Source organism: Vogesella mureinivorans, from assembly GCF_007644035.1.
Classification (GTDB): Bacteria; Pseudomonadota; Gammaproteobacteria; order Burkholderiales; family Chromobacteriaceae; genus Vogesella; species Vogesella mureinivorans.
Genome location: NZ_VMTV02000464.1, coordinates 1 through 162,079, shown reverse-complemented (window position 1 = coordinate 162,079; position 162,079 = coordinate 1). Strand labels below are relative to the sequence as shown.

Below are 162,079 nucleotides of genomic sequence, written 5' to 3'. Positions count from 1 at the left end.
TGGTCTGTTAAAGAGCGGTGCTGACTGGCTTGTTTCGTTTGCGTCGTCAGCTGAGGAGGCGAACTATACCCACCCCACCCACACCCGTCAACACTTACCCCGCAATAAACTGCAAGTATTTGCTTAAGGTGTTGATTTGCAACGGCACTGAAAAGCAAAAAAGTTGGCCGCAGGCGGCCCAAGCTCAGCAAAAGACAGCGAGGCTGCGCTCTGCTACCCTTTAGGCCTTGTTTATCGACTGTATGCGACGATCGCACCCAAGGTAATGACCACTCTCAAGTTTGATGTGCTGATTATTGGCAGCGGCCTGGCAGGCATGACGCTGGCGCTGCATTTGGCTGAAACCCGCAAGGTAGGCCTGATTACCAAACGCGACTTGCTGGAGGGTAGCTCCAGCTATGCGCAAGGTGGCATTGCCGCCGTGCTGGATACCGGTGATTCGGTAGAGCAGCACATCAGCGATACGCTGATTGCCGGCGCGGGCCTGTGTAATGAAGCCACGACGCGCTTTATCGTGGAAAACTCGAAAGAGGCCATCGACTGGCTGGTGGACCTGGGCGTGCCGTTTACGCGCGACGATAGCCACCAGACCGGCTTTCACCTGACACGCGAAGGCGGCCACAGCCACCGCCGCATCATTCATGCTGCCGATGCAACTGGCGCAGCCGTCACCAGCACGCTGGGGCAGAAGATCAAAGCCCACCCGCAGATTACGGTGCTGGAAGACTTTATCGCGGTAGACCTGATTACCAGCAGCAAGCTGGGGCTGGAGGGCAAACGCTGCTACGGCGTGTACGCGCTGGACAAGCTGGCGGACCAGGTGGTGACCATTGCGGCCAACCATACCATTCTGGCTTCCGGCGGCGCCGGCAAGGTATACCTGTATACCACCAACCCGGATACCGCCACCGGCGACGGCATCGCCATGGGCTGGCGTGCGGGCTGCCGCGTGGGGAATATGGAGTTCATCCAGTTCCACCCCACCTGCCTGTACCACCCGCACAGCAAGTCTTTCCTGATTTCCGAGGCGGTGCGTGGCGAAGGCGGCATTCTGCGCCTGCCGGATGGCACCCGCTTTATGCCGCACCACGATGAGCGCGCCGAGCTGGCACCGCGTGATGTGGTAGCACGCGCTATCGACTTCGAGATGAAGAAGCACGGCCTGGACTGCGTGTATCTGGATATCTCGTACAAGCCGGCCAGCTTCATCCAGGAGCACTTCCCCAATATTTACGCGCACTGCCTGGAACTGGGCATTGATATTACCCAGCAGCCTATCCCGGTGGTACCGGCCGCGCACTACACCTGCGGCGGCCTGGTGACCGACCTGAAGGGGCGCACCGATGTGGAAGGCCTGTATGCGGTAGGCGAAGTAGCCTGCACCGGCCTGCACGGCGCCAACCGCCTGGCCAGTAACTCGCTACTGGAATGCATGGTAATCGGCAAAGCGGCGGCAGCCGACATCAATGCGGCGGCGCCCGTGAAACAGCCCACCATTCCGGGCTGGGACGACAGCCGCGTGACCGACACCGACGAAGAAGTGGTGATCTCGCACAACTGGGACGAGCTGCGCCGCGCGATGTGGGATTACGTGGGTATTGTGCGCACCAACAAGCGCCTGGAGCGCGCGCTGAACCGCATCAAGCTGCTGAATGAGGAAATTGACGAGTATTACAGCAACTTCCACATTACTAATGATCTGGTAGAGCTGCGCAACCTGGTGCAAACCGCCGAGCTGATCGTGCGCTCGGCACTGGCGCGCAAAGAAAGCCGTGGCCTGCACTTTAGCCGCGACTACCCGGACACCCTACCGCAAAGCAGCGATACCATCCTGACACCACAGAAGTAAGCCACAGCCAAGGTTGGCCGCAGCCTGCGGCCAACCTGCCCTCCCCGCCTCAACCCTGCGCCACAAACACCGGCAAGGTGAACCAGAACACGCAGCCGCCGGCCAGCGGGGTGCTGACGCCAAACTCGCCACGGTGAAACTCCACAATCGAGCGGCAGATATTCAAGCCAATACCCATGCCGTCGGTCTTGGTGGAGTAGAACGGCGTAAACAGATTCTCTCTCACACCATCTTGCAAGCCAGGCCCGTTATCGCTGACCTCTACACGCCAGAACTGCTTGCCCGTGGTGCTGCGCAGGTGAATGGTTGGCCGCACGCTGCCCGCCTCGCGCATGGCCTCGATGGCATTTTTGATGAGGTTCAGCAGCACCTGCTCGATCAATACCGGGTCCATTTCCACCCGCAAGCCGCCGCGGGCAGGCTCCAGCTGCAAGCGCACACCGTACTTGTCGGCCATGGGCTGTGCCAGCGCCAATACGCGCCGTACTGCCAGGTCCGGGTCGCTCAGCTCCAGTTGCGGGGCGTGCTTTTTCACGAAGGCACGAATACTGTTAACGATTTGCCCGGCGCGGCGCGCCTGGTCGGCAATGGCCTGCACCGCCTCGCCCACGCCACGCGCCTGCGCCAGCTCGGCGGGCAGCTTGCGCGCCAGGCCCGAAGCATAAGTAGAAATGGCGGTAAGCGGCTGGTTCAGCTCGTGCGCCAGTGACGAGGCCATTTCGCCCATGGCAATCAGGCGCGAGGTGGTCTGGAAGCGCTCCTCCTGCGCCAGCTCACGCTCGGCACGGGCGCGGGCATCGGTAATGTCCAACAGCATACACAGCCAGGCCGACTCGCCCCCTACCCAATTGATACGCCGGTATTGCAGCTGAAACCAGCTACGGCCGCCATCGGGCGAGCACTCCAGGTTGGCCGCAGTGGCGTGGCTATCCCCCATCAGGCCAGGCATCAACGGGCAGTAGCTGCCATGCACCGTAAAGCTGGCCCAGCCGGCAGCAAAGGCCGGGTTGGCGTATAGCAGCTGCCGCGTGTCGCCATCGATCACGCACAGGCCACTCTCCAGACCATTAAGCACCGCCAGAAAGCGCCGGTGAGATTCATCCAGCGCCACACGCTTTTTCTTGAGCTCGGTAATGTCGTACATGGACGCCACCCAGCCATCGTGCCGCCCGCCCTCCAGCAACAGCGGCGTGGCGTACAGCCTTACCTCTACCTTCTCGCCATCGCGGTGGCGGAACGGTAGCTCAAAGCCGTGCTCGGGCAGCTGGCCGGCCAGCATGGCCTGCATGGCCTGCATCAGTAGCGGGTAGTCCTCCTCTGCCCAGAAGCTGTAGGGCAGCTGCTGGCCCACCAGCTCGTCGGCAGACAGGCCGGTGAGCTCGCTCATGGCGCGGTTCACCCGCAGGATCTGGCCATTGCCGGCAAAGGCGATCAGCCCGCTTTTCATACTATCTTCCACCGAGCGGCGCAGCGACATCTCATGCTGTAGTGCGCGTTCGGCATGCGCCCGCACACGCACCTGGCCACGGATACGCCACAGCAGGAACAGCAGCGCCAGCACCAGCAAACCGATAAGCAGGCTGAGCACCGGCAGCGAAAACCCCACTCCGGTACGGTAGGTAATGGCGCGCAGGCTGACACCATAGCCGGGCGGGTCAAAGCTGAGCTCATGCGACAGCGTGCCCACCGGCGAGGCCTGGTCAAATTTGCTGGCCAGCACCTTGCCACCCAGATCTACCAGGCTGATGTGGTATTTGGTCGCCAGCCACCACGGCACTTGATACTGCAGCAGACTGTCCATGCGGTACACCAGCCGCAGCCCGCCCAGATAGCGCCCGGCTTCGAAACTGGGCACCGCCAGATCAAAGCGGTACTTGCCATCCTGTCCCAGGTATGGGGGGCTGTACGACACCCGGCCCAAGCGCTCGGCACGCCACAGCGCGTCGTAAGCATTGCCGCCCAGCTGCAAACCGGCACGCTTTTGCGCATCCAGCAACACCTCGCCACGCGGGCCTACCCACTGCACCGCCTCGATTTCCTTGCTCTCACGCTGCAACAACGCTGCCGCCGCAAAAAAACGCCGGGATTCGGCACGCGTCAGGGGCGCATCCAGTTGCATGGACTCCACACTTTGCTGGTGCCCCTCCAGGTGCAAGCGCAGGCTTTGATCCAGCCATAGCAGCTCCTGGATCAGGCCATCGCGCTGCTCGTCTTGCCAATCCTTGTATACCACCCAGAACAAGCCGCCCAGGGCCAGCAGCAAGCCGATAAGGATAAAAGCAGCGCTCAGCCATAAGCGGCGCGGGCTTGGATGCGATGAGTGCTCGGTAAGGATCATGGGATTCAGTCTAAGTTGGCCGCAGGGCGCCAAAGTGCCGCTGGCCGCTGACGGTCGATATTAGGGAAATCCCTAATGCTGAATTCCCCAATGGCTAAAGTAGTGCTTTGATTCTAGTGTTGAGTTTGCGATGAGCCCTTCGATAAAAACTGGGGCCGGAGCAACACAGACAACACATAGGAGAGTACACAGATGAAACTGAAATACGCAGCCCTGATCGCCAGCCTGGCATTCGGCGTAGCCGGCGCAGCCAATGCCGCCGATTTCGTGATCAAGTTCAGCCACGTGGTGGCGCAGGACACCCCGAAAGGCAAAGCCGCCGAGTACTTCAAGAAACTGGCAGAAGAGCGCACCAAAGGCCGCGTTCAGGTACAAGTATTCCCGAACAGCCAGCTGTACAAGGACAAGGAAGAAATGGAAGCCTTGCAGCTGGGTGCCGTACAGATGCTGGCCCCGAGCTTGGCCAAATTCGGCCCGCTGGGTGCGAAAGAGTTCGAAGTGTTCGACCTGCCTTACATCTTTGACAACTATGCCGAACTACACAAAGTGACCCAGGGCCCGATCGGCATGCAGATGCTGGCCAAGCTGGAAAGCAAGGGCATCAAAGGCCTGTCTTTCTGGGACAACGGCTTCAAGATCCTGTCGGCCAACAAGCCACTCAAGACCCCTGCGGACGTGAAGGGCCTGAAAATGCGTATCCAGTCGTCCAAGGTACTGGAAGAGCAAATGCGCAGCATGGGTGCCCTGCCGCAAGTGATGGCCTTCTCGGAAACCTACCAGGCACTGCAAACCGGCGTGGTGGATGGCACCGAAAACCCGCCATCCAATATGTTTACCCAGAAAATGCACGAAGTACAAAAGCACGCCACGGTCACCAACCACGGCTACCTGGGCTACGCCGTGATCGTGAACAAGAAGTTCTGGGATGGCCTGCCGGCTGATGTGCGCACCACACTGGACGGCGCCATGAAAGACGCCACCGTGTACGCCAACAAGATCGCCAAGCAAGAAAACGACGAAGACCTGGCCAAGATCCGCGCCAGCGGCAAAACCCAGGTTTACGTGCCCACCGACGCAGAGCGTGCAGCATTCAAAAAGGCACTGGTACCTGTGCACACCAAGATGGACGACCGTATCGGCGAAGGCCTGGTACAGCTGATCTACAAACAGACCGGCTACACCCCTAACTAAGCCTCGCCTCACCAGCGCGCCCGCGTCCCTGCGGGCGCTTTTTTATACGGAGACCCCACCGTGATCAAGATACTAGACCGTCTTGAGGAATGGCTTGTTGCCTTCCTTATGGCTGCGGCCACACTGATTACCTTCGCCTCGGTCGTGCACCGCTATGGCAGCGGCTTTGAAAGCCTGCAACCCATCCTGCTGGAAATCAATATGGGTTGGGCGCAAGAGCTCACCATCTATATGTTTGTGTGGATGGCCAAGATCGGCGCTGCCTATGGCGTACGCACCGGCATCCACGTAGGCGTGGACGTGCTGATTAACAAATTCGATACCCCGCTGCGCAACAAATTCGTGCTGTTCGGCCTGTTTGCCGGCGCGCTGTTCACCGCCATCATCGGCAGCCTGGGCGCTTACTTCGTGTGGGAAAACGGCATGGCCTACGCCACACTGACTACCTTTGGCATGGACACCGGCAACTTCTACGAAGGCCCCACTACGCCAGACCTGGAATGGCCCACCTGGATGGTTTACTCCGCCATTCCGGTAGCGTCGTTCCTGATGTGCTTCCGCTTTTTGCAAGTAGCCTGGATCTTTGCCAAGACCGGCGAACTGCCACACCACGACCACGGCCACGTTGACGGTATCGAAGACGACACCGTAGCCATTGGCGAAGCATTCGTTATCGCTGAAGAACAAGAACACGCCGACGGCGGCAAAGCACGCAAGGGAGACCAGCAATGAGCGCGCTGATCATTTTTGGCATCCTGGCGGTGCTGATGCTTACCGGCATGCCCATTTCCATCTCGCTGGGTCTGACGGTACTGACTTTCCTGTTCACCATGACCGAGGTACCGATCGAGGCGGTGGCACTAAAGCTGTTCACCGGCATCGAAAAGTTCGAAATCATGGCGATTCCGTTCTTTATCCTGGCGGGTAACTTCCTGACCCACGGCGGCGTGGCCAAGCGCATGATCAACTTTGCCACCTCGATGGTGGGCCACTGGCACGGCGGCCTGGCACTGGCTGGCGTGGTAGCGTGTGCGCTGTTTGCGGCGGTATCGGGTTCCAGCCCGGCCACCGTGGTAGCCATCGGCTCCATCTTGCTGCCAGCAATGCTGAAGCAGGGCTACCCGAAAGAATTCGGCGTAGGGGTGATTGGTACCGCAGGCGGCCTGGGCATCCTGATTCCGCCGTCCATCGTGATGGTGATTTACGCAGTATCCACCAACGCCTCGATCGGCAAGCTGTTCATGGCTGGCGTGGTCCCAGGCCTGTTGCTGGCGCTAGTCCTGCTGGGCGTGACCTGGTTTGTGGCCCGTAAGAAAAACTACCCACGCATGGCCAAGGCTGGCTGGGGCGAGCGCATCAGCGCCTTCCGCGAAAGCTTCTGGGGCTTGTTCCTGATCGTGGTGGTCATCGGCGGCATTTACTCCGGCATCTTTACTGCTACCGAAGCCGCTGCCATGTCTGCCGTGTACGCCTTCTGCGTGGCACTGTTCGTGTACAAGGACATCGGCTGGAAACAGGTACCCAAGGTATTGCTCGATTCGGCCAACATGTCGGCCATGCTGCTGTACATCATCACCAACGCCGTACTGTTCTCGTTCTTGCTGACCAGCGAAAGCATCCCGCAAGACCTGGCAGCGTGGATCAACGACCAAGGGCTGTCGCCATGGATGTTCCTGTTGGTGGTTAACCTGCTGCTGCTGCTGGCGGGTAACTTCATGGAGCCGTCGTCGGTACTGTTGATTACCGCCCCTATCCTGTTCCCGGTTGCCGTGGCATTGGGCATCGACCCGATCCACTTTGGCATCATCATGGTGGTGAACATGGAGATCGGCATGATCACGCCGCCGGTGGGCCTGAACCTGTACGTGGCGTCCGGCATTGCCAAGATGGGCCTGACCGACGTTACCAAGGCCTGCGCACCGTGGATTCTGGTGATGATTGCCTACCTGATGCTGATTACCTACGTACCAGCCATCTCGCTGTGGCTGCCCAACGCACTGGGCATGTAATGCACGCAGCCTGAACAAACGCGACGGAACCCTTCCGTCGCGTTTTTTGTCAGACACGCGTACCCATAAGCAAGGGTTGGCCCTATAATGGCCGGCCTCTCCACACCCTCTGAAATAACAATCAGGAGCCAACAGAATGGACGAGCAACTGCGCTTAGCCGCACTCGATTTCCACCAGTTCCCGCAGCCGGGCAAGATCCAGGTCGCCCCAACCAAGCCGCTGGCCACCCAGCGCGACCTGGCACTTGCCTACTCCCCGGGCGTAGCCGCACCTTGCGACGCTATCGTGGAAGACCCGCTGAATGCCTATAAATACACCGCACGTGGCAACCTGGTTGCCGTAGTCACCAACGGTACCGCCGTACTGGGCCTGGGCAATATCGGCCCGCTGGCCGGCAAGCCGGTGATGGAAGGCAAGGGCGTACTGTTCAAGAAGTTTGCCGGTGTTGATGTGTTCGACATCGAGCTGGACGAAAACGACCCAGACAAGCTGGTAGACATCATCTGCGCGATGGAGCCGACCTTCGGCGGCATCAACCTGGAAGACATCAAAGCCCCGGAATGCTTCTACATCGAGAAGAAGTGCCGTGAGCGCATGAATATTCCGGTATTCCACGACGACCAGCACGGTACCGCCATCGTGGCCGCCGCAGCAGTACTGAACTCGCTGCGCCTGGTGAACAAGGATATCGGCAGCGTACGCGTAGTCACCTCCGGTGCCGGCGCAGCCGCCATTGCCTGCCTGGAACTGATGGTAGCCCTGGGCGTGAAGCGTGAGAACATCACCGTTTGCGATTCCAAAGGCGTGATCTACCAGGACCGCGACGACAAGATGGACGAATCGAAGAAACGCTTCGCCATCCCGGACAACGGCCAACGCAAACTGGCCGACGCCATGGTAGGCGCCGACATCTTCATGGGTCTGTCCGGCCCGAAACTGGTCACGCAAGACATGGTGAAATCCATGGCTGCGTACCCGGTGATTCTGGCCATGGCCAACCCGGAACCGGAAATCCTGCCGCCGCTGGTAAAAGAAGTGCGCCCGGATGCCATCATCGGTACCGGCCGTTCGGACTTCCCGAACCAGGTCAACAACGTACTGTGCTTCCCGTTCATCTTCCGTGGTGCACTGGACGTCGGCGCCACCACCATCAACGAAGAAATGAAGCTGGCCTGCGTGCGCGCCATTGCCGACCTGGCCATGGCCGAGCAGAACGACGTGGTGGCATCGGCCTACGGCGACCAGGAGCTGTCCTTTGGCCCAGAATACGTGATTCCGAAGCCATTCGACCCGCGCCTGATAGTGAAAATCGCCCCGGCCGTGGCCAAAGCCGCCATGGACTCCGGTGTGGCTACCCGCCCGATCAAGGACTTTGACGCTTACGCGGACCAGCTGGCCCAGTTTGTGTACAAGACCAACCTGTTCATGAAACCGGTATTCGCCCAAGCTAAAAAAGAAGCCAAACGCGTGGTACTGGCCGAAGGTGAAGACGAGCGCGTACTGCACGCCACCCAGGAAATCGTATCGCAAGGCCTGGCCAAGCCGATCCTGATCGGCCGCCCGTCCGTGATTGCCAAGCGTATCGAAAAGCTGGGCCTGAAGCTGGAAGCCGGCGTGGATTTCGACCTGGTCAACAACGAATCCGACCCGCGCTTCAACGACTACTGGCAGGAGTACTACAGCCTGATGAAGCGCAAAGGCGTGTCGCAGGAGCAGGCTCGCCGCCGTGTTATCGGCAACACCACGCTGATTGGCGCCCTGATGGTACGCCGCGGCGAAGCCGATGCGCTGATCTGCGGTACCTATGGCACCTACCGCCAGCATCTGGATATCGTGCGTGACGTGATCGGCTACGCCCGTGAAGACAAAGTGACCGGCGCCATGAACGCGCTGATCCTGCCTACCGGCAACATCTTCATCACCGACACCTACGTCAACGAATCGCCGAATGCACCACAGCTGGCCGCCATTACCGAAATGGCTGCCCGTGCGGTAAGCCGCTTTGGTATCGCCCCGAAAGTGGCCCTGCTGTCGAACTCCAGCTTCGGCACGTGGAACACCGAAGGCGCCGGCAAAATGCGTGACGCGCTGGCGCTGATCCAGGCCGCCCACCCGACGCTGGAAATCGATGGCGAAATGCAAGGCGACGCCGCACTGGTAGAAAGCATCCGCCAGCAAGCCATGCCGCAAAGCAACCTGAAAGGCGCGGCCAACCTGCTGGTAATGCCAAACGTGGAAGCCGCCAACATCAGCTACAACCTGCTGCGCGTATCGGCATCCGACGGCGTGACCATCGGCCCGATCCTGATGGGCATGGCCAAGCCGGTGCACATCCTGACGCAAATCTCGTCGGTACGCCGCATCGTAAACATGGTCGCCATGGCGGCCGTGGATGCACAAAGCGGCAACTGATCATCACGGCGCAAGCCAGCATGACAACGGGCACCTTCGGGTGCCCGTTTTTTATTGCCAGGTGCATGCCCGCCACGGCAATCTGCACTAAGATACAGCCACAACAACCCGAACCAGGAGCCAGCATGAGTGCCGAATTCAACCCAGCCGACCCGTTTGCCCTGTTCCGCCAGATGATGCAGTCGGCCACGCCGCCAGGTGCCCAGCCCTTTCTGCCACCCATGAGCGTGGAAGAAGTCGACCGCAAGATCGCCGAGCTCAAAGTGGTAGAAACCTGGCTCACCATGAACCTGGGCATGTTATCCATGCAAATCAAGACCCTGGAAATGCAGAAGGCCGCCATCGCCGCGCTGCGCCCGAAAGAATAAGCCGCCCCGCCCTGCCATGGTTGGCCGCACCCGCTGCGGCCAACCATGTTTCATTTGGACAGCACGCGCAGCACCGGTAAAATGCCCGCCATGAACGCACCCCGCTTTGTCCATCTTCGCCTCCATTCGGAGTTTTCCATCACCGACGGCATTGTCCGCCTGGACGACGCCATCAAGCGCGCCGTCAAGGACGGTATGCCGGCGCTGGGCATGTCCGACCTGATGAACATCTTCGGCATGGTCAAGTTTTACAAGGCCTGCCGGGGCAAGGGCATCAAGCCCATCGTGTCCTGCGACATCTGGCTGGAAAACGGCGACGACCGCGACAAGCCGTTCCGGCTGATGCTGACGGCGAAGAACCGCGAAGGCTACCGCCGCCTGTGCGAGCTGCTGACCCGCGCGTTTACGCATAACCAGTACCGTGGCCGCGCCGAAATCAAGCGTGCCTGTCTGGAAGAAGGCGACAACAGCAACCTGCTGTGCCTGTCCGGTGCCCACCTGGGCGACGTGGGCGTAGCGTTTGCCAACGGCAACGCCGACGAGGCACGCAGCCGCGCCGAGTACTGGGCACAGCTGTTCCCCGGCGCGTTTTATCTGGAGCTGCAGCGCACCGATAACGCCCAGGTAGAAAACATCCTGCAGTCCACGCTGTGGCTGGCCGGCGAAACCGGCCTGCCGGTGGTAGCCACCCACCCGATCCAGTTCATGGACCCGGACGACTTCAAGGCGCACGAAGCACGGGTGTGCATTGCCGAAGGCTATACGCTGGGCGACAAACGCCGCCCGCGCAGCTTTAGCGAATGCCAGTACTTCCTCAGCACCGAGCAGATGCTGGAACGCTTTGCCGACATCCCCGAGGCGCTGGAAAACACGGTGCAGATTGCCCGCCGCTGCAATATCAATGTGGTGCTGGGCAAAAACTACCTGCCGGACTTCCCCACCCCGGACGGCATGACGCTGAACGACTTTCTGGTGTACGAAGCCCAGCGCGGGCTGGACATGCGCCTGGCACAGCTGTACCCGGATGCGGCCGAGCGCGAAGCGCGCCGCCCGGAATACGACGCGCGGCTGAAGTTCGAGTGCGACACCATTATCCAGATGGGCTTCCCCGGCTACTTCCTGATCGTGGCCGACTTTATCCAGTGGGGTAAGGCCAACGGCTGCCCGGTAGGCCCGGGCCGGGGTTCCGGTGCTGGCTCGCTGGTGGCGTACAGCCTGAGCATTACCGACCTTGACCCGCTGAAATACGCCCTGCTGTTCGAGCGCTTCCTCAACCCGGAGCGGGTATCCATGCCCGACTTCGACGTGGATTTCTGCCAGGAAAACCGCTGGCGCGTCATCGAATACACGCGCCGCAAATACGGCGAAGAAGCCGTGAGCCAGATCGCCACCTTTGGCACCATGTCGTCCAAATCGGTGATCCGTGACGTTGGCCGCGTGCTCGACCTGCCCTTCGGCCTGTGCGACAAGCTGTCCAAGCTGATTCCGCTGGAAGCCAACAAGCCGCTGAGCCTGGAAAAAGCCATGGCTGCCGAAGCACAAATCGGCGAAACCATCGAAAGTGAAGGCGCCGGCGAGCTGATCGAGCTGGCCATGAAACTGGAAGACCTGACACGCGGCATCGGCATGCACGCCGGTGGCGTGCTGATTGCCCCCGGCAAGCTCACCGACTTCTGCCCGCTGTACATCGCCAGCGGCGACGGTGCCGCGCCGGTATCGATGTACGACAAGGACGACGTAGAACAAATCGGCCTGGTGAAGTTCGACTTTCTGGGCCTGCGCAACCTCACCATCATCGAGCTGGCGCAAAAGTACATCAAGGACCTGAGCGGCGAAGACGTAGACGTGGCCAAGCTGCCGCTGGACGACGCGCTGGCCTACAAGGTGTTTGCCAACGCCAACACCACCGGCGTGTTCCAGTTTGAATCCACCGGCATGAAGAAGATGCTGGTAGAGGCCAAGCCTAGCAAGTTCGAAGAGATTATCGCCTTCGTCGCGCTGTACCGCCCCGGCCCGATGGACCTGATCCCCGACTTTATCCAGCGTATGCACGGTGCCAAGTTCGAGTACCTGCACCCGCTGCTGGAGCCGGTACTGGCCCCCACCTACGGCATCATGGTGTATCAGGAACAGGTGATGCAGGCGGCGCAGGTGTGCGGCGGCTACAGCCTGGGCGGCGCCGACTTGCTGCGCCGCGCCATGGGCAAAAAGAAGGTAGAGGAGATGGTGGCGCAGCGCGCCATGTTTGTGGAGGGCGCGGCCAAGCAAAATATCGATAAAGCCAAGGCCGACGAAATCTTCGACTACATGGAAAAGTTCGCCGGCTACGGTTTCAACAAATCGCACGCCGCCGCCTACGCGCTGGTGGCCTACCACACCGCCTGGCTGAAAGCGCACCACGCGGCCGCCTACATGGCCGCCACCATGTCCACCGAACTGGACAACACCGACCAGCTGAAGGTGTTCTACGACGACGCCACCGACAATAAAAACGGCCTGCGCTTCCTGCCGCCGGACGTGAACCACAGCTTCTACCGCTTTGTGCCGGTAGACCGCAAACACATCCGCTACGCCCTGGGCGCCATCAAGGGCACCGGCGAGTCGGCGGTGGAGCACATTGTGCAGGTGCGCGAGGCAGGCGGCCCGTTTACCAGCCTGTTCGACTTCTGCCACCGCACCGACAAGAAAATCGTCAACAAGCGCGTGATCGAAGCGCTGATTCGCGCGGGCGCCTTCGACAGCATCGAGCCCAGCCGCGCCCTGCTGTTCAGCAACGTGGCCCTGGCCATGACCGCTGCCGAGCAGCAAGCGGCCAACGCCAACCAGGGCGGCCTGTTCGACATGTTCGACGACGACAGCGCCCCCAGCGTGGACATGGTGGCGTGCAAACCGTGGCCGGCGGCCATCCAGCTGGCTGAAGAAAAGCTCGCTATCGGTTTTTATCTGTCCGGCCACCCGTTCTCGGCCTACGAAAAAGAAGTACGCGGCTTTATCCGCACGCCGCTGGCCAAGCTGGCACCACGGCGCGAGCCGCAGCTGCTGGCCGGTTTTGTCACCGGTATCCGCACCAAGGTAGGCAACCGCGGCAAGATGGCTTTTATCCAGCTGGACGACGGCACGGCCAAGGTTGAAGTGAGCCTGTTTGCCGAGGCGGTAGACGCCAACCGCAACAAGCTGAAAGACGATGTGGTGCTGGTGGTGGAAGGCAAAGTCAGCGAAGACCGCTTCAGCGGCGGCATGCGCATCATTGCAGAAACCCTGTACGAGCTGGGCGAGGCGCGCAGCCGCTACGCGCGCAGCCTGTCGGTGCAGATGCACCCGCGCCACGACGTGGCCACGCTGCGCAATATCATCACCCCCTACCGTAGCGAAGACAGCGGCTGCCCCCTGCGCATTACCTACCATACCGGCAAAGCCAAAGGCGACCTGATGCTGCCGCCACAGTGGGGCGTGCGCCTGGACGACGCGCTGCTGATGACACTGGAAGACTGGCTGGGCGACAATAGCGTGAAAATCCTGTGGTAACACAGCGGCCCTGCGGGGCCGCTTTTCCTTGACCCGACACCCCTCACCATGAACCTGCTGTCACCTTATCTGGCCACCCCGGTCCTGCTGGTCCTGTCGAATGTCTTCATGACTTTTGCCTGGTACGCCCACCTGAAAGACGCCAGCCACAAGGCATGGTACGTGGCGGCACTGGCCAGCTGGGGCATAGCCTTGTTCGAGTACCTGCTACAGGTACCGGCCAACCGCATCGGCTACGGCACGTTTACCCTGTCACAGCTGAAAATCATCCAGGAAGTCATCAGCCTGTCGGTGTTCATCCCCTTTGCCATTTTCTACATGAACCAGCCGTTCAAGTGGGACTACGTCTGGGCGGGCGCCTGCCTGGTGGGCGCGGTGTATTTCATGTTTCGCGGCTAGGGCCTGTTGCGGCCAACCTTGCGCTGGCGCACAGCATGCTGCAGTAACACGATTAAACCTTGAAACGGCCAGGGTTTATTGCTTAGTCTGGTAGCAATAAAACTCGAACAAGACGGCCTGCCATGCTCAATACCCTGCCGGGGCTGCGCCCCACCCTGCTCGACACCCTGCGCCACTACAACCGCCAGCTGTTCCGCCAAGACCTAATGGCCGGCTTGACGGTAGGCATCGTGGCCCTGCCGCTGGCCATGGCCTTTGCCATCGCCAGCGGCGTACCGCCGCAAGCTGGCATTTTTACCGCGGTGATTGCCGGCTTTATTGCGTCGGCGCTGGGCGGGACGCGGCTGTGCGTTACCGGGCCCACCGGGGCGTTTATCGTAATCATCTACGGCATCGTGCTGAAGTACGGCGTGGCCAACCTGATTATCTGCACCTTCATGGCCGGGGTGATGCTGGTGATCATGGGCTTGCTGCGCCTGGGGCAGGTGATCAAGTTTTTCCCCATGCCGCTGATTACCGGCTTTACCAACGGCATTGCCGTGCTGATTTTCCTGACCCAGCTGAAAGACTTTTTCGGCCTGCCCATCGACAAGATGCCGGCCGGCTTTTTTGCGGTGATGGACCTATTGCGCATTACCCTGCCGCAGTTCGACCCATTAACGCTGGCGGTGTCCATGGCGTCGCTGCTGCTGATTCTGTTCTGGCCGAAAAAACTGGGCAAAACGCTGCCCGGCCCCTTTGTGGCACTGATCCTGGCCACGCTTACCGTTAGCCTGTTCGGGCTGCCACTGGCGACGATCGGCAGCAAATTTGGTGGCATTCCGCAGGGCTTGCCTGCGTTTCACGGCCTGAGCTTTGACCCGGAGCACCTGTCCGACCTGCTGGCGCCGGCCTTTACCATTGCCCTGCTGGGCGCGATCGAGTCGCTACTGTGCGCGGTAGTGGCCGACAGCCTGACCGGCGACAAGCACGACGCCAACCAGGAGCTGATCGCCCAGGGCGTGGCCAATATGGTGGTACCGTTCTTTGGCGGCATCCCGGCTACCGGTGCCATTGCACGCACCGCTACCAATATCAGCAACGGCGGGCAAACACCGGTATCGGGCATCGTGCATGCGGTCTTGCTGCTGCTGGTGATTCTGGTCGCGGCACCGTTGGCCGCGTACATTCCGCTGGCAGCGCTGGCGGCCATCCTGATTTCGGTCGCCATCAAGATGGGCGACTGGGATATCCGCAAGGCGGCGCAGTTTCCGCGCCAGGACACGGCAGTGCTGGCGATCACCTTTGCCCTCACCGTGATCTTCGACCTGACCATTGCAGTAGAAATCGGCCTGCTGATTGCCGCGGTGTTTTTTATCAAGCGTATGGCAGGCAGCACCAGCGTGCAGCAGCTCAAACCGGAACATGCCGTGCTGTACGAGCGCCACTCTATTGCCGGCAAACACATTCCGGCGGGCTGCGTGGCGTACCGGGTAGAAGGTGCGCTGTTTTTTGGCGCGGCGGATACGGTAGACCACATCGCGCAGGAAGCGCCCGAGGCACGGGTGATTATCTTGCAGCTGCACCGCCTGGTACTGCTGGACACCAGCGGCCTGCTGGCGCTGTCGGCACTGAACCAGCGCCTGGCGCAGCAAAACCGCACGCTGATCATTTGCGGGGCGGGTACCGAGGTCACCGCCATGATACGCAGCGCCCACCTGGCTGCAGAAATGGGGCCACGCAATATCCAGCCCGACCTCACCACCGCCCTGCAGCGGGCAGAAGACGTGCTGACCAGCGGCGTGGTGTGGGGCTGAGCCGGCGACGTTGGGCAATGCATCAGACAAAAAGGTTGGCCGCTACCCTGTGCGGCCAACCTTTTTCAGGCAACAGACAGGCAGTTAGAAACTGCTGATGTCTTTCTCGCCGGGCCCGAACACTTCGGCGGCGGCACCGACAATGCGCTCGTCCGGCTTCAGGATCGCGGTGTTTTTGTCGGGGTACGGCAGCGTCCACAAGAAGTGGCGCAGGCAGCTTAGCCGCGCGCGCTTTTTATCGTCGGACTTGATCACCGTCCACGGTGCGTCGGCGGTGTCGGTGTGGAAGAACATGGCCTTCTTGGCTTCGGTGTAGTCGTCCCATTTGTCCAGCGACTGGATATCGATAGGCGACAGCTTCCAGTGCTTCAGCGGGTCGTCGCGGCGCGAGATAAAGCGGCGCAGCTGCTCTTCGCGGCTTACCGAGAACCAGAACTTGAACAGGCGGATGCCGCTGTTTACCAGCATGCGCTCAAGCTGCGGGGTCTGGCGCATGAATTCCAGGTATTCCTGCGGCGTGCAAAAGCCCATCACGCGCTCTACACCGGCACGGTTGTACCAGCTGCGGTCAAACAGCACCATTTCACCGGCGGTGGGCAGCAGCGGGATATAGCGCTGGAAGTACCACTGGCCGCGTTCCTGCTCGGTGGGCTTTTCCAGCGCCACCACGCGGGCGCCGCGCGGGTTCAGGTGCTCCATGAAGCGCTTGATGGTGCCGCCCTTGCCGGCGGCGTCGCGGCCTTCAAAGATCACCACGATCTTCTGGCCGGTTTCTTTTACCCAGTTTTGCACTTTCAGCAGCTCTACCTGCAGCTCGGCTTTCTGGCGCTCGTAATCGGCGCGCTTGATGCGGTTTTTGTACGGGTAATCTGCCGGCAGTGGCGCGCTATTGCTGTCTTCGGCGGTGCCATGCGGCGCATGCGCTACCTGCATGGCCACGGGGGCATGGCTGACTGCCTCGATTTCACGGGCGGCGGCCTCGCGCTGTGCCTGCGCCGAAGGCTTGCGCCGGCGCGAGCGGGCACCGGTAGCCGGGGGGCTTGCGGCAGCGTCCACAAGCAGCGTTTCTACGGCGTTTTCTGTGGTGACGGGCTGAGCCGCCAGTGCCTTGTCGTTATCGTTCATGGGCTTCTCCCGGTGGGTGGGTAACGATTCCATGCTACGCCGATGTCCTGCGGCGGCCGCCAATTTCGATAAATCGATTTGATATGGCGCAAATCACCTGCCCCATTTACCCACTATCCGCGATACCGGGGTTATCGGTTACAATCGTGCGATTATCTATTGCTACAAGAAAAGTCGATGTCCGCAGAAAACAATGCCCCGGTGATCAGCAACTTCATCCGCTCGATCATCGACGATGACCTTGCCACCGGCAAACGCACTGCCGTGGTGACCCGCTTCCCGCCCGAGCCGAACGGCTACGCCCACGTAGGCCACGCCAAGGCGATCTGCATCAACTTTGGCCTGGCCGAAGACTACAACGGCCAGTGCAACCTGCGCATGGACGATACCAACCCGGAAAAAGAATCCGACGAGTTCGTACAGGCCTTCCGTGAAGACATCAGCTGGCTGGGCTTTGCGTGGAACGGCGAGATCCGTTTTGCCTCCGACTATTTCGGCCAGCTGTACGACTACGCCGTCGAGCTGATCCGTGCCGGTAAAGCTTTTGTCTGCGACCTCTCCCCGGACGAAATGCGCGAATACCGCGGCGGCCTGACTGCGCCGGGCAAGAACAGCCCGTACCGTGAACGCAGCGTGGAAGAAAACCTGGACCTGTTCACGCGCATGAAAAACGGCGAGTTTGCCGATGGCAGCAAAACCCTGCGCCTGAAGATCGATATGGCTTCGCCCAATATCAACCTGCGCGACCCGGCCATCTACCGTATCCGCCGCGTGCATCACCACCGTACCGGCGATGCCTGGTGCATCTACCCGATGTACGACTACACGCACTGCATTTCCGACGCGATCGAAGGCATCACCCACAGCCTGTGCTCGCTGGAGTTCGAAGACCACCGCCCGCTGTACGACTGGGTGCTGGACAACATCAGCATCGGCCACCACCCGCAGCAGATCGAATTCTCGCGCCTGGAGCTGCTGTACGCGCTGACTTCCAAACGCAAGCTGCAGCACCTGGTGAACCAGGGCGTGGTCACCGGCTGGGACGACCCGCGCATGCCGACCATTGCCGGTATGCGCCGCCGTGGCTACAGCCCGGCCGGCGTGCGCCTGTTTGCGCAGCGCATTGGTGTGTCGAAGAGCGAGAACATTATCGACATGTCGATTCTGGAAGGCGCGGTGCGTGAATCGCTGGAAAACGAATCGCCACGCGTGATTGCGGTGCTGGACCCGATCAAGGTGACGCTCACCAACTACCAGGACGGTGTCACCGGCAGCCGCAGCGCGCCGTTCCACCCGCACCACCCGGAAATGGGCGAGCGCGACATCCCGCTGGCACGCGAAATCTATATCGAGCGCGAAGACTTTGCCGAGGTACCGCCGCCAAAATGGCAGCGCCTGACACCGGGCGGCGAAGTGCGCCTGCGCTATAGCTACGTGATCAAGTGCGACGAAGTGATCAAGGACGACAGTGGCAAGGTCATCGAGCTGAAGTGCTCCATCGACCACGACACCCTGGGCCAGAACCCGGTAGGCCGCAAGGTGAAAGGCGTGATCCACTGGATTGCGGTGGGCCATGCCATCGAAGCCGAAGTACGCTTGTACGACCGCCTGTTTACCGAAGCCCGCCCGGATGCGGTACGCGGTGAAGACGGCGAATACGTGGACTTCATGAACTTCCTGAACCCGTCCTCGCTTACCACCATTACCGGCTATGTAGAGCCGGTGGTACTGCAGGCTGCGCCGGAAACCCGCTACCAGTTCGAGCGTATCGGTTATTTCGTGACCGATCGCCGCGAACACCAGGCAGGCAGCAAACCGGTGTTCAACCGCACCGTTGGCCTGAAAGACAACTGGAGCAAATAAATCCAGCCATCACGGCAAGCCCTGCAACCGGGGCTTGCCGTTTTTTTTTGCCTTGCGCGATACTGCAACATTGCCGTCAATAAAATGAAACAAGGGGCCCATCCATGAAACTACGCCATCCGGTACTCTGTTTGTCTGTGCTGGCCGCACTATCGGCCACCTCTGGTGCTGCACTGGCCAAGCCGGTAAAAGACCAGGTTTACAAGATCACCATCCTGCATACCAACGACCACCACGGCCGCTTCTGGCGCAATGGCGACGGCGAATACGGTATGGCCGCACGCAAGAACGTGATCGAGCAGATCCGTGCCGACGTGCGCAAGAACGGCGGCTACAGCCTGCTGCTGGACGGCGGTGACGTGAATACCGGCGTGCCTGAATCGGACATGCAGGACGCCGAGCCCGATTTCAAAGGCATGAACCTGCTGGGCTACGACGCCATGGCGGTGGGCAACCACGAGTTCGACAAATCCCCCGAGGTGCTGGCCAAACAGCGCCAGTGGATCAACTTCCCCATGCTGTCGGCCAACATCTACAAAGACGGCAAGCGCATGTTCGAGCCGTACCGCATCTTCAAGCTGGGCGATGTACGCGTAGCGGTAATGGGCCTGACCACCGACGACACCAAAAAGCTCACCAACCCGGAAAACACCAAGGGTATCGCGTTCCGCAAACCGGCACGCGAAGCCGCCAAGCTGGTACCGCAGCTGCGCAAGCAGGCTGACGTGGTGATTGCCACCACCCATATGGGCCACTACGACAACGGCGACCACGGCGTGAATGCGCCGGGCGACGTGGAAATGGCCCGCGCGGTGAAAGGCCTGAACCTGATCGTAGGCGGCCACAGCCAGAACCCGGTGTGCATGAAAGCCGAAAACGTGCGTGATACCGCCTACGTGCCGGGTGCCGACTGCGCGCCAGACCGCCAGAACGGCGCCTGGATCGTACAGGCACACGAATGGGGCAAATACGTTGGCCGCGCCGACTTCGAGCTGAAGAACGGCGAGTTCAAACTGGTGAAATACCAGCTGATCCCGGTGAACCTGAAGAAAACCGTGAAAGACAGCGCCGGCAAAGAGCAGAAGGTGTATTACACCCAACAGATAGCCGAGCACAGCGAGGTGCTGGCATTCCTGCGCCCGTACCAGAACAAGGGCCAGGAAGCGCTGTCGGTAGAGATTGGCGCCACCGAAGCCAAGCTGGACGGCGACCGCAACCAGGTGCGCAGCCAGCCTGCCAGCATGGGCATCCTGATTGCCAGCGCCATGAAAGAAAAAGCCCAGGCCGACTTTGCCATCATGAACTCGGGCGGCGTGCGTGACTCCATTGCCGCCGGCAAAATCACCTACAAGGACGTGCTGAAGGTACAGCCGTTCGGCAACACCCTGGTGTACGTGGACATGAGCGGCAAGGAAGCACTGGACCTGCTGCGCACCGCCGCCAAGATGAGCCCCGGCTCTGGCGCCTTCCCGCAGTTTGCCGGCGTGAAGCTGGTGATCGAGGGTGGCGAGCTGAAACAGGCGCAGATCGGTGGCAAGGATATCGACGCGGCCAAAACCTACCGCGTCGCCATGAACAACTTCACCGCTGCCGGTGGCGATGGCTACCCGAAACTGTCCAGCCACAAGGGCTACGTCAACACCGGCTACGCCGATGCGGACGTGCTGAAAGCCTTTATCAGCGCCCGCAATGGCGTGATCAAGGCCGGTGCGTTTGACGCGGCCGGCGAGATCGTGCGCAAGTAAGCCACTTGACGCCAGGGTTGGCCGCATGCGGCCAACCATGTGTCTTGCCACGATAAAGCCCCCTGCTTGCCAGCCAAGCCGGGGGCTTTTAGCTAGCAGGTGCCTACCGTGCCACGCCGCCAAACAGCAAGGCCGCTGCTATGCAGCAGCCTTGTGCCTTGACGATACCGGCGCGCCTTACGCCAGCTGCTGGCGCAGGAAGGCCACGGTACGGCCCCAGGCCAGCTCGGCGGCGGCTTTGTCGTAACGGGCGGTGTTGGTGTCGTTGTTGAACGCGTGATTCACGCCTGGGTACAGCTGCAGCGTGTAGCGGCTACCAGCGGCCTTCAGCGCGTCTTCGAATGCCGGGATGCCGGCGTTGATGCGCTCGTCCAGTGCGGCATAGTGCAGCAGCAGCGGCGCCTTGATACGTGGCACGTCGGCGGCTGCTGGCTGCGCACCGTAGTACACCACCCCCGCCCCCAGCGCCGGCGCATGCACGGCCAGCTGCCCCACCTGGCCGCCGCCCCAGCAGAAGCCCACCGCCCCCACCTTGCCCTTACCCTGCACTTGCAGGTAGGCCAGTGCCGCCAGCGACACATCGCGCGATACGGCGGCATCCAGCTTGCCGAACATCTCGCGCGCCTTGTCTTCGTCTGCCGGCGTGCCGCCCTGCGTGGACAGATAATCTGGTGCCAGCACCACAAAGCCTTCCAGCGCCAGGCGGCGTGCTACATCGCGGATATGCGGGTTCAGGCCACGGTTTTCGTGAATCACGATCACCGCCGGCAGCTGGCGCGCATCGGCACCGGCAGGCTGCACGCGATAGCCGCTGAGGCTGGCGTCGCCCAACCGGCCAAACACTGTATCAGCCGCCTGCAAACGGCTATCACCCGCCGCCACCTGCTGTGCCTGCGCGTAGTTGTTTTCCAGCAAAGGCAGGATGGCATACGCGGCAGCCGTGCCACCGGCCAGGCGGGTGAGCCGCTGGAAAAAATCGCGGCGGGATAGCGGTGCGTGGGTGTATTCATCGTACAGCCGGATAATGTCCTGGTTCACAGCGGGCACGGTAGGTTTCTGGCGCATGGCGGGCTTCCTGGCAGGGTTGAACGGGTGTACTGCAAGCTAGCACAGACCGTGCGGGCAGAGAAAAAATCCCCGCCAGTACCACGGGCCCCGCACGGGGTGTCGGGGTGGTCTAGGCCGCGTAGCGGGTGAGCGGGCCTGCTGCGCGGCTTAGTCGCAGTGCTGCAGGCTGACCCGGGTACCAGGCTGCACACCCAGCATGGCAAAGCTGCCACGCGGCAGCTCTAGCGCCGCTACACCGGCACGGCTGCTGGCGTGGACATCCAGCGTATCCGGCTGCATGTCGGCGATCTGGAACAGCACCCCGGCCGCATCGATAAAGCCTATCGACAGCGGCTGCCAGGTGTCACTCATCCAGAAGCGCAGCGGTTGCGGCTGCGCAAAGGCAAACCACATGCCGCTACGCACATCGTGGCGGCGCGACAAGCCACGCATCTGCTGCTCGCTGGTTTCGGCCAGCGGCACAGCGGCCAGGCTGGCACCATTGTCAAACACCACCTGGCAATGGCGCATGGCCGGCGGGGCGTTACCTTCCACCCCTTGCGCGCCGGCCAGCAGGGGTAAGACGCCTAACAGGCAGAGGAGGTTTTTCATGGCAGGGTTCCGGGTTTCACGGTGCCGGGCGGGCGCCGCTGGCCTCCAGCAAGAACGGCAGCAGAATGCGCAAGCTATCGCGGGCGCGCTGCTCCAGCCTACCCGGTAGCAGCTGTGGCAAGCGCGCCAGGTTATCGATATCGGGGCGGTGCCAGCTACTGCCGCCGGTTACGCCGGGCAAGGCGGTTTGCATATAGCCATCGCCCTTGCCCAGCGACCAATTAGTGGCTTCTACCGCCAGCACGGGAATGCCTGCTTTATCGAAACTTTCCTGGTCGGAACAACAGCCGGTACCCGCAGGGTAATCAGGGTGTAGCCCGGGGTTGCTGCGGGCGTCTATGCCCAGCGCTGCGGCCAACGCCAGAGCACGGTCCCGCGCGGCGCCGGCGGCAGGGTTGGCCGCCACGGTACGCTTGCCGGCATTGAAATACAGCGCGTCACCGGTCAGCAGGCTGTCCAGGTTGACCATGAGCAGGGTGCGGCTGCGCTCGGCCGGTGGCAGGCTGTCCAGATAGGCCTGCGAGCCTTTCATGCCCAGCTCCTTGGCGCCAAATGCCACAAACTTGAGTGTGTGCTGCACCGGGGCATTGGCCAGCTCGCGCGCCAGCGCCAGCATGACGCCTACGCCCGAGGCATTATCGTCCAGCCCTTGCAGCTGCTCGCCGCCAAACACGCCTTCGTGTACTTCGTGCAGGGTGGTGGCGGTGTCAAAGTGGGCGCCAATCACGATGACCTGGCCGCTGACACCCGGTTTGGTGGCGATGACATTACGCGACTGCAGCAGGCGGCGCTGGCGCACATTGTTGGCAAACACGTAGTTGTATTCGGTATCAAACGCCTGGGTGTGCGTTTGATAACCCATGCTGGATAGCTGGATATGCAGGTACTCGGCGGCGGCAAACTCGCGCTCGGCACCTGCCAGCCGGCCGGGAAACTGGCTGGCGATATAGCGCATTTCCCGCGCAGCCCACTCTGCTGCGGGCAAACCATCTGCCGCCACGCCCGGCGGTATGCATGACAGCAAGCCCAGTAAAAGCAGCATCTTGTGCAATGTCATATTTATCCAGATTAAACGTCATACCCGGATGATAGCCCTAGTTCACTGCCAGACCAACACCGCAACCGCAGAATAAAAAAGCCGCCTGCACGGTACAGGCGGCTACGGCTTGGCCTTTGGGGGCTAGCTGCGGATAAAGCACTCGAATACGCTGCTGTAGTCCTTGCGGTGCGCAGCATGGCTAGCCTGCAGCAGGGTGTCCTGATAAAACCCGTATAGCGCGCTGGCCTGCTGCGCCAGGTCTGCCTGCCCGCCGGCCTGCCGTGTCAGCGAGCTCACCACCCGGTCCAGGCTCTGCGTCACCAGGCCCAGCTTGTGGTGCTCGTCGGCCATGTGCTGGCTAATCTCGATCAGCGCCTTATAGATGTCTTTTAGCGGTTCAATGTGCTCTTTGTGCACATCAATGGAAAACACCTGCCCGCCCAGCGCAAATTTCAGCTCGATATCCAGATCAATCGTGCCGGCGGTTTCCAGCTGCACATTGCTGATGTCGTGCTGGTAGTAGTCGTAGCGCTTGAGCAAGCGCTTCTTGCTGATGGCACTGTCGCCGTCTAGGTGCAGCAGCGCCAGGTTGGTAAAGCAGTATTCGTCGGTTTTGCTCTTGATCAGGAAGAAAATCTTCTCCCCTTTCTCGTGCATGATGTAGTCGTCGCTTTCTACCTTGTGGTAGTCCTGCGGGGCGATAACGCGGCCGATATCGCTCAGGCCCAGTGCATCCGATGCCAGTTTGCCGAACATGGAAATCTCCTAAGGTTGGCCGCAACAACGGCGGCAGGCCGGCACGCCACCGCGCACCAGCCCGCCCATTATGCCCGATGACTGGGCATCAGGCCTGGTGTAACTGCCGCTCGATACGACGGTCCGGCACCAGCCACATCAGCGCCACCGCCGCATAAATCCCCCAGGCCAGCGCTGGCAGCTGTATAGCCACCGCAATACCCAGCAGATACAGCACCAGTGACAGCTTGCCCTTCACGTCGCGCCCCAAAGCTTGCGACAGCAGTGCGTTCTCCGGCACACGCAGCAAGGCCCACTCCAGCAGCCAGTACGCCAGCGCCGACATCAGCAGCACCACGCCGTACAGCGCCGTAGGCAGGGGGGCAAAGTGGTTTTCACCCGCCCAGCCACTGGCAAACGGCACCAGCGACAGCCAGAACAACAAGTGCAGGTTGGCCCACAACACTGCGCCGCTTACCTGGCGGGTAGCGTGCAGCATGTGGTGATGGTTGTTCCAGTAAATACCGACATACACAAAGCTCAACAAATAGCTGCCAAACACCGGCCACAGCTTTTGCAACACCGCCCAGCCCTCCCCGTGCGGCACTTTCAGCTCCAGCACCATGATGGTGATGATAATGGCCAACACCCCATCGCTAAACGCTTCCAGCCTGCTTTTACCCATCATGATGATGATCTCTTTACTGTGAGTGAGCTGGCAGTATAAAAAGATTGCAGTGGCTGTTTTAACGAAACTGCACAGCAACAGTAAACATAAAGATCATGCAAAATTCATATTGAAATCAAGCATCTGGCCAACAATACCTGCATCTCCCCCACAGGAAGCCAGACATGCACCTACCTGCCACCCAGATAGCCCAGCTTGGGCCATACAACGTCACCCCCGGCGAAAGCTCTGTTTCCGGGCTGTCCTCCGGCGCGTTCATGACGGTGCAGCTGCACCTGGCACACTCGGCCAGCTTTATGGGTGCCGGTGTCGTGGCTGGCGGCCCCTACCGTGGCGTGGAAACCTTTCCCGGAGCCGCCTGGCTGGCCGAGGACGCCTACGAGCTGAACGCGCTGCAGCTGTGCATGGCGCCGCTCACCCCCGCGCTGGCGCCACCGGCGCAGCTGTCGGTAAAGCTGGCACAAGAGGCCGAGCGCGATGCGCTGATCGACCCGCTGGCTAACCTGGCACGCCAGCGCGTATACGTGTTTACCGGCAGCGCCGACAGCGTGGTCAACAGCGCCGTGGTAGCGCAAACGCGCGAGATGTACCGCCTGCTGGGGGTGCCCGATAGCCAGATTGCCTACCACCACGCGCTGCCGGCCGGCCACTCGCTGATTACCGACAACCCGGAAGACTCGCCGCTGGGCAGCAACCAGCCGCCCTACCTCAATAACGGCGGCTTCATGCAGTCGCACCGCATCCTGCAACACATCTACCCCGGTCTGGCGGCACCCGCAGCCCAGGCCAGCGGCCAACTATTGCGCTTTGACCAGCGTGAATTTTTCGGCAACGACCCGCACGCCAGCATGGCCGACTATGGCTACGTGTACGTGCCGCAAGCGGTGCTGCAAGGCGCCCCGGCGCGCGTGCACATTGCCCTGCACGGCTGCAAGCAAGGCTACAGCTATGTCAGCTACACCCTGGGCCAGGCCGATACCGCCAGCCAGCCGCCATACGGCAACCGCTACATCACCACCACCGGGTACAACACGATCGCCGACAGCAACAACCTGATCGTGCTGTACCCGCAGGCCGCCGGTAGCGACAGCACGCTGGCGCAGAACCCCGACGGCTGCTGGGACTGGTGGGGTTACACCAGCCGCAGCGCCGACTACCCCGACTACTACTCGCGCCAGGCACTGCAAATCCGCGCCATTCACGCCATGCTGCAACGCCTGGGCGGCTAGCCCACAAAGGACACCCCATGACCCACGCAGATCACGCCCTCCCCCACGCCCTGGCGCGCAGCAGCCAGGCCACCCCGCAGCACGGCCACGCCCAGCTGCTGGGCAACCTGGCCGCACGCGGCCAACATAACCTTGGCGCCAGCCTGGCCATGCTGCCCGCACTGGCCCATACCGACACCTGGCTGAGCCTGACACAGCTGCAAGCGGCCAGCCTGCAAAAGCTGATGGCCCAGCAAGATAGCTGGCTGGCGCAGTGGCAAGGCTGGTTTCACAGCGCTTGCCAGATCAGCCAGGCCAATACGGTATCCAAGCTGCTGGAGCAAGAAGTCAACCTGACCCTGCGTGCCGTGCAGATCCTGGGCCAGCAAACCGTAGACCTGGCCAGCCTGCAGGAAAACCTGGAAGTGAACTATGGCTACTGGGCCAGCCTGCACACGCCGGTGGCGACAGCCGCACAAAGCAGCTCCGACTAGCGCCCACTAAAGGTTGGCCGCATGCCTGCGCGTGCGGCCAACCCTCATACACCGAGAAGCTCCGCCACCTGCCAGGCGCAGGCTGTTGCGGAGCATCTGATTGCACAGCTGATCGCATTAGAAACACGGGCCGCCCTGACATTTGCCCTCCTGCCAAAGGGGCAATGGCGCGGCGGGCTATCGCGGGCGGGCGTGATGCGGGCCATGTGCGGGCACCCGGAAAACCGGTAACCGCATAAGCATGGCAATAAGCACTGGGCAAGATCGTGAACGCACCCATATAAATCATGCACTTGCAGATTAAGTGCATTTTTTTTGAAAAAACTTGCGGCAAACCGCTTGACGCCTACAGGGTGGCAAGTTAAAGTGCGCACCTCTTCGCAACGCAGCGATGCGAAACGAAGAGCTGGTGTCAGGGGGTATAGCTCAGTTGGGAGAGCGCTTGCATGGCATGCAAGAGGTCAGCGGTTCGATCCCGCTTACCTCCACCAGGAAACACACTAGGTCCCCATCGTCTAGAGGCCTAGGACATCGCCCTTTCACGGCGGTAACCGGGGTTCGAATCCCCGTGGGGACGCCACATTGCGTGGGGGTATAGCTCAGTTGGGAGAGCGCTTGCATGGCATGCAAGAGGTCAGCGGTTCGATCCCGCTTACCTCCACCACCAATTAAAAAAACCGGTCAGCTGACCGGTTTTTTGCTTTTCCAGCACACCAGACCACCACCGCCAGCCACACAACAACACAGCGCCACCGGGCTAGGCGGCAAATACCGCCTCGTACTGCCCCCATAGCTGGCTTTGTGCGTGCCAGTCTGCCGGCTCGGCGCTGTGCTGCAACACCCGCAGCAAAAAATGCACCGTGACAAACATCGCATGAATACGGCCCCGTGCCGCCTCGCAGGCTTCCGGCATGCTCAGCCACAGGCGCTGCCACAGGTGCCCCAGCCGCGCCACCGCCTCGCTTATCTGCACCAGCTCGTTAAACAAGCCATGCGCTGGCTGGCCGCCGGCCAGTAGCGCGCGCTCGCGCATATCCGCCAGGCGCTCTTCCAGCAGCGCCAGCAGCTGACCCAGCGCATGCGCCAGCTGCGCCGGGCTGGCATCTTCCCCCGCCTGGCCGTCCGGGTCCAGCAGCAAGGCGTGCTGGCTGAGCAAGCTGGCACTAAAGGTGGTGGTGGCGGCAGCATGACCTTGGCCGTGCAGCTGGCCATGGCCTGGCAGCTGCTGCGGCGTATGCTGGCTAATGCCCTCGGCACTGCCCACTGGTGCAATCTTGATCATGCCGCCCCCCCCCCTATCTATGGGTTTTATCGCCACCCGGGCGGCAAACTTAACCGCCGAACAGGTGGCCCAGCTTGGCGCGCTTGGTATCCAAGTAGTGGTCGTTATACGGGTTGCGGCCAACCTGCAGTGGCACACGCTCCGCCACACGAATACCTGCCTTTTCCAACGTGGCAATCTTGCGCGGGTTGTTGGTCATGATGCGTACCGCGTCCACGCCCAGCAGCGCCAGCATTTCGCGGGCAATGCGGAAGTCGCGCATATCGGCCGGGAAGCCCAGCTGCTCGTTGGCCTCTACCGTATCGGCGCCGCCATCTTGCAGCTTGTAGGCGCGAATCTTGTTGATCAGGCCGATACCGCGGCCCTCCTGGCGCAGGTACAGCAGGATGCCGCGGCCTTCCGCCGCAATCGCCTCTAGCGCAGCTTCCAGCTGGAAGCCGCAATCGCAACGCAGGGAAAACAGGCCGTCGCCGGTAAGGCATTCGGAATGCACACGGGCCAGCGGGGCATCGCCACCGCTGATATCGCCCAGCGTCAACGCAACGTGCTCGCGTCCGCCTTGTTCTTCAAAACCATGCATCTGGAACACACCCCAAGGCGTAGGCAGCTGGCAACTGGCGACCAGATCTACACGGGGCTGGGTGTCGGCTTGGCTCAAAATAGACTCCGATTCTAGGAAAACAGGCGGTGCATGGTAGCCATGCACCTGCGGGTGAGAAAGATCAATCAAACGAACACATCAGTCAGCTTTTTTCAACAGCGCCGCCAAGCTGGCTAAACGGTGCAGACAAAGCCAGCGCCAAGGCAGCCAACGCCGCCTGCTCGGCCTCGCCAAAAAAGCCGGGGCGGGCATCTTCGGCGTCCAGAATACCCACTACGCTGCCATCTGCCGCCAGCACGGGCAGGCACACTTCGCTTTGTACTTTGGGGTCGCACTCGTAATACGCGCCGCCCGCGGCCTGCCAGGCAGCCACATCGGCCACGATGGCAGCACGGCCGCTCAAGCCTACGCGGCTATTATTGCTAAACAGGGCAAAGTCTTCGGTCAGCGGAAACTCGCCGCGGCTAGGCAGCCCGCGGTAGGCCAGCTTGACCAGGCGCGCCTGGCCATCGCGCTCGAAGCGGCAATACACGCCCAGCCAGTCGGCCGCCGCCGATTGCAGCGTGGCCTCTACCAGTGCATGCAGCTGCAATAGCGCAGCACTCGCTGCCGCACTTTCGCCGCCCAGCCAGGGCGCCACGTTATAGGGCGTGTCATCCAGCTCGTCTACCAGCGAGCAGCTACCCCCCTCACCCAGCTTGGGCACCCGATAGCGATACACATCCGCCGGTGCCGCCAGCGGCAAACCGGGCAATGCGGCGGCCAGCCGGCCTGTAGCATGGGTCACAGCAGCGGCCGGCAGGGCCAGGCCCACGGCATCCAGATACGCCTGAGGCATACAACAGACTCCGGTAAAGTAATTTAGTCGGGTATTATTACCTTTTTGTACTGGACACTCCAGCCATGACTGCAATCGTGCTGCGCAGCGCACCCGCGCTCACCCTGCGCGCCGGCCCTGCCGCACACCACCATTTACAGCAACACGGCTTGCAGGCGCGGGATATCACCACCCTGCCCGGCGCGGCTGGCGGGCCCAAGGCGCTGGGGCTGTCCGGGCTAGACCAGGCGGTGTTCAGCTGGCTAGCCGAACAGCCTGCGGTGCGCGACCTGGTGGGGGCATCCATAGGCGGCTGGCGCTTTGCCTGCGCCATGCAGGCAGACCCGGCAGCCAGCCTGGCGCGCTTTGCGGCCAACTATGTCGCCCAGGACTACAGCCGCCAGCCCACCCGCGCGCTGATTTACCAGAACTGGCAAGCCCTGCTGCACAACACGCTGGGGCCACATGGCCTGCAGGCCATACTGCAGCACCCGCACCACCGGCTCAGCCTGGTGCTGGTACGGGCGCGCGGCCTGCTGCGCCATGAGCAGCGCGCACCCCTGCTGGCTGGCCTGGCGCTGGCCGCAGCGTGCAACACCGCAGGGCGCGGCCAACTACGCCATGTTTTCGAGCGGCTGATCTGCCACGATGCGCGCAGCGCGCTGGCGTTTGCCCCGCAAGACCGCATACCCACGCAGCACGTGCCGCTGTCTGCGGCCAACCTGCTGCCCGCGCTGCTCGGCACCACCGGCGTACCGGGGCTGTTTGACGGGGTGGCCATACCCGGCGCCAGCGCCGGGGTGTACCGCGATGGCGGGCTGCTGGACTACCACCTGGACTACCCGTGGCAGCAGCAGGCCGGCATCACGCTGTACCTGCACTACCAGCCACGCATCGTGCCGGGCTGGTTTGACAAGATCCTGCCGTGGCGCCAGCCGGTCGCTGCACACCACAGCAGTACGCTGCTGGTGACCCCCAGCCCGGCCTACCTGGCCAGCTTGGGCTTGGGCCGCCTGCCAGACCGTGGCGACCCGAAGCGCTTTGCGCACGACGACACCCTGCGCCGCCGGCTATGGGGGCAGGCCGTGGCAGAAAGCCAGCGCCTGGGGGATGAATGGCGCGAGCGGCTGCTGCGCCAGGACTGGGGCGACGTCGCCCCCTTATGATGCAGCCCTGCCGGCATCCAGCGCCTGTAGCAGCGCCTTCATGCTGCTATCTACATCGGCACTCTGGTCGTACAGCTCGGTGGCTTCCTGCGTGGCGCGTGCCACCAGCCCGGCCAGCAGCCGCTCCTGGCCTTCGGTCAGCCCCAGGCTGACAAAAGCGCGCTCGATGTCCTCGCGCAGGCGCAGCATGATGTCGTTACTGCTCCACTGCTGCTGGCGAAAACGGTTATCGATAACCTGCAGCGTCGCGCGGGTGCGCGATACCAGCTGCGCCAGCGTGGCGGCTTGGTGCTGCTGCTGCCATGCGGCATCCAGCGCGGCCAGGCGCGCCGTGGCGCCTTCCACCAGAAAAGCCAGGTTGTCACGCAGGCGGCCATTGCGCTCTTCGTCTTCGCGCGGCATGTTTTTGACTGCCAGCGACACCTGGCCGTAACTGAACACTGTCACCCGGCCCGCATCCACAATCGGCCCGCGCCGCGCTAGGGTGTCGATCAGCCCGATTTCCAGCTGGCCACAGGGCCCCTCGCCATTCACCGTGCTGACACCACGGGCAGAGCGCAGCTGCACGCTGGCATCCAGCCCCAGGTCTTGCAGCGCCTGCAGCATGCACTGCTGCAGGGCCCCGTTATCCGGCAGCACAAAGGTGCTTTTCAAAAACTGCAGCACAATGCCGATCTCGCTGGCGCTGGTCATGGCGGTAAACGCTGCCTGCATGGCATTGGCCACCTGGCCTTGCAGCTGCTGGCCCGTCTGGCGCGCCTCGCCATTACGCAGGGCTACGCCGATTTTGCTCAGCAGCTCGGCATTGACATACGGCTTGGCAATATAGTCTTCCGCACCGGCTTCGTAGCCGGCCATTTTGTCTTCCAGCTCTACCCTGCCAGACAAAAAGATCACCGGCACGTGCGCCAGGCGGGCATCGGCCTTGATCTCGCGGCAGATATCGTAGCCTTCCATGTCCGGCAGGCCCACATCCAGCAATACCAGCTGCGGGCAGGTATGCCCCTGGCTGGCCAGCACATCCAGCCGCGATAGCGCGCTCATGCCGTCTGCGGCTTCTTCTACCGCAAAGCCTTCCAGCTCCAGCAGCTGCTTCAGGTTAAAGCGCAGCGGTGGCTGGTCTTCCACCATGAAAATGCGGATCGCTGGCGCACTGTGGGCAACCGCCACGGCGGCTACACTGTCTTCTTCAAAAAAAATGGTCATGTCGTCACCCTTGCTGTCATCCAGTCTGGCAAATGCTCTGCAACATCCTGCGCACTGAGCGGCGGGCTGAACAGATAACCCTGGTACGCATCGCACCCCATTTGCTGCAATAGCTGTTTTTGTTCTTCCCGCTCTACCCCTTCGGCAATCACCGACATGCCAAAGCTGCTGGCCAGGGAAATCACGGCCTGGGTGATGGCACGATCACCCGCCGAGGTCAGGATATTGCGCACAAACGACTGGTCTACCTTCAGCACGTCCAGCGGAAAGCGCTTCAGATAAGCCAGGCTGGAATAGCCGGTACCAAAGTCATCCAGCGCCAGCTTCACCCCCAGGCTTTTCAGCTGCAGCAAGGTGCCCACCGTGCGCTCGGCATCTACCATGGCGGTACCTTCGGTGATCTCGATTTCCAGCAGCGTGGGGGGCAAGCCGCTAAAGTCCAGCGCCGCTTCGATGCTGTGCAACAAGTTGGCCGCAGCAAACTGCCGCGCCGACAGGTTTACCGCGATGCGCACGCCCGGTGCCACGTGCTGCCAGCTGGCCAGCCGCTGGCAGGCTTCGGCCAGCACCCAGCAACCAATAGAAATGATCTGGCCGTTTTCTTCGGCCAGCGGGATAAAGCGCAGCGGCGACACCCGGCCCAGCCGCGGGTGGTGCCAGCGCAGCAGCGCCTCGAAACCGGTAAGACGGCCGTCGCACAGGGAAATCTGCGGCTGGTAATGCAGCTCGAATTCATTGCGCTCCAGCGCACGGTACAGGTCGTTGCTTAGCCGCAAACGCTCGCTGGCCTCGGCATTCATTTGCGCGGTATAGCCCAGCACCTGGCTGCCACCCATGCCCTGTGCCTGGTGCAATGCCACCTCGGCGCGGCCCAGCAGCTGCTGCGCGTCGGATGCATCGGCCGGAAACAGGCAATAACCAATGCTTACCGGGATAAACATCTCCTCGCCCAGCACGGTCATGGGTTGCAGCCAGGCCTCCTGCAGGCAGGTTGCCAGCAGCTGCGCGGCGGCGGGCTCGCCTACCTGGGCCACCACGGCAAAATTGGGGCCTACCAGGCGGAAAGCGCGCCCCATGTCACCCAGGGTTTGCTCCAGCCGCTGACCACACTCACGCAATGCGGCATCGCCTGCCTGGTAACCCAGCGAGTCATTAATGCGCGAAAAATGATCCACCCCCAGCACCAGCACCAAGACCAGCTGGCCCGGGGTTTCGCACAGCCCGCCCTGCCCGGATAGCGCCTCCAGCAGCGCCATGCGGCTACCCAGCCCGGTAAGCTGGTCCAGATAGCGCAGGCGGTGTGCCTCGGCCTGCAGGCGCTGCGCTTCTACCTGCTGCTGGGCGCTGCGCCCCAGGCGGGTTTCGATGGCGTTGAGCAGGTCTTCGCGCTGAAAAGGCTTGGCCAGATAGTCATCCGCGCCCAGGTTCATGCCCTGGCGCTGGTCTTGTTTGTCGGCCAGTGCGGTCAGCAGGATCACCGGCAGCTGTGCAGTAGCCGGCTGGGTACGCAGCTGGCGCAGCAAGGCGTAGCCATCCATGCGCGGCATCATCACATCGCTGATTACCAGCGCGTAAACATGGCTGCGCAAGTAATCCAGCGCCTCCTGCCCGTCACCGGCGGCGTCGGCTTCGTAGCCCTCCAGCCGCAGCAGCGCCATGATGTTGTTACGGATGGCGATGTCGTCTTCCACTACCAGAATACGCCTCATGTTGGCCGCCCTTTCTGCTGTTCCTGCACCGGCAGGCGCACACAAAAATGCGTGCCACGCCCCTGCTCGCTGCTCACGGTAATTTGCCCGTGGTGCAGTTCGACTGATTTGCGCACAATGCACAGGCCCAGGCCGGTACCGGGTATCGGCCCCACATTCTGGGCGCGGTGGAAGGCATCAAACAGCTGAGGCAGGTCTTCCGGCGGGATGCCTATGCCTTGGTCCTGCACGTCGAAAACGATTTCGCTGCCGTCACAGCGCGCAGAAAAGCGGATCTCGCCCCCTTGCGGCGAGTACTTGAAAGCATTGCTCAGCAAGTTGCCCAGTATTTCGCGCAGCAGCTTTTCGTCCAGCAGCAATACCGGCTGCGGCAGCGCCATGTCTACCGACACGCTGGCCAGCACTTCCTCGCCACGGGCGTGCGAGGCCTGGCTGACTTCGTGCACCAGGTGGTGACAGAAACGCGCCACGTCCAGCGGCTGCGGCACAAACTCCACACGCTCGGCCTCTACCCGGCCGATCAGCAAAATGTTGTCCAGCATGTCGGTCATGCGCTGGACCGAAGTCTGGATGGATTCCAGCAGCGCCTCGCGCCGCTCTGGCGGCAGGCGGTCGTGATAGTGGCGCAGCAGCTCGGCCGACGACAACACGGTGGCCAACGGGGTACGAAACTCGTGCGAGGTCATGGAAACAAAACGCGATTTCAGCACGTTCAGCTCTTGCTGCTTGGCCAGCGCGTCACGGATTTCCTGCTCGGCGGCGTGGCGCTCGGATACATCTACCAGCGTCCAGATGGTGCCCTTGTCCGGCTGGCTTTTTACGATACTGGTGCCGTTCATCTGCACCCAGATCAGCTTGCCGCTTTTGGTTTGCAGCTGCCGCTCGGTAGTAAAAATCTGGCCGGCAGCCAGACAGCCGTAGGCATCGCGGCCAAAGTTGTCGAACTCCTCGTCGCTGCGGAAATAAATGCGGCTGCTCATGCCGATCAGCTCGGCTTCGCTGTAGCCCAGCAGCAGCGAGAAGGTACGGTTGATCCACAGCAGGCGGCGGTTGGTAACAAACGCCATGCCCACCAGCGCCGACTGCAAAATGGCCTCGCGCTCGGTGTGCGTACGCAAGAGCTCGAATTCCAGCTCCTTGCGGCGGCTGATATCCATCATTACCCACACCGTGCCCTGGGCCACCTGCTCGGGGTTGATGGGCTTACCGGATAGCTGCACCCACAATAGTTGGCCGCAAGCGGTGCGCATGCGCATTTCCGTGGCGTAGGCGCGGCCCGCGGCAAAAGCCTGCCGCGCATCCCGCGTGGTACGCAGGTAATCCTGCTGCACACCGTAATAGCGCTCCAGGCTACCGCCCTGCATGCGCTCCGGCGTGGTCTGGAACAGCTCGGCGGCGGTGCTGTTGACCCAGCGCACAAAGCCCTGGCCATCAACAAACGCCATGCCGGCAATGGTGTTATCCAGGATGGATTCGCGCTCGCGCAGGGTGCTGGTCAGGTCTTTTTCCAGGCGTTTGCGGTGGGTGATGTCGGTAAAGAACACCAGCGCCGCCTGGCCGCCATGCCACTCGATCAGCACCACACCGCTGTCTACCCAGCGCACCTCGCCGTTTTTATTCACCACCCGCAGATCATCGCGCGCCTCTACCGGCTCGCCACCTACGCGCCGGCGGTGTATGTCCAGCACACGCCCCTGGTCGTCCGGGTGAATCAGGCTGGCAAAATCAATCTCGGCCAGCTCGGCAATGCTATAGCCGCTGATTTCGGCGGCGCGCGGGTTGGACAGCACAATGCGCATGCCCTGCACCACCACAATGCCGTCGCGCACATTGTCGATCACCAGACGGTAGTGCTCTTCGGACTGGCGCAGGGCGTCTTCGCTGCGCCGGCGCGCGGAAATATCGCGAAAGAATGCCCCGATAAAGCCCTGCTGGCTGGACGAAAACGGCCAGAACGAGGCATCGACATGCTGCAGCTGGCCATCGCGCTGCAGGGTGAACTCCAGCGAGGTGGCCTCGGCCAGCTGCATGCCCTGGTCGCCCAGCAGCAAGCCGACAGGCAGCTGCTCGGGGGACAATGGCAGCACCTCCAGCAGGGGCCGGCCTACTGCCTGTTCGCCATGCAAGCCAAAGATCTGCTCGGCGTGGATATTCCAGTCAATGATCACGCCGGTGTGGTCCAGCACCACCATGGCGATACTGGCAAACTCGAACAACATGCGCGCCCGTTCCATGTGCTCGTACAGCACCTGCTCGGCCACATGCTGGCGCGTCATGTCGCGCAGGGTAATGCCACGGTAAGGCAGGCCGGACAGCACAAACTGCCAGCCAGACAGCTCTAGCGGCACCCGGCTGCCATTGCTGTGCAGAGCGGGTATTTCCAGCGGGCGCATGGTATGTGCCATGGCACCGCCCTCTTCCGCAAACAGCCAGTCGTGAAAACGGTTTTGCAGTGGTGCGGGCACCAGCAGCGCCGACAATGGCCGCCCCAGCGCGGCGCTATCCGGCCAGCCCAGCAGGCGCTCTGCCTCACGGTTCCACTCGCAGACATAGCCTTCGGCGTCCAGCACGATCACGGCAATGGCCGAGTAGGCAAACAGGTGGCGCAGGTTGTCGTCGTTGCTGATGCTGCGCTGGTACAGGCCGGCCAGCTCATCCACGATGTTCTCCCGCCCGGCCAGCCAGTCTTCGGGCAGCTGCGCCGGGTCTGCCGGCTGCTCGAACAACACCCCGGCCAGGCGTGGCTCGCCGCCAAAAGGGGAAATCATGCTGAAAGTGCACTCGGCTACCGCGCGGTAGCTGCCATCCGGCTGGCGCAAGCGGAACAGCCGCTGACGGCGGCCGGATGCAGCAGGCTGCGTGTCGGCAAACTGTGCCAGGTCGTCTGGGTGCACCGCGGCGAGGTAGCGCGACGGGTCTTCGTGCAGTGCAGACAGCGGCCTGCCCCACAGGGCTTCGAAACCCGCTGAAACAAACAGGAAGCGGCTGCGTGCCGTATCTGCCAACCAGTAAGCGCAGGCTAAAGGCTGGGTGTCACCGGCGGGAGCCGACAACGACAGGGTAGACTCAAGCGGCATGAACGGATCCTTGCAAACTGGCTTGCCAGCTTCATTCTTTCTTCATGCCGTTAGGGTTTTCAAGTAATTATTTATAAATATAAACGGTTTACGTAAAAGTAAAATCTATTGCCACAGATAAAAAAGCACCATTTAACCCCGCGGCAACCCGCTAACCCGCCCTAGGCAATGCAGGCTCGTCGCCATATATCACCCGGTTACGGCCCTGCTGTTTGGCCTGGTACATGCGCGTATCGGCCAGTGCCAACAGCGCCGGCCAGTCTGCGGCGTCGTCTTCATGCCATTCGGCCACGCCCATGCTGGCAGTGAGCGGCTGGCCATCCGGGCGCAGGCCCAGGCCACGGCGGCGCACGCGGCGCAACACCAGCCGCGCCTGCGGCAGCGTGGTTTGCGGCAGCAGCAACAAGAACTCCTCGCCGCCCCAGCGGCACAAGATGTCGCTTTTACGCAGCTGCTGCGCCAGGTCTGCGGCCAACCTTTTCAGCGTCTGGTCGCCGGCGGCGTGGCCAAAGTTGTCGTTGATGGTTTTGAAATGATCCAGGTCGATAAACACCACCGCCAGCGGCATGCCGCTACGCTGGGCTTGTACGGCTAGTAGCTCCAGCATTTCTTCTGCGCTGCGGCGCGAAAACACGCCGGTAAGCGGGTCGCGCACGGCTTGCTGTACCAGCGCCATCATGAAAGCCAGCTGGGTGGTACAGGCCAGCGCCGACACCCCGGCAATCAGCACCTGCAGCCAGAAAGCGCCCCAGAATACCGGCGGCACCATGGCGGACCACTGCAGATAGCCGGATAACAAATGCGCCAACAGCGCGGGCAGCGCAAACGCCAGACACTCCAGCAGCGTAAGCGGAAAAATCGCCAGCCCGGCCAGCAATACAAAGGGCAAAAAGGTATAGCCGGCGCTGATAATGCCGGACACCCCTACCAGCGCGTAGTGGCTAAGCAGCAGGTGGGAAAACAGATAAAACAGCGATGGGATAGCAAACAGCATGGCCATGCCACGCCACGCGTGCAGCAGGCGGCCATCGGGGCGTAATGCACGGGTAAGGCTGACAAAGGCGACAGTGGCCACTATGCGCAGGCCAGCCAGCTGCCAGGAAAGCGGCGATGGCAGCGTGTAGAGGTCCACCACAATCCACAAGGGCGTGAGGATGGAAAACAGGCAGGCAAACAGGCGTACGCGGTTCAGCAGCATGTGGGCGCGGCGGCTGGCCAGCAACGGCATATGCCGATGCGGCGACAGCAAGCTGCCGGCATCACCGTGGCCAACTTCGCCTGGCAATAAGCCCAATACTTTTACCCAGAACAGCACAGACAGTCGGCCCATCACATCCCTAGCATTATCGATATTGTGACATTATCAAAAATATACTGATTCGATAGTTTGCTAAAAATCAAGGTAGCCGATATTTGCCATATGGATAGCCATTTTCTGCCGACTTGCAGGCTTGAATGGCAGCACCATGCCCCGAATACCCGGTGCAAGCAGTCCTGCCAGCATGAAAAAACCCCCTTACCATGACTGCCAAGGGGGTTTTATGCAGCACGAAAAGCGCAACATCCTGCACTTCCATGCCATGGCTATGCCTTATTCGTAGTGGAAATGTGCTCGCTTCACATTGCACAACACTTCGTAGCCAATGGTGCCGGCGTGCGCCGCCACATCGTTCACGCTGATGTTGTCGCCCCACAGCTCCACGGTGCTACCGACACCCGCCTGCGGAATATCGGTCAGGTCTACCGTCATCATGTCCATCGACACGCGGCCGATCACGCGGCTGGGCGTGCCGTCGATACGCACCGGGCTGCCGGTGGAGGCCAGGCGCGGGTAGCCGTCGGCGTAGCCGCAGGCCATCAGGCCCACACGGGTTGGCCGCTCGGTATGGAACGATGCGCCGTAGCCCACCGGCTCGCCCGCACCCAGCTCGCGCACGCCAAAAATACGCGTGGTCAGCTGCATCACCGCCTTCAGGCCAACGTTGGCCGCATGGCCGGCCGGCAGTGGCGTGGCGCCGTACAGCATGATGCCGGGGCGGCCCCAGTCACGGTGCGCATCGGCGTGGATCATGATGCCGGCCGAGTTGGCCAGGCTGGTGTCGCCGCCCAGGCCGACGGTGGCGGCATCGAAGGCCGCGATCTGCGCGTCGGTCGCCGGGCAGCCCGGCTCGTCGGCGCGGGCAAAGTGCGTCATCTTGACGATGGCGTCTACCTTGCCGCTCTGTTCCAGTTCGCGATAAGCCGCCGCGTAATCAGCCGGGAAGAAACCGGCGCGGTGCATGCCGGAATCCATCTTCAGCCACACGCGGTACGGTTTGCCCGCCGGTGCGGCCAACAGCATGGCCAGCTGCTCGCGGTTTTGCACCACCAGCCACAGGTCGTGCGCCTGCACCTCGGCCAGCTCGGCCTGCTCAAAAACGCCTTCCAGCAGCAGGATGGGCAGGCGAATGCCGGCAGCGCGCAGCTGCAGCGCTTCTTCCAGGCACGCTACGGCGTAGCCGTCGGCCACGTCGGCTACCGCCTGGGCGCAGCGCACCGCGCCGTGGCCGTAGGCATTGGCTTTTACCACGGCCAGCGCGCGGCCACCGTGCTGCTGGCGCGCCAGCAGGTAGTTATGTCGGAAATGATCCAGGCGGATCGATGCAATCAATGGGCGCATGGCAGTCTCAGGCTTTGGCCGCAGCAGGCTGGAACATCGGCACCACCAGGGTTTCGCCTTGTTTGGCGTAACGCTGCATCGACAGGCCGTCTACCAGGATTTCCGGCTGCGTGCCGGTGATCAGGTCGGCCAGCACCTTGCCGGAACCGGCGCACATCGTCCAGCCCAGCGTGCCGTGGCCGGTGTTCAGCGACAGGTTGCTGTAGCGGGTGCCGCCGATAATCGGCGTGCCGTCCGGGGTCATCGGGCGCAGGCCGGTCCAGAACTCGGCACGCGATACGTCGCCGCCGTCCGGGTACAGGTCGGTGACCACCATTTCCAGCGTGGCGCGGCGTTTCGGGTTCAGGCTCAGGTCGAAACCGGCCAGCTCGGCCATGCCGCCGACGCGGATGCGGTTGTCAAAGCGGGTGATGGCGATCTTGTAGGTCTCGTCCAGCACGGTGGAAACCGGCGCGCCTTTGGCATTGGTGATGGGCACGGTCAGCGAGTAGCCTTTTACCGGGTACACCGGAATGTCGATACCAATGGCCTTGACCATCTCGCGCGAGTAGCTGCCGGTGGCGATAACATAGTGATCAGCGCTCAGCAGCTCACCTTCCACCACCACGCCGGTGACTTTATCGCCGTAGGTCTGGATGCTGTCGATGCTCTTGCCCCACAGGAACTTCACGCCCAGGCCGGCGCACATCTCGGCCAGGCGGGTGGTGAACATCTGGCAGTCGCCGGTATCGTCGTTCGGCAGGCGCAGGCCGCCTTTCAGCTTGTGCTTGGTCTTTTTCAGTGCCGGCTCGATGCGGGCGCAGCCGTCGGCGTCCAGCACTTCGTAGGCCACGCCGCACTCTTTCAGCACTTCGATGTCCTTGCCCATGGCATCCACCTGCTGCTGGCTGCGGAACAGCTGCAGCGTGCCGCCTTCGCGGCCTTCAAAGCCCAGGCCGGTTTCGGCTTTCAGCTCGCGGATCTTGTCGCGGCTGTACTCGGCCAGGCGCATCATGCGGCCTTTGTTCACGTTGTATGCCTGCGGGTTGCAGTTGGCGAACATGCGCGCCATCCATTCCCACTGGTAGGTGCTGCCGTCCACGCGGATAGCCAGCGGGGCGTGCTTCTGGAACAGCCATTTCATCGCTTTGGCCGGGATGCCAGGCGCAGCCCACGGTGCGGCGTAGCCTGGGGAGATCTGGCCGGCATTGGCAAAGCTGGTTTCCAGCGCCGGGCCGGGCTGACGCTCCACCACGGTCACGTCAACGCCGGATTTGGCCAGATACCATGCCGTGGAAATACCGATAACCCCACCACCAAGAACGATGACTTTCATGTTTACCTCCAGGCTACCCTGTTGAAACAGGACAGCGCGGCTGTCCTGTTGTGTGTGCAATCGGCGGCTTTTGCCGCTCAGTGAATTTGCGTAGTATATTGATTAAAACGCAGTTTTTTTCACTTATATTTAATAAACAGCCAGTTGATACCACTGCAAAAAAAGGCATAAATAGTGAAACCGCAACGCACCATGGACAAAACGCGCCAGCTGGACAAACTGGACATCAAAATCCTGCAGCACTTGCAGGCCAACGCCCGCATTGCCATGACCGAGCTGGCGGAAAAAGTCGGCCTGTCCACCACGCCGTGTACCGAACGCGTGCGCCGGCTAGAGCGCGAGGGCGTGATCGAGGGCTACCACGCGCGCCTGAACCCGCAAGCGCTAGGTGCCAGCCTGCTGGTATTTGTGGAGATCAAGCTGTCGGCCAAGTCCGGCGATATCTTCGACGCCTTTCGCCGCGAGGTACAAAAGCTGCCGGACATCATGGAGTGCCACCTGGTATCCGGTGAGTACGACTATTTATTAAAGGTGCGCCTGCCGGACATGTCCATGTACCGCAAGATCCTGGGCGATATCCTGCTGAAACTGCCGCAGGCCAACGAATCGCGCAGCTATGTGGTGATGGAAGAAGTCAAGGAAAGCTGGCTACTGAATCTGGATAGCTAGGGCGCATTGTTACGTGACTTATCCGTGCTTCCTGCTAAGCTGCCGACCATGACAACCGTATCCACCCACCCGCAATGAATACCCTGATCCTGCTGGACCGACTGCCAGCGCTGCCAGACGATACGCAGGCACAGCGCGAAGCCCTGAAAAGCCTGGGCCGCCAGCTGGCGCTACAGGCTGCCTCGCAGCTGATGTCGCTGCCGCTGCGCCACTTCGCCATGGATAGCGATAAGCCACCCTGTCTGCTGCTGGAAGGCGCCCCCGCCCCATTGGGCCTGTCCATCAGCCATAGCGGGCCGTGGGTCGCCGCGGCGGTATCGGTATGCCGCCCGCTGGGCCTGGACCTGGAGCAAACCACGGCCCCCGCGCCCGCCGCACTGGGCGAGCTGCTGGCTGCAGATGAGTCGGCATGGTTGGCCGCACAGCCAGTCATTACCTTGCCCGGCGAACCATTCTGGGCGGTATGGACACTGAAAGAGGCGCTGGGCAAATACCACGGCCGCCGCTGGGAAACACCCGCAGAAACCCGCCATATCCACCAGCTAGACCACTACGCCGCCCACTTGGCGCTACCGGAACAGGGCCTGCTGCTGGCCATCAGCGCACCCACGCCGCTGGACTGCAAGCTGCAGTACGCTGGCCAGCCGGCCCAGCGCGTTAGCTTGCAACGCTGGCCCGGCTACCAGGGGCAAAGCTAGCCTGCTACGGCCAACCATACCGGTGCACACCAGCACAATAACGGTGCATAAAAAGGTATCTGCACCAAACACTTGCAGCCGAATTGCACCAAAGCCCATCACGCCAAACGCATAGCCAGCTAACCACACTGGCTTCTTTACTGCTGCGCACCTAAAACGGTCATCTGGCACTGTTATTGCTCACTCTGCACCATAATATCCATCAGGGAGCAAGAGATGCCTGCCACTACCCCTAACGACGTACTGTTTCTGCTGCTGGGCGCCGTGATGATCCTGGCCATGCACGCCGGCTTTGCCTTTCTGGAGCTGGGCACCGTGCGCAAGAAAAACCAGGTCAATGCACTGGTCAAGATCCTGACCGACTTTGCCGTCTCTACCATTGCCTACTTTTTCATCGGCTACAGCATCGCCTACGGCGTGAACTTTCTGGCCGATGTACAGCACATCAGCCAAGCCAACGGCTACGAGCTGGTGAAGTTTTTCTTCCTGCTGACCTTCGCCGCCGCCATCCCCGCCATCGTGTCTGGCGGTATTGCCGAGCGCGCCAAATTCCACCCGCAGTCGGCTGCAACCTTCCTGCTGGTGGGCCTGGTGTACCCGTTTTTTGAAGGCATTGCCTGGAACGGCCACTTTGGCGTACAAGACTGGCTGGCGGCCAACCTGGGCGCACCGTTTCACGATTTTGCCGGCTCGGTGGTGGTACACGCCGTAGGCGGCTGGATCGGCCTGGCTGCCGTACTGCACCTGGGCGCACGCCGTGGCCGCTACACCAAGGAAGGCCGCGTAGCCGCCCACCCGCCGTCGTCCATCCCCTTCCTGGCGCTGGGCGCGTGGATCCTGATTGTGGGCTGGTTCGGCTTTAACGTGATGAGCGCGCAAAAAGTAGCCGGTATCTCGGGCCTGGTAGCGATGAACTCGCTGATGGCCATGGTAGGCGGCACGCTGACCGCGATGTGGCTGGGCAAGAACGACCCGGGCTTTATCCATAACGGCCCACTGGCCGGCCTGGTGGCCGTATGCGCCGGCTCCGACATCATGCACCCGATTGGCGCACTGGTCGTAGGTGGCGTGGCCGGTGCCATGTTTGTGTGGCTGTTCACCCTCACACAAAACCGCTGGAAGATCGACGACGTACTGGGCGTATGGCCGCTGCACGGCCTGTGCGGCGCATGGGGCGGCATTGCTGCCGGTATCTTTGGCCTGGAAGCGCTGGGCGGAGCCGGCGGCGTGACGCTACTGTCGCAGCTGGCCGGCACCGCTGGCGGCGTGGCCGTGGGCTTTGGCGGTGGCTATATCGTGTACGGCGTGCTGAAGAAAACCGTGGGCATTCGTTTGTCGGAAGAAGAAGAGTTCAATGGCGCCGACCTGTCCATCCACCAGATTACCGCCACGCCAGAGCGCGAAAGCAACTGGTAAGGTTGGCCGCAGGGCACCGCGTCCGACTCCATCAAAAACCGCCCGCCGGCGCTGCCGGACGGGCGGTTTCTTTATGGTGTGTTGCTACCTCAGAACGCCAGCGACGCCTTCACCAGCAGCTCGCGCGGATCGCCCACCCGGACGGTGAGGTTGCTGCCGGCAGTGGAGGTGTAGTAGGTCTTGTCGAACACGTTTTTCAGGTTGGCCTGAATGTCCAGCTTGCGCCCCTGCAAGCGGGTTTGCCAGCCGACAAACAGGTCGGCCACGGTGTAGGCCGGCAGGGTGAAACTGTTGGCGCGGTCGCCCTGACGCTCGCCGACGTAGCGCACGCCGCCGCCGGTACGCCAGGCGTTACCGAAACTGTCCACCCCCAGATCGTAGGCCAACGAGGCGCTGCCACTATGGCGGGCCACGTTGTACAGCTGCTTGCCTACGTAGGCTGCGGCATCCTCCTTCACCACGGCATCGGTGTAGGCCAGCGCCAGCGCGGCGGATAAGCGGCGGCTGAGCGCACCGGACACATCCAGCTCCACGCCTTGCGAGCGCACCTTACCGATGGCGCTGCTCACGTTGTTTTCGGTTACCAGTACGTTGCGCTTTTGCATGTCGAACACGGCCAGCGTGGCACCCAGCCCGGCACCACCCCATTTCAGCCCCGCCTCGTAGGCCTGGCCGGTTTCCGGGGCAAAGCTGCTGCTGTCGCTGGCGGCATTGGGCTCGAACGATTCGCTGTAGCTGCCATACGCCGACAGCGACGGAGTCAGCTTGTACAGCACGGCCAGCTGCGGCAGGCTGGTGCTGCCACTGGCGCGCGAGGTCACCGCGTACGGGCGGCCCACGCCGTCTTCCTGGTGGTAGTGCTGGTAGCGCAGCCCCACGCTGGTGCTCAGCCGTGGCGTCAGCGCCCAGTCGTCCATCAGCAGCAGCGATCGGGTGTCGATGTCGCTGCGGTTATCGCTCACGCTGGTGCTCAGTGCCGTATTGGCCAGCGATACCCGGCCGTAAACCGGCGTGTACGCATTGAGCTGCGTCTGGCTGCCGGCATTGCCGCGATAGGTATTCTCGCGCGCCTCCTGCGAGCGGGTCAGATCGATGCCGGCTGTCAGATTATGCGTCTGGCCCCACAGCGTGATATCGCCGTAGAGCTGGCTACTGAGCCCGGCCTGGCGGTTGTGCACCACATTGCCATCCAGACGGCGGGTCAGCGCACCGGTGCCGGCATTGAAGGCGGTAACGCGCGTCTCGTAGTTGCTGTACTGGATGTCGCTCCACGACAGCTGCGTTCTCCACTGCCAGCGCTCGTCCAGCTGGCGGGTGTATACCGCGCTGGCCGACTGGGTGGTGCCTTCGGCCTGGTCCAGCACGTCGCCCAGCCGGGTTTCGCGCGCCACCCGGATAGCCTGGCCACCGCTGAAGACAGTGCCGCGGTCCCATGGCTGCAGGAAATCGGTGTACTGGTAAGCCAGCAACAGGCGGTTATCGCCGTCGTCCCACAGCAGCGATGGCGCCACCATGCTGCGGCGGATGCTGCCGAAATTGCGCCAGTAGTCGTTGTCCTGGTACTGGGCCACTAGCCGGTAGGCCAGGTTGCCCTCGCCTAGCGGGCCGGTCAGGTCCAGCGTGCTGTCGGTGCCGCCAAAGCTGCTGGCCTGCACGCTGATGCTGCCCTGCCGGGTGAACTGCGGCTTTTTGCTGATGACGTTGATCACGCCGCCCGGCTCCTGGATACCGTACAGCAAGGATGCGGGCCCTTTGAGTACCTCTACCGACTCGGTAGTGGCATCGAAATTCTTCATCAGGAAAGAGCGCGCACCATCACGCAGCACGCTGCCGTCGTTGCGCTCGCCAAAACCGCGCCGGGTAAAACTGTCCTGCAAACCAGCCAGGGTATTGGTTTCCTGTACGCCGCTCACGCTAGTCACTACGTCGGCCAGGCTTTGCGCCTGCTTATCGCGGATTTGCTGGGCACTGACCTGCTGCACCGCACGCGGAATGGCCAGCACATCCTGCTCGCGGCCGGCCACGGCACTGCGGCCGGGCTGGTAGCCATCGGTAGCGGCAGCCGGGCTGGCCGTGACGGTAACGGTGTCCAGCGTGGCTTCATCGGCAGCCAGTGCCGCCAACGGGGCCAGCAGCAGCACGGGAACACAAACCTGACGGGGCAAAGACATGATTTTCCTTGTTGATAATAGTTATCAATATTATCAATAACCCGCGCAAATGCCGTCAATTCGGGTTTACCGCATTGCAACAATCCAGCCCTGCCACCACAAACACGCGGCTTCGCTGCGTTGGCCATGCCAAAACGTGGCAGCTTTGTGCCTGCATGCGACCGTTGCCACAAAAGCAAATAGGAATTATTATCATCAAAGGAGGTGACATCATGACGCAAGCACCCGCACCGCGGCCGCAAACCGCCGCCGACAAGCAGCCCTACACGGTACTGGATACGCGCACCCTGTTTGCGCGCGACCGCCAGCTGCTGATCTGCCACCGTGGCGAGTACTACCGCCTGCAACTGACGCAAAACGACAAACTGATACTGGTGAAGTAACACCGCAACCCACCCCACCGAGCCAGCCATCGCCAGCCACGGTGCCACGCATACAGGAGAAGATCCGTGTCCAAGGATCGTATTACCCTGGCGGGCATCTGTCTGACGACAGTGGCCCTGCCTGTTTTTGCCGACACCCCCACCGTGCTGGAAACCACCACGGTCACCGCCAACCGCATCAGCGAGCAGCTGGCTGATACCGCGCCGAATATCTCGGCAGTTGGCCGCAAACAGCTGGACCGCCAGCACGCCAGCGACCTGGACAGCCTGCTAGCGCAGGAGCCCGGCGTATCGGTGCCGGGCGACCAGGGCCGGCGCGGCAATGCCGGCGTAACCATACGCGGCATCGAAACCAACCGCATCCTGATGCAGGTAGACGGCACCCGCCTGCCCGAAGCCTATATGAGCGGCAGCGGCGCCATCTCCGGCCGCGACCTGGTAGAGCCGGACACCCTGCGCCAGATCGACATCATCAAGGGCCCGGCGTCGGCACTGTTCGGTAGCGACGCCATTGGCGGCGTGATCAGCCAGCACACCTTCGAGCCCGCCGACTTCGTCGACCGTGACAAGCCGCTGCACTTTGGCCTGAAGCAATCGTACGATGGCGCCCGCCACGGCAGCGCCAGCACCGCCAGTGTGGCCGCCGCTGGCGACAACACCGCCGCGCTGCTGATGCTGACCCAGCGCCGCGCGCATGCGCTGGACACCCCGGCCAGCCGCGACATAGAAGGCGGCCAGCGCACCGTGGCCGACCCGCAGCTCACCGACACCCGCAACGTGCTGGCCAAGGTAGCGCTAGGCCAGGACGGCCCGCACCAGCTGCTGCTGGGCGTGGAAAGCTTCGACCGCCAGCGCCAGACCGAGCTGCTCAGCGCCCGTGGCGCCGCCACCGGCTATACCGTGCGCGACCGCGACAGCGACGACGACACCCGCCGCCAGCGCTACAGCGCCGAATACCGCTACCAGGGCGACGGTAGCCTGGCTGCGGCCAACCTCAAGCTATACCAGCAAACACTGCGCAATGAAGACAAGGCGGTAGAGGTACGCAACACCGGCACCCGCTACGAAAACCACCGCTTCGACCAGGACATCAGCGGGCTGGACGGCCAGCTGGAATGGCGCCTGGGCGAACACCGCGTGCTGGCCGGCGTGGAAGCCACCCGCACAGAGACCAGCCGCCTGACCCGCAGCACCAGCGGCAGCACCACCACCAGCAGCAAAACCTTCCCCGATAACCGCAGCGAGCGCCTGGGGCTGTTCGTACAAGACCAGTTCCGCCTGGGCAGCCTTACCCTTACCCCGGCGCTGCGCTACGACCGCTACACCATGACGCCGCAAAGCGACGCCATCTATCAGGCCAGCAGCGGCGGCGCGGTGCCGGTAAGCCGCTTTGAAGACAGCGCCTGGTCGCCACGGCTGGGCCTGAGCCTGCCGCTGGCCAGCGGGCTCACCGGTTTTGCTAACCTCAGCACCGGCTTTCGCGCGCCGCCGTTCGATAGCTCGTTCATGACCTTCAACAACGCGCAGGCTGGCTACCGCATCATCCCCAACGCCAGCCTGAAATCGGAAACCTCGCGTGGTATCGAGCTGGGCAGCAAGTACCAGCAAGGCAGCATCAGCGGCCAACTTACCACCTTCTATAACCGCTACAACCACTTCATCGACACCGTCACGCTGGGTGCCGACAGCGCCTCGCCACGCGGCATCTTCCAGTACCAGAACCTGGACAGCGTACAAACCCACGGCGTGGAAGCCCGCGCCGGCTGGCAGGCCAGCCATGCCCTGCAGCTGGACGGCAGCCTGGCCTGGGCGCACGGCAGCAACCGCAAAACCGGCACGCCGCTCAACAGCATCGATCCGCTGAAAGCCACGCTCGGCGCGCATTACCAGCAGGGGCAATGGGGCAGCGATGCCCTGCTGACCATGGTGGCCGCCAAAACCCGCGCTGCCAGCGCCAGCCAGTTCAAAGCCCCCGGCTACGCCACGCTGGACGTGGGCGGCTGGCTGAAGCTGGCCAAGCACACCACGCTGCGCGCCACCGTGCACAACGTGGGCGACAAAAAATACTGGCAGTGGGCCGACGTGAAAAGCCTCACCGGCAGCGCTGTCGACTTCTACGCCCAGGCCGGCCGCAGTGTGAGCGCCAGCCTGGAAACCCGCTTCTGAAAGGACAGACATGAACGCCCCCCTTACCCTGCTGCAGCGCTACGACGCACTGAAAGCCGAACAAACTCACCTGCGCCAGCGTGACGCCGCCGCCGCGCTAGGCGTGAGCGAGGCCCAGCTGCTGGCCTGCCTGCCCGGCAGCACCCGCCTGCGCTGCAAGCTGCCCGCCCTGCTGCCGCGCCTGGCAGCACTGGGCACGCTCAAGGCCATCACCCGCAACGCGCTGGCCGTGCACGAAAAAGACGGCCGCTACGACAACCTGACGCTATCCGACAAAGTGGGCCTGGTGCTGAACCCGGGCGCGCTGGACCTGCGGCTATTTCCCGCGCACTGGGTACACGCCTACGCCGCCGAACAAGCCAGCCCGCGCGGCACGCTGCGCTCGCTGCAGTTTTACGACGCCGCCGGCCACGCCATCCACAAGCTGTACCTGAAAGACGATAGCGCCGTGCCCGCCTGGCAGGCGCTGGTGGCCGAGTTTGCCGACGCGCACAGCACGCCGCTATTCGATAGCAGCCATACCGAAGCCGCGCCGGCCAGCCAGCCGCTGCCAGATGGCTTCGACGCCGCCGGCTTTGCCGACGCCTGGCTGGCGCTGCAGGATGTACACCACTTCCACGGCCTGCTGCGCAAGCACGGCCTCACCCGCCAGCAAGCCTTCCGCCACGCGCCGGCAGGCCACGCATGGCAGCTGGCCGGCGACGCGGTAGACGCCCTGCTGCGCCGCGCCGCCGACAGCGCGCTGCCCATCATGGTGTTTGTCGGCAACCGCGGCATGGTGCAGATCCACAGCGGTGCCATCCAGCGCGTGCAGCGTATCGGCGAGTGGCTGAACATCCTCGACCCCGGCTTCAACCTGCACCTGCAAGACAGCCAGCTGCACGAGATCTGGCTGGTACGCCGCCCTACCCGCGACGGCATCATCACCGCCATCGAGGCGTTCGACGCCCACGGCCACAGCATTGTCAGCTTCTTTGGCCAGCGTATCGAGGGCGAGCCGGAGCTGGCCGGCTGGCGCGATCTGGCCAAACACCTGCCACGCAAAGGGGCCGAACATGTGGCGTAAACACCTGCCGCTACTGCTGGCGCTGGCCATGGCCCCCGCGCTGGCCGCCGCACCGGCACAGCCCCGCGTAGTGGCGCTCACCGCCGACGTAGCCGAAATCGTGCTGGCGCTAAACGCGCAGCACCTGCTGGTAGGCCGCGACAAGCTGGCGCGCCAGCCGCAGCTGGCCCGTGTGCCCGAGATCGGCAGCTCGCGCGCGCTAACGCCGCAGCCGGTGCTGGCCAGCAAACCCGATCTGATACTGGGCAGCGACCAGGCGCAGCCGCCAGCCATCTACGACCAGCTGCAGGCGCTGGGGCTAAAGGTTGGCCGCATCCGCCACAGCGAAGACCCGGCCGCCTTTGCCGACGGCATCCGCCAGGTAGGCCAGGCGCTGGGGCAGACCGGGCGTGCCGAGCAGCTGGCCGGCAGCTGGCTGCAGGCGCTGCAACCACGCAGCGGCAAGGGCAAGCGTGTGCTGTTCAGCTACGACGGCCGGCTGGTGGCCGGTAGCGGCACCGCGGGCGACGCCATCATCCGCGCCGCTGGCGCAGTGAACGCCGCGGCCGATGTGCAGGGCTTTTTGCCAATGACACCAGAGGCCTGGCTGCGCGCCGCGCCGGATGTGGTGATCGTAGCGGCACACAACGCGCCGGTATTCGGCAGCCTGGCCGCGCTGAAAGCCCGGCCGGAGCTGGCCGCCAGCCCGGCGGTAAAAGCAGGCCGCGTGGAGGCCTGGCCAGCGGCGGACTTCCTGCGCCTGGGCGTAGCCAGCCCGGCCACGGTGCAAAAACTGCGGGCGCTGGCCTCATGAGCAGCAGCCGCACACTGGGTGCCCTGCCCGCCTGGCCGCGCTTGCCGGGGGCAGGCTTAGGGTTGGCCGCACTGGGCGGGCTGGCGCTGATCTGGCTACTGGCCGGCTTTGGCGCCGGGCAATGGCAGGCGCCAGACTGGCACGACCCCATCGTGCGGCAGCTGCGCCTGCCGCGCATCGCCAACGCGCTGCTGGTGGGCGCGGCACTGGCCATGAGCGGCGCAGCGCTGCAGGCACTGTTTCGCAACCCGCTGGCCGACCCGGGGCTGATCGGCACCTCGTCCGGCGCCGCGCTGGGGGTGATCGCCGTGATCGCGCTGGGCATCGGCGGCCTGAGCGTGCCACTGGCGGCGTTTGGCGGCGGCCTGGCCGTTACCGCGCTGATCCTGCTACTGAACCGCCTGCTGCAAGGCGGCCAGGCCGGGCTGCTGATCATCGGCGTGGTAGTGGGTGCCTGCTGCGGCGCCATCGTCAGCCTGCTGCTGTTCCTGTCCGACGACCTGACGCTGCGCGGCGCCATGAGCTGGCTGTCCGGCAGCCTGGCCGAGGCACGCTTTGCCGAGCACGGCTACGTACTGCCAGTGATGGCGCTGGGCGCGGCCACGCTGTTGCTGGTAGCACGCGACCTGGACTGCCTGCTGCTGGGCGACGACACCGCGCGCTCGCTGGGCGTGCACGTTGGCCGCACGCGCACCCTTACCGCCGTGGGGGCGGCGCTGCTGGCCGGCGGCGCGGTGACGCTGTCCGGCATTATCGGCTTTGTCGGCATGATGGTGCCCAACGCCATTGCGCTGCTGGGCGGCGGTACGCGACGCCAGCTGATGCTGTGGTCGGCCTGGGTGGGGGCTCTGTTCCTGCTGTTGATCGACACCCTGGGCCGCGAGCTGGCCTACCCGGTAGACCTGCCGGCCGGTGTGATGGCGGCCTTTGCCGGGCCGGTGTTCTTTATATGGCTGTTCCGCCGCCTGCAAGGAGGCCGTCATGACCGCCCCCGCCTTTGAGCTAGACCACATCGCCGTGCACGCGGGCAGCCGCTGCCTGTTTAGCGCCCGCCAGCTGCACATCCCCGCCGGCAGCCTGTGCGCCATCATCGGCCCCAACGGCGCCGGCAAAACCACGCTGCTGCGCGCGCTGGCCGGTTTTCATGGCCACTGCCACGGCCACAGCCTGGGGCAGCCGCTGCGCGCTGGCCAGCCGCGCCCGCTGGCGTGGGTAGGCCAGCACGAAGGCGCCGACAGCCCGCTGTGCGTGGCCGACTACGTGATGCTGGGCCGCCGCCCGCAGCTGGGCTGGCTGGGGCGCAGCAGCGTGGCCGACCAGCAGGCCGTGGCGCAGGCACTAGGCAGCATGGCGCTGCAAGGCCTGGCCGGGCAGCGGCTGGCCACGCTGTCCGGCGGCGAGCGCCAGCGCGCCGCCATTGCGCGGGCGCTGGCGCAGGACACCCCGCTGATGCTGCTGGACGAGCCGTGCAACCATCTGGACATCCGCCATCAGCAGCTACTGCTGCGCCAGCTGCAGCAGCTGGCGCAACAGGGGCGTACGCTGGTGTGCGTGCTGCACGAGCTGCAACTGGCGGCCAACTACGCCGACTGGCTGCTACTGGTGGCAGACGGCCAGCTGGTCGCACAAGGCACGCCCGACGCGCTACTGCACGGCGACCTGCTCAGCCAGGTGTACCGCTGGCCGATCCGGGCCGAACGCCAGGCGGCCACCGGCCGCTGGCAGCTGGACGTACACGGCCATGGCGCGGTGGCCTGAGCCGCGCCGCACGCTTTAGCCCCAGCGTTAAAACAAAAGCCCCTGTCTTGTGACAGGGGCTTTGGCGTGTACGGCAAACAGCGTCAGATTGGCGCGTAGCTGCCCACGCCTTCCGGCCAGCGCGTCAGCACGTCGTAGCCGTCTTCGGTCACCACCACCATATGCTCCCACTGCGCCGACAGCGAGCGGTCTTTGGTCACCACGGTCCAGCCGTCGGCCAGCTGGCGGATGTCGGCTTTGCCGGCGTTGATCATCGGCTCGATGGTAAAGATCATGCCGGGCGCCAGCGTCAGGCCGGTGCCGGGGCGGCCGTAGTGCAGCACTTCCGGCTCGGTGTGGTACACGGTGCCAATGCCGTGGCCGCAGTACTCGCGCACCACGCTAAAGCCCTCGCGCAGCGCCACCTGCTGGATAGCGTGGCCCACGTCGCCCAGGCGCGCGCCAGGGCGCACGGCGCGGATGCCGGCACACATGGCCTCGTAGGTGGTGTCCACCAAACGCTTGGCCAGCGGCGACGGCGTGCCCACGTAGTACATGCGGCTACTGTCGCCGTACCAGCCATCCTTGATCACCGCCACGTCGATATTGACGATGTCACCATCCTGCAGTTTTTTATCGTTGGGGATGCCATGGCAAATCACGTGGTTTACCGAGGCGCAGATGGTTTTGGGGTAGCCGTGGTAGCCGATGTTGGCCGGCTTGGCCTGCTGCACATTAATGATGTACTCGCGGCACAGGCGGTCCAGCTCGTCGGTGGTCACACCGGGCTGAACGTGCGGGCCGATCATCTGCAACAGCTCGGCGGCCAGCGCACCGGCGCGGCGCGACAGGGCGATTTCTTCGGCGTTGCGTAATACTACTTGTCGTTGGTTCGCCATCAGGCGTGCTCCTGCGTGGTAGGTGGCAAGGCAATACCCGGCAGACGCTCGCCGGCCTCGGCGCGAATCAGCAGCTGGCAAATATCGCTATAGCTCAGCTTGGGGTTGAGCTCGGCCAGCATGCCCACCCGCAGCCAGTGCTCGGCCTGGGCATTGATGGAGCGGCTAAGCGCCCCGCTGGTCTGGCGCAAGGTCTCGTGCATCTGTTCGGAAATCTTGACGATACCCATGGCCACCTCGTTATACGGTTTATATATGCTTCGTATATTAACAGCCGGTAACGAGCGTTGACCAGTCTTGCTGGCAAGGGTAATGGCACGGCCTTAGTCATATTGCTTATTTAAAAAGTGACGCTGTATTTCAAGCACCACAACGAAATCGATAGGAATACCTCTGTTTGTCACGATGGCAGACAAAGAAACCTGCAACGTGCTACATAGAAGCTATCAATAAAAGTGCTGCACCAGACACACCAGGGAGACAACCATGTTCGGTTTTATCAAACGCCAGCAAGCCAGCACCGCCCAAGATGAAGAAATCAACCAGCTGCGCCAGATGCTGGATTGCGTAGACAACCTGATCATGCTGGCCGACACCACGCCGGAAAACACCATCATCTACATGAACAAGACGGCGCGTGACACCCTGGCGCAGCACCGCTCGGCCATGAACCAGAAGTTTCGCCCCGGGGTAGACGTAGACAAAGCCTACCAGCACTCCATCCACCAGTTTCACGTCTCGCCAGACCGCATCCGCGCCATTCTGCAAGACCTGGCCAGCGGCAAGCTAGACGTGCACAAGGCCATGATCCCGGTAGGCAATATCACCTTCGAGACAAAAGTTTTCCCCATCTGGCGCCAGGGCAATAGCCGCGAGCTGCTGTGCTTCATGGCCAGCTTTCGCGATGTCAGCGCCAATGTGATGGCGGAAAAACTGGCCACAGAAACCGCCAGCCGCCGCCAGTTTCTGGAAGAGCGCGTGGGCGAGATTTCGCTGAACATGCAGGCCATGAGCGCCACCATCGAAAACGTGGCGGTGCAGACGGCGTCGGCATCCGAATCGGCAGAAGTGATGCTGCGCGAAAGCCGGCAAGGGGTCTCCATTGTGGACGAGACCAGCCAGAGCATGAAAACCGTGGCCAATATGGTACGCAGCACGGCAGACAGCCTGACCTCGCTGGGGCAGCGCTCCGAGGCCATTGGCCAGATCGTGAACGTGATCAAGGACATTGCCGACCAGACCAACCTGCTGGCGCTGAATGCGGCCATCGAGGCGGCCCGCGCCGGTGAAATGGGCCGCGGCTTTGCCGTGGTGGCAGACGAGGTGCGCAAGCTGGCAGAGCGCACCACCGCCGCCACCCAGCAAATTGGTGGCATGATCAAGGAAATCCAGCAGGACGTGCAGCAAAACGTCTCCGCCATCGAGCAGGGCCGCCAGCAGGTGGCTGCAACAGAAAGCGACTTCCAGCGTGCCGAGGCAGCACTGGAAAAAATCGTGCAGGAGGTAAACCAGATGCGCGATTTCGTGGTGCAGATTGCCGAGGCCAGCGAAGAACAGGCCGCCACCTCGCAAGATATCTCGGACAAGCTGGGCGATATCGCACGCGGTTAGGCTGCTGTACCCCACCACCGTCACGGGCAGCGTACAGCTGCCCGTTTGCATGGTGCCGCCACTAGCCGATAATGGCTTTTTTAACGAAAGAGCCCAGCATGAGCCTGCAATCTGTCCGTGACTTCTTTGCCGCCAGCGGTTTGGCGATCGACATTATCGAACTGGAAACCAGCACCGCGACGGTAGCGTTGGCCGCAGCAGCGCACGGCGTGGAACCGGGGCGCATTGCCAAGACACTGGCGTTTCGCCTGGCCGACGAGCGCACCATCCTGCTGGTGGCGCGCGGCGACGCCCGCATCGACAACAAGAAATTCAAGGCGGCTTTCGGCAAGGGGCGCATGCTGCCCGCCGAAGACGTGCAAGCGCTGACCGGCCACCCGGTAGGCGGCGTTTGCCCGTTTGGCCTGGCTACGCCACTGCCGGTGTATATCGATGTCTCGCTGCAAGACTTTGACGAGGTGCTACCCGCCGCGGGGGATGTGCATACCGCAGTACGCATCCGCCCGGCGCTGCTGGCACAGATTGTAGACGGCCAATGGGTGGATGCCTGCCAGGCACAAACCGCCGAGGCCTGACACGGGCGGCCAGCACGCCAAAGCCCTGCCGACGCTGCCGGCAGGGCTTGGTATTGAGGTAACAAGGTTGGCCGCAATACTTATGCCGCCGGCACCGCCACCCCCACCTGCTGCATGCCGTCACCACCGCGGCTCTGCCCGGGCTGCGGCAGGTTGAAAAAGTCGATGGTGGCTTTCAGCTCGTGCGCCATCTGCTCCATCTGCTCGGCCGAGCTGGCGGTCTGTACGGCGGCGGTGCTGGTTTCTTCCGACATCTGCGCTACCTGCTCGACATTACTGGCCACCATGCCGCTGGCCGACTGCTGCTCGGCCAGCGCAATCGAAATAGCCGCTACCGAGTCATTGATACGCGCCATATTGCCGCTAATGCCGCTTACCGCCTCGCGCGCCTGCAGGGTTTGCTGCAGGCCGGCGTCCATTTCATCCACCGTATCGTGAATGGTTTTCACCACTTGCTGGCTGCTGCTGACCATCTCGTTGATGATCAGGCTGATCTCGGCCGTGGACGACGCGGTGCGTTCCGATAGCTTGCGCACCTCGTCGGCCACCACGGCAAAGCCACGCCCCTGCTCGCCGGCACGCGCCGCCTCGATAGCTGCATTCAGCGCCAGCAGGTTGGTTTGCTCGGCCACATCGCGGATCACCTGTATCACATTGGAAATCTGCTGCGATTTGGCGCCCAGCATGTCGGCCTGCTGCTGCGAGCCGCGCGCCATATCAGCCACGGTGTTGATGGTACGCAGGGTGTGATCGATGATGCGCTCGCCATCCCGCGCCAGGGTGCCGGACGCTTTGGCGTCTACCGACACATCACGCGCATTGTCGCTGACCGAGCTGATGCTCACCGACAGCTGCTCCACCGACGCCGACATGGCCGCTGCCGCGCGGGTTTGCTCCTCGGTGCTCACTGCCACCTGCTCCGACGCCGCCGCCAGCTCGCTGGCGTTCACGCTCAGGCGGGCGATGATGCTTTCCAGGTTGCGCACCAGTGCAATCAGCCCGCTTTGCATCGCGCCCATGGACGCCACCACACTGCTGCTGTCACCCGCACGAATCTGCAGCTTCTGGCTCAGGTCGCCCTTGGCAATGCGCTGCGCCAGCGCCACCACATCCTTGGGCTCGCCGCCCAGCTGCGCCAGCAGGTTACGGATGATCTGCCAGGCCAGCAGTGCGCCAAACAGCACGCCGGCCACCATCAACATGGCAGACAGGCGGGCGCTGAAATTGGCGCTGGCTTCGGCCTCGGTGTATTCCTGGGCGGCGACTTTCAGCTGCAGGTCAATCAGCGCCGAGATGCTGCCGGATACCGGGTCCAGCGCCGGATAGAGCTGCTTGTTATTGAATACCAGTAGCGGCGCTTCGTCGCCCGCCTCTACCAGGCGGCGCAGCTCGTCCACCGCGCCATCTGCACGCTTCATGGCCTGCTCGGCCTGGCCGGCCAGCGCCAGCTCCTGGTCGGTCAGGTAGGTAGAACGGTAAGCGTGCCACTCGCGGCTGATGGTGCCACGCGCCGCATCCAATTCTTTCAGGAAGGTGGCCTTGTCCATCGCCCCCGCGTGCACTTTGTGCGCCGCGTCCACGATGCTTACCGCGTAGCCATCGCTGACTTTTTTCAGCTGCTGCAGCGGCACCACCCTGTCGTTATAAGTGCTTGAAAAATCCTGCAAAATGGCCGACTGGGTATGCATGCCATAGCCACCCAGCGTCATGGCAATGGCGATTAACACAATCACCAGCACGGTCAGTCGCTGGCCGATAGTCAGGGCAGGCAGCATGGCAACGCTCCTAATTTCGATAAGTTTTGCAACGGTATTTTGCAAATTAAACTTATTGATATGTAGCGCCCTGCGTGAAGGCCGTCAATCGCAAACATGCGCTATAGGTATTTCTACCTAGCAGGCCGGCACGCCGGAAAACCGCAGTAGCCTGCTACCGGCCAGGCTGCAAAACCCGATGTGCGGCAGCTTGTGCCAGCACTTTGCCACGCGAAACATAAAATACCAATCCAAAACCAATAGCATGCCAATCACGCGCATCGCCAGCAGGGGACAAAATACGCCAAAAGCATGCTGCCGGCGCAAAAAAACCGCCACAGGGGCTAATGCCAGTCAGTTAAGCGAATATGCTTGGCCATCAAGCGGGAGGGTGTCAGTGAAGCGCCCCATCCCGTTGGCGCGAGCCGGTCAAAATGGTGCGCCCCAGGTTTTAAGACGCCGATTTGTTTGAGCCCCGAGCCGTTAGCAAGGGGCGAGTTCGGCGGCGCCTGGGGCGTGCCATTTTGGCCGGGGTTTCGAGCAGCCCCGGGTTGCGGGGTCTGCGTGCAAATCTTTAGATTTGCTCAGCGATAGAAAAGGGGGCGGCAATCCGCCCCCTTTCCCGTCTGCCGGGCGGAACCGGCATTTAAGCATTGTCCGCATAGCGGACTCGCAAGCCGCTGTAACGCAACAAACCGCCAGCCAAAAAAATGCCAGTCAGCGTTAACTGACTGGCATTAGCCACAGGGGCGGGCTTGGCTCGCGGCTGGCCGGCTCAGGCGTAGTTGGCCGGAAACAGTGCGCGCTCTACCGATTCGATCAGGATATGAATCACCTTGATGTGCAGCTCCTGCACGCGGTCGGCGTACTGGCCGCCGGGGGTGCACACATCGATATCGGCCAGGCCGCCGATCACCGAGCCGGGGCGGCCGGTGAGCGCCACCACCACCATGCCGCGCTCCTTGGCGGCTTTTACCGCGGCCAGGATGTTCTTGCTGGTACCGCTGGTGCTGATGGCCAGCAGCACGTCGCCGGCGCCGGCGTGTGCTTCCAGGTAGCGCGAGAAGATGGCTTCGTAGCCGTAGTCGTTGCCCACGCAGCTGATGTGGCTGGGATCGCTGATGCTGGCCGCAGGCAAAGCGCGGCGGTCGTTGCGGTAGCGGCCGGACAGCTCTTCGGCAAAGTGCATGGCGTCGCACATGGAGCCGCCGTTGCCGCAGCTGAACACGCGCCGCCCCTGGTTGAAGGCGTTCACCAGCGCATCGCCGGCTGCCTCGATGGCAGACAGCGCCTGCGGGTTGGACAGCAGGGCATCCAGCGCGCTGCGGGCTTCGGTAAGGGTGGCAACAATATGCGGTTTCATAGGCGACGTCGTTCTGTATAGCGGGTTGATGCGGCATTTTACCTGCGCTTGGCGCTGGCTTCACCCTTCATCTGAACACAAAATGGCCACAAGGCGAAAACACTGCTGACAGTACGCTGGCAAGACCGTGCTGCATGCTGGCTACACAGGCCGCGTATTGCGGCCTTTTCCGGAGCCTTGCCATGACCCACCCTGCCCTGCCGTTTGCCGGCTGTGAGTTTGCCACCTTCCGCGCCGCCGATGGCATAAGAGCCTGTTCAAAGTCTTTTCACGGCTGCGGCCGGTGACTGCCGGATGCAGCGCTAGGAGAGGTGCCCTGGCAGTGTCATTCACTGCCAGGGCGCTTCGACACCGCGATGCGCCGGCAGCAACCGGCCCCGCAGGGCTGGCCTGGCAAACCGCCATCTGCGGCGTTGGCCGCTTTGGCCTTGGAATGACCAAGGCCGGCAGCGTCCGCCTGGCATCTGACCCTTTGCCGGGCCAGCGCAGTCGCTAAAAGACCTTGAACAGGCTCTAACACCCAATCAACTGCTGGCGGCCAGCCAGCACATGCGCCAGCAGTTTCTGCTGCAGCAGCCCGGCTTTATCGAGCACGCCTTGCTACAGGGCGACGACGGCCTGTGGGCCGACATGGTGCTGGCGGACAGCCGCGCCAGTGCCGAGGTCATCTGCCAGCGTTTTATGCAGCACGAAGCCTGCCTGGCCTACCTGGCGCTCATCGCCCCAGACAGCGCCAAACTCACCTTCTGGGCCCGGCACGACACTACCAGCGCAGCAGCTGGCGGCGATCCAGCCCGATAGCCAGCTGCTGGCCTGGCTGCGGTGCGCCCTGCCCGGCCAGCTCGCGCACGCCCAGCAGCAGCTGCCAGGGTTGGCCGCCGTCGCCCGCTACGGTGACGCGCCAGCCATCGGCCTGTGCCTGGGCGGCCACGATATCGCGCCGTGGCTGGCCGGCACCCAGTACAAAGGCCTGTGGCGGGATGGCGTGGTCATCAAACACGTTATCGAGGCCGACAAAACGCGCCACCCAGGCGCTGGCCGGCGCCTGCAAAATGGCCTGCGGCGTGCCCTGCTGCACGATGCGCCCGGCTTGCAAAATGGCCACGCGCTGCGCCAGCGCAAAGGCCTCGTGGCGGTCATGCGTGACCAGCAGCGCCGGCACCTGCAAGGCCACCAGATGGCGGCGCACGTCGGCCAGCAGCTGCTGCTTCAGGTGGGTATCCAGGCTGGAAAACGGCTCGTCCAGCAGCAGCAGGCGCGGCTGGCACACCAGCGCCCGCGCCAGGGCCACGCGCTGGCGCTCGCCGCCAGACAGCGTGTGCACGGCCGCTTCGCCACGCCCGCCCAGCCCTACCGCGTCCAGCATGTGCAACGCTTGCTGGCGTGCGGCCTGCTTGCCAGCGCCGCGTTCTACCAGGCCAAACGCCACGTTGGCCGCGGCGTCCAGGTGCGGAAACAGCGCGTGGTCCTGAAACATCATGGCGATGTGGCGTTGCTCCGGCGGCAGCCGGGTGATGTCCTGCCCGGCCAGCTGCACACGCCCGGCGTCCGGCCGCTGCAGGCCGGCTACCAGCGCCAGCAAGCTGGATTTACCCTCGCCGGATGGCCCCAGTAGCGCCAGCGTTTCGCCGGCGGCCACCTGCAGGCTAACGCCTTGCAGCACGGTGCGTTTGGCGTAGGACAGGGTCAGGTCAATCAGCTCGAGCATGGTTTTTCTCCGGCCACTCGATGGCCACAAAGGCCAGCAGGGCAAACAGCATCAACAGACAAGACAATAACAGCGCCAGCTGCAGGTTGGCCGCACCGGGGCGCCCCAGGTGCTGGTAGATCAGCGTAGTGAGCGTGGCCCACTCCGGCCGCGACAGAAACAGGCTGACGGCAAACTCGCCCACCGCCGTGGCGGCGGCAAAGGCCAGGCCACGGCGCAGCGCCGGGCGCATCAGCGGCAGGCTGACACGGTAAAAACTGCGCCACGGTGTAGCCCCCAGCGTACGCGCCGCCTGCGGCAGCTGCGGCGGCAGCGCGGCGGCGGCCGACAGCACGCCCTTGGCCACAAAGGGGTAAGCCAGCAAGGCGTAGGCGGCAATCAGCAGCCACACGCTGGCGCTGTACTGCGGGTACAGCAACAACAGGCCGAAAGCCAGACACACCGGCGACACCATGAACGGCAAAAACACCAGCGCCCGCAAAGCCAGCCAGCGCTGCGCCGCCCAGCCGTGGCACAGGCCCAGCAGCAGCGACAGCCCCAGCGCGGCGCTGGCAAAGCGCAGCGTGTTGGCCAGCGCATCGGCCACCTCGGGCGTGGCCAGCATGGCCCACACTGCCGCGTCGGCCTGCAGTGCACGCCACGCAATCGCCAGCAGCGGCAGCAGGCAGCACAGCGCCAGTACCGCCAGCGCAGCCGCCAGCAGCAGGCGCTGCGGCCAACCTTGTGCCGGCTGGCGCAGGGTGGGCGCCAGCCGCTGCGGGCGCGCCAGGCCGCGTTCCAGCGCAGCGTAGCCCAGCGCGACCGAGGCACCCACAGCCAGTGCCAGCAGGGCCAGCACGCCGGCGTCGGCCAGGTTCAGCTCGTAGGCCACCAGGGTGTAGATCTCCACCTCTACCGTGGCGTAGCGCTGGCCGCCCAGCAGCAGCGCCAGGCCAAAGCCGGAAAAACAGTACAGAAACACCAGGCACAGCGCCGACGCCAGCCACGGCCGCACCACCGGCCATTCCACCCGCCAGAAGGTGCGCCACGGCGACGCGCCCAGCGTGCGCGCCACCGCCAGCCGGCTGGCCGGTACCTGCTCCAGCCCGTCTACCCCGGCGCGCACCAGCAGCGGCAGGTTGTAAAACAGGTTGCCGTACAGCAGCAGCCACGGTGTGTCCTGCAGATTGATGCCGGCCACACCATGCGGGCCGAACAGCGCCAGCACGCCCATGCCGGCCACCAGCGTGGGCATGACAAAGGGCAGCATGAGCAGCCGCAGCAGCAGGCGGCGGCCGGCAAAATCGAAGCGCGCCAGCACCCAGGCCATCGGCAGGCCAATGAACAAGGCCAGCGCGCAGGTGGCCAGCGCCTGGCCTAGCGACCACGCCAAGCGCCACTGGATGTAGCTATCCTGCAGCAGCGCCAGGTTGAAACCGGCGTGCCCTTCCTGCAGCAGGCGCGCCAGCGGCGCGGCCACCATCAGCAGCAGGAAAGCCAGCGGCAACAAGGCTGGCAGGGTTCGGTAGCGGTTCATGGGCAAAGGTCAGCGTTGAGAGGTGAGGGTTATCGGGCCGGTGGTGGTACAAAGACGCAAGGGCGCCGCAGGCGCCCTTGCGCCGGCTGCTGACGGCGTAGCAGCGAAGGCTATACCGGCCCCAGCTATGCGAGGGTCGCACCATGCTGCTACTTACATCGGCAGCCTTGCTATTTACAAGGCAAACCCTGTCTGCGCCGCAAACAGGGTTTGTCGTCCATCTGTGCCAGGGCGCCGCAGGCGCCCTGGCTACGCGCGACGGCGGCCAACGTTGGCCGCAAGCGCCAGGTACATCAGTTGGCCTGCTTCACCACCAGGCGGTTCCAGCGGCTAACCCAGGCGGCGGTTTTGCTGTTCATGGCGGCTAGGCTGGGGTTGCTGAACTTGGCCGGTTTCTGCGCGTGGGCAAACACCGGGTCGATGACGGTACCGGCCACGGCCGGGTACATCCACATTTTGGTCTGCAGGCCGGTTTGCACGCCGTCGCTACGCAGGAAATCCACAAACGCCTGCGCCGCTTGCGGCTCTTTGCCGCCTTTCAGTAGCGCCACGCCCTCCACCTGCAGGAACACGCCGCCTTTGAGCAGCAGGTTGGCGGTAGGCGATTCGCTGATTTTTTCCTTGCTGTAGAACACCTCGGCTGCCGGGCTGCTGGCGTAGCTCACCACGATGGGGCGGCTGCCGCCGTTGCGGCTGAAGTCGGTGTAGTAGGCCTCGCTCCAGCCTTTGCTGACTTTCAGGCCGTTGTCACGCACCTTTTCCCACCATTTGAAGGCGCCGTCTTCGCCACGGTCGGCGATGGTAGCCAGCATAAAGGCCAGGCCGGTACTGGATGTAGCCGGGTTTTCTACCACCAGCAGGTCTTTGTAGGCCGGCTTGGCCAGGTCGTCCAGCGTGGCCGGCAGCGGCAGCTTGGCCTTGGCAAACCAGGCTTTGTCGTAGTTCAGCGTGACATAGCCGTAGTCCACGGCCACGGCACCCGGCAGCACCGCGTCTTTCTCGGTGCGGCCAACCTTGCTGCTGGTAGGCGCCAGAATACCGGCTGCGCTGGCTTTGGCGATCAGCGTGTTGTCGATGCCGTACACCACGTCGGCGATCGGGTTGGCGCGGGTCAGGATCAGCTTGTTCAGCATCTCGCCGGCGTCACCGCCCTTGATGATGGACAGCTTCACGCCGTTTTGCTTTTCGAATTCGGCAATACGGTCTTTGGGCAGGCTGAACGAGCTGTGCGTCATCACGCGCAGCTCGGCGGCCAGGGCAGACAGGGACAAGCCGGCTAGCGCCAGCAGCAGTACAGACTTCTTCAACATTTCAGACATCCTCTTTTGGTGATGACGCAACCAAAAAAGAAAGCGGGACACGGGCATACACCCATCACGCTCCCTCCGCTGGCATTATCCAGATCAGGTTCTGGGGTATGTCTCAGCCCGCACGCGCAGGCACCCCCGGTGATCGACCCGCGAGTATAGAGCTTTGTGTCACATTCGTTAACACCCTGGCCTCACGTACGCACTCCCTGCCGGTACGGCCATGCCCACCCGATGCCCCGCCAGCCCAGCCGGACATGGCGGTATTCACCCGGTGCCGGCAGCGAAGACAGGCCGCCATGCTGACGCCGGCTACCCGCATGGCAAGGCCCAAGCAGTACACAACTGGGGCGCACCGCACCAAAACAGGGAGCGCCAACGGCTACAGAGGCGCCTTTCGTTAAAAAAAAGCACCGACTTTTCGCTGGCACGATCCCTGCTTTATTGGCAAACGAGAGGGACGAGACATGTATCGTCTTTTCGAATGGCAGCTAGGGTTCCGGTCCCCCGCATCAATGCATCGATGTGGCGTGGATGTCTGGTCCGAGAGCTGCCGGCCATGCGAGCGGCCGCGGCAGGACGCTCCGATGGCTCCACGGAGGGATAAAAGCCCGGGAGGTTCGCTTGAAAAGGCGTCCTCTCGCTTTATTCACCGTCATCTGGAGCCATCCATGAAAGCCATCACTGCCTGTTTTGCCAAGCATCGACACGCCATTGCCTTGGCGCTTGGCCTTGGTCTTATCTGCGCCACACCCGCCCATGCCGAAGTCAAAGTCGGCGTATCTGACTGGACTGGCTGGGTAGCCTGGTACGTGGCCGACCAGAAAGGCTTTTTCAAGAAACACAACGCCGACGTGAAACTGGTCTGGTTCGCCAACTACACCGACTCCATCACGGCGCTGTCCTCCGGCAAGCTGGATGCCAACTCCCAAACCTGGTCCGACACCATGGGGCCTCTGGCGAAGGGCGTGCCTTTAAAAGCCATCCTGGTCAATGACAACTCTGCCGGCAATGATGCCATCATGGTCTCGCCCAAGATCAAGTCCTTCGCCGACCTGAAGGGCAAGACCATTGCCCTGGAAGAGTTCAGCATCTCGCACTTTGTACTCGCTACGGCGCTGACCAAGCACGGCATGGCACCCGGGGATGTCAAGATCGTCAACCTGTCAGCAGGCGATGCCGCAGCAGCCTTTATCGCCGGGCGCGTTCAGGCGGCGGTAGTGTGGAACCCGTGGATACACCAGATCGAAAAGAGCGGCAAAGGGCGAGCGATCTTCTCGTCCAGGGAAATGCCGGGCCTGGTACCCGATCTGCTGGTAGCTCAGGACAAAGCCTTGAAGGCCAAGCGCAAGGACTTCGTGGGGATGGTGAAGGCTTGGTACGACACTGAAAAGTTCATCAGGCAAAACCCCGATGAAGCGGTAAAGATCATGTCCAAGGTAGTCGGCATGAAGCCCGAAGAATATAAGGTCTTCCTGCCTGGTACCCGCTTCTTCGACGAAAAAGCCAACCTGGACGCCCTGGCCGGCAATGGCGACCGGTCATTGGTTGCCGTCGGGCCTGCCATTGTCCAGTTCCTGCAGAAAAACAAGCTGATCGAAGGCTCACCCGACTTCGGCAAAGGCATCGATGCGAGCGTGATTCTGGAAGCTGCCAAGAAGTAAGGAAATCGCCATGAAGCCGGATACCAGCACGCATTTCGACCCGATAAACAGGCCGCCGCGACTTTTCCTTGGCGTGCGTACCCCCATCAAGAAGGGCACGTACTGGTTTCTGGCGGTGGCCAGCTTCCTGCTGCCACTACTGGCCTGGTTCGCCATCGCAGCCAGCGGGGCGGACAAGGTCTTTCTGCCGGCCCCGCAGGACATCATCACCCGCATTGCCACCTGGTGGCATGAAGACAACCTGGCTGCCGATATCGGCATCAGTCTCTACAGGGTGGTGGCTGCCTGGGCGTTATCCGCGCTTTTCGCCATCCCCCTGGGGCTGATGATTGGCACCTTCCGTGGCGTCCAGGCGCTGTGCGAGCCGCTTACCGACTTCATCCGCTACATGCCCGCGGTCGCGTTCATTCCGCTGGTCATGCTGTGGGTAGGCATTGATGAAAGCGCCAGGATTGCCATCATCTTCATCGGCACGTTTTTCCAGATGGTGCTGATGGTGGCGGAGGATGTACGGCGGGTACCCATGACCCAGATCGAAGCGGCGCAAACCATGGGTGCCAGCCGGGGTGAAATTATCGACAAGGTGATCCTGCCATCCGCCAAGCCTGCCCTGCTGGACACCCTGCGCATCACCATGGGCTGGGCATGGACTTACCTGGTGGTGGCAGAGCTGGTCGCGGCCAACTCCGGCTTGGGCTACGCCATCCTGAAGGCACAGCGCTTCTTGCAGACCGACAAAATCTTCGCCGGCATCATGCTGATCGGTCTTATCGGCTTCGTCATCGACCAGGCTTTCCGCCTTCTGCACAGAAAGGCCTTCCCATGGCTTCATTCAAGGAGCTGACCATGCCAGCCAAGATCTCGGTACGCGGCGTCAACAAGGTGTTCGCCACTGGCGCGCAGCCGGTGCAGGCACTGAAAGATGCCCACCTCGACATTGCCGCCAACGAATTTGTCACCTTTGTGGGCGCCTCTGGCTGTGGCAAATCCACGCTGCTGCGCATGATCGCCGGCCTGGAAACCCGCACCTCCGGAGCCATCATGGTGGATGGCCGCACCATGACAGGGCCCGGCATTGATCGGGCCATGATTTTCCAGCACTACAGCCTTTACCCCTGGCTCACCGTACGGGAAAACATCCGTTTCTGCCGGCAGCTGAAAGTGCATACCGACAACCGGACGGCGGCAGACGTGGAAGCCGCTTCCGGCCGGGCTGACGCACTGATCCAGCTCATGGGGTTAAGCCACGCCGAGCAGGCCTATACCCATCAGCTGTCTGGCGGCATGCAGCAGCGGGTAGCCATTGCCCGGGCACTGATGAGCCGCCCGGAGATACTGCTGATGGACGAGCCCTTCGGCGCCCTGGATGCCCAGACGCGCGAGGTCATGCACGACCTCATACGCCATGTTCATCGCATAGAAGGCTCCACCATTCTCTTTGTTACGCATGATGTGGAAGAGGCGATCTATCTGGGCCAGCGCATCGTGCTGATGGCCCCGCAGCCAGGGCGCATCGACACCATTTACCAGGTACCGCTGCCAAAGGAACGCCATCAGGACATGAAGCTCGCCCCGGAATTTCTGGCCCTGAAGAAGGTGATTCTGGAACGGATACGGGAAACCTCGGGCATCAAGACCGACTTGCAGCAGCTGGAAAAACTCTCATCCCTCGCCTCTATCGACAAGGTGCAAGCATGAATTCGCCTATCGCCACCACCACAGCTGTGGATATCGACCAGCGCTGGCAGCACTTCGCCCCGGACCTGCCTGCTGAAAAAGTACTTTTCTCCGATGTGATTCCCGGTGGCTGCCACTGGTCCTGGGCGCTGCCCAGAGGCGTCGCCCTGCGCCTCACGGCCCTGGGCGCGGGGGCCAACCTGTCGCTGGTGCTCTATTCCGCCCGGGAAAAGCTGGAACGCTACAACATGCCAGACTCCCTGAAGGCTCAGCACACAGCGCATTACACCCGCGGTCATGTGCTGATGAGCGATATGGGCCGGGCCATGGCGTCCATTATCCATGATGAACTGGGCTGGCATGACCCCCTGGGCTTGCTGCTGGACAAGCGTCGCATGGACACCAAGTATGGCGAGCACAATTACCAGCAATTCCGGAACGGTATGCATCGGGCCGGTACGGACGGGCTGCTCATCGAAATAGGGAAATACGGCCTGGCCCGCCGGGATCTGGTCACGCCGGCAAACTTCTTTAGCAAGGTGACGGTAGACGAGGAAGGCCGATTCAACTTCACCCCGCACCACGCCCCCGCAGGCGCCAGCGTGGACTTGCGCATGGACATGGACGTGATCGTCGCGGTCAGTGCCGCGCCGCACCCGCTGGACCCCCGCCCCGACTACGCCCCGGCACCGGTAGGTATTGCAGCTTGGCGCTGCGGCCCCGCGCCGGCAGACGACTATTGCCGGGCTTTCTGCCCCGAGAATGCCCGGGCACTGCACAACACCGACCTGCTCTATCTGGCCTGAGGGACACAAAGCATGGAAACCGCCGCCATCAGCATCAAGGAAAGCCATCTCGACCCTGCCCAGGCCATCTACGACACCCGGCTCCCCGCCGGCGAGCCCGGGCTTTACGAAGTAAACAAGGGCCAGACCCTGCGCATCATAGACCTGGAAGGCAACCAGGCCGCCGACGTTGTCTTCTTCAACCGCCACGATACGGACGAGCACTACAGCCTCACCGAGACCATGCTGCACCAGGGTGGCATCTATCTCACCACCGGCTCGGTGCTCTACAGCAGTGATAGCCGCGCCATGCTCACGATCGTGGCCGACACCTGCGGTCGGCACGACACGCTGGGGGGCGCCTGTGCCGCAGAAAGCAATACCGTGCGCTATGCCCTGGGCAAAAAGTTCATGCACAACTGCCGGGACAACTACCTGCTGTGCATCCAGCAGTCTGACTCGGGCCTGAGCAAGGCAGACCTGGTGCCCAACATCAATTTCTTCATGAATGTGCCCGTCAGCGCCGAGGGGCAGCTCAAGTTCGATGACGGCGTTTCCGGCGCCGGCAAGTACGTGGAGTTACGGGCAGAAATGGACCTATGGATGCTGGTTTCCAATTGCCCCCAGCTCAACAACCCCTGTAACGCCTACAACCCGACACCCATACGGCTGCTGATCTGGGACTAAACCCTTGCCCGCTATCGGGTGCCCCCAGGACGACCTGAGTGGATAACGAAAAAGACGGGACGGCCCGTCATGCCAGTGACGCCATCATGCTCAGTAAAATTCTCATCGCAAACCGGGGTGCCATCGCCTGTCGCATCATTCGTACCCTCAAGCAGCTAGGCATTCGCTCTGTTGCCGTGTATGCCGAAGCGGATGCCGGCTCACGCCACGTAGCCCTGGCCGACGAGGCCATCTGCATCGGCACGGCTGCAGCGGCCGACAGCTACCTGCGGGCGGACAAGATTCTAGCCGCGGCCAAAAGTAGTGGCGCCCAGGGCATTCACCCGGGCTACGGCTTTTTGTCCGAAAACCCCGACTTTGCCCAAGCCTGCGAAGAGGCCGGTATCGCCTTTATCGGCCCTACCAAGGAGCAAATGCTGTCTTTCGGCCTGAAGCACACCGCCAGAGCGCTGGCGCAGCAAGCAGGCGTGCCGCTGTTGCCCGGTAGCGGCCTGCTGCAAAACGCCAGCCATGCCCGGGATGAAGCGAAGCGCATCGCTTACCCGGTCATGCTCAAGAGCACGGCGGGTGGCGGCGGCATCGGCATGCGTCTTGTCTGGTCGGAAAGCGAGCTGGACGAAGCCTACGCCGCTGTCGCGCGCCTGGCAGGCGCCAACTTCAAGGAAGCCGGCATTTATCTGGAAAAGTACGTCCAGGCCGCCCGCCATATCGAAGTGCAGGTATTTGGCGATGGCAAGGGGCGCGTTCTGGCGCTGGGGGAACGCGACTGCTCGGTACAGCGCCGCCACCAGAAGGTGATCGAAGAAACGCCTGCACCAGGGCTAAGCGACGCGCAGCGCCAGGCGCTTGCCGATACCGCCATCCGCCTGATGGCCTCCGTGGCCTACCGCTCGGCCGGCACGGTGGAATTTGTCATGGATGCCGATACGGGCAAATTCTACTTTCTGGAGGTCAATACCCGGCTGCAGGTAGAGCACGGCGTCACAGAGGAAGTCACCGGCGTAGACCTGGTAGCGTGGATGGTCAGGCTGGCGGCCGGCGAGCTGACACTGCCCGCTGCTGCCCCGCCAGCGCAGGGCGTCTCCGTTCAGGTTCGCCTCTACGCGGAGGACCCGGCCAAGCAATTCCAGCCCTCCTCCGGCTTGCTGACAGAGGTCAGCTTTCCGGCAGATGTACGAGTGGAAACTGCTGTTTGCACGGGGGTGGAGGTGCCGCCCCACTACGACCCGATGGTGGCCAAGATCATCGCCCACGCGGCCACGCGAGAACAGGCAATTGAAAAACTGTTGGCCGCACTGGCGCAGACCCGTCTGCATGGCATCGAGACCAACCGCGCCTATCTGATGCAGGTACTGGATAGTGATGTGTTCCGCGGCGGCCGCCAGACAACCCGCTATCTCGACAGCTTCCATTACCACCCGGCCACCATCGACGTGCTGGAGGCAGGCGTGCAGACCAGCATTCAGGACTGGCCCGGGCGCATAGGCTATTGGAATGTCGGGGTACCGCCTTCCGGCCCGATGGATGAGCTGGCGATGCGCACGGCCAACCGCCTGGTAGGCAACCCGGAAGGCAGCACCGCGCTGGAGTGCACCATGACCGGGCCTACCTTGCGCTTTAATTGCGATGCGCTCATCGCGCTGACCGGTGCCCGGACTGCGGCCAACCTGGACGGCAAGCCCATTGCCTACTGGCAAGCGCATGCTGTCAAAGCAGGCAGCGTGCTGACCATGGGCGCTGTCGATGATGCTGGGTGCCGCAGCTACCTGGCCGTGAGGGGTGGCTTCGATGTACCTGATTATCTGGGCAGCAAAGCCACCTTTGCCCTGGGTCAGTTCGGCGGCCACGGCGGGCGCTGCCTGCGCCTGGGGGATGTGCTGCACATTACGCCGTGCAATGAAACGCCAGCTGGCGAATCGATAGCCGCACCTGACTATGGGCATCACTGGCAGATTGGTGTTCTCTACGGCCCCCACGGCGCACCGGATTTCTTCACCGCTTCGGACATCGCCACTTTTTTCACGACCGACTGGGAGGTGCATTACAACTCCAGTCGCACCGGGGTACGCCTGATCGGCCCCAAGCCACAGTGGGCCCGAGCTGACGGCGGAGAAGCCGGCCTGCACCCGTCGAATATCCACGATAACGCCTACGCCATCGGCGCTATCGACTACACCGGCGACATGCCCGTCATCCTGGGGCCGGATGGCCCCAGCCTGGGGGGCTTTGTCTGCCCCGCCGTTGTCGTCCAGGCCGAGCTGTGGAAGCTGGGCCAGTTGCGCCCGGGCGATACCCTGCGCTTCATACCGGTCAGCACCACCATGGCGGCGGCGCAACGACGGCAGGTCGACGATGCCATCGCCAGGCTGGCCGCCCCGCTCGCCCCCGCCCTGCCCGCCGGCATTGACGCCGCCATGCTCACCAGCCCGATTCTGGCTGAGTTGGCCGCAGAAGGTGACCGCCCCCAGGTGCGCTACCGGCAGGCAGGCGACGCCTACCTGCTGATTGAATACGGCCCGCTGATACTGGACCTGGCGCTGCGCATGCGGGTCCAGCTGCTGATGGACTGGCTGCACGCCCACCCGCAGCCAGGCGTGCTGGAGCTGACACCGGGCATCCGCTCGCTGCAGGTGCATTTCGATGCCCGCCGCACAAACCGCGCCGACCTGCTGGCCGCGTTACAGCTGGCCGAAAGCGCGCTGCCCGATATCGATGATATGGCCGTGCCCAGCCGCACCGTCTTGCTGCCCCTGTGCTGGGATGACACGGAGACCCGGCGGGCTATCGATAAATACATGCAATCTGTCCGAAAAGACGCGCCGTGGTGCCCGTCGAATATCGAATTCATCCGGCGCATCAATGGTCTGGATGCAATCGATGAGGTGTTCAGTATTGTGTTTGATGCAAGCTATCTGGTGCTCGGCCTGGGGGACGTCTACCTGGGTGCCCCGGTCGCCACCCCGCTGGACCCTCGTCACCGGCTGGTTACCACGAAATACAACCCGGCCAGAACCTGGACACCGGAAAACGCCGTGGGCATCGGCGGTGCCTATATGTGCATCTACGGCATGGAAGGCCCGGGGGGCTACCAGTTCGTGGGCCGCACCGTACAGATGTGGAACCGCTGGCAGCAAACCGCCCAGTTCGAGAAACCCTGGTTACTGCGTTTCTTCGATCAGGTGCGCTTCATCCCGGTCAGCGAAGAGGCGCTATGGCGTTTCAGGCAGGACTTTCTCAGCGGCCGCGCCAGCCTCACCATCGAGGAAGGCAGCTTCCGGCTGGCCGATTACCGGCACTTTCTCTCGCAAAACACCGTCAGCATTGACGCCTTCCGGTCCAGACAGCGCGCGGCCTTTGTCGCGGAGCGGGAACGCTGGGAAACCACAGAACAAGCAGGCTGCGAGCACGAAGCCGACATGGCAGAGATCAACAGTACGCCAGACCTGCCCGAAGGAGCCCGCCTGATAGCCAGCCATGTGCCGGGGAATATCTGGAAAATCCTGGTTGAGCCTGGCCAGACAGTGCGGCCGGGCACGCCACTGGTCATTGTCGAATCCATGAAAATGGAATTCACCATCGCCGCCACAGCGGAGGGCGTAGTGGCGCAGCTGCTCTGCAGCGAGGGTAGCGCCGTCCCTGCCGGCCAGGCGCTGCTGGTTCTGCAAACCGTTTGAGGAGATACGCATGACACCCCACAGCCTCGACCTGCAATCCCTGGCTACCGCTTATCGCCAAGGGCTCAAACCGAGTGATCTGTTTGCCACCCTGCTAGACCGGGCAAGCCGGGACAAGCACAACACCTGGATCAGCCTGTTGCCTGCAGAAAAAGTGCTGGCCATGGCACGCAGCCTGGATGGGCGTAACGCAACAGACCTCCCCCTTTATGGCGTTCCCTTTGCTATCAAGGACAATATCGACCTGGCCGGGCACCCCACCACCGCCGCCTGTCCGGATTTTTGCTACCTACCGGAATCCAGCGCGACCATCGTGGCAAAGCTTATAGCCGCCGGTGCCATTCCGCTGGGCAAAACCAATATGGATCAGTTTGCTACCGGTCTGAATGGTACGCGCTCACCCTACGGTGCCTGCCGAAACGCCTTTCATCCGGCCAGCATTTCTGGTGGCTCCAGCGCCGGCTCGGCGGTAGCCGTTGCCTGCGGGCAAGTCAGTTTTTCCCTGGGGACCGATACGGCAGGTTCCGGCCGGGTACCCGCAGCGTTCAACAACCTGGTAGGGCTGAAACCAAGCGGTGGCCTGCTGTCTACCAAAGGTATCGTCCCTGCCTGCCGCTCGCTGGATGCCGTGTCCATTTTCGCGCTCACCGCCGCCGATGCGCAGCAGGTGTTTGCCGTGGCACAAGGCTACGATGAAGACGACCCCTATAGTCGCCCCGCCCAGCCACACGGGCGCCGCTTCCAGGCGGGGGACCGCTTCCGGTTTGGTGTGCCTGAGCCGGCACAGCTTGCCTTCTTTGGCGATAGCACCAACCCGGCTCTGTTTGCGGCCGCCGTAGCGCGCATGGAAGCGCTGGGTGGAACCTGTGTACCAGTAGACTTTGCCCCTTTCCTGGCAGTGGCACGGCTACTGTATGACGGCCCCTGGGTCGCCGAGCGCTACCACGCTATCCGGTCATTTATCGACAAACAGCCGGAATCCGTGTTTCCCGTTACACGGGCAATCACCTTGGCCGCCAGCAAGGCCAGCGCCGTTGATGCCTTCGATGCTTTTTATGCGCTGAAAAACCTGCAACGGCAATGCGCAGGTGTCTGGGAAGACCTAAGCCTGATGCTGACACCGACTGCAGGGTTCCACCCAAGCATCGCTGCCATCGAGGCAGACCCGATAGGCCTGAACACACACCTGGGTTACTACACCAATTTCATGAACCTGCTGGGTTACTCGGCCGTGGCACTGCCCGCCGCCTTCCGGCCAGACGGGCTACCGTTCGGGGTCTCCATCTTCGCCCAGGCAGACCAGGACATACCGCTACTTGAGCTGGGCGCTCGCTGGCAAGCCTCCACCAATCTGCCATTGGGGGCGAGCGGGCAGCCTCTTCCCCCTGCGGCCAACCTCAGCAGCCCGATAGCGGATGGGCAGATTCGGCTTGCCGTCTGCGGCGCGCACCTCTCTGGCTTACCACTGAACTGGCAATTGGTGGATCGCGGTGCACGGCTGATTGCCACCGTACGCTCCGCCGCCGAATACCAGCTCTATGCCTTGCCAGGTGGCCCGCCGCTGCGGCCGGGCATGGTACGGGTAGACAAAGAAGGGGTAGCAATAGACATGGAGGTATGGGAGATGCCAGGCACTGCATTTGGCAGCTTCGTCGCCGCCATCCCCTCACCGCTTGGCATTGGCAAGATACGGCTAGCAGACGGCAGCGAAGTATGTGGCTTCCTATGCGAAACCGCAGGGGTGGCTGGTGCGCAAAACATTAGCCGCTTTGGCGGGTGGCGGGCCTGGCTCAGTAGCCGCTAAGCCCGCAGCCCACAAGCGCTAGCATGCACGGGCTAGCGAGCCAGCCCCAAACACCAAGAGGCCGCCCTGCCCCAGGGTGCCGGAAGGCGCTAGCCCAGGGCAGAGGCACGCCGCGCGCCGCGCGCCCACTCACAGCAGATAGCGGTCCAATCCCTGGCCCATACCGCGCTCAACAGTATTAGGCCGGCAACACACCCATGCCCTGTAGCAAGGGCAGCTCGGCCTGCAGAAAATGCTGTGCCAAACCCTGCAGATGGGCAAGCTGGGCGGCTTCGCTTTCCATCATCTTGCCTTCGTGCACCACGCGCTCGCGGTTACGCTGCAGCAGCGCGTGTACATATTGCGCCAGGCTATCCGCCGTGCGCTCGCCCGCCAGATATTGCTGGATAAACAGCTGGCTAAAGCGCGATAGCGGCACGCCGCCGCCGGCTTGCGGGCTGGCCAGTGCGGCAATACGCGCACTATGCTGCGCCAGCTGCACAATACGCTGGTTCAGCCGCGCAGCGGCCTGGCCATCGGCAGCCGGCTGCTCGGGCAGTGGCAGCAGCATGCGCGCGCCCACCAGTACGCGTATTACCTCTACCAGCTGGCTGCGCTGCAAGGCGGTGCCTAGCAGCTGCCGGGCCAGCTCGCCCAGCGTGCGCGGCTGGCCATCGGCCAGCGCGTCCAGCACCGGCTCATACAACGCGGGGGTCAGGTTGATGGTGCCTCGCGGCAAGGCCAGCTTCATTTTTACCTGCTCACGCGGCACCGCCAGTGCCACACGCAGGTGCGCCCACTGCGCCTCCTGCTCCGCCGGGGCCGGTTTGCGGGCACCTTTTATCCAGTAATCGCGGCGAAACTGCTGGTTTTGAATGTAGTCGCGCACGGTTTCGCGAAACAGCGGGTCGCTGATACCGTCCAGCAGCGCCTGCTGCTCCGGCGTAAAGTGCAGCACCGATACCTGGTCCAGCGTGCTGGCCTGGCAGGCATAGGACAGCTTGGCCGGGGCGAGCGCGGCGGCCATGTCGGCAAAGTACATGGGCTCCCAGTCACGGTTGAAGTATTCATGCGCCAGATAGTGCGGGTCTTGCTTGGCAATGGTGCCCAGCCTTTCTTTTACCCGGCTATCGGACAGCGCGCGCGGCTCTGCGGCCAACAACTGCTGGCTGAAATCCAGCGCGGCTTTGACCTGCGCTTCGATACCGGCACCGGGCGCGCTCATACGCTCGGCGTGGCTGGCAAACAGTTTGCGCAGCGGGGTAAACGCTGCCCAGCCCGGCAAGGTGTTGTAGCTGATATACAGCACACCGCCCACGCGCAGCTTGCGGCGCACAAAGTCGACGATCAGAGCGCGGTTGTCGGCCGAAATCCAGCTCCAGATACCGTGCAGGCCGATAAAGTCGAACGCTGGCAGGTCGTCGCGGGTGCAAAACTCGGCAAAAGACTCGTCACTGAGCACGGCACCGCTGCCACTGGCGGCGGCCAGCTCCTGCGCAAAGGCGGCGTGCTGCGGGTTGAAATCGTTGGCGTACCACTGCAGGCTGCCGCTGGCGGCGTGCAGGTTGACGCTCATGCCCTGGCCAAAACCCAGCTCGCAGGCGGTATGCCAGGCCGGCAGTGCATAGCCGGCATCCTGCAGCACAAAGCGCGCGTAGTAGGGGTTCAGCTCGCTGTAATAACCGTAGGTGTAATCCACATCCGTGACATAACCGGCAGACCAGGACATAAGGCGCTCCCCTTTGCAGTAATCCGTATCCGGACAAATTAAACCCACCATAGCGCATGGCCCCACTATGCCGCAGCATTCAGCCGCGATATTCACCGACCTGTATAAGACTTGTAGGCAGTAGCGCGACAACTTTCAGGGCACGGCATGACCACTTAAGCCGTCGCTATAAAAATAATTTAGCTATCGTATTTTTATTATCAATTTAACTTTTAAATAAAAATAACGCATGATGGCTTTAACCCATCACACAGCAGGAGCCACCACATGAAACGCCTCTTCCAGCACCGCATCCACCTGGACGAAATATGGGCCAACCTGGTGTGGATGCAGTAAACCCGCCAGCCGCCCCCGTTCTACCTGCATGCATGCAAAAATTTTGCATGCAGGGGCTTGCCAAAGCGGGCGGGCTTGTCTAATATTCGCGTCCTACGCCGGTGTAGCTCAGTTGGTAGAGCAGCTGACTTGTAATCAGAAGGTCGAGGGTTCGACTCCTTTCTCCGGCACCAAGCATTTAGGCCCCTGTCGCAAGACAGGGGCCTTTTGCCTTTTCGGCTACCGCACAGCCAGCGCACGCGCTGTCAGCTGTCACATTGTCATGGTAATGTCGCGCAAATCCTTTTTGCCCGCACACCATGAACAAACGCACCGCCCGCCCCGCCGGCACGCCGCTATGGCTGCAGATCGAAGCCACCCTTAGCCAGGAAATCCTGGCCCGCACCCTCAGCGGCCGCCTGCCCAATGAAACCGCCCTGGCCGAACGCTTTGCCGTGAACCGCCACACCGTACGCCAGGCCATCCAGCACCTGCAAGACAAAGGCCTGGTGCGCATAGAGCGCGGCCGCGGCACCTTTGTACAAGAAGAAATCATTGCCTACCGCCTGGGCAAAAGCAGCCGCTTTTCCCACAGCCTTAGCGACCAGCACCTGGTCAGCGACGTAGACATCCAGTCCTGCCATTTCGAGCCCGCCAGCGACGCCGTCGCGCGGATGCTGGCCGTGCCCACTGGTAGCCAGGTGCTGCGGGTAGAGGCGCTGGACCTGGCCGATGGCAAGCCGGTCAGCGTCTGTACCCAGTACTTTCCCCTGCCGCGTTTCGATGGCTTTATCGAGCACTACCGCCAGAGCCGCAGCACCAGCGAAGCCTTTGCCCGCCTGGGCATCGCCAGCTTTCGCCGCAGCCTGAGCCGCATCAGCGCCCGCCTGCCGCGCCCCGAGGTAGCCGCCGCGCTGGGCCAGGGCAAGCAGCAGCCGGTGCTGTACGTGGAAAGCGTGTACACCGACAACACCGGCACCCCTATCGAATACGGCATCACCCGTTTTGGCGGTGACAGCGTGCAGGTAGAAATCACCCCCGACAGCCTGTAAATCCAGACAGCCAGCTGCTGCGCCAGCGCCACATGGTGTGGCGTAGGGCACACAAATTCATCTAGACATCTAGATGTAAATAGCCTGTAACGTTGGCCGCGTACAGTGCGCCCTGTCTCCCAACCCGACACAAGGCGCACGACATGCTCACCCCTCGCACCCTGCTGGCCGCCGTGCTGGCCACCACCAGCCTGGCCGCCCTGGCCGACACCACCCTTACCGTGTACACCGCACTGGAAGCCGACCAGCTGAAGGCCTACCAGCAAAAGTTCGAGCAGGAATACCCGGACGTGAAGCTGCGCTGGGTGCGCGACTCCACCGGCATCATTACCGCCAAGCTGCTGGCCGAAAAAGCCAACCCGCAGGCCGACGTGGTGATGGGCGTGGCAGCGTCTTCGCTGCTGGTGCTGGAAAAAGAAGGCATGCTGCAGCCCTACGCCCCCAAGAACGTGGCCAGACTCAGCAAAGCCTACGTAGACGACAGCAACCCGCCAGCCTGGGTAGGCATGGATGTCTGGGGCGCCGCCATCTGCTTTAACACCGTCGAGGCCGCCAAGCAGGGCCTGAAAAAACCGGAAAGCTGGAAAGACCTGCTGAAGCCGGAATACAAAGGCAAGATCGTGATGCCGAACCCGGCCTCCAGCGGCACCGGTTATTTTGACGTTACCGCCTGGCTCACGCTGTTTGGCGAAAAAGAAGGCTGGTCCTATATGGACAAGCTGCACCAGAACATTGCGCAGTACACCCACTCCGGCTCCAAGCCGTGCAAACAGGCCGCCGCCGGCGAGTTCCCTATCGGTATTGCCTTTGAATACCGCGCCGCCAAGCTGAAAGACGGTGGGGCGCCAATTGACGTGGTGTTCCCCAAAGAAGGCCTGGGCTGGGATGTAGAAGCCACCGCCATCCTGAAAGGCACGCGCAACCTGGCCGCTGCCCGCAGCCTGGCCGACTGGTCTGCCTCGCAGTCGGCTAACGAGCTGTACGAGAAGAACTTCGCCATCGTGGCCATGCCCGGCATTGCCAAGCCCAACCCGCACATCCCTGCCGACTACGAAAAACGCCTGGTGAAGCAAGACCTGCGCTGGTCTGCGGCCAACCGTGACCGCATCCTGGCCGAGTGGACCCGCCGCTACGACAACAAATCCGAGCCGAAATAAGCCACCCCACGCGGCGGGCCCGCCCCGCCGCCGGAGCACCCCATGCCCAGCACCCCGCTTACCCGCCTGGACGATATCGCCAGCCTGCTGGCCGGCAGTGGCACGCGCCTGTACGGCGGCGAAGCCATCAGCCAGCTGCAGCACGCCCTGCAAAGCGCCCACGCGGCCGAACAAGCGGGGGCCAGCCCGGCGCTGATTACCGCCGCCCTGCTGCACGACCTGGGCCACCTGGTGTGCGAACAGGGCGACGAGGACGTCACAAACGGCATTAACGACCACCACGAAGCGGTGGCCGTACACAGCCTGCAACACCTGTTTGCGGACGAGGTATTGCAGCCCATTGCCCTGCACGTGGCCGCCAAACGCTATTTGTGCGCCGTGCAGCCCGGCTACCACGCCGCGCTATCGCCGGCCTCGCAAGCCTCGCTGCTACTGCAAGGCGGCGTGATGAGCGCCGCCGCCTGCCAGCGCTTTGCCGCCCGCCCGTGGGCAGCCGACGCGGTGTTATTGCGCCACTGCGACGACCTGGCCAAAGACCCTGCCGCCAGCCCGCCGCCGCTGGCGCACTACCTGGCTATTGCGGCCAACGTTTTGAAAGCCACACCATGAAGCTCGACCCCACCACCCTGCTGCACAAAGCGCCGCCAGCCGACGGCGCCGCCACCCGCCCCTACCTGACCCTGGCCGGCATCAGCAAACGCTTTGGCCAGCAACAGGTACTGAGCCAGCTGGACCTCACCATCGGCAAGGGCGAGTTCGTCTGCCTGCTGGGCCCGTCCGGCTGCGGCAAGACCACGCTGCTGCGCCAGATCGCCGGGCTGGATGTACCCGATAGCGGCCAGATCGTCATGGATGGCCGCGACATCACCCTGCTGCCACCGGCGCAGCGCGACTACGGCATTGTGTTCCAGAGCTACGCGCTGTTTCCCAACCTGACCGTGGCCGACAACATCGCCTACGGCCTGGGCGGTGCCCGCCGTGACAAACAGCGCCGCGTCGCCGAGCTGCTGGCGCTGATCGGCCTGGACGAGATCGCCGGCAAATACCCGGCGCAGCTGTCCGGCGGCCAGCAGCAGCGCGTGGCACTGGCGCGCGCGCTGGCCACCTCGCCCAGCCTGCTGTTGCTGGACGAGCCGCTGTCGGCGCTGGACGCCCGCGTGCGCGAACACCTGCGCCGCGAGATCCGCAGCCTGCAGCAAAAGCTGGGCATTACCACCATCATGGTCACGCATGACCAGGAAGAGGCGCTCACCATGGCCGACCGCGTGGTGGTGATGAACGGCGGGCGCATCGAGCAGTGCGCCACGCCGTTTACGCTGTACCGCGAGCCGGCCACGCGCTTTGTGGCCAGCTTTGTCGGCCAGGGCAACTGGTTGGCCGCACGCAGCCGCAGCGCGCTGCACGCCACGCTGGGCGATGTGTCGCTGCTGCTGCCCGCACCGCACGGCACCCCGCCCGGCAGTGCACTTACCCTGTTTGTCCGCCCGGAAGACCTGGTGCTGCACCCGCGCTGGCCGGCCACGCCCGACGCGGTACTGGCCGATATCACCAAGCTGGAGCTGCTGGGCCCCATCTACCGTGTGAGCCTGCACGTACCGGCCTGGGGTGCGGCCAACGTGGTGGCCGACATCACCCACGCCCAGCTGGCGCAGCTGGATATCAGCCTGCAACAGCGCGTACCGGTGTCGCTGAACGCCGCACGGCTGCGCGTGTTTGCCGGCGAGGAGAAGCAGCATGACTAGCCTGAGCACCCCGCGCCGCCTGGCCGCCAGCCGCGACGAAACCCAGGCCGGCGCGCTGCTGTGGCTGCTGCTGGCCCTGCTGGTGCTGGCCGTGCTGCTACCGCTAGCCGCCATCCTGGGCCAGGCCATGCTGGCCGCTGACGGCAGCTTTGCCGGCCTGGCACCGCTGCGCGACACGCTGGCGCAGCCGGGGCTGGCACGCGCGGCGGGCGGCAGCCTGCAGGTGGCGCTGGCCACCACCGCCCTGGTGCTGCCGCTGGCCTACGGCTACGCCGCTGCGCTCACCCGTGTGGCCCTGCCGGGGCGCGGGCTGTTCCGCCTGCTGGCCCTGCTGCCGCTGCTGGCGCCATCGCTGCTGCCGGGTATTTCTCTGGTGTACCTGTTTGGCCACCAGGGCCTGCTGAAAAGCTGGTTTGCCGACGGCAGCATCTACGGCTTTGCCGGTATCGTGCTGGGCGAGGCGTTTTACACCTTTCCACACGCGCTGATGATTCTGCTCACCGCGCTGGCGGTGGGCGACGCCAGGCTGTACGAAGCAGCGCGCACGCTGGGCGCCGGCCCGCTGCGCCGCTTTGCCACCATTACCCTGCCCGCCACGCGCTACGGCCTGGTGTCGGCCGCCATGGTGGTGTTCACCCTGGTGGTCACCGACTTTGGCGTGGCCAAGGTGATCGGCGGCCAGTACCCGGTGCTGGCGGTAGAGGCGTACAAGCAGGTGATCGGCCAGCAGAACTTCCCGCGCGGCGCGGTGATCGGCCTGCTGTTGCTGCTGCCGGCACTGCTGTCGTTTGCGGTAGACCGCTGGCTGCAACGGCGCCAGGGCACCCAGGTGTCAGCGCGCGCACAGCCGCTGCAGCCGCTGCGCCAGCCACTGGTGCGCCTGCTGGCGCTGCTGTACTGCAGTGCGGTGGGTGGCGCGCTGCTGGTGCTGCTGGGCACCGCCATCGCGGCGGCCTTCATACAACAGTGGCCTTACCAGCTGGGCTTTACGCTGCAGCATTTCGACTTTGACCTGGTAGACGGCGGCGGCTGGCTGGCGTTTGCCAACAGCCTGAAGCTGGCGCTGTATACCGCGCTGGCCGGCACAGTACTGGTGTTTCTGGGCGCCTGGGGCAGCAGCAAGCTGCGCACCGCCGGCACGGCGGGGCAGCTGCTGCACGCGCTGGCCATGCTGCCCATGGCGGTGCCGGGGCTGGTGCTGGGCCTGGGCTATATCTTTTTCTTCAACCATGCGGCCAACCCGCTGCACGGCCTGTACGGCACGCTGGCGATACTGGTGCTGTGCTCGGTGGCGCACTTTTACACCACCGCCCACATGACGGCGCGCACGGCGCTGGCGCAGCTGGATGGCGATTTCGAGCCGGTGGCCGCCTCGCTGAAAGTACCGCTGTGGCGCACGCTGTGGCGCGTCACCCTGCCCACCTGCCTGCCGGCGGTGCTGGATATTGCCCGCTACTTTTTTGTGTCGGCCATGACCACCGTGTCCGCGGTGATCTTTCTGTACACGCCAGACACCGTGCTGGCAGCCGTAGCGGTGCTGAACATGGACGACGCTGGCGATACCGCCGCCGCCGCGGCCATGGCCACCCTGATCGTGGCCAGCAGCGGCGCCGCCTGCCTGCTGTTTGCCCTGCTGTCGCACTGGCTGCTGGCGCGTAGCCAGCGCTGGCGCCACCCGCTGTAAACCCTGCCTTACCGGGCTGCGGCCCGGTTTTTCTGACCCCGCAAAGACATCTAGATAAGCAAGGAAACACCATGCGCGAACCGATACTGCTGACCCCCGGCCCGCTCACCACCAGCCTGGCCACCAAAACCGCCATGCTTACCGACTGGGGCTCGTGGGATAGCCGCTTCAACCAGCTGACCGCCAGCGTCTGCCACGACCTGCTGGCCATTGCCGGCGGCCAGGGCAGCCACGTGTGCGTACCCCTGCAAGGCTCCGGCACCTTTGCCGTCGAAGCCGCCGTGGCCAACCTGGTACCACGCAGCGGCAAGCTGCTGGTGCTGGCCGGTGGCGCCTACGGCCGCCGCATGGCCGACATTGCCCGCTATCTGGGGCGCGAACACAGCCTGTACACCACCGCCGACGACACCCCGCCGGACGCCGCCACCCTGGCCATGCTGCTGCAAGACGACCCGGCCATTACCCATGTAGGCCTGGTGCACTGCGAAACCAGCACCGGCATGCTGAACCCGCTGGCCGAGCTGGCCGCCGTGGTGCACGCCGCCGGCCGCCGCCTGATTGTGGACGCCATGTCCAGCTTTGGCGCGCTGCCCATCGACGTGGCCGCGCTGCACATCGACGCACTGGTGGCCAGCAGCAACAAATGCCTGGAAGGCGTGCCCGGCATGGGCTTTGTCATCGTCAACCAGGCCAGCCTGGCCACCAGCCGCGGCAACAGCCACTCGCTGTCGCTCGACCTGGCCGCGCAGCACGACTACCTGCAAGCCACCGGCCAGTGGCGCTTTACCCCGCCCACGCACGTGGTTGCCGCGCTGCGCGCTGCGCTGGACCAATACCTGGCCGAAGGTGGCCAGCCGGCACGCCTGGCGCGCTATGCGGCCAACGCGGCGCAGCTGCAGCACACCCTGGGCGAGGCCGGGCTGGCGCTGTTTCTGCCGCCCGCGCTGCAGGCCCCCATCATCCTGACCTTCCACGCGCCGGCGCACCCGGACTACCGCTTTGCTACCTTGTACCAAGCGGTGCGCGAACAGGGCTTTGTGCTCTACCCCGGCAAGCTCACCCACCAGGAAACCTTCCGCGTGGGCTGCATCGGCGCCATCGACCAGGCCGAAATCGGCCAGGCCTGCCACGTCATCATTTCCACCCTGCGCCAGCTCGGCTGGCTTGCCTGAGGAACACACCATGCACACCTACCAACACCTTGAAGCCGTGATTTTCGACTGGGCCGGCACCGTCGTGGATTTCGGCTCCTTTGCCCCCACCCAGGTATTGATCGACGTATTCGCGCGCATCGGCGTACCGGTCAGCATGGCCGAAGCCCGCGTACCCATGGGCCTGGCCAAGTGGGACCACATCCAGGCGCTGGGCCGCCTGCCGGGCGTGGCCGCACGCTGGCAGGCACGCTTTGGCCGCGCCATGCAGGACAGCGACGTGGACGCGCTATACGCAGAATTCATGCCGCTGCAGGTGGCACGCGTGGGCGAGTACTCCGCCCCCATCCCCGGCGCCATTGCCACAGTAGACAGCCTGCGCGCACGCGGCCTGAAAATAGGCAGCTGCTCCGGCTACCCGCGCGTGGTGATGGACCAGCTGCTGCCGCTGGCCGCCGCCGCCGGCTACGCGCCCGACCACACCGTGGCTACCGACGACCTGCCCGCCGGCGGCCGCCCCGGCCCGTGGATGGCGCTGGACAATGTGCTGGCGCTGGGCGTGGGCGATGTGCGCCACTGCGTGAAGGTAGACGACACCGTGCCGGGCATTGCCGAAGGCCTGCGTGCCGGCATGTGGACAGTCGGCCTGGCCGCCAGCGGCAACGCCGTGGGGCTAACCGCCGATGAATGGGCGGCGCTGAGCCCGGCGCAGCAGGCCGAGTACCGCGCCCCGGCTGAGGCGCAGCTGCGCGCTGCCGGCGCGCACTACGTGGTGGACACCCTCATCGAGCTGCCTGCGGTGCTGGACGCCATCGAGGCACGCCTGGCCAATGGGGAACGCCCGTGAGCCAGCAAGCCTTCTGGCTACAACAGGCGCTAACCGCCGAGGGCCAGCCGCAGCCAGTACCGCTGCAGGGCGAGCTGCTGGCCGACGTGTGCATTGTGGGCGGTGGTTTTACCGGGCTGTGGACCGCCATCATGACGCAGCAGGCGCAGCCGCACTGGCGCATCGTGGTGCTGGAAAAAGACCTGTGCGGCAGCGGCGCGTCGGGGCGCAACGGTGGCTGCATGCTGACCTGGAGCACCAAATACCTGTCACTGTGCCAGCTGTACGGCGCCGAGGAGGCCGGCCGCCTGGTGGCCGCCTCGGAACAAGCCGTGTTCGACATCGACCGCTTCTGCCGCCAGCACGGCATCGATGCCGGCATACGGCTAGGCGGCGCCGTGTACGCTGCCAGCAGCGCCGCCCAGGCAGGCGCGCTGGATGGCGTACTGGCGGCACTGGACAAGGTTGGCCGCAACCGCTGGCAGCCGCTAGGCGCCGCCGCCACCGTGGCGCAGGGTGGCAGCGCGCAGCTGCAGCACGGGGTGTACAGCCCGGCAGCGGGCAGCCTGCAGCCGGCGCTGCTGGTACGCGGCCTGCTGCGCGTGGCGCGCGCCATGGGCATCAGCGTGTACGAACACAGCGCCATGACCACCCTGCAAGAAGGCGAGAAGGTGCGGGTGCATACCGCGCAGGGCTGCGTACAGGCATGGCAGGCGGTGATGGCGCTAAACGCCGCCATGCCGCGCCGCTTTGGCCAGCTAGCCGACAGCGTGGTGCTGGTATCGTCCGACATGGTGGTTACCGAGCCTGCGCCCGAGATCATCCGGCAGCTGGGGCTGGACCGTGGCCAGGCGGTGTGCGACCTGCGCACCTTTGTGCACTACTGGCGCAGCACGCCGGACGGGCGGCTGATGCTGGGCAAAGGCGGCAACCGCATTGCCTGGGGCAACCGCCTGCACGCCTACTTTGACCAGCCCAGCGCCTACCGCGGCCAACTGCAGGCGGCCATCGCGCGGTTTTTTCCGGCGCTGGCCGAGGTGCCGCTGGCGCAAAGCTGGACCGGCGCGTCCGACCGCTCGGCCACCGGCCTGCCGTTCTTTGGCGTGCTGCCCGGCTACCGGCGCGTGTTTTACGGTATGGGGTATTCCGGCAATGGCGTGGTGCAGTGCCACCTGGGCGGGCAGCTACTGAGCAGCCTGCTGCTAGGGCAGGACAACGCCTGGACGCGCAGCCCGCTGGCACAGGGGCCGCTGGCGCAGTTTCCGCCCGAGCCGCTACGCTGGCCCGGTGCCATGCTGGTGCGCCAGGCCATACGCAGCGTAGAGGCCGCACAGGACGCCGGGCGGCACCCGGCCATGCTGGCCACGCGGCTGGCGGCGCTGGCCAGCATGGCCGGCAAGGCCGACCGCTAACAACGGCGCATCAAGGGCGGCATAGCGACGCGCAGGGGATGCCGTCGTGATTGCCGTCCAGCTTTTTCACGCCGCATTGCTGCAGGTAAAACTGCGCCTCGGCACAGTTGGCCATCTGGCTGCAGCGGTTTTTGCTGCCGCACTGGAAAGCCGCTGCCGGCTTGGCGGGGCTGGCTGGCGCACCACGGCCAGGGTTGGCCGCAACGGGGGCATCCGGCGGTGGCAACGAGGTGGCGCGGCGGCTGCCGCGGCGCCAGTCTTGCGGGCGCACCGGGCCGCTACCTGCCCACAAGCCGCGCCCGGCGGCGCGGGCGCTGTTTTCGGCGGCAATATAGTGCCGCTCTTTCAGGTAATCACGGTAGGCCCAGGCCCAGCCGTCCTGCACCTGGGCCAGGTTGATGTCTACGCCGTCCAGCCACAAGCGGCCAACGATGCGGCCGTATTTGTCGGTTTCGTGGCGTTCCAGCTGTACAGACCGGCCAAACACGCGGGCCGCCAGCGCGGCGCGGGCACGCTGGCCGTAGGGCTGGGCTTGTTCCGGCGCGTCGATCTGCCCCAGGCGCACGGTCAGCTCGCGCCAGTTTTGCAGGCACTTTACCGTGTCGCCATCATGAATAGCCGTGACACGACATGCCTGCCCTGCCCCCCAGCTGGCCGCCGCCAGGCACAGGCATAGCCACCCTGCTATGGTTTTCAGCACACGACGCTCCCGCAACATAAAAACGCACTGTAATGGCTGCGCCCGGGGCGGGCAAATTGACCCGGGCTATTCCGTTGCCATACAGTGGCATTTTTCCTTTGCACGAGCCCCGCCATGAAGCCCGCCCACCTAGCCCTTACCGCCGGTGCCGTCCTGCTGGCCACCTTCAGTGGCGCCAGCGCCTATACCGCCTGGCGCAGCCACCAGCAGCTGGACAAGCTAAACCAGGCCATGACGCAGTACCCGCTGCTGAAAGTCATCAGCCGCAGCAAGACCTACAGCCTGTGGCAGAGCCAGGAAACCGTGAGCTACCAGCTAGGCTGCGAAAACGAGATCAACAGCGAGCTGTTTGGCGGCACGCGCCCGGGTATTACCGTGCGCAACACGGTGTCGCACAACCCGCTATCGCCCGGCGTGCGTACCGACATCATCTGGCCGGCCAGCTGGGCCGAGCCGATCAAGCAGCTGTTTGGCGATGCCCAGCCGCTTAGCATCCATACCCGTGCCGGCTGGCTGGGCCAGATGGAAACCCGCATCAGCAGCCCGGGCTTCCGCGCAGAAAAAAACGGCAACCTGCTGCACTGGAAAGGCCTGGACGCCACCTTCCAGTACGACCTGGGCCTGCAAAAGCTGCAGCACGAGCTGGTGCTGCACGGCAGCGATGTCAGCGACGCGCAAGGCCGTTTCAAGCTCACCACCCAGGACCTGCTGCACAAAGGCCAGTACCAGCGCAGTAGCAGCGGCCTGCTGCTGGGCCAGGAAAGCCTGCGCTTTGGCGGCTTGCAGCTTGCCGCCAGCCAGGGCGCCACCCAGCACAGCTTTAGTGCCGGGGTGCTGGAAACCAGCGCGCAAAGCAGCGAGCAAAACGGCATGCTGGCGATTAACGGCAAAGGCAGCTGGGTGGGCCTGCACTACAACAGCAAACCGCTGGGCGACCTGTCCGCCCAGGGCAGCCTGAGCCGGCTGGATGCCAAAGCGCTGGCCGACTACAACAAGCAAGCGCTGACCCAGGGCATGCTGCAATGCCATTTTGGCAACCAGCTGGCCAACCCGGCCAACCGCGCGCTGCTGGTGCGCATGCTGTCGCACAACCCTGCCTTTACCCAGCTGACCACGCTGGCCAACCCGGAAGGCAACAGCACGCTGAACCTCAAAGCCAGCCTGAGCGCGCCTAGCGAAGCCGAGCTGGCCGGCAGCGACGCCGCACTGGCTAAAAAGCTGGCGCTGCAGGCGCTGATCAGCTGGCCGCAAATCCTGCCCGAACGCTGGATCAACGATTTTGCCCCCGAGGCGCAGCGCGACATGCTGGTACACGGCTACCGCACTACCGTGGCCAATATGCTGGCCGCCGGCAGCCTGCAACAGGCCGGCGCGCTGCTGCAAACCCGCTTTGACCTGAGCGACGGCAAGCTGCTGCAAAACGGCAAGCCCTTCCAACAGCCAACCCAGAGCGCCCCAGCGCACGAAGCCAGTGCGCCAGTAGACGAGCCGATAGACCAGGCCGTGCCCGTAGCGCCGGGCGATACCCTTAGCCAGTAAACCGCGCAACACCTGCCCCATGCGGCCAACCTTGCCCAGGTTGGCCGCAGCCGTTTTATGCCCTGCCGGCCAGCAGCTGGCGCCGGTAGCGCTCTGGCGTGATGCCGGTATGGCGGGCAAACATGGCGATAAAAGCCGATGGCGTGGCGTAGCCCAGCTCGGCGGCAATGTCGGCCACGGTGCGCCCGGCCTTCAGCCCGGACAGTGCCTGCAGCAGCCGCACCCTGTTGCGCCAGGCGGCAAAGCTCATGCCGAGCTGCTGCTGAAAGCGCCGCGCCAGCGTGCGCTCGGTGCTGTGCACGCGCACGGCCCAGCTGGCCAGCGTGGTGTTGTCGCCCGGCTGTGCGCGCAGGGCCTGCAACACGGGGCGCAGCAGGCGGTCGTGGCTATCGGGCAGGTAATCGACCTGGCTGCCGGCCTGCACCATGCGCTGCACCAGCAGCTGCGCCTGCATGGCGTCCCATTCGTCCACCATGGCGGTGACGCCGCGCTGGCAAAAATCATCCAGCAAGGCGCGCAGCAGCGGCGTTTGCGGTATCAGGCAGGGCTGCGGCGGCAGCTGTGCGGCCAACGCTGGCGCCACATACACCGACACATAGTCCAGCGCCTGGCGAATGTGCGCGGCGTGCGCCACATCGGCCGGGATCCACACCAGGTACTCGGCCGGGGCGGCCAGCGTGCGGTCCGGCAGCTGCAGCGCCAGTATGCCCAGGCTGATACGGTTGATCTGGCCCCAGGGGTGCACGTGCCATTCAAAATCGGTATTGGCCAGAAACTGCTCATGGCGGAAATACAGCGGCGCCGGGGGCGGCAGGCTGCAGTCGGTAGGGCTGTACGGGTAAGGTGGCATATTGTCGGCAATGGCGTATCGGCTTGTCTGTTTTGCAGTATATGCCAGTAACAGGACAGCGCTACACTGCTGCCATTCTTGCTAACGGAGCCTGCCATGGCACGCTTTTTCCCCTTGCTGGCGGTGCTGATCTGGGCCGCCAATACCGTGGTATCCAAGGCCGCGGCCAACGTGCTGGACCCGGCCGCCATTTCGTTCTACCGCTGGCTGGTGGCGCTGCTGGTGCTCAGCCCGCTGATGCTGCGGCCGCTACGCGCGCAGTGGCCGGCTATCCGCCCCATGCTGCCGCGCTTTGCCGTGCTGGCGCTGCTGGGCATGGTGGCCTACCAGTGCCTGGCCTACTACGCCGCCCACCTGACCAGCGCCACCAATATGGGCGTGATCTGCGCGCTGATCCCCCTGCTGGGCCTGCTGCTCAATGCCGTGGTCTTCCGCCAGCGCATCGGCGCCGGCGCAGCGGCGGGCGTCGCGGTGTCGCTGGCTGGCGTGCTGTACCTGCTGGGTGCCGGTAAGCCGCTGGCGCTGCTGGCGGGCGGCGTCAACACGGGCGATGCGCTGATGCTGCTGGGCTCGGCCAGCTATGCGCTGTACGGCATCCTGTTCAAGCGCTGGGCGCCGCCGTTTGGCCAGTGGCTGAACCTGTACGTGCAGGTGGTGCTGGCGGTGCTGATGCTGATACCGGTCGCGGCCACGGCGCAGAGCATGGCCATACCGGCAGCGGGCGTGCCACTGGTGCTGTTTGCCGGCATTGCCTCGTCCATTCTGGCGGCCTACTTCTGGATGCGCGGCATCCAGACGCTGGGCAGCGACCGCACGGCAATCTTCATGAACCTGCTGCCGCTGTTTACCGCCCTGCTGGCCAGCGTCACGCTGGGGGAAACCATCCACGGCTACCACTGGCTGGGTGGCGGGCTGATTTTGCTGGGCGTCAGCCTCAGCCAGGGGGTGCTGCGCCTGCCAGCCTGGGGCAAACAGCCGGCCTGAGCCGCCATCTAGGCAGGCGGCACGAGCTTAAGCACGCCATAAGCTTGGCAGCACAGCATGCCCGCTATCTATCCGGATAGCGGGTTACCACCATGCAGGGCAATGTACTGACACCACAGCAGGGCGCAGCGGCCCTGGCTACCACGTTCCCCGTGCTGCGCAGGGCAGCCATACAGCTAACGGGCCTGGCGCTGCTGGCTGTGCTGTTTCTGCTGCTGGAATACGACACCACGCTGGACGACACCCTCACCCGCTTGTTTTACAGCCCGGCACTGCAGGGCTTCCCCCTGCAGGACAGCGTATGGCTGGACTGGCTCAACCACCGCCTGGCCAAATACGCCGTGGCGGGCTGTACGCTGTGGCTGCTCTACAGCGGCCTGCGCCGCCGTGACAGCCGCCGCGCCTACACTGCCGGCATGATGATGCTAGCGAGCGCAGCGGTATCCACCCTGAAAGCACGCAGCGCCCACTCCTGCCCGTGGGACATGGCCGCTTACGGCGGCAGCGCCGAACACTTTCCCACCCTGGCCGTGACACCGCTGAACGCCGGCCCCGGTCATTGCTTTCCCGGCGGCCACGCCTCGGCCGGCTTTGCCCTGATGGCGCTGTACTTTTACTGGCAGCCCAGCCACCCCGCCCGCGCCCGCATGGCGCTGTGGGGCGGCGTGCTGGCGGGCATGCTGATGGGCCTGGGCCAGGTAGCGCGCGGGGCCCATTTCCTTAGCCACAACCTGTGGAGTGGCTGGGTGGTGTGGCTGGTATGCGTGCTGGGCTTTGCCGTGTTCGACTACCTGGCCGCCCGCCGCGGCTAGCACCTGGCTGCACTACCCGACACTCGCCCGCCACCAGCGTAATGCCTGTAGTTAACACTGATTGGCATTTTTTGCTGGCAGTTTGTTGCGTTAAAGCGGCTTGCGAGTCCGCTATGCGGACGATGCTTAAATGCCGGTTCCGCCCGGCAGACGGGAAAGGGGGCGGATTGCCACCCCCTTTTCATTCCCCCGCAACCCGGGACTGCTCGAAACCCCGCGCAAAATGATGCCCCCCAGGCGCCGCCGAACTCGCCCCTCGCTAACGGCTCGGGACTCAAACAAATCGGCGTCTTGCGCGTGCGAATCTTCGATTCGCTCAGCACAACCCTGGGGTGCACCCTTTTGCCCGGCTCGCACCAACGGGATGGGGCGCTTCACTCATGCCCTCCTACTTGATGGCCAAGCACATTAGCCTAACTTACTGGCATTACGCCACCGGCGGTTTTTTCACGCCCACTAGCTATCAAGCCACAAGCATAAGCCCACGTTAAGACTGGCTTGCTTTAATGGCCTTGTACCTGCACTGCGCAGGGGTCTACACGGAGCGTCACCATGAAAAAACTGTTTGCTGTTGCCCTGATCGCCGCCTTTGCCTCCAACGTTGCCCTGGCCGATGCCCAGTGCAAGGCCCAGCCAAAAGACAAATGGCAGAAAGAAGCCGACTTCAAGAAAAAGCTGACCGCCGAGGGCTACCAGATCAAGAAATTCAAAGTGTCCGGTAACTGCTACGAGATCTACGGCAAAAACAAAGAAGGCAAAAAAGTAGAAATCTACTTTGACCCGGTAAGCGGCGCCGCCGTAAAAACCGACATCGAAGACTAAACGGCCCTGCCCCGGCCTGCTGGCACCTGCCGGCAGGCTTTTCATTTTATGGAGCCTGTCATGAACACCCTGCCTGCCACACCGCACCGCCAATACATCTGGGACCCGCTGGTACGCCTGTTCCACTGGAGCCTGGTGGCCTGCGTACTGGCCAACTTGCTGCTGCTGGAAGAAGGCGACCCGCCACACCGCTGGGCCGGCTACATCGCCAGCGCCCTGGTACTGATACGCATCGTGTGGGGCTTTGTCGGCAGCCACCATGCCCGCTTTGCCAGCTTCTTCCCTACCCCGGCGCGCCTGCACCACCACCTGCAGCAGCTGCGCAGCGGCACGCTGCCGCATAGCGACGGCCACAACCCGCTGGGTGCCATCATGATGCTGGCGCTGATGGCGCTGGTCCTGTCACTGGGTGCCACCGGCTACCTGATGGGCACCGATACCTACTGGGGCGAAGAATGGCTGGAAGAGCTACACGAAGGCCTGGCCAATACCCTGATGCTGGCGGTAGGCCTGCACGCCGCCGCGGCCATCGTGATGGGCAAGCTGGAAAAGGTAAACCTGGTCCGCGCCATGATCACCGGCTACAAGACCTGGCGGGGCTGAACGCAGTACACTGCCGGCATAAAACCACGGAGGCCGCATGCGCATCCTCATTATCGAAGACGACCCGCTCATTGGCGACGGCCTGCAAGCCGGCCTCACCGCCCTGGGCTTTAGCTGCGACTGGCTGCGCGACGGCAAGCTGGCGCTGCGCGGCCCCGACGCCGCCCCCTACGACGCCGCCATACTGGACCTGGGCCTGCCCGGCGTAGACGGCCTGGACGTACTGGCCAGCTGGCGCCGCAGCGGCCACGCCCTGCCGGTGCTGATACTGACCGCACGCGACGCGGTAGACGACCGCATTCGCGGCCTGGATAGCGGCGGCGACGACTACCTGGTGAAACCCTTTGCCCTGGGCGAGGTGGCCGCGCGCCTGCGTGCCCTGCTGCGCCGCCGTGGCGGCCAGGCCAGCCCGCTGCTGCAGCACGGCCGCATCAGCCTGGACCCTGCCGCCCGCCGCGTGCTGCTGGACGGCCAGCCGGTAGAGTTGGCCGCACGCGAGCTCACCCTGCTGGAACTGCTGCTGAACAACAAAGGCCGCGTGCTAAGCCGCGCCCAGATCGAAGAAAAACTGTACGACTGGGCGCACGAAGTAGAAAGCAACGCGGTAGAAGTACACATTCACCACCTGCGCAAAAAGCTGGGCAGCGAGCTGATCAAAACCCGCCGCGGCCTGGGCTACACCCTGGGTGACGAGGCATGAGCAGCAGCCTGCGCGGCACGGTTGGCCGCAGCCTGCTGAAAACCATCACCCCGCTGTGGCTGCTAGCCTGCGTCGTCGTCGGCCTGCTAGCGCACCACGAGGTCTCCGAGCTGTACGACGAGCAGCAGCAGCTGTTTGCCCGCCAGCTCTACCACACCCTGCCGCAGCTGCGCGCCAGCCAAACCCGTGGCCAGCTACACGAAGCAGACAGTGCCGACCACCAGGCGGTAGCCATCTGGGACAGCCAGGCCAAACCACTGGTGGCCGACAGCGACGGCATGGCGCTATCGCCCCGCCCCGGCTTTACCGGCTTTGTGACCAGCCTGCACCATAACGAAATCTGGCGCGTGTACTACTACAGCGGCGAGCAGGGTACGGTAGCCGTAGCGCAAGAAGAAGGCGAACGCTGGGAGCTGATGCGCGGCCTGCTGCTGGCGCAGCTGCTGTGGCTCATTGTGCTGCCGGTCGCCATGCTGGCCATCTGGTGGGCGCTGGGCCGTGGCCTGCGGCCGCTGGACAGCATCCGCCAGCTGCTGCAGCAGCGCCGCACCGACGACGACACCCCGCTGCCGACTGATGTCCCCACCGAAATCCGCCCGCTGATCGACGCCATGAACCAGCTGATCGCCCGCGTGGCCAGCACGTTGCAGCACGAGCGCCGTTTTACCGCCGATGCCGCCCACGAGCTGCGCAGCCCGCTGGCCGGCCTGCGCGTGCAGGCCGAGCTAGTGCAGCTGCTGGACGACCCGGCCGCCCGCCACGCTGCCATCGACAAGGTGCTGGCCAGCGTAGACCGTGCCAGCCACCTGGTAGACGAGCTGCTGGCGCTGGCCAGGCTGGAACAGCAACACACCCTGCCGTTTGCGCCGCTGTCGTGGCAGGCCATTGCCGAGCAAGCCATGGCCGAGGTGGCCGCCGCTGCCGCGCAGCGCGGCACCCGCATCAGCCTGCAGCTGGATGGCCACGGCCCGCAGGCTAACGGCGACGCCAGCCTGCTGCAGCTGCTGCTGCGCAACCTGCTGGACAACGCCGTGCGCTACAGCCCGCCCGGCAGCCAGGTGCGGCTGATCGTCAGCCCACAACAGCTGCTTGTAGAAGACAACGGCCCCGGCATTGCCGCCGAGCACTTGCCCCGCATTGGCGAGCGCTTTTACCGCCCGGCCGGGCAAGACGCCAGCGGCAGCGGCCTGGGGCTGTCCATCGTTGGCCGCATTGCCAACCTGCACGGCCTACAGGTGCACTGGCAAAACCGCTCTGAAGGCGGACTGTGCGTGACCCTGCAGCCACACCGCCTGCCACCCGCCAGCTAGCCAGGCCCGCTATTGGCGCGGTAAAAACGACAAGCCCCTGTCTGGCAGACAGGGGCTTGTTGCGTGCGGGCCGGTGCGCTGGCGGATTCAGCCGCCGCTGCGCTTTGCCGTATAGCCCAGCGCAGCCAGCTTGGGCAGCACCGTGTCGACGTGGTCGCCCTGGATTTCGATATCGCCATCCTTCACCGTACCGCCACTGCCGCACGCGGCGCGCAGCTGCTTGCCCAGCACCGCCAGCGCGTCAGCGGCCAGCGGCACACCTCGCACCAGCGTTACCGTTTTGCCGCCGCGCCCTTTGCGCTGGCAGCTTACCCGTACCACACCGTCACCCGCTGGCAGCGCGCTGGCGCAGCTACAGGCCGCCTGCGGCTGGCGGCAGCCGGGGCACATCTGGCCGTGCTCGGTGCTGTACACCAGCCCGCCTTCTTTACCGTAGCGCATGTCTGCCCCCTTTATTGAAAGGCCCGCATCACACCACGGGCGGCGCGGCATGTAAAGCGCTGCCGTTCACAAAACCGGCTATGCGCTGGTAGGCGGCGGCGCAGGCCTCCGGCACCAGGGCTTCCAGCAGCATATAGGCGTGAATCTGGTCGGCGGCGCAGTGGTAATCCACCGCCACCCCGGCCGCGGCCAGTTGGCGCGCATAGGCCAGACCTTCGTCGTGCAGGGGGTCGAAACCGGCGGTGAGGATCTGCGTGGGCGCGTGCTGCGCGCCAAGCTCGCCATACAGCGGCGAGGCGGCCTGGCGGTCGCCCCCTTCGCGGAAATAATGGCCGAAATACCAGCCAATGCGCTCGGCCTCCAGCAGGTAGCCCTGCCCCAGCGCCTGGATGGAAGGCTGCGACAGGGTGTAATCCAGGCTGGGATACACCAGCACCAGGCGGCTGATGGCCAGGCTGGCGTCGGCCTGCGCCCACTGCGCCACCGTAGCGGCCAGCGCGGCACCGCCGGAATCGCCCGCCAGCACGGGCAGGCCGTCGGCGATGTTTGCCCCGCACGCCTGCAAGGTTGGCCGCAGGCCGTGCAGCACGGTGCAGACATCCTGCAGCGCTGCCGGGTACGGGCACTCCGGCGCCAGGCGGTACTCCACCGATACCACCACGTGCTGCGTGGCTTGCGCCAGGCGGCGGCATACCGGGTCGTAGCTGCTGACACTGCCCGCCATGTGGCCGCCACCGTGGCAGTACACCAGCACCGGCAGCGCCTGCTCCGGCGCAGGGTGGTAGATGCGCACCGGCACCGGGTAGCTGCCCGGCACCATGGCCTCTTGCACCCAGGGCAATGCCGGGCCTGCCGGCACCATGGCGGCAATCAGCCCGGCTAAAGCCTCGCGCGCGCTGATGGGGGTGGTTTGCTGGCCTGCGGCCAACCTTTGCGCCTGGATGGCGTTCACCTGGGCAAGCCAGGCGGCCACGGCGGGGTGGAGTGTGTTCATGGTTGTACCTCGGTTGACGGGTTGGCCGCCTGGCCGCCCCGGTAATGGGTGATGAACGCTTGCAAACGCTCGCCCAGATAATGGCGCAGCGCCTGCACCACCGGGTTCAGCAAGCGGCGGTCGGCGCACATCATGTGCAGCGGGGCCGGCTCGCCCAGCCACGGCTGGCACAGTGCCACCAGGCGGCCGGCGTGCAGGTCGGGCAGTACGTCCAGCGCCGATTTGTAGGCAATGCCGTAACCGGCCAGCGCCCAGTGCCGCACCGCGTCGCCGTCGTCCGACACGCGGTTGCCACTGACCTGCACGCTGTGTGCCACGCCATAGCGGAAAAACTGCCAGCGCTGATGCACCTGCTCGCCCAGCTGGAAGCACAGGCAATTGTGCTGGCGCAGATCATCCGGCTGCTGCGGCACACCGGCGCGCTGCAAGTAGGCCGGTGCCGCGCACAGCACGCGGCGGTTGTCGGCCGCCAGCGGCACCGCAATCAGGCTGGAATCGCCCGGCACGCCGTAGCGGATAGCCAGGTCCACCGGCTGGCGGTAGACATCGGCCATGCGGTCAGACAGCTGCACCCGCAGCGTCACGCCGGGGTGGCGCTGCTGGAAATCGTCCAGCCAGCCCAGCAGCTGGTGCCGCCCCAGGTCGGACGGTAGCGACAGCTGCAGCGTGCCCTGCAGGCTGCCGTCGCCGGCGATGGCGTCGCGCCCGGCGGTGAGCGTGGCCAGTGCCTGGCGGCAATGCGCCAGGAACAGCTCGCCCTGCGGTGTCAGGCGCAGGCTGCGGGTAGAGCGCACAAACAGCGCCGCGCCCAGCTCGGCTTCCAGCCGTTTCAGCGCCGCACTGGTGGCCGCCGGGGTAAGGTCCAGCCGCCGCGCTGCCGCCGACAGGCTGCCGGTTTCACTGGTCAGCACGAAAATTTCCAGGTCCTGCAGCGCCTTCATTTTCAAAAATCCTTCACAAGTGCTTGCAATGCAGCGCGGTTTTTCAAATTTCCATACAAGGCAATGATAGCAGCACCGTTTTCCTGCCCGGCAGGAAACCCCCAACAGGAGCTTGCCACCATGCCCGATATGTCGTTGTTTTCACCACTTTCCCACCCGGCCTTGCCGCTGCCCAACCGCATCGTGATGGCACCGATGACGCGCTGCCGTACCGACCAGCCCGGCGACGTGCCCAACGCGCTGATGGCCCAGTACTACGCCCAGCGCGCCAGCGCCGGCCTGATCATCAGCGAAGCCACGCAGATTTCGCGCCAGGGCCAGGGCTACAGCTTTACCCCCGGCATTTACAGCCAGGCGCAGATTGACGGCTGGCGCGGCGTGACCGACGCCGTGCACGCCGCTGGCGGGCGCATCGTGCTGCAACTGTGGCACGTTGGCCGCATGTCGCACCCGGTATTCCACGACGGCGGCCTGCCGGTGGCACCGTCTGCGCTGCCGCCGCAGGCCCAGGTGTGGGTAGCCGACGCCAACGGCCAAGGCCATATGCTGGACTGCCCGACACCGCGTGCGCTGGATAGCGGCGAAATCGCCGACATCGTGGCCGACTACCGCCAGGCCGCGCTGAACGCCATGGCAGCCGGTTTCGACGGTGTGGAAATCCACGCCGGTAACGGCTACCTGATCGACCAGTTCCTGCGCAGCACGTCCAACCAGCGCCAGGACCGCTACGGTGGCAGCCGCCGCGCACGGCTGGCCTTTTTGCTGGAAGTCTGCCGTGCGGTAGCCGACGCCGTGGGCGCAGCCCGTACCGGCGTGCGGCTGGCGCCCTACATCACCGCGCGCGGCATGGCCTGCCCGGACATCATCCCCACCATCCTGGAAGCCGCCGTGCAGCTGGACAAGCTGGGCGTGGGCTACCTGCACCTGTCCGAAGCAGACTGGGACGATGCGCCGCAAGTAGACCTGCTGTTCCGCCAGGCACTGCGTCAGCGCTTTGCCGGCACCCTCATCGTGGCCGGCCGCTACGACGCCGCCCGCGCCGAAGCCATGCTGGCCAGCAAGCTGGCCGACCTGGTGGCCTTTGGCCGCCCCTTTATCGCCAACCCCGACCTGCCGGCACGGCTGCAACACGGCTGGCCACTGGCCGATTTCGACCCTGCCGCGCTGTTTGGCGGCCAGGCCGACGGCTACACCCGCTACCCGCCCTACACCCCGCCTGGCCGCCAGGCCTGACACCGAGAACCGCACCATGGACATCACCCCTTACCTGCTCCGCCGCTACACCACCAAGGCCTTCGACCCCGAGCGCCGGCTGGACGCCGCGCAGCTGGCGCAAATCGAAACCCTGCTGCGCTACAGCCCGTCGTCCACCAACGCCCAGCCATGGCATTTCATCCTTGCCGGCAGCGACGAGGGCAAGGCGCGCATCGCGCAGGCCACCCAGGGCTTCTACAGCTTTAACGAAGCCAAGATACGCCGCGCCTCGCACGTGGTAGTGCTGTGCACCCGCGCCCAGATCGACGACAGCCACTTGCTGCAGGTGCTGGCACAAGAAGACCAGGACGGCCGCTTTGCCCATGCCGACGCGCGCGAAGGCCAGCACCGTGGCCGCAGCCACTTTGTAAATGCCCACCGCTTCCAGCTGCGCGACAGCGTGCACTGGATGGAAAAACAGGTGTACCTGGCGCTGGGCATGCTGCTGCTGGGCGTGGCCGCCATGGAGATCGACGCCTGCCCTATAGAGGGCTTCGACGCCGTGGCGCTGGACGAGGCGCTAGGCCTGCGCCAGCACGGCCTGGTGCCGTCGGTGATCGTGGCGCTGGGCTACCGCGCCGCCGACGACTTCAACGCCGCGCTACCCAAATCGCGGCTGCCGGCCGACAGCGTCATCACCCGGCTGTAAGCCACCCTTTGCCCGCGCCCCGCACGGGGTCGGGCCCCTGCCGGGTGCGCGCTGCGGCCCGGCTTTTCACAGGAGCCTGTCATGAGCATCCAGCGACTGGATCATTTCACCTTGCGTACCCCGGCGCTAGCCGCCACCGTGGCTTTCTACCAGCACGTTATCGGGCTGAGCCCAGGCCCGCGCCCGGCCTTCCGTTTTCCCGGTGCCTGGCTGTACGCAGGCAGCCAGCCGGTGCTGCACATCGCCGAAGTGGGCGACAAGCAAGACCAGCTGGAGGCCTATCTGGGCAGCCGCGACACCGGTAGCGGCAGCGGCTGCCTGGACCACGTGTCGCTGCGCGGCAGCGAGCTGGCCGCCACCCAGCAACACCTGCTGGCGCTGGGGCAGCCGTTCCGCGAACGCGTGGTGCCGGAGATCAACGAACACCAGCTGTTTCTGCAAGACCCCAACGGCGTCACCATCGAACTGATCTTCCCCTGCTCGCCCGACGACCACATCGTGGGCGAACCGATGCCGCAGCTGGAGATCGCGCCATGAAGCCGCCACGCCGCCTACCGGCTGCCAGCCGCCGCCAGTGGCTGAAACTGGCCGCCACCACCGCCCTGCTGCCGGCGCTGCCGCTGGCTGCGGCCAACGTCCCGCCGCTGCTGCTGGGCGTCACTGACCTGAGCTTCCACCGCGCCACCGCCGCCGTGGTGGTGGCCGTACTCACCCGGCTGGGCTACCGCGTGCAGCGCAGCTACGCGCTGCATGAGGCCAATTTCGAGCGCCTGCGCAACGGCGATATCGACCTGCTGGCCTCGGCCTGGCTGCCGTTCAGCCACGGCGTGTACCAGAACCGCGTGCACGAGGTAGTGGCCACGCGCGAGCTGGGCCTGCACTACCAGCCGTACGCGCTATGGGGCGTGCCCGACTACGTGCCGGCCAACGCGGCCAGCAGCGTGGCCGACCTGCTGAAGCCCGAGGTACGCCAGCGCATGGCCCCGCTGATCCAGGGCATCGGTCCCGGTGCTGGCATTACCCGCTTTTCGCTACGCATGATGGACGAGTACGGCCTGAGCGCCGCCGGCTACCGCTTCCAGACCGGCACCCAGCAGCAATGCTTCGACGCCTTCGAGCAAGCAGTGGCAGCGCAGCGCTGGGTAGTCGTGCCGCTGTGGCACCCGCAGTTCCTGCACGCGCACTACCGCATCCGCGAGCTACAAGACCCGAAAGGCCTGCTGGGCGGCACCGACCGCGCCGTGCTGCTGGCGCGCAGCGACCGCCTGTCGCGGCTGACACCGGCGCACCTGCAGGTGCTGGACAACATCCGGCTGGATAACCGTATCGTGGCCGGGCTGGACTACGCCATCAACCGCGAAGGGCAAAGCGAAGACCAGGCCGCAGAAGCCTGGCTGGCGGCCAACCCCGACACCCTGGCCGGCTGGCTGCGGCCAACCCTGGGTAGCTAGGGCTGCCCCGCAACACCCCACCACACAGAAGAAACAGGAGGAGAACATGCCACATTCCACCCCCACCCCCGAAGCCCGTCTGGCTGCGATGGGGCTCACCCTGCCCAGCCCCGCGCCGGCGCTGGGCAACTACGTGCCCTGGTGCATCGTGGAGTGCACCTTCATGACCTCGGGCCAGTTCCCGTGGCGCGACGGCCAGCTGCTGTACCGGGGCCGCCTGGGCCAGGAGCTGGACATCGACCAGGGCTACGCCGCCTGCCAGCTGGCGGCGCTGAACGCTATCGCCCAGCTGAAGCAGGCGGTAGGCGAGCTTAGCCGCGTGCGCCGCATCTTCCGGCTGGAAGGCGTGCTGAACGTGGCCGAGGGCTGCACCCAGCACCCGCGCGCGCTGGATGGCGCATCGGACCTGCTGGCCGCCGTCTTTGGCGAACAGGGCAGCCACACCCGCATGATCTGGACCAACCCGGTAATGCCGATGGACGGCTTTTGCCTGGTGTACTTGTTTGCCCACGTGGACACCGCGATGGCAGGAGACCCCGCATGAACGCCACACAACGCCTGTTTCTCGCCAGCTGCCTGTCCATCATGGTGACGTCGATGATCTTTTCCATCCGTGCCGACATCCTGCAGCCGGTAGCGGCCGACTACGGGCTGAACAACGCCCTGATCGGCCTGACCATGTCGTCGGTGTTCTGGGGCTTTACCCTGGGCATACTGGTGTGCGGCCTGATCGTGGATGTGGTGGGCATGAAGCGGCTGCACCTGCTGTCTGGCGCCGGCTACCTGGGCGGAATCGCGCTGATCCTGCTGGCACCGGTACCGGCTGCGGCCAACCCTGGCGGTGGCCTGTTTGCCAGCACCGGCAGCACCGTGCTGTACCTGGGCTTTTTGCTGACCGGCATTGCACAGGGCGTGGTGGAGGGCGTGACCAACCCGCTGGTGGCCACGCTGTACCGCCACGACAAGCGCCGCATGCTGCACAAACTGCACGCGTGGTGGCCGTGCGGCCTGATCGTGGGCGGGCTGGTGGCATGGGGCATGGGCCAGCTGGGGCTGGGCTGGCAGCTGCGGCTGCTCAGCGTGGCGGTGCCGGTGGTGGCCTACCTGCTGCTGATTGCCCCGCTGCACTACCCGCCTACCGAACGGGTCAGCGCCAGTGTCAGCACCGGGCAGATGCTGGCCGAAACCCGCCGCCCGCTGTTCCTGCTGCTGTTTGCGCTAATGTGGCTGACCGCCGCCACCGAGCTGGCACCGGACCAGTGGTTTGCCAAGATCATGGCCGACCTGCTGCCGGCGCTGGGCAGCAATACCATCCTGTTCCTGGTGTATACCGCCGGCCTGATGTTCGTGCTGCGCCAGTACGCCGCCGGCTGGCTGTTCCAGCGCCTGTCACCTTACGCCATCCTCACCGTCAGTGCGCTGCTGTCACTGGCCGGCCTGGCCACGCTGGGGCATTTGTCGGCCGATGCGGCCTGGGCCGGCAGCGCCGCCTTGCTGGGCGCTACGCTGTTCGGCGTGGGCAAGACCTTCTTCTGGCCTACCATGCTGGCCATCACCAGCGAACAGTTTCCGCGTGGCGGCGCGCTGCTGCTGAACCTAATGGGCGGCGCCGGCATGCTGTCGGTGATGGTGGCGCTGCCGGTAGTAGGGCAAATGATGGATAGCAGCGACACCGCCACCGCGCTGCGCCAGCTCAGCCTGCTGCCAGCCATCCTCAGCGTGGTGTTTGCCGTACTGTGGTGGCGCCAGCGCCAGCGCGGCGGTTACACGGTGCAGGCCCTGCCGCACGACTGAGCCCTGCCCGGCCCGGCCGGCTTAGCCTGGCCGGGCTTCCAGCGTGTCGCGCTGCACCAGCGACGGGAACCAGCGCATCCACAGCACCACCACCACCAGGGTACCTGCCCCGCCCAATACCACTGCCGGCACGGTGCCGAACAGGTGGGCGGTAACGCCGGACTCGAATTCACCCAGCTGGTTGGACGCACCGATAAACAGCGAATTAACGGCATTCACGCGCCCGCGCATGTCGTCCGGCGTTTCCAGCTGCACCAGCGTGCCGCGAATCACCACGCTGATGATGTCGGACGCCCCCAGCACCATCAGTGCCAGCAAGGACAGCAAAAAGTGGGTAGACAGGCCAAAGCCGATGGTGGCCAGGCCAAACACCGCCACCGAGGCAAACAGCGTGCGGCCAACCCTGCGCTGCACCGGGTGGCGCATCAGCCATACCGACATGGCCAGCGCGCCCACCGCCGGTGCGGCGCGCAGCAGGCCCAGGCCCCACGGGCCGGTGTGCAGGATGTCGGCAGCAAACACCGGCAGCAGCGCCACCGCGCCGCCCAGCAGCACAGCAAACAGGTCCAGCGAAATGGCCCCCAGGATATCCGGCCGGCTGCGGATAAAGCGGATGCCGGCCAACAGCGAATCCACGCTCACCTTGCGGCTGTCGGCCACGTGCGGCGGCAGCGGCAAACCCAGCACCAGCACCATGCCGGCTACGAACATCAGCGTATTGAGGCCATAGCTGAACGGCGCGCCAAAGGCAAACAGCAGGCCGCCCAGCGCTGGCGCCACGATGGTAGCCATCTCGTTGGCCGACGCCGAGGCCGCCACAGCCTGCGGCAGCAGCGCGGGCGGCACGATATTGGGCAGGATGGACTGCATGGTGGGCATGTCGAAAGCGCGGCAGGTACCAATCAGCAGCGACAGGCCAAAAATCAGCTCGCGGCTGACTGCCAGGCCCGCACCGCTATTGGCCAGCAGCATGGTGGCCGCCGCCAGCGCCTGCAGCAGCATGCTGATGGCCACGATACGCTGGCGCGGGTAGCGGTCGGCCACGGTGCCGGTGACCAGCACCAGCAGGATGCGCGGCAGAAACTGCAGCAGCCCCACCAGGCCCAGGTCCAGCGCGCTGCCGGTAAGGCTGTACATCTGCCAGCCCACCGCCACCCCCATGATCTGGAAGCCGCCGGTCAGCAGCAGGCGCGCACTCCAGAACTGCCAGAACGGGCGATGATGACGCAGGGACAACACGGTAGCAGGCGCAGGGCTGGACATGGCAAGGGCAAGAACGGGGAAAGGCGGACAGGCTACGCCGCCTGCCGCCATCGCACCAGTGGGGATAACAGTACGCTGCGTTCAACGCACCCCGTAGCAACATGCATCGAATAGCGCGCACCAGCTTATACACTGCGGCAGGCAGCGCGCCGCTTCGTTAAAACACGCACCGCCGTCACTCTATGCTGGGCGCCAGCAGGCCACCCCGGCCTGCCTACCCAACAGGAGCGACATCATGCAAAAAACCTGCCTTGCCCTGCTGCTGGCCACCCTGGCACTGCCAGCCACCGCACAATCTGTAGACACCCCCGGCCTGAAGCGTGCCATCGTTGGCCAATGGGCCAGCGCCGCACCGGAAGCCTACGACCACATTTTTGCCACCCGCCAGTTTCACATCACCCCCAAACGCTGGGGCGTGCTGTTCAAGGTGTACGCCGACGCCGCCGGCACCCAGCCACTGTTTCACCTGAACGTAGGCGGGCCCTACACGCTGGGCGGCCCGTCGGCCAAGGTAGACAGTGCCACCGAAGGCATCTTTCCCGCCGACCATCGCCTGATTACCGCCGACTCGCCCGCCGGTGTGCAGCTGTTTGCCAGCCAGGGCTGCACCCTGCAGCAAGGCAAAGCGCTGCCGCTGGTGCAACAGGGCTGCGGCTTTGTCCCGGGGCTGATGCAGAACATGGGCGAATACGACCTGGTCGCCATCAAGAACGGCCAGCTGTTTCTGGGCGACCGCCATGGCGACCTGAGCAAAGCCCGCCCCGACAAGCTCACGCCCTACCCGCTGCTGCGCCAGGCCAGCCGCTAAGCCCGTAGCAGACACGACCAGGCGTGAGACAGCATGAAAAAAGGGGGCCATCAGGCGCCCCCTTTATCACCCGGCCAATGCGGCCAACTAGCGTGGCCAGGCGCCAAAGCCGGCCAGGCGCACCAGGCGGCCGCTGCCACGCTCGGTGACCGTGACATCCCCCGCCGGCACCCCGGCCCCGTGCCACAGCAGCGCCGACGTAGGCTGTGCCACATCCGCCTGGCGCAATACCTGCCCGCTTTCGCTCACATGGCTGATGCGCCCGGCCAGAAACTCTGCCACCACCACGCCATCACTGCTCAGCGCAAAGTCATCCAGAAAACCCCACGAGCTATACAACACCGTGCCATCCTGCGGCCCGGCCGCGCCCAGGGTGTAGCGGCGCAGCTGCGACAGCCCGGCGTAGGTAAGCGGGTTCAGTGACACGTACAGGCGCTGGCCGTCCACCTTCAGGCCGTTAGGCTTGTTGAGCACATAGCGGTAATACACCGACTGGCCATCCACCGCGCCGTGGGCATTGACGGTAAAGCGCAGCAGCTTGCCCGGCAGCAGGGGTGCGCCGCTGTCGGCCAGCAGCAAGCTGCCATCCGGCAGCGTGACCAGGCCGTTGGGCAAGGCCACGTCGGTGGGGTTGAACATCTCGTTCAGCTCGCCCGCCGGGTCGGCCAGGTTCAGCACAAACAACCGCTTGGTGGCAAACGGGTTCAGCGCATTGTCGGTACACACCGTATACAGCCGCCCCTGGCGCTCGGTCATGCCCAGAAAATAGCACTGGTGCGCCTGGCCGTTCAGCAGCCGCGCGGTGAGCCGCTGCTTGCTGTACACCCGCCCGTCGAAACGCCCCTCGAACACGCCGTTTTCACCGCTGACAAACCAGCGGCCAGACTGCGTAAGCAGCTGATTTTCTGCCGACTGCACGCCGTCAAACAGCGGCACGGCGGCCTGTACCGCCAGCGGCAGCAGGCCCAGTAAAGCCAGTATCTTTTTCATGGTGTTGCCCTCCTTATACCCGGCACGCTGCCGGTGAAACAACACCATGTCATGCCTGCGGCCAACGTTAAAAACACGCTGTCGCCACCGTGGCCGCGCTTGCGCGCAAACGCAACAAGGCCCGGGCTGCCTGCAGCCCGGGCCTTGTTGCGTGGCACCCGCCTTAACGCGCGTCGATCAGCGCCTTGATATCCAGCAGCGTCAGCTCGTTGTCGTCCGGTTTGCCCAGCTGGCGGCCAGATGAGTACGGAAAGTTATTGTCGTTCACCAACACGATATGCTGGCCATCCACCAGCGCCAGCCCTTCCGGCCCCAGGTGCGGCAGGCCGAAACGGCCACTGGCATCGCTGTAACGCGACGCACGTTTAGGGTCGGCAATGCGGGTCAGGTCGATATAGGCCACCTTCTTCACAAAGCCGTCGGCGTCCACCTGCGCCAGGTCGATCTTGTACACGCGCTTGAAAGCCGCCGGTTTGTTAAAGCAGTCGGTGCGCGTCATCTCGCCGGCACACACCTGGCCCAGGCCCTCGCTGCTGTCGTCACGCTCGATCAACAGGCCGGTGCTGGCGTCCAGCAGCTGGAAGTCGGCCATCACATTGCCGTCTTGCTCAAACTGGTACTTCCATTGCTTGCCGGTGTAGCGGCCAGCCGCCACGTCAAACTCAAAGATGCGGGTAAAGGTCTTGCCGTTGGCCGCACGCTCGAAACCCTTGCTGGCCGCGTCAAAGGCCGGCCATTCCAGCGCCGGGTACAGTTTGCTGCCATCCGGCGATTTGGCCATCGGCTCGAAGCCGCCAGAGCGGCGCACGTTCCAGCTGCCAATGCTGTCGGTAGGCAGGTTGCCCAGGCGGCCGTTCAGGTAGTGGTCCGGCGAGCGGTAGGCCACGTCGCCCGCTTTCATCTCGTGTACCGCCAGCACCTTGCCGTCCAGGTCGGCGCGAATCAGGTAGGGGCCGAACTCGTCACCGATCCACATTTCCTTGCCCACCAGCTGCAGCGACTCCACGTCGAAATCGACACCGGTGAGGTAGCGCTTGGCGCTGGCTTCGTTCTGGATGGCAAACGGCACCTTGCGATCCGGGTCGTGCAGGAAGGTAGTGCCCTGCAGCCGGGTGCTGCCCTTGGCCCAGTCCACCGCCACGCGGTGCACCATCAGCAGCGCGTCCTGCGAGTTGATCTTGTTGCCAAAGCCGTTATCGGTGAGCGTCAGGTAATGGTTGCGATCCAGCATGGCAATGCCGGAAAAGCCCTGCACCGCCTGCCCTTTTACCGGCAGCGCCCCGCCCGACGCACGCGGGTACTTGGGGTCGCCCACAAAGGTGTTGGCCGCTTCCGACCCCAGCACCTCGTTACGTACGCGCTTGCCGTTGGCAAACTTGCCCGAAGTGGCAAAAAACGCCCCCGCATCCGCCGGCGGCGTAGCCACGGTATTAAACGGCACCACGGCGTGGCCGGCCAACGTGGCCTCCACCGCCTGCTGCGCGTGGGCAGCGGTTACACAACAAGCCAGGGCCAGCGTCAGGCCGAACAGGGGTTTCATTGCAGACAGCTCCGGAAACAAAAAAGGAAGCCGCTACGGTAAAGCGCCACGGTGACGGCAGCGTGACGCGGGTGTGAAGGGAGCAAGACAGGCAGATGAGTGGTAACGGCGGGGTAAAAGACGGGGTTGGCCGCGTGGGGTGGTAGACCCGCCAAGCACTATCATTGACGGCGAGGTGGTACGGCTTACCCTATTGCAACACCATTAGCTACCAAATGCGAGAAGCGTACCGCCCCCTACGAACGAGTTGCTAGACATATGAACACCTCCGGCATTAAGCGATTTTCTATCGCCGAAAATGTTAAAACCGATGGGCCTCAGATCTAACTCTTCTACTTCGGCTTGATCTTCACTTTGTTGCCGCACCCGCAAGACGAGCTTACCCGCGGCATAGATCACCAGTGCTCCATTTTCAGTAGTTACTGACATGGCTGGATGCATTGGAACAGAAGCATTTATCAACACGACAAATGTCTTACCAGAGGCATCAGATGGCGCTTGCAACCAGACTTGGGGAGTAGGGCCTTGACCAATAAGCAAGGGCAGAAATTCACCAATTTTGACTAGATGCCCACCGCCTACCAAGCTGTTTGAACATAGTGTTAGCTGCTGATAAGGCTTGTATGCTTGAGGGAGACTGTCAGTAGTAATCACTTCCTATCTCCAGAATTATGCTGAGTCGACTTGGCAGCCTCGAAATGAGACGATAACTTTTTCATGACTTTCTTGCGTTCACTTGGTAACAGATAGCCCAACCCATAAATCACAAGTGAGAAAAGACCCCACACTGTAATTGTCTTTATCTCAGCACTACTCATGACAGGAGCACTTCCCATTAGAAGCGTTTCCAACTTTGGACCCAAACCGATTACATAGCCGACGACACCGGAAAATATCATCACGGCTGCAGCGTCTGTCTTGGATGCACCGCTGTTGAGACGGACAAAATCAGCCTCAGACAAAGGATAAACTGTCTGAAGCATCGCAATCGTCTGTCCATTCATCAAGTCAGGCACCACGATTGGTTCTTCTATTCGCTGGCTATTGAACTCTTGCTGCATAGGCTCTTTGGTAGATGTAAGTCACCACGAAAAAGTCGCAAGTACGCGACTTGGTGCCCAGTTCCGGCAGAGATACCTACCGCACCAAGCCAACTGATTGCACAAAGACTATCCGATCACTCTAAGAGTATCAATCAGCAAGAATGCCAAAGAAGTAAAAAGAGAAAGTAAGCCGTACTGTTCGGTCTGGCCACTTGAGAACTGGATGCACAGGGCTCACAACATCACGTGAGCCTGATGCACCAAGGAGAACTGAGCATCCACGCACATAGCAGCGCAGATGAGCACCATGAAGGGAACTACAGAAGTGACAAAGGGCGCCGAAGCGCCCTCATTTCACAAACCGGCTTGCTTGTCATCGCATGATGCCGGCTTGGCTTTCTTTTCAGAAAGTCTCACAAGCCCCTTTCGGGTACGCCTCAAATATAACCAAACACATAGATCAAGGCCAATTGTTTATAGCAATTACCCGACGAGAAATAGCTATCTTAAGCGCAACGCACACATGACTGCCACGCGAATGGCCTCAAAGTCCTCATCACCAATCGACGGAGCAACATAGACCCGCTCGCCGGCAGCATCCCGATACTTGTAGCGATCAAGCCTATCGAGTGAAACCGTATACACCATATCGCACTTAGCCCAACAAACCTCTACCTTATCCGGCAATGGGTTTTCGCTCATCTCGTGATGATGCTCTTCAAGCTCCAAAGGTGCCGTCGTACTCAACGGGACCACCGTCACCAGCTTAGAGTTGTGCTTGTGCTTTGCAAGCACAACCACAGGACGCGTCTTCACCATCTCTGGGACAACAAAACCCGAGAAGTCACACATCACAACTACTTTCTCTTTTGGCTGGTACTTGAGCGGCATGACGTTTCAACGTATAGAAAGTGAACTGTAATTATAACAGCATTGAAATGCCAACCGAGGCAAGGGCGGAACAGAACCTCCCTATGCCCTTTTGAAGTTCACCGGCCTTACATTCACGCCCTGCTGAATACCCAGAAAATCAGCCCACAACTGCATCATCTTGCGGCGCTCGTCTAGGTACTCAGCACGATGATACGCAGCCCGCACCTTGTTGCGCTCAGCATGCGCAAGCTGATATTCAATGACATTGAGGTCGAAACCCTCTTCATTCAGCGTGGTAGAAGCCAGCGTACGGAAGCCGTGCGGGGTGGCCACCACTTGATAGCCCATGCGCCCAATTGCGTAGCTCAGCGTGTTTTCACTTATTGGCTTGGCGTGGTCAGTCATGGCCGGGAATAGCAAAGCATCGCGCTCGGTTAGCGGCTGCAGTGTGACCAGCAGGGCCAGCGCCTGACGGGACAAGGGCACGATATGGGGTTGCCGCATCTTCATACGCTCGGCAGGATTCGCCACTCGGCACGCTCGATATCACGCTCTTCCCAACAAGCTGCCCACTACTCACCAGGTCGCACAACGGTAAGCGCGTAAGATGGGTGAAGGCACTTGTGCCGTCACCCATCAATCAACCCCAAAGCGATGATGGGTTGCGCTGCGCGTCACCCATCCTGCGTGCTGAGCCAACTCTTTTTCGTGTCATAGACACGGTCTGGTTTCAGCTCTTGCCGCCTGATCTGAACCTGCCACCGCCCATTAGCTGGTTGTGCGATCGCTACAGGTCGCCTCTGGTGTGCAATGCATGTGCAATCATTTTGCACACGAGACGGTATGGACAGCAATAAAAAAAGGCCCCCAGCAATGCTGGAAGCCTTGATTTATCTGGCTGGTGCCCCGGGCCGGGGTCGAACCGGCACAACCGAAGTCGAGGGATTTTAAGTTCCATGAGTCGCCCGCCATTATCCCCCATTGATCGCCAATGGCTTAGTTTGTGAGGACTTCGTGCAGGGCATGTCGCCATGATCCGCCATTATCCGTCAATGGCGTTGACTGTTGGTTGACACACTAGATTTTATGAAAACATGACCTGATGTGACACTACCTGCGCTTTGTTGTCGTTTCAGAAAAGAAAGTGAAGTAAAAATTCTGGTCAATCTTAGCCTCAGAAAAATTTCTCCTGCTCGGCTGGCAGATTGAGCCCGCAGAATGATTATCAATGTGGGGCGCTCGAACCGGAAGGTCCGAACGCTTCACATATTCGACAGGCCGATTTTTCACCATTCTGATTAATAGTCCGTAAAAATTTTTTTAAGCTCTGCGTCTGTGACGTTTTCCTTACATAGAGTAGTCACTCGACGTTTTTGCCCGCCGTTGACCGATTTGTAGCAGACCGAGTTCCCCTCTGCATCGATCAACAACTCATAAGCTGTCCCATTATCGCTTTTTGTCCAGACCTTCTTATCTGGATGCGTGACCAGGTGCCAATCCAGACAGTTCCCATCGATCCCCGCCATGGCGTTCGCAACATCGATTGCTGACTGATAGCGCTCAGCCGGGTTAACCTCAAGGCACTTTTTGATGACTTTTCGCAGAGCCGCAGGAATATGAGGCAAGAAGTCCGTTCGATCTGGGAATCTAGCATTTCTCAGGTCAAACCTGAAGGCATCTCGATCAAAATTGTGAGAAGGGCCATATTTACCAAATTGTCTATAAAAATGCTCATTACCATTGCACATCCGGTAAAGTGTTAGGCCAAACTGGTAGATATCAAAGGTGCGGTCAAAATGATCCGTAGTCAGGGCTTCGGGAGGGATCATCTTGCCATAGTGTCGATCTTGAGCCGCTATGCCTGAATAGTTCATTTGCTTTGCTTGGCCGAAATCGGAAACGAGTGCATCCCATCGCTGGGAAAAAAGAATATTATCTGGCTTAACGTCGAAATGAATTAGTTTTTTTGAGTGAATATTGTGCAATCCCGCCAAAATCTGCGAGCCGATGGCGACAATCTGGCGAACAGTTAAACTCTGCCTAGAGAGGAGGTCTTTCAACGAACCGTTCTCATAGTAAGGCATTGCCACATAAACATGTTCATCGTCAAAGCAGGCGTAATGGACCTGTACTACATTTGAATGTGCGCTGGTATATAGGGATTGAGACTCCGTGAAAAAATCGCTAGGTGAATTTAGGCGATCCTTCCGAATTTTCTTCGTGACAATCTGCGCATTGAGCTGGTGATCATGTACAACAAAAGTTTGCGAATTCTGTCCATCATGACCAATCTCGCGAATGATGTCGAAGGTAAGCTCTGCTTTTTGGTATGGCTTAATCATCTTTAGCACCTATTGCGCACAGAATGGCTTCCCGTTCCTCCTTACTCATACCCCCCCAATTTTCTATATCTAGATCATTCTCCCCACCAACTATCGGCTTAAACCTGGCACGGTCCAAACCAAGCCTTTTAGATATGGATGATATTTGTCCAATGTAATATGACCTTAAATCACTGCTAGCAAAGGCTTCTTGAATAACACCCTCAATCTGGATTCGCTCAATTCTCATAGACTGAGCATTTGGTTCCGTGACACGAATACCCGCACGCTCCACTTCATATTCTCGAATAATGTCCAAAAGGTTGAGTCTCAAATATTTGAGTGCATCGGGAGTGGAGAAGGCAGCAGGGATTTTGATCTCTTCGACGTTGACAATTGAATTTTGCTCGACATCATAAATGGCAAATGTCACCACCTTTGGTGCAGCTCTAATTCCTATCGTCTTCATACACATCTCCTTATATAGATCAATCAAATAGAGTGCCACTTATCTATAAACAGCGTCAGTGCTAGCCCGCGATCCAAACTCAACCAAGCATCCTCAAAGCATACTTCCGCACAACATCAAGCAGCTTTAGCACCACCCACCAGGACGCTCCGCGATGATGGAGCACTACTGAACACTGGCCGCCATTGGGTCTCCAAGGGATTGCCAGCAGTGAGGCCGCTAGCAACCCCTTGGACTAGCGTACTTTGAATCCGTGCCCGATCAAGGGGCTTTCGCGGCATAAACGGCCTACGCCCCGCCCTTCGGGCGGGTCCCCTCCATTTATTCCACGTCCCCTTGACGGGATGAGACGCTGCAAGTGAGCGACGGGAAAGGGCTAGAACGTGTCTCCAGCATGGCACACAATGTCGCGCTGCAGCATCTACTAAACTAAACAGAAGCAATCTCCAGACCTGAGGTACTGGTGCGTCCAGCCAAAATCGAATAGGCACGACGAAGTCGAGGGATTTTCTTACCACTTCGGCTGTCGCCGCCATCGCTCTGGTGTTCGTGGTCTGGACTTTGCCTTTACCGTAGCGCATGGCCGTCGGTCGGCACCATCAAGTCTCTGCACGTTCCACGGAGGCCGAGGCTTCGCTGAATTTGACGCCATTCACGCGTTCTCTTTCGCCTCCCGGCGCTCAATCTTTAAGTCCCTTGCGTCTACCTATTTCGCTATGGACGCGCTTCCCCATTATCCAGAAATGAGTAAAAACTGTACACCACGCTGAAACACTCACACGTATACTGCGAATACGCCGAATAAAGCCCGCCGGAAATAACGTAACTAAGTCATTGATTTTAATATAATAATACTCGCAACAAAGTCCATCAGACGCCTGCGCTAGGCAACTCTTTCTCTTTAAAGACCGAACAGAGTCTGTCGGCAAAGGATGGGGCCATTCGTGGAAGCCGGCTTGCAGATAGGTCAATCTATCGCACTGCTTTTGGCCACTGTTGCGCAGACAGGCTATCCAGCGGACTGCTGACGCCCCGGCCTTCCTTGCTATGTACATTGGTATAAATCATCGTGGTGCTGACATCCGCGTGGCCCAGTAGCTCCTGCACCGTGCGAATATCGTGGCCGGACTCAAGCAGATGGGTGGCAAAGCTGTGGCGCAGCCTCTGACGTAACATATCAAGCAAGTGGGGCGCAGCAGTTCTATCTAACTATGTACTTTTAAGCATTGGCAGTTCCAATGACTTGCTAAACAATGTATAATTCGCTTGGCATTTATTTTCACGCGCACATACAAACCAAATATACACCTGCAAAGGTATATAGTCCACGTTATAGCTAAAGGAGCATCGATGGTAGGCTTTTCTTGGGAAACTAGTTTTGGATTAATACTTTCATTATTCGCTATCTTGTTAATTTCACCAGCAGGAATAAAAAGAGCAGCTGAACAAGTCATTTCCGCTCAGGTTTTTTATGGCGGAAGTTATTTAACCTTCTGTTCCTTGCTTCTCAACACAATCGCGTATATATGGCTTTTCAATAACACATCAACGACTCACTCAGTAAACCCGCATCTTCTTAACCTTTGGTCTGGCTTCGTAAGCAGTACGTTTGGGACAGTTTATTGGGTAATTTTATGCTTATTCTTCATTAAAAGACAAGTAAACCCAGCAGGGTTTATTAGCATAATCATGCTACCCTTACTCATGTTATTTCAAAACTACCTCCCAGAAATACATAATTGGATTACAACCTATTCTAATATTTATCAGCTTCAAGTTGAAACAATAGACTACATCGTAACAATTTTTCTCTTAGCAATTATTATTCTTTTGACCTTTTTATATTTCACCAAAAAACATATATGGGCGGGGCTATAAGAGGTCATTCAAGCCGACCGAGCTACGCTCGGCGGCTTAACTCCAGCCCTAGGCCACAAAACATGCCTTCAGCATATCGCCACGTGCACAGATACAGGCTCATATTAGAAGGCGTGCGATCGCCTAGTGAAGTGGGAGCCAGGCTATCTGCTCCAATTACGTTTTCAACCTTCAATGTCCTACTTGAGCACTTTCATCAACAGAATATACACAGCCAAGGCAAACCTTCTTAACCTAGTCATCCGCCGATGACTGGCACCAAAGCTGAGTATCTCCGGAATCCTGTGTAAACCAGCTGTTCCGCATCCAAGTGTCGAAAAGCTACTTCGGCCGAGAAGCACCCTCCACACAAGGGCTCACCTTCGGTACCCCGGCACTTACGCCAGCTGAAAAAGTAGAAGGGGCCAACGGCCCCCCTCTCTTCACTCAGACTCCGACGAACTTTATTCGGATCTGACAGACTTTATTCGGCGTAGTCAACTCCCCGTTTAACTTGAGTGATTCCCTGTGTGGCTCGCGCAGTCAAAACTATGGATTAGAATCACGATGAACGCCAATGACATAGCCTATCTGCGCGATAGACACAAAATCCACGCTGAAACACTCACACACGTACTGTCAGTACGACTTTAGCCGATTGACCAAGGTACAAGACGTGCTATGTTGATCGCGTCAGCGAGAGCACTATGATGCTGGCCCTCAATCGTAAGTCCGACGATTTTTAACGCTGTGGCCATACCCACCTGCTTGATCTTCCTACGCTTTGCAAAAGCCGCTTTCAGGTTTTGGTGTGGCAACCCTGCAAGTGGCTCAGCGAGGTCATGCCGGGCAGTCTCTCGCTCGATCTGGCGGGCGTCATACATCCCCCAACTACCCCAGTACTGGCATTTGTGCTGTAAAGCAAACGCCGCTAGCTCCTCGGCAACAGAGGGCCAGCTCGATGCAGCGTCGATCTGAGTTTGTTGGATGTGGGTTAGCGAACGGCAAAAGGGCGTGAGAGTTGGTCGCTCGGTTGGGCGTACAAAGCGCTGCAAGGAGCAAATGACTTCACCTCTAGGAGTGGCCCAGACAGCTCCTAGCTCGATGATTTCCATGGCCTCAGGCATGATGCTTCCATCATCGGCACAAGTCGCTTCAAGATCGATAACGAGGATCATTTTCTCCCCAATGGGTCACCCCGTCTGAGTCCAAGAAAACAATCTCTAGTCCGTGACATACTGGCGGCACTCTTCGATCAACCCGGCCAGCTCGGCCGCATCCGGTCGGGCCTCCAAAATGGCTTTGACTTGGCTGATTTGTGCCGCGCTGGGAATCAGCTCTGACGGGCTTTCGTGCAGCCAGTCCATCAGGATCAGGCGCAGGGTTTCCGGAGCCATATAGGCGACTTCGCCACGGGTGGGGACATACATCCCAGCCCGCACCGTGCGGGCGCTCCCGTGAGACTTCCGAGCTGCCAGAAAAGCGCTTTGAGGTACGCCAAATCGATCTTGGTCGTCTGTCATCGCTATGAATACCCATGTTTTTACGATAATTACCGTAATTACGGTAATTATTACGGTGATGACAGCCTTGTCAACTGCAAGACCAACAATAACTCAGTCCGGGATTTATCGCTCGATCTCGAATTTAACCAGCGCGGCAGGAATGACAAACCACTGCTGCCATCGGTTTCCTTGTCTTCCGTCAGCCCGCCCAGAATAATGATTTCCCCGTTTTCCACGTTGACGCTGGTTTTCAGCTCGCGCTTGATGAGGGTCGGGCTATCGTTAACGCCGGTTTCCGTCTTCACGAAGTTTGATAGCTGCTGGCCGACATCAAGCTCGATCGTTCTGTCTCGAATGGTCGGCATCAGGTCGAAGATGATGCCCGCGCTGCGATACTCGACGGACTGGACTGGCGTCGGATTCCCCTGAGCGTAGCTGACTGAGCCAAGTGTCGGCACGTCCTGCCCGACTATGAGCCGAGAGGTTGCGCCGGAGCGCACCCGCAGGCGCGGGGCTGTAACCACCTTGAAGCGCGTATCGGTCGCCAGCGCGGAAAGCACCGCGTCAATGCTCGCATTCGAGAATTTGATCGAGTTGTCCAAGGTTTTGACACCGAAATTCACTGACAGCTTGCCGCCAAGCAGGCTCATTGCAAGAGAGAACGCCGAGCCATCGGTCTGCTTGGTTGAGACCTCATACACCACGCCGGAGACCATGACCTCGCCCGGCGAGACATCAACCTGCGGCAAAAGCTGCTTGAGTTTTGTCACTTCTTCAGGCGTCCCCTGAAAAATCAGCGTGTCAGCGTCCCTGCTGATCCTGTCGCTTGCCGAGCCGGAAGGCGGGTTGCTGCTTCCCTTCTCGCCTTCGACGGGAGAAACCGAGCGCTGGACAGTGAAAGCGCCTTGGCGAAACAGCGCTGACAGCAAATCAACCAGATAGGATGCCGACCGGTAACGCGGGCGGTAGACCATGTGATCGAATGCCGCCTTCGGCCCATCCTGCTTTTTCTGCACGAAAACGAAGTCGATACCGTTACGGGTTTCGAGGGTGAAGCCCAGCGAATCGAGGAAGGCTCGCCAAAATGCGCGCAAATCGCCTTTCGAGGAATCGAAACGGAAGGAGACGAGCCGGTTGTCCTCCAACACGGCGGGGTCGATAACGTAAGGCTGGCGCAACGCCTCCATGTAAACCAGTCCAATGACCTGGGCGACCTTGGCGGCCTGAAAATCGAATCTGACCGGACGCTCGGCGGAAAAGGTCAGGGATGACCAGACAAGGAGTGCGGCAGCAAGAAGATGCTTCATTTTCCGACTCCCATGGGCACGCTCGGCGAACCTTCCGCGGCCCCCGACCAGTAAGCGACCCGCTCGCCGTCGATTTCGCCGATGGAGGCAATGCCCATCGAATGGAAGACGCTGGGCGACTCGACACGCAGACGGCCTTGCGCGTCGGCGATGACTACCCAGCGCTCGCTTCCGAGCATATAGGAACCAGCAATGCGCCAACCTTGAGAAACAGGCGGCGTCTCTCCCGGCCTCGCCACCGACGGCGCTGAGGCAGCTCTGCCCTGCTCTGTAACGGTCTTTGGGACATCAGGCTTGCCTGCGCCTGCTGACTCTCCACGATGGAAAAACCGCCAGATGCCAAAGCTAGAGACCATCGCAACCACCACGGTAAGCCCCACATATACCCACAGCGTGCGCTTGGCGAGGATGTTCTGGCGCTTGTCGATCTGGTTTTCCTGCCCCGCACCTCCGGCATAGGACTGGTACAGCGGAAAAATCTTCGGGTCGTAAGCTTTCTGGCGCTGGTCGATCCGGGTCTTGCTGTTGAGCTTCCACCCCTCGTGGATATCGACACGGTAGCGGCGATTGAGGCCCAACGATTTCAGCTTGTGCATGCGGAAAACGAATTCGACCACGTTCTTGACCGAGCGATGCAGGCCGGTGATGTCCTGCGTCATCAACACGACGTCACAGGCGACCCGGGTTTCCTCATGCACATAGTGGCGGTGCATGCGAAAGAACTGCATGTGCTCGTGAGAAAGCTTGCCGTTGTCCGTACCCCAAAAGCGCCAAGCCTCGTCGATGGCGACCAGATCGCCGCCCTTCACCACGGATTCGGTCTCTGGCTTTTCCTCGTCGGGGAAGAACGCCGGTTGCATGATCCGGTCGTTGCCAACGTGGACAATCGCGCCAAGCTTTTCCGGGTCGGCATCCCGCGTGTTGACGAGGTATTCGTGAATCCTGTCCTCGTCGATGCCATCAACGTTGGTCACTACCCGTCTGCCGTGGGAAACGGCGTCGATGATGACGGACGACACGACCTCGTAACTTTTGCCAGAGCCTTGCAAGCCGACATATGCGTTGATTGCCATTAGCCGATCACCGGGATGCGTCGAATGATGAAGCGGGTCGCATAGGCCGAGAGAATCAGCGGAATACCCGTGGAAACATTGAACAGCTCAAGGAAATACCAGACCGAGGCTGGGATGCCGCCCAAGGCTGAACCCAACGCATTGGCCTTTGGCAAAATGCCGGCGGAAACCAGCACGCCGACGAATTCAGTTGTTATGAAGAACAGGGCAAAGAAAGTCGCGAACTTGACGATGACCGACCGCAGCACAAAGGCAAAGACGGCATTCAATGCGGACAGGACGATACCGAACATATCAGGCCCTCAGGATGATGAACGCGGCAGCCAGTCCCCAAACCGCCACCATGACAGCCTGCAATGCGGCGCGCTGTTCTTCGGAAATTTTGCAGTGCACATCCATGGTCATGCTTCTGCCAAAGGCATCGAATGTCGCCTTCGGGCAAGCGGCTTGATGCGACGGCATGACAAACGAGCGAAAATCCGGGAGCAGATCGAGAATAGGTTGCAATATCTGCTGTGCGGTCGGCGTGGTCTCAAGGTTCGGTGAACCGATGCCGGGGTCAGAGCCAAGGTTTTGCTGCGGGTTGTTAGCGGCAGGATTCGTGCTTGGCGAGGTCGCGATGGTCGGGTCTTGTGTAGTCGCGGTTGGGGTGGCTGGCAACTTCCATGGCGAATTGCTGACGGGTTGCGGCGCGATGAAGTCCGACACCGAAGGCCAGCCTTGCGGATTGGCCTGACGCCACGCCTCGACATCGGCGGAGGTGATGGGATCATTCGCCAGATAGGGAACGCCGCTATAACCGGGCTGCGCCGCCGCATCGCGCCAAAGCTTGTCAGCGAGTGGCGCGACGATTTCAGGATTGAGCGGCTTGGCGCGCTCTTCTGATGACAGGTTGTCGATTGCCTGCTGAATGCTGACCTTCGATTCCTGCGGGGCGGCATTCAGCGCGGGCACTGGAATACAGCTTGAATTACGAAAAACGTAACCTGGCTGGCATGTACCCGGTGCGCCAGACGGGTAATAGGTCGCGCCGATTGCTGCATAGCCGGTCTGCTTGTACCCGGTTGACTTATTTATACGCGTAATCAGGCAGGTTGTTTTGGTCGGGTTCGACGTGCTTGTGCAGGTGCCGATTTCGTAGGTACTCGTCACGTCGGCAGGCCAGTTGATGGCGACCGCTGTTTGAATCGGGGACATTGCATCGGAACCATATATCCCCAAGATAGAGCTTTGCCAGTATGGGCCACCAGCAAGTAGCCCTTTCCCGACAGGCTGCTGCTTGACCTTCTGGATTATCGGCGTCGAGTCTGTTGGATTGTCCGAAAACAGCCAATCAACCACGCCATTGATGGCGAGACTAACCGCAGCAGTAACAACAACCCCCACCCCAGCAGCAACCGCCACGCTAACCCAGGCAGGGGCTGTAATAGCTCCGGCCACGACGGCAGCGGCTGTAGCGCCTGCAACAGAAGCAGTACCGGAAGAAACCAGATCAATTGTCGCGCCAAATCGCGGATCATTTGCGGCAAACCCCCTCTTGAACATTTTTTGCTGGATCACACCGCTCAAGGTGCGCTGCATGGGCGTCACCGGCAGCGCCTGTCCGGCGAAAGCCGAATGGCAGCAGACAAGCAGGACAAGGAGCAGGGATAGCAGGCGCTTCATTTCACGCTCCTTTGTTGAAGGCCGAGGTCACGGCCATGCCACAGACCGCGCCCCAAGCGAAAATGAACAGATACCAGAGCTGCACGATGGTCATCCTTACAACCCCTTGTGCTTTTTCCACTCGCGGTATTGCCGCGAGCGCTGTTCGCGCTTGTAACGGTTCTTGAACTGACTTTCGCGATAAAGCCTATCGAGGAAACGAACCTGATCCGCCACCGTACCGCCGCGGATCGTCACCAGCACCGCAATAACCGCGAAGCAGACCACGTACAACACGGCGAGCAGGCCAGCAACGGACAGGGCAACGGAAACGATGTTGTCGGGTACGAAGGCTGAGACGATGGGAGTAAAATCAATCGCGACCACGGCAGACTCCTGTTTTGTTCAGGGGTGAAGAGGAAATGGGACGGGACATGCCCGCCCCAGCAGGCACCAGAGGATTAACCGCCGCGAATCATGCCCAGAACGATCTTGGCACCACGAATCGCGAGATACACAGTTGCGATAGAGCCTGCGATGGCGAGTACAGCCGTGATAACCGTATCGAACTTAACCGAGTCAGTAAGACTGGTGAGGTCGGGACCAGCAGCCAGAGCAAGACTCGGAGCGGCGACAGCAGCGACGAAAGCAGCTTTTTTCAGGAAAGACATGGTGAACTCCTTGAGTTGAATAATCCGGGAAAGCGCCCGGCCACATTGCTAGGCCCGGCGGATGAAGCCGAGCACCAGTGCAATTCCATAACTGGCGAAATAAAGGGCGACAACAGTCGAGAAGGCCAAAGACCAAAGGCCCGCCGCGTAGGCGTAATCGAAGGGTTCCAGCGCGGCATCAATCTGTTGTTGAGAATCCGGGTTCAGCAAATACGCCTGCATCGGCTGTGACCTGTAGTACTGACCGCCGACGCGGGGGCAAAGCTGCTGCTGCACACTGCTTGGTGCGGCGCTAACCGGCACGCAGACCAGCACTTGCTGAATGCCACCGCTGCTCATGTGCCACCTCCTGCGAACGGGCCTTGCTCGATGGCAGAAGCCGTCACGGGCCGATAGCCATGTCGCTGCTCGCGCAGCGAGTGTTGATCGACCGGAGGGGAAAGACGCGGCGTTCCGCCGCGCCGGGCGGTCGTACAGTTATTGACACGAGTCCAAGGCTCGCTGCGCTCGCGGTCGGGGGCGAACTCCACCGTCCACTCATGAATCCGTGATTTGACGAAAACACCGTCATCGGCATCGACCACCCCGAGAATGCGCACGCCGACATGCTCGCCGTAGCGGTTGGTGCGCCCGGTTTCGCGGCCAAGACGGATGGGAAGGTCGGCGAGTTTCAGGCCGGTGCCACCAAGCACCTTCACGAACTCTGCCCAGTCGCCAGCGTCGGCGGCTTCGGCGGCGCGGCTGATTACATCGCTGCCAATCTCGATGCCCTCATTGGTGGCGATGCGGCGCAGTTCGCGCCATAGGGTCACGGGAGCGACGCCGACCTGCTGAAACTGGCGGACTCCCCAGACCGAGGCCCACGCCAGCACCCGCTCTGCAGCGGTCGCTGTATCGACGCCATCAAAGTTAATGCCGATGGACTCGCCGTCGCTCTTGCGGCCATCTATGTTCTTGCATACATACTTCGCCACGTAGCCCGCTGCCGTGCCTCGCTCCCAGTCGATTTCAACGCACTTGAAGCGAGGTCCGTCCCCACCAGCAAGCTCCTCGCGATCCTCTCGTGTCGCGTAGTCGCGGAAGATAGCGATCATGTCGGCGGCTTGACCTTGGGGAGCAAACAGCAACAAATGCCAATGCGGACAGCCGTCGTGGTGTGGTTCGGCGATGCGGAAGCCATAGGGGCTGATGCCACGACGGTGTAGCTCCGCGCGAATGCAGGCATACATGCCGGAAAGGTATTGCTGGGCTTGACGCGGCGTGCTGCCGCAATACTTGGTGTTGGCAATCACCTTGCCCTTGCCCAGCTTGCGGAAAGCATGAAAGCGCGATGGGCAGGTTATCGTCAGGAAAAGCGCCGCATGCTCCAGCGAACGAGCAATCGTCTCGAATCCGGCAATTCGAGTCATTAGTTCGGCGCGTCGATTGTCGGAATTGGACACCGACAGGTCGGACAGCTCGGCCAGCGTGAACTCGTCGCCCAGTTCGTTGAATGCCACCAGACTTTCCAGCAAGGCCCGGTTGCGGCAGCGATGGGCGCGGAAACGGGACAGAGTGTCATCGCTGACGTAGAGCCCTTCTCGCTGGTTTACGAGTCCGCAGCGGATGGCTTCGGCCTCGACCTTACGGGCTACGCCACGGCGTAAGACCTTGCGCCAAAAGCCTTCGTCAACAAGGCGCTTGAAAAGCGTTTCATGCGTCACACCGCGCTTTTCTGGCTGAGGAAGTCGCGTGCAGCCTTCCGGGGCGGCTTCGTCGTCGTAGAAGAAGACATCACGCTCACGCAGATAGTCTGCAAGCAGGGTAAGCAGCCACTCGAAGTCGGCGCTGCGATGCAGGCGCTGGATGGACTCGACATGCTGCACGGCCTGCCTGGCCGCTTGGCACAGTTCGTCATCCGATGCAGCCAGATTGAGGCGACCGCCGATTTCCTTGAAGTGATCGCGACGATCCTGCACATAGAGATTTGCGGCACGGCGGGCGTCGCCGTCGTATCGGAACTCCTCGGAAAAAAGCAGCTTGTTGTGCTGTCGCCGAATCCGCTTGGCGAACTGAGCCGGCACGGTGCGAAGCCAGTTGTCTACCCACTCCTTGTCGTCAGTGAGGCAGGCGCGGCGATATTCAAGCGACAGCGGGTGCAGCATGCTCAATCCTCGATGGCTTGGTAGGAGTTGACGACGGGGCGGCGGGTGAAGCGCTCGCCGGTATCCTTGTCTGTGTACTGAAAACTCTTGCCACGGTAGCCACCGCAGATCACCGGAACCTCGATGGTCTCGCCGACCTGACCCAAGCGCTTACGGCTGCGAATCTCCACGGTTGCGGGCGGACTGTATTGATCCGGTGCGGGAAGGGTCACTTCCGTGAAAACGGAATCGTCGGCTTTGCGGACGGCGTTGACGCGGCCTGCAAGAGTCGCTTGGTTGAAGCGGGTCTGATTTTTGGAATCGGCAGCTGTGGGAGTGCTCATTGGATAGTCCTCGTGAGGTCAGGGAAATGCGTTCAGCCTGCAACTACGGCGCTCCTCGCGCTTGCGCGCTGCGGGGCGGCCGCAGTAACAGGCTGAACAGGGAAAGCCATAGAGTCGTCAGAGAGCGGTTTGAATTCTTTTTCGAGGCAGCGAACGGTCAAGAGCGCGACGTTAACAAGTGACCAACGACCAACATTGACAACGGGGATGTAGCCCCTATCAATCCACTTACATACTGTGTCGCGAGAGACGCCAACCATCTCTGCGAAGCGCTCTCGACTTACAAGAGGGCTTGTTGAGAGGCTTGAAAGCTGCGTCGTATGGATCATAATGTTCTCCATGAAGACCGTTAATCGTCTTGCCAAGACGAAATGTAGTCTTGTAGAGATTTTCATGTCAAGACCAACTTCTATTGAAACAAGATTGGCTGTGACTCTTTCGGTACTTGCCGGAGAGCACGAACATGGGTTCTATGCCCAGCTTGAACGCGAAACAGGCGTGTCTGCACAACGCTGGCGGAAGGTTGAGCGTGGATTGCAACGACCAACAGCAGACATGATCGAGGCCGCAGCTAAAAAGTGGCCTCAGTACGTGCTATGGATCACAACAGGCATAACTTTCGCGGAGGTAGGGCAGATTCGCCCTGCTTTGAACGAGTATCGGAAAGTGCCGAGGGATAAGCCTTGGACGTCGAAATACATGAAGGCACGGGTGGCCTTACTCGATTACTGCTTGAAAAATGGAATTGACGAAGAGTTCGTCAAGGAAGGGGATGTTCCGAGCCCTATTCTCGAAGCTATCGGTAGCTCCCGCAAGATGTGCATAAAGGAAACACTGGCATCCTTCGACGATCCGAGCCTGAACTGGGAAGTATTTGACAACAATCCTAATGATGAAGAATGCAGCGCAGAACTAATAAGACTACCGAACTTCATTCCAAATGAGCATAAAAAAGACTGAGGCTGGCTGGCTAGTTGACATCCAGCCGGGAGGACGCGGCCACAGGCGTTTCCGAAAAACGTTCCTGACCAAACGCGAGGCGCTGGAGTGGGAAACGTGGGTCAAGGGACAAACACAGCAAGAGCCCGAGTGGTCGCCCAAGTCTAAGAAAGACAGACGGCGACTAACTGAGTTGGTCGAGCTGTGGTGGCAGCATCACGGGCAACAACTGCGAGATGGAGAACACACGCGCAACCGGCTAAGGCAGCTTGCCGACATGATGGGCAACCCGCTGGCAACGGAGGTCACAGCTGAGTCATTTGCAGCCTACCGAAGCCTTCGGCTTGATGCTGGCGTCAAAGCAAACACCGTCAACAGGGAACATGCCTATCTTCGAGCGGTATTCAATGAGCTAAAGCGGCTCGGTCACTGGAATGGCGAAAACCCTCTTTCGGCAGTTCGACAGTTCAAGATCGTGGAGAGCGAATTATCTTTCCTCACAATTGAACAAATCAAAACTCTACTGACTGAACTGGATCGTAGCCAGAATGCCCATGTCGGGCTTGTGGCCAGAGTCGCGCTAGCTACTGGAGCACGGTGGAGTGAGGCTGAAGGGTTGCGTTCGAGCCAGCTTAGGGAAAATGCAATCGACTTTAGCAGGACAAAATCAGGGAAAAACAGGACGGTTCCCATCTCGGCCGACCTGGCAAGCATGCTGCATGCGCAAGCTTGCCAGCACACGGGAGCACTATTTGGCCCGTGCTATGAAGCATTCCGGGATGCCGTAGCCAGGACAGACATCGAACTACCCAAAGGGCAAATGACCCATGTGCTGAGACACACCTTTGCCAGTCACTTCATGATGAATGGCGGCAACATTCTGGCACTACAACGCATCCTAGGCCATAGCACGCTGACCATGACTATGCGTTACGCGCATCTATCACCAGACCATCTAGCAGAAGCAGCGGCACTTAACCCTCTATCGCGGTTGACAATCGGTTGACACTTCACATTTGCCAGATAAAGAAAAAAGGCTTACCCAGCAGGTAAGCCTTTGATTTCTTTGTGGTGCCCCGGGCCGGGGTCGAACCGGCACAACCGAAGTCGAGGGATTTTAAGTCCCTTGTGTCTACCAATTTCACCACCGGGGCACAGACAGGGTGCGGATTCTAGCCGAAAGCGGGCCGGGCGGCAATGCCGGCGGCGTGGGCTGCGGCCAACCCTGGCTGCGCTGCCCACCCTGCCCTGCTGCCGCGCGTGGCGGCTTAGCGTTCCAGAATGGCGGTAACGCCCTGGCCGCCGGCGGCGCAGATGCTGATGAGGCCACGGCCGCTGCCTTTTTCAGCCAGCAGCTTGGCCAGCGTGGCCACCACACGGCCACCGGTGGCGGCGAAGGGGTGGCCGGCGGCGATGGAGCTGCCGTTTATATTGAGCCGGCTGCGGTCGATGCTGCCCAGCGCGCCAGGCAGGCCTAGCTTGCTCTGGCAAAACTCGGCGGATTCCCACGCGGCCAGCGTGCATAGCACTACGGCGGCAAAGGCTTCGTGGATTTCGTAGAAATCAAAGTCTTGCAGGGTCAGGCCATGCTTTTGCAGCATGCGCGGGATGGCGTAGGCCGGGGCCATCAGCAGGCCTTCGCGTTCGTCGATGTAGTCTACGGCGGCCACTTCGCCGGCGGTGATGTAGGCCAGGATGGGCAAATTATTAGCGCGGGCCCAGTCTTCGCTGGCCAGCAGCACGGCAGAGGCGCCGTCGGTCAGCGGCGAGGCGTTGGCTGCAGTGATGGTGCCACCGTTGCGGGCAAAGGCTGGCGCGAGCTTGGCCATTTTGTCCAGGCTGCTGTCGGGGCGCAGGTTGTTGTCGCGCTGCAGGCCGTGGTAGGGCATGACCAGGTCGTCGAAGAAGCCGCGGTCGTAGGCGGCGGCCAGCTTCTGGTGGCTGGCCAGTGCCAGCTCGTCTTGCGCCTGGCGGGTGATGCCGTAGCGCTGGGCGGTGATTTCGGCGTGCTGGCCCATGCTTTTGCCGGTGCGCGGCTCGGCGTTGGCAGGCAGATCGGGCTTGAGGTTGGCCGGGTTGAGCAGGCGCGGCAGCAGCTTGAGCTTGTCGGCGGTGCTGCGGGCGGCGTTGATGTCCATCAGCGCGCGCTGCAGGCCACGGCTAACGGCTACCGGCGCGTCGGAGGTGGTGTCGGTACCGCAGGCAATGCCCACGTCGATCTGGCCTAGCGCGATTTTGTTGGCTACCAGAATGGTGGCTTCCAGGCCGGTGCCGCAGGCTTGCTGGATGTCGTAGGCCGGGGTGTGGGGGTGCAGACCGCTGGACAGCACGCATTCGCGCACCATGTTCCAGTCGCGGGCGTGTTTCATCACTGCGCCGCCCACGACCTCGCCAAGCAGCTTGCCTTGCAGGCCGTATTTGTCCACCAGCCCTTTGAGGGTGTCGGTGAGCATGGTGCTATTGGATAGCTGGCTGTAGGCGGTGCCGGAGCGGGCGAAGGGGATGCGGTTGGCGCCAACGATGGCGACTTTGCGTGGGGTGCCGTGCAGCATGGGGGATTCCTCGTGTTGGTGTGTGCGGGGCGGCTCTGCGGCCGCTGCCTGCTGCCGTGGCGGCAGCGCTGGCACACAGTTAAACACGCGTTTTAATTTGCCTCAAGCCCTGCTGGCCACAACGCTGCGGCCAACCTGCCTCGCCCTGCCCGCGCGCGCACGGCTAGGCGTCTGGCACGGGCAGGCTGCTACTGCCCAAACGATGCAGGATGGCAATGGCCTGGCCGGTGGGCTGGGCGACGACGTCGGCCAGGGTGTAGTGGTCCAGCACGGTAAAGAAGGCGCCCAGCGCCTCGTCCAGCACGCCTTTCAGCCGGCACTGGCCACGCAGGGCACAGGGTGGCTGGGCACAGTCTATCAGGGTGGTGATGTCTTCCAGCTGGCGGATGACCTGCCCTAGCCGGTACTGGCTGGCGGGCATGGCCAGAGCCAGGCCGCCGCCCTTGCCGCGGGTAGTGGCCAGCCAGCCTTGCTGCGCCATGGCGTGTACCACTTTTACCAGGTGGTTGCGCGAGATGGCAAAGCGCTCGGCGATTTCACTAATGGTGACAGGCTGCTCGCGTTCCTGGTAGCTGAGGTACATCAGTACGCGCAGGCCCAGGTCGGTAAATTGGGTGAGTTGCATGGTGGTACGCAGCGTGGAAACAGTGCGCAGCATACGCTGCCCGCAGCAGGCTGACAAAGTGCTGCAGGCAGCGTGGCATCAGATGCCGTTGCCGCCGGTGCCAAAGGCTTCGGCATGGATACGTGCGGCGGCGACACCCAGTGCCAGCAGGCTGGCTTTCTGCGCCTGCATGAAGGGCAGCGGGCCGCACAGGTAGTAGTCGGCGTCGGGCAGGGTATGGGCTGCGCCAAGCTGCATGCGGCCAACATGCTGATGCAGCGCCGTCGCCGCCGCGCCCGCAGTGGCTTCTTCATGCCAGATATGCGCTGCCAGCTGCGGGTGTTCTGCCGCCAGGCTGGCCAGGTGCGGGCCAAAGGCTTGCACGGACGGGCTGCGGCAGGCATGCAGAAACTGCACCGGGCGCGGGCTGGCAGCCTGCAGCAGCGCGTTCAGCATGGCGATCATCGGCGTAATGCCGACACCGGCACTGATGAGCACCACCGGCGTGCTGGCTGCCGTATCCAGCCAGAAATCACCCATCGGCGGGGTGACATCAATGACCGCGCCCTCGGGCACATCGGCGTGCAGGGTGTTGGACACCATACCGGCCGGGCTAAGGTCGGACGCGGCCTCGCGCTTTACCGAAATACGCAGGGCGCTGCCACCGGGCGCGGCAGACAGGCTGTACTGGCGCGGCTGCATGATACCCAGCTGCGGCACCATCACCCGCACGGTGACATACTGGCCCGGCAGGTAGGCCGGCACCGGGCCACCATCGGCAGGCTGCAGATAAAACGAGGTGATCTCGCTGCTTTCTGGCACCTTGCGCACCACACGGCAGGCGCGCCAGCCGCTCCAGCCACCTGGCTGGGTGGCGGCCTGCTGGTACAGGCCCGCTTCTTCGGTAATAAGCAGGTCGGCGAGCTGGTCAAAGGCCGCAGCCCAGGCCGCCAGCAGCGCATCGTTGGCCGCATCGCCCAATACCTCGCGAATGGCTGCCAGCAAGTGGCGCCGGCCTATCGGGTAGTGTTCGGGGCGAATGCCGATACTGGCGTGCTTATTGGCAACCAGCGTCAGCACCGGGGCCAGCACGGAAGGATCATCAATGTGCTCGGCGTACGCCGCTACCGCCATGGCTAGCGCCTGCTGCTGAGTACCGGCCTGCTGGTGGCCCTGATTGAAGATCTGTTTCAGCTCCGGGTTGTGGTGGAACATGAGGTGATAAAAAACGCGTGTCAGTGCCACGCCGTGCTCTTTTAGCACGGGGGCGGTAGCTTTTACCAACTGGCGGGTGGCGAGGTCTAGCATGATGGTTCCAATAGATGAGTTAAAAATGCATCTTTAAGATGAAAAGCCAGGCGTCGTGACAAAACCACCGCGCCTGCTCTTTAAGATGTGCAAAATATACATCTTAAAGATTGCACGGGCAAGCCATGATTGCCAGATGTGTGTCGCACCCTGTGCGGCCAACCTTGCCCTACCGGGCGGTGTCACCGCAAACAGGCCAAGCACGCAGCGCCCGCGGCCAACGTGGCGAGCTGACGGGCAGTGCTATCTGGAGAGGGATGAAATGAGAAAAGCCCGACAGATCATTGATCTATCGGGCTTTATCTGGAGGCGCGGTCCGGAGTCGAACCGGACTGACCGGATTTGCAATCCGGGGCATAACCGCTTTGCTACCGCGCCAAAACTTGATTGCCTGAACATTAAACTATTCAAACAATTTGAACAATCTGTGGAGCGGGAAACGAGGCTCGAACTCGCGACCTCAACCTTGGCAAGGTTGCGCTCTACCAACTGAGCTATTCCCGCGTCGCATGGTACTGCTTAAATTTTGTGGAGCGGGAAACGAGGCTCGAACTCGCGACCTCAACCTTGGCAAGGTTGCGCTCTACCAACTGAGCTATTCCCGCGTCGCATGGTACTGCTTAAATTTTGTGGAGCGGGAAACGAGGCTCGAACTCGCGACCTCAACCTTGGCAAGGTTGCGCTCTACCAACTGAGCTATTCCCGCGTCGCATGGTACTGCTTAAATTTTATGGAGCGGGAAACGAGGCTCGAACTCGCGACCTCAACCTTGGCAAGGTTGCGCTCTACCAACTGAGCTATTCCCGCGTCGCATGGTGCTGCTTAAGTTTTATGGAGCGGGAAACGAGGCTCGAACTCGCGACCTCAACCTTGGCAAGGTTGCGCTCTACCAACTGAGCTATTCCCGCGTCGCATGGTGCTGCTTAAGTTTTATGGAGCGGGAAACGAGGCTCGAACTCGCGACCTCAACCTTGGCAAGGTTGCGCTCTACCAACTGAGCTATTCCCGCGTCGCATGGTGCTGCTTAAGTTTTATGGAGCGGGAAACGAGGCTCGAACTCGCGACCTCAACCTTGGCAAGGTTGCGCTCTACCAACTGAGCTATTCCCGCATAAAACTTGGTTTTTCTTAATGACTGCTGCGTCGTTTCCGTCGCTGCGTCGTTAAGAGAAGGCGAATTATAATGATCTTTTCGGGGGTGTCAACACTCAAACATCAATTTTTTTGCCTGAGAATTCCCGCGCTGCCATCTGCAGGTAATAAACCATTGACCACAAAGTCAATATGACAGCGACAATCATGAATAATTTTCCTGCCAGCACGGTGCTTAGCCCCGGCACCAGCGGGCCGGCGTACAGCAGCAGCAAAATCGCCACCATCTGGGCGGCAGTTTTCAGCTTGCCGATATACGCCACCGCCACACTGCCACGGCGCCCCATCTCGGCCATCCACTCGCGCAATGCCGAAATGGCGATCTCGCGGCCAATGATGATCATGGCCATCCAGCCTTCCAGCCGGCCCAGCTCTACCAGCAGGATCAGCGCGGCGGCCACGATGAGCTTGTCGGCTACCGGGTCCAGAAACGCGCCAAAGGCCGAGGTCTGCCCCAGGCGGCGCGCCAGGTAGCCATCCAGCCAGTCGGTGGCGGCGGCCAGGCCAAAGATAAAGGCCCCCAGGCTATTACGGTGATGCTGCAGCAGCACGCTATCCGGCAGAAAGAACACCGCCACGCAGACAGGGATAAGGGCTACGCGCAGCCAGGTTAATAGAATGGGCAGGTTAAAGGGCATGTGTCGGCTCTGGTGTGCTAGTGCAGTGCATTATGAATTTTTTCGGCCAGCGCACGGCTGATGCCGTCTACTTGGGCCAGGTCGTCGATACTGGCTGCCACCACCCCGCGCAGCCCGCCAAAACGGGTAAGCAGGCGCTGCCTGCGCGTGGGGCCCACGCCCGGTATGTCTTCCAGCGTGGACGAGGTACGCGCCTTGGCCCGTTTGGCGCGGTGGCCGGTAATGGCAAAGCGGTGCGCCTCGTCGCGCACGGTTTGTATCAGGTGCAGGGCGGCATGATCGCGCGGCAATTGTAACGTCTTTTGCAGATGCGGCACGATCAGCGTTTCCAGACCCGGCTTGCGCTCCTCGCCCTTGGCCACGCCGACAATAGGCACATCCACCCCGACTTCGGCCAGCACTTCCAGCGCCACCCCCACCTGCCCCTTGCCGCCGTCGATCAGCAGCACGTCTGGCAGCTTGCCTTCTTCTGCGGCCAACCTGCTGTAGCGGCGGGTCAGTGCCTCGCGCATGGCGGCGTAATCGTCGCCTGCGGCGGCGGTTTCAATATTGAAGCGGCGGTATTCCGACGGCTGCATGCCGCCACGGTCGTACACCACGCACGAGGCCACCGTGGCCTCGCCCAGCGTGTGGCTGATATCGAAACACTCCAGCCGCGCCACCTGCTCGACTTCCATCAGTTCGGCCAGTGCGGCCAACCTGCTCTGCTGGCCGGCCACGCTGAGTATTTTCTGGCCAATGGCCAGCTGGGCGTTTTTCTCGGCCATTTCCAGCCACACGCGGCGCTCGCCGATAGGGTTGCCCACAAAGGCCAGGCGCTTTTCTGCCTGCTCGATCAGCAGCGCTTGCAGCTCGGGCGATACTTGTTCGTTATGGATAATGACGGCAGGCAGCGGCACGCCCAGATAATGCTGCGCCAGGAAGGCTTCCAGGTTGGCCGCCAGCGAGGCTTCATCGGCGTTTTGCGGAAAAAAACTCTTGTCGCCCAGGTGGCGCCCGCCACGGATCATCACCAGGTTCACGCACACCAGGCCGCCGTGCGCGGCAATGGCCACTACGTCGGCGTCCAGCTGGCTGGTATTGCTGCTGATGAACTGTTTCTCTTGCACCCGTGCCAGCGCCTGGATCTGGTCGCGCAGCTCGGCGGCCTGCTCGAACGCCAGCGATTCGGATGCGGCCAACATGCGCTCGGTCAGCGCGTCGATCAGCTCGTTCTGCTTGCCCTGCAGGAAAGCCACGGCGCCGCGTACGTCTTCGCGGTAGGCCTCGGCGCTGATTTCGCCGGTACAGGGCGCGGTGCAGCGCTTGATCTGGAATAACAGGCAGGGCCGCGAGCGGTTGCTGAACACGCTGTCTTCGCAGCTACGCAGGCGGAATACCTTTTGCAGGATCTGGATGCTCTCGCGCACGGCGTAGCCGTTGGGATAGGGGCCAAAGTACTGATGCGGCTTTTTCGGGTCGCCGCGGAAATAGGCCAGCTGCGGGTAGGCGTGGCCGGACAGCATCAGGTAGGGGTAGGACTTGTCGTCGCGAAACAGGATGTTGTACTTGGGCGCCAGCGCCTTGATCAGGTTGTTTTCCAGGATCAACGCTTCGGCTTCACTGCGTACCACCGTGGTTTCGATGCTGGCGATCTGCGCCACCATCAGCTGGATGCGCGGGCTCAGGTCGTTTTTCTGAAAATAGGAGCTAACGCGCTTTTTCAGATCAATGGCCTTACCCACATACAGCACATTGCCCGCTGCATCGAACATGCGATACACCCCGGGCAAACCGGGCAGGCTGGCCAGTACCGGCCGGTAATCAAAAGCAGGTTGCATTATTTACCGCACCAGATCTGCACTTCCTCGCGCGCACGCTTGAGCATGTCTTCACGACCCGCCTTGGCACCAGGGCGGTCCAGCGCGGCCAGGTTGGCCTGGGCGGTTTTGCAGTTTTGCGCTTTCACGTCGCGGTTGTGCTTTTCGATGCGCTCGTTCAGCGCTTTCACATCCGCGTCCAGGCCGGCGGCACCCTGCGCGGCAGCCGGCGCAGAGGCCGCCTGGCGTGGCACCTGCACCCCACCCGGGTAGACTTTGATCTTGTCTACCTTTTTGCCTGGCGGCGGCTGGTCGGAAAACACCACGCGGCCGTTGGCATCTACCCATTTGTAGACCTCGGCCTGGGCCATGCCGCAGGCAGCCAGCAGCAGCGCTGCTATCACTATGTCTTTTCTCATGAAAACCGTCTTTGCAGTCAGCAGCAAACGGCCACTTTATACACTGCATGCACACTATAGGCAAAACCGCCATCACATTTTGCACTTGGCGCGGCAGGTCGGTATAATGCGTTTTTGCCGCCTAAGGAAACGCGAAGATGCGCATCATCGAGAAAGCCTACACTTTCGACGACGTTCTCCTCGTCCCGGCCCATTCTGCAGTACTGCCGCGTGACGTTGCCCTCCACACCCGTCTTACCCGAAACATCAGCCTGAACCTGCCACTGGTTTCCGCCGCCATGGATACCGTGACCGAGTCGCGCCTGGCAATTGCCATGGCCCAGGAAGGTGGCATCGGCATCATCCACAAAAACATGAGCGCCGAAAAACAGGCCCTGGAGGTATCCAAGGTCAAGCGTCATGAAAGTGGTGTGGTGAAAGACCCGATCACCATCGCCCCGGACATGCTGGTACGCGACCTGGTTCTGCTGACCCGCCAGCACAAGATCTCCGGCCTGCCGGTGATCCAGGATGGCAAGGTAGTCGGCATCGTAACCAACCGCGACCTGCGCTTCGAAACCCGTCTGGACCAGCCGGTAGCCAGCATCATGACCCCGCGCGAGCGCCTGGTGACGGTAAAAGAAGGTGCCAGCATCGAAGAAGCCCGCGAGCTGATGCACACCCACCGCCTGGAACGCGTGCTGGTGATTGGCGATGATTTCGAGCTGAAAGGCCTGATCACCGTCAAGGACATCATCAAGACCAGCGAACACCCTAACGCCAACAAAGACAGCCAGGGCCGCCTGCGCGTAGGCGCTGCTGTGGGTACTGGCGGCGACACCGACGAGCGCGTAAAAGCGCTGGTGGCTGCCGGCGTGGACGTGATCGTGGTGGATACCGCCCACGGCCACAGCCAGGGCGTGCTGGACCGCGTGAAGTGGGTGAAGGAAACCTACCCGCAGGTAGACGTGATCGGCGGCAACATTGCCACTGCCGACGCAGCACTGGCGCTGGTAGCAGCAGGTGCTGACGGCGTGAAAGTGGGCATTGGCCCAGGCTCCATCTGCACCACCCGTATCGTGGCTGGCGTAGGCGTACCGCAGCTGACCGCCATCCACAACGTGTCCGAAGCCCTGAAAGGCACCGGCGTACCGATGATCGCCGACGGCGGCATCCGCTTCTCCGGCGATATCTCCAAGGCACTGGCAGCCGGCGGCAACGCCGTAATGCTGGGCGGCATGTTTGCCGGTACCGAAGAAGCCCCGGGCGAAGTAGAGCTGTTCCAGGGCCGCTCTTACAAATCGTACCGCGGCATGGGTAGCCTGGGCGCCATGAGCCAGGGCTCGGCCGACCGCTACTTCCAGGACAGCTCCAACGCTGCCGACAAGTTCGTACCGGAAGGTATCGAAGGCCGCGTACCGTACAAGGGCCCGATCGCCCAGGTTATCCACCAGCTGGTGGGCGGCCTGCGCTCGTCCATGGGCTACCTGGGTTGCCCTAGCATCGACGTGATGCACGAAAAAGCCGGCTTTGTGGAAATCACGTCCGCCGGTATGCGTGAATCGCACGTGCACGACGTACAGATCACCAAAGAAGCACCCAACTACAACGTGGGCCGCTAAGCCCGCGCCAAGGTTGGCCGCAAAAAACCCCGCAGCGCGCTGCGGGGTTTTTCTTTGGGCGCTCGCCCGGCCATCACAAACGGGGCGGGCGGCGCAGCGCCCATGCGGCCACCTGCAGAACACGCTGTACATGGCGCTGGCGGGTGTCGCTACTCGTCATCTGCGTCCTCCTGTGCGTACACTAGGCGCCTCCGATTGATTCAGGTTGCGATTCTGCATGCACCCCACCCTGCCCTACCAGCCACAGCAGCCGCCACGCAGCGAGTGGCACACCTTTAATGGCCACGCCTACCACATTCGCCGCTGGGGCCAGCCCGATGCGCCCCTGCTGGTGATGCTGCACGGCTGGATGGATTGCGCCGACACCTTCCAGTTTGTGGCAGACCGCCTGGCTGGCGGCTGGCAGATCGTGGCACCCGACTGGCGCGGCTTTGGCCACAGCGCGTGGAACCACGGCAGCTATTACTCGCCCGACTACCTGGCCGACCTGGACGCACTGTTACAGCACTACAGCCCGCACCATGCGGCCAACCTTATCGGCCACAGCATGGGTGCCATGGTGGCCGGCCTGTATGCCGGCATCCGCCCCGACCGCGTGGCGCGGCTGGCGCTGGTAGAAGGCTTTGGCCTGACCGCCACCCGCCCCGCCGAGGCACCCGGCCGCTACGCACGCTGGCTGCGCGAAAAACAGCAAGCCCCCGCTTTTGCCGCGCTGGCCAGCCTGGACGAGGTCGCCGCCAAGCTGCAAGCGCGCAACCCGCGCATGGCGCTGCCTTACGCGCAGCACATGGCCGCTGCACTGTGCCATCAGCAGGATGGCCAGCTGCAATACCGCGCCGACCCGCGCCACAAGATGGTGAACCCCGTGCTGTACCGGCTAGAGGAAGCCAAAGCCTGCTGGCAGCGCATCAGCGCGCCGGTGCTGTGGGTAATCGGCGGCGATATGTGGGACCACCCCATGGCCAAGGGCGTGTTCGATACCCTGCCCGAGCGCCGCGCCTGCTTTGCGCAGCTGACGGAAACCACCATTGCGGACGCTGGCCACATGATCCAGTGGGAGCAGCCGGCCGCGCTGGCCGATACGTTGGCCGCGTTCTTTACTTATAAATAAGCGGCATGGCACGCCGCCGCGTTTTGCCTTAGTGTCATGCCATCAGTTTTTATGGATACCACCATGCCACGCTACGCCCGCCACCTGCAAGACGTCACCATCAACAACCCTTTCCCCGGCCTGCCACGGCTGGAAGCCCTGATAGGCCGCCGCATTGACAGCCGCATCGGCTCCAATGAAAGCATGGCCATTGCCGGCCACACCGTCAGCCAACAATGGGGCGAAGCGCTGTACGAGCTGGCCCGGCTGTACCCGGACCCGTACGCTGGCGCCATCCGGCAGCGCGCCGCCGCGCTTAATGGCGTGGAAGCGGCCAACGTGGTGGTAGATGCCGGGGCCGATAGCCTGATCGCGCTCTTCCTGCGCGCGCGGGTATCGCCGGGCGATGTGGTGGTGTGCACCGCCGGCACCTACCCTACCTTTCGTTATTTTGCCGAAGGCGTAGGTGCGCATATCGTGGAGGTACCGTACGCACAGCAGGGCGATAGCCTGGTCAACGACCTGCCCGCGCTGCTGGCCGCCGCGCAGCAGCACCAGGCCTCACTGCTGTACCTGGCCAACCCCGACAACCCCACCGGCAGCTACCTGCCCCTGGCCGACATCACCGCGCTGCGCGCCGCCCTGCCTGCCGACACCTTCCTGCTGCTGGACGAAGCGTATATTGATTTTTGCGACCAGGCCGAGCGCCAGGGCACGCTGCCCGACACCGCCCGCCTGCGCACGCTATCCAAAGCGCACGGCCTGGCCGGCCTGCGTATCGGTTACGCGCTGGCACCGGCAGAATGGGTGGCCAAGGCCGACCAGATCCGCACCCAGTACGGCACCTCCAGCGTGGCACAAGCCGCCGCCGTGGCCGCACTGGACCAGCCAGCCTGCAGCCAGCAGCTGATTGCCGAGACGCTGACCCTGCGCGACGCACTGCAGCAGGCGCTACAAGCAGGTGGCTTGCGCGTCGTCCCGTCGCATACCAATTTCCTGGCTATCGTCTATGCCGATGCCGACGCGGCGCTGGCGCGGCAAAAAGCGCTGTGGCTTCAAGGCGTTGCCGTACACCGCCCGCCGCACCCGGCCATGCAGCACATTCTGCGCATTACCGCCCATCCCGACTCGCTGACAAAAAAGGTGCTCCAGACACTGATTTCGCCATGAAATAGCCGGCCTTCACTGCTAGAATGAGTTGAAATTCCTATAACCCAGCCTATACCGGATCCTTAGCAATGAAGGTCCCTCAATTCGACGCCAGCACCACCGCCGACCTGGTGCGCAACCTGGTTATCCCGCCCCGCCCGGAGATTCTGGACAAGCTGGTAGCCCTGCGCAGCAATGCGGACATGAGCCTGATGGATGTCGCCGACATCATCGGCAGCGACCTGGGGCTGTCTGCCGCCATCCTAAAAGCGGCCAACAGCCCGTTTTTTGGTAGCGGCCGCACCCTGACCTCCATCCTGCAAGCCGTCAACCTGCTGGGCGAACGCAATATCGTTCATCTGGTGCACGGCCTGTTGCTGCGCCTGACGCTTACCAGCCAGAACCCGCCGGTCATCGAGCAGTTCTGGGAGCGCACCATGCACGAGGCATCCATCGCCGCCAGCCTGTGCGAAAAGCTGGGCCGCCCGGCAGACGAATGCCAGAGCTTTGCGCTGTTCCGCAGCTGTGGCATTGCCGTGATGCTGATGCGCTACCCCAACTACGAACGCACACTGCGGCTGATTACCCAGGCACGCGACCGCCAGATCAGCAAGATCGAGCAAGAATTCCATGGCACCAGCCACGATGTGGTGGGCTACCTAGTGGCACGCACCTGGCACATGCCGGAAGACTTTGGCCAGGCAATTTTGCTGCAGCACAACCCCGACCTGTTCCAGGACAGCAACGACGAGCTGCTGGACCATAGCCACAAGATGATGATTGCCGTCGCCCGTGCCTCACAGCACATCTGGCGCACCAGCACCGACCAGAACGGCGACCCGGGCTGGAAAGACCGCTCGGAAGAGCTGATTGCCTACCTGGGCATGCACGAGGTGGAGTTTGAAGACTGGGTAGACGAGATGCACGACCGCATCCACGCTGGCCTGTAAGCCAGCGCGCACAAAAAAACCCGCCACACGGCGGGTTTTGTTTTTACGGCAGCAGATATTAGTGGCGCTGCTGTTCGGCGCGCACGGCGGCCACCACGTCCATGCCAAACAGGGTGTTTACATCTTCGTCGTCAAACACGTAACGTTGGCCGCAGTATTCGCAGCCCACTTCGATACTGCCCTGCTCCAGCACCACACCAGCCACCTCTTCGCCACCCAGCAGCTTCAGCATGTCGCCTACGCGCTCCGTGCTGCAGTTGCAGGCAAAGCTGACCTGGGCCGGGTCGAAGATACGCACGGCGTCCTGGTGGTACAGGCGGTACAGGATGTCCAGCGCGTCCAGCTGCAGCAGCTCGTCTTGCTGCAGGGTTTCCGCCAGCGCCTTCACGTGCGGCCAACCTTCGGCATCGCCATGGCCGTCGGGCAGGCGCTGCAGCAGCAGGCCGGCGGCGGTGTCGTCGTTACAGGCCAGCACCAGGTGGGTTTCCAGCTGCTCGGAACGCTGCATGTAGTTTTGCAGCATGGCGGCAATGCTGTCGCCCTCCAGCGCCACAATGCCCTGCCACGGCTCGCCGTCTTTCGGCTCCAGGGTCATCACAAACGTCCCGCCCTCGCCCAGCAGCTCGGCCAGCGGGGCATCGGTAATACCGTCGTCAAAACGGGCGGTGGCACGCACGGTGCGGTCGTTGGTGCATTCGGCCACGGCCAGGCGCAGCGCGCCTTTGCCGTGCAGCTGCATGATCAGTGTGCCGTCAAACTTCAGGTTGGCCGCCAGCAGGCTGCTGGCCGCCAGCATCTGGCCCAGCACATGGCGGATGGCGGGCGGGTACTGATGGCGTGCCACCACCTCTTGCCAGGCGCTGTCCATGCGTACCAGTGCGCCACGCACGGGGATGCCGTCAAACAGAAAGCGTTGCAAAGTATCGTGTTGGCTCATGAGCGGGTGTCCTTTTCTTGCTGAATAGTGTGAATCGTCAACGGCAGCGCGGAGCTGGCGTCGAACTCGCAGCCGGCGCGGATGGCCGCTTCGGCAATCTGGCTGGCTGTCATGTCGGTATCAAACAGGGCGTGCATGGCGCCCATGGCAAACTTGCGCCCCGAGCCGATGGCCCAGTAGCGGGCAAACTGGTACACCTCGCGCATGGGGTACACGCCAAAGATGCCGTGGGCGTTGGCCACCAGCACCATCATCTGGCTGGACTCGTACGGGTCGTCTTCTTCCTCTTCCGGGCGCAGGTAGAAATGGTCTTTCAGCTTGGGGTGAATCTTGCGAAAGGTTTCGAACAGGCCGGCACGGCTGCTGAAGTCGCGCGACTTCATGCCTTTCAGTGCCGATTGCAATACCAGGTCGTGCGCGGCCGAGCCGGCAATGGCCAGGTAGCTGTCGCCCAGCTTGAAGATCTTGTTGCTGTGCACGTCGTAGGCTGCCAGCAGCTTCTGGTCGTCGCCAAACGTGGTCTGGCTGTCGGCCGCAATGGCAATCTCTGCCCCTTTGCTTACAACAACGATGGTGGTCATGCCTGCCTTTCGGTTACGTCGGGCCGGTCGCAGCACTGCTGCCGGCCGGCCCCGGAAAACACATATCGGGATTTTCTCATAAATCACAAGCCCACCCCAAGGCAGCCGGTTGGCCGCATGGCGCTTGGCGCAGCCGCCCCTGCATGAAACAATAGGCCATCTATTGAACACGGACACCCCCATGTGCCAGCTTTTGGGCATGAACTGCAATACGCCCACCGACATCCTGTTTTCCTTTGAAGGCTTCCACCGCCGTGGCGGGCTCACCGACCACCACGCCGACGGCTGGGGCATTGCCTTTTTCGAGGGCAAAGGCGTGCGCCTGTACCTGGACGACAAACCCTCGGCCGATTCGCCGGTGGCGGCGCTGGTACGCCAGTACCCCATCAAGTCGGAAAACGTGATCGCGCACATCCGCAAGGCCACGCAAGGCGAGGTGAACCTGGCCAACTGCCACCCGTTCCAGCGCGAGATCTGGGGCCAGTACTGGATTTTTGCCCATAACGGCAACCTGGCAGGCTTCCAGCCCGACACCGGCTGCCACTACAACCCGGTAGGCAGCACCGACTCCGAGGCCGCCTTTTGCTACATCATGGAACAGCTGCGCCAGCGCTGGTGCCAGCCGCCGTCGCTGGACGAGCTGTTTGACGCCATCGAAGGGTTGGCCGCCACGCTGCGCGGCTACGGCGTGTTCAACTTCATGCTGTCCAACGGCCAGTGGCTGTTTACCCACTGCTCCACCAAGCTGCACTACATCGTGCGCAAGGCGCCGTTCCCCACCGCCCACCTGGTGGACGACGACGTGACCGTGGATTTTTCCACCGTCACCACGCCGGACGACCGCGTGGCGGTGATTGCCACGGTACCGCTAACCGACAACGAAACCTGGACCGCCATGCAGGACGGCGAGCTGGCACTGTTTGTAGACGGCGTGGTACGGCGTAGCAGCATTACCCTACCCGCCACACGCCCGGCCAACTGCTGCGGGAATGACGCAGCATCTTCTGATCCAGCGCAAAGCTAACCACATTGCACCGCGCAGGTCTGGTCAGCCATTTCGATAGCACCGTATGCTAAAGAAATGAGCCACCCACCGGACCTGCCAGCATGAGCCGCTTCGACTTTACCCACCCGCCGTTTACCCACCTGAGCCAGCAAGAACGACTGGCACTGGAGGGCGCGGCCGATATCGTGTTTTTTGATAACGACGAAGTGATCATGGCGCCCGGTGACAGCGTGGACAGCCTGTACGTGCTGATCAAGGGCGTGGTACGCGAAATGGCGGACGACGAAGTGCTGGCCGTCTACCACGCGCAAGACACCTTCGACGCCCGCGCCATGGTGGCCGGGGTGGCCACACAGCGCTTTGTGGTGCACGAAGAGGCGCTGGCCTACTGCCTGCCCCGCGCCGTGGTGATGCAGCTGACCGAAAGCAACCCGCGCTTTGGTGCCTTCTTTTACGCCAGCGTGTCGCAGAAATTTGGCGCCCTGGCGCAAAACGCCGGCTCGCGCGAGCTGCAAACCCTGCTCACCGCCACGGTACGCGATGCCTGCAGCCGCCTGCCGGTATTCGTGGATGGCCAGGACAGCGTGCTGGACGCCGCCCGCATCATGAAGCAGCGCAAGAGCAAATCCATTCTGGTGCGCCACCGCGGCCAACTGGGCATGTTCACCACCACCGACTTTCGCGACACCATCCTGAACGAGCTGCCGCCCAGCACACCGCTGTACCAGGTATGCCATTTCAACCTGATTACCACCGATATCGACGGCTTTCTGTTTGACGCCCTGCTCACCATGACGCAGCGCAATATCCGCCGCCTGGTGGTGATGGACCAGGGCGAGCCGGTGGGCATTCTGGCGCAGGTGGATATCCTGTCCTATTTCTCCAACCACTCGCACCTGATTGCCCACAAGCTGGAGCGCGCCGACACGCTGGACGAGCTGCAGGACATTGCCGGCCAGATCACCCGCCTGGTGGGTATCCTGTCCAGCCACGGGGTAAAAGCCCCGCAGCTGGGGCGGCTGGTACAGGCGCTGAACGCCCGGCTGTTCGAGCGCACCTGGCAGCTGATTGCCCTGCCCGAGGTGGTGGCCAACAGCTGCCTGGTTGTCATGGGCTCGGAAGGCCGCGGCGAGCAGATCCTGAAAACCGACCAGGACAACGCACTGATCATCCGCGACGGCTACGACCACCCCACCATCGCGGGCGCCTGCCAGGCCTTCAGCGACGCGCTGGCACGCTTTGGCTACCCGCCCTGCCCGGGGCGCATCATGGTGAACAACCCGCAATGGTGCCAGCACGAACAAGGCCTGCGCGACCAGCTGTACCGCTGGCTGTACCTGCCGGACGGCGACGCGCTGATGAACCTGGCCATCTTTGTGGATGCCGAAGCAGTAGCGGGCGACCACGCCCTGCTGGCGCAGGGCAAGCACTACCTGCACAGCCTGCTATCGGACGACGAAAGCTTCTACGCGCGCTTTGCCCGCGCCATCGAGCAGTTTGATACCCCGCTGGGCTTTTTTGCCCAGCTGCTCACGCGCGAACAAAATGGCGAGGCCACGCTGGACATCAAGAAAGGCGGCATTTTCCCCATCGTGCACGGCATACGCTCGCTGGCACTGCGCCACGACATTGCGGCCAACAATACCTTCGAGCGCCTGCAGCGCCTGGCCGAAAACGGCCATCTGGAGCGGGATTTTGCCAACGATATCAACGAAACCCTGGCCTTCCTGCTGGGCCTGCGCCTGAGCCACGGCCTGGCCGAGCTAGAAGACGGCCGCCCCGCCAGCAACCTGATCCGCCCGGGCAAGCTGTCCACCCTGGAAAAAGACCTGCTGAAAGACGCACTGGCGCTGGTGAAAAAGTTCAAGAGCCTGCTGCGCCACCAGTTCCGCCTGGGGGCCGTGGCATGATAGGCGCGCTGAAAAAACAGTGGGCGGCCCACCGGCTGAAAGACCCGCGCTTTGCCATGCTGCTGCAAGAGCAGAATGAAGAGCTGGTGAGTGTGGACTGCGAAACCACCAGCCTGAACGTGCGCGACGCCGAGCTGCTGTCCATCGGCGCGGTGAAGATACGCGGCCAACGTATCCTGAGCAGCGAAGCGTTTTACGTACTGGTGCGCCCGGAACGCAAGCCGGACGCCGGCAATGTACGCATCCACGGCCTGCGCCCGCGTGACGTGTCCGACGGCCTGGCGCCGCAAGACGCCATTACCCGCCTGCTGGATTTCATCGGCGGCCGCCCGCTGGTGGGCTACTACCTGGAATACGACGTGGCGATCCTGAACAAATACGTACAGCCGCTGACCGGCATCAAGCTGCCGAACCGGCAGATCGAGGTATCCGGCCGCTATTACGACTACAAGCTGCGGCAAAACCCGGACAGCAACGTCGACCTGCGCCTGGCCACGCTGATAGACGACCTGCGCGTCCCCGCGCTGCCACGCCACGACGCGCTGAACGACGCCATCACCGCCAGCATGCTGTACCTGGCGCTGAAAAAACGCGGCTTCGGCTAGGCGCCTGTCGGCCAGTCAGCATGTCCATGCACGACAGCATGCGGCCAACCTGCAAAAGGTTGGCCGCATGAAAAAAGGGCGCGCTCGCGCACGCCCTTCAAGCCAGCCAGCGCAGTCGCGCACCGGCTGTTTACTGCATCGATCTTAACGGCCCAGCAAAAGCCTTCAGTAGCTCAGCGAGTCGTGGCGGGTTTCCACCAGCTCGCCCGCCGACAGCGACATCATCAGCAGCGCAATACGCTCGTGCATGATGACCGTGTGGGCATTACCGGCAAACTGCATGAAACGGCGCAGGTCTTCGCGCACTTTGCGCGAGCCGGTCAGGTCGATAATGATATCCACCCGCTCGCCCTGCTCGGCCAGCTCGATAAAATTGTCGGTTACCGGCACACCACGCTCGCGCGCCAGCGCCACGCCGGGCAGCGCCAGGTTCAGCTCGGCCACACCGATCAGCTCCACATAGGACGCGTCCAGCAGCTGCCGCAACAAAGGGGTAGCCGTTTCACCGGCGCCCACCATGGCAATACGAATCTTGTTCATGTCCATCCTCGCTTGCGCCTTATGAAACACGCATTGAAGCATGTACTTTATCAAGCCGGCCCTGGCGTGATTTGCGCCAGATCAAACCAGGCCATATTGCGTGCCAGCCGGAGTCATTGCGCCGTTTAATTGCCCCAAAAGTCCATAAAAAAAGCATAAAAAAACACCGGAAGCGCAGCCAGGCGGCAGGCTTCCGGTGCTGTTGACTGGCGCTTAGTGCAGGGCGTGGCGGCCAAGAAAACGGATATAACCGACACGTTCTATCCAGTAGGCCCCATCGGCCAGCGGTGTGGCGTCTTCCAGGTCGGCCACGGTCAGCACCAGGTCGGCTTCGTTGATATGCGCCTCCAGCGCGATATCGTCGTCATCGGCGTAGTCTTCGCTGGCGTACATGAATTCCGGCTTCACCAGCTGGTTGTTGACCTGGATGTACTCGGACTGATTCATCAAACGCAGGATGTTCATGGCTTGCTCCTTTCGACCCGGCCACCCGGCAAGGTTGGCCGCACGACCACAGCAGGGGCAGCCACCTGGCTGCCGCTACACCCAACCACGCGCCGCCAGTGACTCGGCGTGCTCGCCCGTTACCACAAAATGATCCAGCAAGTTGATATCGACCAGCTGCAAAGCCTGCTTGAGCGTGGTGGTAAGCTGCCAGTCGGCATCGGAAGGCTCGGCCAGGCCCGACGGGTGGTTATGCGCCACGATCACGCTGCAGGCGTTGTGCTGCAGGGCCCGCCGCACCACCTCGCGCGGGTAGACCCGTGTTTCGGTGAGCGTGCCTCTGGCCAGTTCTTCGACCGCCAGTACGCGGTATTGTGCCGTCAGGAAAATCACGCTGAACACCTCCACCTCGCAATACCCTATCGCCACACGCAGGAAACGCTGCACCGCCTCCGGGCTGTTCAGCACATCGCCGCTGGCCATTTCCTCGGCCAGCAGCCGCCGCGCCAGCTCGTGCATGGCCATGAACTGCACGTACTTGGCCGGGCCCAAACCTGCCTGCTGCTGAAACTCGTCGGCCCGCGCACCCAGCAGGCGCCCCAGGCTGCCAAAACGCTGCATTAATTGGCGTGCCATATCGACAGCAGAGCAGCCTTTTATACCTGTTCTTAGAAATATCGCCAGCAATTCGGCATCTGACAAGGCTTGCGCACCCCGCGCCAGCAGTTTTTCACGCGGGCGCTCGGCCTCTGGCCATTCTGTGATCGGCATAATCCCTCCTGCGGGCTGGCTAAGCCTGCATCATCGGGTATGGCGCGACCTCCATAAAATGCATTTTTCATGACACCAACCATCTACCCATGCAGCACGACGGCCTGCGTGCAGGTGCAGCATTACGCTACAATCATGCCTCGCACGACACACGGCAGGCTGTGACATGACGCAAAAGCGCATTCTTTTAGGCATTACCGGCGGCATAGCCGCCTATAAATCGGCAGAACTGACCCGGCTGCTGGTCAAGGCTGGCCACCACGTAGAAGTGGTGATGAGCGAAGCGGCTACCCGTTTTGTCACCCCCGCCACCTTCCAGGCCCTGTCCGGCCATGCGGTCTACAGCGATATCTGGGACCCGCGCCCGGACAACGCCATGGCGCATATCGAGATGTCGCGCCGCGCCGATGTATTCCTGATTGTGCCGGCCACCGCCAACTGCATTTTCAAGCTGGCGCACGGTGCCTGCGACGACCTCATCAGCACCATGGCGGCGGCGCGCACCTGCCCGCTGGTGGTGGTACCGGCCATGAACCGCCAGATGTGGGAAAACCCGCCCAATCTGCGCAATATCGCGCAGCTGCAAGCCGATGGCGTACAGGTATGGGGCCCGGCGCACGGCGTGCAGGCCTGCGGCGAAACCGGCCCCGGCCGCATGCTGGAGCCGGAAGAAGTGTTCGACCTGCTGGGCGGTGTCTTCAGCGCCAAACTGCTGGCCGGCAAGCGGGTGCTGCTGACCGCCGGCCCCACTTACGAGCCTATCGACACCGTGCGCGGCATCACCAATATCAGCTCCGGCAAGATGGGCTACGCGCTGGCCCGCGCCTGCCGCGACGCCGGTGCCGAAGTCACACTGGTCAGTGGCCCTACCGCCCTGACACCGCCGGCCACCGTACGTACCATTGCTGTGCAAAGTGCGCAGGACATGTACCAGGCTGTGCTAGCCGAAGTTGGCCGCAGCGACGTGTTTATCAGCGTGGCGGCGGTAGCCGACTACCGCGTGAAAAACCGTGCCGAACACAAGATCAAGAAAGGCGACAGCCTGCCGGTGATCGAGCTGGAAGAAAACCCGGATATCCTGGCCACCGTGGCCGGCCTGCCGGCCGCACCGTTCTGCGTGGGCTTTGCCGCAGAAAGCCAGAACCTGCTGCAGTTTGCCGACCAGAAGCGCCGCCGCAAAAAAGTCCCCTTACTGGTGGCCAACCTGGCACAACACGCCATGGGCGCCGACACCAATAGCGTGACGCTGCTGGACGACAGCGGCGAACACCCGCTGCCGGACATGCCCAAGGCCGATGTGGCCCGTGCCATCGTTCAACACCTGGCCCAGTGCCTTAACCTGAAAAGCTGACAACGCATGAAACCTGTTATCGACGTACAAATCCTGGACCCGCGCCTGAAAGACAACCTGCCCGCCTACGCCACCAGCGGCTCTGCCGGCCTGGACCTGCGCGCCGCCACCGAAGCCGACATGGTGATCCAGCCCGGCGAAACCGTGCTGGTACCCACCGGCATGGCTATCCACCTGGCCGACCCGGGCCTGGCCGCCATGATCCTGCCGCGCTCCGGCCTGGGCCATAAACACGGCATCGTGCTGGGCAACCTGACCGGGCTGATCGACTCCGATTACCAGGGCCAGCTGTTCGTTTCGGTGTGGAACCGCGGCAACATGCCTTTCACATTGGTACCCATGGAGCGCATTGCCCAGATGATTATCGTGCCCGTGGTGCAAGTAGGGTTTAATATTGTAGATAGCTTTATCGATACCGAGCGCGGTAGCGGTGGTTTTGGTAGCACAGGCCGCCAATAACGACGGTTGATACGGATGAAAATGGACCAGCACCTCCCCCCCACCAGCATCGCCACCCTGATGGAACAGATGGCGAAAATGACCTCGCAGCGCGAGCAGCGCGAGCTGGAGCGGGCATTGCTGGAACTGGTAGGCGCGTTTTTGCAAAGCGAGAGCATCAGCCTGTACGGCGTGCGGCACGCCGAATCACTACCCGAGCTGAAGCTGCTACAGGTCAGCGGCGAAGACGACAGCCTGATCTCGCCCGAGGGCTGCGGCTGGCTGCCAGCCGGTGACGATGCGCGCAAAGCCATTGCCATTGGCCGCGAAAACCGTGGCCCCTGGCAGTACGGCGGCCATATCTGGCAGGTGATTTACCAGAAAAACAACATCATCGCGCTGCTGCAGATCGAGCATGGCGCGCTGACGGATGACGAGCTGGGTTTTCTCACCGGTATGGTACGCATCCACGAAAACTACCTGCGCCTGCTGTACGACGCCGAGCGCGACATGCTCACCGGCTTGCTGAACCGCCGCTCTTTCGACGCCCGCCTGTACGAGCTACTGGACAAGCCGGATTACCAGCACACCCTGGCACTGGTAGATATCGATCACTTCAAGCTGGTAAACGACCGTTACGGCCATATCGTGGGCGACGAGGTACTGCTGCTGGTAGCCCACCACATGGAGCAGGTACTGGGCCTGCACGCCCAGCTATACCGCTACGGCGGCGAGGAGTTCGGCATCATCCTGCGTGATGAGCCGCAGCTGGCCATGACCCGGCTGGAGGCGCTGCGGGAAAACATTGCCACATTCAATTTCCCGCAGGTAGGCCAGGTCAATATCAGTATGGGCTATGTGCTGATAGGGGGGCAGATGCTGCCGGCCAACGTGGTAGAGCAAGCCGACCGTGCGCTGTACTACGCCAAGGAAAACGGCCGCAACCAGACCTGCGCCTATAGCCAGCTGCTGCAAGATGGCCAGATCGTGGCAAAAGTGGCGCACGAAGGCGATATCGAGCTGTTCTGACCCTACTGCGGCCAACCTTAGCCAGCAAAAAGCCCCTGCCAGATGGCAGGGGCTTTTTTATGCGGCTAGCGGGGGTCAGGCAGCGCTGGTGCGGGTTTTCTCGGCACGGCCACGCAGCCATTCCAGCGTCAGCAGCAAGGCGATGGAGAACAGGATCAACACGGTAGCGGCAGCCGCAATGGCCGGGCTGATGTTTTCCTTGATACCGCCAAACATCTGGCGCGGCAGCGTGGTTTGCTCCGGGCCCGCCAGGAACAGCGTGACGACGACTTCGTCAAACGAGGTGGCAAAGGCAAACAGCGCACCCGAGATCACACCTGGTGCAATCAGCGGCAGCACGATGCGGCGGTAGGTGGTGATCGGGTTGGCACCCAGGCTGGCGCTGGCGCGAATCAGGTTGGCATTGAAGCCGCGCAGCGTGGCCGACACGGTAATCACCACAAACGGCACGCCCAGCGCGGTGTGCACCAGAATCAGCGCAAAGTAGCTGTTGGACAGACCCAGCGGGGCAAAGAACAGATAGGCCCCCACCCCCACGATCACCACCGGCACGACCATGGGCGAGATCAGCACGCTCATCAGCACCGACTTGCCGGGGAAATCCGACGACGTCAGGCCCACTGCGGCCAGGGTACCCAGCGTGGTGGCCAGCAGTGTGGCGGCAGGCGCCACGATGAAGCTGTTCTTCAGCGCGGTGAGCCATACGCCGTTACCAAAGAACTCCTCGTACCAGCGCAGCGAGAACGACTTGATCGGGTACAGCAGGAAGGTATCGGCCGAAAACGACAGCGGCACGATCACCAGCAGCGGCGACACCAGGAAGATCAGGATCAGCACGCAAAAGATGCGGAAGCTCCAGAACCACAGGCGTTCGATGGGCGAAGCATAAGTTGGCAGCATGGCTTACCCCAGACTCAGTTTGTTGGCGCCAACCAGCTTGCTGTACAGGCCATACAGCGTCATGGTGGCAATCAGCAGCAGGCTGCCCAGCGCGGCGGCCATACCCCAGTTGATGGTGACGTTGGTGTAGAACGCTACGTAGTAGCTCACCATCTGCTCTTCCGGGCTACCCAGCAGTGCCGGGGTAATGTAGTAGCCAATGCACATGATGAACACCAGCAAGGCACCGGCAGCCACACCGGCCACGGTTTGCGGGAAGTAAATCTTCCAGAAGGCGGCAAACGGGTGGTCGCCCAGCGAAATGGCGGCACGCATATAGGTAGGCGGAATGCTCTTCATCACGCTGTAGGCCGGCAGAATCACGAACGGCAGCAGGATGTGCACCATGGCGATGTACACGCCCACACGGTTGAACGCCAGCTGTAGCGGCTCGCCGATAATGCCCAGGTTCATCAGGGCGCTATTGATCAGGCCTTCACGCTGCAAGAGCACGATCCACGACGCCACGCGCACCAGCACCGAGGTCCAGAACGGTAGCAGCACCAGAATCATCAGCAGGTTGCTTTTGCGTGCCGGCAGGTTGGCCAGCCAGTAAGCCAGCGGGTAACCCAGCAGCAAGCAAAACACGGTGACCCAGAAGCTGATCCACAGCGTGCGGCCGAAAATGCTGATGAAGGCACGTTCTTCCTCCGGCGCCAGTTCAGGCGTACCGGCCTTGGTTTCGCGCAAATCCAGCGAGCTGTACAGGTAGTACGGCGTCCAGCTCTTGGCATTTTTGGCAATCACATGCCAGTGGTCCGGGTCGCCCCAGCGCTCGTCCATCTGGATAAAGCGGTCACGCATGCTTTCGCCTGCGGCCAACTCCAGCGGCATCTTGCGCGCGGTTTTCTGGATCAGCGAACGGAAGCCGCTGATATCCATATTCAGGCGCTTGGCGACTTCGGGGACGGTCTTGGCTTCTTTGGCGGCGGTCAGGTCACGCGCCATGGCCTGGAAGACTTCTTCGGATGGCAGGGCGCGGCGGTCCCAGCTGGCAATCAGCTGGCTGGTAGCCGGCAGGTGGGTGACCACTTCGGGGTTATCCACGCTACGACCCAGCAGCATGAAAATGGGAACCAGAAAAGTCAGCAGCAAGAAAATGGCCAGCGGGGCCACCAGGGCCACGGCTTTCAGCTGCTTGTTGCGGTGCTCGCGGGCCAGCTTGACGGTGAGCAGCTCGCCATCGGCTGCGGTCAGCGGCGCATTCTCGGTAAGGGTTTGGGACATGGTGGGCATCACTTCCAGCAAAGTCCCGCCAGCCGGGGGGCATGGCGGGACGGTTCAGGCAAGGTGGCTACTTAGCGGGCAGCCCAGGCGTTGAAGCGCTCTTCCAGCTCTTCACCATGCTCAACCCAGAAGTTTACGTCCAGGGCCAGCGCGTTTTTCAGGTTGGCCGGCCAGGTTGGCAGGTTGGCCGCAGACTTCGGGTCTACCTTCTGGATGGCTTTCAGGTTGGTCGGGCCGTAGGCGATCTTGTTGGAGTACACCGCCTGGTTTTCCGGCTGGCTGGCGTGCTTGATGAAGTCCATGGCTTCTTTCAGCTTTGGCGAGCCCTTGGGCACGGCCCAGGAATCCACGTCGTACACGCTGCCAGTCCACACCACTTTCAGGTTTTTGCCTTCTTTCTGCGCGGTATCGATACGGCCGTTATAGGCCGAGCTCATCACCACGTCGCCAGAGGCCAGGAACTGTGGCGGCTGGGCACCGGCTTCCCACCACTGGATATTCGGCTTCAGCTGGTCCAGCTTCTTGAAGGCACGGTCCACGCCGGCCTTGGTGGCCAGCAGCTTGTACACGTCGGCCGGCTTCACGCCGTCGGCTTGCAGGGCAAATTCCAGGGTGTATTTGGCACCTTTACGCAGGCCGCGTTTGCCCGGGTATTTCTTCACGTCCCAGAAGTCGGCCCAGCCTTGCGGGGCAACCTTGATCTTGTCGGCGTTGTAGGCCATGGCAGTGGACCACACAAAAATGCCCACGCCACACTCGGAAACCGCCGGCTTCACGAAGTCAGGCTTCTTGCCCACCTTGGACCAGTCGATCTTCTCGAACAGGCCTTCCTCGCAGCCGCGCAGCAGTTCTGGCGACTCGACCTCTACCACATCCCAGCTCACCTTCTTGGCATCGACCATGGCTTTGATCTTGGCCATTTCGCCGTTGTAGTCACCGGCAATAATCTTGTGGCCGGTGGCTTTTTCAAATGTCTGGTAGTAGGCCACGGCTTGCGCGTCCTTGTTGGCACCACCGAAAGAGATCACGGTGATGTCTTTGGCCATGGCCGGGGCGGCCAGGGCTACAGCAACAGACAGGGCCAACAGGCGCGGGGTGTTTTTGTTCATAGTCATACTCCTCTGGGGATATCGCTTTGCAGGACGTTGAAAGCGCCCGTGTGGTCGGGCTTTTTATCTAGTGTGTGTAAACCGAGGCATCCAGCGCGCGAATGTCGCGTGCCATCCAGCCAATATCCAGCTTGTCGCCTACCTTCCAGCTGCTATCGAGCTCGCCGGCAGGCACTTTCACCATGAAGCCGCTCTGCCCTGCTACATCCAGGCGCAGGCGGACGTGGTCGCCGAAATAAATGAACTCTGCCAGGCGGGCCTGCAGGCGGTTTTCGCAGGCTTCGGCGTGGCGGTTCAGGCGCACGCGCTCGGGGCGAATCGACATGGAGGTGGCTTCGCCAGCCTGGCCAACGCAGACGGCTGCGGCCTGTACGGTGTCGCCGTTACCCAGGCGTACGGTGCAGTGCTGGTCGTGCAGGGCAACGACTTCGCCGTGCAGGGTGTTGTTCTCGCCAATGAAGTTGGCCACAAACGAGTTCACCGGCTTTTCGTACAGCACGTTGGCCGCATCGATCTGCTGGATGATGCCGTCCTTGAACACCGCTACGCGGTCGGACATGGTCAGCGCCTCGCCCTGGTCGTGGGTCACATACACCACGGTAATGCCCAGGTTTTCGTGGATATGCTTGATCTCCAGCTGCATGTGTTCGCGCAGCTGTTTGTCCAGCGCGCCCAGCGGCTCATCCATCAGCACCAGCTGCGGCTCGAATACCAGCGCCCGCGCCAGCGCCACGCGCTGTTGCTGGCCGCCGGACATCTGGCCGGGGTAGCGGTTGGCCAGCGCATCCAGCTTGACCATGCCCAGCGCTTTTTTCACGCGGTCGGTAATCTCGGATTTGCCCATCTTGCGGATGGTGAGCGGGTAGGCCAGGTTTTCTGCCACGGTCATGTGCGGGAACAAGGCGTAGTTCTGAAACACCATGCCGATGTTGCGCTTGTGCGGCGGCACGTGGTTCAGCAGCTTGTCGCCCAGGCGGATCTCGCCGTGCGTGGGGGTTTCGAAACCGGCCAGCATCATCAGGCAGGTGGTTTTGCCGGAGCCGGACGGCCCGAGCATGGTGAGGAATTCGCCTTTGCGAATATCCAGGTCCAGATTCTTGACGATCAGTGACGCGCCATCGTAGCTCTTCTGTACACCGCGAAAGCTGACAAGGGTGTCGGAGGCCGTGTGTTTCTCGCTCATCATGTCCTTCCTGATAGTTCCGCTTAGCGGAATGTTGTTTCAGTTTTTATCAGATTAACCAGCATCAAAACCGAAGTAAAGCGCATTGGCCTATGTCAGCCGGCTGGTTTGTCCCCCTGTCTCTGTGTACAGGTGTCCATTAATTTAATCGCCCCGTTTAATAAAACAAACTACCAAAGTGTGCTTTTTCAAAAAATGAATACGTATTGAAGCAGGGCAAAGACATGCAGCACTCTTACGGTGCATGCAAACGGGATTTATTGAGAGGATTATGCGGCATTCACTAGGCAGGCCGCATGGAAATGCACCAAACGGCAACATCATTGCACCGCTATGTCAAACGGCCGTTTGTGGCATAAGGGCAACAAAAAAAGCCGACCTTGCGGTCGGCTTGAAGGGAGTAATGCGAAAAAGGGAACTTAGGCGAGCAGGTGGTTGTTCAGCTCGCGCATGCCGGCAGACAACATGGCCAGGTCCAGCGTCTCGAAAGACTGCAGCTCGGCAAACATCTGCTGGCAAGCTTCTACCTCGGCAGCACGCTGCTGCAGCCACTGGCTGACAAAGCCCGCTTCTTGCGACACGGACAGCGCACGCTGGGTCAGCGAGCGGTGCTGGCGGTACAGGTCGTCACGCAGCGCGCTGCGTGCCAGCGACTGCCAGCGGTTGTCGCGCGGCAGCTGGGTGATGGCGGAGCGCAGCCAGTCCAGCTGCAGGTCGCGGCCCAGTTGCAGGTAGTTGGCCGCAATGTCTTCCAGCGCCAGCTCGCCATCCTCGCCGATCTCGATCAGGTCCATCAGCGGCACGGCAAACTCCAGACGCGCCAGCACGCTGGCCAGCTCGGCCGGTACGTTTGGCTGGGTCAGGCGTGTTTCCAGACGCGCTACCTGCGGGTAGGTGTCGGCGCTGATCAGCTGTGGCAGCTGGGCCAGCAGGGCTTGTACCTTGTCGGCAAACTGCGCGATGGTGGCCTCTACCGAGCCGCTGGCGCGGCGGTTGCGCAGTACCCAGCGCACCACGCGCTCTACCAGGGTACGCACCATCACCATCATTTCTACTTGCAGGTCGGCCGATACCAGGTTGTCCAGGCTTTCGATGCGGGTCCACAGCGCTTCGGCATCAAACACGCGGCTGGCAATCCAGAACGCGCGGGTGATGTCGGCAGCCGAGAACGACGACTCTTCCTGCATGCGGAACACAAAGGTGGTGCCCATGCGGTTGATGATCAGGTTGGCCAGCTGGTTGGCGATGATCTCGCGCTTCAGGTGGTGCTTCTGCATGGCATCGCCAAAACGCTGCTGCAGCGGTTTCGGGAAGTAGTTCACCAGCACCGGCAGGAAGTCGGCGTCGTCCGGCACGTCGGTCTTCAGGATGGCCTGGTCCAGCGAGATCTTGCTGTAGGCCAGCAGTACGGCCACTTCCGGCGGGGTCAGGCCCTGGCGTGCCAGACGGCGCTCGTTAATCTGCGTGTCGGACGGCAGGTACTCGATCTCGCGGTTCAGCTCGCCGGTTTTTTCCATGTGGGCAATCATGCGCGAGTGGGTGCTCAGCATGGAAGCGGCATGGCTGCGGTTGACTGCCAGGATCTGGGTCTGCAGGTAGTTGTTGCGCAGTACCAGGTGACCCACTTCTTCGGTCATCTCGGCCAGCAGGTCATTACGCTGTTTCAGCGTCATGTCGCCGGCTTGCATCACCGCGCCCACCAGGATCTTGATGTTCACTTCGTGGTCGGAGCAATCCACACCGGCCGAGTTGTCGATGGCGTCGGTGCAGATACGGCCGCCAGCCAGGGCAAATTCTACGCGGCCCAGCTGGGTGCACGTCAGGTTACCGCCTTCGGCTACTACTTTAACCTGCAGCTGGTTACCGTTGACACGTACCGGGTCGCACGCGCGGTCGCGGGCGTCGGCGTGGCTCTGGGTAGAGGCCTTCACGTAGGTACCGATACCGCCGTTGTACAGCAGGTCGGCCTTGGCCTTCAGCAGCTCGTGAATCAGCTCGTTCGGCGCCATGCTGTCTTTGTCGGTTTCCAGCCAGGCTTTCACCTCGGGCGACAGCGGGATGGATTTGGCCGAGCGCTCGAAAATGCCGCCACCTTGCGAAATCAGCTCGCGGTTGTAGTCGGTCCAGCTGGAACGCGGCAGGTTGAACAGGCGCGCACGTTCGGCAAAGCTGGCCGCCGCGTTGGGCGTCGGGTCCAGGAAGATGTGCAGGTGGTTGAACGCGGCTTTCAGGCAGATGTGCTCGGACAACAGCATGCCGTTACCGAATACGTCGCCAGCCATGTCACCAATGCCGATCACGCTGAAATCCTGCTCCTGGGTATTGATGCCCAGGTGACGGAAGTGGCGTTTTACCGATTCCCACGCGCCGCGGGCGGTAATGCCCATGCCTTTGTGGTCGTAACCGGCCGAACCACCCGACGCAAACGCGTCGCCCAGCCAGAAGCCATACGCCTCGGAAATGCTGTTGGCGATGTCGGAGAAGGTTGCGGTGCCCTTGTCGGCAGCCACCACCAGGTACGGGTCATCCGGGTCCAGGCGGCGCACGTCCAGCGGCGGTACCACCTGGCCGTTTACCAGGTTGTCGGTTACGTCCAGCAGCGCGGAGATAAAGGTCTTGTAGCTGGCGATACCTTCGGCCATGAAGGCTTCACGGTCGCTCGGCGCTGGCAGCTGCTTGCCAACGAAACCACCTTTGGAGCCCATCGGCACGATCACCGAGTTTTTCACCATCTGGGCTTTTACCAGGCCCAGCACTTCGGTACGGAAGTCTTCCATACGGTCGGACCAGCGCAGGCCGCCACGGGCAACCTTGGAACCGCGCAGATGCACGCCTTCCACACGCGGGCTGTATACCCAGATCTCGAACAGCGGGCGCGGCTGCGGCAGGAAGGAAATCAGGCTGGATTCCAGCTTGAACGACGCGTACGACTTGAACTCGCCGGTTTTGTCTTTCTGCCAGAAGTTGGTACGGCGGGTAGCCAGAATCACTTGCAGGAAGCCGTTCAGGATGCGGTCTTCGTCCAGGTTGGCCACGCCGTCCAGCAGGTCTTTCAGCTCTTCTTGCAAGTTGGCCGCCAGTGCGTCGTCAAACGCTACCGGGTGCAGACGGGCAGCAAACAGCTGTACCAGGCGACGGGTGATTTCCGGGTAGTGGGCAACGCAGTTTTCGATATAGGTCTGGCTGAACGTCAGGCCGCCCTGGCGCAGGTATTTGGCCAGTGCGCGTACCAGGGTGATTTCACGCCAGTCCAGGCCGGCGACTACGGCCAGGCGGTTGAAGCCGTCGTTTTCGCAGTCTTTGGCAAACACGCGCGACAGCAGTGCCTGGAAGTTTTTCTGTACGGCTTCGTCCTGCATGGATTCGGCAGCGCCGCCCAGCTCCAGGCCAAAGTCGCTTACCCACACGGTGCCGTCGTTCAGCTCGATCAGGTACGGGTGCTCGTCGCGTACCTGCACACCCATGTTTTCCAGGATAGGCAGGCTGGCCGACAGGCCCAGCGGCTCGCCACCACGGAACAGCTTCAGGTTGAAGCCCTGGCCACGGTGGAAGGCGCGGTACAGCTTCATGGTCAGGCCATGGCTGGCGGCGGCGTCTTCGATCAGCTGGATATCCAGTACGGCGTTACGCGCGGCAAACTCTTCGCGGTAGGCTACCGGGAACGCGCCACGGTAACGGTTGAACAGCAGGTTGCCCTTCTCTTCACCGTGCGCTTCGATCAGCAGGTGGTGCAGCTCTTCTTGCCAGCCGCGTACTACGCGGGCGATATCGGTTTCCAGCTCCTGGGTACGGAACTGCGGCAGGTGGCCGCCCTGGGTGCGGATGATGTAGTGCACGCGCGCCAGGGTGCTGTCGCTGATCTGTACACTGAATTCGGCCGAGGCGCCATTAAAGGCATTCATCAGCACGCGCTCGATCTTGAGGCGGATTTCGGTATTGAAGCTGTCACGCGGCACGAATACCAGGCAGCTCACATAACGGTGGTAGCGGTCGGTACGGGTGTACAGGCGTACGCGCGGGCGCTCCTGCAGGTTCACGATACCTTCCACGATCGGGGTCAGCGTTTCGGCCGGGATCTCGAACAGCTCGTCGCGCGGGTAGCTTTCCAGCACAAAACCCAGGGTCTTGGCTTTGTAGCTGTTGTCTACGTAATCGCAAGTGGACACCACGTGGGCCACTTTTTCGCGCAGCAGCGGAATGTCTTTTGGCGACTGCTGGTACGCGCTGGCGGTATACAGGCCCAGGAAGCGGCGCTCGCCGATGACCTCGCCCTTGTCGTTAAAGCGCTTGATACCGACAAAGTCCATATAAGCCGGGCGGTGCAGGATGGAGCGCGACTGCGATTTGTTCAGGATCAGCAGGTGAGGCTGGTGCGCCAGCTCGCGCAGGTCTTGCGGCAGCGCCTCGAAGCTTTCGGAATACTCTTTGTCGCCCTGGTCTTTCAGGAAGCCCAGGCCGGCGTGTTTCACGATCTTCAGGCTGTCTTTGCCGTCACGCTTCACCAGGTCGTAATCGCAGTAACCCATGAAGATGAAATGGTTGGCCGACATCCAGTCCAGGAAAGCTACCGCTTCGGCGGCTTCGCGCTCGCGCTCGCCTTGAATGGCAGCCAGCTCGGCGCGCAGGCCGGCCAGCACCTGGCGCATTTGCGGCTCGTCATCCACCACACGGCGCAGGTAGGACAGCACATTGTTCAGGTCGGCTTGCAGTGCCTTCAGTACGGCAGGGTCGCTCACGCGGTCTACCTGTACATGAATGAACGATTCCAGCGGCAGGCTGCGGTCTTCGGTGCGCTTGAATTCGGCAATGATGCCGTCTGCGGTGCGGCCAACCGACAGCACCGGGTGCACCAGCAGGTGCAGGTTCAGGTTGTGGCGTGCCAGCAGCATGGCCACCGAGTCGATCAGGAACGGCATGTCATCGTTCGCGATCTCGATCACGGTGTGGGTGCTCTGCCAGCCGTCACGCTCGAAATCAGGGTTGTAAATACGGGCCTTGGCCTGGCGTGGTGCGCGCTTTTTGGCGAATTCGAAATGCGCCAGCGCTGCGCCGAACAGGTCCAGCGGCGAGAAGCTTTTCAGGTCTTCGTGTTCGGTTTCTTCAAAGTAAAGCGGCACAAAGGACCCCAGACTTGCGGCGTCCTGGCTGGACAGCTTCTGCTCTGCTACAGCCTGGATATCCGCTATCAGGCTCAGAAATTCAGTCTTGTTGGTAAGCGACATGTTGCTTCTCGTATTTGTTTTGGGAACACAGGTGTTGTGTGAGCGCATTGTAAGAGCGCCTACACCCTAGGGATTTCCTTATTGCGACATGCTCGTACACATTCAATAACCGCACTGCACAATGACAAAAACCTGCGTGACGGAAAATTGACAATTGGTGCACTTTTTGCCTTATAGCAATGCGACGGCAAATTACAAAATGACTATGCGTAAAAAACAGGCTTTACGCCAAAAAAATATTGCAAATCACTGTATATAAAGACATTTCCCTACTTAACAAAAAGACAGTAGAATTCGCCCCCCGCACGCAAGCTCCGGCAACCGCGCAGCTGGCGCATTGTGCCTGCTGCCGCTTGCGTGCAAAGATTTCGCCGTCCCCCACAGAGGGGATGCGAAAACAACAATATTGCAAACAAGGTAAGGCCTGCACCGGGCCTGTACCGCTGCCACGATGCGGCAGCGGTGCTCCCTCCCCGGCGTGCCGGGGTTCACCATCTTCAAAGAGAGTTATAGCAGCATGAAAAAAGCGCTCATCCTGGCCGCACTGGCCCTGTCCGCTGCCGGCATGTCGGCACAAGCTGAAACCATCCGCTTTGGTATCGACGGCAACTACCCGCCGTTTGCCAAGCAAGGCGCAGACGGCAAGCTGCAAGGCTTTGACGTGGATATCGCCAATGCGCTGTGTACTGCCATGAAAGTAACTTGCCAGATCGTGCCGCAAGACTGGGACGGCCTGATTCCGGCACTGAATGCCAACAAGTTCGACGCCATCCTGTCTTCGATGTCCATTACCGAAGAGCGCATGAAGGCGGTGGACTTCAGCAACAAGTACTACCACACCCCTAGCCGCATGATTGCCAAGAACGGCACCAAGGTAGACCAGCAAAGTTTCAAGGGTAAGAAGATTGGCGTGCTGCGCGCGTCCATCCAGGAAAAGTTTGCCAAAGACTACTGGGCCAAGAATGGCGCCAGCCTGGTGGCCTACGGCAAGGTGCCGGAAGCTTTCCTGGACCTGAAATCCGGCCGTATTGACGGCGTATTCGTGGATTCCGTGGTGGGCGATACCGACTTCCTGAAATCGTCGCAGGGCAAGGGCTTTGCCTTCGTGGGTCCGGACTACAACGACCCGAAATACTTTGGCCGTGGCGCCGGCATTGCCGTGAAAAAAGGCAATGGCGCGCTGACCGAACGCCTGAACAAAGCCATCGAGCAGATCCGCAAGGATGGCAGCTACAAGAAAGTACAGGACAAGTACTTCAACTTTAACGTATACGGCAACTAACCCTGCCAGCCCCGCCCTGTCTCTGCCCGGAGACAGGGTTTTTCATACGTAAAACCAGAAAAAACATCACCGTGCCGGAGAGAAACATGAAGAAACCCTTGCTTGTGCTGGGTGCGCTTGCACTCGCCCTGACCACTGCCGCCCACGCAGACACCCTGCGTTTTGCAACCGACGCCAGCTACCCGCCGTTTTCCAAACAGGGTGCCGACGGCAAGATGACCGGCTTTGACCCCGACATCGCCCAGGCGCTGTGCGCGGCCATGAAGGCGCAGTGTGAAGTGCTGCCACAGGATTTCGACGGGATTATCCCGGCGCTGAACGCCAAGAAGTTCGACGCCGTGATCGCCTCGATGAACATCACCGAAGAGCGCAAGAAGGCGGTGGATTTCTCCGACAAGTACTACAACATGGCCAGCCGGCTGGTCGCCCGCGAAGGCAGCCAGGTGAATGATGCCTGGTTCAAGGGCAAGAAAATCGGCGTGCTGCGTTCGTCCATCCAGGAAAAATACGCCCGCGAACATTTCGTGAAGCGGGGTGCCAAGCTGGTGAGCTATGGCAAGGCGCCGGAATCCTTCCTGGACCTGAAAGCCGCCCGCGTGGACGCCGCTTTCGTGGATGCGGCCGTAGGTGACGTGGATTTTGTCAAAACCGCCAATGGCAAAGGCTTTGCCCTGGTGGGCCCGGACTATAACGACCCGAAATACTTCGGCGTGGGTTCCGGCATTGCCGTACGCAAGGGCGACAAGGCCCTGCTGGCGCGCATCAACCAGGCGCTGAAACAGATTCGCGCCGACGGCACTTACGACAAGATCCAGAAGAAGTACTTCAGCTTCGATATCTACGGCAAATAAGCAGCACATAACACCCGCCGTCTGGCAATACATGCGGCCAACCCCGGGTTGGCCGCCTGCCGCATCAAGCAGGAACGATGGAGTAAAACAATGTTTCTACAGGGTTACCTACCCAGCATTCTGGAAGGCACCATACTGACACTGCAGGTTGCAGTGGCATCGCTGGCTGTTTCCGTGGTGCTGGGCCTGATTGGCGCCATGTTCAAGATGGCCCCCTCCAAGCCGCTGGTCTGGCTGGCCGAGCTGTATTCCACCCTGGTACGGGGCGTGCCCGACCTGGTGTGGATGCTGCTGCTGTTCTTTGGCGGCCAGATGCTGATCAACGATTTCTGTACCCGCATGGGCTGGCAGGCGCCGGAGATCAACTCTTTCTTTGCCGGCGTCATGACCATTGGCTTCATTTTTGGCGCCTACATGACCGAAACCTTCCGCGGCGCCATCATGGCGGTACCCAAGGGGCAGATGGAAGCCGGCCTGGCCTACGGCATGAGCCCGCTGCGCGTGTTTCTGCGCATTACCTTTCCGCAGATGGTGCGCTTTGCCCTGCCAAGCTTTTCCAATAACTGGCTGGTACTGGTGAAATCCACCGCCCTGGTATCGGTGATCGGCCTGAACGACGTGATGTACCGCGCCGATACCGCCAAATCCATCACCCAGGAACCCTTTACCGTGTACGCCGTGGTGGGCCTGATTTTCCTGGCCATTACCAGCGTGTCCGACTTTGCCCTCAAACGCCTGGAAAAACGCTACTCGCTGGGCGTACGGGAGACCGAGCTATGATCGACTTCAACCTGATCGTGGAAAAGCTCCCCGCCTTTCTGGGCGGGACCGACGGCGCCCCCATGATGTCCACCAGCGACGGCCTGCAGCTGACGCTGGAGCTGCTGTTCCTGTCGCTGGCCTGCGGCCTGCTGCTGGCGGTGCCGCTGGCGCTGATGCGCGTGTCGAAAAACCGCGTGGCGTCCAGCCTGGTGTGGCTGTACACCTATGTATTCCGTGGCACGCCGCTGCTGGTACAGCTGTTCATCATTTATTACGGCCTGTCGCAGTTTGACTGGGTGCGCGACAGCTGGGCGTGGGAATACCTGCGCGAAGCCTACGCCTGCGCCATCCTGGCCTTTACACTGAACACCGCCGCCTACACCACCGAAATCATCGCCGGCCAGATCCGCAATACCCACTATGGCGAGATCGAAGCGGCCAAGGCCATGGGCATGAGCAAATGGCTGATGATGCGCCGCATTGTTATCCCGTCGGCACTGCGCCGCGCCCTGCCGGCCTACAGCAACGAAGTGGTGATGATGATGCAGTCCACCTCGGTAGCCGGCCTGGTGACGCTGGCCGACTTGACCGGCGTGGCACGCCGCGTGTTCAGCGACACCTACATGCCGTTCGAGCCCTTCATTACCGTGGCCTGCTTCTACCTGGTACTGACCTTTGGCTTCGTGTGGCTGTTCAAGCTGGCCGAGCGCCGCTGGCTGGCCTACCTGGCCCCGCGCAAGCACTAAGGAGCCACCATGCAACGCATAGACCATCCCCTGCTCTCGCCCAGCCTGACCACCGGGCGCAGCATCAGCAGCTTTCACTATGGCCAGCCCGGCCAGGGTGAAAAGGTGTATATCCAGGCCAGCCTGCACGCCGACGAGCTGCCCGGCATGCTGACCGCCTGGCACCTGAAGCAAAGGTTGGCCGCACTGGAGGCCGCAGGCCACATTGCCGGCGAGATCATTCTGGTACCGGTAGCCAACCCCATCGGGCTGGACCAGAACCTGAACGGCGTGGCACTGGGCCGTTTCGAGCTGGGCAGCGGGCAAAACTTCAACCGCCACTACCCGGCCTTTGCCCGCCAGCTGTTCGAGCTGCTGCACGCGCAACTGGGCACGGACGCGGCGGCCAACACCCGCCTGGTGCGCCAGCACCTGCGCCAGATGGTGGCCGCCATCGAGCCGGCCAGCGAGCTGGCCTCGCAGCGTAAAACCCTGATGCTGCTAGCCTGCGATGCCGACGTGGTGCTGGACCTGCACTGCGACCTGGACGCCGCCTTGCACCTGTACACCGGCACGCCCTTGTGGCCGCAGTGCGAGCCGCTGGCGCGCTACCTGGGCGCCGCCGCCACCCTGCTGGCCGAAGACTCGGGCGACAACCCGTTTGACGAAGCCTGCAGCCAGCTATGGTGGCAGCTGCGTGACCTGGCGCGCGACGCCGGCCTGGATGCCGCCATCGACATGGCCTGCCTGTCGGTTACCGTGGAGCTGCGTGGCCAGGCCGACGTCAGCCACGAGCTGGCCGCCGGCGACGCCGACAGGCTGCTGGCCTTCCTGACCCACCGCGGCATTATCCGCGGTGACGCCCCGCCGCTGCCCGCGCTGGTCTACCCGGCCACCCCGCTGGCCGGCTCGGAAAGCCTGTTCGCCCCGCACGCCGGCGTGGTGCACTACTACGTGCAGCCCGGCACCCAGGTAGAAAGCGGCCAGCACCTGGCCGATGTGATCGACCCGATAAACGACCGCGTTACCGCGCTGCGCGCCCACCGCGCCGGCATGCTGTACGCCACCGACAGCCGTCATTACGCTACTGCAGGCCAGTGGCTGGCCAAAGTAGCCAGTGCCGACGCCTTCAAAACCGGAAAGTTGCTCTCAGCATGAACCAGACACCCAATATCAAACTGCAAGTGCAAGACCTGCACAAAAGCTACGGCAGCCACGAAGTGCTGAAAGGCGTATCGCTTACCGCCCACGCGGGCGATGTAATCAGCATCATCGGCTCGTCCGGCTCGGGCAAAAGTACCTTCCTGCGCTGTATCAACATGCTGGAGCAGCCCCATAGCGGCAGCATTGCCGTCACCGGCGAGCAGCTGGCGCTGACCACCGACAAGCGTAACGGCGCGCTGAAAGCCGCCGACCAGACACAGCTGGCGCGCATCCGCACCAAGCTGGCCATGGTGTTCCAGCACTTCAACCTGTGGGCCCACATGACGGTGCTGGAAAACATCATCGAAGCCCCGGTACACGTGCTGGGCGTGCCCAAGGACGAAGCCATCGCCCGTGCGCGCAAATACCTGGACAAGGTTGGCCTCAAAGGCGTGGAAGACAAATACCCGTCGCACATGTCCGGCGGCCAGCAGCAGCGCGTGGCCATTGCCCGTGCGCTGGCGATGGAGCCCGAGGTGATGCTGTTCGACGAGCCCACCTCGGCCCTGGACCCGGAGCTGGTAGGCGAAGTACTGCGCGTGATGCAGGACCTGGCCAAAGAAGGCCGCACCATGGTGGTGGTGACACACGAAATGGGCTTTGCCCGCGAGGTGTCCAACCACGTGATCTTCCTGCACCAGGGCCGTATCGAAGAGCAAGGCAACCCGCGCGACGTGCTGGCCCAGCCCAAGAGCGAACGCCTGGCGCAGTTCCTGTCCGGCAGCCTGAAGTAATCCCCCGGCTTGCCCTACCGGCGCCATGCAGGCTACAAAACCTGCATGGCGCCTGTTTTTACACGGCCACCCAAAAAGCCGTACGTTTTTTATACGGCGGCATATTGCCTGCCACCCGCAAGCACGACACAATGCGCGCTTGATTCACCCCGCTGCTACAGCACCTGGAGCACCCGGCTACCGGATATGGTCAACATCGCCCCACATCACAAACCCGTTCGCTTCGGTTTTCTGCTACTGCCCCACGCCTCGATGGCAGACCTGGCCATTGCCACCGAAGTGCTCACCCGTGCCAACCAGCTGGCCGAACGCCGCGCCTACGAGTTTCTGCCGCTCTCGCTCAGCGGCGAAATGGTGACCCTGAGCAACGGCATGCGCATGCCGGTAGACCTGCCGCTGGCGCACGCCCCCAAGCTGGACGTGCTGGTGGTACTGGCCGACGAAATCGGCATCGATGTCTCGGCCGACGAGCTGGGCAAAGCCATCGGCAGCCAGCTGTCCGACCACACCCAGCTGGCCGGCATAGGCTGCGGCAGCTACTGGCTGGCCCGCGCCGGCCTGCTGGCGGGCCACCGCGCCACCATCCACTGGCAGGAAATCAGCCGCCTGACCGACGAGTTCCCGGACGTGATCGTGTCATCCAATCTTTTTGAACTGGATGGCAACCGCCTGACCAGCGCGGGCGGCGCCGCCACCTTCGATTTCATGATGGCGCTGGTAGCGGCCAACCTGGGCCAGGAGTTTGTGGCCACGCTGTCCGAGGTGTTCAGCATGGAGCGCCTGCGCCCCGGCAGCGAGCGCCAGCGCATACCGCTGGCCACGCGCATCGGCGGTAGCCAGCCCAAGCTCACCGAGGCGGTAAGCCTGATGGAAGCCAATATCGAAGAGCCGCTGACCACCGACGATATCGCCTATTACGTGGGCGTATCGCGCCGTCAGCTGGAGCGCCTGTTCAAACAGCACCTGGGCACCGTGCCGTCCAAATACTATCTGGAGCTGCGCCTGAGCCGCGCCAGACAGCTGCTGCAGCAAACCAGCAAATCCATTGTGCAGATCGGCCTAGCCTGCGGTTTTTCCAGCGGCCCGCATTTTTCCAGCACCTACCGCAGCCACTTCGGCATTACGCCGCGTGAAGAGCGCGCCCAGCGTGGCACGGCCGCCTAAGCCACCTTGCTAACCGCATGAAGCCACCGCAAGGTGGCTTTTTTACTGCTACTTTTGCTGACGCAGACCGCAGCGGTGTTCATTCAGTTTTACTGAAATTGTTTTACAGAAAAGATTGATTTTTTTTAGTACTAACTGGAACTATCCTAATCACAACTTACTCGGAGACACAGGCATGCCAGACCAGCCCGGCAAACACCGTTCCATACCACTGGTAAGAGAACTGGTGCGTACTTATCAGGCGTTCGAGCAGCTTAGCAGCCAGCGTATTCGCCAGCATGGCCTGACGCACCCGCAGTTTGATGTCATTGCCACGCTGGGCAACACCCCCGGCATGAGCTGCCGCGAGCTATCTGAGCGCACGCTGATTACCAAAGGCACGCTCACCGGCGTGCTGGACCGGCTACTGGACAAGGGCCTGATTACCCGCACCGTGCCGGAACACGACCGCCGCAGCCTGTTTGTGGCCCTGACTCCGGCAGGCGAAGCGGTATTCGATAGCGCTTTTCCGGATGTAGTAAGCCATTGTGGCGAGGCGTTTGCCCACCTGGACGACGCCAGCCTGAACCAACACATCGCCATGTTGGCCGCATTGCGCGCCGCCATAGGCCAGAAACTGGAGCCAGCAGAATGAAGCAAGCCAACCGTTACCACCCGCTGCAGGTCGTGCTGCATGGCCTGATGGCCGTGCTGATGATCGCCACCTTTGCCTTTGGCAAATACGTGCACAGCCTGCCGCTGTCGCCAGCCAAATTCCAGCTGATGAGCTACCACAAATGGGCCGGCATGACCGTGCTGGCACTGGTGCTGGTACGCATTCTGGTACGGCTGGCCAAAGGCGCCCCGGCACTGCCGGGCACCATGTCGCCCGCCGCGCGCCTGGTTGCCCACGCCGGCCACCTGCTGCTGTACGTACTGATGGTGGCGATTCCGCTGTCCGGCTGGCTGATGAGCTCGGCCTACGGCATCCCTGTGGTGATGTTCGGCCTGTGGCAGCTGCCAGACCTGATTGCGGCCAACCCCGAGCTGGCGCCACAGCTGGGCCAGCTGCACGGCCTGCTGAATACAGCCCTGCTGCTCGCCGTACTGGGCCACGTAGCCGCAGCACTGAAACACCATTTCATCGACAAGGACGGCCTGCTGAGCCGCATGAGCCTGCGCGGCTGAACCCGCCTGGCACACACAGGAACCCACCCATGAAAAAAGCACTGCTTCTGCCGCTGGCCGCCCTGCTGGCCGCCCCCGCCTTCGCCCAGCCGGTAGACCTGACCAAAAGCCAGCTGGCCTTTACCCTGAAACAGATGGGCGTGCCGATGTCCGGCAGCTTCAAGAAGTTTGCGGCCAACGTTGACTTCAACCCGGCGCAGCCAGAAACCGGCAAAGCCGACATCACCATCGACACTGGCAGCATTGCGCTGCCTACCGGCGAAGCCAGTGCCGAAGCACGCAAAAAAGAATGGTTCAATGCCGCCCAGTTCCCGCAGGCGCGCTTTGTGTCCAGCAGCATCAAGGCCCTGGGCAATAACCGCTACCAGGTTGCCGGCAAGCTCACACTCAAAGGCATCAGCCGTGACGTGAGCGCCCCGTTTACCGCCACCGCACAGGGTAAAACCCTCACCGTGGACGGCATCCTGCCCGTATCGCGCCTGGCGTTCAAGATTGGCGAAGGCAGCTGGAGCGATACCGGCACCGTAGCCGACAACGTCGACCTGAAATTCCGCCTGGTGCTGGTTAACTCCTGACCCGTCGGCTTAGTACCAACCGTATTCACACCGTCAGACCCACCCTACTCCGGAGAGAGAACATGATCCGTACCGCCCTGTTTGCTGCCCTGTTTGCCACTGCTGGCGCCGCCTTTGCCGCCCCCGTGTCCTACAACATCGACCCTACCCACACCTACGCCAGCTACGAAGTAAACCACCTGGGCCTGTCGGTACAGGCTGGTACCTTCAGCAAGATCAGCGGCAAGCTGACCGTGGATGAAGCCGCCAAAACCGGCGCCGTAGATGTCACCATCGATGCCGCCTCGCTGCAAACCTTCCTGGGCGACCGCGACAAGCACCTGAAGAGCGCCGATTTCTTCAACGTGGAAAAATTCCCTACCCTGACCTACAAGTCCACTGCGGTTGAATTCAAAAACGGCAAGCCAGCTGCGGTAAAAGGCAACCTGACCCTGCTGGGCGTGACCAAGCCGGTAACCCTGAAGCTGGTAAACGTGACCAAGGCCAAGCACCCGATGACCGGTGTAGAAAACTGGGGCGCCAACGCTGTCGCCACCATCAAGCGTAGCGAATTCGGCATGAAAACCTTCCTGCCAGCCATCAGCGACGACGTAAAACTGAACATCGTGCTGGAAGCCGCCAAGGCCGAGTAAGCACCCGCAGCGCGCCCCGTCTGTTTTGACGGTGCCTGGTAGTAAAAACCCTCTGTTTGCACTGGCAAACAGGGGGTTTTTATCTAGCATCCAACCCAGCTGCGTGACAATCGCACTGTAGCGCAACAGCACGCCATTCAAAAACACAGCCCCAGCTGGCTGCCACCCAATTTATAAAACATTATGGCAAATAGCTAATTTTGCCACCAAAGTGCTTTAGGCCAGCCCAGAATAATGGCATAGTCCCGCTTTTACCTGCCGGACTGCCGCCATGGCCGATATCGCCACCCTCCTGGCCAGCTTTGCCAGCGCCTTCACCCAGCACACGCGCCAGCTTACCCTGCAACTGGGCGATAACCTGCAGCAGCAAC

The 162,079-nt window shown here is 62.2% G+C and carries 147 protein-coding genes, 13 tRNA genes and 2 riboswitches; of the genes, 84 read left to right on the top strand and 76 right to left on the bottom strand.

Translation table 11 applies throughout. The annotated features are described in order from the left end of the window. Positions 1-265 precede the first annotated feature (265 nt). On the top strand, positions 266-1,849 hold the full coding sequence (nadB, locus tag FLQ44_RS12350; RefSeq protein ID WP_147694614.1) for an L-aspartate oxidase: 1,584 nt from the start codon (positions 266-268) through the stop codon (positions 1,847-1,849). Positions 1,850-1,898: 49 nt separating this feature from the next. Here nadB and FLQ44_RS12345 read toward each other — a convergent pair whose 3' ends face one another. Then, complete coding sequence (locus FLQ44_RS12345; RefSeq protein ID WP_147694613.1) at positions 1,899-4,187, bottom strand: PAS domain-containing sensor histidine kinase; 2,289 nt, start codon at positions 4,185-4,187, stop codon at positions 1,899-1,901. Between the two features lie 192 nt (positions 4,188-4,379). Here FLQ44_RS12345 and FLQ44_RS12340 point away from each other — a divergent pair, with 192 nt between their 5' ends. From FLQ44_RS12340 to FLQ44_RS12305, 8 genes are all read left to right on the top strand, one after another. After that, positions 4,380-5,378: a TRAP transporter substrate-binding protein gene (locus FLQ44_RS12340; protein ID WP_147694612.1), complete on the top strand. Its 999-nt coding sequence runs from the start codon at positions 4,380-4,382 to the stop codon at positions 5,376-5,378. 60 nt (positions 5,379-5,438) lie between these two features. Further along, on the top strand, positions 5,439-6,110 hold the full coding sequence (locus tag FLQ44_RS12335) for a TRAP transporter small permease (protein WP_147694611.1): 672 nt from the start codon (positions 5,439-5,441) through the stop codon (positions 6,108-6,110). After that, on the top strand, positions 6,107-7,387 hold the full coding sequence (locus FLQ44_RS12330) for a TRAP transporter large permease (RefSeq protein WP_147694610.1): 1,281 nt from the start codon (positions 6,107-6,109) through the stop codon (positions 7,385-7,387). The genes FLQ44_RS12335 and FLQ44_RS12330 overlap by 4 nt, the downstream gene beginning before the upstream one ends. Positions 7,388-7,523: 136 nt before the next feature. Beyond that, a complete protein-coding gene (locus FLQ44_RS12325) occupies positions 7,524-9,800 on the top strand; it encodes an NADP-dependent malic enzyme (protein WP_147694609.1) in 2,277 nt (758 codons plus the stop codon). 125 nt (positions 9,801-9,925) lie between these two features. Beyond that, positions 9,926-10,168 (top strand): PhaM family polyhydroxyalkanoate granule multifunctional regulatory protein, encoded by a 243-nt coding sequence (locus FLQ44_RS12320; protein WP_147694608.1) that lies wholly within the window; start codon positions 9,926-9,928, stop codon positions 10,166-10,168. 90 nt (positions 10,169-10,258) lie between these two features. Further along, entirely contained in the window at positions 10,259-13,693 is a 3,435-nt protein-coding gene (gene dnaE / locus FLQ44_RS12315; RefSeq protein WP_147694607.1) for a DNA polymerase III subunit alpha, read from the top strand. A gap of 48 nt (positions 13,694-13,741) precedes the next feature. Beyond that, positions 13,742-14,092 (top strand): DMT family protein, encoded by a 351-nt coding sequence (locus FLQ44_RS12310; RefSeq protein ID WP_017508910.1) that lies wholly within the window; start codon positions 13,742-13,744, stop codon positions 14,090-14,092. Between the two features lie 122 nt (positions 14,093-14,214). Beyond that, a complete protein-coding gene (locus FLQ44_RS12305; RefSeq protein WP_147694606.1) occupies positions 14,215-15,888 on the top strand; it encodes a SulP family inorganic anion transporter in 1,674 nt (557 codons plus the stop codon). A gap of 84 nt (positions 15,889-15,972) precedes the next feature. On the opposite strand, the gene ppk2 is transcribed toward FLQ44_RS12305, so the two are convergent. Continuing rightward, entirely contained in the window at positions 15,973-16,821 is an 849-nt protein-coding gene (gene ppk2 / locus FLQ44_RS12300; protein ID WP_206208857.1) for a polyphosphate kinase 2, read from the bottom strand. Between the two features lie 369 nt (positions 16,822-17,190). Here ppk2 and FLQ44_RS12295 point away from each other — a divergent pair, with 369 nt between their 5' ends. Both FLQ44_RS12295 and ushA read left to right on the top strand, forming a co-directional pair. Next, positions 17,191-18,876: a glutamine--tRNA ligase/YqeY domain fusion protein gene (locus FLQ44_RS12295; RefSeq protein ID WP_147694604.1), complete on the top strand. Its 1,686-nt coding sequence runs from the start codon at positions 17,191-17,193 to the stop codon at positions 18,874-18,876. A 104-nt stretch (positions 18,877-18,980) separates the two neighbouring features. Further along, complete coding sequence (gene ushA, locus FLQ44_RS12290; RefSeq protein ID WP_147694603.1) at positions 18,981-20,621, top strand: bifunctional UDP-sugar hydrolase/5'-nucleotidase UshA; 1,641 nt, start codon at positions 18,981-18,983, stop codon at positions 20,619-20,621. A 177-nt stretch (positions 20,622-20,798) separates the two neighbouring features. Here ushA and FLQ44_RS12285 read toward each other — a convergent pair whose 3' ends face one another. The 5 genes from FLQ44_RS12285 to FLQ44_RS12265 form a co-directional block, all read right to left on the bottom strand. Continuing rightward, complete coding sequence (locus FLQ44_RS12285; protein ID WP_147694602.1) at positions 20,799-21,686, bottom strand: dienelactone hydrolase family protein; 888 nt, start codon at positions 21,684-21,686, stop codon at positions 20,799-20,801. Positions 21,687-21,836: 150 nt separating this feature from the next. Further along, entirely contained in the window at positions 21,837-22,280 is a 444-nt protein-coding gene (locus tag FLQ44_RS12280; protein ID WP_147694601.1) for a DUF192 domain-containing protein, read from the bottom strand. A gap of 16 nt (positions 22,281-22,296) precedes the next feature. Continuing rightward, entirely contained in the window at positions 22,297-23,337 is a 1,041-nt protein-coding gene (locus FLQ44_RS12275; protein ID WP_147694600.1) for an aminopeptidase, read from the bottom strand. Positions 23,338-23,460: 123 nt separating this feature from the next. Continuing rightward, positions 23,461-24,075 (bottom strand): PH domain-containing protein, encoded by a 615-nt coding sequence (locus tag FLQ44_RS12270; protein ID WP_147694599.1) that lies wholly within the window; start codon positions 24,073-24,075, stop codon positions 23,461-23,463. 88 nt (positions 24,076-24,163) lie between these two features. Beyond that, on the bottom strand, positions 24,164-24,742 hold the full coding sequence (locus tag FLQ44_RS12265) for a TMEM175 family protein (protein ID WP_240801265.1): 579 nt from the start codon (positions 24,740-24,742) through the stop codon (positions 24,164-24,166). A gap of 164 nt (positions 24,743-24,906) precedes the next feature. Here FLQ44_RS12265 and FLQ44_RS12260 point away from each other — a divergent pair, with 164 nt between their 5' ends. The 5 genes from FLQ44_RS12260 (at position 24,907) to FLQ44_RS12240 (ending at position 27,108) form a co-directional block, all read left to right on the top strand. Further along, positions 24,907-25,971, top strand: a complete 1,065-nt coding sequence (locus tag FLQ44_RS12260; RefSeq protein ID WP_147694598.1) for an extracellular catalytic domain type 2 short-chain-length polyhydroxyalkanoate depolymerase — start codon at positions 24,907-24,909, stop codon at positions 25,969-25,971. Positions 25,972-25,988: 17 nt separating this feature from the next. Beyond that, the gene (locus FLQ44_RS12255) at positions 25,989-26,444 is read left to right on the top strand and encodes a hypothetical protein (protein WP_147694597.1); all 456 of its coding nucleotides are present in this window, start codon (positions 25,989-25,991) and stop codon (positions 26,442-26,444) included. A 415-nt stretch (positions 26,445-26,859) separates the two neighbouring features. Beyond that, positions 26,860-26,935: transfer RNA gene (locus FLQ44_RS12250), tRNA-Ala, on the top strand. Between the two features lie 13 nt (positions 26,936-26,948). Continuing rightward, a tRNA-Glu gene (locus tag FLQ44_RS12245) sits at positions 26,949-27,024 on the top strand. An 8-nt stretch (positions 27,025-27,032) separates the two neighbouring features. Then, positions 27,033-27,108 (top strand) — tRNA-Ala (locus tag FLQ44_RS12240). Between the two features lie 93 nt (positions 27,109-27,201). Here the strand turns inward: FLQ44_RS12240 and FLQ44_RS12235 are convergent. The 3 genes from FLQ44_RS12235 to FLQ44_RS12225 form a co-directional block, all read right to left on the bottom strand. Beyond that, positions 27,202-27,726, bottom strand: coding sequence for a hypothetical protein (locus FLQ44_RS12235; RefSeq protein WP_147694596.1), 525 nt, complete (start codon positions 27,724-27,726; stop codon positions 27,202-27,204). A 49-nt stretch (positions 27,727-27,775) separates the two neighbouring features. After that, on the bottom strand, positions 27,776-28,384 hold the full coding sequence (gene ribA, locus FLQ44_RS12230) for a GTP cyclohydrolase II (RefSeq protein ID WP_147694595.1): 609 nt from the start codon (positions 28,382-28,384) through the stop codon (positions 27,776-27,778). Positions 28,385-28,469: 85 nt separating this feature from the next. Beyond that, on the bottom strand, positions 28,470-29,165 hold the full coding sequence (locus tag FLQ44_RS12225) for a GAF domain-containing protein (RefSeq protein WP_147694594.1): 696 nt from the start codon (positions 29,163-29,165) through the stop codon (positions 28,470-28,472). A gap of 65 nt (positions 29,166-29,230) precedes the next feature. Here FLQ44_RS12225 and FLQ44_RS12220 point away from each other — a divergent pair, with 65 nt between their 5' ends. Next, the gene (locus tag FLQ44_RS12220) at positions 29,231-30,310 is read left to right on the top strand and encodes a hypothetical protein (protein WP_147694593.1); all 1,080 of its coding nucleotides are present in this window, start codon (positions 29,231-29,233) and stop codon (positions 30,308-30,310) included. On the opposite strand, the gene FLQ44_RS12215 is transcribed toward FLQ44_RS12220, so the two are convergent. The 6 genes from FLQ44_RS12215 to FLQ44_RS12190 all read right to left on the bottom strand — a co-directional run bounded on the left by FLQ44_RS12215 (position 30,305) and on the right by FLQ44_RS12190 (position 40,288). After that, complete coding sequence (locus FLQ44_RS12215) at positions 30,305-31,516, bottom strand: response regulator transcription factor (protein ID WP_147694592.1); 1,212 nt, start codon at positions 31,514-31,516, stop codon at positions 30,305-30,307. The genes FLQ44_RS12220 and FLQ44_RS12215 overlap by 6 nt on opposite strands. After that, complete coding sequence (locus FLQ44_RS12210; RefSeq protein ID WP_147694591.1) at positions 31,513-33,225, bottom strand: putative bifunctional diguanylate cyclase/phosphodiesterase; 1,713 nt, start codon at positions 33,223-33,225, stop codon at positions 31,513-31,515. The genes FLQ44_RS12215 and FLQ44_RS12210 overlap by 4 nt, the downstream gene beginning before the upstream one ends. Further along, complete coding sequence (locus FLQ44_RS12205; RefSeq protein WP_147694590.1) at positions 33,222-36,302, bottom strand: PAS domain S-box protein; 3,081 nt, start codon at positions 36,300-36,302, stop codon at positions 33,222-33,224. The genes FLQ44_RS12210 and FLQ44_RS12205 overlap by 4 nt, the downstream gene beginning before the upstream one ends. 151 nt (positions 36,303-36,453) lie before the next feature. Next, positions 36,454-37,632: a GGDEF domain-containing protein gene (locus tag FLQ44_RS12200; RefSeq protein ID WP_147694589.1), complete on the bottom strand. Its 1,179-nt coding sequence runs from the start codon at positions 37,630-37,632 to the stop codon at positions 36,454-36,456. Positions 37,633-37,893: 261 nt separating this feature from the next. Continuing rightward, positions 37,894-38,961 (bottom strand): alanine racemase, encoded by a 1,068-nt coding sequence (gene alr, locus FLQ44_RS12195; protein ID WP_147694588.1) that lies wholly within the window; start codon positions 38,959-38,961, stop codon positions 37,894-37,896. A 7-nt stretch (positions 38,962-38,968) separates the two neighbouring features. After that, positions 38,969-40,288, bottom strand: a complete 1,320-nt coding sequence (locus FLQ44_RS12190; RefSeq protein WP_338117480.1) for a D-amino acid dehydrogenase — start codon at positions 40,286-40,288, stop codon at positions 38,969-38,971. A 180-nt stretch (positions 40,289-40,468) separates the two neighbouring features. Between FLQ44_RS12190 and FLQ44_RS12185 the strand changes: the two genes are divergently transcribed. From FLQ44_RS12185 to FLQ44_RS12175, 3 genes are all read left to right on the top strand, one after another. Beyond that, entirely contained in the window at positions 40,469-40,945 is a 477-nt protein-coding gene (locus FLQ44_RS12185) for an Lrp/AsnC ligand binding domain-containing protein (RefSeq protein WP_147684131.1), read from the top strand. A gap of 74 nt (positions 40,946-41,019) precedes the next feature. After that, a complete protein-coding gene (locus FLQ44_RS12180; protein ID WP_147694586.1) occupies positions 41,020-41,643 on the top strand; it encodes a 4'-phosphopantetheinyl transferase family protein in 624 nt (207 codons plus the stop codon). Between the two features lie 216 nt (positions 41,644-41,859). Continuing rightward, positions 41,860-43,059, top strand: coding sequence for an ammonium transporter (locus tag FLQ44_RS12175; RefSeq protein WP_147694585.1), 1,200 nt, complete (start codon positions 41,860-41,862; stop codon positions 43,057-43,059). An 89-nt stretch (positions 43,060-43,148) separates the two neighbouring features. Here the strand turns inward: FLQ44_RS12175 and FLQ44_RS12170 are convergent, their stop codons facing one another. Continuing rightward, positions 43,149-45,230: a TonB-dependent siderophore receptor gene (locus FLQ44_RS12170; RefSeq protein WP_147694584.1), complete on the bottom strand. Its 2,082-nt coding sequence runs from the start codon at positions 45,228-45,230 to the stop codon at positions 43,149-43,151. Between the two features lie 212 nt (positions 45,231-45,442). Here FLQ44_RS12170 and hemP point away from each other — a divergent pair, with 212 nt between their 5' ends. The 6 genes from hemP to FLQ44_RS12140 all read left to right on the top strand — a co-directional run bounded on the left by hemP (position 45,443) and on the right by FLQ44_RS12140 (position 51,396). Then, positions 45,443-45,613: a hemin uptake protein HemP gene (hemP, locus tag FLQ44_RS12165; protein ID WP_147694583.1), complete on the top strand. Its 171-nt coding sequence runs from the start codon at positions 45,443-45,445 to the stop codon at positions 45,611-45,613. Positions 45,614-45,679: 66 nt separating this feature from the next. Further along, on the top strand, positions 45,680-47,779 hold the full coding sequence (locus FLQ44_RS12160) for a TonB-dependent hemoglobin/transferrin/lactoferrin family receptor (RefSeq protein ID WP_147694582.1): 2,100 nt from the start codon (positions 45,680-45,682) through the stop codon (positions 47,777-47,779). Between the two features lie 10 nt (positions 47,780-47,789). Continuing rightward, a complete protein-coding gene (locus FLQ44_RS12155; RefSeq protein WP_147694581.1) occupies positions 47,790-48,845 on the top strand; it encodes a hemin-degrading factor in 1,056 nt (351 codons plus the stop codon). Continuing rightward, entirely contained in the window at positions 48,835-49,638 is an 804-nt protein-coding gene (locus tag FLQ44_RS12150) for a heme/hemin ABC transporter substrate-binding protein (protein ID WP_147694580.1), read from the top strand. Before FLQ44_RS12155 ends, FLQ44_RS12150 begins: the two co-directional genes overlap by 11 nt. Continuing rightward, the gene (locus tag FLQ44_RS12145) at positions 49,635-50,639 is read left to right on the top strand and encodes a FecCD family ABC transporter permease (protein ID WP_147694579.1); all 1,005 of its coding nucleotides are present in this window, start codon (positions 49,635-49,637) and stop codon (positions 50,637-50,639) included. The genes FLQ44_RS12150 and FLQ44_RS12145 overlap by 4 nt, the downstream gene beginning before the upstream one ends. Then, on the top strand, positions 50,620-51,396 hold the full coding sequence (locus FLQ44_RS12140; protein WP_147694578.1) for an ABC transporter ATP-binding protein: 777 nt from the start codon (positions 50,620-50,622) through the stop codon (positions 51,394-51,396). Before FLQ44_RS12145 ends, FLQ44_RS12140 begins: the two co-directional genes overlap by 20 nt. Positions 51,397-51,479: 83 nt before the next feature. Here FLQ44_RS12140 and map read toward each other — a convergent pair whose 3' ends face one another. Together map and FLQ44_RS12130 are read right to left on the bottom strand one after the other, a co-directional pair. Beyond that, positions 51,480-52,274: a type I methionyl aminopeptidase gene (gene map, locus FLQ44_RS12135; protein ID WP_147694577.1), complete on the bottom strand. Its 795-nt coding sequence runs from the start codon at positions 52,272-52,274 to the stop codon at positions 51,480-51,482. Further along, a complete protein-coding gene (locus FLQ44_RS12130) occupies positions 52,274-52,504 on the bottom strand; it encodes a ParD-like family protein (protein ID WP_147694576.1) in 231 nt (76 codons plus the stop codon). The genes map and FLQ44_RS12130 overlap by 1 nt, the downstream gene beginning before the upstream one ends. 256 nt (positions 52,505-52,760) lie before the next feature. On the opposite strand from FLQ44_RS12130, the gene FLQ44_RS12125 reads away from it, so the two are divergent. Further along, complete coding sequence (locus tag FLQ44_RS12125) at positions 52,761-53,885, top strand: methyl-accepting chemotaxis protein (protein WP_147694575.1); 1,125 nt, start codon at positions 52,761-52,763, stop codon at positions 53,883-53,885. A 98-nt stretch (positions 53,886-53,983) separates the two neighbouring features. Beyond that, positions 53,984-54,460 carry a YbaK/EbsC family protein gene (locus tag FLQ44_RS12120; protein ID WP_147694574.1) on the top strand — a complete coding sequence of 159 codons (477 nt, stop codon included), beginning with the start codon at positions 53,984-53,986 and terminating at the stop codon, positions 54,458-54,460. Positions 54,461-54,540: 80 nt separating this feature from the next. Here FLQ44_RS12120 and FLQ44_RS12115 read toward each other — a convergent pair whose 3' ends face one another. Together FLQ44_RS12115 and FLQ44_RS12110 are read right to left on the bottom strand one after the other, a co-directional pair. Continuing rightward, entirely contained in the window at positions 54,541-56,235 is a 1,695-nt protein-coding gene (locus FLQ44_RS12115) for a methyl-accepting chemotaxis protein (RefSeq protein ID WP_147694573.1), read from the bottom strand. A gap of 754 nt (positions 56,236-56,989) precedes the next feature. Further along, positions 56,990-57,577, bottom strand: coding sequence for an SIS domain-containing protein (locus FLQ44_RS12110; RefSeq protein WP_147694572.1), 588 nt, complete (start codon positions 57,575-57,577; stop codon positions 56,990-56,992). 549 nt (positions 57,578-58,126) lie between these two features. Between FLQ44_RS12110 and FLQ44_RS12105 the strand changes: the two genes are divergently transcribed. Further along, a complete protein-coding gene (locus FLQ44_RS12105; RefSeq protein WP_147694571.1) occupies positions 58,127-58,378 on the top strand; it encodes a hypothetical protein in 252 nt (83 codons plus the stop codon). Here the strand turns inward: FLQ44_RS12105 and FLQ44_RS12100 are convergent. The 3 genes from FLQ44_RS12100 to FLQ44_RS12090 all read right to left on the bottom strand — a co-directional run bounded on the left by FLQ44_RS12100 (position 58,341) and on the right by FLQ44_RS12090 (position 62,108). Next, complete coding sequence (locus FLQ44_RS12100; RefSeq protein WP_147694570.1) at positions 58,341-59,285, bottom strand: ABC transporter ATP-binding protein; 945 nt, start codon at positions 59,283-59,285, stop codon at positions 58,341-58,343. The genes FLQ44_RS12105 and FLQ44_RS12100 overlap by 38 nt on opposite strands. After that, positions 59,269-60,801 (bottom strand): ABC transporter permease, encoded by a 1,533-nt coding sequence (locus FLQ44_RS12095; protein ID WP_147694569.1) that lies wholly within the window; start codon positions 60,799-60,801, stop codon positions 59,269-59,271. The genes FLQ44_RS12100 and FLQ44_RS12095 overlap by 17 nt, the downstream gene beginning before the upstream one ends. A 293-nt stretch (positions 60,802-61,094) precedes the next feature. After that, positions 61,095-62,108, bottom strand: a complete 1,014-nt coding sequence (locus tag FLQ44_RS12090) for a thiamine ABC transporter substrate-binding protein (RefSeq protein ID WP_147694618.1) — start codon at positions 62,106-62,108, stop codon at positions 61,095-61,097. Positions 62,109-62,163: 55 nt separating this feature from the next. Beyond that, positions 62,164-62,258: riboswitch (TPP riboswitch) on the bottom strand. Positions 62,259-62,588: 330 nt separating this feature from the next. Continuing rightward, positions 62,589-62,728: riboswitch (guanidine-I (ykkC/yxkD leader) on the top strand. Positions 62,729-62,779: 51 nt separating this feature from the next. Here FLQ44_RS12090 and FLQ44_RS12085 point away from each other — a divergent pair. The 7 genes from FLQ44_RS12085 to atzF all read left to right on the top strand — a co-directional run bounded on the left by FLQ44_RS12085 (position 62,780) and on the right by atzF (position 72,399). After that, a complete protein-coding gene (locus FLQ44_RS12085) occupies positions 62,780-63,772 on the top strand; it encodes an ABC transporter substrate-binding protein (protein ID WP_147694568.1) in 993 nt (330 codons plus the stop codon). A gap of 10 nt (positions 63,773-63,782) precedes the next feature. Next, positions 63,783-64,616: an ABC transporter permease gene (locus FLQ44_RS12080; RefSeq protein ID WP_147694567.1), complete on the top strand. Its 834-nt coding sequence runs from the start codon at positions 63,783-63,785 to the stop codon at positions 64,614-64,616. Next, positions 64,595-65,470, top strand: a complete 876-nt coding sequence (locus FLQ44_RS12075; RefSeq protein WP_170252956.1) for an ABC transporter ATP-binding protein — start codon at positions 64,595-64,597, stop codon at positions 65,468-65,470. The genes FLQ44_RS12080 and FLQ44_RS12075 overlap by 22 nt, the downstream gene beginning before the upstream one ends. Then, a complete protein-coding gene (locus FLQ44_RS12070) occupies positions 65,467-66,255 on the top strand; it encodes an urea amidolyase associated protein UAAP1 (RefSeq protein WP_147694566.1) in 789 nt (262 codons plus the stop codon). Before FLQ44_RS12075 ends, FLQ44_RS12070 begins: the two co-directional genes overlap by 4 nt. 12 nt (positions 66,256-66,267) lie before the next feature. Further along, positions 66,268-66,921, top strand: a complete 654-nt coding sequence (locus tag FLQ44_RS12065; protein ID WP_147694565.1) for an urea amidolyase associated protein UAAP2 — start codon at positions 66,268-66,270, stop codon at positions 66,919-66,921. An 86-nt stretch (positions 66,922-67,007) separates the two neighbouring features. Continuing rightward, complete coding sequence (uca, locus tag FLQ44_RS12060; protein WP_147694564.1) at positions 67,008-70,595, top strand: urea carboxylase; 3,588 nt, start codon at positions 67,008-67,010, stop codon at positions 70,593-70,595. Between the two features lie 10 nt (positions 70,596-70,605). After that, the gene (gene atzF, locus FLQ44_RS12055; RefSeq protein WP_147694563.1) at positions 70,606-72,399 is read left to right on the top strand and encodes an allophanate hydrolase; all 1,794 of its coding nucleotides are present in this window, start codon (positions 70,606-70,608) and stop codon (positions 72,397-72,399) included. 178 nt (positions 72,400-72,577) lie between these two features. Here the strand turns inward: atzF and FLQ44_RS12050 are convergent, their stop codons facing one another. Then, on the bottom strand, positions 72,578-74,107 hold the full coding sequence (locus tag FLQ44_RS12050; protein WP_170252955.1) for a methyltransferase regulatory domain-containing protein: 1,530 nt from the start codon (positions 74,105-74,107) through the stop codon (positions 72,578-72,580). A 433-nt stretch (positions 74,108-74,540) separates the two neighbouring features. On the opposite strand from FLQ44_RS12050, the gene FLQ44_RS12045 reads away from it, so the two are divergent. The 9 genes from FLQ44_RS12045 to FLQ44_RS12005 all read left to right on the top strand — a co-directional run bounded on the left by FLQ44_RS12045 (position 74,541) and on the right by FLQ44_RS12005 (position 83,446). After that, positions 74,541-74,616, top strand: a tRNA-Thr gene (locus FLQ44_RS12045). Between the two features lie 126 nt (positions 74,617-74,742). Then, entirely contained in the window at positions 74,743-75,474 is a 732-nt protein-coding gene (gene phnF / locus FLQ44_RS12040) for a phosphonate metabolism transcriptional regulator PhnF (RefSeq protein ID WP_147694561.1), read from the top strand. 143 nt (positions 75,475-75,617) lie between these two features. After that, positions 75,618-76,631: a putative 2-aminoethylphosphonate ABC transporter substrate-binding protein gene (locus tag FLQ44_RS12035; RefSeq protein WP_147694560.1), complete on the top strand. Its 1,014-nt coding sequence runs from the start codon at positions 75,618-75,620 to the stop codon at positions 76,629-76,631. Between the two features lie 42 nt (positions 76,632-76,673). Next, a complete protein-coding gene (locus FLQ44_RS12030; protein ID WP_147694559.1) occupies positions 76,674-77,240 on the top strand; it encodes a phosphonate degradation HD-domain oxygenase in 567 nt (188 codons plus the stop codon). Next, the gene (locus tag FLQ44_RS12025; protein ID WP_147694558.1) at positions 77,237-78,373 is read left to right on the top strand and encodes a putative 2-aminoethylphosphonate ABC transporter ATP-binding protein; all 1,137 of its coding nucleotides are present in this window, start codon (positions 77,237-77,239) and stop codon (positions 78,371-78,373) included. Before FLQ44_RS12030 ends, FLQ44_RS12025 begins: the two co-directional genes overlap by 4 nt. Further along, complete coding sequence (locus FLQ44_RS12020) at positions 78,366-80,057, top strand: putative 2-aminoethylphosphonate ABC transporter permease subunit (protein WP_147694557.1); 1,692 nt, start codon at positions 78,366-78,368, stop codon at positions 80,055-80,057. The genes FLQ44_RS12025 and FLQ44_RS12020 overlap by 8 nt, the downstream gene beginning before the upstream one ends. 71 nt (positions 80,058-80,128) lie before the next feature. Continuing rightward, complete coding sequence (locus FLQ44_RS12015; protein WP_147694556.1) at positions 80,129-81,229, top strand: 2-aminoethylphosphonate--pyruvate transaminase; 1,101 nt, start codon at positions 80,129-80,131, stop codon at positions 81,227-81,229. Between the two features lie 10 nt (positions 81,230-81,239). Continuing rightward, positions 81,240-82,055 carry a phosphonoacetaldehyde hydrolase gene (gene phnX, locus FLQ44_RS12010; protein WP_147694555.1) on the top strand — a complete coding sequence of 272 codons (816 nt, stop codon included), beginning with the start codon at positions 81,240-81,242 and terminating at the stop codon, positions 82,053-82,055. After that, the gene (locus FLQ44_RS12005; protein WP_147694554.1) at positions 82,052-83,446 is read left to right on the top strand and encodes an FAD-dependent oxidoreductase; all 1,395 of its coding nucleotides are present in this window, start codon (positions 82,052-82,054) and stop codon (positions 83,444-83,446) included. The genes phnX and FLQ44_RS12005 overlap by 4 nt, the downstream gene beginning before the upstream one ends. Positions 83,447-83,456: 10 nt before the next feature. Here FLQ44_RS12005 and FLQ44_RS12000 read toward each other — a convergent pair whose 3' ends face one another. Beyond that, positions 83,457-84,146: a thermonuclease family protein gene (locus FLQ44_RS12000; RefSeq protein ID WP_170252954.1), complete on the bottom strand. Its 690-nt coding sequence runs from the start codon at positions 84,144-84,146 to the stop codon at positions 83,457-83,459. Positions 84,147-84,260: 114 nt separating this feature from the next. Between FLQ44_RS12000 and FLQ44_RS11995 the strand changes: the two genes are divergently transcribed. Then, on the top strand, positions 84,261-85,685 hold the full coding sequence (locus tag FLQ44_RS11995) for a DUF945 family protein (protein WP_147694552.1): 1,425 nt from the start codon (positions 84,261-84,263) through the stop codon (positions 85,683-85,685). Between the two features lie 55 nt (positions 85,686-85,740). On the opposite strand, the gene FLQ44_RS11990 is transcribed toward FLQ44_RS11995, so the two are convergent. Further along, positions 85,741-86,535, bottom strand: a complete 795-nt coding sequence (locus FLQ44_RS11990; protein WP_147694551.1) for an AraC family transcriptional regulator — start codon at positions 86,533-86,535, stop codon at positions 85,741-85,743. A 96-nt stretch (positions 86,536-86,631) separates the two neighbouring features. Here FLQ44_RS11990 and FLQ44_RS11985 point away from each other — a divergent pair, with 96 nt between their 5' ends. The 6 genes from FLQ44_RS11985 (at position 86,632) to FLQ44_RS11960 (ending at position 91,766) form a co-directional block, all read left to right on the top strand. Next, on the top strand, positions 86,632-87,519 hold the full coding sequence (locus FLQ44_RS11985) for a DMT family transporter (RefSeq protein ID WP_147694550.1): 888 nt from the start codon (positions 86,632-86,634) through the stop codon (positions 87,517-87,519). A 92-nt stretch (positions 87,520-87,611) separates the two neighbouring features. Next, positions 87,612-88,331, top strand: a complete 720-nt coding sequence (locus FLQ44_RS11980) for a phosphatase PAP2 family protein (RefSeq protein WP_147694549.1) — start codon at positions 87,612-87,614, stop codon at positions 88,329-88,331. A gap of 552 nt (positions 88,332-88,883) precedes the next feature. Further along, the gene (locus FLQ44_RS11975; RefSeq protein WP_147694548.1) at positions 88,884-89,153 is read left to right on the top strand and encodes a PepSY domain-containing protein; all 270 of its coding nucleotides are present in this window, start codon (positions 88,884-88,886) and stop codon (positions 89,151-89,153) included. Between the two features lie 60 nt (positions 89,154-89,213). Then, complete coding sequence (locus FLQ44_RS11970; RefSeq protein WP_147694547.1) at positions 89,214-89,756, top strand: cytochrome b/b6 domain-containing protein; 543 nt, start codon at positions 89,214-89,216, stop codon at positions 89,754-89,756. 37 nt (positions 89,757-89,793) lie between these two features. Further along, a complete protein-coding gene (locus FLQ44_RS11965; protein WP_147694546.1) occupies positions 89,794-90,456 on the top strand; it encodes a response regulator in 663 nt (220 codons plus the stop codon). Next, positions 90,453-91,766: an ATP-binding protein gene (locus tag FLQ44_RS11960; protein WP_147694545.1), complete on the top strand. Its 1,314-nt coding sequence runs from the start codon at positions 90,453-90,455 to the stop codon at positions 91,764-91,766. Before FLQ44_RS11965 ends, FLQ44_RS11960 begins: the two co-directional genes overlap by 4 nt. Before the next feature lie 87 nt (positions 91,767-91,853). Here FLQ44_RS11960 and FLQ44_RS11955 read toward each other — a convergent pair whose 3' ends face one another. Genes FLQ44_RS11955 through FLQ44_RS11945 form a run of 3 tightly spaced genes read right to left on the bottom strand, consistent with a single transcriptional unit; the run spans position 91,854 to position 94,142 of the window. Next, positions 91,854-92,207: a translation initiation factor Sui1 gene (locus FLQ44_RS11955; RefSeq protein ID WP_147694544.1), complete on the bottom strand. Its 354-nt coding sequence runs from the start codon at positions 92,205-92,207 to the stop codon at positions 91,854-91,856. A 28-nt stretch (positions 92,208-92,235) separates the two neighbouring features. Further along, positions 92,236-93,201 carry an alpha/beta hydrolase gene (locus tag FLQ44_RS11950; protein ID WP_147694543.1) on the bottom strand — a complete coding sequence of 322 codons (966 nt, stop codon included), beginning with the start codon at positions 93,199-93,201 and terminating at the stop codon, positions 92,236-92,238. Next, the gene (locus tag FLQ44_RS11945) at positions 93,198-94,142 is read right to left on the bottom strand and encodes a LysR family transcriptional regulator (RefSeq protein ID WP_147694542.1); all 945 of its coding nucleotides are present in this window, start codon (positions 94,140-94,142) and stop codon (positions 93,198-93,200) included. Before FLQ44_RS11945 ends, FLQ44_RS11950 begins: the two co-directional genes overlap by 4 nt. A 120-nt stretch (positions 94,143-94,262) precedes the next feature. On the opposite strand from FLQ44_RS11945, the gene FLQ44_RS11940 reads away from it, so the two are divergent. The 6 genes from FLQ44_RS11940 (at position 94,263) to FLQ44_RS11915 (ending at position 99,290) form a co-directional block, all read left to right on the top strand. Continuing rightward, entirely contained in the window at positions 94,263-95,375 is a 1,113-nt protein-coding gene (locus tag FLQ44_RS11940) for an alkene reductase (protein ID WP_147694541.1), read from the top strand. A 16-nt stretch (positions 95,376-95,391) separates the two neighbouring features. Further along, on the top strand, positions 95,392-96,045 hold the full coding sequence (gene nfsB / locus FLQ44_RS11935; RefSeq protein WP_147694540.1) for an oxygen-insensitive NAD(P)H nitroreductase: 654 nt from the start codon (positions 95,392-95,394) through the stop codon (positions 96,043-96,045). Between the two features lie 81 nt (positions 96,046-96,126). Continuing rightward, positions 96,127-96,582 carry a VOC family protein gene (locus tag FLQ44_RS11930; RefSeq protein ID WP_147694539.1) on the top strand — a complete coding sequence of 152 codons (456 nt, stop codon included), beginning with the start codon at positions 96,127-96,129 and terminating at the stop codon, positions 96,580-96,582. Then, positions 96,579-97,496, top strand: a complete 918-nt coding sequence (locus FLQ44_RS11925) for a glycine betaine ABC transporter substrate-binding protein (protein WP_147694538.1) — start codon at positions 96,579-96,581, stop codon at positions 97,494-97,496. Before FLQ44_RS11930 ends, FLQ44_RS11925 begins: the two co-directional genes overlap by 4 nt. 46 nt (positions 97,497-97,542) lie before the next feature. Then, the gene (locus FLQ44_RS11920) at positions 97,543-98,040 is read left to right on the top strand and encodes an Atu1372/SO_1960 family protein (RefSeq protein WP_147694537.1); all 498 of its coding nucleotides are present in this window, start codon (positions 97,543-97,545) and stop codon (positions 98,038-98,040) included. Then, a complete protein-coding gene (locus FLQ44_RS11915; protein ID WP_147694536.1) occupies positions 98,037-99,290 on the top strand; it encodes an MFS transporter in 1,254 nt (417 codons plus the stop codon). The genes FLQ44_RS11920 and FLQ44_RS11915 overlap by 4 nt, the downstream gene beginning before the upstream one ends. A gap of 21 nt (positions 99,291-99,311) precedes the next feature. On the opposite strand, the gene FLQ44_RS11910 is transcribed toward FLQ44_RS11915, so the two are convergent. Next, positions 99,312-100,553: an MFS transporter gene (locus FLQ44_RS11910; protein ID WP_147694535.1), complete on the bottom strand. Its 1,242-nt coding sequence runs from the start codon at positions 100,551-100,553 to the stop codon at positions 99,312-99,314. Between the two features lie 235 nt (positions 100,554-100,788). On the opposite strand from FLQ44_RS11910, the gene FLQ44_RS11905 reads away from it, so the two are divergent. After that, a complete protein-coding gene (locus tag FLQ44_RS11905) occupies positions 100,789-101,361 on the top strand; it encodes a hypothetical protein (protein WP_147694534.1) in 573 nt (190 codons plus the stop codon). A gap of 87 nt (positions 101,362-101,448) precedes the next feature. On the opposite strand, the gene FLQ44_RS11900 is transcribed toward FLQ44_RS11905, so the two are convergent. The 8 genes from FLQ44_RS11900 to FLQ44_RS11865 form a co-directional block, all read right to left on the bottom strand. Then, positions 101,449-102,351 (bottom strand): SMP-30/gluconolactonase/LRE family protein, encoded by a 903-nt coding sequence (locus FLQ44_RS11900; protein WP_147694533.1) that lies wholly within the window; start codon positions 102,349-102,351, stop codon positions 101,449-101,451. A 163-nt stretch (positions 102,352-102,514) separates the two neighbouring features. Then, complete coding sequence (locus FLQ44_RS11895) at positions 102,515-103,891, bottom strand: esterase-like activity of phytase family protein (RefSeq protein WP_147694532.1); 1,377 nt, start codon at positions 103,889-103,891, stop codon at positions 102,515-102,517. A gap of 204 nt (positions 103,892-104,095) precedes the next feature. Continuing rightward, positions 104,096-104,545, bottom strand: coding sequence for a hypothetical protein (locus FLQ44_RS11890; protein WP_147694531.1), 450 nt, complete (start codon positions 104,543-104,545; stop codon positions 104,096-104,098). Next, on the bottom strand, positions 104,542-104,952 hold the full coding sequence (locus tag FLQ44_RS11885; RefSeq protein ID WP_147694530.1) for a hypothetical protein: 411 nt from the start codon (positions 104,950-104,952) through the stop codon (positions 104,542-104,544). Before FLQ44_RS11885 ends, FLQ44_RS11890 begins: the two co-directional genes overlap by 4 nt. A gap of 483 nt (positions 104,953-105,435) precedes the next feature. Then, on the bottom strand, positions 105,436-105,825 hold the full coding sequence (locus tag FLQ44_RS11880) for a type II toxin-antitoxin system PemK/MazF family toxin (RefSeq protein ID WP_147694529.1): 390 nt from the start codon (positions 105,823-105,825) through the stop codon (positions 105,436-105,438). 81 nt (positions 105,826-105,906) lie between these two features. Then, positions 105,907-106,338, bottom strand: coding sequence for a tyrosine-type recombinase/integrase (locus tag FLQ44_RS11875; protein WP_206208852.1), 432 nt, complete (start codon positions 106,336-106,338; stop codon positions 105,907-105,909). 767 nt (positions 106,339-107,105) lie between these two features. Further along, positions 107,106-108,149 carry a serine/threonine-protein kinase gene (locus FLQ44_RS11870; RefSeq protein ID WP_147694528.1) on the bottom strand — a complete coding sequence of 348 codons (1,044 nt, stop codon included), beginning with the start codon at positions 108,147-108,149 and terminating at the stop codon, positions 107,106-107,108. Beyond that, complete coding sequence (locus FLQ44_RS11865; protein ID WP_147694527.1) at positions 108,142-108,597, bottom strand: hypothetical protein; 456 nt, start codon at positions 108,595-108,597, stop codon at positions 108,142-108,144. The genes FLQ44_RS11870 and FLQ44_RS11865 overlap by 8 nt, the downstream gene beginning before the upstream one ends. Positions 108,598-109,080: 483 nt before the next feature. On the opposite strand from FLQ44_RS11865, the gene FLQ44_RS24945 reads away from it, so the two are divergent. Continuing rightward, complete coding sequence (locus tag FLQ44_RS24945; protein WP_147694615.1) at positions 109,081-109,173, top strand: twin-arginine translocation signal domain-containing protein; 93 nt, start codon at positions 109,081-109,083, stop codon at positions 109,171-109,173. Between the two features lie 396 nt (positions 109,174-109,569). On the opposite strand, the gene FLQ44_RS11855 is transcribed toward FLQ44_RS24945, so the two are convergent. Beyond that, complete coding sequence (locus FLQ44_RS11855; protein ID WP_206208855.1) at positions 109,570-109,773, bottom strand: tyrosine-type recombinase/integrase; 204 nt, start codon at positions 109,771-109,773, stop codon at positions 109,570-109,572. A 174-nt stretch (positions 109,774-109,947) separates the two neighbouring features. Here FLQ44_RS11855 and FLQ44_RS11850 point away from each other — a divergent pair, with 174 nt between their 5' ends. Further along, positions 109,948-110,475, top strand: a complete 528-nt coding sequence (locus FLQ44_RS11850; protein ID WP_147694526.1) for a hypothetical protein — start codon at positions 109,948-109,950, stop codon at positions 110,473-110,475. A 629-nt stretch (positions 110,476-111,104) separates the two neighbouring features. On the opposite strand, the gene FLQ44_RS11845 is transcribed toward FLQ44_RS11850, so the two are convergent. The 11 genes from FLQ44_RS11845 to FLQ44_RS11790 form a co-directional block, all read right to left on the bottom strand. Further along, a complete protein-coding gene (locus tag FLQ44_RS11845; RefSeq protein ID WP_147694525.1) occupies positions 111,105-111,632 on the bottom strand; it encodes a 3'-5' exonuclease in 528 nt (175 codons plus the stop codon). A 45-nt stretch (positions 111,633-111,677) separates the two neighbouring features. Continuing rightward, positions 111,678-111,884 (bottom strand): hypothetical protein, encoded by a 207-nt coding sequence (locus FLQ44_RS11840; RefSeq protein WP_206208851.1) that lies wholly within the window; start codon positions 111,882-111,884, stop codon positions 111,678-111,680. Between the two features lie 143 nt (positions 111,885-112,027). Continuing rightward, positions 112,028-113,266, bottom strand: coding sequence for a type II secretion system protein GspD (locus tag FLQ44_RS11835; RefSeq protein ID WP_147694523.1), 1,239 nt, complete (start codon positions 113,264-113,266; stop codon positions 112,028-112,030). Next, complete coding sequence (locus FLQ44_RS11830; RefSeq protein WP_147694522.1) at positions 113,263-114,339, bottom strand: zonular occludens toxin domain-containing protein; 1,077 nt, start codon at positions 114,337-114,339, stop codon at positions 113,263-113,265. The genes FLQ44_RS11835 and FLQ44_RS11830 overlap by 4 nt, the downstream gene beginning before the upstream one ends. Continuing rightward, positions 114,339-114,632, bottom strand: coding sequence for a DUF2523 family protein (locus FLQ44_RS11825; protein WP_147694521.1), 294 nt, complete (start codon positions 114,630-114,632; stop codon positions 114,339-114,341). The genes FLQ44_RS11830 and FLQ44_RS11825 overlap by 1 nt, the downstream gene beginning before the upstream one ends. A gap of 1 nt (position 114,633) precedes the next feature. Continuing rightward, positions 114,634-116,004, bottom strand: a complete 1,371-nt coding sequence (locus tag FLQ44_RS11820) for a hypothetical protein (protein ID WP_170252953.1) — start codon at positions 116,002-116,004, stop codon at positions 114,634-114,636. A 96-nt stretch (positions 116,005-116,100) separates the two neighbouring features. Next, positions 116,101-116,370, bottom strand: a complete 270-nt coding sequence (locus tag FLQ44_RS11810) for a hypothetical protein (protein WP_147694518.1) — start codon at positions 116,368-116,370, stop codon at positions 116,101-116,103. A 74-nt stretch (positions 116,371-116,444) separates the two neighbouring features. Beyond that, on the bottom strand, positions 116,445-116,654 hold the full coding sequence (locus tag FLQ44_RS11805; RefSeq protein WP_147694517.1) for a hypothetical protein: 210 nt from the start codon (positions 116,652-116,654) through the stop codon (positions 116,445-116,447). A gap of 48 nt (positions 116,655-116,702) precedes the next feature. Beyond that, a complete protein-coding gene (locus FLQ44_RS11800; RefSeq protein ID WP_147694516.1) occupies positions 116,703-116,993 on the bottom strand; it encodes a hypothetical protein in 291 nt (96 codons plus the stop codon). Further along, complete coding sequence (locus FLQ44_RS11795; RefSeq protein WP_147694515.1) at positions 116,990-118,798, bottom strand: replication endonuclease; 1,809 nt, start codon at positions 118,796-118,798, stop codon at positions 116,990-116,992. The genes FLQ44_RS11800 and FLQ44_RS11795 overlap by 4 nt, the downstream gene beginning before the upstream one ends. A 2-nt stretch (positions 118,799-118,800) precedes the next feature. After that, positions 118,801-119,121 (bottom strand): hypothetical protein, encoded by a 321-nt coding sequence (locus tag FLQ44_RS11790; protein ID WP_147694514.1) that lies wholly within the window; start codon positions 119,119-119,121, stop codon positions 118,801-118,803. A 339-nt stretch (positions 119,122-119,460) separates the two neighbouring features. On the opposite strand from FLQ44_RS11790, the gene FLQ44_RS11780 reads away from it, so the two are divergent. Both FLQ44_RS11780 and FLQ44_RS11775 read left to right on the top strand, forming a co-directional pair. Then, complete coding sequence (locus FLQ44_RS11780; RefSeq protein WP_170252952.1) at positions 119,461-120,081, top strand: helix-turn-helix domain-containing protein; 621 nt, start codon at positions 119,461-119,463, stop codon at positions 120,079-120,081. After that, positions 120,062-121,066 carry a phage integrase gene (locus tag FLQ44_RS11775; protein ID WP_147694512.1) on the top strand — a complete coding sequence of 335 codons (1,005 nt, stop codon included), beginning with the start codon at positions 120,062-120,064 and terminating at the stop codon, positions 121,064-121,066. Before FLQ44_RS11780 ends, FLQ44_RS11775 begins: the two co-directional genes overlap by 20 nt. Before the next feature lie 63 nt (positions 121,067-121,129). Here FLQ44_RS11775 and FLQ44_RS11770 read toward each other — a convergent pair. The 15 genes from FLQ44_RS11770 to FLQ44_RS11700 all read right to left on the bottom strand — a co-directional run bounded on the left by FLQ44_RS11770 (position 121,130) and on the right by FLQ44_RS11700 (position 128,531). Further along, positions 121,130-121,214: transfer RNA gene (locus FLQ44_RS11770), tRNA-Leu, on the bottom strand. A 114-nt stretch (positions 121,215-121,328) separates the two neighbouring features. Continuing rightward, a complete protein-coding gene (locus tag FLQ44_RS11765; RefSeq protein ID WP_147694511.1) occupies positions 121,329-122,612 on the bottom strand; it encodes an acetyl-CoA C-acetyltransferase in 1,284 nt (427 codons plus the stop codon). Between the two features lie 163 nt (positions 122,613-122,775). Continuing rightward, positions 122,776-123,237, bottom strand: coding sequence for an RrF2 family transcriptional regulator (locus FLQ44_RS11760; protein ID WP_147694510.1), 462 nt, complete (start codon positions 123,235-123,237; stop codon positions 122,776-122,778). 78 nt (positions 123,238-123,315) lie between these two features. Further along, on the bottom strand, positions 123,316-124,524 hold the full coding sequence (gene hmpA / locus FLQ44_RS11755; protein ID WP_147694509.1) for an NO-inducible flavohemoprotein: 1,209 nt from the start codon (positions 124,522-124,524) through the stop codon (positions 123,316-123,318). Positions 124,525-124,828: 304 nt separating this feature from the next. Beyond that, positions 124,829-124,902 (bottom strand) — tRNA-Cys (locus FLQ44_RS11750). Positions 124,903-124,952: 50 nt separating this feature from the next. After that, a tRNA-Gly gene (locus FLQ44_RS11745) sits at positions 124,953-125,028 on the bottom strand. A gap of 25 nt (positions 125,029-125,053) precedes the next feature. Beyond that, a tRNA-Gly gene (locus tag FLQ44_RS11740) sits at positions 125,054-125,129 on the bottom strand. A 25-nt stretch (positions 125,130-125,154) separates the two neighbouring features. Then, positions 125,155-125,230 (bottom strand) — tRNA-Gly (locus FLQ44_RS11735). Between the two features lie 25 nt (positions 125,231-125,255). After that, positions 125,256-125,331: transfer RNA gene (locus FLQ44_RS11730), tRNA-Gly, on the bottom strand. A gap of 25 nt (positions 125,332-125,356) precedes the next feature. Beyond that, positions 125,357-125,432 (bottom strand) — tRNA-Gly (locus FLQ44_RS11725). A gap of 25 nt (positions 125,433-125,457) precedes the next feature. Beyond that, a tRNA-Gly gene (locus FLQ44_RS11720) sits at positions 125,458-125,533 on the bottom strand. Between the two features lie 25 nt (positions 125,534-125,558). Beyond that, positions 125,559-125,634 (bottom strand) — tRNA-Gly (locus FLQ44_RS11715). Between the two features lie 97 nt (positions 125,635-125,731). Next, entirely contained in the window at positions 125,732-126,313 is a 582-nt protein-coding gene (gene pgsA, locus FLQ44_RS11710) for a CDP-diacylglycerol--glycerol-3-phosphate 3-phosphatidyltransferase (RefSeq protein ID WP_147694508.1), read from the bottom strand. Positions 126,314-126,330: 17 nt separating this feature from the next. Beyond that, positions 126,331-128,133, bottom strand: a complete 1,803-nt coding sequence (gene uvrC, locus FLQ44_RS11705; protein WP_147694507.1) for an excinuclease ABC subunit UvrC — start codon at positions 128,131-128,133, stop codon at positions 126,331-126,333. Continuing rightward, entirely contained in the window at positions 128,133-128,531 is a 399-nt protein-coding gene (locus tag FLQ44_RS11700) for a DUF4124 domain-containing protein (RefSeq protein WP_147694506.1), read from the bottom strand. Before FLQ44_RS11700 ends, uvrC begins: the two co-directional genes overlap by 1 nt. Before the next feature lie 137 nt (positions 128,532-128,668). On the opposite strand from FLQ44_RS11700, the gene guaB reads away from it, so the two are divergent. The 4 genes from guaB (at position 128,669) to FLQ44_RS11680 (ending at position 133,321) form a co-directional block, all read left to right on the top strand. Next, positions 128,669-130,132, top strand: a complete 1,464-nt coding sequence (gene guaB, locus FLQ44_RS11695; protein ID WP_147694505.1) for an IMP dehydrogenase — start codon at positions 128,669-128,671, stop codon at positions 130,130-130,132. Between the two features lie 217 nt (positions 130,133-130,349). Continuing rightward, positions 130,350-131,243 carry an alpha/beta fold hydrolase gene (locus tag FLQ44_RS11690; protein ID WP_147694504.1) on the top strand — a complete coding sequence of 298 codons (894 nt, stop codon included), beginning with the start codon at positions 130,350-130,352 and terminating at the stop codon, positions 131,241-131,243. 63 nt (positions 131,244-131,306) lie between these two features. Next, a complete protein-coding gene (locus FLQ44_RS11685; RefSeq protein ID WP_206208850.1) occupies positions 131,307-132,392 on the top strand; it encodes a pyridoxal phosphate-dependent aminotransferase in 1,086 nt (361 codons plus the stop codon). 68 nt (positions 132,393-132,460) lie between these two features. Then, positions 132,461-133,321, top strand: a complete 861-nt coding sequence (locus tag FLQ44_RS11680; protein ID WP_147694502.1) for an HDOD domain-containing protein — start codon at positions 132,461-132,463, stop codon at positions 133,319-133,321. Positions 133,322-133,379: 58 nt separating this feature from the next. On the opposite strand, the gene hslO is transcribed toward FLQ44_RS11680, so the two are convergent. After that, positions 133,380-134,258 (bottom strand): Hsp33 family molecular chaperone HslO, encoded by an 879-nt coding sequence (gene hslO, locus FLQ44_RS11675; protein ID WP_147694501.1) that lies wholly within the window; start codon positions 134,256-134,258, stop codon positions 133,380-133,382. After that, a complete protein-coding gene (locus FLQ44_RS11670) occupies positions 134,255-134,839 on the bottom strand; it encodes an Ntn hydrolase family protein (protein ID WP_147694500.1) in 585 nt (194 codons plus the stop codon). The genes hslO and FLQ44_RS11670 overlap by 4 nt, the downstream gene beginning before the upstream one ends. Positions 134,840-135,020: 181 nt before the next feature. Between FLQ44_RS11670 and FLQ44_RS11665 the strand changes: the two genes are divergently transcribed. From FLQ44_RS11665 to FLQ44_RS11655, 3 genes are all read left to right on the top strand, one after another. Then, positions 135,021-135,863 (top strand): class II glutamine amidotransferase, encoded by an 843-nt coding sequence (locus tag FLQ44_RS11665; protein WP_147694499.1) that lies wholly within the window; start codon positions 135,021-135,023, stop codon positions 135,861-135,863. Between the two features lie 83 nt (positions 135,864-135,946). Beyond that, entirely contained in the window at positions 135,947-137,755 is a 1,809-nt protein-coding gene (locus tag FLQ44_RS11660) for a putative nucleotidyltransferase substrate binding domain-containing protein (RefSeq protein ID WP_147694498.1), read from the top strand. Beyond that, positions 137,752-138,360: a 3'-5' exonuclease gene (locus FLQ44_RS11655; protein ID WP_147694497.1), complete on the top strand. Its 609-nt coding sequence runs from the start codon at positions 137,752-137,754 to the stop codon at positions 138,358-138,360. Before FLQ44_RS11660 ends, FLQ44_RS11655 begins: the two co-directional genes overlap by 4 nt. Before the next feature lie 165 nt (positions 138,361-138,525). On the opposite strand, the gene FLQ44_RS11650 is transcribed toward FLQ44_RS11655, so the two are convergent. The 3 genes from FLQ44_RS11650 to radC all read right to left on the bottom strand — a co-directional run bounded on the left by FLQ44_RS11650 (position 138,526) and on the right by radC (position 140,115). Continuing rightward, on the bottom strand, positions 138,526-138,900 hold the full coding sequence (locus tag FLQ44_RS11650; protein ID WP_147694496.1) for a Gfo/Idh/MocA family oxidoreductase: 375 nt from the start codon (positions 138,898-138,900) through the stop codon (positions 138,526-138,528). A gap of 213 nt (positions 138,901-139,113) precedes the next feature. Continuing rightward, positions 139,114-139,365 carry a hypothetical protein gene (locus FLQ44_RS11645; protein WP_147694495.1) on the bottom strand — a complete coding sequence of 84 codons (252 nt, stop codon included), beginning with the start codon at positions 139,363-139,365 and terminating at the stop codon, positions 139,114-139,116. Between the two features lie 75 nt (positions 139,366-139,440). Further along, entirely contained in the window at positions 139,441-140,115 is a 675-nt protein-coding gene (radC, locus tag FLQ44_RS11640) for a RadC family protein (protein WP_147694494.1), read from the bottom strand. Positions 140,116-140,281: 166 nt separating this feature from the next. Here radC and coaBC point away from each other — a divergent pair, with 166 nt between their 5' ends. Genes coaBC through FLQ44_RS11625 form a run of 3 tightly spaced genes read left to right on the top strand, consistent with a single transcriptional unit; the run spans position 140,282 to position 142,933 of the window. Then, complete coding sequence (gene coaBC / locus FLQ44_RS11635; protein WP_147694493.1) at positions 140,282-141,466, top strand: bifunctional phosphopantothenoylcysteine decarboxylase/phosphopantothenate--cysteine ligase CoaBC; 1,185 nt, start codon at positions 140,282-140,284, stop codon at positions 141,464-141,466. A gap of 6 nt (positions 141,467-141,472) precedes the next feature. Beyond that, positions 141,473-141,925 (top strand): dUTP diphosphatase, encoded by a 453-nt coding sequence (gene dut, locus FLQ44_RS11630; protein ID WP_147694492.1) that lies wholly within the window; start codon positions 141,473-141,475, stop codon positions 141,923-141,925. A 21-nt stretch (positions 141,926-141,946) separates the two neighbouring features. Continuing rightward, on the top strand, positions 141,947-142,933 hold the full coding sequence (locus tag FLQ44_RS11625) for a GGDEF domain-containing protein (protein ID WP_170252951.1): 987 nt from the start codon (positions 141,947-141,949) through the stop codon (positions 142,931-142,933). 75 nt (positions 142,934-143,008) lie between these two features. Here the strand turns inward: FLQ44_RS11625 and FLQ44_RS11620 are convergent, their stop codons facing one another. From FLQ44_RS11620 to FLQ44_RS11600, 5 genes are all read right to left on the bottom strand, one after another. Then, positions 143,009-143,833 (bottom strand): ABC transporter permease, encoded by an 825-nt coding sequence (locus tag FLQ44_RS11620; protein ID WP_147694490.1) that lies wholly within the window; start codon positions 143,831-143,833, stop codon positions 143,009-143,011. 3 nt (positions 143,834-143,836) lie between these two features. Continuing rightward, on the bottom strand, positions 143,837-145,099 hold the full coding sequence (locus FLQ44_RS11615; protein WP_147694489.1) for an ABC transporter permease: 1,263 nt from the start codon (positions 145,097-145,099) through the stop codon (positions 143,837-143,839). Between the two features lie 71 nt (positions 145,100-145,170). After that, complete coding sequence (locus FLQ44_RS11610; RefSeq protein ID WP_147694488.1) at positions 145,171-146,208, bottom strand: ABC transporter substrate-binding protein; 1,038 nt, start codon at positions 146,206-146,208, stop codon at positions 145,171-145,173. A 67-nt stretch (positions 146,209-146,275) separates the two neighbouring features. Beyond that, positions 146,276-147,391 carry an ABC transporter ATP-binding protein gene (locus FLQ44_RS11605; RefSeq protein WP_147683681.1) on the bottom strand — a complete coding sequence of 372 codons (1,116 nt, stop codon included), beginning with the start codon at positions 147,389-147,391 and terminating at the stop codon, positions 146,276-146,278. 419 nt (positions 147,392-147,810) lie between these two features. Continuing rightward, entirely contained in the window at positions 147,811-152,613 is a 4,803-nt protein-coding gene (locus FLQ44_RS11600) for an NAD-glutamate dehydrogenase (RefSeq protein WP_147694487.1), read from the bottom strand. Positions 152,614-153,130: 517 nt separating this feature from the next. On the opposite strand from FLQ44_RS11600, the gene FLQ44_RS11595 reads away from it, so the two are divergent. The 11 genes from FLQ44_RS11595 (at position 153,131) to FLQ44_RS11545 (ending at position 161,708) form a co-directional block, all read left to right on the top strand. After that, positions 153,131-153,895, top strand: coding sequence for an ABC transporter substrate-binding protein (locus tag FLQ44_RS11595; RefSeq protein WP_147694486.1), 765 nt, complete (start codon positions 153,131-153,133; stop codon positions 153,893-153,895). 86 nt (positions 153,896-153,981) lie between these two features. Then, positions 153,982-154,746, top strand: a complete 765-nt coding sequence (locus tag FLQ44_RS11590) for an ABC transporter substrate-binding protein (RefSeq protein WP_147694485.1) — start codon at positions 153,982-153,984, stop codon at positions 154,744-154,746. Positions 154,747-154,836: 90 nt separating this feature from the next. Then, positions 154,837-155,526, top strand: a complete 690-nt coding sequence (locus FLQ44_RS11585; protein WP_147694484.1) for an ABC transporter permease — start codon at positions 154,837-154,839, stop codon at positions 155,524-155,526. After that, a complete protein-coding gene (locus FLQ44_RS11580) occupies positions 155,523-156,254 on the top strand; it encodes an ABC transporter permease (protein ID WP_147694483.1) in 732 nt (243 codons plus the stop codon). The genes FLQ44_RS11585 and FLQ44_RS11580 overlap by 4 nt, the downstream gene beginning before the upstream one ends. Positions 156,255-156,263: 9 nt before the next feature. Beyond that, on the top strand, positions 156,264-157,391 hold the full coding sequence (locus tag FLQ44_RS11575) for a succinylglutamate desuccinylase/aspartoacylase family protein (RefSeq protein ID WP_147694482.1): 1,128 nt from the start codon (positions 156,264-156,266) through the stop codon (positions 157,389-157,391). Further along, positions 157,388-158,170, top strand: a complete 783-nt coding sequence (locus tag FLQ44_RS11570; RefSeq protein WP_147694481.1) for an ABC transporter ATP-binding protein — start codon at positions 157,388-157,390, stop codon at positions 158,168-158,170. The genes FLQ44_RS11575 and FLQ44_RS11570 overlap by 4 nt, the downstream gene beginning before the upstream one ends. 186 nt (positions 158,171-158,356) lie before the next feature. Then, entirely contained in the window at positions 158,357-159,334 is a 978-nt protein-coding gene (locus FLQ44_RS11565; protein ID WP_147683695.1) for a GlxA family transcriptional regulator, read from the top strand. Positions 159,335-159,509: 175 nt separating this feature from the next. Next, positions 159,510-159,968: a MarR family winged helix-turn-helix transcriptional regulator gene (locus FLQ44_RS11560; RefSeq protein ID WP_147694480.1), complete on the top strand. Its 459-nt coding sequence runs from the start codon at positions 159,510-159,512 to the stop codon at positions 159,966-159,968. Further along, positions 159,965-160,501, top strand: a complete 537-nt coding sequence (locus FLQ44_RS11555; protein ID WP_147694479.1) for a cytochrome b — start codon at positions 159,965-159,967, stop codon at positions 160,499-160,501. Before FLQ44_RS11560 ends, FLQ44_RS11555 begins: the two co-directional genes overlap by 4 nt. 29 nt (positions 160,502-160,530) lie before the next feature. After that, positions 160,531-161,076 carry a YceI family protein gene (locus FLQ44_RS11550; RefSeq protein ID WP_147694478.1) on the top strand — a complete coding sequence of 182 codons (546 nt, stop codon included), beginning with the start codon at positions 160,531-160,533 and terminating at the stop codon, positions 161,074-161,076. Positions 161,077-161,138: 62 nt separating this feature from the next. Next, on the top strand, positions 161,139-161,708 hold the full coding sequence (locus FLQ44_RS11545) for a YceI family protein (protein WP_147694477.1): 570 nt from the start codon (positions 161,139-161,141) through the stop codon (positions 161,706-161,708). Positions 161,709-162,079: the final 371 nt, after the last annotated feature.

What these genes read in the sequence shown, in the direction of transcription:
- FLQ44_RS11925 (WP_147694538.1), top strand. Translation starts at nt 96,579, where the DNA reads ATGAAGCCGCCACGCCGCCTACCGGCTGCCAGCCGCCGCCAGTGGCTG.
- FLQ44_RS12170 (WP_147694584.1), bottom strand. Translation starts at nt 45,230, where the DNA reads ATGTCTTTGCCCCGTCAGGTTTGTGTTCCCGTGCTGCTGCTGGCCCCG.
- FLQ44_RS11895 (WP_147694532.1), bottom strand. Translation starts at nt 103,891, where the DNA reads ATGAAACCCCTGTTCGGCCTGACGCTGGCCCTGGCTTGTTGTGTAACC.
- FLQ44_RS11765 (WP_147694511.1), bottom strand. Translation starts at nt 122,612, where the DNA reads ATGCTGCACGGCACCCCACGCAAAGTCGCCATCGTTGGCGCCAACCGC.
- FLQ44_RS11905 (WP_147694534.1), top strand. Translation starts at nt 100,789, where the DNA reads ATGCAAAAAACCTGCCTTGCCCTGCTGCTGGCCACCCTGGCACTGCCA.
- FLQ44_RS12105 (WP_147694571.1), top strand. Translation starts at nt 58,127, where the DNA reads ATGCGCCAGCAGTTTCTGCTGCAGCAGCCCGGCTTTATCGAGCACGCC.
- FLQ44_RS11995 (WP_147694552.1), top strand. Translation starts at nt 84,261, where the DNA reads ATGAAGCCCGCCCACCTAGCCCTTACCGCCGGTGCCGTCCTGCTGGCC.
- FLQ44_RS12025 (WP_147694558.1), top strand. Translation starts at nt 77,237, where the DNA reads ATGAAGCTCGACCCCACCACCCTGCTGCACAAAGCGCCGCCAGCCGAC.
- FLQ44_RS11940 (WP_147694541.1), top strand. Translation starts at nt 94,263, where the DNA reads ATGCCCGATATGTCGTTGTTTTCACCACTTTCCCACCCGGCCTTGCCG.
- FLQ44_RS11780 (WP_170252952.1), top strand. Translation starts at nt 119,461, where the DNA reads ATGAAGACCGTTAATCGTCTTGCCAAGACGAAATGTAGTCTTGTAGAG.
- FLQ44_RS11835 (WP_147694523.1), bottom strand. Translation starts at nt 113,266, where the DNA reads ATGAAGCATCTTCTTGCTGCCGCACTCCTTGTCTGGTCATCCCTGACC.
- FLQ44_RS11665 (WP_147694499.1), top strand. Translation starts at nt 135,021, where the DNA reads ATGTGCCAGCTTTTGGGCATGAACTGCAATACGCCCACCGACATCCTG.
- FLQ44_RS12130 (WP_147694576.1), bottom strand. Translation starts at nt 52,504, where the DNA reads ATGGGTATCGTCAAGATTTCCGAACAGATGCACGAGACCTTGCGCCAG.
- FLQ44_RS11885 (WP_147694530.1), bottom strand. Translation starts at nt 104,952, where the DNA reads ATGCAGCAAGAGTTCAATAGCCAGCGAATAGAAGAACCAATCGTGGTG.
- FLQ44_RS11805 (WP_147694517.1), bottom strand. Translation starts at nt 116,654, where the DNA reads ATGTCTTTCCTGAAAAAAGCTGCTTTCGTCGCTGCTGTCGCCGCTCCG.
- FLQ44_RS12205 (WP_147694590.1), bottom strand. Translation starts at nt 36,302, where the DNA reads ATGCCGCTTGAGTCTACCCTGTCGTTGTCGGCTCCCGCCGGTGACACC.
- FLQ44_RS12295 (WP_147694604.1), top strand. Translation starts at nt 17,191, where the DNA reads ATGTCCGCAGAAAACAATGCCCCGGTGATCAGCAACTTCATCCGCTCG.
- FLQ44_RS11575 (WP_147694482.1), top strand. Translation starts at nt 156,264, where the DNA reads ATGCAACGCATAGACCATCCCCTGCTCTCGCCCAGCCTGACCACCGGG.
- hslO (WP_147694501.1), bottom strand. Translation starts at nt 134,258, where the DNA reads ATGAGCCAACACGATACTTTGCAACGCTTTCTGTTTGACGGCATCCCC.
- FLQ44_RS12115 (WP_147694573.1), bottom strand. Translation starts at nt 56,235, where the DNA reads ATGCTGCCTGCCCTGACTATCGGCCAGCGACTGACCGTGCTGGTGATT.
- dnaE (WP_147694607.1), top strand. Translation starts at nt 10,259, where the DNA reads ATGAACGCACCCCGCTTTGTCCATCTTCGCCTCCATTCGGAGTTTTCC.
- FLQ44_RS11655 (WP_147694497.1), top strand. Translation starts at nt 137,752, where the DNA reads ATGATAGGCGCGCTGAAAAAACAGTGGGCGGCCCACCGGCTGAAAGAC.
- FLQ44_RS12150 (WP_147694580.1), top strand. Translation starts at nt 48,835, where the DNA reads ATGTGGCGTAAACACCTGCCGCTACTGCTGGCGCTGGCCATGGCCCCC.
- FLQ44_RS12075 (WP_170252956.1), top strand. Translation starts at nt 64,595, where the DNA reads ATGGCTTCATTCAAGGAGCTGACCATGCCAGCCAAGATCTCGGTACGC.
- FLQ44_RS12225 (WP_147694594.1), bottom strand. Translation starts at nt 29,165, where the DNA reads ATGCCTCAGGCGTATCTGGATGCCGTGGGCCTGGCCCTGCCGGCCGCT.
- FLQ44_RS12030 (WP_147694559.1), top strand. Translation starts at nt 76,674, where the DNA reads ATGCCCAGCACCCCGCTTACCCGCCTGGACGATATCGCCAGCCTGCTG.
- FLQ44_RS12035 (WP_147694560.1), top strand. Translation starts at nt 75,618, where the DNA reads ATGCTCACCCCTCGCACCCTGCTGGCCGCCGTGCTGGCCACCACCAGC.
- FLQ44_RS12175 (WP_147694585.1), top strand. Translation starts at nt 41,860, where the DNA reads ATGCCTGCCACTACCCCTAACGACGTACTGTTTCTGCTGCTGGGCGCC.
- FLQ44_RS11800 (WP_147694516.1), bottom strand. Translation starts at nt 116,993, where the DNA reads ATGAGCAGCGGTGGCATTCAGCAAGTGCTGGTCTGCGTGCCGGTTAGC.
- FLQ44_RS12185 (WP_147684131.1), top strand. Translation starts at nt 40,469, where the DNA reads ATGGACAAAACGCGCCAGCTGGACAAACTGGACATCAAAATCCTGCAG.
- FLQ44_RS11670 (WP_147694500.1), bottom strand. Translation starts at nt 134,839, where the DNA reads ATGACCACCATCGTTGTTGTAAGCAAAGGGGCAGAGATTGCCATTGCG.
- FLQ44_RS11855 (WP_206208855.1), bottom strand. Translation starts at nt 109,773, where the DNA reads ATGTTACGTCAGAGGCTGCGCCACAGCTTTGCCACCCATCTGCTTGAG.
- atzF (WP_147694563.1), top strand. Translation starts at nt 70,606, where the DNA reads ATGACACCCCACAGCCTCGACCTGCAATCCCTGGCTACCGCTTATCGC.
- FLQ44_RS11965 (WP_147694546.1), top strand. Translation starts at nt 89,794, where the DNA reads ATGCGCATCCTCATTATCGAAGACGACCCGCTCATTGGCGACGGCCTG.
- FLQ44_RS12020 (WP_147694557.1), top strand. Translation starts at nt 78,366, where the DNA reads ATGACTAGCCTGAGCACCCCGCGCCGCCTGGCCGCCAGCCGCGACGAA.
- FLQ44_RS11790 (WP_147694514.1), bottom strand. Translation starts at nt 119,121, where the DNA reads ATGAGCACTCCCACAGCTGCCGATTCCAAAAATCAGACCCGCTTCAAC.
- FLQ44_RS11910 (WP_147694535.1), bottom strand. Translation starts at nt 100,553, where the DNA reads ATGTCCAGCCCTGCGCCTGCTACCGTGTTGTCCCTGCGTCATCATCGC.
- FLQ44_RS11650 (WP_147694496.1), bottom strand. Translation starts at nt 138,900, where the DNA reads ATGAACAAGATTCGTATTGCCATGGTGGGCGCCGGTGAAACGGCTACC.
- FLQ44_RS12285 (WP_147694602.1), bottom strand. Translation starts at nt 21,686, where the DNA reads ATGCGCCAGAAACCTACCGTGCCCGCTGTGAACCAGGACATTATCCGG.
- dut (WP_147694492.1), top strand. Translation starts at nt 141,473, where the DNA reads ATGAAACCTGTTATCGACGTACAAATCCTGGACCCGCGCCTGAAAGAC.
- map (WP_147694577.1), bottom strand. Translation starts at nt 52,274, where the DNA reads ATGGCGAACCAACGACAAGTAGTATTACGCAACGCCGAAGAAATCGCC.
- FLQ44_RS12330 (WP_147694610.1), top strand. Translation starts at nt 6,107, where the DNA reads ATGAGCGCGCTGATCATTTTTGGCATCCTGGCGGTGCTGATGCTTACC.
- FLQ44_RS12280 (WP_147694601.1), bottom strand. Translation starts at nt 22,280, where the DNA reads ATGAAAAACCTCCTCTGCCTGTTAGGCGTCTTACCCCTGCTGGCCGGC.
- FLQ44_RS11950 (WP_147694543.1), bottom strand. Translation starts at nt 93,201, where the DNA reads ATGAACACACTCCACCCCGCCGTGGCCGCCTGGCTTGCCCAGGTGAAC.
- FLQ44_RS11915 (WP_147694536.1), top strand. Translation starts at nt 98,037, where the DNA reads ATGAACGCCACACAACGCCTGTTTCTCGCCAGCTGCCTGTCCATCATG.
- FLQ44_RS11570 (WP_147694481.1), top strand. Translation starts at nt 157,388, where the DNA reads ATGAACCAGACACCCAATATCAAACTGCAAGTGCAAGACCTGCACAAA.
- FLQ44_RS11565 (WP_147683695.1), top strand. Translation starts at nt 158,357, where the DNA reads ATGGTCAACATCGCCCCACATCACAAACCCGTTCGCTTCGGTTTTCTG.
- radC (WP_147694494.1), bottom strand. Translation starts at nt 140,115, where the DNA reads ATGCCGATCACAGAATGGCCAGAGGCCGAGCGCCCGCGTGAAAAACTG.
- FLQ44_RS11690 (WP_147694504.1), top strand. Translation starts at nt 130,350, where the DNA reads ATGCACCCCACCCTGCCCTACCAGCCACAGCAGCCGCCACGCAGCGAG.
- phnX (WP_147694555.1), top strand. Translation starts at nt 81,240, where the DNA reads ATGCACACCTACCAACACCTTGAAGCCGTGATTTTCGACTGGGCCGGC.
- FLQ44_RS12110 (WP_147694572.1), bottom strand. Translation starts at nt 57,577, where the DNA reads ATGAAACCGCATATTGTTGCCACCCTTACCGAAGCCCGCAGCGCGCTG.
- FLQ44_RS12085 (WP_147694568.1), top strand. Translation starts at nt 62,780, where the DNA reads ATGAAAGCCATCACTGCCTGTTTTGCCAAGCATCGACACGCCATTGCC.
- hmpA (WP_147694509.1), bottom strand. Translation starts at nt 124,524, where the DNA reads ATGCTAGACCTCGCCACCCGCCAGTTGGTAAAAGCTACCGCCCCCGTG.
- FLQ44_RS12270 (WP_147694599.1), bottom strand. Translation starts at nt 24,075, where the DNA reads ATGTTCGGCAAACTGGCATCGGATGCACTGGGCCTGAGCGATATCGGC.
- FLQ44_RS11560 (WP_147694480.1), top strand. Translation starts at nt 159,510, where the DNA reads ATGCCAGACCAGCCCGGCAAACACCGTTCCATACCACTGGTAAGAGAA.
- FLQ44_RS11775 (WP_147694512.1), top strand. Translation starts at nt 120,062, where the DNA reads ATGAGCATAAAAAAGACTGAGGCTGGCTGGCTAGTTGACATCCAGCCG.
- FLQ44_RS11820 (WP_170252953.1), bottom strand. Translation starts at nt 116,004, where the DNA reads ATGAAGCGCCTGCTATCCCTGCTCCTTGTCCTGCTTGTCTGCTGCCAT.
- FLQ44_RS11930 (WP_147694539.1), top strand. Translation starts at nt 96,127, where the DNA reads ATGAGCATCCAGCGACTGGATCATTTCACCTTGCGTACCCCGGCGCTA.
- FLQ44_RS11625 (WP_170252951.1), top strand. Translation starts at nt 141,947, where the DNA reads ATGGACCAGCACCTCCCCCCCACCAGCATCGCCACCCTGATGGAACAG.
- nfsB (WP_147694540.1), top strand. Translation starts at nt 95,392, where the DNA reads ATGGACATCACCCCTTACCTGCTCCGCCGCTACACCACCAAGGCCTTC.
- FLQ44_RS12235 (WP_147694596.1), bottom strand. Translation starts at nt 27,726, where the DNA reads ATGATCAAGATTGCACCAGTGGGCAGTGCCGAGGGCATTAGCCAGCAT.
- FLQ44_RS11980 (WP_147694549.1), top strand. Translation starts at nt 87,612, where the DNA reads ATGCAGGGCAATGTACTGACACCACAGCAGGGCGCAGCGGCCCTGGCT.
- FLQ44_RS12140 (WP_147694578.1), top strand. Translation starts at nt 50,620, where the DNA reads ATGACCGCCCCCGCCTTTGAGCTAGACCACATCGCCGTGCACGCGGGC.
- FLQ44_RS11585 (WP_147694484.1), top strand. Translation starts at nt 154,837, where the DNA reads ATGTTTCTACAGGGTTACCTACCCAGCATTCTGGAAGGCACCATACTG.
- FLQ44_RS11960 (WP_147694545.1), top strand. Translation starts at nt 90,453, where the DNA reads ATGAGCAGCAGCCTGCGCGGCACGGTTGGCCGCAGCCTGCTGAAAACC.
- alr (WP_147694588.1), bottom strand. Translation starts at nt 38,961, where the DNA reads ATGCGCCCATTGATTGCATCGATCCGCCTGGATCATTTCCGACATAAC.
- FLQ44_RS12125 (WP_147694575.1), top strand. Translation starts at nt 52,761, where the DNA reads ATGTTCGGTTTTATCAAACGCCAGCAAGCCAGCACCGCCCAAGATGAA.
- FLQ44_RS12070 (WP_147694566.1), top strand. Translation starts at nt 65,467, where the DNA reads ATGAATTCGCCTATCGCCACCACCACAGCTGTGGATATCGACCAGCGC.
- FLQ44_RS12215 (WP_147694592.1), bottom strand. Translation starts at nt 31,516, where the DNA reads ATGACCATTTTTTTTGAAGAAGACAGTGTAGCCGCCGTGGCGGTTGCC.
- FLQ44_RS12015 (WP_147694556.1), top strand. Translation starts at nt 80,129, where the DNA reads ATGCGCGAACCGATACTGCTGACCCCCGGCCCGCTCACCACCAGCCTG.
- FLQ44_RS11580 (WP_147694483.1), top strand. Translation starts at nt 155,523, where the DNA reads ATGATCGACTTCAACCTGATCGTGGAAAAGCTCCCCGCCTTTCTGGGC.
- FLQ44_RS12255 (WP_147694597.1), top strand. Translation starts at nt 25,989, where the DNA reads ATGACCCACGCAGATCACGCCCTCCCCCACGCCCTGGCGCGCAGCAGC.
- FLQ44_RS12310 (WP_017508910.1), top strand. Translation starts at nt 13,742, where the DNA reads ATGAACCTGCTGTCACCTTATCTGGCCACCCCGGTCCTGCTGGTCCTG.
- FLQ44_RS11760 (WP_147694510.1), bottom strand. Translation starts at nt 123,237, where the DNA reads ATGCAACTCACCCAATTTACCGACCTGGGCCTGCGCGTACTGATGTAC.
- FLQ44_RS11825 (WP_147694521.1), bottom strand. Translation starts at nt 114,632, where the DNA reads ATGTTCGGTATCGTCCTGTCCGCATTGAATGCCGTCTTTGCCTTTGTG.
- FLQ44_RS11700 (WP_147694506.1), bottom strand. Translation starts at nt 128,531, where the DNA reads ATGAGAAAAGACATAGTGATAGCAGCGCTGCTGCTGGCTGCCTGCGGC.
- FLQ44_RS12200 (WP_147694589.1), bottom strand. Translation starts at nt 37,632, where the DNA reads ATGGGCCGACTGTCTGTGCTGTTCTGGGTAAAAGTATTGGGCTTATTG.
- FLQ44_RS11850 (WP_147694526.1), top strand. Translation starts at nt 109,948, where the DNA reads ATGGTAGGCTTTTCTTGGGAAACTAGTTTTGGATTAATACTTTCATTA.
- FLQ44_RS12220 (WP_147694593.1), top strand. Translation starts at nt 29,231, where the DNA reads ATGACTGCAATCGTGCTGCGCAGCGCACCCGCGCTCACCCTGCGCGCC.
- ppk2 (WP_206208857.1), bottom strand. Translation starts at nt 16,821, where the DNA reads ATGCAGGTAGCGCATGCGCCGCATGGCACCGCCGAAGACAGCAATAGC.
- uca (WP_147694564.1), top strand. Translation starts at nt 67,008, where the DNA reads ATGCTCAGTAAAATTCTCATCGCAAACCGGGGTGCCATCGCCTGTCGC.
- ushA (WP_147694603.1), top strand. Translation starts at nt 18,981, where the DNA reads ATGAAACTACGCCATCCGGTACTCTGTTTGTCTGTGCTGGCCGCACTA.
- FLQ44_RS11590 (WP_147694485.1), top strand. Translation starts at nt 153,982, where the DNA reads ATGAAGAAACCCTTGCTTGTGCTGGGTGCGCTTGCACTCGCCCTGACC.
- FLQ44_RS11845 (WP_147694525.1), bottom strand. Translation starts at nt 111,632, where the DNA reads ATGATCCTCGTTATCGATCTTGAAGCGACTTGTGCCGATGATGGAAGC.
- FLQ44_RS11955 (WP_147694544.1), bottom strand. Translation starts at nt 92,207, where the DNA reads ATGCGCTACGGTAAAGAAGGCGGGCTGGTGTACAGCACCGAGCACGGC.
- FLQ44_RS11645 (WP_147694495.1), bottom strand. Translation starts at nt 139,365, where the DNA reads ATGAACATCCTGCGTTTGATGAATCAGTCCGAGTACATCCAGGTCAAC.
- FLQ44_RS11550 (WP_147694478.1), top strand. Translation starts at nt 160,531, where the DNA reads ATGAAAAAAGCACTGCTTCTGCCGCTGGCCGCCCTGCTGGCCGCCCCC.
- FLQ44_RS11865 (WP_147694527.1), bottom strand. Translation starts at nt 108,597, where the DNA reads ATGAAGACGATAGGAATTAGAGCTGCACCAAAGGTGGTGACATTTGCC.
- FLQ44_RS11595 (WP_147694486.1), top strand. Translation starts at nt 153,131, where the DNA reads ATGAAAAAAGCGCTCATCCTGGCCGCACTGGCCCTGTCCGCTGCCGGC.
- FLQ44_RS12265 (WP_240801265.1), bottom strand. Translation starts at nt 24,742, where the DNA reads ATGATGGGTAAAAGCAGGCTGGAAGCGTTTAGCGATGGGGTGTTGGCC.
- FLQ44_RS11870 (WP_147694528.1), bottom strand. Translation starts at nt 108,149, where the DNA reads ATGATTAAGCCATACCAAAAAGCAGAGCTTACCTTCGACATCATTCGC.
- FLQ44_RS12095 (WP_147694569.1), bottom strand. Translation starts at nt 60,801, where the DNA reads ATGAACCGCTACCGAACCCTGCCAGCCTTGTTGCCGCTGGCTTTCCTG.
- FLQ44_RS11970 (WP_147694547.1), top strand. Translation starts at nt 89,214, where the DNA reads ATGAACACCCTGCCTGCCACACCGCACCGCCAATACATCTGGGACCCG.
- FLQ44_RS11555 (WP_147694479.1), top strand. Translation starts at nt 159,965, where the DNA reads ATGAAGCAAGCCAACCGTTACCACCCGCTGCAGGTCGTGCTGCATGGC.
- FLQ44_RS12155 (WP_147694581.1), top strand. Translation starts at nt 47,790, where the DNA reads ATGAACGCCCCCCTTACCCTGCTGCAGCGCTACGACGCACTGAAAGCC.
- guaB (WP_147694505.1), top strand. Translation starts at nt 128,669, where the DNA reads ATGCGCATCATCGAGAAAGCCTACACTTTCGACGACGTTCTCCTCGTC.
- FLQ44_RS11880 (WP_147694529.1), bottom strand. Translation starts at nt 105,825, where the DNA reads ATGCCGCTCAAGTACCAGCCAAAAGAGAAAGTAGTTGTGATGTGTGAC.
- FLQ44_RS11945 (WP_147694542.1), bottom strand. Translation starts at nt 94,142, where the DNA reads ATGAAGGCGCTGCAGGACCTGGAAATTTTCGTGCTGACCAGTGAAACC.
- FLQ44_RS11680 (WP_147694502.1), top strand. Translation starts at nt 132,461, where the DNA reads ATGAAGGTCCCTCAATTCGACGCCAGCACCACCGCCGACCTGGTGCGC.
- FLQ44_RS11830 (WP_147694522.1), bottom strand. Translation starts at nt 114,339, where the DNA reads ATGGCAATCAACGCATATGTCGGCTTGCAAGGCTCTGGCAAAAGTTAC.
- coaBC (WP_147694493.1), top strand. Translation starts at nt 140,282, where the DNA reads ATGACGCAAAAGCGCATTCTTTTAGGCATTACCGGCGGCATAGCCGCC.
- FLQ44_RS11685 (WP_206208850.1), top strand. Translation starts at nt 131,307, where the DNA reads ATGCCACGCTACGCCCGCCACCTGCAAGACGTCACCATCAACAACCCT.
- FLQ44_RS11990 (WP_147694551.1), bottom strand. Translation starts at nt 86,535, where the DNA reads ATGCCACCTTACCCGTACAGCCCTACCGACTGCAGCCTGCCGCCCCCG.
- FLQ44_RS12080 (WP_147694567.1), top strand. Translation starts at nt 63,783, where the DNA reads ATGAAGCCGGATACCAGCACGCATTTCGACCCGATAAACAGGCCGCCG.
- FLQ44_RS12325 (WP_147694609.1), top strand. Translation starts at nt 7,524, where the DNA reads ATGGACGAGCAACTGCGCTTAGCCGCACTCGATTTCCACCAGTTCCCG.
- FLQ44_RS12120 (WP_147694574.1), top strand. Translation starts at nt 53,984, where the DNA reads ATGAGCCTGCAATCTGTCCGTGACTTCTTTGCCGCCAGCGGTTTGGCG.
- FLQ44_RS12305 (WP_147694606.1), top strand. Translation starts at nt 14,215, where the DNA reads ATGCTCAATACCCTGCCGGGGCTGCGCCCCACCCTGCTCGACACCCTG.
- FLQ44_RS11615 (WP_147694489.1), bottom strand. Translation starts at nt 145,099, where the DNA reads ATGTCCCAAACCCTTACCGAGAATGCGCCGCTGACCGCAGCCGATGGC.
- phnF (WP_147694561.1), top strand. Translation starts at nt 74,743, where the DNA reads ATGAACAAACGCACCGCCCGCCCCGCCGGCACGCCGCTATGGCTGCAG.
- FLQ44_RS12320 (WP_147694608.1), top strand. Translation starts at nt 9,926, where the DNA reads ATGAGTGCCGAATTCAACCCAGCCGACCCGTTTGCCCTGTTCCGCCAG.
- FLQ44_RS12340 (WP_147694612.1), top strand. Translation starts at nt 4,380, where the DNA reads ATGAAACTGAAATACGCAGCCCTGATCGCCAGCCTGGCATTCGGCGTA.
- FLQ44_RS12065 (WP_147694565.1), top strand. Translation starts at nt 66,268, where the DNA reads ATGGAAACCGCCGCCATCAGCATCAAGGAAAGCCATCTCGACCCTGCC.
- FLQ44_RS12260 (WP_147694598.1), top strand. Translation starts at nt 24,907, where the DNA reads ATGCACCTACCTGCCACCCAGATAGCCCAGCTTGGGCCATACAACGTC.
- hemP (WP_147694583.1), top strand. Translation starts at nt 45,443, where the DNA reads ATGACGCAAGCACCCGCACCGCGGCCGCAAACCGCCGCCGACAAGCAG.
- FLQ44_RS11600 (WP_147694487.1), bottom strand. Translation starts at nt 152,613, where the DNA reads ATGTCGCTTACCAACAAGACTGAATTTCTGAGCCTGATAGCGGATATC.
- FLQ44_RS11900 (WP_147694533.1), bottom strand. Translation starts at nt 102,351, where the DNA reads ATGAAAAAGATACTGGCTTTACTGGGCCTGCTGCCGCTGGCGGTACAG.
- FLQ44_RS11620 (WP_147694490.1), bottom strand. Translation starts at nt 143,833, where the DNA reads ATGCTGCCAACTTATGCTTCGCCCATCGAACGCCTGTGGTTCTGGAGC.
- FLQ44_RS11920 (WP_147694537.1), top strand. Translation starts at nt 97,543, where the DNA reads ATGCCACATTCCACCCCCACCCCCGAAGCCCGTCTGGCTGCGATGGGG.
- nadB (WP_147694614.1), top strand. Translation starts at nt 266, where the DNA reads ATGACCACTCTCAAGTTTGATGTGCTGATTATTGGCAGCGGCCTGGCA.
- FLQ44_RS11605 (WP_147683681.1), bottom strand. Translation starts at nt 147,391, where the DNA reads ATGAGCGAGAAACACACGGCCTCCGACACCCTTGTCAGCTTTCGCGGT.
- FLQ44_RS11610 (WP_147694488.1), bottom strand. Translation starts at nt 146,208, where the DNA reads ATGAACAAAAACACCCCGCGCCTGTTGGCCCTGTCTGTTGCTGTAGCC.
- FLQ44_RS12145 (WP_147694579.1), top strand. Translation starts at nt 49,635, where the DNA reads ATGAGCAGCAGCCGCACACTGGGTGCCCTGCCCGCCTGGCCGCGCTTG.
- FLQ44_RS12275 (WP_147694600.1), bottom strand. Translation starts at nt 23,337, where the DNA reads ATGACATTGCACAAGATGCTGCTTTTACTGGGCTTGCTGTCATGCATA.
- FLQ44_RS11660 (WP_147694498.1), top strand. Translation starts at nt 135,947, where the DNA reads ATGAGCCGCTTCGACTTTACCCACCCGCCGTTTACCCACCTGAGCCAG.
- FLQ44_RS12210 (WP_147694591.1), bottom strand. Translation starts at nt 33,225, where the DNA reads ATGAGGCGTATTCTGGTAGTGGAAGACGACATCGCCATCCGTAACAAC.
- FLQ44_RS11975 (WP_147694548.1), top strand. Translation starts at nt 88,884, where the DNA reads ATGAAAAAACTGTTTGCTGTTGCCCTGATCGCCGCCTTTGCCTCCAAC.
- FLQ44_RS12050 (WP_170252955.1), bottom strand. Translation starts at nt 74,107, where the DNA reads ATGTCCTGGTCTGCCGGTTATGTCACGGATGTGGATTACACCTACGGT.
- pgsA (WP_147694508.1), bottom strand. Translation starts at nt 126,313, where the DNA reads ATGCCCTTTAACCTGCCCATTCTATTAACCTGGCTGCGCGTAGCCCTT.
- FLQ44_RS11985 (WP_147694550.1), top strand. Translation starts at nt 86,632, where the DNA reads ATGGCACGCTTTTTCCCCTTGCTGGCGGTGCTGATCTGGGCCGCCAAT.
- FLQ44_RS12345 (WP_147694613.1), bottom strand. Translation starts at nt 4,187, where the DNA reads ATGATCCTTACCGAGCACTCATCGCATCCAAGCCCGCGCCGCTTATGG.
- FLQ44_RS11840 (WP_206208851.1), bottom strand. Translation starts at nt 111,884, where the DNA reads ATGTATGTCCCCACCCGTGGCGAAGTCGCCTATATGGCTCCGGAAACC.
- FLQ44_RS11545 (WP_147694477.1), top strand. Translation starts at nt 161,139, where the DNA reads ATGATCCGTACCGCCCTGTTTGCTGCCCTGTTTGCCACTGCTGGCGCC.
- FLQ44_RS12180 (WP_147694586.1), top strand. Translation starts at nt 41,020, where the DNA reads ATGAATACCCTGATCCTGCTGGACCGACTGCCAGCGCTGCCAGACGAT.
- FLQ44_RS12100 (WP_147694570.1), bottom strand. Translation starts at nt 59,285, where the DNA reads ATGCTCGAGCTGATTGACCTGACCCTGTCCTACGCCAAACGCACCGTG.
- uvrC (WP_147694507.1), bottom strand. Translation starts at nt 128,133, where the DNA reads ATGCAACCTGCTTTTGATTACCGGCCGGTACTGGCCAGCCTGCCCGGT.
- FLQ44_RS11795 (WP_147694515.1), bottom strand. Translation starts at nt 118,798, where the DNA reads ATGCTGCACCCGCTGTCGCTTGAATATCGCCGCGCCTGCCTCACTGAC.